General features: G+C 64.3%; 216 protein-coding genes, 2 tRNA genes and 23 pseudogenes (1 of these 241 running past the window's edge). 84 read left to right on the top strand and 157 right to left on the bottom strand.

The genetic code is table 11. From position 1 onward, the window contains the following. The 8 genes and pseudogenes from KIV56_RS19005 to KIV56_RS20710 all read right to left on the bottom strand — a co-directional run. A protein-coding gene (locus KIV56_RS19005; protein ID WP_281534649.1) for a transglycosylase domain-containing protein crosses the window boundary here: on the bottom strand, positions 1–992 show its 5' portion. The gene continues 1,219 nt to the left of window position 1, outside the view; 992 of the gene's 2,211 nt are visible here — the first part of the coding sequence; it begins with the start codon at positions 990–992; the stop codon falls past the left edge of the window. A 159-nt stretch (positions 993–1,151) separates the two neighbouring features. Beyond that, positions 1,152–2,792, bottom strand: coding sequence for a cellulase family glycosylhydrolase (locus KIV56_RS19000; protein WP_281534648.1), 1,641 nt, complete (start codon positions 2,790–2,792; stop codon positions 1,152–1,154). 220 nt (positions 2,793–3,012) lie between these two features. Then, a complete protein-coding gene (locus tag KIV56_RS18995) occupies positions 3,013–3,504 on the bottom strand; it encodes an aromatic ring-opening dioxygenase LigA (RefSeq protein ID WP_281534647.1) in 492 nt (163 codons plus the stop codon). A 203-nt stretch (positions 3,505–3,707) separates the two neighbouring features. Further along, complete coding sequence (locus tag KIV56_RS20720; protein WP_432432655.1) at positions 3,708–4,013, bottom strand: hypothetical protein; 306 nt, start codon at positions 4,011–4,013, stop codon at positions 3,708–3,710. Positions 4,014–4,053: 40 nt separating this feature from the next. Further along, a pseudogene (locus KIV56_RS20715) lies at positions 4,054–4,374 on the bottom strand (radical SAM protein); the annotation flags it as partial. 295 nt (positions 4,375–4,669) lie between these two features. Then, positions 4,670–6,934, bottom strand: a complete 2,265-nt coding sequence (gene pflB / locus KIV56_RS18985; RefSeq protein WP_281534646.1) for a formate C-acetyltransferase — start codon at positions 6,932–6,934, stop codon at positions 4,670–4,672. Positions 6,935–7,134: 200 nt separating this feature from the next. Beyond that, a pseudogene (locus KIV56_RS18980) lies at positions 7,135–7,767 on the bottom strand (FAD-binding oxidoreductase); the annotation flags it as partial. A gap of 286 nt (positions 7,768–8,053) precedes the next feature. Further along, positions 8,054–8,449, bottom strand: a pseudogene (locus KIV56_RS20710) (FAD-binding oxidoreductase); the annotation flags it as partial. A 299-nt stretch (positions 8,450–8,748) separates the two neighbouring features. Here KIV56_RS20710 and KIV56_RS18975 point away from each other — a divergent pair. Together KIV56_RS18975 and KIV56_RS18970 are read left to right on the top strand one after the other, a co-directional pair. Then, complete coding sequence (locus KIV56_RS18975) at positions 8,749–9,417, top strand: GntR family transcriptional regulator (protein ID WP_281534644.1); 669 nt, start codon at positions 8,749–8,751, stop codon at positions 9,415–9,417. 59 nt (positions 9,418–9,476) lie between these two features. After that, complete coding sequence (locus KIV56_RS18970) at positions 9,477–10,667, top strand: MFS transporter (protein ID WP_281534643.1); 1,191 nt, start codon at positions 9,477–9,479, stop codon at positions 10,665–10,667. Here KIV56_RS18970 and KIV56_RS18965 read toward each other — a convergent pair. The 6 genes from KIV56_RS18965 to KIV56_RS18940 form a co-directional block, all read right to left on the bottom strand. Next, positions 10,664–11,032 carry a TetR/AcrR family transcriptional regulator gene (locus KIV56_RS18965; RefSeq protein ID WP_281534642.1) on the bottom strand — a complete coding sequence of 123 codons (369 nt, stop codon included), beginning with the start codon at positions 11,030–11,032 and terminating at the stop codon, positions 10,664–10,666. The genes KIV56_RS18970 and KIV56_RS18965 overlap by 4 nt on opposite strands. Beyond that, positions 10,999–11,325: a TetR/AcrR family transcriptional regulator gene (locus KIV56_RS18960; RefSeq protein WP_281534641.1), complete on the bottom strand. Its 327-nt coding sequence runs from the start codon at positions 11,323–11,325 to the stop codon at positions 10,999–11,001. Before KIV56_RS18960 ends, KIV56_RS18965 begins: the two co-directional genes overlap by 34 nt. Next, entirely contained in the window at positions 11,322–12,557 is a 1,236-nt protein-coding gene (locus KIV56_RS18955; RefSeq protein ID WP_281534640.1) for an Acg family FMN-binding oxidoreductase, read from the bottom strand. The genes KIV56_RS18960 and KIV56_RS18955 overlap by 4 nt, the downstream gene beginning before the upstream one ends. 77 nt (positions 12,558–12,634) lie before the next feature. Further along, positions 12,635–13,321, bottom strand: coding sequence for an ABC transporter ATP-binding protein (locus KIV56_RS18950; RefSeq protein ID WP_281534639.1), 687 nt, complete (start codon positions 13,319–13,321; stop codon positions 12,635–12,637). Further along, positions 13,309–14,562 (bottom strand): ABC transporter permease, encoded by a 1,254-nt coding sequence (locus KIV56_RS18945; protein WP_281534638.1) that lies wholly within the window; start codon positions 14,560–14,562, stop codon positions 13,309–13,311. The genes KIV56_RS18950 and KIV56_RS18945 overlap by 13 nt, the downstream gene beginning before the upstream one ends. Further along, entirely contained in the window at positions 14,514–14,915 is a 402-nt protein-coding gene (locus tag KIV56_RS18940; protein WP_281534637.1) for a hypothetical protein, read from the bottom strand. The genes KIV56_RS18945 and KIV56_RS18940 overlap by 49 nt, the downstream gene beginning before the upstream one ends. Before the next feature lie 199 nt (positions 14,916–15,114). Between KIV56_RS18940 and KIV56_RS18935 the strand changes: the two genes are divergently transcribed. Continuing rightward, on the top strand, positions 15,115–16,590 hold the full coding sequence (locus tag KIV56_RS18935) for a maltokinase N-terminal cap-like domain-containing protein (protein WP_281534636.1): 1,476 nt from the start codon (positions 15,115–15,117) through the stop codon (positions 16,588–16,590). Positions 16,591–16,646: 56 nt separating this feature from the next. Here KIV56_RS18935 and KIV56_RS18930 read toward each other — a convergent pair. After that, positions 16,647–18,403, bottom strand: a pseudogene (locus tag KIV56_RS18930) (AMP-binding protein). Positions 18,404–18,605: 202 nt separating this feature from the next. On the opposite strand from KIV56_RS18930, the gene KIV56_RS18925 reads away from it, so the two are divergent. Continuing rightward, complete coding sequence (locus tag KIV56_RS18925; RefSeq protein ID WP_348648425.1) at positions 18,606–20,090, top strand: glycosyltransferase; 1,485 nt, start codon at positions 18,606–18,608, stop codon at positions 20,088–20,090. On the opposite strand, the pseudogene KIV56_RS18920 reads toward KIV56_RS18925, so the two are convergent. The 4 genes and pseudogenes from KIV56_RS18920 to KIV56_RS18905 form a co-directional block, all read right to left on the bottom strand. Continuing rightward, positions 20,017–20,502, bottom strand: a pseudogene (locus KIV56_RS18920) (dihydrofolate reductase); the annotation flags it as partial. The gene KIV56_RS18925 and the pseudogene KIV56_RS18920 sit on opposite strands and share 74 nt — an antisense overlap. Next, positions 20,492–21,301 carry a thymidylate synthase gene (locus tag KIV56_RS18915; RefSeq protein ID WP_281534634.1) on the bottom strand — a complete coding sequence of 270 codons (810 nt, stop codon included), beginning with the start codon at positions 21,299–21,301 and terminating at the stop codon, positions 20,492–20,494. The gene KIV56_RS18915 and the pseudogene KIV56_RS18920, both read right to left, overlap by 11 nt. Positions 21,302–21,328: 27 nt before the next feature. Then, positions 21,329–22,063, bottom strand: coding sequence for a glutamine amidotransferase (locus tag KIV56_RS18910; RefSeq protein ID WP_281534633.1), 735 nt, complete (start codon positions 22,061–22,063; stop codon positions 21,329–21,331). A gap of 37 nt (positions 22,064–22,100) precedes the next feature. Beyond that, the gene (locus KIV56_RS18905) at positions 22,101–22,703 is read right to left on the bottom strand and encodes a hypothetical protein (protein ID WP_281534632.1); all 603 of its coding nucleotides are present in this window, start codon (positions 22,701–22,703) and stop codon (positions 22,101–22,103) included. A gap of 469 nt (positions 22,704–23,172) precedes the next feature. Between KIV56_RS18905 and KIV56_RS18900 the strand changes: the two genes are divergently transcribed. Genes KIV56_RS18900 through KIV56_RS18890 form a run of 3 tightly spaced genes read left to right on the top strand, consistent with a single transcriptional unit; the run spans position 23,173 to position 24,342 of the window. Continuing rightward, positions 23,173–23,514: an S-adenosylmethionine decarboxylase gene (locus KIV56_RS18900; RefSeq protein ID WP_281534631.1), complete on the top strand. Its 342-nt coding sequence runs from the start codon at positions 23,173–23,175 to the stop codon at positions 23,512–23,514. Then, positions 23,514–24,119: a hypothetical protein gene (locus KIV56_RS18895; protein WP_281534630.1), complete on the top strand. Its 606-nt coding sequence runs from the start codon at positions 23,514–23,516 to the stop codon at positions 24,117–24,119. The genes KIV56_RS18900 and KIV56_RS18895 overlap by 1 nt, the downstream gene beginning before the upstream one ends. Continuing rightward, a complete protein-coding gene (locus KIV56_RS18890) occupies positions 24,079–24,342 on the top strand; it encodes a hypothetical protein (protein ID WP_281534629.1) in 264 nt (87 codons plus the stop codon). The genes KIV56_RS18895 and KIV56_RS18890 overlap by 41 nt, the downstream gene beginning before the upstream one ends. Here the strand turns inward: KIV56_RS18890 and KIV56_RS18885 are convergent, their stop codons facing one another. Next, a complete protein-coding gene (locus KIV56_RS18885; RefSeq protein WP_281534628.1) occupies positions 24,343–24,768 on the bottom strand; it encodes a VOC family protein in 426 nt (141 codons plus the stop codon). It lies immediately after the preceding gene. A gap of 142 nt (positions 24,769–24,910) precedes the next feature. Between KIV56_RS18885 and KIV56_RS18880 the strand changes: the two genes are divergently transcribed. Beyond that, entirely contained in the window at positions 24,911–25,807 is an 897-nt protein-coding gene (locus KIV56_RS18880; protein WP_281534627.1) for a LysR family transcriptional regulator, read from the top strand. Here the strand turns inward: KIV56_RS18880 and KIV56_RS18875 are convergent. From KIV56_RS18875 to KIV56_RS18865, 3 genes are all read right to left on the bottom strand, one after another. Further along, positions 25,776–26,468 carry an aldo/keto reductase gene (locus tag KIV56_RS18875; RefSeq protein ID WP_281536221.1) on the bottom strand — a complete coding sequence of 231 codons (693 nt, stop codon included), beginning with the start codon at positions 26,466–26,468 and terminating at the stop codon, positions 25,776–25,778. The two genes, KIV56_RS18880 and KIV56_RS18875, sit on opposite strands and share 32 nt — an antisense overlap. Positions 26,469–26,478: 10 nt before the next feature. Further along, complete coding sequence (locus KIV56_RS18870) at positions 26,479–26,646, bottom strand: hypothetical protein (protein WP_281534626.1); 168 nt, start codon at positions 26,644–26,646, stop codon at positions 26,479–26,481. Between the two features lie 86 nt (positions 26,647–26,732). Then, entirely contained in the window at positions 26,733–27,704 is a 972-nt protein-coding gene (locus KIV56_RS18865; protein ID WP_281534625.1) for an aldo/keto reductase, read from the bottom strand. A 109-nt stretch (positions 27,705–27,813) separates the two neighbouring features. Between KIV56_RS18865 and KIV56_RS18860 the strand changes: the two genes are divergently transcribed. Continuing rightward, positions 27,814–28,152, top strand: coding sequence for a hypothetical protein (locus tag KIV56_RS18860; RefSeq protein ID WP_281534624.1), 339 nt, complete (start codon positions 27,814–27,816; stop codon positions 28,150–28,152). A gap of 33 nt (positions 28,153–28,185) precedes the next feature. Here the strand turns inward: KIV56_RS18860 and KIV56_RS18855 are convergent, their stop codons facing one another. The 5 genes from KIV56_RS18855 to KIV56_RS18835 form a co-directional block, all read right to left on the bottom strand. Further along, entirely contained in the window at positions 28,186–30,780 is a 2,595-nt protein-coding gene (locus KIV56_RS18855; protein WP_281534623.1) for an ATP-dependent Clp protease ATP-binding subunit, read from the bottom strand. Between the two features lie 113 nt (positions 30,781–30,893). Next, on the bottom strand, positions 30,894–31,175 hold the full coding sequence (locus KIV56_RS18850; RefSeq protein ID WP_281534622.1) for a hypothetical protein: 282 nt from the start codon (positions 31,173–31,175) through the stop codon (positions 30,894–30,896). 79 nt (positions 31,176–31,254) lie between these two features. Continuing rightward, the gene (locus tag KIV56_RS18845) at positions 31,255–32,007 is read right to left on the bottom strand and encodes a maleylpyruvate isomerase family mycothiol-dependent enzyme (RefSeq protein WP_281534621.1); all 753 of its coding nucleotides are present in this window, start codon (positions 32,005–32,007) and stop codon (positions 31,255–31,257) included. Further along, positions 31,971–32,660, bottom strand: a complete 690-nt coding sequence (locus KIV56_RS18840; protein WP_281534620.1) for an FMN reductase — start codon at positions 32,658–32,660, stop codon at positions 31,971–31,973. The genes KIV56_RS18845 and KIV56_RS18840 overlap by 37 nt, the downstream gene beginning before the upstream one ends. A gap of 2 nt (positions 32,661–32,662) precedes the next feature. Then, positions 32,663–33,778 (bottom strand): LLM class flavin-dependent oxidoreductase, encoded by a 1,116-nt coding sequence (locus KIV56_RS18835; RefSeq protein ID WP_281534619.1) that lies wholly within the window; start codon positions 33,776–33,778, stop codon positions 32,663–32,665. Between the two features lie 494 nt (positions 33,779–34,272). On the opposite strand from KIV56_RS18835, the gene KIV56_RS18830 reads away from it, so the two are divergent. Beyond that, positions 34,273–34,482 (top strand): hypothetical protein, encoded by a 210-nt coding sequence (locus tag KIV56_RS18830; RefSeq protein WP_281534618.1) that lies wholly within the window; start codon positions 34,273–34,275, stop codon positions 34,480–34,482. 19 nt (positions 34,483–34,501) lie between these two features. Here the strand turns inward: KIV56_RS18830 and aroD are convergent, their stop codons facing one another. After that, a complete protein-coding gene (gene aroD / locus KIV56_RS18825; protein ID WP_281534617.1) occupies positions 34,502–35,281 on the bottom strand; it encodes a type I 3-dehydroquinate dehydratase in 780 nt (259 codons plus the stop codon). Next, positions 35,278–36,186: a shikimate dehydrogenase family protein gene (locus KIV56_RS18820; RefSeq protein ID WP_281534616.1), complete on the bottom strand. Its 909-nt coding sequence runs from the start codon at positions 36,184–36,186 to the stop codon at positions 35,278–35,280. The genes aroD and KIV56_RS18820 overlap by 4 nt, the downstream gene beginning before the upstream one ends. Before the next feature lie 127 nt (positions 36,187–36,313). Between KIV56_RS18820 and KIV56_RS18815 the strand changes: the two genes are divergently transcribed. The 3 genes and pseudogenes from KIV56_RS18815 to KIV56_RS18805 all read left to right on the top strand — a co-directional run. Beyond that, the gene (locus tag KIV56_RS18815) at positions 36,314–36,766 is read left to right on the top strand and encodes a Gfo/Idh/MocA family protein (RefSeq protein WP_281534615.1); all 453 of its coding nucleotides are present in this window, start codon (positions 36,314–36,316) and stop codon (positions 36,764–36,766) included. Then, the gene (locus tag KIV56_RS18810) at positions 36,720–37,295 is read left to right on the top strand and encodes a Gfo/Idh/MocA family protein (RefSeq protein ID WP_348648583.1); all 576 of its coding nucleotides are present in this window, start codon (positions 36,720–36,722) and stop codon (positions 37,293–37,295) included. Before KIV56_RS18815 ends, KIV56_RS18810 begins: the two co-directional genes overlap by 47 nt. A gap of 72 nt (positions 37,296–37,367) precedes the next feature. Continuing rightward, positions 37,368–37,559: pseudogene (locus KIV56_RS18805) on the top strand (SUMF1/EgtB/PvdO family nonheme iron enzyme); the annotation flags it as partial. Here KIV56_RS18805 and KIV56_RS18800 read toward each other — a convergent pair. From KIV56_RS18800 to KIV56_RS18755, 10 genes are all read right to left on the bottom strand, one after another. Further along, positions 37,534–38,316, bottom strand: coding sequence for an HNH endonuclease signature motif containing protein (locus tag KIV56_RS18800; RefSeq protein ID WP_281534614.1), 783 nt, complete (start codon positions 38,314–38,316; stop codon positions 37,534–37,536). The pseudogene KIV56_RS18805 and the gene KIV56_RS18800 overlap by 26 nt on opposite strands. Further along, the gene (locus KIV56_RS18795; RefSeq protein WP_281534613.1) at positions 38,297–39,190 is read right to left on the bottom strand and encodes a DUF222 domain-containing protein; all 894 of its coding nucleotides are present in this window, start codon (positions 39,188–39,190) and stop codon (positions 38,297–38,299) included. The genes KIV56_RS18800 and KIV56_RS18795 overlap by 20 nt, the downstream gene beginning before the upstream one ends. 100 nt (positions 39,191–39,290) lie before the next feature. Beyond that, the gene (locus tag KIV56_RS18790; RefSeq protein ID WP_281534612.1) at positions 39,291–40,721 is read right to left on the bottom strand and encodes a DHA2 family efflux MFS transporter permease subunit; all 1,431 of its coding nucleotides are present in this window, start codon (positions 40,719–40,721) and stop codon (positions 39,291–39,293) included. Continuing rightward, a complete protein-coding gene (locus KIV56_RS18785) occupies positions 40,711–41,241 on the bottom strand; it encodes a PadR family transcriptional regulator (protein WP_281534611.1) in 531 nt (176 codons plus the stop codon). Before KIV56_RS18785 ends, KIV56_RS18790 begins: the two co-directional genes overlap by 11 nt. A gap of 51 nt (positions 41,242–41,292) precedes the next feature. Beyond that, complete coding sequence (locus KIV56_RS18780; RefSeq protein WP_281534610.1) at positions 41,293–42,357, bottom strand: LLM class flavin-dependent oxidoreductase; 1,065 nt, start codon at positions 42,355–42,357, stop codon at positions 41,293–41,295. An 82-nt stretch (positions 42,358–42,439) separates the two neighbouring features. Next, a complete protein-coding gene (msuE, locus tag KIV56_RS18775; protein WP_281534609.1) occupies positions 42,440–43,066 on the bottom strand; it encodes an FMN reductase in 627 nt (208 codons plus the stop codon). A 10-nt stretch (positions 43,067–43,076) separates the two neighbouring features. Beyond that, positions 43,077–44,528 carry an NtaA/DmoA family FMN-dependent monooxygenase gene (locus KIV56_RS18770; protein WP_281534608.1) on the bottom strand — a complete coding sequence of 484 codons (1,452 nt, stop codon included), beginning with the start codon at positions 44,526–44,528 and terminating at the stop codon, positions 43,077–43,079. A 133-nt stretch (positions 44,529–44,661) separates the two neighbouring features. Then, positions 44,662–44,735: transfer RNA gene (locus KIV56_RS18765), tRNA-Met, on the bottom strand. A 7-nt stretch (positions 44,736–44,742) separates the two neighbouring features. Continuing rightward, a complete protein-coding gene (locus KIV56_RS18760; RefSeq protein WP_281534607.1) occupies positions 44,743–44,910 on the bottom strand; it encodes a hypothetical protein in 168 nt (55 codons plus the stop codon). Beyond that, positions 44,907–46,991, bottom strand: a complete 2,085-nt coding sequence (locus KIV56_RS18755; protein WP_281534606.1) for an FAD/NAD(P)-binding protein — start codon at positions 46,989–46,991, stop codon at positions 44,907–44,909. The genes KIV56_RS18760 and KIV56_RS18755 overlap by 4 nt, the downstream gene beginning before the upstream one ends. A gap of 200 nt (positions 46,992–47,191) precedes the next feature. Between KIV56_RS18755 and KIV56_RS18750 the strand changes: the two genes are divergently transcribed. The 6 genes and pseudogenes from KIV56_RS18750 (at position 47,192) to KIV56_RS18725 (ending at position 51,692) form a co-directional block, all read left to right on the top strand. Then, positions 47,192–47,806: a GNAT family N-acetyltransferase gene (locus KIV56_RS18750; protein ID WP_281534605.1), complete on the top strand. Its 615-nt coding sequence runs from the start codon at positions 47,192–47,194 to the stop codon at positions 47,804–47,806. Between the two features lie 4 nt (positions 47,807–47,810). Further along, entirely contained in the window at positions 47,811–48,842 is a 1,032-nt protein-coding gene (locus tag KIV56_RS18745; RefSeq protein ID WP_281534604.1) for an amino acid ABC transporter permease, read from the top strand. Next, positions 48,839–49,649 (top strand): annotated as a pseudogene (locus tag KIV56_RS18740) (amino acid ABC transporter ATP-binding protein). The gene KIV56_RS18745 and the pseudogene KIV56_RS18740 overlap by 4 nt, the downstream one beginning before the upstream one ends. An 81-nt stretch (positions 49,650–49,730) precedes the next feature. Further along, a complete protein-coding gene (locus KIV56_RS18735; protein WP_281534603.1) occupies positions 49,731–50,096 on the top strand; it encodes a hypothetical protein in 366 nt (121 codons plus the stop codon). Further along, positions 50,089–50,619 (top strand): annotated as a pseudogene (locus KIV56_RS18730) (transporter substrate-binding domain-containing protein); the annotation flags it as partial. The gene KIV56_RS18735 and the pseudogene KIV56_RS18730, both read left to right, overlap by 8 nt. 323 nt (positions 50,620–50,942) lie before the next feature. Next, positions 50,943–51,692, top strand: a complete 750-nt coding sequence (locus KIV56_RS18725) for an alpha/beta fold hydrolase (RefSeq protein ID WP_281534602.1) — start codon at positions 50,943–50,945, stop codon at positions 51,690–51,692. On the opposite strand, the pseudogene KIV56_RS18720 reads toward KIV56_RS18725, so the two are convergent. Continuing rightward, positions 51,664–52,347 (bottom strand): annotated as a pseudogene (locus tag KIV56_RS18720) (alpha/beta fold hydrolase); the annotation flags it as partial. The gene KIV56_RS18725 and the pseudogene KIV56_RS18720 sit on opposite strands and share 29 nt — an antisense overlap. A gap of 252 nt (positions 52,348–52,599) precedes the next feature. Between KIV56_RS18720 and KIV56_RS18715 the strand changes: the two are divergent. After that, on the top strand, positions 52,600–53,160 hold the full coding sequence (locus KIV56_RS18715; RefSeq protein ID WP_281534601.1) for a cysteine hydrolase family protein: 561 nt from the start codon (positions 52,600–52,602) through the stop codon (positions 53,158–53,160). A 245-nt stretch (positions 53,161–53,405) separates the two neighbouring features. Here KIV56_RS18715 and KIV56_RS18710 read toward each other — a convergent pair whose 3' ends face one another. From KIV56_RS18710 to KIV56_RS18690, 5 genes are all read right to left on the bottom strand, one after another. Next, positions 53,406–54,392 carry an NtaA/DmoA family FMN-dependent monooxygenase gene (locus KIV56_RS18710; protein ID WP_348648582.1) on the bottom strand — a complete coding sequence of 329 codons (987 nt, stop codon included), beginning with the start codon at positions 54,390–54,392 and terminating at the stop codon, positions 53,406–53,408. Then, entirely contained in the window at positions 54,385–55,839 is a 1,455-nt protein-coding gene (locus tag KIV56_RS20020) for an LLM class flavin-dependent oxidoreductase (protein ID WP_348648424.1), read from the bottom strand. Before KIV56_RS20020 ends, KIV56_RS18710 begins: the two co-directional genes overlap by 8 nt. A 4-nt stretch (positions 55,840–55,843) precedes the next feature. Beyond that, a complete protein-coding gene (locus KIV56_RS18700) occupies positions 55,844–56,062 on the bottom strand; it encodes a hypothetical protein (RefSeq protein ID WP_281534600.1) in 219 nt (72 codons plus the stop codon). 127 nt (positions 56,063–56,189) lie between these two features. Continuing rightward, positions 56,190–56,480 (bottom strand): SHOCT domain-containing protein, encoded by a 291-nt coding sequence (locus tag KIV56_RS18695; RefSeq protein WP_281534599.1) that lies wholly within the window; start codon positions 56,478–56,480, stop codon positions 56,190–56,192. Between the two features lie 91 nt (positions 56,481–56,571). Beyond that, entirely contained in the window at positions 56,572–57,018 is a 447-nt protein-coding gene (locus tag KIV56_RS18690) for a DUF6325 family protein (protein WP_281534598.1), read from the bottom strand. A gap of 328 nt (positions 57,019–57,346) precedes the next feature. Between KIV56_RS18690 and KIV56_RS18685 the strand changes: the two genes are divergently transcribed. From KIV56_RS18685 to KIV56_RS18675, 3 genes are all read left to right on the top strand, one after another. Further along, a complete protein-coding gene (locus KIV56_RS18685; RefSeq protein ID WP_281534597.1) occupies positions 57,347–57,730 on the top strand; it encodes an SHOCT domain-containing protein in 384 nt (127 codons plus the stop codon). Between the two features lie 63 nt (positions 57,731–57,793). Further along, positions 57,794–58,543, top strand: coding sequence for a 1-phosphofructokinase family hexose kinase (locus KIV56_RS18680; RefSeq protein ID WP_281534596.1), 750 nt, complete (start codon positions 57,794–57,796; stop codon positions 58,541–58,543). Further along, positions 58,437–58,874, top strand: coding sequence for a PfkB family carbohydrate kinase (locus KIV56_RS18675; protein ID WP_281534595.1), 438 nt, complete (start codon positions 58,437–58,439; stop codon positions 58,872–58,874). Before KIV56_RS18680 ends, KIV56_RS18675 begins: the two co-directional genes overlap by 107 nt. On the opposite strand, the gene KIV56_RS18670 is transcribed toward KIV56_RS18675, so the two are convergent. Together KIV56_RS18670 and KIV56_RS18665 are read right to left on the bottom strand one after the other, a co-directional pair. Next, positions 58,793–59,044 (bottom strand): hypothetical protein, encoded by a 252-nt coding sequence (locus KIV56_RS18670; RefSeq protein WP_134450258.1) that lies wholly within the window; start codon positions 59,042–59,044, stop codon positions 58,793–58,795. The genes KIV56_RS18675 and KIV56_RS18670 overlap by 82 nt on opposite strands. Positions 59,045–59,157: 113 nt before the next feature. Next, complete coding sequence (locus KIV56_RS18665) at positions 59,158–61,602, bottom strand: ATP-binding protein (protein ID WP_281534594.1); 2,445 nt, start codon at positions 61,600–61,602, stop codon at positions 59,158–59,160. A gap of 7 nt (positions 61,603–61,609) precedes the next feature. On the opposite strand from KIV56_RS18665, the gene KIV56_RS18660 reads away from it, so the two are divergent. After that, complete coding sequence (locus KIV56_RS18660; RefSeq protein WP_281534593.1) at positions 61,610–62,248, top strand: hypothetical protein; 639 nt, start codon at positions 61,610–61,612, stop codon at positions 62,246–62,248. Here KIV56_RS18660 and KIV56_RS18655 read toward each other — a convergent pair. The 6 genes and pseudogenes from KIV56_RS18655 to KIV56_RS18630 all read right to left on the bottom strand — a co-directional run bounded on the left by KIV56_RS18655 (position 62,220) and on the right by KIV56_RS18630 (position 67,847). After that, the gene (locus tag KIV56_RS18655; protein ID WP_281534592.1) at positions 62,220–62,537 is read right to left on the bottom strand and encodes an ATP-binding protein; all 318 of its coding nucleotides are present in this window, start codon (positions 62,535–62,537) and stop codon (positions 62,220–62,222) included. The genes KIV56_RS18660 and KIV56_RS18655 overlap by 29 nt on opposite strands. Further along, a complete protein-coding gene (locus KIV56_RS18650) occupies positions 62,534–63,286 on the bottom strand; it encodes a DUF4194 domain-containing protein (RefSeq protein ID WP_281534591.1) in 753 nt (250 codons plus the stop codon). The genes KIV56_RS18655 and KIV56_RS18650 overlap by 4 nt, the downstream gene beginning before the upstream one ends. Next, positions 63,279–64,781: a DUF3375 domain-containing protein gene (locus tag KIV56_RS18645; RefSeq protein WP_281534590.1), complete on the bottom strand. Its 1,503-nt coding sequence runs from the start codon at positions 64,779–64,781 to the stop codon at positions 63,279–63,281. The genes KIV56_RS18650 and KIV56_RS18645 overlap by 8 nt, the downstream gene beginning before the upstream one ends. Before the next feature lie 192 nt (positions 64,782–64,973). Further along, entirely contained in the window at positions 64,974–66,200 is a 1,227-nt protein-coding gene (locus KIV56_RS18640) for an MFS transporter (RefSeq protein WP_281534589.1), read from the bottom strand. Between the two features lie 159 nt (positions 66,201–66,359). Further along, positions 66,360–66,665: a hypothetical protein gene (locus tag KIV56_RS18635; protein WP_281534588.1), complete on the bottom strand. Its 306-nt coding sequence runs from the start codon at positions 66,663–66,665 to the stop codon at positions 66,360–66,362. 182 nt (positions 66,666–66,847) lie between these two features. Next, positions 66,848–67,847: pseudogene (locus KIV56_RS18630) on the bottom strand (LLM class flavin-dependent oxidoreductase). Between the two features lie 60 nt (positions 67,848–67,907). Here KIV56_RS18630 and KIV56_RS18625 point away from each other — a divergent pair. Beyond that, the gene (locus KIV56_RS18625; protein ID WP_281534587.1) at positions 67,908–68,552 is read left to right on the top strand and encodes a YitT family protein; all 645 of its coding nucleotides are present in this window, start codon (positions 67,908–67,910) and stop codon (positions 68,550–68,552) included. A 50-nt stretch (positions 68,553–68,602) separates the two neighbouring features. Here KIV56_RS18625 and KIV56_RS18620 read toward each other — a convergent pair whose 3' ends face one another. From KIV56_RS18620 to KIV56_RS18610, 3 genes and pseudogenes are all read right to left on the bottom strand, one after another. Further along, a complete protein-coding gene (locus KIV56_RS18620; RefSeq protein ID WP_281534586.1) occupies positions 68,603–69,226 on the bottom strand; it encodes a sugar O-acetyltransferase in 624 nt (207 codons plus the stop codon). A 72-nt stretch (positions 69,227–69,298) separates the two neighbouring features. After that, positions 69,299–71,006 (bottom strand): annotated as a pseudogene (locus tag KIV56_RS18615) (long-chain-fatty-acid--CoA ligase). Positions 71,007–71,320: 314 nt separating this feature from the next. Further along, a complete protein-coding gene (locus tag KIV56_RS18610) occupies positions 71,321–71,692 on the bottom strand; it encodes a hypothetical protein (RefSeq protein ID WP_281534585.1) in 372 nt (123 codons plus the stop codon). On the opposite strand from KIV56_RS18610, the gene KIV56_RS18605 reads away from it, so the two are divergent. Continuing rightward, positions 71,664–72,776: an alkaline phosphatase PhoX gene (locus tag KIV56_RS18605; RefSeq protein WP_281534584.1), complete on the top strand. Its 1,113-nt coding sequence runs from the start codon at positions 71,664–71,666 to the stop codon at positions 72,774–72,776. The genes KIV56_RS18610 and KIV56_RS18605 overlap by 29 nt on opposite strands. A gap of 164 nt (positions 72,777–72,940) precedes the next feature. Here the strand turns inward: KIV56_RS18605 and KIV56_RS18600 are convergent, their stop codons facing one another. The 4 genes from KIV56_RS18600 to KIV56_RS18585 are packed head-to-tail and all read right to left on the bottom strand — an operon-like array spanning position 72,941 to position 76,169. Further along, positions 72,941–73,216 (bottom strand): SHOCT domain-containing protein, encoded by a 276-nt coding sequence (locus tag KIV56_RS18600; RefSeq protein ID WP_281534583.1) that lies wholly within the window; start codon positions 73,214–73,216, stop codon positions 72,941–72,943. A gap of 14 nt (positions 73,217–73,230) precedes the next feature. Then, entirely contained in the window at positions 73,231–75,534 is a 2,304-nt protein-coding gene (locus KIV56_RS18595; protein WP_281534582.1) for a heavy metal translocating P-type ATPase, read from the bottom strand. Beyond that, a complete protein-coding gene (locus KIV56_RS18590; protein WP_281534581.1) occupies positions 75,531–75,776 on the bottom strand; it encodes a heavy-metal-associated domain-containing protein in 246 nt (81 codons plus the stop codon). The genes KIV56_RS18595 and KIV56_RS18590 overlap by 4 nt, the downstream gene beginning before the upstream one ends. A 48-nt stretch (positions 75,777–75,824) precedes the next feature. Then, positions 75,825–76,169, bottom strand: a complete 345-nt coding sequence (locus KIV56_RS18585) for a metal-sensitive transcriptional regulator (RefSeq protein WP_281534580.1) — start codon at positions 76,167–76,169, stop codon at positions 75,825–75,827. 139 nt (positions 76,170–76,308) lie between these two features. Between KIV56_RS18585 and KIV56_RS18580 the strand changes: the two are divergent. Continuing rightward, a pseudogene (locus tag KIV56_RS18580) lies at positions 76,309–78,171 on the top strand (DEAD/DEAH box helicase). A gap of 228 nt (positions 78,172–78,399) precedes the next feature. Then, positions 78,400–78,915, top strand: coding sequence for a peptide-methionine (S)-S-oxide reductase MsrA (gene msrA / locus KIV56_RS18575; protein WP_281534579.1), 516 nt, complete (start codon positions 78,400–78,402; stop codon positions 78,913–78,915). A 155-nt stretch (positions 78,916–79,070) separates the two neighbouring features. Here the strand turns inward: msrA and KIV56_RS18570 are convergent, their stop codons facing one another. Continuing rightward, on the bottom strand, positions 79,071–79,766 hold the full coding sequence (locus KIV56_RS18570) for an NUDIX hydrolase (protein ID WP_281534578.1): 696 nt from the start codon (positions 79,764–79,766) through the stop codon (positions 79,071–79,073). Between the two features lie 158 nt (positions 79,767–79,924). Here KIV56_RS18570 and KIV56_RS18565 point away from each other — a divergent pair, with 158 nt between their 5' ends. From KIV56_RS18565 to KIV56_RS18555, 3 genes are all read left to right on the top strand, one after another. Then, positions 79,925–80,854 (top strand): hypothetical protein, encoded by a 930-nt coding sequence (locus KIV56_RS18565; protein ID WP_281534577.1) that lies wholly within the window; start codon positions 79,925–79,927, stop codon positions 80,852–80,854. Positions 80,855–80,856: 2 nt separating this feature from the next. Continuing rightward, on the top strand, positions 80,857–81,219 hold the full coding sequence (locus KIV56_RS18560) for a GntR family transcriptional regulator (RefSeq protein ID WP_281534576.1): 363 nt from the start codon (positions 80,857–80,859) through the stop codon (positions 81,217–81,219). A gap of 70 nt (positions 81,220–81,289) precedes the next feature. Next, positions 81,290–81,586 (top strand): PGPGW domain-containing protein, encoded by a 297-nt coding sequence (locus KIV56_RS18555; RefSeq protein WP_281534575.1) that lies wholly within the window; start codon positions 81,290–81,292, stop codon positions 81,584–81,586. 19 nt (positions 81,587–81,605) lie between these two features. Here the strand turns inward: KIV56_RS18555 and KIV56_RS18550 are convergent, their stop codons facing one another. Further along, positions 81,606–82,151 (bottom strand): TetR/AcrR family transcriptional regulator, encoded by a 546-nt coding sequence (locus KIV56_RS18550; RefSeq protein ID WP_281534574.1) that lies wholly within the window; start codon positions 82,149–82,151, stop codon positions 81,606–81,608. A 278-nt stretch (positions 82,152–82,429) separates the two neighbouring features. On the opposite strand from KIV56_RS18550, the gene KIV56_RS18545 reads away from it, so the two are divergent. Genes KIV56_RS18545 through KIV56_RS18535 form a run of 3 tightly spaced genes read left to right on the top strand, consistent with a single transcriptional unit; the run spans position 82,430 to position 84,284 of the window. Beyond that, positions 82,430–83,026: a DUF6230 family protein gene (locus KIV56_RS18545; RefSeq protein WP_281534573.1), complete on the top strand. Its 597-nt coding sequence runs from the start codon at positions 82,430–82,432 to the stop codon at positions 83,024–83,026. 32 nt (positions 83,027–83,058) lie between these two features. Further along, positions 83,059–83,520 (top strand): DUF6114 domain-containing protein, encoded by a 462-nt coding sequence (locus KIV56_RS18540; RefSeq protein WP_281534572.1) that lies wholly within the window; start codon positions 83,059–83,061, stop codon positions 83,518–83,520. Then, entirely contained in the window at positions 83,517–84,284 is a 768-nt protein-coding gene (locus KIV56_RS18535; protein WP_281534571.1) for a hypothetical protein, read from the top strand. The genes KIV56_RS18540 and KIV56_RS18535 overlap by 4 nt, the downstream gene beginning before the upstream one ends. A gap of 74 nt (positions 84,285–84,358) precedes the next feature. On the opposite strand, the pseudogene KIV56_RS18530 reads toward KIV56_RS18535, so the two are convergent. From KIV56_RS18530 to KIV56_RS18520, 3 genes and pseudogenes are all read right to left on the bottom strand, one after another. Next, positions 84,359–85,637 (bottom strand): annotated as a pseudogene (locus KIV56_RS18530) (MFS transporter). Between the two features lie 27 nt (positions 85,638–85,664). Further along, entirely contained in the window at positions 85,665–86,471 is an 807-nt protein-coding gene (locus tag KIV56_RS18525; RefSeq protein ID WP_281534570.1) for a PspA/IM30 family protein, read from the bottom strand. Further along, complete coding sequence (locus KIV56_RS18520) at positions 86,468–87,052, bottom strand: hypothetical protein (protein ID WP_281534569.1); 585 nt, start codon at positions 87,050–87,052, stop codon at positions 86,468–86,470. The genes KIV56_RS18525 and KIV56_RS18520 overlap by 4 nt, the downstream gene beginning before the upstream one ends. A gap of 273 nt (positions 87,053–87,325) precedes the next feature. Here KIV56_RS18520 and KIV56_RS18515 point away from each other — a divergent pair, with 273 nt between their 5' ends. Together KIV56_RS18515 and KIV56_RS18510 are read left to right on the top strand one after the other, a co-directional pair. Beyond that, entirely contained in the window at positions 87,326–89,398 is a 2,073-nt protein-coding gene (locus tag KIV56_RS18515; RefSeq protein WP_281534568.1) for a PAS domain S-box protein, read from the top strand. Beyond that, positions 89,283–90,605 (top strand): putative bifunctional diguanylate cyclase/phosphodiesterase, encoded by a 1,323-nt coding sequence (locus tag KIV56_RS18510; protein ID WP_281534567.1) that lies wholly within the window; start codon positions 89,283–89,285, stop codon positions 90,603–90,605. Before KIV56_RS18515 ends, KIV56_RS18510 begins: the two co-directional genes overlap by 116 nt. 19 nt (positions 90,606–90,624) lie before the next feature. On the opposite strand, the gene KIV56_RS18505 is transcribed toward KIV56_RS18510, so the two are convergent. From KIV56_RS18505 to KIV56_RS18495, 3 genes are all read right to left on the bottom strand, one after another. Further along, complete coding sequence (locus KIV56_RS18505) at positions 90,625–91,335, bottom strand: hypothetical protein (RefSeq protein ID WP_281534566.1); 711 nt, start codon at positions 91,333–91,335, stop codon at positions 90,625–90,627. 146 nt (positions 91,336–91,481) lie between these two features. Further along, positions 91,482–92,105, bottom strand: a complete 624-nt coding sequence (locus tag KIV56_RS18500) for a response regulator (protein ID WP_281534565.1) — start codon at positions 92,103–92,105, stop codon at positions 91,482–91,484. Next, complete coding sequence (locus KIV56_RS18495) at positions 92,102–93,334, bottom strand: sensor histidine kinase (RefSeq protein WP_281534564.1); 1,233 nt, start codon at positions 93,332–93,334, stop codon at positions 92,102–92,104. The genes KIV56_RS18500 and KIV56_RS18495 overlap by 4 nt, the downstream gene beginning before the upstream one ends. 224 nt (positions 93,335–93,558) lie before the next feature. Between KIV56_RS18495 and KIV56_RS18490 the strand changes: the two genes are divergently transcribed. After that, entirely contained in the window at positions 93,559–94,629 is a 1,071-nt protein-coding gene (locus tag KIV56_RS18490; protein ID WP_281534563.1) for an ABC transporter permease, read from the top strand. Beyond that, positions 94,626–95,310: pseudogene (locus tag KIV56_RS18485) on the top strand (ABC transporter ATP-binding protein). Before KIV56_RS18490 ends, KIV56_RS18485 begins: the two are co-directional and overlap by 4 nt. Positions 95,311–95,338: 28 nt before the next feature. Here the strand turns inward: KIV56_RS18485 and KIV56_RS18480 are convergent. After that, the gene (locus KIV56_RS18480) at positions 95,339–96,121 is read right to left on the bottom strand and encodes an SDR family oxidoreductase (protein ID WP_281534562.1); all 783 of its coding nucleotides are present in this window, start codon (positions 96,119–96,121) and stop codon (positions 95,339–95,341) included. Positions 96,122–96,278: 157 nt separating this feature from the next. On the opposite strand from KIV56_RS18480, the gene KIV56_RS18475 reads away from it, so the two are divergent. Further along, positions 96,279–97,130 carry a Cof-type HAD-IIB family hydrolase gene (locus KIV56_RS18475; protein WP_432432577.1) on the top strand — a complete coding sequence of 284 codons (852 nt, stop codon included), beginning with the start codon at positions 96,279–96,281 and terminating at the stop codon, positions 97,128–97,130. A gap of 76 nt (positions 97,131–97,206) precedes the next feature. Here the strand turns inward: KIV56_RS18475 and KIV56_RS18470 are convergent. Next, positions 97,207–98,579: pseudogene (locus KIV56_RS18470) on the bottom strand (NAD-dependent succinate-semialdehyde dehydrogenase). A 124-nt stretch (positions 98,580–98,703) separates the two neighbouring features. Between KIV56_RS18470 and KIV56_RS18465 the strand changes: the two are divergent. Then, positions 98,704–99,525, top strand: a complete 822-nt coding sequence (locus tag KIV56_RS18465) for an alpha/beta fold hydrolase (protein WP_281534560.1) — start codon at positions 98,704–98,706, stop codon at positions 99,523–99,525. A 51-nt stretch (positions 99,526–99,576) separates the two neighbouring features. Next, positions 99,577–100,047, top strand: coding sequence for a GNAT family N-acetyltransferase (locus KIV56_RS18460; RefSeq protein ID WP_281534559.1), 471 nt, complete (start codon positions 99,577–99,579; stop codon positions 100,045–100,047). 9 nt (positions 100,048–100,056) lie between these two features. On the opposite strand, the gene KIV56_RS18455 is transcribed toward KIV56_RS18460, so the two are convergent. The 9 genes from KIV56_RS18455 to KIV56_RS18415 all read right to left on the bottom strand — a co-directional run bounded on the left by KIV56_RS18455 (position 100,057) and on the right by KIV56_RS18415 (position 106,228). Beyond that, the gene (locus tag KIV56_RS18455) at positions 100,057–101,007 is read right to left on the bottom strand and encodes a pseudouridine synthase (protein ID WP_281534558.1); all 951 of its coding nucleotides are present in this window, start codon (positions 101,005–101,007) and stop codon (positions 100,057–100,059) included. Positions 101,008–101,153: 146 nt separating this feature from the next. Further along, on the bottom strand, positions 101,154–101,972 hold the full coding sequence (locus tag KIV56_RS18450) for an SCO1664 family protein (RefSeq protein WP_281534557.1): 819 nt from the start codon (positions 101,970–101,972) through the stop codon (positions 101,154–101,156). Further along, positions 101,972–102,544 (bottom strand): DUF3090 domain-containing protein, encoded by a 573-nt coding sequence (locus tag KIV56_RS18445; protein ID WP_281534556.1) that lies wholly within the window; start codon positions 102,542–102,544, stop codon positions 101,972–101,974. The genes KIV56_RS18450 and KIV56_RS18445 overlap by 1 nt, the downstream gene beginning before the upstream one ends. Before the next feature lie 9 nt (positions 102,545–102,553). Further along, positions 102,554–103,261, bottom strand: a complete 708-nt coding sequence (locus KIV56_RS18440; RefSeq protein ID WP_281534555.1) for a histidine phosphatase family protein — start codon at positions 103,259–103,261, stop codon at positions 102,554–102,556. A gap of 63 nt (positions 103,262–103,324) precedes the next feature. Continuing rightward, entirely contained in the window at positions 103,325–103,771 is a 447-nt protein-coding gene (locus KIV56_RS18435; RefSeq protein ID WP_281534554.1) for a GNAT family N-acetyltransferase, read from the bottom strand. Positions 103,772–103,840: 69 nt separating this feature from the next. Beyond that, complete coding sequence (locus KIV56_RS18430; protein WP_281534553.1) at positions 103,841–104,359, bottom strand: O-acetyl-ADP-ribose deacetylase; 519 nt, start codon at positions 104,357–104,359, stop codon at positions 103,841–103,843. Positions 104,360–104,415: 56 nt separating this feature from the next. Continuing rightward, complete coding sequence (locus tag KIV56_RS18425; RefSeq protein WP_281534552.1) at positions 104,416–105,396, bottom strand: SRPBCC family protein; 981 nt, start codon at positions 105,394–105,396, stop codon at positions 104,416–104,418. Between the two features lie 14 nt (positions 105,397–105,410). Then, entirely contained in the window at positions 105,411–105,734 is a 324-nt protein-coding gene (locus KIV56_RS18420) for an ArsR/SmtB family transcription factor (protein ID WP_348648422.1), read from the bottom strand. 101 nt (positions 105,735–105,835) lie between these two features. After that, the gene (locus KIV56_RS18415) at positions 105,836–106,228 is read right to left on the bottom strand and encodes a VOC family protein (protein WP_281534550.1); all 393 of its coding nucleotides are present in this window, start codon (positions 106,226–106,228) and stop codon (positions 105,836–105,838) included. Positions 106,229–106,337: 109 nt separating this feature from the next. Between KIV56_RS18415 and KIV56_RS18410 the strand changes: the two genes are divergently transcribed. After that, complete coding sequence (locus tag KIV56_RS18410) at positions 106,338–106,988, top strand: alpha/beta fold hydrolase (protein WP_281534549.1); 651 nt, start codon at positions 106,338–106,340, stop codon at positions 106,986–106,988. Between the two features lie 189 nt (positions 106,989–107,177). Here KIV56_RS18410 and KIV56_RS18405 read toward each other — a convergent pair whose 3' ends face one another. Next, positions 107,178–107,336 (bottom strand): hypothetical protein, encoded by a 159-nt coding sequence (locus KIV56_RS18405; protein ID WP_166787437.1) that lies wholly within the window; start codon positions 107,334–107,336, stop codon positions 107,178–107,180. A gap of 207 nt (positions 107,337–107,543) precedes the next feature. Between KIV56_RS18405 and KIV56_RS18400 the strand changes: the two genes are divergently transcribed. Continuing rightward, the gene (locus KIV56_RS18400) at positions 107,544–108,026 is read left to right on the top strand and encodes a cupin domain-containing protein (protein WP_281534548.1); all 483 of its coding nucleotides are present in this window, start codon (positions 107,544–107,546) and stop codon (positions 108,024–108,026) included. Positions 108,027–108,056: 30 nt separating this feature from the next. On the opposite strand, the gene KIV56_RS18395 is transcribed toward KIV56_RS18400, so the two are convergent. The 13 genes and pseudogenes from KIV56_RS18395 to KIV56_RS18340 all read right to left on the bottom strand — a co-directional run bounded on the left by KIV56_RS18395 (position 108,057) and on the right by KIV56_RS18340 (position 120,003). Continuing rightward, positions 108,057–108,998: a patatin-like phospholipase family protein gene (locus tag KIV56_RS18395; RefSeq protein WP_281534547.1), complete on the bottom strand. Its 942-nt coding sequence runs from the start codon at positions 108,996–108,998 to the stop codon at positions 108,057–108,059. Positions 108,999–109,220: 222 nt separating this feature from the next. After that, positions 109,221–109,364: pseudogene (locus KIV56_RS18390) on the bottom strand (macro domain-containing protein); the annotation flags it as partial. Positions 109,365–109,426: 62 nt separating this feature from the next. Beyond that, positions 109,427–110,893, bottom strand: a complete 1,467-nt coding sequence (locus tag KIV56_RS18385) for an MFS transporter (protein WP_281534546.1) — start codon at positions 110,891–110,893, stop codon at positions 109,427–109,429. A 164-nt stretch (positions 110,894–111,057) separates the two neighbouring features. Next, positions 111,058–111,460, bottom strand: a pseudogene (locus KIV56_RS18380) (cupin domain-containing protein). A 53-nt stretch (positions 111,461–111,513) separates the two neighbouring features. Continuing rightward, complete coding sequence (locus KIV56_RS18375) at positions 111,514–112,560, bottom strand: zinc-binding dehydrogenase (protein WP_281534545.1); 1,047 nt, start codon at positions 112,558–112,560, stop codon at positions 111,514–111,516. 172 nt (positions 112,561–112,732) lie between these two features. Continuing rightward, a complete protein-coding gene (locus tag KIV56_RS18370) occupies positions 112,733–113,098 on the bottom strand; it encodes a DUF2255 family protein (protein ID WP_281534544.1) in 366 nt (121 codons plus the stop codon). A gap of 37 nt (positions 113,099–113,135) precedes the next feature. Continuing rightward, positions 113,136–113,312, bottom strand: a complete 177-nt coding sequence (locus KIV56_RS20705) for a carboxymuconolactone decarboxylase family protein (RefSeq protein ID WP_432432649.1) — start codon at positions 113,310–113,312, stop codon at positions 113,136–113,138. A gap of 307 nt (positions 113,313–113,619) precedes the next feature. Continuing rightward, positions 113,620–113,892: pseudogene (locus tag KIV56_RS20700) on the bottom strand (carboxymuconolactone decarboxylase family protein); the annotation flags it as partial. A gap of 91 nt (positions 113,893–113,983) precedes the next feature. Continuing rightward, positions 113,984–115,556, bottom strand: a pseudogene (locus tag KIV56_RS18360) (glycoside hydrolase family 32 protein). Further along, entirely contained in the window at positions 115,553–116,368 is an 816-nt protein-coding gene (locus KIV56_RS18355; protein ID WP_281536218.1) for a carbohydrate ABC transporter permease, read from the bottom strand. The pseudogene KIV56_RS18360 and the gene KIV56_RS18355 overlap by 4 nt, the downstream one beginning before the upstream one ends. 23 nt (positions 116,369–116,391) lie before the next feature. After that, positions 116,392–117,501, bottom strand: coding sequence for a carbohydrate ABC transporter permease (locus tag KIV56_RS20695; protein WP_432432576.1), 1,110 nt, complete (start codon positions 117,499–117,501; stop codon positions 116,392–116,394). A 56-nt stretch (positions 117,502–117,557) separates the two neighbouring features. After that, complete coding sequence (locus tag KIV56_RS18345) at positions 117,558–118,853, bottom strand: sugar ABC transporter substrate-binding protein (RefSeq protein ID WP_281534542.1); 1,296 nt, start codon at positions 118,851–118,853, stop codon at positions 117,558–117,560. 118 nt (positions 118,854–118,971) lie between these two features. Further along, positions 118,972–120,003, bottom strand: a complete 1,032-nt coding sequence (locus KIV56_RS18340; RefSeq protein ID WP_348648420.1) for a LacI family DNA-binding transcriptional regulator — start codon at positions 120,001–120,003, stop codon at positions 118,972–118,974. A gap of 185 nt (positions 120,004–120,188) precedes the next feature. Between KIV56_RS18340 and KIV56_RS20015 the strand changes: the two are divergent. The 3 genes and pseudogenes from KIV56_RS20015 to KIV56_RS18330 all read left to right on the top strand — a co-directional run. Next, positions 120,189–120,290 (top strand): annotated as a pseudogene (locus KIV56_RS20015) (hypothetical protein); the annotation flags it as partial. Beyond that, positions 120,267–120,407, top strand: a complete 141-nt coding sequence (locus KIV56_RS18335) for an iron dependent repressor, metal binding and dimerization domain protein (RefSeq protein ID WP_348648581.1) — start codon at positions 120,267–120,269, stop codon at positions 120,405–120,407. The pseudogene KIV56_RS20015 and the gene KIV56_RS18335, both read left to right, overlap by 24 nt. 74 nt (positions 120,408–120,481) lie before the next feature. Beyond that, positions 120,482–121,177 carry an alpha/beta fold hydrolase gene (locus tag KIV56_RS18330; protein ID WP_281534541.1) on the top strand — a complete coding sequence of 232 codons (696 nt, stop codon included), beginning with the start codon at positions 120,482–120,484 and terminating at the stop codon, positions 121,175–121,177. A gap of 79 nt (positions 121,178–121,256) precedes the next feature. On the opposite strand, the gene KIV56_RS18325 is transcribed toward KIV56_RS18330, so the two are convergent. The 3 genes from KIV56_RS18325 to KIV56_RS18315 all read right to left on the bottom strand — a co-directional run bounded on the left by KIV56_RS18325 (position 121,257) and on the right by KIV56_RS18315 (position 123,285). Continuing rightward, on the bottom strand, positions 121,257–122,108 hold the full coding sequence (locus tag KIV56_RS18325) for an SDR family oxidoreductase (RefSeq protein WP_281534540.1): 852 nt from the start codon (positions 122,106–122,108) through the stop codon (positions 121,257–121,259). Beyond that, a complete protein-coding gene (locus tag KIV56_RS18320; RefSeq protein ID WP_281534539.1) occupies positions 122,105–122,320 on the bottom strand; it encodes a hypothetical protein in 216 nt (71 codons plus the stop codon). Before KIV56_RS18320 ends, KIV56_RS18325 begins: the two co-directional genes overlap by 4 nt. A 353-nt stretch (positions 122,321–122,673) precedes the next feature. Then, positions 122,674–123,285: an MBL fold metallo-hydrolase gene (locus KIV56_RS18315; RefSeq protein ID WP_281534538.1), complete on the bottom strand. Its 612-nt coding sequence runs from the start codon at positions 123,283–123,285 to the stop codon at positions 122,674–122,676. Positions 123,286–123,666: 381 nt separating this feature from the next. Between KIV56_RS18315 and KIV56_RS18310 the strand changes: the two genes are divergently transcribed. Beyond that, on the top strand, positions 123,667–124,341 hold the full coding sequence (locus tag KIV56_RS18310; RefSeq protein WP_281534537.1) for a hypothetical protein: 675 nt from the start codon (positions 123,667–123,669) through the stop codon (positions 124,339–124,341). Further along, entirely contained in the window at positions 124,278–125,978 is a 1,701-nt protein-coding gene (locus KIV56_RS18305) for a putative bifunctional diguanylate cyclase/phosphodiesterase (protein ID WP_281534536.1), read from the top strand. Before KIV56_RS18310 ends, KIV56_RS18305 begins: the two co-directional genes overlap by 64 nt. Before the next feature lie 114 nt (positions 125,979–126,092). Here KIV56_RS18305 and KIV56_RS18300 read toward each other — a convergent pair whose 3' ends face one another. Next, the gene (locus KIV56_RS18300; RefSeq protein ID WP_281534535.1) at positions 126,093–126,650 is read right to left on the bottom strand and encodes a TetR/AcrR family transcriptional regulator; all 558 of its coding nucleotides are present in this window, start codon (positions 126,648–126,650) and stop codon (positions 126,093–126,095) included. Positions 126,651–126,792: 142 nt separating this feature from the next. Here KIV56_RS18300 and KIV56_RS18295 point away from each other — a divergent pair, with 142 nt between their 5' ends. Then, positions 126,793–127,809, top strand: a complete 1,017-nt coding sequence (locus KIV56_RS18295; protein ID WP_281534534.1) for a zinc-binding alcohol dehydrogenase family protein — start codon at positions 126,793–126,795, stop codon at positions 127,807–127,809. A 67-nt stretch (positions 127,810–127,876) separates the two neighbouring features. After that, on the top strand, positions 127,877–128,539 hold the full coding sequence (locus tag KIV56_RS18290; protein WP_281534533.1) for an NAD(P)-dependent oxidoreductase: 663 nt from the start codon (positions 127,877–127,879) through the stop codon (positions 128,537–128,539). A 41-nt stretch (positions 128,540–128,580) separates the two neighbouring features. Here KIV56_RS18290 and KIV56_RS18285 read toward each other — a convergent pair whose 3' ends face one another. From KIV56_RS18285 to KIV56_RS18275, 3 genes are all read right to left on the bottom strand, one after another. Continuing rightward, positions 128,581–128,940 (bottom strand): hypothetical protein, encoded by a 360-nt coding sequence (locus KIV56_RS18285; RefSeq protein WP_281534532.1) that lies wholly within the window; start codon positions 128,938–128,940, stop codon positions 128,581–128,583. Positions 128,941–129,218: 278 nt separating this feature from the next. Next, positions 129,219–129,644 carry a hypothetical protein gene (locus tag KIV56_RS18280; protein ID WP_281534531.1) on the bottom strand — a complete coding sequence of 142 codons (426 nt, stop codon included), beginning with the start codon at positions 129,642–129,644 and terminating at the stop codon, positions 129,219–129,221. A gap of 162 nt (positions 129,645–129,806) precedes the next feature. After that, the gene (locus tag KIV56_RS18275; RefSeq protein ID WP_281534530.1) at positions 129,807–130,199 is read right to left on the bottom strand and encodes a LysM peptidoglycan-binding domain-containing protein; all 393 of its coding nucleotides are present in this window, start codon (positions 130,197–130,199) and stop codon (positions 129,807–129,809) included. 331 nt (positions 130,200–130,530) lie between these two features. Between KIV56_RS18275 and KIV56_RS18270 the strand changes: the two genes are divergently transcribed. The 3 genes and pseudogenes from KIV56_RS18270 (at position 130,531) to KIV56_RS18260 (ending at position 132,942) form a co-directional block, all read left to right on the top strand. Further along, positions 130,531–131,022 (top strand): hypothetical protein, encoded by a 492-nt coding sequence (locus tag KIV56_RS18270; RefSeq protein WP_281534529.1) that lies wholly within the window; start codon positions 130,531–130,533, stop codon positions 131,020–131,022. A gap of 82 nt (positions 131,023–131,104) precedes the next feature. Then, a pseudogene (pdxY, locus tag KIV56_RS18265) lies at positions 131,105–131,957 on the top strand (pyridoxal kinase PdxY). Positions 131,958–132,144: 187 nt separating this feature from the next. Next, complete coding sequence (locus KIV56_RS18260) at positions 132,145–132,942, top strand: metalloregulator ArsR/SmtB family transcription factor (RefSeq protein WP_281534528.1); 798 nt, start codon at positions 132,145–132,147, stop codon at positions 132,940–132,942. A 115-nt stretch (positions 132,943–133,057) separates the two neighbouring features. Here KIV56_RS18260 and KIV56_RS18255 read toward each other — a convergent pair whose 3' ends face one another. The 5 genes from KIV56_RS18255 to KIV56_RS18235 all read right to left on the bottom strand — a co-directional run bounded on the left by KIV56_RS18255 (position 133,058) and on the right by KIV56_RS18235 (position 138,638). Then, complete coding sequence (locus KIV56_RS18255; RefSeq protein ID WP_281534527.1) at positions 133,058–133,783, bottom strand: DUF4386 domain-containing protein; 726 nt, start codon at positions 133,781–133,783, stop codon at positions 133,058–133,060. A 273-nt stretch (positions 133,784–134,056) separates the two neighbouring features. Next, positions 134,057–135,352, bottom strand: a complete 1,296-nt coding sequence (locus KIV56_RS18250) for a hypothetical protein (protein ID WP_281534526.1) — start codon at positions 135,350–135,352, stop codon at positions 134,057–134,059. 68 nt (positions 135,353–135,420) lie between these two features. After that, positions 135,421–135,993, bottom strand: a complete 573-nt coding sequence (locus KIV56_RS18245) for an RNA polymerase sigma factor (protein WP_281534525.1) — start codon at positions 135,991–135,993, stop codon at positions 135,421–135,423. A 79-nt stretch (positions 135,994–136,072) separates the two neighbouring features. Beyond that, complete coding sequence (locus tag KIV56_RS18240; RefSeq protein ID WP_281534524.1) at positions 136,073–137,461, bottom strand: sugar porter family MFS transporter; 1,389 nt, start codon at positions 137,459–137,461, stop codon at positions 136,073–136,075. A 274-nt stretch (positions 137,462–137,735) separates the two neighbouring features. After that, positions 137,736–138,638, bottom strand: coding sequence for a helix-turn-helix transcriptional regulator (locus tag KIV56_RS18235; RefSeq protein WP_281534523.1), 903 nt, complete (start codon positions 138,636–138,638; stop codon positions 137,736–137,738). 109 nt (positions 138,639–138,747) lie between these two features. Here KIV56_RS18235 and KIV56_RS18230 point away from each other — a divergent pair, with 109 nt between their 5' ends. The 4 genes and pseudogenes from KIV56_RS18230 to KIV56_RS18215 all read left to right on the top strand — a co-directional run bounded on the left by KIV56_RS18230 (position 138,748) and on the right by KIV56_RS18215 (position 145,523). Beyond that, positions 138,748–140,136, top strand: coding sequence for an MFS transporter (locus tag KIV56_RS18230; RefSeq protein ID WP_281534522.1), 1,389 nt, complete (start codon positions 138,748–138,750; stop codon positions 140,134–140,136). 31 nt (positions 140,137–140,167) lie between these two features. Continuing rightward, a pseudogene (locus KIV56_RS18225) lies at positions 140,168–142,070 on the top strand (ABC transporter ATP-binding protein). A gap of 145 nt (positions 142,071–142,215) precedes the next feature. Continuing rightward, positions 142,216–143,814 (top strand): MFS transporter, encoded by a 1,599-nt coding sequence (locus tag KIV56_RS18220; protein WP_281534521.1) that lies wholly within the window; start codon positions 142,216–142,218, stop codon positions 143,812–143,814. 95 nt (positions 143,815–143,909) lie between these two features. Continuing rightward, positions 143,910–145,523 (top strand): phospholipase D family protein, encoded by a 1,614-nt coding sequence (locus KIV56_RS18215; protein ID WP_281534520.1) that lies wholly within the window; start codon positions 143,910–143,912, stop codon positions 145,521–145,523. A 130-nt stretch (positions 145,524–145,653) separates the two neighbouring features. Here KIV56_RS18215 and KIV56_RS18210 read toward each other — a convergent pair whose 3' ends face one another. Then, on the bottom strand, positions 145,654–146,310 hold the full coding sequence (locus KIV56_RS18210; RefSeq protein ID WP_281534519.1) for a histidine phosphatase family protein: 657 nt from the start codon (positions 146,308–146,310) through the stop codon (positions 145,654–145,656). Between the two features lie 2,255 nt (positions 146,311–148,565). Between KIV56_RS18210 and KIV56_RS18205 the strand changes: the two genes are divergently transcribed. Next, positions 148,566–148,913 (top strand): NYN domain-containing protein, encoded by a 348-nt coding sequence (locus KIV56_RS18205; RefSeq protein WP_281534518.1) that lies wholly within the window; start codon positions 148,566–148,568, stop codon positions 148,911–148,913. Beyond that, on the top strand, positions 148,886–149,956 hold the full coding sequence (locus KIV56_RS18200; RefSeq protein ID WP_281534517.1) for an NYN domain-containing protein: 1,071 nt from the start codon (positions 148,886–148,888) through the stop codon (positions 149,954–149,956). The genes KIV56_RS18205 and KIV56_RS18200 overlap by 28 nt, the downstream gene beginning before the upstream one ends. A 528-nt stretch (positions 149,957–150,484) precedes the next feature. Here KIV56_RS18200 and KIV56_RS18195 read toward each other — a convergent pair. After that, complete coding sequence (locus tag KIV56_RS18195) at positions 150,485–150,739, bottom strand: hypothetical protein (protein ID WP_281534516.1); 255 nt, start codon at positions 150,737–150,739, stop codon at positions 150,485–150,487. 86 nt (positions 150,740–150,825) lie between these two features. Between KIV56_RS18195 and KIV56_RS18190 the strand changes: the two genes are divergently transcribed. Next, positions 150,826–151,053: a hypothetical protein gene (locus tag KIV56_RS18190; protein ID WP_281534515.1), complete on the top strand. Its 228-nt coding sequence runs from the start codon at positions 150,826–150,828 to the stop codon at positions 151,051–151,053. Positions 151,054–151,647: 594 nt separating this feature from the next. On the opposite strand, the gene KIV56_RS18185 is transcribed toward KIV56_RS18190, so the two are convergent. Together KIV56_RS18185 and KIV56_RS18180 are read right to left on the bottom strand one after the other, a co-directional pair. Continuing rightward, positions 151,648–151,929, bottom strand: coding sequence for a hypothetical protein (locus tag KIV56_RS18185; protein WP_281534514.1), 282 nt, complete (start codon positions 151,927–151,929; stop codon positions 151,648–151,650). A 103-nt stretch (positions 151,930–152,032) separates the two neighbouring features. Continuing rightward, positions 152,033–154,003: a DUF2510 domain-containing protein gene (locus KIV56_RS18180; protein WP_281534513.1), complete on the bottom strand. Its 1,971-nt coding sequence runs from the start codon at positions 154,001–154,003 to the stop codon at positions 152,033–152,035. A 500-nt stretch (positions 154,004–154,503) separates the two neighbouring features. On the opposite strand from KIV56_RS18180, the gene KIV56_RS18175 reads away from it, so the two are divergent. The 3 genes from KIV56_RS18175 (at position 154,504) to KIV56_RS18165 (ending at position 158,701) form a co-directional block, all read left to right on the top strand. Next, positions 154,504–155,208, top strand: coding sequence for a Hachiman antiphage defense system protein HamA (locus tag KIV56_RS18175; protein ID WP_281534512.1), 705 nt, complete (start codon positions 154,504–154,506; stop codon positions 155,206–155,208). 518 nt (positions 155,209–155,726) lie between these two features. Continuing rightward, positions 155,727–156,851, top strand: coding sequence for a DEAD/DEAH box helicase (locus tag KIV56_RS18170; protein WP_281534511.1), 1,125 nt, complete (start codon positions 155,727–155,729; stop codon positions 156,849–156,851). A 59-nt stretch (positions 156,852–156,910) separates the two neighbouring features. Then, on the top strand, positions 156,911–158,701 hold the full coding sequence (locus tag KIV56_RS18165) for a helicase-related protein (RefSeq protein ID WP_281534510.1): 1,791 nt from the start codon (positions 156,911–156,913) through the stop codon (positions 158,699–158,701). Between the two features lie 400 nt (positions 158,702–159,101). On the opposite strand, the gene KIV56_RS18160 is transcribed toward KIV56_RS18165, so the two are convergent. From KIV56_RS18160 to KIV56_RS18150, 3 genes are all read right to left on the bottom strand, one after another. Further along, a complete protein-coding gene (locus KIV56_RS18160; RefSeq protein ID WP_281536215.1) occupies positions 159,102–160,073 on the bottom strand; it encodes an McrC family protein in 972 nt (323 codons plus the stop codon). 107 nt (positions 160,074–160,180) lie between these two features. Further along, positions 160,181–162,217 carry an McrB family protein gene (locus tag KIV56_RS18155; protein WP_281534509.1) on the bottom strand — a complete coding sequence of 679 codons (2,037 nt, stop codon included), beginning with the start codon at positions 162,215–162,217 and terminating at the stop codon, positions 160,181–160,183. After that, a complete protein-coding gene (locus KIV56_RS18150) occupies positions 162,189–162,500 on the bottom strand; it encodes a hypothetical protein (protein WP_281534508.1) in 312 nt (103 codons plus the stop codon). Before KIV56_RS18150 ends, KIV56_RS18155 begins: the two co-directional genes overlap by 29 nt. 1,862 nt (positions 162,501–164,362) lie before the next feature. Here KIV56_RS18150 and KIV56_RS18145 point away from each other — a divergent pair. Next, positions 164,363–164,986 carry a hypothetical protein gene (locus KIV56_RS18145; RefSeq protein WP_281534507.1) on the top strand — a complete coding sequence of 208 codons (624 nt, stop codon included), beginning with the start codon at positions 164,363–164,365 and terminating at the stop codon, positions 164,984–164,986. 396 nt (positions 164,987–165,382) lie between these two features. On the opposite strand, the gene KIV56_RS18140 is transcribed toward KIV56_RS18145, so the two are convergent. Further along, the gene (locus KIV56_RS18140) at positions 165,383–165,985 is read right to left on the bottom strand and encodes a hypothetical protein (RefSeq protein WP_281534506.1); all 603 of its coding nucleotides are present in this window, start codon (positions 165,983–165,985) and stop codon (positions 165,383–165,385) included. 75 nt (positions 165,986–166,060) lie between these two features. Between KIV56_RS18140 and KIV56_RS18135 the strand changes: the two genes are divergently transcribed. After that, on the top strand, positions 166,061–166,741 hold the full coding sequence (locus tag KIV56_RS18135) for a hypothetical protein (protein WP_281534505.1): 681 nt from the start codon (positions 166,061–166,063) through the stop codon (positions 166,739–166,741). 507 nt (positions 166,742–167,248) lie between these two features. Further along, positions 167,249–168,520 carry a hypothetical protein gene (locus KIV56_RS18130; protein WP_281534504.1) on the top strand — a complete coding sequence of 424 codons (1,272 nt, stop codon included), beginning with the start codon at positions 167,249–167,251 and terminating at the stop codon, positions 168,518–168,520. A gap of 338 nt (positions 168,521–168,858) precedes the next feature. Here the strand turns inward: KIV56_RS18130 and KIV56_RS18125 are convergent. Next, a pseudogene (locus KIV56_RS18125) lies at positions 168,859–169,301 on the bottom strand (transposase); the annotation flags it as partial. Here KIV56_RS18125 and KIV56_RS18120 point away from each other — a divergent pair. Continuing rightward, positions 169,248–169,520, top strand: coding sequence for a hypothetical protein (locus KIV56_RS18120; RefSeq protein ID WP_281536266.1), 273 nt, complete (start codon positions 169,248–169,250; stop codon positions 169,518–169,520). The pseudogene KIV56_RS18125 and the gene KIV56_RS18120 sit on opposite strands and share 54 nt — an antisense overlap. 248 nt (positions 169,521–169,768) lie before the next feature. Here the strand turns inward: KIV56_RS18120 and KIV56_RS18115 are convergent, their stop codons facing one another. From KIV56_RS18115 to KIV56_RS18105, 3 genes are all read right to left on the bottom strand, one after another. Next, positions 169,769–170,992 carry a hypothetical protein gene (locus KIV56_RS18115; RefSeq protein ID WP_281534503.1) on the bottom strand — a complete coding sequence of 408 codons (1,224 nt, stop codon included), beginning with the start codon at positions 170,990–170,992 and terminating at the stop codon, positions 169,769–169,771. A gap of 109 nt (positions 170,993–171,101) precedes the next feature. After that, on the bottom strand, positions 171,102–173,363 hold the full coding sequence (locus KIV56_RS18110; RefSeq protein ID WP_281534502.1) for a hypothetical protein: 2,262 nt from the start codon (positions 173,361–173,363) through the stop codon (positions 171,102–171,104). Between the two features lie 207 nt (positions 173,364–173,570). Next, positions 173,571–174,683, bottom strand: coding sequence for a DUF4238 domain-containing protein (locus KIV56_RS18105; RefSeq protein ID WP_281534501.1), 1,113 nt, complete (start codon positions 174,681–174,683; stop codon positions 173,571–173,573). Positions 174,684–175,131: 448 nt separating this feature from the next. On the opposite strand from KIV56_RS18105, the gene KIV56_RS18100 reads away from it, so the two are divergent. After that, positions 175,132–175,329 carry a hypothetical protein gene (locus KIV56_RS18100; RefSeq protein WP_281534500.1) on the top strand — a complete coding sequence of 66 codons (198 nt, stop codon included), beginning with the start codon at positions 175,132–175,134 and terminating at the stop codon, positions 175,327–175,329. 492 nt (positions 175,330–175,821) lie between these two features. On the opposite strand, the gene KIV56_RS18095 is transcribed toward KIV56_RS18100, so the two are convergent. Next, a complete protein-coding gene (locus KIV56_RS18095; RefSeq protein ID WP_281534499.1) occupies positions 175,822–177,072 on the bottom strand; it encodes a hypothetical protein in 1,251 nt (416 codons plus the stop codon). A 116-nt stretch (positions 177,073–177,188) separates the two neighbouring features. On the opposite strand from KIV56_RS18095, the gene KIV56_RS18090 reads away from it, so the two are divergent. Further along, a complete protein-coding gene (locus KIV56_RS18090; protein ID WP_281534498.1) occupies positions 177,189–177,638 on the top strand; it encodes a hypothetical protein in 450 nt (149 codons plus the stop codon). Between the two features lie 380 nt (positions 177,639–178,018). Here KIV56_RS18090 and KIV56_RS18085 read toward each other — a convergent pair whose 3' ends face one another. The 7 genes from KIV56_RS18085 to KIV56_RS18055 all read right to left on the bottom strand — a co-directional run bounded on the left by KIV56_RS18085 (position 178,019) and on the right by KIV56_RS18055 (position 184,944). After that, on the bottom strand, positions 178,019–179,026 hold the full coding sequence (locus KIV56_RS18085; protein WP_281534497.1) for a competence protein CoiA family protein: 1,008 nt from the start codon (positions 179,024–179,026) through the stop codon (positions 178,019–178,021). Positions 179,027–179,565: 539 nt separating this feature from the next. Then, positions 179,566–180,651, bottom strand: a complete 1,086-nt coding sequence (locus tag KIV56_RS18080) for a hypothetical protein (RefSeq protein WP_281534496.1) — start codon at positions 180,649–180,651, stop codon at positions 179,566–179,568. A gap of 102 nt (positions 180,652–180,753) precedes the next feature. Then, the gene (locus KIV56_RS18075) at positions 180,754–182,715 is read right to left on the bottom strand and encodes an SIR2 family protein (protein ID WP_281534495.1); all 1,962 of its coding nucleotides are present in this window, start codon (positions 182,713–182,715) and stop codon (positions 180,754–180,756) included. Between the two features lie 106 nt (positions 182,716–182,821). Further along, positions 182,822–183,073: a hypothetical protein gene (locus KIV56_RS18070; protein WP_281534494.1), complete on the bottom strand. Its 252-nt coding sequence runs from the start codon at positions 183,071–183,073 to the stop codon at positions 182,822–182,824. Positions 183,074–183,372: 299 nt separating this feature from the next. Further along, a complete protein-coding gene (locus KIV56_RS18065) occupies positions 183,373–183,750 on the bottom strand; it encodes a hypothetical protein (RefSeq protein WP_281534493.1) in 378 nt (125 codons plus the stop codon). Continuing rightward, complete coding sequence (locus KIV56_RS18060; protein ID WP_281534492.1) at positions 183,747–184,319, bottom strand: hypothetical protein; 573 nt, start codon at positions 184,317–184,319, stop codon at positions 183,747–183,749. Before KIV56_RS18060 ends, KIV56_RS18065 begins: the two co-directional genes overlap by 4 nt. Positions 184,320–184,440: 121 nt before the next feature. Next, positions 184,441–184,944 (bottom strand): helicase associated domain-containing protein, encoded by a 504-nt coding sequence (locus KIV56_RS18055; protein ID WP_281534491.1) that lies wholly within the window; start codon positions 184,942–184,944, stop codon positions 184,441–184,443. Between the two features lie 272 nt (positions 184,945–185,216). On the opposite strand from KIV56_RS18055, the gene KIV56_RS18050 reads away from it, so the two are divergent. The 4 genes from KIV56_RS18050 to KIV56_RS18035 all read left to right on the top strand — a co-directional run bounded on the left by KIV56_RS18050 (position 185,217) and on the right by KIV56_RS18035 (position 189,436). Then, positions 185,217–185,519, top strand: a complete 303-nt coding sequence (locus KIV56_RS18050; RefSeq protein WP_281534490.1) for a hypothetical protein — start codon at positions 185,217–185,219, stop codon at positions 185,517–185,519. A gap of 11 nt (positions 185,520–185,530) precedes the next feature. After that, on the top strand, positions 185,531–186,421 hold the full coding sequence (locus KIV56_RS18045; protein WP_281534489.1) for a hypothetical protein: 891 nt from the start codon (positions 185,531–185,533) through the stop codon (positions 186,419–186,421). Between the two features lie 91 nt (positions 186,422–186,512). Continuing rightward, positions 186,513–187,517 (top strand): hypothetical protein, encoded by a 1,005-nt coding sequence (locus KIV56_RS18040; RefSeq protein ID WP_281534488.1) that lies wholly within the window; start codon positions 186,513–186,515, stop codon positions 187,515–187,517. Next, positions 187,514–189,436: a hypothetical protein gene (locus KIV56_RS18035; RefSeq protein WP_281534487.1), complete on the top strand. Its 1,923-nt coding sequence runs from the start codon at positions 187,514–187,516 to the stop codon at positions 189,434–189,436. The genes KIV56_RS18040 and KIV56_RS18035 overlap by 4 nt, the downstream gene beginning before the upstream one ends. A 234-nt stretch (positions 189,437–189,670) precedes the next feature. Here KIV56_RS18035 and KIV56_RS18030 read toward each other — a convergent pair. The 6 genes from KIV56_RS18030 to KIV56_RS18005 all read right to left on the bottom strand — a co-directional run bounded on the left by KIV56_RS18030 (position 189,671) and on the right by KIV56_RS18005 (position 193,293). Next, positions 189,671–189,755, bottom strand: a tRNA-OTHER gene (locus tag KIV56_RS18030). A gap of 163 nt (positions 189,756–189,918) precedes the next feature. Beyond that, a complete protein-coding gene (locus tag KIV56_RS18025) occupies positions 189,919–190,347 on the bottom strand; it encodes a hypothetical protein (RefSeq protein ID WP_281534486.1) in 429 nt (142 codons plus the stop codon). Continuing rightward, a complete protein-coding gene (locus KIV56_RS18020) occupies positions 190,344–190,907 on the bottom strand; it encodes an RNA polymerase sigma factor (protein WP_281534485.1) in 564 nt (187 codons plus the stop codon). The genes KIV56_RS18025 and KIV56_RS18020 overlap by 4 nt, the downstream gene beginning before the upstream one ends. Then, positions 190,904–191,500 carry a hypothetical protein gene (locus KIV56_RS18015; RefSeq protein WP_281534484.1) on the bottom strand — a complete coding sequence of 199 codons (597 nt, stop codon included), beginning with the start codon at positions 191,498–191,500 and terminating at the stop codon, positions 190,904–190,906. The genes KIV56_RS18020 and KIV56_RS18015 overlap by 4 nt, the downstream gene beginning before the upstream one ends. 535 nt (positions 191,501–192,035) lie before the next feature. Further along, on the bottom strand, positions 192,036–192,647 hold the full coding sequence (locus KIV56_RS18010) for a hypothetical protein (protein ID WP_281534483.1): 612 nt from the start codon (positions 192,645–192,647) through the stop codon (positions 192,036–192,038). Positions 192,648–193,074: 427 nt separating this feature from the next. Next, the gene (locus KIV56_RS18005; RefSeq protein WP_281534482.1) at positions 193,075–193,293 is read right to left on the bottom strand and encodes a hypothetical protein; all 219 of its coding nucleotides are present in this window, start codon (positions 193,291–193,293) and stop codon (positions 193,075–193,077) included. Positions 193,294–193,549: 256 nt separating this feature from the next. Here KIV56_RS18005 and KIV56_RS18000 point away from each other — a divergent pair, with 256 nt between their 5' ends. Beyond that, complete coding sequence (locus KIV56_RS18000) at positions 193,550–194,056, top strand: class I SAM-dependent methyltransferase (protein ID WP_348648419.1); 507 nt, start codon at positions 193,550–193,552, stop codon at positions 194,054–194,056. A gap of 312 nt (positions 194,057–194,368) precedes the next feature. Here the strand turns inward: KIV56_RS18000 and KIV56_RS17995 are convergent, their stop codons facing one another. Both KIV56_RS17995 and KIV56_RS17990 read right to left on the bottom strand, forming a co-directional pair. Further along, on the bottom strand, positions 194,369–194,755 hold the full coding sequence (locus KIV56_RS17995; RefSeq protein ID WP_281534480.1) for a hypothetical protein: 387 nt from the start codon (positions 194,753–194,755) through the stop codon (positions 194,369–194,371). Positions 194,756–194,912: 157 nt separating this feature from the next. Then, entirely contained in the window at positions 194,913–195,119 is a 207-nt protein-coding gene (locus tag KIV56_RS17990) for a helix-turn-helix transcriptional regulator (RefSeq protein WP_281534479.1), read from the bottom strand. A gap of 102 nt (positions 195,120–195,221) precedes the next feature. Between KIV56_RS17990 and KIV56_RS17985 the strand changes: the two genes are divergently transcribed. The 3 genes from KIV56_RS17985 to KIV56_RS17975 all read left to right on the top strand — a co-directional run bounded on the left by KIV56_RS17985 (position 195,222) and on the right by KIV56_RS17975 (position 197,237). Beyond that, positions 195,222–195,509 carry a helix-turn-helix domain-containing protein gene (locus KIV56_RS17985; protein ID WP_281534478.1) on the top strand — a complete coding sequence of 96 codons (288 nt, stop codon included), beginning with the start codon at positions 195,222–195,224 and terminating at the stop codon, positions 195,507–195,509. Then, a complete protein-coding gene (locus KIV56_RS17980) occupies positions 195,506–195,820 on the top strand; it encodes a hypothetical protein (RefSeq protein ID WP_281534477.1) in 315 nt (104 codons plus the stop codon). Before KIV56_RS17985 ends, KIV56_RS17980 begins: the two co-directional genes overlap by 4 nt. A 154-nt stretch (positions 195,821–195,974) precedes the next feature. Further along, complete coding sequence (locus KIV56_RS17975; RefSeq protein WP_281534476.1) at positions 195,975–197,237, top strand: tyrosine-type recombinase/integrase; 1,263 nt, start codon at positions 195,975–195,977, stop codon at positions 197,235–197,237. On the opposite strand, the gene KIV56_RS17970 is transcribed toward KIV56_RS17975, so the two are convergent. From KIV56_RS17970 to KIV56_RS17945, 6 genes are all read right to left on the bottom strand, one after another. Beyond that, positions 197,234–197,494: a hypothetical protein gene (locus tag KIV56_RS17970; protein WP_281534475.1), complete on the bottom strand. Its 261-nt coding sequence runs from the start codon at positions 197,492–197,494 to the stop codon at positions 197,234–197,236. The two genes, KIV56_RS17975 and KIV56_RS17970, sit on opposite strands and share 4 nt — an antisense overlap. 498 nt (positions 197,495–197,992) lie before the next feature. Continuing rightward, positions 197,993–198,361, bottom strand: a complete 369-nt coding sequence (locus KIV56_RS17965) for a hypothetical protein (RefSeq protein WP_281534474.1) — start codon at positions 198,359–198,361, stop codon at positions 197,993–197,995. A gap of 430 nt (positions 198,362–198,791) precedes the next feature. Continuing rightward, on the bottom strand, positions 198,792–199,727 hold the full coding sequence (locus tag KIV56_RS17960; protein WP_281534473.1) for a hypothetical protein: 936 nt from the start codon (positions 199,725–199,727) through the stop codon (positions 198,792–198,794). Continuing rightward, complete coding sequence (locus KIV56_RS17955) at positions 199,724–200,686, bottom strand: KAP family P-loop NTPase fold protein (protein WP_281534472.1); 963 nt, start codon at positions 200,684–200,686, stop codon at positions 199,724–199,726. Before KIV56_RS17955 ends, KIV56_RS17960 begins: the two co-directional genes overlap by 4 nt. Before the next feature lie 142 nt (positions 200,687–200,828). After that, positions 200,829–201,377 carry a uracil-DNA glycosylase family protein gene (locus tag KIV56_RS17950; protein WP_281534471.1) on the bottom strand — a complete coding sequence of 183 codons (549 nt, stop codon included), beginning with the start codon at positions 201,375–201,377 and terminating at the stop codon, positions 200,829–200,831. Between the two features lie 82 nt (positions 201,378–201,459). Then, positions 201,460–201,894, bottom strand: a complete 435-nt coding sequence (locus tag KIV56_RS17945; protein ID WP_281534470.1) for a hypothetical protein — start codon at positions 201,892–201,894, stop codon at positions 201,460–201,462. Positions 201,895–202,640: 746 nt separating this feature from the next. Here KIV56_RS17945 and KIV56_RS17940 point away from each other — a divergent pair. After that, complete coding sequence (locus tag KIV56_RS17940) at positions 202,641–203,201, top strand: hypothetical protein (protein ID WP_281534469.1); 561 nt, start codon at positions 202,641–202,643, stop codon at positions 203,199–203,201. 264 nt (positions 203,202–203,465) lie between these two features. On the opposite strand, the gene KIV56_RS17935 is transcribed toward KIV56_RS17940, so the two are convergent. After that, positions 203,466–203,918 (bottom strand): DUF488 domain-containing protein, encoded by a 453-nt coding sequence (locus tag KIV56_RS17935; protein ID WP_281534468.1) that lies wholly within the window; start codon positions 203,916–203,918, stop codon positions 203,466–203,468. A 165-nt stretch (positions 203,919–204,083) separates the two neighbouring features. Further along, positions 204,084–204,803 carry a hypothetical protein gene (locus tag KIV56_RS17930; RefSeq protein WP_281534467.1) on the bottom strand — a complete coding sequence of 240 codons (720 nt, stop codon included), beginning with the start codon at positions 204,801–204,803 and terminating at the stop codon, positions 204,084–204,086. A gap of 93 nt (positions 204,804–204,896) precedes the next feature. Between KIV56_RS17930 and KIV56_RS17925 the strand changes: the two genes are divergently transcribed. Beyond that, positions 204,897–206,102 (top strand): GTP pyrophosphokinase, encoded by a 1,206-nt coding sequence (locus KIV56_RS17925; protein ID WP_281534466.1) that lies wholly within the window; start codon positions 204,897–204,899, stop codon positions 206,100–206,102. Between the two features lie 138 nt (positions 206,103–206,240). Here the strand turns inward: KIV56_RS17925 and KIV56_RS17920 are convergent, their stop codons facing one another. The 4 genes from KIV56_RS17920 to KIV56_RS20690 form a co-directional block, all read right to left on the bottom strand. Further along, on the bottom strand, positions 206,241–207,716 hold the full coding sequence (locus KIV56_RS17920) for a hypothetical protein (protein WP_281534465.1): 1,476 nt from the start codon (positions 207,714–207,716) through the stop codon (positions 206,241–206,243). Positions 207,717–207,913: 197 nt separating this feature from the next. Further along, positions 207,914–208,183 (bottom strand): nucleotide-binding domain-containing protein, encoded by a 270-nt coding sequence (locus tag KIV56_RS17915; protein ID WP_281536214.1) that lies wholly within the window; start codon positions 208,181–208,183, stop codon positions 207,914–207,916. Between the two features lie 686 nt (positions 208,184–208,869). After that, a complete protein-coding gene (locus tag KIV56_RS17910; RefSeq protein ID WP_432432575.1) occupies positions 208,870–209,658 on the bottom strand; it encodes a hypothetical protein in 789 nt (262 codons plus the stop codon). Beyond that, positions 209,624–209,977: a competence protein CoiA family protein gene (locus KIV56_RS20690; RefSeq protein ID WP_432432648.1), complete on the bottom strand. Its 354-nt coding sequence runs from the start codon at positions 209,975–209,977 to the stop codon at positions 209,624–209,626. Before KIV56_RS20690 ends, KIV56_RS17910 begins: the two co-directional genes overlap by 35 nt. A 406-nt stretch (positions 209,978–210,383) precedes the next feature. On the opposite strand from KIV56_RS20690, the gene KIV56_RS17905 reads away from it, so the two are divergent. Next, positions 210,384–210,698, top strand: a complete 315-nt coding sequence (locus KIV56_RS17905) for a hypothetical protein (protein WP_281534463.1) — start codon at positions 210,384–210,386, stop codon at positions 210,696–210,698. Between the two features lie 213 nt (positions 210,699–210,911). Here the strand turns inward: KIV56_RS17905 and KIV56_RS17900 are convergent, their stop codons facing one another. The 11 genes from KIV56_RS17900 to KIV56_RS17850 all read right to left on the bottom strand — a co-directional run bounded on the left by KIV56_RS17900 (position 210,912) and on the right by KIV56_RS17850 (position 224,119). Then, the gene (locus tag KIV56_RS17900) at positions 210,912–211,859 is read right to left on the bottom strand and encodes a hypothetical protein (protein ID WP_281534462.1); all 948 of its coding nucleotides are present in this window, start codon (positions 211,857–211,859) and stop codon (positions 210,912–210,914) included. Further along, positions 211,795–213,087, bottom strand: a complete 1,293-nt coding sequence (locus KIV56_RS17895; protein ID WP_281534461.1) for a DUF499 domain-containing protein — start codon at positions 213,085–213,087, stop codon at positions 211,795–211,797. The genes KIV56_RS17900 and KIV56_RS17895 overlap by 65 nt, the downstream gene beginning before the upstream one ends. Then, entirely contained in the window at positions 212,996–213,511 is a 516-nt protein-coding gene (locus tag KIV56_RS17890) for a DUF499 domain-containing protein (protein WP_281536213.1), read from the bottom strand. The genes KIV56_RS17895 and KIV56_RS17890 overlap by 92 nt, the downstream gene beginning before the upstream one ends. A gap of 286 nt (positions 213,512–213,797) precedes the next feature. Beyond that, on the bottom strand, positions 213,798–214,262 hold the full coding sequence (locus KIV56_RS17885) for a Swt1 family HEPN domain-containing protein (protein WP_281534460.1): 465 nt from the start codon (positions 214,260–214,262) through the stop codon (positions 213,798–213,800). Positions 214,263–214,294: 32 nt separating this feature from the next. Then, a complete protein-coding gene (locus KIV56_RS17880; protein ID WP_281534459.1) occupies positions 214,295–216,172 on the bottom strand; it encodes a GmrSD restriction endonuclease domain-containing protein in 1,878 nt (625 codons plus the stop codon). A 132-nt stretch (positions 216,173–216,304) separates the two neighbouring features. Continuing rightward, a complete protein-coding gene (locus KIV56_RS17875) occupies positions 216,305–218,971 on the bottom strand; it encodes a DUF1156 domain-containing protein (protein ID WP_281534458.1) in 2,667 nt (888 codons plus the stop codon). A gap of 86 nt (positions 218,972–219,057) precedes the next feature. Beyond that, a complete protein-coding gene (locus KIV56_RS17870; RefSeq protein WP_281534457.1) occupies positions 219,058–221,706 on the bottom strand; it encodes a helicase-related protein in 2,649 nt (882 codons plus the stop codon). A 25-nt stretch (positions 221,707–221,731) separates the two neighbouring features. Further along, the gene (locus KIV56_RS17865) at positions 221,732–222,496 is read right to left on the bottom strand and encodes a DEAD/DEAH box helicase (protein ID WP_281534456.1); all 765 of its coding nucleotides are present in this window, start codon (positions 222,494–222,496) and stop codon (positions 221,732–221,734) included. 48 nt (positions 222,497–222,544) lie between these two features. Beyond that, entirely contained in the window at positions 222,545–222,922 is a 378-nt protein-coding gene (locus tag KIV56_RS17860) for a hypothetical protein (protein ID WP_281534455.1), read from the bottom strand. Continuing rightward, a complete protein-coding gene (locus KIV56_RS17855) occupies positions 222,919–223,491 on the bottom strand; it encodes a hypothetical protein (protein WP_281534454.1) in 573 nt (190 codons plus the stop codon). Before KIV56_RS17855 ends, KIV56_RS17860 begins: the two co-directional genes overlap by 4 nt. A 121-nt stretch (positions 223,492–223,612) precedes the next feature. Continuing rightward, positions 223,613–224,119, bottom strand: a complete 507-nt coding sequence (locus KIV56_RS17850; RefSeq protein ID WP_281534453.1) for a hypothetical protein — start codon at positions 224,117–224,119, stop codon at positions 223,613–223,615. A gap of 273 nt (positions 224,120–224,392) precedes the next feature. Here KIV56_RS17850 and KIV56_RS17845 point away from each other — a divergent pair, with 273 nt between their 5' ends. The 4 genes from KIV56_RS17845 to KIV56_RS17830 are packed head-to-tail and all read left to right on the top strand — an operon-like array spanning position 224,393 to position 227,532. Beyond that, entirely contained in the window at positions 224,393–224,695 is a 303-nt protein-coding gene (locus KIV56_RS17845) for a hypothetical protein (protein ID WP_281534452.1), read from the top strand. Positions 224,696–224,706: 11 nt separating this feature from the next. Next, on the top strand, positions 224,707–225,597 hold the full coding sequence (locus tag KIV56_RS17840; RefSeq protein ID WP_281534451.1) for a hypothetical protein: 891 nt from the start codon (positions 224,707–224,709) through the stop codon (positions 225,595–225,597). Between the two features lie 31 nt (positions 225,598–225,628). Continuing rightward, entirely contained in the window at positions 225,629–226,693 is a 1,065-nt protein-coding gene (locus KIV56_RS17835) for a hypothetical protein (protein ID WP_281534450.1), read from the top strand. Beyond that, positions 226,690–227,532: a hypothetical protein gene (locus tag KIV56_RS17830; RefSeq protein WP_281534449.1), complete on the top strand. Its 843-nt coding sequence runs from the start codon at positions 226,690–226,692 to the stop codon at positions 227,530–227,532. Before KIV56_RS17835 ends, KIV56_RS17830 begins: the two co-directional genes overlap by 4 nt. The last annotated feature ends 54 nt before the right edge of the window (positions 227,533–227,586 follow it).

Here is a 227,586-nt window from a genome sequence, read left to right as displayed (position 1 = left end):
CGAAGCACGTGCGTCACGTAGTCGCAGAAATAGGCACTGCCGCCCGCGGTCTGGCAGCCGGTACTGGGTTCCTGGATGCTGGGTTCGACCGGTGCCGCAACCGCCGCCGCGTAATCGGCCGGACCGATCGTGCCGTACTTCAGCATCGTCCCGAGGATATAGTCCCGGCGTTCCCGGTTCGCCGCGTAGCCGTTCGCCGCACCGTTGGTGGCGCTGTTCGGGTCGTCGAGCTGGAACTTGACCGGGTTGTTGATGATGGCGACGAGGCTCGCGGCCTGTGGCAGGCTCACGGCCGCAGCCGTCGTGTTGAAGTAATATTCGGCGGCCGCCTCGATTCCGTAGACCGTTCCTCCGAAACCGGTGATATTGAGGTACTGGCGAAGGATGTCCTTTTTGGAATACTTCTTTTCGACGCCGATCGCGAGCCGCATCTCCTTGACCTTGCGCTCGGCGCTCGTGCGGGTGGCCGCTGCGTAGCAGGAGTCACGCCCCGCGGGATCAGGGAGCACCTCGCACTTCTGAACGAGCACGTTCTTGACATATTGCTGGGTGATGGACGACCCGCCCTGGGTTGCCCCGCCAAGGCTCACACTGAGCCCTGCACGGATCGTGCCCTGCAAGTCGATCCCGCCGTGTGCATAGAAACGCGGGTCCTCACTCGAGATCGCGGCGTCTGTCACGAAGGGACTGATCGCGTCCGAGCCGACCTCGATCCGGTTCTGGTCGTAGAAGGAGGCGAGCAGGCGGGGAGAGCCGTCGCCCTGCATCGCGTAGATATTGCTCTTCTGGGAGAGACGGTCGATCGAGAGGTATTCCGGAAGGCTTTCGAAGGTGTTGATCGTGTCCGTGACGGCGAGTCCCGACAGCGCGACGACAGGCGTCACCGACGCGGCGACCAGAAGTCCCGCGACCGCGCTCATGGCCACGAGTCCGACCAGCCCGCCCATGACGCCGCCGGGCGTGCGCCGCTCCTGGAATTCCGTCGTCCGCATCTGAACCCCCCATCTGGGTTCATGGAACTCCGGGGTCGTCAGAATTGCTAGGGGCGTCTCACGATCGTTATCTGAGCGATCAGGTCAGGGCGACGGATGCCGCGTTGTCGCGGATCGCCGCGGTCCCGGTCCGGTGCACGGAGTCTGGCAGCTCGAGGCCTACCTGGCGGTGAGGGTCAATGTCGGTGCAGCCGGGGCCCTGGTCGCTTCGACCTGAAGGCCCACCCAGACGCTCTGCCCCGGGGAAATCGTGCTCGCCCATCCCGCTCCGGTGCACGTGACAGAGGTCCTGACCTTGACGGTGCACGTCATGCCCCACGCGTTGGTCACCGCGGTCACGGTCGGATCGGACCAGGTGACACTCCAGGCCTTGGCACCGGTCGCACTCTTCACCTGGAAGTCGGCGACGTAGCCGGTGCCCCAGGCGCTCTGCAGGTTCCACGTCGTGGTGATCGAGGCAGAGCCGGGGACGGGCGTCGCCGTCGGCGTCGGCGTCGGCGTAGCAGTCGGCTTCGGTGTCGGTGTCGGTGTCGGTGTCGGTGTCGGTGTAGCAGTCGGCGTCGGCGGAATGACGATCGGAGTCCCTGCGCCGAGCAGCGGGGCGAGGGCCGTGAGCTTGGCGGCCTCGGGGGTTACCCAGTCGTCCTTCACGATGCCGCCGGTGTCTCCGCTGTTCGGGTTGAACGACCAGTACGCGAAGCTCATGCCGGTGCTCGCGAGGTAGGGCACGAGCTTGGCAAGCCACTTCTGGTCGGAGTCGGTCACGAGCTTGGTGCCGAACTCGCCGAGCAGTACCGGTGCGATCCCGGTCTTGCTGATGTAGCCCCAGTTCTGGTCCCAGACCGCGGCCAGGTTGTCGGGGTAGTTGGCCGCGGTGAACCACTTCTGCGCGTAGACCGTCGCCGGGTAGTCGTGGGGCGAGTACACCACCCGGTTCGCCACGGAGAGCACGACAGGCTTGGCCTTGACGCCACTCAGGCCGCCGCCCCACCAGGTGGATTCGCCGCTGGCCTGGTTCTCGATGCCTTCGACGAGGATCAGCAGCCTGGGGTTCACAGCGAGCACGGCGTTGCCAGCGCGGGTCGCGGCGGCCTGCCAGTCGATCGCGGGGTTTCCGCAGCCCCAGCATGCCTGTCCGTGCGGTTCGTTGTGCAGGTCGAAGCCGATCACGGTCGGATCGTTCTTGTACCGGGCGGCGAGTGCCTGCCAGTCGCTGATCCACGTGGCCTCACTGTATTGCGCTGTGTACCAGAGTTCCGATTGACCTCCGGAATCCGGGCGGTGCCGGTCGAGGATGACATTGAGTCCGACGACCTTCGCCCGGGCTACGACCGTGTCCATCAGCTGCTGCGGGGTCAGCCCGGCGAGGGTGGGGTTCACCGCATAGTTGATCGAATTGCTCGGGGCCCCGCCGAGGCACTCGTTCGAGAACGGCAGCCGCAGGGTGTTGAATCCGAGCGACTTGATCTGCGCGAGGCCGGCGTCGAGGCCGATCGTCCAGAGTCCGTGCGGAGCGCAATTGCTCGTCTCCATTCCGAACCAGGAGATGGCCTTGACGACATAGGTCTGGTTTGCGGAGTTCTGGATCGAGCCGCCTGCGGTGTGCAGCCAGCCGGACGGAGCGCTGACGGGGGATGCCGCAAATGCCGCCGGCTGCGGAGTGGCCGTAACGAGGCCGCCCGTCACAAGCAGGGCGGCGGCGACGAACGCGATCAGGCGTCCCGTTGCGCCTCGGCGCCGCGGTCGTACCGGCGTCGTTGGGGAAATCCGCCTCGTGGCATAGCTGTCGCGAGCTCTCATGCTGGTCCCCCCAGTATTCCGCGGACGTGGTTCCCGATGGCCGCCCCTCGGGGCGGCAAGATCGTCCGTTAGCCCCATAGTAGGGGTAACCGTGTTTCGGCTGCGTAACGACGGTGCCCGCGGAGGTGAACGCTGCATACCGGCCGGGCCGCTGGACGCGCCGGGCACGGAAAACGGGCCCCGCGACTGCCGCGAGGCCCGTTCGATACTGCCGAATCGATCAGGCGACTGCGGGAACCGCGGTCTTCTTCGAAGCGTGCGGCGTGAGGACGAAGATCGCCCAGCCGAACAGTCCGATGAGGATGCCGAGGCCCATGGCGAAGAACGAGACGCCGAAAGCGACGATCGAGGTGAAGAGCGAGGCGCGAAGCAGCGACGCGGTCATGACCGTCGGGCGGACCTTGTCGTCCTGGGCGAGCTCGGCGTACGTCTTGCCGCCTGAGGCTTCCATGGCGTGGTGGTTAATGATGTTCGCCTGCGCGAGGGCGGAGAGGGGGTTGTCGACGGTCGATCCGGCGAGGAACGATGCGTCGGCCGCGACCGTAATCTTCTCGCCGGCCAGCTGGCTGCTGACGGTGCCCCAGACGACGCCGCCGACGAGGAGCATAACGAGGCCGCCGACAATGCCGAGGAGGCCGATAATCCGAAGAATACGCGCCTGGCCGGAACCGGCGATCAGGGGCTGGGCAGCCGTTGTCGTAGCGGTTGTCATGAGATACCTTTCCTGGTGTCGCGCCTATCGTGACACTCGTGTACCTACCAGTCTGCCAGCATTGAAAGCGCATTCATCACATTTTCTCGGCTGATTGCAACATTGGTTGGAAACGTTTTCATCGTGGCGGACGAAAGGCGCGGCATCCGTGGGATGCCGCGCCTGTCTGAGTGTCTGGGTGCCGGTTTCAGTACCGTTTTCGCCTAGAAAACGGTCAGGCCTCGTGCACGGAATTGCTCTCGCACGCGCTCCAGCAACTCCTTGTCGGGGGGCGTCGCTCCGTGCAGCGGGTACGGGATCTCGAGCCGATCCCATTTGTCCTCGCCCATCTGGTGGAACGGGAGCACTTCGACGCGCTCGACATTCGGCCAGCGGGACACGATCTCCGCAACGGCGTCGACGTTGTCCACGGCATCGGTCAGTCCGGGGACCAACACGAAGCGGGCCCAGACGGGGATCCCCTTTTCTGCGAGGCGATCGCCGAAATCGAGGGTCGGCTGGAGGCTCACGCCCGGTGACCTCTTTGTAGGTCTCGTGAAGCCCGGACTTGACGTCCAGGAGCACGAGGTCGAGGTTGTCGAGCAGCGTCTCAGAGGCGCTCTTCCCGAGGAAACCCGAGGTGTCGAGGGTGGTGTGGATGCCGAGTTTGTGGCATTCCTCGAAGATGCGTTCCACGAAGGCCGGCTGCATGAGCGGCTCTCCGCCGGAGATCGTGAGTCCTCCCCCGGTGGCGTCGAAGACGCCCTTGTAGCGCTTGAGGCGCGTGACCAGGTCGTCGAGGGTGGTGATCAACCCGTCGCGCATCTTCCAGGTGTCCGGGTTGTGGCAATACTGGCAGCGCAACAGGCACCCGGACAGGAACAGCGTCATCCGGGTTCCGGGGCCGTCTACGGCCGTGACGAGCTCCCAGGAATGGACGCTCGCAACGGAACCGTTGTGAATCGCTTCCATCTCGAGGTGATGGAGTTCGGCAAGTTCAGCCTGTTCGGTGCTGGGGGTCTTGCCGATCTCCAGGGCGACCAGGGCGACGGCGGGGCCGACGCTGGGTAGGCCGAGGTTTACTGCGGGCATATTCTCGTCCTACTCAGCGTCGCCGCCATTTGTTATCGGTGGATATTCAGTGCTGGTGAAGCGTGGTGCTGGTGGTGATCAGTACTGATCGGGATCAGTGCTGGTGGAACGTACGGCTGATGACGTCCATCTGCTGTTCGCGCGTGAGGCGCACGAAGTTGACCGCGTAGCCGGAGACGCGAATCGTCAGCTGCGGGTAGTTCTCCGGGTGCAGCATGGCGTCTTCAAGGGTTTCCTTGTTGAGCACGTTGACGTTGATGTGGTAGCCGGTGGCTTCCGTGTACGCGTCAATGAGTCCGACGAGGCTCGTGATCTGCTCGTCCTTGGTGTGACCGAGGCCACTGGGGACGACCGTGTTCGTGAGCGAGATGCCGTCCTGCGCCTGGCTGAACGGCAGCTTGGCGACGCTGAGCGCCGACGCGAGCATGCCGTGCGTGTCGCGGCCGTTCATCGGGTTTGCACCCGGAGCGAACGGCTCACCCTTGCGACGGCCATCGGGCGTGTTGCCGGTGGCCTTGCCGTAGACCACGTTGGACGTGATCGTCAGGATCGACTGGGTGTGGATGGCGTTGCGGTAGGTCGGGTGCTTGCGGATCATGTTCATGAAGCGTTCCATGACATCGATCGCGATGGAGTCGACCTTGTCGTCGTCGTTACCGAACTTCGGGAATTCGCCCTCGACCGTGTAGTCGATGACGAGTCCGTTGTCGTCGCGGACCGGACGCACCTTGGCGTACTTGATCGCGGACAGGGAGTCGGCGACAACGCTCAGGCCGGCGATGCCACAAGCCATCGTGCGAACGATTTCCTTGTCGTGCAGTGCCATTTCGAGACGCTCGTACGCGTACTTGTCGTGCATGTAGTGGATGCAGTTCAACGCGGTGACGTAGGTCTCGGCGAGCCACTCGAGAGTGACGAGGTAGTTCGCGAAGACGGTGTCGTAGTCGAGGATCGTGTCGAGGTTCGGCGCGGTCGCCGGGGCGACCTGCTTGCCGGAAACCTCGTCCTTGCCGCCGTTGATCGAGTAGAGCAGCGCCTTGACGGCGTTGACCCGGGCACCGAAGAACTGCATCTGCTTGCCGACGCGCATCGGGGAGACGCAGCAGGCGATCGCAGCGTCGTCACCGAGCTCGGCGCGGATGAGGTCGTCGGACTCGTACTGGATCGCCGACGTGTCGATGGAGACCTGGGCGCAGAAGCGCTTGAAGCCATCGGGAAGGCCGTCGTTCCAGAGGACGGTGAGGTTCGGCTCGGGTGCTGCGCCGATGTTGTACAACGTCTGCAGGAAACGGAACGCCGTCTTGGTGACGAGCGGGCGTCCGTCTTCACCGATGCCGCCGAGGGACTCGGTGACCCAGGTCGGGTCGCCGGCGAAGATCTCGTCGTATTCGGGGGTACGCAGGAAGCGCACGATGCGGAGCTTGATGACGAGGTCATCGATGAGCTCCTGTGCGGCCTCTTCGGTGATGGTGCCGTCGGCGAGGTCGCGCTCGATGTATGCGTCGAGGAAGGCCGAGTTACGGCCGAACGACATTGCTGCGCCGTTCTGTTCCTTGACGGCGCCGAGGTAGGCGAAGTACAGCCACTGGACGGCTTCCTGGGCGGTCTGGGCCGGCTTGGAGATGTCGGAGCCGTAGGACGCGGCCATCTGGACGAGTTCCTTGAGGGCCCGGATCTGCTCCGAGTTTTCCTCGCGGGCGCGGATGATGTCCTCGGTCGAGGGCTCCATGTCGAGCTCGGCGCGGTCGTTCTTCTTGCCGGCGATGAGTGCGTCGACGCCGTAGAGGGCGACACGACGGTAGTCGCCGATGATACGGCCACGGCCGTAGGCATCCGGAAGACCGGTGATCAGGTGGCTGTTGCGGGCGCGACGCACACCGGGAGGGTAGACGTCGAACACGGCGGTGTTGTGGGTCTTGCGGTAGTCGGTGAAGATCTTCTCGAGCTCGGGAGAGACGGGGTAGCCGTAGGTCTCGAGGGAGTTGACGACCATGCGCCATCCACCGAACGGCATGATCGCGCGCTTGAGCGGAGCATCCGTCTGGAGGCCGACAATGACTTCATTGTCCTTGTCGATGTAACCCGGCTTGTGGGCCGTAATGGAGGACGGCGTGAAGGCGTCGATGTCGTAGACGCCCTTACGACGTTCCTCGGGGAACATCGCGGACAACTTGGCCCAGACTCCCGTGGTGCGGGCGGTCGGCCCGGCCAGGAAGGACGCATCGCCGATGTACGGCGTGTAGTTGCGCTGAATGAAATCGCGAAGGTTAATCGAATCCTGCCACGGCCCGGAAACGAATTCCGCCTTGCCGTGCTGCATCGAAGTGTCGCCGCTGAGGACGCCCTCTGTAATTGTCATGTGGACTACTCTCCTCGTGGGATTGAGCGTTCCCGCCGCGGAAGATCCCGCGCTCGGGGTAGTGAGCGGGGGGACACGAGGCGCCAGACGTGCACCGATGCACCGTGGTCCGCTCTCTTTTTCCAACACTACTCCCCGGCAACGCCCGGTCGGGGGGTTCTTCCGCCGCGTCTCTCGCCCGCGCGTTTAAAAGGACTCGCTTAGCACAGCCAAACCCCGCTAATCCACTGCTGGAAGTGACGATCCTGAGAATTCTCGAACCTGGCGGCTAGAGCTTTTTTCCCGGGTTCAGCAGGCTGGCGGGGTCGAACGCGAGCTTGACGCGGCGCTGCAGGCTCGCGCACGGCGAGGCCGAGTTCGTCGTCTAGGTGGGCCTGCTTGAGCAGGCCGATCCCGTGCTCCCCCGACGCGGAGCCGCCGAGCGTGACCGCGAGCTGGATCACCCGTTTGAATGCGCGGTGGGCGGCATCGACCTCTGCGGGCAGGTCGGGATTGAACCCGATCACGGGGTGCAGGTTTCCGTCGCCGAGGTGCCCGCCGGTGCTGATCGGAATCAAGAGTTCGCTGGAGATCTCCTGAAGACCGGTGAGGAGCGCCTGCAGCTGGGACCGCGGAACGGTCACGTCCTCGTTGAGGCTCGCGCCGCGCGCGGCCTGCAGTGCCGGCTGGAGGAGGCGTCGCGCACTCATCAGCTGGTCGAGGTGCGCAGGGTCGCTGGCGATGACGATCTCGCCGGCTCCCCCGGCCTCGAGGATGCGCGCGTATTCGGCGACGTCGTCGTCGGCCTGCCCGGCAGCATCCGACTGCACGAGGAGAAGAGCCTGCCGCACCCCCGGGGAGGGTCGACGCGGGGTCGAAGGCGTTGATCGCGGTGATGCAGGATCCGTCGAGGAATTCGAGCACGCTGGGACGTCGGTTGTTCGTGACGATCAGCGCGGCGGCGGCGAGGGCCTCCGCGGTGGTCGAGAACGTAGCGGAGACGCCGGAGGCGGGGGCGGGGGCGGGCAGCAGCCCGACCGTGATCTCGGTGATGATGCCGAGGGTCCCCTCCGACCCGACGAGGAGGGCCGTCAGGTTGTAGCCGGCGACGCCCTTGATGGTGCGCTGCCCCGTGTGCACGATGGAGCCGTCGGCGAGGACGACCGTGAGACGCCGCACGAAGTTACCGGTCACGCCGTACTTGACGCACAGCATCCCGCCGGCGTTGGTGGCCACGTTGCCGCCGATCGTCGAGCCTTTCCACGAGCCGGGGTCCGGCGGGTAGAACAGGCCGGCGGCCGCGGCGGCCCTGGCCAGGGCGTATGTACGCACTCCGGCCTCGACCGTCGCGGTCTGGTCGGCCTTGTCGACAGAGACGATCCGGTTCATCCGGGTGAGGTTCACGACGATGGCCCCGGTGATCGCGTTCGCGCCGCCGGCGAGGCCGGTGCGGGCGCCCTGGGGTACGAGCGGAATGCCGTTCGCCGCTGCGAGCGTGACGATGGCAGCTACCTCGGCGGTGCTCTTGGGGAACACAACGGCGAGGGGCTCCCCCGCAACGGTGCCGTCCGACTGGTCCGTGAGATAGGCATCGGTCGCCTGGCCGGTCACGAGCTGCGCCGACGGCAGTATCCCGGCGAGGGCATCGAGGATCGTCTGGGGGAAAACGTTTCAGTCACGGGGGCCTCTGGGTCAGAGTTGACGGGCCGGCACCGGGCAAAGGCCAGCGGCCCGACGGTGGGTGTGCCTCAATCGGGGCGTTTGCCCAGTATATGAGGCGGCATATTCCGCGACCCACTTGTAGTTATTGATGTATCTATGACTAGGCTGGGGGTATGTCGACCGAATCCGCCTCCCTCCCGCCGGTCGGGGCGTCCGCCGTCGAACGTGCGTATACCCACGTCGCAGACCTGATCATCTCGGGGTCCCTCCCCGCGAGCTCCTTCCTGACCGAAGGCGACATCGCCGGGGCCCTCTCGCTCAGCCGCACCCCGGTGCGCGAAGCCTTCCTCGCGCTCGAGGCCCGGGGACTGATCCGGCTCTTCCCGAAGAAGGGCGCCGTCGTCACCGCGCTCGACGACGCGGAGACCGCCGAACTGCTCCAGGTGCGCATCATGCTCGAGACGACCGCGGTGCGGCTGTTGAGCGAACGCGAGGGCGACACCGGCGCGGTCGACGCCGACCTCGCCGGCCTGATCGGGATCCAGGCGGATGCCGCGGCGAGCGGCGACCTTCTCACCTTCGCCAGGGCGGACCACCGGTTCCATTCCCGGATCGTGGACGAGAACCGCAACGGGGTGATCGACGGCTTCTACGCCCAGCTCGGCCCGAGGCTCGAGCGCCTCACCCACCGCGTCGCCTCCCGGGATCCCCGCAACCTCGAGCGCCTCCTCGCCGAGCACCGCCTCCTGGCCGGCCACGTGTCCAGCGGAGACACCGCAGCCTACGACCGCGCACTCCGCGAGCACGTCGAGGCCGGCCATATCTCCACCAGGATCACCTGACCACGAAGGTCGCCTGACCACCACCGACTGTCCACCCCCGATCGCGTTCCGAAAGTCCGATGATTCCCCGCACCATTCCCGCCTGGCTCCGCGCAGCACCCGCCATCTTCGTCATGGCCTGGGGCGGCAACCATTTCACCCCGCTGCTGCACATGTACGAGGCACTCGGCCACTACACGACGGTGATGGCGGACGTCTTCCTCGGGGCGTACGTCGTCGGCCTGATCCCCGGGCTCCTCATCGCCGGGGCGCTCTCTGACCGGTATGGACGCAAGCCGCTCGTGATCGCCGGTGTGATCACGGGACTCGTGGCCAGCATCCTTCTCGGTTTCGGCTTCTCGAGCACGGTCATGCTCTGTGTCGGGCGCTTCCTGGCCGGGCTGAGCGTCGGCGTTGCGATGTCGGTCGGAACCGCGTGGCTGAAGGAACTCTCCGCGCCGCCGTTCGACAGGCAGGCCGACTCGGTCGCGGGCGCCCGGCGCCCGGCGCTGACCCTCACCATCGGCTTCGGGCTCGGCGCCGGGGTCGCCGGCGCACTCGCCCAGTGGGGCCCGATACCGACGCTGGCCCCCTACCTCGTCCACATCGTGCTGAGCGTCGCTGTGCTGCCGCTCCTGGTCACCACACCGGAGACCGTGCCGCGGTACCGCGCACATCGCCCGTTCTGGCGTGACCTTGCGGTTCCGCTCGCGGGGCATCGCCGTTTCCTGAAGGTCATCGCGCCCTCAGCACCGTGGGTCTTCGGCGCCGCAGGGATCGCGTACGCGATCATGCCGAAGCTCGTCGACACCCAGCTCGGCGAGTTCAACCTCGCGTACGCGACCCTGCTCACGGTCGTCACCCTCGGCACAGGGGCCCTGGTCCAGCCGCAGGTCGCCCGGATCAACGCGCGCACCAATGGGCGAGCACTCGTCGTCGGCATGGGCATGATGCTCGTCGGCATCCTGCTCTCCATCTGTGCAGCGGCGACGCTGTCCCCGGTGGTCGCTCTCGTCACGGCGATCGTTCTCGGTGCCGCGTACGGAGTGTGCGTCGTCGCCGGCCTCGTCGAGGTCCAGCGCATCTCGACCCCGGCCGACCTCGCCGGCATCACCGGCGTGTATTACAGCCTCACCTACCTGGGCTTCCTGCTGCCGGTCCTCTTCGCGGCTCTCAACTCCGTCGCGAGCTACACCCTGCTGATGTCGCTCCTTGCCGTCGTCTGCGCCGCGTCCCTCGTCGTCGTGACCTGGGGCATCCGCCGCGTCTAGCCCTGCCCGCGGAGCGGAGCGCTGAGGTAGGGCAGGAGCACCGCGCGCAGGTAGCGCGTCCCGCCCGCGGAATCCGCGGGCGCCCCGGAGTCCGCGCTGTCGAGTTCGTCGAAGGCGAACCAGGATTCGGCCAGGATCCAGAGCGCGCGGACAAGGTCGTCGAGCTCGGGATCGCCGAGCGGGCGGATCTCGCCGTGGTCACGCCAGCCGCGCGCGATCTCGCCGAACCTGACGAGGCGCCGGGAGCGCACGAGCCGGTAGGTTTCGGCGAGTACCGGGTCCGCGTGCAGCAGGCCGAAGAGGTCGCGGGCGAGGAACGCGTACTGCCGCGTCAGCGCGGCACCGGCACCGAGACGGTCGAGCACCTGCTCGGGGTCCAGACGTTCGGGCCCGCCCCCCCCCCGGCGGCCGACGCGCCGGCGACCGACGTTTCCCAGAGCGATTCGTACGCCGCCACGCGCTCGGCGTGCAACTCGCGCACGATCTCGTCCTTGCCGCCGAACCAGTAGTACAGGTTGCCCGGACTGATGCCCGCGGCCGCCGCGATCGCGTTGGTGGTCACCACGGCGGTGCCGCGTTCGTTGAAGAGCCCGAGGGCCGCGGCGAGGATCCCGGCCCTGGTCTCCCTCGCCGTCGTCGTGGTCGGAACCCGGCTCACGAAAGCACGACCTCCCGCGCGGGCCGTCGTGGGCTCGGCAGCGCTTCCCCGGTCGGGTACCCGATCCGGAAGGTCATGATCGCGTGCCGGCCGGCGGGCAGGAGTGCGGCGAGCGCGTCGCTGAAGTCCGGGTTGAGGCCGGTCGAGCGTTCCCTGTCGATCCGCTCCGGAATCTGGCAGAGCGGCTGGGCACGGAGCCCGTCGACCGTCATGCTCAGGTGCAGGCGCTGCCAGGCGCGGCCGACGGAGAGGCGCTGGCCGGTGTCGAGCGGGTCACGCACGAGGAGCGCCCCGAAGGCCGCGGCCGTCGGGATCTGGCTGTCCCTGGTACCCGCGAGCCAGCCCGCATTGTTCTGCGCCGTCGAAACGGGAATGACCTTCGAAACGGCCCTGATGAATTCCGACTGACCGGACGGGTCGATCGTGATGCCGTCCTTCTTCGACTGGACCTCGTGCCAGTCTGTGCGATACCAGGCGGCGTCGTCGGCCACCTGCTGCGGGTCGGCGATGATCGCCTCGGTCGCGCGGACGGTCAGGGCGCCGAAGGCATCCTTCTCGGCCGGGGTCGTGAACCACACGAGTTCGGTCTCCGGCGCATCCACGGCCGCGCTGAGCAGGGCCAGTTCAGCGGCGCCCACGGGCCGCGTCAAGTCGTAACCGTTGCGGTCGGTGTGTCTGCCCGTGATCGCGGTGAACAGCGGTGAGACGGATGCCTCCGCCGCCTGAAGGTCGATCCGTGCGACGTGCGTGGGGTCGGCGGGGTCCGGCAGCAGGGTGACGGTGGCCGTCTTCCCGTTCACGGGCGCCGCGACGACGATGTTCTCGATCGCGCACCCGAGGGAGACGTCCATCTCGCGGAGCAGCGGGTCCATCGTCCCGAGGTTCCTGGTCGTGTCGGCGAAGACGTCGATCCGGTTGTCGGCCACCCGGAACTGCCAGGGTTGGGCGTTGTGCGCGTTCGCGGCGAGCACGGCCGCCCGCACAAGCCCGAGGGCGTCGTGCGCGTCGGGACCGGCCTCTGCCCACGCGGCGAAGGCTTCGCCGGTCCCGCTCGCGAACACGCCGCCGTCGACCGCGCGCCAGGTCAGTCCGGCGGCGCCTGCGATCGCCAGGGTGCCCACACTGATGCCGGCGACCTTGAGGAACGAACGCCGGGTCGACGTCCGTCCCTTCTGGTCGTCCTGTTCCTTCTGGTCATGCCGGCTCTTCGTGGGAGTCCTGTCGGGGGTCATACCCCAATTTGAGTCTTTACTCTAATGTTTGTCCAGCCCCGAGATCGGTACACCCTGCGATCAGGCGAGGCCTGCGGTCAGGCGAGCTCGGTGAGCCGTCCACCCTTGATGTGCAGGCGGCGTTGGGCGCGCCTGGCCACGGCGCTGTCGTGGGTGACCACGATCAGGGTGAGGCCCTGCGCGCGCCAGAGTCCCTCGAGCAGGTCCATGATCTCGTCCCTGGTCTCCTCGTCGAGGTTGCCGGTCGGCTCGTCGGCGAGGAGAACGGTCGGGTCCTTGACGAGCGCCCTCGCGATCGCGACCCGCTGCTGCTGGCCGCCGGAGAGTTCGGCGGGGAGGTGGCCGAGGCGATCGCCGAGGCCGACGGCCTCGAGGGCCGCCGCGGAACGCTCGCGGCGTGCCGCGCTCGTTCCGCCGAGCGGAGCGAGCGCCGTCTCGACGTTCTCCTGGGCGGTCAGCGTGGGGATCAGGTTGAAGCCCTGGAACACGAAGCCGATCTCGGTGGCACGGATGCGACCGAGCTGGGAGTCCCCGAGGCTCGACAGGTCCGAACTGCCGAGGTGCTCCGTCTCGAAGACGACGGATCCGGAACTCGGCCGGTCGAGTGCTCCGAGCATCTGCAGGAGGGTCGACTTGCCGCCACCGGTCGGTCCCTGGATGGCGACCATCTGGCCATCGGGGATCGATACGGTGACGTCCTGCAACGCGGTCACCGAGCGCTTGCCCTGGTCGTATTTCTTGGTGACATTCGTCAACTGGTACATGGTCTGGTCCTTCTGGAAGCTGGAACTGTGAAAATCGGGGGCGAAGCGGGTCGGGGCGAAGCGGGTCGGGGCGCAGCGGGCCGCGTCATGCGATGCTGCGCAGGGCCTCCGCGGGCCGGAGCCGGGAGGCCCGCCAGCCCCCGATCACTCCCGCGAGCAGGCCGCCGAGAACGGCGAGCCCGACCGCGACGAGGATCACGGATACCGTGACGGGCGCCGTCAGGACGATGTTCGACTCGGCGGCCGCCTGGGTTGCGGCGCCGAATCCGCCTCCTCCGGGGCCGAAGCCCGCGCCTCCGGCACCTCCCGCGCCTCCGGCCGCCCGCGCTCCCCCGGCCCGCCGCCTGCACCGCGGTCGAGGCCCCTGCGGTCAGGGTCGGGGCGATGATGTTGATCACGAGGATCCCGGCGAGCCCGACGACGATCCCGACGACACCGCCGATCAGGCCCTGCACGAGCGATTCGCCGCCGACCTGGCGCACGATCCGGCCGTTGGACCAGCCGATCGCCTTGAGCGTTCCGAACTCACGGGTGCGCCGGGTCACCCCGGAGATGGTGAAGAGGATCGCGATCAGGAACGCCGCCGCGAGAACGATCAGGGAGAGCCACAACCCGAGATTGGAGACGAGGCTCGATGCGCTCGCGAGGGAACCGGACACGCTCGACGCGAGGTCTGCCTGGGTCTTGACGGTCGCGGCGGGAAGCGCCGTCCTGATGTCCGCCTGGACCTGGGTGATGTTCGTCGACGACGCTGCCTGCACGTAGATGTTGGAGACCTGGCCGGGCAGTGCCGCGAGGGTCTGGGCGACGTCGAGCGGGATGTAGACGTTCGCCGCGGTGGCGCTGTCCGCCGTCGCAGCGGAGACCAGCCCGACGATACTGAAGTCCGTGCCCGCGATCGCGACCGTGCCGCCGACGGCGAGGGATGCGGTCGTTGCGTAGCTCGCGTCGAGGACTGCGACGTGCGCACCGGCATCCGTGCTCGCGAGGGAGCGCCCCGCGGTGAGCGTCACCGCGGAGAGCGGGCCGACGGCCGCGTCGGCCGGGTTCAGGCCGAGTACGGTGAAGGAGTCGACACTGAACGAGCTGCCACCCGCACCGTCAGGACCGCCCGTCGGCGGAGTCTGGCCGGCCGACGGCCGGGTCCCTCCCTGGGTGCGGGTCGGGAGTGCTCCGCTGAACGTGGAGTTGCTCAGCAGGAGTGTCGCGGCGGCGGCACTGACGTTCGGAACCGAGCGCACGGAGTCGAGGGAGGTCGAGGCGAAGGTCTCCGTCCCGCGTTCGGCGGTGAGGCGGCTGCGGCTGATGGTCGTCGTTCCACCGGCGGCTGCGCCGTCCGCCGAACCGAAGTCGAAGCGCTGGGGGCGCCGTTTCCGGTGCCCGGCGTCGCGGCCGCAGCAGGGGCCTGGCTCACGGTGATGTCGGTGCCGACTCCGTACACGGATTCGAGCACGGATGCCTGGGCGAGCTGGACCCCGCTCGACACCGAGTTGACGATGATGACCAGGGCGATGGCGAGGGCCATGCCGATCGCGACGATCGCGGTCTGCTTGCGACGACCCGCAAGTTCCCGACGCAGGTAGGTGTAGAACATGAGTCTCCGGTTCCGGGGACTCTTCGTGGGGCCCACCGGGATCGAAGTTATGGATGCGCGCTTGCCGGACGCTATCACTTTCCTGTGAATACGCCGTCAAATAACGGTTCTGCCTCAGGGACATTGGCTGGGCAGCATCGTTTCGAAGCTGATCGCAATGTCTGCGGGCCACACTCTCCCGCTGGCGTACGCTGGCGGCATGACCGCGAATGTACTCGGATCCGCAGTGAGCGCCGAGGTGAGTTCCTGGGCCGCCCGGCAGCGCTGGTTTTCGGACACGGGTCACCCGGTGGCGCTCTCGCGTGTCGGCGGCTGGACGCTGCCCTCCGGCGAGCCGGGGGTACTGATCCGCACCGACTGCGTCGTCGACGCCGGCGACCCCCGCCGGACGGTCTACCAGCTTCCCGTGACCGAGAGGGAGGTGGCGCTCCCTGGGGGCGAGGCCGCCCTCATCACGATCAGTACCGGAGCGGACGGGCGGCAACGGTTCGTCTATGACGCCCCGGCGGATCCGGCCTATGCGCGGGCGCTGCTCCTGCTGATCCTCCGCCGGGGCACGTCGGGCCCCGGTGCAGACGGATTCTCGGTCGCGGAGGGCGAGACCCTCTCCAACGGCCTCGCCGGCGGCGAACCCGCAGACAGAGTCGCGCCGGGCGGGGTCGAACCGACCGTCGTGTCGAGTCAGGTACTCCGGGGAGAGCAGTCCAATACCTCGATCATCTATGAACTCGCGGGCCCGGACGGTCGAAACCTCACTCCCGTGATCTGCAAGGTCTTCCGGGCGCTCCATCACGGCGACAACCCCGACGTCACGGTGCAGTCCGCACTTGCCCGCGCCGGCTCCCGGTTCGTGCCCGTCCCGGTCGGCTGCGTCGTCGGGGACTGGGCGGACGCCCGTGCCCCTGACGGCACCGCGCGCGGCCACCTCGCTTTCGCCCAGGAGTTCCTGCCGGGGGTCGAAGACGCCTGGCGGGTGGTGCTGGGTGCGGCGGGGAGAAACGAAGATTTCACTGCCCGGGCACGGAGCCTCGGGGTCGCGACCGCGGCCGTCCACGCCGACCTCGCGGACGCGATGCCGACGGCGGAGCCGACCCCGGAGGTCGTCGGCGCAGTGCTCGACGGCCTGCGCGCCCGCGCCCGGCGCGCGATCGCGGAGGTGCCCGCCCTCGACAGGTACGCTCCGGCGATCGATGCAGTCTTCACCGCAGCCGCCCAGGTGTCCTGGCCGAGGCTGCAGCGCATCCACGGCGACCTGCACCTCGGCCAGGTGCTTCTTGTTCCGGGCAGGGGCTGGGTACTCGTCGATTTCGAGGGCGAGCCGCTCAGTCCCCTCGAGGACCGGACCCGCGTCGACGTGCCGTGGCGGGATGTCGCCGGCATGCTGCGGTCGTTCTCCTACGCGGCCGGGACCGTGGCGCGGGAAGCTCCCGAGCGGACCGACGCCGTCGCCGGGTGGGCGCAGGCCTGCCGTCGAGCGTTCCTTGCCGGGTACAGCGAACGTTCCGGCCGGAGCCTCGGGGAGCAACGTCCGCTGCTCGACGCCTTCGAACTGGACAAGGCCCTCTACGAGGTCGTCTACGAAAAACTCAACCGCCCCGATTGGCTCCCGATCCCTCTCGAAGCGATCGACGCCCTCCTGTCCCAGGAGCCCGCGCCCGTTCGCGAAAGCGGGTGAGCCGTCGGTATGCCGAGCTCAGAACGACGATTCACCCGCTTTCGCGGGAGCGCGGATCAGCTTCGCGGGGAACGCTTGAGCTCGGGGAACTGGTCGTCGCGCCATTCCTCCGGGAGCCGGAGCCTGCTGGTCCGCGGCGTCGTTCTCCCGCGCCCGCAGTTCGACCCTGCGGATCTTGCCTGAGCTCGTCTTCGGGAGTTCGAAGAATTCGATGCGCCGTACCCGCATGTATGGCGGAAGCCCATTGCGGGCGTGCCGCAGCACGGCGAGAGCTGTCGCGCTGTCTGGCGCCCAGCCGGCAGCGAGGTGGATGTACGCCTTGGCGATGTTGAGGCGGGTGTCGTCTGGGGCGGGGACGACCGCTGCCTCTGCGACAGCGGGGTGTTCAAGCAGCACGCTCTCCACCTCGAACGGGGACACCTTGTAGTCGGAGGACTTGAAGATGTCATCGGTGCGGCCGATGAAGGTGATATAGCCGTTCTCGTCCCGCGTGGCGACGTCGCCCGTGTGGAAGTAGCCGTCCCGCAGCGCGGCCTGGGTCCTGACCGGGTCGCCGTGGTATCGGGCCATGAGATTGACGGCGGGCTCGCTGAGGTCGAGGCAGATCTCGCCCTCCTCGGCGACACCGCCCGTGATCGGATCCACGAGGGTGATCGCGACGCCGGGCAGGGGAAGGCCCATGGACCCGGCCTTGAGGACGGACCCCGGCACGTTGCCGACGATCGCCGTCGTCTCGGTCTGGCCGTAGCCGTCACGGATCGTGAGCCCCCAGGCGCGCTGGATCTGGCTGATCACTTCGGGGTTGAGCGGTTCGCCCGCGGAGAGGATCTCGCGGAGGCCGACCGGCTTCTCCCCCACATCGGACTGGATCAGCATCCGCCACACCGTCGGCGGCGCACAGAACGTCGTGACCTTGGCGCGATGCAACTGGGCGGTGAGCGCCTGCGGGTCGAACCGGCCGTAGTTGTAGACGAAGACGGTGGCCTCGGCGATCCACGGCGAGAAGAAGCTGCTCCAGGCGTGCTTGCCCCAGCCAGGCGAGCTGATGGCGAGGTGCACGTCCCCGGGTCGAAGACCGAGCCAGTACATGGTGGAGAGGTGACCGACGGGGTATGAGGTCTGGGTGTGCACGACCATCTTGGGCTTGCTCGTGGTCCCCGACGTGAAGTAGATGAGCGACGGGTCGTCCGGAACCGACGGCCACGCGAACCGGCGCAGTGGAGAGCAGGGCGGCATCGGCGTAGTGGGCCCAGCCGGCAACCGTCCCGCCGACGCAGATGCGCCGGAAGTCGCCGTCGATCTCCGCGAACTTGGCGGCGTCTCCCGCGTTCGCGATGACACAGTCCACCTCACCGCGCTGCACCCGGTCTGCGAGGTCGCCGGCGGCGAGCACGGTCGACGTCGGAAGGATCACGGCGCCGACCTTCATGATGCCGAGCATGAGCTCCCAGAGTTCGACCTGGTTGCCGAGCATGAGCATCACGTGGTCGCCCTTGCCGACACCCTGCTGGGTGAGCCACGCCGCAACCTGGTTGGAGCGTGCCGACATCTCCGCGAAGGTGACCTTGAGTTCGCGGCCGTCCTCTTCGACGATCCACAGGGCGATGTTGTCGTTGCCTGCCGCGATGACGTCAAACCAGTCGACTGCCCAGTTGAATGACGCGCCGACGTCCGGCCAGCGGAATTCGGCGGCGGCACGGGCGTGGCCGTCCCGGAGGCGCAGCAGCTGATCGCGGGCGGCGCGAAAATTGGAGGTACTCGTCGGAAAAGTCACTCCTCCATCATCCTCACTAATGAATGCCTGTAACTGCATGCATCAACGGCACACCTGGCGGTGCGTTATTCCGGGGGCAACCCACACCCGGATGTGGTTAACCACACGGGTAGCCCCATCCGGGTGACAGGGCGCGCGGGCCCATCCGGCGTCGGGTAGCTTCGTGCTCGTCAACACCGACAGTCTCGACGTGGCGTCTCCGGTACCAGCGTGGGACGTTCGATTTCACCCGGGGGCACAGATGCTTACCTTCTTCGTCATCTTCATTCTTGTTGTGGGAATCAATACCCTGCTCTGGACCACGGTCGGTCTCATCCGAGCCGTGGCCGAGAGCACCCGCCGTCGGTCGGCCGACGAGCCGGAGGACCCCCTGATCTCCGCGGACGAGGTCGCAATCCTGATCGCCGCCCACGACGAGGAACGAGTGATCACCGCGACGATCGGTTCCGCAGCGGGCCAGGTTCCTGTCGGGCACGTCTTCGTCGTTTCGGATGCCTCCGTCGACCGCACGGCGGACCTCGCGAGGGCGAGCGGCGCGAACGTGCTCGAACTCGAGCCGAATCGTGGAAAGGCCGGCGCTCTCGTCGCCGCGATCGACCATTTCGATCTCGCGCGCCGCTTTCCCGTCGTCGTGCTCCTGGACGCGGACACCGTTCTTGCCCCCGACTACCTCCGGACCGGGCTGCCCTGCTTCCAGGATCCGGGGATCGTGGCGGTTGCGGCGTGCGCCTCGACGATCGCGGATCCTCCCCCTGCGACGATGATGGGACGTTTCCTGATCGCGTACCGGGAACGTTTCTACGTCATGGTGCAGTACCTGCTCAAGTACGGCCAGGCGGCCAGGCTCGCGAACGTGATCTCGATCGTTCCCGGCTTCGCGAGCATGTACCGCAGCCAGGTACTCGGAAGCATCGACATCGATCCGCCCGGACTCGCCATCGAGGACTTCAACATGACCTTCGAGGTGCACGCGCGCAAACTCGGCCGGATCGCGTTCCATCCCTCGATCGCGAGAGCCTCGACCCAGGACCCGGACAATCTCCACGACTACACCCGGCAGCTGCAGCGGTGGACCCTGGGATTCTGGCAGACGCTGCGCCGCCACGGATTCCGGCTCGGCTGGTTCTGGGGTGCGCTCGCGCTCCACGTCTTCGAGCTCGTGACGAGCAGTGTGATGATGTTGCTGTTCCTGCCGCTCCTCGTCGTGTCTGTCGGTGCGGTCATCTGGGAGGCGACGGCGACGGACCCGTCCGGCATCGCCACGCAGCTGACGAACGCGGTGCCGCCGACCCTGATCCTGATCGGTGTGCTCGTGCCCGACTACCTGTTGACCGTGCTCGTGGTCGCTGTGACCCGGCGGCCGAGCTATCTGGTGCTCGGGTTCGCCTTTCCGCTCGTGCGCGTCGTCGATGCGGCGATCTGCCTCGCGACCCTGCCCCAGGCGTTCCTGACGCCGTCGAGCGGCCGCTGGACGAGTCCCGAACGCCGCGTCACGGTGGCGCCAGAGCCTGCAGGCGAAGCCGATGCCGCCGGAGAGCCCGGAGCTCAGGGAGACGTCGGTGCCCGAAGAGACGTCAGCGCCCCGGAACAGGCCGCTCGAACCCGACAAAACGAAAGCGGATACCGGTCCTCGAGACCGTCCATTCAGAGGCGTGGGTACGCGTCCAGTCCCCGTCGACCGCGGGGGCGCGCGTGTCGCCCGGAACGGCAAGGTCCAGCTCGGTGATCTCGAGGCGTGAGGCGCGGGCGAGGGCCTCACGGTAGACCTCGCCTCCGCCGATCACCCAGATCGTCGCCGCCGGGTCAGTCGCGGCCGGGTCAGTCGCCGCCGGGTCAGTGGGTGAAGCGTCTCGGGCGAGGGCCTCGTCGACGGACCCCGCGCGTTCGGCTCCGGCAGCGGCCCAGCCTGCATCCCGCGTGACGACGACGTTGCGTCGCCCCGGGAGCGGCCGGAATCGTTCGGGCAGCGAATCCCAGGTGCGTCGACCCATCACGATCGTCGCGGCATCCGTCACGGCCTTGAAATGCGCGAGGTCCTCGGGTAGGTGCCAGGGAATAGACCCGGCACTGCCGATGATCCCGTCATGTGCCTGCGCCCAGATCAGTGCAATCGCGGGAGCGTGGGGGTCAGACGGCAACGGGTGCCTTGATCGCGGGGTGGTGCTGGTAGCCGACGACCTCGAAGTCCTCGTACTCGTAGTCGAAGATGCTCGGGCGTTCGGCGGTGATGCGGAGCGTTGGGAGCGGATACGGGGCGCGGGTGAGCTGTTCGGCGACCTGGTCGCGGTGGTTGTCGTAGATGTGGCAGTCCCCGCCGGTCCAGATGAAGTCGCCGACCTCGAGTCCGGCCTGGGCGGCGACGAGGTGGGTCAGGAGCGCGTAACTCGCGATGTTGAACGGGACGCCCAGGAAGAGGTCGGCGCTGCGCTGGTAGAGCTGGCAGGACAGGCGGCCGTCGGCGACGTAGAACTGGAAGAGCGCGTGGCAGGGGGCGAGCGCCATCGACGGGATGTCGGCGACGTTCCAGGCCGACACGATCATGCGGCGCGAATCGGGGTCTGTCTTCAGCGTTTCGATCACCTGGGCGATCTGATCGATGTGGCCGCCGTCCGGAGTGGGCCAGGAACGCCACTGCACCCCGTAGACCGGACCGAGGTCTCCGGTCTTCGACGCCCATTCGTCCCAGATGCTGACCCCGTGGTCCCGGAGCCATCCGACGTTGCTCTCGCCCCGGAGGAACCACAGGAGCTCGTAGGCGATCGACTTGAAGTGCACGCGCTTCGTCGTGATGAGCGGAAAGCCCGCACGGAGGTCGAAACGAAGCTGGGCGCCGAAGATGCTCGTGGTTCCGGTACCGGTCCGGTCGGCCTTGGCGGTGCCCGTCGCCAGGGTGTGGCGAAGCAGGTCTTCATACGGGGTCGCGAGTGAGGTTGGCATCCGTGTCAGTTTATTTGGTGGCGCGGCCTATTCGGTGCCGAAGCGCCGAACGAAAGCACGCATCAGGTTCGCCGGTTGGGTCACCGTGGCGGCCGTGATGTTCGCGATGACCTCGGTCAGGGCATCCGGCTTGAAATAGCCGTTGTCGCGGTAGATCCGGATGCGGGTCAGGATGCTCGCGTTGGTGAGTTCGGGGTGGAATTGGGTCGCGTAGACGTTCCGTCCCACCCGGAACGCCTGGACCGGACAGTTCTCGCCGGTGGCGAGGAGCACGGCGCCGCGCGGGAGGACCGTGCACGCCTCCTTGTGCCCGACGAAGGCCTCGAAGTCCGGCTCGAGGATACCGAACAGCGGGTCGGCTGCGCCGTCCTCGGTCAGGCTCACCCTGGTCGGGCCGGCGTCCTCCGGCCAGGTGCCGTCGACGACCCCTCCGCCGTGGGCTGTGAGAAGTCCGATGCCGTAGCAGGCACCGAGAAAGGGGAAATCACGGGCGACGACGAGGTCGAGGAGCGACTGGAGTTCCGCTTCGACGCGGACCTGAGTGACGGACTTGGTCGCTTCGGGATCGCCTGCGTTGAACGGACTGCCGCCGACGATGACGCCGGAGTAGTCGTCCAGGCGGATCGCGGGCAGAGGGGCCGCCTCGAGCCTGACCCGGTGCAGGGCATCGGGAGTCAGTCCGCCGGCGCTCAGGAAGCCCTCGTACTCGTCGTCAGCGGCTTCGTCCTCCGGACGGGTGGCCAGGAGCAGGAAGGGCTTCACGCCGCCATAATACGCGGTGCGGTGGATCGCTGCTGCTTCAGTACAGGAACGACGCCGCAAAGGTGTTCACATCGATGTTGACGCCGTTGAAGACCCGTTCGAAATGCTGCTGCACACCGATGCGGAGATTCCCGCCCGCGTTCCAGCCTCCGAAGGCGATCGGTGCCGGCGACAGGAGATCGGCGGGGTCGTCAGGGAGGCCCGGCATGGCAACCAGGCCTGGCGGGACGGGCGCGGCATCCCAGAGGGCGACATCGCCGAATTCCGTGGTTGCGGCCCCCATGATGTCGTCCCACATCCGCGCACCGGTGTAGATGACGGGACGCACCCCGCTGGACTGGACGCCCGTGATCATCTCCCTGGTGAGAGGCGGTCCTCCGGACTCGATGTCGAGGGCGAAGAACTGGAGCCGGATGCGGAAGGATCCCGTCGCCGCGATCCCCTCGCGCCAGCAGCGCGGATCTCTGGTGTACGCGGCCACGGCGAGACCGGCGTCCAGGGCCATCGCGAGCTGCGCCTGCGTGCGGGCAAGAGGCGTGCAGGTGCCGAACTCCGTGGAACTGAGGATGTAGAGCCGGAAACCGGCCTCGTACGCCTGCACGAACCAGGCGGGATCGGTGATCGGATTGTCAGAATCCATCGCCCTGAGCACCGGTGGGGGTTGCGTCGGTTGCGTCGGTTGCGTCGGTTGCATCGATCGGGCGGATGCGGTCGGCACCGGCGTCGGGGAGGGAGCCGCGGCGGATATCGCGGGGTCCGACCGACTCGCTCCCGCCACCTGGATCGCCGCGAAGGGAAGGCCAAGCAGGAGGATCACCAGCACGGCGGCCCCGACCACCGGACGCACGGCCTGCCTCTTTCCCGGGTGTCTCGTGACGGAAGGCCTGCGCATTCGCTCAGTGTGCACCGGCATCACGGGGAAGAAAAGGGACCCGCCGGGGGCTCGTCCGCACGGTCGAACGTGGCCCCTGACCGCGATGGCTGTCTGGGGGGCGTACAGTGAGGCAGCACCGCTCAGTCTCAGGTTCCGATGTCGCCCTGGGGAAACGGCTGCTGCCGGGGATTCTTTACCCCTAGCTCTTGATCACATCACTGGGGGAATGGCTTTCATGCGCGACCTTGCACCAAGCATCTACCGGCAGCGTCTGGTCATCGAGGCCTACCCGGCAGAACCGATCAGCGCAGTGCAGATCATTGACTACCTGGCAGGGCTTGCCCCGGTGCTCGACATGAAAGGCCTGATCGAGCCGGTCACGCACCGCAGCGACCTGTTCGGCTGGGCCGGGTGGACGCACTGGGAAACGTCGGGGGCGCACTTCTACGCGTGGGAACAGCCGGTGCTCTTCTACAGTGTCGACATCTACACCTGCAAGCCGTTCGACCCCCTTGTTGCCGTCGAATACACGAAGAATTTCTTCGGCAGCGCCAGCGCCGAATACAAGGAATTTTAGTGCCGACACGCGACACCGATACCGAGATCGGCGCCGAGGTGTTCAGCCCCCGATACGACCTCAGCGACGCCGAGCTCGAGGACCTCACCGTCCGGCTGCTCGACGCGCGCACGGGCGAGCTCCCGGAGCACTACCGGCTCGTCGCGATCGAGGTCGACGGCCGGAGCCCGTTCTCGAACGTCGGCCGGCACGTGGAACGAGTCGTCTTCGAGGCGACGTTCGGCAACGATGCCGCACAGATGACAGACGAATACGGGGCGTACGAGGAGACGAGCACTTTCTTCATCTCCATCGACAGGGACACGTGCATGCCGAGCGGAGTCCTGCGAATCATCGAGGATTCCCCCCATGGACTCAAGAGCCTCAACGATGCCGCGCACGAACCGTTCAATCTGGAACTCGACGAGGCGTTCCGCTTTCATGCGATTTCCGATCCCACCGAAATCTGGGACATCGGCACCGTCGCCGTCCTCCCCCACTACCGGCGCGGCGAAGCAGCGGTCAGCGTGCAGGCTCTACCGTGCGATGTATCTCTCCGCGCTCGTGCACCGCATCAAACACATCGTGTCGATCGTCGACGACCGGCCGCTGCGCAAGATGCGTGACTTCCTCGGAATCCCGTTCGTACCGCTCGCGGACACTCCCCCCGGCCCGTACCTCGGCTCGAAGAAGAGCCACGCCGTCTACGGGTATGTGCCGCACTTCCTGCCGAAGGCGCGGGCGCACCGCGACACCATGCGCGGCCTGCTCGTGCGCAACGCCCTGCAGCGCCTTGTCGACGGTACGGAAGACGACTCGATCAGCCTCGACGCCCCGCCCGGCTTCTGATCACTCGGTCGGAGCGCTCCCCGGACCCGCGATGTTGACCAGCCAGGTCACGCCGAACGGGTCGACGAGCATTCCGAAGCTGTCTCCCCACGGCGCCTTGGCGAGTGGCTGGAGCACGGTCCCTCCCGCGGCCAGCTTCTCGAAGTAGCCGTTCAGTTCCGCCTCGTCGTCACCGCTCAGCGACACCGAGAAACTGCTGCCCGGTGACAGTTCCATACTGTTCGGGGTGTCCGCCGCCATCAGGACCATCCCACTGTCCGTCGTCAGAGCGGAATGCATGATCTTGTCGCCCTCAGCGGGATCGTCACTGGTGTGGAACTCGGCGAAGGTGCTGCGTGTGAGCGTGCCCCCGAAGACCGACTCGTACAGGTCCATGGCCGCCCTGGCCGAGTCACGGAAGGAGAGATAGGGGTTCAGAGTTGTCATCGTCGGGCCTCCAGTACGGGGCGCGCCCGCCTTCGGGCGCGCGCTTCGGGACCAGTATCGACCCCTGACCGCGAAAAGACGAGGCGGCGGATCCATTCGTCCTGGCTGTGAATGGCATCGATTCACGCACTAGCCTTGCTGAATGGAACTTCGCCAACTCGAACATTTTGTGATCGTCGCCGAGGAACGCCACTTCACCCGGGCCGCCGACATCCTGCAGATTTCGCAGTCCGGACTGTCGGCATCCGTTCGGGCGCTCGAAAGCGAGCTCGGGACCTCACTCTTCATCCGCAGCACCCGAAGCGTCGAACTCTCGGTCGCCGGCCAGGCCTTCCTGGTCGAGGCACTCCGGACGCTCGCGAGTGCCACCGCCGCCCAGAACGCGGTTGCGGCCGTGCGCGGCCTCATGCTCGGTCGACTGACGGTCGGCGCAGAGCCGTGCCTGGGTTCGGTCGACCTTCCCGGAGAGCTCGCCCGCTTCCGGACGACGCATCCCGGAGTCGACGTGCGTCTGCGGCACGCCGGGTCTCTCGAGCTCATCGAGGGTGTCGCGAGCGGCCGCACGGACGTCGCCCTCATCGTCTCGGCGGGCGACCCGCCTGCCGGTATCCGGCTCAGTCCGCTCAGCACCCAGAGGCTCGTCGTGCTGTGCCATCCCGATCACCCGTTCGCGTCCAGGGGCTCAGTGGACCTGGCGTCCCTGCACGCCGAGTCCCTCGTCGGCTTCCCCGCCGGCTGGGGCGCGCACACCCTCGCCCGGCGCGGTTTCGCGGCCGCCGGGTTCGACTATCGGGCCGCCCTCGAGGTCAACGACGTGCATCCGCTGCTCGATCTCGTCGGCTACAACCTCGGTGTCGCGATCGTGCCGGAGAGCTTCGCGGCGAAGCGTCCCGACCTCCTGCGATCCATTCAGATCGAGGATCCGATGCCGCCCTGGACCGTCGCCGTCGCCGTGGCGGACGAGCCCAGCCCGGCCGCCACGGCCTTCCTCACCCGGCTCGCCGGGATCAGCCCAGCAGCGCCAGTTCCTCAGGCGTGAGCAGGAGTCCGGCAGCCTGAACCGAATCCCGGATGCTCTCCGGCCGGGAGGCTCCGGGGATCGGGATGACCACAGGGGACTTCGCGAGGTGCCAGGCCAGGCAGACGACCTGCGGGCTGACGCCGCGGTCGGCCGCTACCTGCTGGAACGGCGCAAAGCGTTCGCCGAGGCGGGACGCGGAGGAGATCCCGCCGAGCGGGCTCCACGGGATGAAGGCGATTCCGAGTTCGGTGCAGAGCTCGAGCCGGTTCGCTGCTGCGGAACGCGGGAGAAAACTGGTTCTGCACGCTCGCGAGGCGTCCACCGAGGAGCTCCCCCTCGCGAGCCGGATCTGATCGACGTTCGCGTTCGAGATGCCGGCGAGGCGGATCGTGCCGGCGTCGAGCAGCTCGACGAGCGCCCCGATGGAATCGGCGTACGGCACCGCCGGGTCCGGCCGGTGGAACTGGTAGAGGCCGATCGCCGCGCCGCCGAGTCGCGCGAGCGACGCCTCCGCGGCCTTCTTGAGGTACTCCGGGCGGCCGTCGACATACCAGGTGCCGTCTCCGGGGCGCAGGTGCCCGCCCTTCGTGGCGACGAGTACGTCGCTCGTGTCTCCGCCCCAGGACGCGATCGCTCCGGCGATGAGGGTTTCGTTGTGGCCGACCTCGTCGGCGTGCAGGTGGTACGCGTCAGCGGTGTCGAAAAAGGGTCACGCCCTCGTCGAGGGCGGCGTAGATGGTCGCGACGGACCTGGCCGCATCCGGTCGTCCTTCGATCGACATCGGCATTCCGCCGAGTCCAATCGTGCTCACGGCGCGGTCGGCGATCATTCGGGTCGGCAGTGTTCGGGTCGTCATGGTTTCCTTCTTCGAGCGGTTGACGGTGCTATCGGTGGCTGGAGTATTCGTGTCGGGATTCGGTTCGGGATCCAGTTCGTGCCTGGTCACCAGGCGTAATCCTCCGGGGCGGGCTTGTGCCCGGGGAAGATCTCATCGAGCCGGGCCAGCGCCGCAGCGTCGAGGGTGACGTCGAGAGCCCGGAGACCGTCGTCGAGCTGGGCCTGGGTCCGCGGCCCGATGATCGGCGCCGTCACTCCCGGCTGGTGCAGGAGCCAGGCCAGCGCCACGTCTCCCGGCTCGTGTCCCAGCTCTGCGGCGAAGTCCTCGAAGGCCTGGATGGCCGGTCGGTGCGCGGCGAGGGTCTCGGCGGATCGGCCCTCGAGGCGCCGTTTCCCGTCGCGCTCCTTGCCGAGCACTCCCCCGAGAAGACCGCCCTGCAACGGGGACCAGGCGATCACGCCGAGCCCGTTCGCGCGCGCCGCCGGGAGCACTTCGAGCTCGAGGTCCCTGGTGAGGAGGTTGTAGATCGACTGTTCACTCACGAGACCGGTGTAATTGCGGCGCCGCGCTTCCGCCTGGGCCGTCGCGATGTGCCACCCGGCGAAGTTGCTGCTGCCGGCGTAGAGGATCTTGCCCTGAGCGACGGCGGTCTCCATGGCCTGCCAGATCTCGTCCCAGGGAGTTTCCCTGTCGATGTGGTGGAACTGGTAGACGTCGATGTAGTCCGTCTGCAACCGGCGGAGGCTCGCATCGAGGGCACGGCGGATGTTGAGGGCCGAGAGCCGGCCGTTGTTCGGCCAGTCCGAGGTCGTCCCGTAGAGCTTGGTGGCGAGCACGGTTCGCTCCCTGCGCTCGCCGCCGCCCGCGAACCACCGGCCGACGAGGGACTCGGTGGCCCCTGGCCCGAGGTCGCCACCGTAGACGTTCGCCGTGTCGAAGTAGTTGATCCCCGAGGCGAGCGCCGAGTCCATGATCGAGTGCGCCTCCGGTTCCGGTGTGAGCGGCCCGAAGTTCATGGTGCCGAGGCACAGGCGGGAGACGGACAGACCAGAACGACCGAGGTGTGTGTATTCCATGACTTCAGCCTCCTCCGCGAGCACTGATCTGTCCAACAGCCGTCATTGCTGTGATTGACCAGTCCGGGTTCTCAATCAGGCGCCCGGAAAGCTGGGTACAGTTTCGAGCATGAAACTCACCGACATCGACCCGCCCGGTCGCAGTTTTTCGCGCTGGCTCACCGAGGAAGAGATCGGACGCGTGCTCGCGAGCGATCGCCATTGGCGGCTCGCCGAGGACGGGAGCGTCGTGGCAGGAAAGCTCAGGAAGATCAGGATCACCGATTCCCTCGAGGACCTCGGCCGTGCCGCCCTCGTCAACCGGTGGACAGCGCGGGCTGCCGCCCCCGGTAGCGACGGCAGCGGTCCGACGCACATCATGTGGGGCGTGTTCAATGCGCGCTCCGACACCGAGATCGCCGCAGAGATCGCCGCAGGGAACGCCGCAGGGACCGCCGCCAGGGGCTGAAACAGCCTGGCGGCGAGTCCTTGCTGCGACTCCCTAGGCGGCGATGGGCAGGGTCTGCCCCGGCGCGGATGCCGCGGCGGCGACGACGAGGGCGCCCTCCGAAACCGAGACCTCGACACCCGTGCTCGCCAGCAGGTCGGAGCCGACGAGCAGGTCTGCGATCCTGTCGTCGAGCTCACGCTGGATCACCCTGCGGAGCGGCCGGGCGCCGTACTCGGGTTCGTATCCCCGCGTGGCGATCCAGTCGATCGCCTCCTCGGTTACCGTGAAGCCGAAGCCCTGGGCGGCGAGCCGGGTGCGCGTCCCGCCGAGCAGCATCCGCACGATGTCGTGCAGTTGCGGAGCCTCGAGCTTGCGGAACAGCACGATCTCGTCGAGCCGGTTCAGGAATTCCGGGCGCATGGCCTCGCGGAGCTTGCCCATCACCCGGTCGCGGAGAGCCTTCTCCGAGCCGAAGCCGTTGTCGGCCCCGCCGTCGATCTGGGCGGTGAAGCCGAGGGCGCCGCTCCGGCTGGCGAGGAACTCGGAACCGAGGTTGGAGGTCATGATGATGACCGTGTTCCGGAAGTCGACGGTGCGACCCTGGCCGTCGGTCAGACGTCCGTCGTCGAGCACCTGCAACAGCAGGTTGAACACGTCGGGGTGGGCCTTCTCGATCTCGTCGAGCAGGATCACCGAGTACGGGTTCCTGCGCACGCGCTCGGTCAGCTGCCCGGCCTCGTCGTAGCCGACGTAGCCGGGAGGGGACCCGACGAGCCGGCTCACGGTGTGGCGTTCGCCGAACTCGCTCATGTCGAAGCGCACCATCGCGTGTTCGTCGCCGAACAGGGATTCGGCGAGTGCCTTCGCGAGTTCGGTCTTGCCGACGCCCGTCGGCCCGAGGAACAGGAAGCTCCCCACCGGCCGGCCCGCATCGTTCATCCCGGTGCGGTTGCGGCGTACCGCCTTGGCGATGAGCTCGACGGCGTCGTCCTGGCCGACGACGCGCCCGTGCAGCTCGGCCTCGAGCAGGCCGAGGCGGGACCGGTCGTCCGCGGTGAGGCGCGCGACGGGGATGCCGGTCGCGCGGGCGATGACGCCGGCGATCTCGGCCTCTCCGACGACGGCCTCCACCGCCAGCGCCTGCTTGGGGTCGTCCTCGCGCGCCAGCTGCGACTGCACCGCCTCGATTTCGTCGCGCAGCCGGGAGGCCTCTTCGTACTGCTCGGTGAGGACGGCCGCGCTCTTGGCCTCCTCGAGTGTCACCACGCGCGCACGCAGGGCCTCGAGGGCGTCATGGTCGGGCAGTGAGCCGAGGGTCAGGCGCAGCCGGGCGCCGGCCTGGTCGATCAGGTCGATGGCCTTGTCCGGCAGGAAGTGGTCTGGCACGTACCGGGCGGAGAGCTCGACGGCGGCACGCAGCGCCTCGTCGGTGTAGCGCACGCCGTGGTGCTCTTCGTAACGGCCGCGCAGCCCCGCGAGGATGCTGACCGCGTCGTCGATGCTCGGCTCACCGACCCGCACGGTCTGGAAACGGCGTTCGAGGGCCGGGTCCTTCTCGACCTTGCGGTATTCCTTGAGCGTCGTGGCACCGATCACGTGCAGTTCGCCGCGCGCGAGCCTGGGCTTGAGGATGTTCCCGGCGTCCATGCCGCCGTCGCCGGATCCGCCGGCGCCGACGACGGTGTGGAGCTCATCGATGAAGATCACGAGCTCGCCGCTGTGGGCGCTGATCTCGTCCATGGCCTTGCCGAGGCGTTCTTCGAAGTCGCCGCGGTACCGGGTTCCTGCGACCATCGCCGCGAGGTCGAGTGCCACGACGCGCTTGCCGCGCAGTTGCTCCGGCACGGTTCCCGCGACGATGGCCTGCGCCAGTCCCTCGACGACGGCGGTCTTGCCGACGCCCGCCTCGCCGATCAGCACCGGGTTGTTCTTGGTGCGCCGGGAGAGGATCTCGATCGTCTGCTCGATCTCGTCTGCACGGCCGATCACGGGGTCGAGCTTCCCGTCGCGGGCCAGGGCCGTGAGGTCGGTGCCGTAGGTGTCGAGCGTGGGCGTCTCGGACGCGGAGGCCTGGCCTGATGCCTGTCCAGGGGCCCCGCCCGCTGCATCCGCCTGCGGCTCGCGCGCGCCCGCCTGCAGGGATTCCTGGGTGATGCCAGCCGAGGCGAGAATCTGGCCGGCCGGGGAGTCCTCATTCACCACGAAGGCGAAGAAGAGATGCTCGGGGTCGATGTACGTCGACCCGAAGGCGCGCGCGATCTGGTGCGCGTCGAGGAGGGCGCGCTGGGCAGACGGGGTGAGGCCTGGCGTCGCGTCCCCGGTCGGGTCGGAACGTTCCGGCAGGCGCTGCTCGGCGGCCAGGGCGAGGGCAGCGGGGTCTGCGCCGGCATTCCGGATCGCTTGGGCGGCGGGTTCGCGCAGGACGAGGACCCGGAGGATGTGCAGGACGTCGACGTGGGAGTGCCCGTGGTCGACGGCATACTGGGCGGCCTCGGCGAGCACCTCATGGGTGCGGCGGCTGAGCAGCCGGGTGATGTCAATCGGTCGTCCTGCCGGTGCTGCGCCCTGCTGGCCCTGCAGGTAGCGGGCGATGAACTCGTCGAACGAACCGTTGCCGGAATCGGCGGGGCCGAAGAATGTAGGCACGAGACCTCCTGATGTTGAAACTTGAGTGCTGTTGACTCAACTCAACGTCGGGCCGTTCGTTTCATTCCCGCCCCAGGCTGGGAAACGTCCGGTTACGCGGTCGGCGAACGCAGTCAGATCCCGAGGATGCCGCGGGCCACGACGACGACGACGGTCACTGCCGCGATGCCGAGTGCGCACAGGACCAGGCCACGGCCGTGGACGCCTGCGGGCATGACCCTGGCGGCGCGCAGCGAGTACGCGAACCCGACGAAGACGGCGATGACTCCCCAGAACGGGACCACGAGCGCGAGGACGAAGCCGGCGAGGGTGATCCAGAATCCCAGCGAACGCCCGGGTGTCTTCGTCCAGTCCGCGCGCGGTGCGCCGAGGGCGATCAGTCGGTTGTCCTGCATGTTCGCGCGCGGATCGTCCACACTCTGCCCCCGTTGTTTCGGCTCCCAGTCTCCCACGCGACGCAGGCGTTCAGGCGGCTCAGAGCCACCGCGGCGGGTCGGCCGGAGTCCCGGTGCTCGAGGTCACGTCCGAACCGCCCCGCCCGGTCGCCCACTTCACGAGGCCAGCGACGCTGCCGGACACGACGACGGGATGCTCGGAACGGAGGTCGCCGAACCTGCGCTCGGGCTGGGCTCCGGTGACCGAGAGCACAAGATCTCCCCCGTCGCCCCGCGCAGCCCACGCCGAGGTGATCTCGGCGAGCAGCCGGTCGAGCACCTCGACCGGCACGTCGTCGAAGGCGGCGCCGGTCGCGAGGTCGACCGTGTGCACCCAGAGTTCCTGGTTGCGCATCCACACGGTCTCGGACACGGGAATCTCGCGGCCGCTCGGAGTCCGGACCGGGTGGCTCCACGTCTCGGGCGTGAGCCGGCGCCACGCGGCGTCCAGCTGGATGGTCGCGACGTCGAACAGGGTTCGCAGGGCATCGCGGTCGAGCTCCGCCCCGGCGGCGATGTCGCTGTCGCGGGCCTCGTTCGAGGCGTACATCGGCGTTTCGACGTCGGTGCGCGCCCAGGTCACGAGCCGGACCATGCCCCTCGCGTTGTACGCGACGTGCGCGACCACGTGACGACGGCTCCAGCCGGGCAGCAGCGAATCCCCGTCGAGGTCGACGTTCGACAGCCCGTTGAGCTCGTGCGCGAAGAATGCGGTCGCGCGACGGGCGAGCAGGAGTTGCGCGAGCAGGCTCGGGGTCAGCGGGGAGAGCGGTGGGTGCGGGCATTCCCCCATTCTCGCAGGGAACGGGTCAGATCGAGGGCTGGAAGCCACCGGTCGGGCTGAAGGATGCGTCGATCGTGAACGGGTCGCGCACGGAGCCTGGAGCGGTCGGAGGCGGCGATGAGCGCCGCAAGCTCCCCGGCTGCCCTGTCGATGCGGTCGGGCAGCGTCTTGACCGTGTCCGCGCCGCTTCCCCAGTCCTCCGCAGCCGCGAACACCGCGGTGGTGGCGACGACGGCGTGCAGGTAGGTGAACATCGGGCGGATGGCGTAGTCGAGGGCCAGGGAATGGCGCGCGGTGCCCGCCGTCGCTGCGATGACCGTGGGCATGTCGGTCAGCGAACGGTTGTCGATGACGTCGAAGAACGATTTGAACAGTCCGCTCGCGCTGGTCGTGAAGATCGGCGTGACCGCGATGAGCCCGTCCGCACCGGTCACGGCTTCGATCACCGCGTCGAGCTTCGGGCTCGGGAATCCGGTGAGCATGTTGTTCATCACGTCGAGGGCGACATCGCGCAGTTCGAAGATCCTGACCTCGGTGGGGATGCCCTTCTCGGTCAGTCGGGCGGAGGTCGCCTCCGCGAGGCGGTCGGCGAGCATCCTTGTGGAGGACGGCTGGCTGAGGCCCGCGGTGACGACGGCGATGGTACGGGTGCGTTCGGTCATGGTCAGGCCACCGCGATCGGAGAGCCGACGGGTGCCGTGGCAGCCGCGGCAGCCGCGGCGACCAGCGACGCGTGGGTGGGGGCATCCGGTACCGTGGCCGGGCGGTTCTTCGCGAACTCGCGGCGCAGCACCGGCACGACCTCTTCACCGAGCAGATCGAGCTGCTCGAGCACGGTCTTGAGCGGGAGTCCGGCGTGGTCCATCAGGAACAGCTGGCGCTGGTAGTCGCCCACATAGTCCCGGAAGCCGAGCGTGCGGTCGATGACTTCCTGCGGGCTGCCGACGGTGAGCGGCGTCTGCGAGGTGAACTCCTCGAGGCTCGGGCCATGGCCGTAGACGGGCGCGTTGTCGAAGTACGGGCGGAACTGCTTCACGGCGTCCTGCGAGTTCTTGCTCATGAAGACCTGGCCGCCGAGTCCGACGATCGCCTGCTCTGCGGTGCCGTGGCCGTAGTGCTCGAAGCGCTGGCGGTAGAAGCCGACCATCTTCGCGGTGTGCGAGGCCGGCCAGAAGATGTGGTTGGCGAAGAATCCGTCGCCGTAGAACGCGGCCTGTTCGGCGATCTCAGGGGTGCGGATACTGCCGTGCCAGACGAACGGCGCGACGCCGTCGAGGGGGCGGGGAGTCGACTGGAAGCCCTGCAGCGGGGTGCGGAACTGGCCCTCCCAGTCCACGAATTCCTCGGTCCAGAGCCGGCGCAGGAGCGCGTAGTTCTCGAGCGCGAGCGGAATGCCCTGGCGGATGTCCTGGCCGAACCACGGGTAGACCGGGCCGGTGTTGCCGCGGCCGAGGGTGAGGTCGACCCGGCCGTCGGCGACGTGCTGCAGCATGGCGAAGTCTTCGGCGATCTTGACCGGGTCACTCGTCGTGATCAGGGTCGTCGCCGTGGAGAGGATGATGCGCTCGGTCTTGGCCGCGATGTAGCCGAGCATGGTGGTCGGGCTCGAGGGCACGAAGGGCGGGTTGTGGTGCTCACCGAGCGCGAAGACGTCGAGGCCGACTTCCTCGACCTTCTGGGCGATCGTCAGGATCGCCTTGATGCGCTCCTGCTCGGTCGGGGTACGGCCGGTGGTCGGGTCGGTTGTCAGGTCTCCGACCGAAAAGATTCCGAACTGCATGGTCAGCCTCTCTGAGTGTTCACTGCATTTTCTCGGGCAGTTTTTCAATGCATTTGCATGGATATCGTACCCAACCGCGATCGGGGGTTTCCTATTCCCGCACGACGGAGACCTCGCCTGAAACTTCGCGGTACTCAGGAATATCTCATGGATCGCCGATATCCGGCCGTTGACATCGCGGAGGGAATCACATAACGTTCCTCCAAAGCTCCTCCGCCCGATGAAGTGCTTCAGGATCCCCGTCGGCCGTTCGGTTACCCGCCGTACTGCCGCACTCGAGAAACCGCTTCATCACGGAAGGACCATTGATGCGGGAACGACTTCAGGCTTTGCCTCACGTCCGTTCGCGACATCATCCGCTGCGCCGCCCATCGGCCCCCACCACGCGCTGAGAGCGCTCACGAGGAACGCCTGGCACCACTGCCGGTTGTCCCTGGTTTGCTCGCCGCCGCAGCTCCCCCACACTCACCCCAGAGAAAGAATTGGGTATCCCCATGAACCACGAATCCTCCGACCTGCCACAGAAGTCCGAACACGAGAACGTCGAATACACCGAGCATCTGAAGCATGCCGACGAGACCGGGAACGCCCAGCCCCTGGCACCGTCGGAGGTGGGCAGCGTGTTCGCCGAGTACCGGCGTCGCCAGCTGAACATCTTCCGCGAACGCGAATCGACTCTCGAGCTCGACGACACGGCGATCTAGCGGGGATCAGCCGGCCCGGTCACCGGGCTGCGTGCACCAGGTCCAGGACGGCCCGTAACTCGCGAGCCTCGATCTGACCCGGAGCACTCGGGGCTCCGACGGAACCGAACGTGACACATGAACCGAAGGTCTCCCCGGCCAGCCTCGACACCACTCCCAGTCCGCCCATGGACATCGTGATCACCGGGCACCGGGCCTGCTCCGCGACGAACTCCGCGGTCGCGTCCATCAGGGTGAGAACATCGCGCGGGTTCGACGGCATCACCGCGAGCTTGAGCACATCCGCCCCGAGTTCCTGCTGCTCCGCCAGGCGCGCCAGGATCTCGGCCCGCGGCGGTGTGGATTCGAAGTCGTGCGAGGACATCACGACGACGACGCCCGCGTCGTGGGCCGCGCTCACGATGCCGAGCAGGACCGCCCGCTCGGTGAAGAGTTCGACGTCGATCGCATCGACGCCGGCGGTGATCGCCAGCCCGATCAGGTCGGCGTAGGCCTCCGGGGACACGTCGCGCTGCCCGCCTTCCCGCTTCGTGCGGAACGTGAAGATCACCGGGACCTCCTCCGGGAGGGCGGCACGCACGACGGCGATCGCGTCCCGGACCGCCGCCGGCGTGTCCCAGCCGGAGAAGAAGTCGATCCGGAGTTCGACGAGGTCGAAGTCGCCTGCGACGAGCCCGGACGCGGCCGCCGAGAGTTCGGCGATCGTCGCCCCGACGAGCGGAACGCAGATCTGCGGCCTGCCCTCGCCGAGCACGATCGAGCGCAACCGCACCGCGGGGCGCCCCGTCGTGCCGGTCACGATGCCTCGCCCCCTGCTAACTCCTGGGCCGGTGCCTGGTGGGGTGAAAGGCCGACGGCGGCCCGCATGGCAGCACGGATGCCCGCCTCACCGGGCACGGGTTCGTCCTGTTCCCCGCCGGTGAAGATGCGCACCTGGCTGATCGCCTGCTCGACGAGCATGTCGAGGCCGCTGAAGACGACGCCGCCTGCGGCAGCCCAGCCCTCGGCTATCGGGCTCGGCCAGGGGTCGTATGCGACGTCGAAAAGAATGGAACCGGCACCCACTGGCCGGAGGTCGAGGCCATCGGCGACCCCGCCCGGTAGCGTACTGATCACGAAGGGCAGCGGTCCGGCGCCGGCGAGCTCGCCGAGCCGCCGAAGCTGCACGGGGACCCCGAGCCGGTCGCCGAGCGCCACCAGTTCGGCGGCCCTGGCGGGATCGCGCAGGTAGACCGTGATCTCCCCCGCGCCGAGCACGTGCGCCGCGTAGAGCGCCGAGGCTGCCGTCGCTCCGCCACCGAGGATCACGGCAGAGGAGGCCGGGTCCAGCGCCGTCACCGTGCGGACGATGCCGTCGACGTCGGTGTTGAAGCCGTGCAACCGGCGCCGGCCGGTAGCGGTGTCGGTGGTGAACAGCACGGTGTTCGCGACGCCGAGTTCGTCGACGAGCGGCGACGTCGTGTCGAGCAGCGGGAGGACCTCGCGTTTGAGCGGCATCGTGAGGCTCAGTCCGAGCCAGCTGTCGTCGAGGGCGGCGAGCCACGCGGTCAACTCCCCCGTGCGGACCTCGGCCCGGGAATAGTCGAACGGGACGCCGAGCAGGCCGTAGGCCGTGGCATGGAGCACCGGCGACAGTGAGTGCCCGATCGGAGACCCCAGAACCGCGAGGCGACGGCGGCCGGCCGGGGAAACGGGTTCAGGCACGGGACCCTCCGATTCGTTTCTTCGACAGATGCGGCGGCAGGCCGCTGCTCAATGGTAGTGTCCCGAATATGTCCCTAAACGCAACAAATAGTCGTCGCAGTGCCGCGGCCCGTGGGTCGGTGCGCTGATGCTCCGGATCGGAATCCTCGGTGCCGCAGGCATCGCACCGGCCGCGATCATCCGGCCGGCGCGGCGACGCACCGATGTCGTGATCGCCGCGGTCGCCTCGCGCCGGGCATCCGCTGCCGCCGCCTACGCACTGGAACACGGCATCGAGCGATCATATGGCGACTATCGCGCACTCCTGGCGGACCCGGATATCGACCTCGTCTACGTCGCGCTGCCGCCCTCCGAGCACGCCGAGTGGTCGATTGCAGCGCTCGAGGCCGGCAAAGACGTTCTGTGTGAAAAGCCCTTCGCGATGAACGCCACCGAGGCCGGGCGAATGCGCCGGGTGGCCGCCGAGACCGGCCAGCGTCTCATCGAGGCATTCCACGACCGGTACCACCCGCTCAGCCTCGAGACTCGACGCCATAGTCGCCTCCGGCCGGCTGGGCGAGCTCGTATCGCTGCGCGGTGAGTTCTCCGGCAGCAACCCCTTCGACCCGACGTCGCTCCGGCACATCCCGGCCCTCGGCGGTGGCTCGTTGATGGACCTCGGGTGCTACCCGCTGCACTGGGTGCGGGCGCTCACGGGTGAGGAACCCCTCGTCACGAGCGCCGTCGCCACCCTGAATCCACTGGGGGCCGACATGAGCATGGATGCCGCGCTATTGTTCCCCTCCGGGGTCACCGCCCGGGTCTCGTCCAGCATGATCGCAGGCACTCTCCTCAACGCCTCGTTCGACATCGTCGGAACCGAGGGCAGCGTGCACGTCGACAACATGGTCTTCCCGTCCCGCGGCCACAGCATCCGCGAGGTCAACCGGGGAATCGAGAGCTGGCTCACGGTGCGCGGCAACGAGACCTACGATCACCAGCTTGATGCGGTCGTGCGCGGCCTCGCGAGCGGTGAACCGCTCCTCACGGAGGGGGACGATTCCCTCGGGAATATGACGGCGATCGATGCCATCTATGCCGCGGCTGGGATCGAGCGCGCCGTCGACTAGCACCTCCCCCATTCGGGGTGGACAAACCGGACGAACGCTGATTCCGGCTCAGGCTGCTGCACCTAGGAGGAAAGCCTCGATCCGGCTCAGCCCCAGTTCGCCGTACCGCGCAAGGTCGTCAAGGGCGGGTCTTTCCTGTGTGCGAACAGCTACTGCCTGCGGTACCGGCCCTCGGCCAGACGACCGCCACCGATCGACACGGGGATGAGCCATGTGGGCTTCCGCTGCGCAGTCCCGGTCAGTCGCGGTTGGGTGGCCCGGTAAGCACCTGATGGGCGCGGTGCCTGTTCGGTGGCCGCCAGAGTCGCTGGGGATCGATGAGCCCGGGAGCGCGCACTTGTGGTGAGCCGTTCACCATGCGGATCTCCCACCCGGAGGTGTCGATCGTGTGGTGATGGAACCAACAGAGTAGGACACCGTTGTCGACCGTGGTGGGTCCGTCCTTCGCCCACGGCTTCACGTGGTGCACTTCGGCCCAGTGTGCGGGGGCTTTGCAGCCGGGGATGATGCAGCCGCCGTCGCGGGCGGTGATCGCCCGGCGCTGCGCCCGGTTGAAGTACCGTCGCTCTGGACCGAGTTTGAGGACCTGGTTGTTCTCCCCGAACAGGACGCCTTGGAAGCCGCCGTCGCAGATCCGCTGATGCACGGTCTTGAGCGACACCGGGGCCTCGACGCCGTCGATCCACCCGACGCCGACGCCGCTCGCGAGGTCGGCGGCGTTCACGTGAACCATCACGGTCGGGGCTGACCCGCCCATCGACGGGGTGTCTTCGTCCCGGGCGGCGTGCTCGAACAGGGCCCGAAGGATGTCGGCGCGTTTCTCCCCGCCCGTGCGGGTGTCCGCGCGGCGTTCTCGCAGTTCGGCCTCGGTCACATCCAGCTCTGGGCCCGTACTAGCCTCGCCAGAGGTCTCGGCGCCGGGGATCATCTGCCCGGAGTCCATCAGCGCCTGCTCCTCCTCGGTGGGGAACGCGGGCCGGGAATGGAAGCTCAGAAAGGCGTCAAAGAGGGTGTTCATCATCCCGAACAGGCTCCGGTGTGACCCCACCCTTGACCGGGTACAGGCCGTTCTTCAATTGGCCGAAGCCGATGTTCGACTTCGCCTCAAAGAGATCCTCCTGCGGGAGCATCCCGTCGGGGTCGAGGATGGCTTGCCATTGCATCACCATGCCGCGGATCAGGTCCGCGGCCGCGGGGACTCCGGCGCCGGCGAGGATCTCGGTCTCGGGCGTGATCCACCCGGCCGCCGTGGCGACCAGGGCCCGTTCGGCGACCTCGACCTCGGCCGGGACCGCCCGGTGACTGACCGCCCCGAGCCCCGTGGTGATCAGCTCGGCCGCCTCCACACCGATATCCCCCGCCGCCAGCGCGGCCCCGACGACCGGGAACAACGGCGGCAACATCGCAAGGCCCGCCCGGCGGGGCAACACCGCGTCCCCGAGCTTGATGCGGCGCTTCACTTCCCGGGCCGAGACCCGCGTCACCCGGGTGAGTACATCCCAGGGGCCCCGGCAGCCCATGCGCCACGCCAAACCCTCCCGGCCGAGCACCCGGGCCCGCCGGTCCACATCCGTGGCGGTGTTCACCCGGGCCGCATCAACGTTGCGTCCGATCGCCTCCACAGTGCTGAGCGCCTTCACCGCTTCGGTGTCACTGAGCAGTCCGACCGGGATCGCGGCCAGGGCTTCTGCGAGAGCCGCCTGCGCCTCGACGAGCCGGGCGACAGCATCCGCATGCACCGACGGCACCGACCCGGCCAGCCCTTCCGCACCCTCGAAACCCTCGGCAACGGCGACCGGATGGGCCGACTCGACATCAACGGTGGACTGATCTCCCGCGGCCCCGGAATCGGGCGTCTGCGGGGTGTGTGACTGGGGATCCGAAGCTCCTGCCATACCCCGATTCTACCTCGAATCGAACAGGAATGCGAGACTTACTCACATAATTTTACGTCTCTCATCTTGAATTTAGGACCTGAACGCAGTCTGTCCGACGTTATTCGGCGACGGTGCTGACGAGCGGCACGGGCGTGTCCCTGCCCTGGGTCAGCCAGAGGGCCAGGGCCGCCCCGATCAGGGCGAGCCCGATCAGGATGGCTCCGACGAAGTGGAACGCGTCGATGGTCGCTTCGAGGGTCGCTCCCCCGGCCACGATGGACCCGAGGATGCTGACGCCGATCGATCCGCCCAGCCGCTGGGTGATGTTGAACAGGGTGTTTCCGTCGGCCAGTTCGTCCTCTCGGAGGGGTGCGAGCATCGCGATGAGCAGCGGCGTCGTGACGAAGCCGATTGCGATGGCGCGTCCGGACAAAATCAGCGCCGTCACCCAGAGCGGGGTGCCTTGCTCGAGGAAGAGCAGGAACACGCTCGACGCAGCGAGGATCAGGAACCCGGACACGACGAGCAGCCTGAGCGAGATGCGCCCGGAGAGCTTCTGGCCGACGTAGGTGCCGACGCCCATGATGATGCCCTGGGGCAGGAGGGCGAGTCCCGTCGCGATGGCCGAGTAGCCTTGCACGGACTGCGTGAAGACGGGCAGGAGGAAGACGGTTCCGAAGGCCACGACGGAACAGAGCACCTGCAGCACGAGGGCGACGGCCGAGTTTCGATGCCGGAACATCTGCACGTTGACCGCCGGATTCGGACGGTGCAGCGCCCAGAACGTGTAGAGCACCAGCAGGACGATCCCGATTCCGAGCGGCAGGTACGAGATCGGTTCGCCCCAGCCCTTGGCTGAACCCTCGGTCGCCCCGAAGAGCGCGCCGGTGAGGCCGGCGGCGAGCAGGGTGAACCCGAGCGGGTCGAAGCGGATCGAAGCGTTCGGCGGGGCGCCCAGGTGCTTGGGCACCCGCAACAGCAGGAGCAGGCCGACGATGCCGACCGGCACGTTGACCAGGAAGATCCAGCGCCACCCGCCGGCACCGATCAGGAGGCCGCCGAGGGTCGGCCCGAGCGCGGGCGCGAGGAAGAGCGTGAGCGCAGCGGAGATCGGGATGGTGCCGCCGCCGATGCCGTCCTTGCCGAGCAGGATACTCAGGGCCAGTGGCACGAGCGGCGCTCCGACGAAGCCCTGGACGGCGCGGAACGCAATGAGGGAGCCGATGTCGGGCGCGACCGCGCACGCCGCGGAAACGAGCACGAAGAGGATCATGCTGATCGTGTAGACACGCATGGTGCCGAATCGCTTGGCCGCGTACGCCGTGACCGCGAGAGCGACACCGAGTGCGAGCAGATAGCCGCTGACGACCCATTGCACCTCGTTGAGCGGCGCGTTGAGTTCCCGGCCGATGTCCGGGACGGCGACGTTGACAATGCTTGAGTCGATCATGCTCAGGAGCGGCCCGACCAGGAGGCCGTACCGGGCGACGGCACCGAGGCCGACCCGATCGGACGCTGCTCCGGCGGACGGAACGGTCTCAGTCGACATGGCCCGTGCCCTCTTCGTCATCCATCAGTCCGGTGACCCATTCCCGCTCGTGATGAAGGGTCGACAGCAGGTGCTCCATGCTCACGCTCGGCCAGTCCGTGCCCTCGCGCTCCGGTCGGGTCGCGATGAGGGCGGCGACCTGGGCGATCTTCTCGTCGAGGGCCGCCGCGCGGGCCGCCAGAATGGCGGCTCGGTCCCGAGAGGACACCTCGTCGAAGAAGCCAAGCCGGATCAGGAATTCCTCTTCGTTGCCAGCGAGGGCGTCAGGCAGGGTCGAGATGAGATCGTGGAAGAGTCCGCGACCGAGCTCGGTGATCGTGTAGACCTTGCGGGAGGGACGTCCGTCCTGGGCGGCGACGGCGTGCGTGACGGCGCCCGCCTTCTCGAAGCGGTGCAGGGCAGGGTAGAGCGAGTTGTTGCTCAGCGCTGCGAAGCTCGGCCGCTGCACACGGCGTTTCAGTTCGTACCCGTGGGCGGGGCTCGAGCGCAGGGCGCTCAGGACGATGATGTCGAAGACCATTAGTCCAGTATGACCTATGTCATGGTGTCCAAGTTGGGATCGCGACCTGGGTCAGGCGGTGGTGCCGGGCGTCCACCCGAGGGCCGGGGCGATGCGCTCGGCCACGGCCGTGAGGATGCGGTGCAGCCCCGCCGGCGGGTGGTCGAACGGCAGCGCGATTACGAGCTCGTCGGAACCGCGGAAGGCGACATCGGCGAGGAGGGCCTCGATGATGTCGTCGGGGTCGCCGGAGGGCACCTTGCCGAACTGGAACGGCAGGGCGGCTCCCGGGGTGCCGTATGCGCGCTGCCGCTCCTCGTCGCGCTCAATGAGCCAGGCGAACTCCTCGGCGTCGTCCTTGCCAAGGATCGGCAGCACCTGACGCCCGACAAGTGCGTAGGACGGCCGGTCGGTGACCGAGGCGTGGGCGGCACGGTACGCGGTGATCGACTCGAGCTGGGCCTCCTCGAAGGAGAGTTCGCTGGGTTCCGTGTTGAGGGTCGAGAGCTGCAGGCGGAGACCCTGCTTGCCGGTGCGCACCGCGCTCGGTGTTGCGCCTGCGCCGTAGTAGAGGCGGTCGGAGAGGGTCGGGCTGAGGGGCTGGGCGGTGAGCGGCGTGCCTGCCGGGAAGGCGGGGAAGCTCGCGTCGGCGACGGCGAGCGTGTCGCCGCGGAGTGCCGACCGGAAGGAGGCGAGCCGGGCATCCGCTTCTTCTCGGAGCGAGCCCGTGATGGCACCGTAGACGGGGCCGAAGATGCCCTCCGACTGGGCGTAGCCGGAACTCAGCCCCACCTCGAGGCGCCCCTTCGTGAGGAGGTCGGCGGTGGCCGCCTCCTCGGCGAGTCGCACCGGGTTCTCGAACCGCAACGGGGTCACGGAGGTGCCGAGCCTGATGCCCTCGGTGTGCTGGGCGACGACCGAGAGGAAGGTGAGCGGAGAAGAAAGATACTTCTCGAGGTGCCGGTGCCGCACCCACCCAGTGTCGAAGCCGAGCTCGTCCGCGTGCCGGAACAGGTCGATGCCGTCCTGCAGGCCTTGGGACGAGGCGCCCGCGACGCCACCGTGCTCGACGAACGCGAGGAAGCCGAGACGGAACGGGCGCGGCGCGTTGGTGGCACCGGAAGCTGTGGAGGTCATGTCCGGCAATCTAGCGTCAGGGCCACCCGGTTCAGGAATCGGGCAGGTCATGAAAGGTAAAGCAGCGTGACAGGCTCCAGGGTCACCTGGCCGCTTCGAGGCTCTTGTGCGTGCTGCGGATCAGGGGCAGGGCGCGCGTGACTGCGAGATCGATGCGTTCCTGCAGGTCGAGACTAGACACCTGATAGGAGGTGAAGTCGGAGTCCTTCGCATAGACGCCGATCGGGAGGGTGAGCGCCTGAAAGAATCCGAACAGGGGGCGCAGCTGGTGCTCGATGATCAGGGCATGGCGGTCGCTGCCCCCGGTGGCCGCGAGCAGCACCGGCTTGTCGACGAGGGCGTACTGGTCGACAAAGTCGAAGAGGTGCTTGAACAGTCCGGTGAATGACGCTCGGTAGACCGGGCTCGCGACGATGAGCAGGTCGGCGCCTTCGATCCGGGCGAGTTCGGCCTCCACGCTCGCGGGGAGCTGGTCTCGCCGCAGCGCGCCGGCGAACCGTTCGCCGATCTCGTGCACACCGATGAGGTGCGCCTCGATGGGGAGCTCCCGTCCGACGGAGGCGAGGATCTCCTTGAGGAGCGCCGTGGTCTTCGAGGGTGCGTGCAGACTGCCGGACACGGCGACGACGCGGAGCGGCCTGGTCGGTGCCTCGGTCGGCGTCTCGGCAGGCGTCACGGCGGATGCCTCGGTCAGGGGTGATTCGGTCATGGGTCGTCCTTCAGTCGGTGCGGGTGAGGTGCGCCGCGGCGAGCGGCGGTACGGGCGTGCCGTGCAGCGGGGATCGGAGGTGACCGCGGAGCGTGACGGCCTCGTACTCGTCCCTGACGAGCCCCCGGCTGCGGAGTTCGGGCACGACGAGACGGGCGAAGGTCTCGAACTGTTCGTGCAGGAAGGCGTTCAGAACGTTGAAGCCGTCGACCGCGCTCGCCCGGAACCAGGTTTCGAGGTGGTCGGCGATGTCGGCTGGCGACCCGACGACGATCGGGGACCTGATCAGGTGGGCGACGAGGAGGTGCCGGTAGGTGACCGGCCGCGTGCCGCCGATGGTGCGACCGGACCGGCGGGTGACCAGGTCGACGAGGCGGTCGCCCGCCGCCGTGAAGCGGCTCGCGGTGCCGGGCGTGACGGCCTCGTCGAAGCGTCGCTCGACGAGCGGAAGCCCGATGATCTGGCGCAGGTGCCGGATGTTCCGGTTGCCGGGCAGGTCGAGTTTCGCCGATTCCGGGGTCCCGTCGTCGATGGGGAACAACTCGACGAGCCTGTCGTAGACGGCCCAGGCATCCGCTCGCGTCTCGCCGACGATCGGGAGGACGAGGGCCACGATGGTCAGGGCGGATGCCGCACGGCCGGCCTCCTCGACCCTCGCCTTGGTCTCGTGGTAGAACTCGGCGGCGTCGCCCAGACTCGTCGGCGCGACCACGTAGATGTCGGCTTGCTCGGCCGCGAACTGCTGGGCGCGACGCGAGGTACCGGCGTGGACGAGTGGGACATGGCCCTGAACGGGGCGCTGCACGTTGAGCGGACCGGCCACCTCGAAGGCCGGCCCGACGTGGTCAAGGGGCGTGACCCTGGACCGGTCGATGATGGCCGCGGTCGCCACGTTCCTCGTGAACGCGTCTTCACCCCAGGTATCCCAGAGACCGCGAAGCACGGCGACGTACTCGTCGGCCACCTCGAAGCGATCGAGCTGGGAGCGGGCCCCGGGCGGCCCGAAATTCGCCTCGACCTTCGCATCGGCGCCGACGGTGAGGTTCAGCCCGAAGCGCCCTCCGCTGAGCCGGTCGATCGACGCAGCGGCCCTGGCCGTCGCGTATGGCTCGGAGTGGGCGGCCTCCACGGTTCCGACCAGACCGATCCGTCGCGTGATCGCGGCGAGGTAGGCCGCGGTGCTCATCGAGTCGATGCGGGAGAGCAGGTGTGGGTCGGAGAACTCGAGCTCCGGATCCGTGGCGAGCCAGTCGCCGAGGAACAGGTAGTCGAGGCCGGCCTTCTCCGCGGCGAGCGCGAGCCGCTTGAGCGCACGGGGATCGGTCGACGGGTCGTTGTGCGCACCGGGATAGCGCCACCCGGACGGGAAGGACCCCAGGGTGCGCACCATCGCACCGAGCACGAGGTGGCCGTCGCGCTCCGACCAGTCGGCGTCGGACGCCGGGGAGGTGTGATTCGTCATGGGTCGACGCTAGGCCGGGTCGATTCGGGCCGGGGTCCCGGCCGACACATCCCGTCGCGGACGGAAACATCTCGTAAAGAATGCATGATCGCTGGCGTTTTCGCTCGCCAGTGCATAGCTTCGACGGTTGGTGACGCGACGGCAGGATTCGAACCTGCGACTACCGGAATATGAAACCGGTCCCTTCGTCCTCTCGGGCACGCCGCGGTGCAATTCAGGTGGTGAGCGTGTCCCTTCGGTCGAAGCGGGCGACACCGTCATCGACGAGGCGCAGGAGAAAGTGCGGCGAGGTCGCAAGCAGTGTCTCGTCACCCGGCACCGGGCAACTCGCCAGGAATGCCCACAGGGCCCGGATCGCGTCCCGGACGGCGTCCCGGATCATCGGGTGCTTCCGGCCAGGTTCGCCGGCAGGCGAGTGCGTTGCGGTCCGCCCACGAGGCCGTCGAGGTGGACCAGGAGCGCCCTGGCGACCTTGTCGTTCTCGCGGAAGGAGATCGCATTCGTGCGCGGACGGGAGAACGCGCCGACGAACGGCGAGTTCGTGTACGGCCCGATGGCGAAGCGCCTCGGGTGGTGGTCTCCGCCGGGAGTCAGCACCCGCGTGTCGGCCTGGCGCACCGCGAGGTGTCCCGTGCTCCCGGTGAAGCCGGCATCCGTCGCCTGTTCCTCGACACCGCTGCCGGAGTCGAGGAGCGATCGGAGCAGCGGGTTGTCGCTCGCGGAGACCACGGTGTCGGGAAGCCGCGCGTCGACGAGCGCTGTCGCCGTGACGACCCGGTCGAGGTTGGCGCTTCCGGCCCGGAACAAGCCCGTCGCCTCGTCGGCTTGCACCCAGAGGTCACCGCCGAGGAATTCGACGATGCCGGCCTCGGAGAGCGCGAGAAGTTCCTCGAGCCGGTGACCGGGCGGGCCGCTCGCGATGAAGCTGAAGTAGCCGAGCCACCAGCCATGGATGTCGCGCACCCGCGACTGTGCGCTCCATTTCGGCGAATCGATGATGTCCGAGAGCGCGAAGAGGCTCCGGAGCAGAGCGATGAAGAGGGCGAATGTCGCGCTGTGCTCCGGCGCGGTGCGGAGCGTCAGGTCCCGGCGGATGTAGTCGCGCAGGGCGTCCTGGAGCTCAGCGGCAGACTCGAACCGGAGCCCGTCGAGGGGACGATCGAAGTCGGGCAGGAACAACCAGTCGATGGGGTCGGCGACGGTCGACTCGACGAGGACGCGGAACCGGGCCGCGTCCTGCTCGATGAGGAAGGTGTCGGCACCCCAGTCGGGAAGCGGATGACTCGCCGGACGTTCCCCTGACCGTTCCGGCCGGGCTGCCGCGACCGGCAGCGCCCGGGGGTCGAGCGCGGCGAAGCGGTCGGAGAAGTCCGCCCAGGACGTGGACACCCGCTCGGGGTGCCCGGTGAACAGCTCCCGGTAGTATCCCCAGACCATTTCCTGCGCGATCAGCGGCCAGACATCGCTCGTGAAGTCGAGGCTCGTGCTGTCCCTGTCGAGTGCCGCGGCAACGTCGGGTGTGAAGAACCGCGGAACCGGCGGCTCCCCGACGAGGGTCGAGCTGATCTTCGAGTGGTACGGCACACCTCTGCGCGACCCGATCAACACTCGCGGTTCGAGCCCGGACGGCGCGTAGTGAAGCCGCCCGTCGGGCAGGCGGGTGAACCGGCCGCCCCTGCCCTCGGTCAGGAGCACGGTGAGGTCCACTGCCGCGAGGCCGAAGCCGCGCACGATGATCCGTTCGCCGGGCTCGATGCCGCTCGTGTCGGCATCCGCCGTGAAGGCGGGCGGCAGGTAGTAGCGGGCGTGACGGCGGGCGAACTCGGCGAGGGCGGAGTGCTCGGGGGACGGGTCTGCGCCGTTGTGGCCGAGGGAGTAGAGCACGAGGTCGACGTTGAGCGTGACCCCGGTCGAGAGGACGACGAGCTGGCCGGCAGCATCGTCGTCAACGGCCGCGGCGTCGTCGACCCGGATGGCAGTGGCCCGGTGCGACTGGACGGTCACGTTCGGCCCGAGTGCGGCGACGGCCTCCTGGTGGAACCAGGTGAGATAGAGGCTCTGCAGGCGGCGGGTGGGAAAGCTCGCCCCGGTGAGCCCGGCGATCTCGGCGGCGAGGATGTCGTCGACCACAGGGATCTCGATCGTTCCGGCCCTCACCCCGGCGGCCCACTCGATCAGGGACGGCCCGGGGAGAACCGGCCCATCGATGACCGAGGTCTCGTCGGTGAACATCGTGACGTCCTCGGCGAGGGAATTCAGTTTGAGCAGCGGGGACTGGTCGTGCCGCCAGATCCGGCCGGCTCCCGGTGGGAACGGGTCGATCACGTGCACGACAAGGGGTCGGTCGCTCCCCCAGGTCTCGTCGAGGTTCGCCGCGAGGCGCTCGAGCACTCCGGATCCCCGGGGACCGCCGCCGATGATCGCGATGGCGGGGGTGGTGTGGGTGCTTCTGGTGTCGCTCATGACACAAGAGTCGTCTCGACGGCGACAAATCCCGCCCAATGTGTCGCACCGTGACGAGGTGACGAATTGTGAAGCGGATGCGTTGGCGCCGCTTCGAAGACCCCCTTAGGTTTCAAATCCAGCGGGGCCGTCCCGCTTCCTCGCTCCCCCACCGCTTCCCACCGCTATCCACCGATACCCACGAGAAAGGCAGGTACCCCGTGGCCATTGAATTCGCAGACACCACCACCACGCGAGACACCTTCGTCTACATCGCCGCCGACGACCCCCTCGCCCAGCCGCTGCTGACGGACCTCGCCGCGGAGTACCACTCCCGGTACGGCTCGTACTTCGGCGAAAGTGCGTCCACTGAGATCTCTCGGTACCCGGTCGATGCCTTCGCGGCGCCCGACGGTGCCTTCGTCGTGCTGGTGCGGGACGGCATCCCGATCGCGGGCGGCGCCTTCAAACGGTTCGACGAGCGCACCGCAGAGCTCAAGCGCATCTGGACGGCGGCCTCCCATCGCCGTCAGGGTCTTGCCCGGTTCGTGGTCGCCGAACTCGAAGCCGAGTCCGCCAGGCGTGGCTACGACCGGGTGTTCCTGACGACAGGCCCGCGCCAGCCCGAAGCGAAGAACCTCTACCTCGTCACGGGCTACACGCCACTCTTCGACACGGCTCTGACCCCCGACGAGGTCGTGATCCACGCCTTCGCGAAGAGTCTTGACGCCCAGGACCTCGACGTTTCCGGTATCACGGCGGCGCACTATGCGGCCATCCGCCGTGAGCACGCTGACAACCCGCGCTTTGTCGCGCTGATTCCCGAAAGCGATTGAGACCATGACGGATACCGTGAAGGAACACCGGTCGGCGGCTCCGACACAGGACTCTCCCCAGATCGTGAATCGGGACTCGCCCGATTTCGCCGCCCTCAAGGTCGTGCACACCCGCCACTACGTGCGCTGGATCTTCGGCGCCCTCGTGCTCTTCGTCGTGCTGCAGTTCCTCTGCAGCCTCGCGACGAACGACAAGTACGGCTGGCCGGTCTTCGCGACCTATTTCTTCGCTCCGGCGATCCTGAAGGGTATCCAGCTGACACTAGCCCTGACGGTCGTGTCCGGGACGATCGGGTTCATCCTCGGCACACTGCTCGCCCTCGCCCGGCTGTCCAAATCGCCGATCCTGAACAGCGTGTCCTGGTCGTTCATCTGGTTCTTCCGCTCGGTTCCCCTGCTCGTGCAGTTGCTGGTCTGGTACAACCTCGGCTACTTGTACCCGCGCCTCGGACTCGGCGTCCCGTTCACCGACAATTACTTCTGGAGCTTCGACACCGTCACCCTGGTCAGCCAGTTCGCTGCCGCGGTGCTCGGCCTCTCGCTCAACCAGGCGGCGTACTCCGCCGAGATCATTCGCGGCGGCATCCTTTCGGTCGACCAGGGCCAGCTCGAGGCCGCGGCCGCCCTCGGACTCCCCCGACACGTACGGGTGTTGCGGATCATCCTGCCCCAGGCGGCCCGGGCGATTCTCCCGAACGCGTTCAACGAGATCATCGGCCTGATCAAGGGCACCTCGATCGTGTCAGTCATCGCCCTCGGCGAACTCTTCTACGTCACCCAGGTCATCTACAACCGCAACCAACAAGTGATCCCACTGCTGCTCGTCTCGGTGGTCTGGTACATCATCTTCACCACCGTGCTGAGCGTCGCCCAGTTCTACGTGGAGCGCTACTTCGCCAGGGGCGCCCTCCGAGTGGTTCCGCCGACGCCCATCCAGGCGGCGCGGGCCTGGGTGAACACCCAATGGGCGCGGCTCGACGAGAAACCCGAAGCACCCGAAGCAGCGACAACCCGGATCGGCGGAAACGGATCATGAGCATCGCAACAACCCAGGCGTCCGGCACGGTGACCGCACCGTGGACCCGCGGCCTCGTCGAAATTCGCGGGGTCTCCAAGATCTACGCCGGCCACGAAGTGCTGCACGACGTGAACCTGACCGTGCGGCCAGGGGAGGTCGTCGCGATCCTCGGCCCGTCCGGGTCGGGCAAGTCCACCCTGCTCCGCACGATCAACCACCTCGAGAGCGTCGACCGAGGCTGGGTCACCGTGGACGGCGAGCTGATCGGCTACGAGCAGCGCGGCGACCGGCTCTTCGAGCTGAAGGAACGCGAAATCCTCAAGCGACGCACGAACGTCGGCGTCGTCTTCCAGAACTTCAACCTCTTCCCGCACCTCACCGCCGCCGAGAACATCGCCGTCGCCCCCGTCGCCCTCGGGCGGCTCGGCAAGTCGGATGCTCGCGAACTCGCCCTCGGACTCCTCGCCAAGGTAGGCCTCGCCGACAAGCCGGACGCCTATCCCCGCCAGCTCTCCGGCGGCCAGCAGCAGCGCGTCGCGATCGCGCGCGCCCTGGCCCTGCAGCCCAAGGTGCTGCTGTTCGACGAGCCGACATCGGCGCTCGATCCCGAACTCGTCGGGGAGGTCCTCGACGTGATCCGGGACCTGGCCAAACTCGGCACGACTCTCATCATCGTGACCCACGAGATCGGATTCGCCCGTGAGGTCGCCGACCGGATCGTGTTCATCGACGCCGGGCACATCCTCGAAGTCGGTCCCCCCAGAGCAGGTCTTCGGTTCTCCGCAGCACCCACGCACCAAAGAATTCCTGGGACGCGTGCTCTAAGGCGCGTTCCGGGCCATCCATCCACCACCCACCCTGCACAACAGCATTCACAGCAGAAACTCACAGAAATAGAGGCACACAATGGCAATTAAGAAGAAAACCGCGGTCATCATCGGAGGCATCGCCGCCGTTGCACTCGTCGCAGGCGGCATCACCGCGGCCGTCCTGGCCACCACCGGCAACAGCTCGGCCCAGGCTGCAGGCGCAGTCTCTCCCTCGGCATCCGCAGCACCCGTGACGTTCAACCTCGGGCCGAAGCAGGACCGGATCCGTCTCGACAAGGTGCCCGAAGCCATCGCCGCCATCAAGAAGAGCGGCTTCACCCCGATCGAGGCAGGCAAGCTCACCGTCGTCGTCAGCCCCTACGTTGCTCCCCTGGGCCTGTTCGCGACCGACGACACGACCCTGATCGGCAACGAGACCGACATCGCGCAGGCTCATCGCTGACGGCCTCGGCCTTGAACTCAACCTGCAGCCAGCCGCGTGGGCGGACTGGCCCCTCGGCATCCAGTCCGGCAAGTACGACCTGATCACGTCGAACGTGACCGTGACAGAGGCTCGCAAGGACCTCTACGACTTCGCGAGCTACCGCGAGGATCTCCTCGGCTTCTACGTGAAGAGCGACTCGAAGATCTCCTCGATCAAGGAGGCCAAGGACGTCGCCGGCCTCAAGGTCATCGTCGGCTCCGGAACCAACCAGGAGAAGATCCTCCAGACCTGGGACAAGGAGAACATCGCCAAGGGCCTCGCCGCTGTCGAGTACCAGTACTTCGACGACACCGCGGCCGCGAACCTGGCCCTGCAGTCCGGCCGTGCTGACGCCAACTTCGGACCGAACGCGACCTCCGCCTATGCAGCGGCTCAGAACGGTGAGACCAAGCTCGTCGGAACCTTCAACGGCGGCTACCCGGCGCACGCCAACATCGCAGCGGGCACCAAGAAGGGCAACGGCCTCATCGAGGGCGTCAGCATCGTGCTCAACAACGCGATCAAGGGCGGCCAGTACGGCGACGTCCTCGCCCGCTGGGGCCTCAGGCTCCGAGAGCGTCACCGAGTCGCTCGTGAACCCGGCCGGACTGCCGCGCTCGTAGTCACCATTCATCGCCGGAAGAGCTGGGCCTGGAGAGACACTTCTCCCGGCCCGGCTCTTCTATTTGATCGCGCTGGCTCCCCACCCAGCCCGCTATCTAGGATGTCTCCATGGTGTTCATCCAGGACCTTGACCTTCGCGACGGCCGCACGCTGCGCGTCCACGACAGCGCAGCAGATCATGAACTGGACTCGGCCTTCACCGTGCTCTGGCAGCACGGTTCGCCCCAGACGGGTGCCCTGCTCGAGCCGCTGCAGTCCGCGGCGGCCGCTCGCGGCATCCGTCTCATCTCCTATGGGCGGCCGGGGTACGGCGGTTCATCTGCCCTGCCGGGTCGTGACGTGGCCGCCGCTGCCTCAGACGTTGAACAGCTCGCCGATGCCCTCGGCATCGCCCGATTCGCCGTGATGGGCGCGTCAGGAGGCGGTCCACATGCACTCGCCTGCGCTGCGCTGCTGCCGGAACGGGTCTCGGCGGTGGGCTGCCTCGCGACCCTGGCTCCACTCGAGGCCGACGGTTTCGATTGGTTCGCCGGCATGGCCACGAACGGCGCCTCCCTGCGCGCGGCGCTGCTCGGCCGTGCGGAGCGTACGACCTATGAGGAAACCGAGGACTTCGACCCGGACAGCTTCATCGAGGCGGACTACGACGCGCTGGCCGGCCCCTGGGCGGCACTGGGCGCCGATGTCGGACTGGCCTCGGAGGCGGGGCCAGGGGGCCTGATCGACGACGACCTCGCCTTCGTGGCCCCGTGGGGCTTCCCCGTCTCCGCGGTCGCCGCGCCGGTGCTGCTGGTCCAGGGCGGCAGGGACCGGGTGGTCCCGCCGTCTCACGCCGACTGGCTCAACCGACGTCTTCCCCGAGCGGAGCTCTGGCTGCGCCCGGAGGACGGCCACATTTCCGTGCTCGAAGCGTGTCCCGCGGTCATGGATTGGTTGCAGGAGCGCCCGTGACCGTGGCCTGCAGCGCCTCGGCAATCACCCGATCTGCCGAGTCCCGATGGATCGAATGCCCTGCGCCCGCGACAAACGCGTAGCTGAGGTTCGCGTGCCGAGCGGCGAGCCGCTCACCCTGCTCGGGAAGCACTGATGCGCTTCCCGATGCCGGGTCGGCACCGAGGAGCCGGATGGGCACCCGGACATCGTCGAGGTGCGGTTCGAGATCCCAGGGGCTGGTATCGCTCAATACGCGCTCAACGGTGAACGGGCTGACCACGCGCGCCGCCTCTACCTTCTGGTGCGCGTCCTCCGCATGCCAGCCGGGATTCTCGCTCAGGATCCTGGCTGCGCTCGGGTCGGTGATCTCCGCGATGGTCTCGGCCAGGAGCGGCGCGACCGAGCCCGGCCCGAGGGTGAGGGGCGGGTCGAGCAACAGTACGCTCCGAGTCCAGTCCTCGCTGCCCGCCGCTGCGAGGAGTGCGACGGCACCACCGAGGGAATGTCCGACGACGAGGTCCCAGGACTTCCCGGGCGCCGGGCGGAGCCGCAACGTGTCGGCGACGAAACCCGCCAGCGGATAGGAGGTCGTGCGCGGGGCGCGGCCGTGGCCACGTTGGTCGGGTGCGACCACGAACCACCCCTCGGCGGCGAGTCCGCTCGCGACCCGCCACCAGACCGCCCCCTGCGGAGGTAAGTCCGTGCAGCAGCAGTGCGCTCCGCGACGCTGCCGGGTCGCCCCAGGTCAGCACGGGTAGTTCGACGGAGATTCCGGAATATGGGGCGGTCACGAGGTCCTTGCGGGTGCGGGAGGAGACAGGGAGGATGGAGCCGAGAATACGGCAGCACAACGACACCGCAAATCCGGCCCGTAACAATTAGAGTCGTGTGGGGGAATTGGCACAGGAAACGAAGCGGAGCAGGTGTGAGCACTGGCATTGTGGTCATTGATATCCAGAACGATTACTTCCACGGGGGCGCATATCCCCTCTCCGGGAGTGAGCCCGCCGCGGTAGTCGCCCGGGGTGTCCTCGACTCGGGCCGCGCGATCGGTACCACCGTCATCCATTTCCAGCACCTCGCCACCGAAGCGGATGCGACGTTCTTCATCCCGGGAACCGCGGGCGTCGAGATCTACCCGCTGGTGGCGCCGTTGGGACAGGAACGCCATTTGACCAAGGGCTCCGCGAACGCGTTCGTCGACACAGGCCTGGAACGGCTGCTGCGCGCGGAGAATATCGATCATCTGGTCATCATGGGCATGATGAGCAGCATGTGCATCGACGCGACCACGCGGGCCGCCCTCGACCTCGGCTTCGCCGTCACGGTGGTGCACAACGCCTGCGCAGCACCCGACTTCGAGTTCCAGGGCACCGAGGTTCCCGGGGCATCCGTTCATGCCGCCTTCATGGCCGCCCTCCGCGATGCCGGTGCCGAGGTGCTCGCCGCGGCCGACCTGGACCTCGAGCTACTCCCGGCCCGCTAGCGGTGCGGAGTCCGGTCGCGGGCCGGTATCGGGTCGCGGTGCGGCATCAGGTCGCGGCGCCGGGTTCGGTCGCGGTTGGGTGGTCCGGTAAGCGTTTGGTCGGCGCGGTGTCAGTTCGGTGGTGGCTAACTCAGGAGATCCACCCGGGCGAGCGACACCGGTCCGCGGACCAGTGCGGCCGATCCCACCCGGCGGCACGGATCTCCTGAATTAGCCACCACCACTGCTGCTCAAATCTCCTGGGGCTACTGCGTGAGGCCGAGGGTCTCGCGCAGGGTCGCGCCGGGTTCGTACTCGGTGCGATAGACGCCGCGCTCCTGCAGCTCGGGGATGACCCGGTCGACGAAATCGTCGAGGCCAGTCGGATTCGTGTGGCCGACGATGACGAAGCCGTCTGAGGCTTCCTCCTGAACGTGCCGGTTGATCTGCTCGGCAACCTGCACCGGGGTCCCCACGAAGGTGTGCTTCGCGGCGAAGCGGATGACGAGGTCACGAATGCTCAGCCCTTCGGCTTCCGCGAGGCCGCGCCAGGCTTTCGCAACCGCAACCGGGTCCGCGACATGGCGCACCCTGCCGCGGGTGACGCCCTCGTCGGCAAGGACAGGGTCGATCTCCGGCAGCGGCCCATCGGGATCGTAGCCGCCCAGGTCGGTGCCCCAGAGCTGCTCGAGGAACGAGATCGCGGTCTGCGGGCTGACCTGCAGCAGCGCGACTTCGCGGGAGCGTTCCCGCGCCTCGGCCTCGGTGTCGCCGAGGATGAACGTCGCCGCGGGCAGGATCTTGAGCGAATCGGGGTGGCGGCCGACGGCCGGCAGACGGCCCTTGACGTCGCGGAAGAACTTCTGGCCGTCCTCGAATTCGGAGTGCAGGGAGAAGATCACCTCAGCGTTCGCCGACGCGAAGTCGCGGCCGTCCGCCGAGTCGCCGGCCTGCACGATCACGGGGTGTCCCTGCGGGCTGCGCGGCAGGGTGCCGAAGCCGCTCACGTCGAACTGCGCACCGTGGTGGTCGACCGCCGCGAGCGCATCGGCGGAGAGGAACTCCCCCGTCTTCTTGTTCGCGGCGAGGGCCCCGGGCGCCCAGCCGTCCCACAGCGCGCGTGCCACCGCGACGAATTCCTCGGCGCGCACGTAGCGGTCCTTCGGGTCGAGGAAACCGCCGCGGCGGAAGTTCTCGCCGTGGAAGGCGTCGGAGGTCGTGACGATGTTCCACCCGGCCCTCCCCTCACTCAGCAGGTCGAGGCTCGCGAGCTGCCTGGCGAGTTCGTACGGTTCGTTGAACGTCGAGCCTGAGGGTGCCGACGAGGCCGATGTGTTCGGTCACGGCGGCGATCCCGGCCAGGATCGCGAGGGTGTTCGGTCGGCCGACGACGTCGAGGTCGTGGATGAGTCCCTTCTGTTCCCGCAGCCGGAGCCCCTCGGCGAGGAAGAGGAAGTCGAACTTGCCGCGCTCCGCATTCTGGGCGAAGTGCCGGAAGGAGGAGAACGCGATCTGGCTCTCGGCCTTGCCGTCGCTCCACACCGAGGTGTTGTTGACCCCGGGGAAGTGCGCGGCGAGGTGCACCTGCCGGAGTGGGCGCCCGGAGGCGTCCTGGGCGATCGGGTGGGCGGTCGTGCTGGCGGTCGTGGTCATCAGCGGATGCTTCCGGTCAGGTCGAGCTCGCGGGTGGAGTCTGCGGCGGGGTCGGTGTCTGCAGGGGTCGCGTAGCGGTTCTCGGGGCGACCGAATCCGAGTCGGGCGCGAAGGGTCGCGGCTCCTGCCGGACGGTCGAGCACCCCGGCGGCACGCAGCAGCGGAACAACGCGCTCGGTGATCGCCGTGAGGTCCTCCGGCAGCCGCGCCGGCCGCAGCCGGACACCGTCGATACCGAGGGAGTGCCAGTGCAGGAGCCTGGGCGGCGACGGCCTCGGGGGTGTCGGCGAGGATGACCGTGTCGGAGGTCCAGGGTTCCCCGTGGGTGGCGTTGAGCCGGTCGAGGGTCGCATGGGCGGCATCCACTGTCTTCTCGATCAGAACCGAGATCTCGGTCCAGACCCGCAGGGGTTCGTCTACCCCGCGCACCACGTCGTGGGCCGCTGTCTCGAGCTGCCCGAGGATGGCCTCGAGGTGCGCGTCATCATGCGGGGTGACACCGACGATGTCGGCGCCGGCCACGGCCAGTTCATACGGGACCTTCTGGTGGGCGAGCGCGTAGACGAGCGGCTGGCCCTGCGGCGGGCGCGGGGTGATCGAGGGGCCCTCGACCGTGAACCGGTCGCCCACGAAGTCGATGTAGTGCAGCTTTTCGCGGTCGACGAACCTGCCGGTCTCCACATCGCGGATCACGGCGTCGTCCTCCCAGCTGTCCCAGAGCCGGCGGGCGACCTCGACGGCGTCGCGCGCTTCGCCGAAGAGGTCCTCGATCAGGGCGGTCTGGGCCGGGTCAGTCCCCAGGACGACGAGGGCGGGGTCGAGGGCGGGCAGCGTGCGGCGGCCGACGTGCGCGGCCTCGTGGGCACGCCCGGAGACCTGCACGCGCCAGCCGGCCCGGCCTTCGCTCACGTAGTCGAGGGTTTGCACTCCGGTTGCCACGTGGAACGGTTCGGTGTGGGTCGTGGTGATCGTCGGCACGAGGCCGATCGAACTCGTGTGCGGGGCAATGGCCGTCGCGAGCAGAAGGGCGTCGAGTCGACCGCGCACCTCGTCACGGCGTGGATCGATTCCGCCGAAGCCGGAGGCTCTGGAGGCCGAAGGAATCCTCGATCGTGACCAGGTCGATGCCGGCGGCCTCGGCGGCACGCACGAGGGCGACCCAGTAATCGAGGTGGAACAGGTCTACGGGGCGGGCCTCCGGCTCGCGCCAGGCCGACGGGTGCCAGCCGGCGCCGTCGAGTGCGATTCCCAGGTACAGCGACGATGTCATCGAAAGTGTCCTTTTCTCTGCGCGAGACACGGTCGTCTGCGCGGACACCCACGATATGCACGGCACTGTTGCCCCAGGCCGCCGGCAGGTCACACAAAGTCATGCGTGAAACCTGCGGTAACAATTGTCAGATGCCGAGGAGTTTGGCCTTCGCCGCCGAGAACTCCGCGTCACTGATCACGCCGGCCGTCTTGAGGGTCGCGAGCCGTTCGATCTGGGCGGACAGGCTGTCGTCCGCCGCGGCCGCCGGTTGCGGTGCCTGCACATCCTGGGCTGGTGGTGCATACTGCGGCTGCTGTTGCTGGGCGGCCTGCTGGCGCCGGCTGACTCCGCCGGAGACTGCGGTAGCCGTGCCTGCGATCACCGCCGTACGTGCCATCGTCCCCATCAGGCCGGGGCGCCCACCTCGACGCATCATTGTGTTCCTTTCCTCGTGTTCCGTCGCTTGATCCGAGTCGTATCGTCCGAGTCATGCCACCCGTGACGTTTCCGGGCGCGTTGCCTGGCTCTCAGTCGGTGTCGGCCCCGGATGCGTCCATCGCCTGGAGCACCTCGTCGACAACCGAATCCGGCACGTGCACGTCTTCGAGAAGGACTCCGCCGGAGTCAACGATCGCATCGCGCAACGGCTTGAACCACGTGTGTTCGAAGACGAGGATGGCCGCCGAGCTGTTGTTCTCGAGGTCGGCGGACAACTCGTCGACGTCATCGTCCGAGAGGAGTCCGTCGGATCCCTCGAAGAGAGCGGCCAGAGCCGACACGGCTGCATCCTCAGCGATGCCGAGTTCGTCGAACTCCACGAGACTGACCTCGCCGGTCTCATCCTTCGAGACCAGCAGTGCGTCGATGATGCTGATCGTGTTCTTGTCCACGAGATCGGCCAGCGCCGGCACGATCTTGCCGTTGAACTTGTTTCCCGGAAACGCAACAACGAGCACTTCGATGGGTCCCAGCACGGTGCCTCCTTCGCTCGTCGTCACGACCTCGTCGTCGAGACGCTCTATCAGGACACTGGGGACACTAATCCCGTTCAGTGCGAGCATCAAGGCGCACGCTGACTCGGCCGGTTCCGCCCCAAAAGATGCGGACCACTCCCGCTGAAGGAGCCCTTTCCGGCGAACTCAGGTCGCGCTATGTTCGGGCTGCCGGCGAGTTCGCCCAGCGCTGGCGCGGATCCTGTGCTCGGTTCGCGCTGCCACTTTCCACCCGCGATGACACCCCTGAAAGCCCACCAACACTGGGACCGCACGAACGGACAAGAGCACCTGAGGCAAGGAGAAGCTCATGTTTTCGAATTTCTGGGACGTCGTGTGGTTCTTCTTCTGGAGTTTCGCGTTCATCGCCTATCTCATGGTGCTGTTCTCGATCGTGGGCGACATCTTCCGGGACCACAAGCTCAGTGGCGGGGCCAAGGCCGTCTGGCTGATCTTTCTGGTCTTCGTTCCGTTCCTGACCGCACTCGTCTACTTGGTCGCCCGCGGCCCGGACATGGCCAGGCGGCAGGCGGAACGCGTGCAACAGGCGCAGGACTACACGGATGACTACGTCAGGTCCGTCGCTTCGTCCGCGAGCCCATCCGCGGAAATCGCGAAGGCGAAAGAACTCCTCGACAGCGGTTCGATCACGGCCACCGAGTTCGAGTCGCTCAAGGCCAAGGCGCTCAAGTAGCGCACAATGTCCTGTCGAACGTCGCTTTCGGGAACGGCAGGGAGCGGCTTCTAGACTGGGAAGATGGACGCCTCGAGCTTTGTGAAGACACCGCCGATTCTGACCCTCACCGTCAACCCCGCTCTCGATGTGAGTACCTCGACGGCCCACGTGACCAGTGAGCACAAGCTGAGGTGCAGTGCGACGCGTATCGACCCGGGCGGCGGCGGCATCAACGTGGCCAGGGTCATCCGTCGACTCGGCGGAACCGCACTCTCCCTCTACGCAGCCGGCGGTCCCACTGGAGAGGCCTTCCGCCAGCTCATCGCCACCGAGGGGCTTCCCACGGTCATGGTTCCGATCCGCGAGAGCACCCGCCAGAGTTTCACGGTCGATGAAACGGGTACCGGTAAGCAGTTCCGTTTCGTGCTGCAGGGGCCGGAGTTCACGGAGGCGGAATGGACGGCGTGCCTCGACACTCTCGCCGCCTCGATGCCGGTCGGTGGCTACATTGTCGCGAGCGGAAGCCTGCCTCCCGGGGTCCCCGACGACTTCTATGCGCGCGTCGCCCGCCTCGCCCGCGCGAGCGGTGCACGGTGCATCGTGGATGCCTCCGGCCCTGCCCTGACGGCCGCCCTCGCCGAAGGGGTCTTCCTGGTCAAGCCGAGCCTGCGGGAACTCGAGGCCCACGCGGGCGTCACGCTCGACACGCCGGAAAGCCAGGCGGATGCCGCAGCGCAGGCTCGTCGCCGCCGGTTCCGCCGAGCATGTGGCCCTGACCCTCGGCGGGGACGGAGCCGTCCTCGCCTCCGCGAGCGGCGTTATCCGCTCTGAGGTGCCGAAGGTGACGGTGATCAGCACCGTCGGGGCCGGGGACAGCTTTCTGGCTGCCTTCGTGCTGCGGCTCGCCCAGGGGCGAACGGCCGAAGAAGCCTTCCGTGCGGGCGTCGCCGCCGGGAGCGCTACGGCCTCGACCCCCGCCACCGAACTGTGTCACCGGGAGGACGTCGAACGCCTCGAGGCCGAGCTCTCGCCGCCCGGGCCTGAGCCGATCCGGCGGCGGACGGTCTGGGCTAAGAAGTTCTACGCGAAGAAGATCGGGTCGAACTCGCGAAGGGTGTTGCCGTTCTTGGGTGCCTCGGTCAGGAACACGTTGAAGCCATAGGGCAACGGCGCGTCGTCGTCGTCGATGAACCACAGGTCCGTGACCCGGTAGGCCACGCCGCCGGTGTAGATGCCGTCGCCGATTTCCGGGAGTGTGTCGCCGTCGGCGATCTCGAGGAATTCCTTGTTCGGCAAGACGTATGTGGTCGGTACAGTCTGTTCTTCATCCATGGTTCGAGCTTACCGGGACCGGTTTCGGGGACGACAGCGGGGTCGTAAGCGAAACGCAGGACCAGGACCTTGCTGAGGCTACGAGGGCCTCAACTGCAGGAATATCCTGCATTTCAGACGCTCGCCACGACCGGAGACGACAGCGGGGTGATGTACGAGTAGCCGGTGCTCGTGTTCTTGGTCATTGAGAGCACGAGCTCCATGTGCGGTTCGAGGGCGGTGACCTTGTCGAGCGGCGAGCCGACGATGAGCTGGAAGCCGAGTCCCTTCCAGGCCGCGACGGCCCGGCCGGCGAACTCGGAGTCCGACTTCACGAAGCCCTCGTCGAGGAAGACCGGTGCGAACCGCGGGCGGGTGCGGCTTTCGTCGCCGAGCTGGAAGCGCAGCGCCGCCCCGACGACGAACGCCACCAGTTCCTGGGACTCTCCACCGCTCTTGCCGCCGAGGGAGGAGTATGTGCTGACCTCGACGCCGTCCGGCGTCGACCGGACCGCGGTGATCTCCACGTGCTTGCGCACGTCGAGCAGGAGATCCCGCTGCGACTCGGTGCGCGTCCCGGGTTCCGGCCGACGGATCTGGGCCATGAAGTTGTGCAGCCGGGTGAACCGGGCCTCGGTTTCCTCGTCGGTGAAGTCCTCCGTCGCCCCGGACGCGAGCACCTTGAGTTCCTTGCGGAACGCGGTGGCGTCGTCGCGATGCAGGCGACGGAGGGCGATCTTCAGGCGATCACGGCCGGCCCCGAACGGCAGGGTCGCGAGGATCTCATTGATCGGCCTGAGCCGGTCCTCGATCTCCTCGATGGCGGTGTTGAACGCCGCGGTGAGGGGTACGAGGTCCTGCCCGCTCCACGCCGACAGCCGGCGCTTCCATTCCTGGCGACGCTCGTGCAGGCCGAGGGTGTACACGGCATCGAGGATGTCGCGGTAGCTCGTGTACGACTCGAGCGAGGTGCCGATGTTCGGGTCGGGCCAGCGGCCCTGGAACGTCTCGAAGATGCGGACGAGCGAATCCCGGGCGCTCGTGGCATTCTCCCTGTCGTGCGCGGACTGCTCGGTGAGGCGCTCGCGGAGCCGTCGAACGCCGCCCTCGAGTGCCGCGAGATCTCCCTGGTCTCCGACGAGGGCGAACTGTGCCGTCAGGTGCGCGAAGTGCTCCTCGGAGAGAATGGTCGCCTCGTCCCGTTCGATCCGGTCAAGCATGCCGGAGACGGCGTCCTGACGGTCGACGATCCGCGCCTGCTCAGCGGCGAGACGCTCGGCCGTCCCGTCGGCCGAATGCTTGAGCTTCTGGGCAGCCTCGAGTTCGGAGGAAAAACGTTCTTCCTCGGCTTTGAGGGAGCGGAGGATGTCGCTGCCCGCGAGGACGCGCTCCGATTCGGCTTCCTTCTCGGCGATCCGGGCCTCGGCTCCGGACACATCGATCGATAGCCAGGTGGTGTCGACGACATACTGGTGGGCGCTTCGCCTGCCGCGGAGATCGGCGATGCGCTTCCCCACGGCGGCGGCGTCACGGGAGAAGGCCTCGGCCGCACCGGTGAGCTCTGCGCGTTCGGAGACGATCTCGGCGAGGCGGCCGGTGTTCGAGAAGCCGATGATCGGCGCCTGGCCCTTGTTCCAGCCGTGTGCCCCACGCTTGCCGTTGCGCGTCTGACCGCTCGGGGTGACCCGCGGGCCGTCTCCGGCCAGGTCGGTCGGGTCGGCGACGCAGAGCGCGTCGAGGCTCGCCGCGCTGACCCGGTCCTGCACCCAACCGCTGAAGGGCGAGTCCTGGTAGACGAGCTTGCCGGACACGAAGCGGGGATCGCCGGTGCGGGGCCGGTGCACCTGGAGCGCAACGCCCTCAAAGTGGATGCGCACCGGGATCTGAATCGGTTCGATGGCCGCACTGAGGTCGCGCAACCGTGTCTCGTCGACGAGCATGACGCGCACGACGGACGACAGGGTGACTTCGGCGGCCTGGCGCCAGGATTCCTCGCCGGAGGCGAGGTCGACGAGTTCGGCGACGAAGGGCAGCTCGTCCGCGGGGATTCCCGCTGCCTCCGCGATCATCATCCGGGCATTGTGCAGGTGCTGGGGAATCAGGTTTTCGCGGCCCGCGAGGAAGTCATGCTCCTGGCCCAGGGTCCTGAGCTGTTCCTCGACGGGGAAGGCGTTCCGTTGCAGGGTCGTGCGCTCGGCTTCGAGGTCGTGCTCGGCCGCGGAGAACCCATCGAGGAAGCGTTCCGCATCGTTCTGCGCGAGGGTGAACTCGGCCGACGAAGCGATCGGAACGGCGAGGGCGGCGGTGCGGTCGTCGAACTTCGCGCGCTCGGCGCCGATGTCGTCGCGCTGGTCCCGCAGCTGGCCGATCTCGTTCTGCAGGCTGACGAGGACGTCGCCGCCGTTGTCGCGCTGCTGGTGCTGGACCTCGGCAACGCGGGACTTCAGGTCGGTCTCGGCGTTCCTGGCCCGGGTGAGCTCGACCTGATTGTCGCGGCGACGGATGCGATTGGTGTCGGCGGCGCCCTCGAGCAGTCCCTGCTCGGTGAGGAGCCTGCCAGAGCACGAACGGGGTATCACCAGTGCGATGGACCCCGAAGGTGTCGATCAGGTCCGCCTTCTCCGCCGCGGTTTCGTACTCCCGGTGCAGGTCGGGAATTCGTTCGAGGACCTTCGCCTTCTGCGCCTCGGTGAGCATCGCCCCGTAGGACCTCTCGAGGTCTTCGAAGTGATCGACGGCCTTGTCGGCCGCCGCGTAGGTGGCCGGCTCCTCAAGCACCATCGACTTATAGAGGCCGTCGACCGTCTTGACCTGCTGCCCGGCCTGGATCCGCGCGAGCAGCCGCAGCGCCTTGCCGCCCTCGCCGTTGGCGCCGATGCCGAGCCGGGTATAGAGGGTCTGGGCGAAGGCGGCGTAGGTGTCGAAGACATCCAGGTCCGGGAACCGGGTCCGGAGCGCCCGCTTGTCGAAGCGCGCCTCGGTGACATCGGCGAGGTCACGGAGGTCGAGGCGACCGTCCTGGGTGGCCATCTTCATCGTGATGTCGGCAAATTTGGTCGCGCCCCTCGGCACGAAATAGGCGCGCAGCACGGTGAACCGGCGACCGTTGTCGTCGACGAAGGTCATCGCGACCGCGCCCCAGGTCGCGTCGTGCGCGCCGCGGAGGACCTGGTCCTGCATCTCCCCGGTTCCGGCCTCACGGTTGGAGTCGGTCTTGCCCCTTGAGGTAGGTCATCAGGTTGCGCTGGTCGAGGCTCCGGGCCCTGCCGGATCCCGCGTCGTTGGACGCACCGTTGAACGGGGTGTCCGAGGGCATCATCAGGGCGAGGTAGGCATCGAGGAGGCTGCTCTTGCCGGTTCCGGAGGCCCCGGAGAGCAGGGTCGCCGACGGGGCGAAGGTGATCTCGTGGTGGCCCTGGAATCCTCCCCAGTTGACCATCTGGAACAGTTCGGCGCGCCACTGCGTCGTGCCCTCTGTGGATCCGTCGATGTAGAAGAGCGGGGAATCGCTCATGAAATCGCCTCCCGTTCGGTGTCCAGCTCTTCGGGGTCAGGCTCCACCGTGGTGGGGGCATCCGCTGCGTTCTGCTCGACGAGCCACTCGTGCAGTTCGGCGAGGCGTTCGAGGGGAAGCAGGACCTCGATCACGGCCGAGATACGGAATCGGTCCGGATCGCTCGTCTTGAGCAGCACCCGCGCTTTGGCGAGGCTGTCGACGGCGGCGCTCGCCTTGCGGGCGTCGCCGTACCGGTCCGTAGAGAACTCGGGGCGGAAATGGGCGATGTTCTCAACGAGGTTGTCGCGGTCGACGAGCACGATGTCCTGGCCGTTGGCTCGTTCGCTGCGGAACCGCTGGCGCAGCAGCACAAGCAGGATCGTCTCCTCGCGCGTATAGGCGACGTCGTGCAGGAGGGTCGGGAACCGGTCGCCCGCCTCGGAGACGGCCTGCCGTTTGAACGCGACCTGGTAGTGCAGGTCGATGTGCAGGTCAAGGAACATGTCGTTGAGGCGCGATTTCAGCAGCCGCTGCGAGTCGAGCAGGGTGCGCCATTCCGCCGGTTGAAGGGCGGCGGACACGTAGCGGTGCTTCATCAGGAGCACCAGGGTACGGCGCTGTTCCACGGTGAGGCCGCCCTCGTCGCCCTCGAAGAGGGAGAAGCTTGCGGGCTCGTCGTCGATCGCCGTATCGATTCCGGCGCCGGCGTCACCGTCCAGGCCGTCGTCGTCGCGGTCGTCCTGGTCGTCTGGCCACTCGTCAGTCATGATCGGTTCCATAGTTCAGGGCGGCCAGGGCCGCCGTTTCGTCGTCATTCAGGATGATGCGGGGAACCGAGAACGTGCGCCGACTGCCGTCCGGCCGTACGGTCTCGAAGCTCTCGAGCTGGTGCGCGCGGCTGAGGGCGTCGACCTGGGTCGCGATCTGCAGCATGCCGAGGATCTCGACCGGGCGCCGCAGGGCGGGTTCGAGGTCGTTGAAGGCCGCTCCGACCGATACCGTGTCGCCCGTCCCGCGGAAGGTCACGAGGGCGTCACGCATCCGTTCGAGCATCGGGCCGCCCTGCCGCCGCATCTCGTCGAGGCTCGGCGGTTCGGGGGCGTACTCGGACACGTCCTCGAGGTCAGGTGGTGGCCGGTGGTTCAGGGGATCGTAGAACCGTTCGCGGAGGTGTTCGACGTCGAGGACGCCGGGCATGAGCTCAGCGGTCACCGTGGAACGGGGTCCTGCGGTCTCCATCCAGACCGCGAGTTCCTTGTTGATCTCGCGCAGCAGGCGCTCGAGCTCGCGGTCCTTGACGACGTCGTGGTTCACGATGTGCTCGCGGAGAGTGGTCGTGAGGCCGTTCCGCTGGGTCAGCACGTCGTCGATGCCCTTGCGGATCAGACCGACGGTGCCCAGGAACGTTCGCCGTTCGGCCGTGGTCAAACGGGTGGCGAAGGGATGGTCGAGAATCGACTCGAGGTCGTTCTTCACGTCCTGGAGCAGCGCGTCGTTGCGCAGGAGCGCGAAGGCGCCCTCGAAGGCGCGGCCTTCCGCGGTCGCCGACATCAGGGCATCCGTCTTGGCGAGGTATTCGTCGAGAACCTCGCCGATGGGGCGTTCCTCGCCACGGAAGTCGCTCACGATCTGGCGGTGCATGGCAGCGACGGATTCCTCGACGCGTTTGAAGTCGCTCGGCAGCTGCGTGATCAGGTCGACGAGGTTCGCGTACCCCTCGTGCATCTGCTCGTCGGTCGCGGTGACGATCTCGCCGCCGTCCTGCAGGCGGTCGCGCTCGGCGGTGCGTTCGGCGATCTCCTGGTCCAGCCGGAGGATGCGCGCTTCCCGGTCGGGGTTTGCCTGGGTGGCGCGGTGCCGCACGCTGTCGACGATGGTGGTGAGGCGGGATTCGCTGATCAGGGCGCGATCGCGGGAGAGGCTGTCGACAAGGAGGAGTGCTTCGAGGGCGTGCGAGGAGAGGGAGTACTGCTCCTCACCGTTCTCCCCGGTCTCTCGGTAGAGCCAGAGGTCGTTCATCCATTGCACGCACAGGGCGCGGCCGTTCTTGCCCGGTACCTCGCTGCCCACGGAGCGGAGGTCGGCGAGGTAGGCGTCGACCTGGGAGTGCAGGCGGTCGGCCTGAACGCTCCGCCGGTCACGGCTGAACGCCGACTTGAAGACGGCGAGTACGAACGGCGCCCACTTGCGATCGAGCAAGCGCAGGGTGGGTTTGTCGAAGGCCTCGCGCACGCGCGCCAGTTCACCCGCAATTTCGCTCACAGTGGCAGTTCCCTTCCCAGACCTCTTCAACCGTAACGGGCCGGAGATTCGATTCCGTCCAGTGGCCGGTCGTGCGAACCGGTGCGGAACAAGCAGAGCTCCGGCAAAGACCTGGCACGGGGCCGGCTCAGGAGCCGAGGTTCGAGCCGCCCCAGTGCTCCCCCGGCCGTCCGCGCCGGCGAAGGCGCACAGTCAGGTGCAGGACTCGTTGCGGTGCGCGAGGATCAGCGCGATGACCACCGCGGCGAGCGCGGGCACGAGGCCGGACACGAGCATCCCAGTGTCCGGGCCGAAGGACTCGACGATCCAGCCCATCAGGGGTCCGCCGATCGCCTGGCCGCCGAGCAGCACGAGCACCCAGACCGACATGACGCGCCCGCGTACCCGCACGTTGGACGACATCTGCACGAGCGGGTTGCCCGCGGTGAAGAAGAACTGGTTCGCGACGCCCGTGACGATGAGGGCGATGCCGAAGGTGATCTCGGTGGGCATCAGGCCGGAGCTCGCCTGGATCAGCGCCCAGACGCCGCCGCTGACGATGACCGTGCGCAAGCGGATGTTCGCCCGACGTGTCGAAGCGAGCGCACCCGCGACCGCGCCGACGGCGATCAGGGTGTTGAACAGTCCGTAGCCGCCGGCGCCCACCTTGTAGACGTGATCGGCGTAGGCGGCGAGGAGCACCGGCATGTTGAGGGAGAAGACGGAGAGGAACGCGAGCATCACGATCGGCCAGAGGATGGTCGGCTTGGACACGACGTAGCGCAGGCCCTCGACGAGCTGTCCCTTCTGGCGCGGCGCCGTCGGGGTGCGGTAGAGCGCGGAGGCGTCGAGCCGGGTCAGGGCGAGGACGGTCAGCAGGCACGCTGCGGCGTTGATGCCGAAGGACCAGCCGGACCCGACCGCGACGATCAGGACACCGCTGATGGCCGGCCCGATCAGAGCGCCCAGCTGGAAGACCGTCGAGTTCACGGTGATCGCGTTGCGGAGGTAGCGCGGACCGACGATCTCGTTCACGAAGACCTGGCGGGTGGGGTTGTCGATCACGGTGACGAGTCCGACCAGGAAGGCGATCGCCCAGACCTGCCACACCTGCACGGTGTTGGTGAGGGTGAGCACTGCGAGGACCGCGCTGAGCAGGGCGGCCACAGACTGGGTGAGCATGAGCAGCATCCGCTTCGAATAGCGGTCGACGATCACGCCGCCGAAGAGGCCGAAGGCGAGCATCGGCGCGAATTGCATCGTGACGGTCACGCCGACGGCTGCGACGCTGCCGGTCAGTTGCAGCACGAGCCAGTCCTGGGCGATGCGCTGCATCCAGGTGCCGGTCATGGCCACCGCGTTGGACGCCGTGAACAAGCGGAAGTTCGGGACGCTCAGGGAGTCGAGGGTCTGGCGCCAGGGACGGGGGCCTTCGTTCACCGGAATGGGAGTGGTCGGCGGGAAAAGATCCGCGGGTGAAGTCAAGAATTGCCCTGCGTCTACCCACGATCGAAAATCGATCGGGTCCACTCCACGGTACGCTCCCCCGCGGTGCCTGCAGCACCACCAGCGGGAGCGCCCACGCCGATGGGCGGTGGATCAGGCGGGGAGCAGGCCGCTCGCGTCGACGAGGAGAGCCGCCGCCTTGTCCCAGAGCAGGGAATGTCCGCGTTCACAGGCCTCGTCGAGCTGGGTGCCGCTGAGCGCGCGGAACAACGGCTCGTCCCGGCGGATGAAGCCGATCACCTGGTCGCGGAACCGGATCTCCTGAAGGCTGTCATCCTCACACCGTACGACGACGAGGCGGATCGTCTTGATCGCGTCGTCCCGGGAAATCAGGCGAAGGGACAGGGAGGCGACGGCTGGAGTGCGGCGGCGGGGGGTTTCTACTGCGGGGTGTGACATCAGATCTCCGGCTCTCACGACGGTCGGCCGGGGCTGCCGGTGACCCCGGGCAGCTCGTGGAACCTCTCGACTCGTGGCTGACATTAACTCCACCGCCTGCCGGAATCGGATAGTCCCCTTTTAGGAGGACCTTCCGGACCCGTCCGACCGTCCCGTCCGGAGGATCGACGGCGCCGGGATCGTCAGACGCTCACGCCGTTAATGGCCCCGGCGGTCAGCTCGACCGAGCGCAGCCGCGCCTCGATGTCTCGCGAGGCGTGCGCGATGATCAGTTCGTCGGCGTGGGTCGCGGCGACGAGGTCGTCGAGGAAGACCCGCACGGCTGACGGATCGCCAACGGCCGAGTAGCGCATCATCTTCGCGATCTGCTGCCCTTCCGCGGTGACGAGGAACGCGTCGATCTGCTGGTCGCTGTATTCCGGCGACGCCGGACCGCGCGTGAGCATGCCCCGCACCCGGTTCCGCCGCGTCTCCTCGAACTGCCGGACGGCATCCGCCTGGTCGTCTGCGGCGATCACGTTCACTGCGACGATCACATGCGGCTCGGCGAGCTGCGCCGAGGGCGTGAAGTCGCGCCGGTACAGGGCGATGGCCTCGTGCAGGGCGTCGGGAGCGAAGTGGGAGGCGAAGGCGTACGGGAGGCCGAGCGCTGCGGCAAGACCTGCTCCGAAGAGGGAGGAACCGAGGATATAGAGCGGCACGTTCGTGCCGGCACCGGGGATTGCCTGCACCCCGGGCACGACCGACTCGCCGCGCAGGTAGGCCTGCAGGCTCCATCACGTCCTGGGGGAACTGGTCGGAGGCGCGGGGATCACGGCGCATCGCCCGCGCGGTGGTCTGGTCGCTGCCGGGGGCGCGGCCGAGGCCCAGGTCGATCCGCCCAGGGTAGAGCTCGGCGAGGGTGCCGAACTGTTCGGCGATGGTGAGCGGAGAGTGGTTGGGCAGCATCACGCCGCCGGAGCCGAGCCGGATGGTCGACGTCTGGCCGGCGACGTGGCCGACGAGGACGCTCGTGGCCGAGGAGGCGATCGTCGGCATGTTGTGGTGTTCGGCGTACCAGACGCGGGTGTAGCCATGCTTTTCGGCGGTTTGTGCGAGTCGCACGCTTCCCGCGAAGCTCTCCCGCACGGTCTGCCCGGGCGCGATCGGAGCGAGGTCAAGAATGGACAGGGCAACAGTCATACCGAGGACAACCACGCAGGGGTGCGAAACGTTACCGGCGCCATCGTGCAGACTTGCAGAATGCCGAAATCTCCCCGGGCCGCCGAGCCCAGAACACTCAACACGGATGTCGCGCCGCGCCATTCGGCCGTCGAGGACGTTCTCGGAATCCTCACCGGCACCCTCCTCGCGTCGTTCGGTCTGTTCCTGCTCAAGGCGAGCGCGGCGGTGACCGGCGGCACGGCCGGACTCGCGCTCCTGCTGAGCTACGCGGCTCCGATACCGTTCGGGGTGTTCTTCTTCGCGATCAACGTGCCGTTCTTCGCCCTCGCTCTCTGGAAAAAGGGCTGGAACTTCACGCTCCGCACCGTCGTCGCGGTCGCGCTCGTCTCGGCGTTCTCCTCCCTGCACCCGTATGCCCTCGGGATCGAGCACCTCAATCCGGTCTACGGCGTGTTGTTCGGCAACCTCGTGATCGGTGTCGGACTCATCGTGTTGTTCCGCCACAAGGCCAGCCTGGGTGGGTTCAACATCCTCGCCCTGCTCCTGCAGGAGCGCCTCGGCTGGCGTGCCGGGTACGTGCAGATGGTGTTCGATGTGACCGTCGTCGTCGCCGCGATCACGGTCGTCTCGCCCGTGAACGTCGCCCTCTCGGCCGCGGGCGCGATCGTGCTCAACCTGGTGCTCGCGCTCAACCACCGGCCGGGACGCTACCTCGGCACCTGAGCCGCGACATCCGCTGCGCGCAGCCGGGCCCTTCTCGGCAGAGTGCCGATCTACTCGGCTGCGCTCTGCTCCCGCTCCGGGTCGCCGATCGTGCGCACGACCCTGGCCGGGTTGCCGACGGCGATGACCCCGGCCGGCACGTCCTTGGTGACGACGGACCCGGCGCCGATCACGCTGCCGTCGCCGATCGTGACCCCGGGGCACACGACGACGTTGCCGCCGAGCCAGACGTCGTTGCCGATGTGGATCGGCAGCACCCGCTCGTAGCCTGCACGCCGCTCGTCGACGTCGAGAGCGTGGATCGGTGTGTAGAGGCGGGCGCTCGGACCGATCAGCACGTTGTTGCCGATCGTGATCTCACCGCCGCCCAGGGTGAGGAAGTCCCCGTTGATGAAGGTGTCCCTGCCGATGTGCAGGCGGGAGCCGTAGTCGAGGTACATCGGCGGCCGGAAGTCGAGGTTCTCCCCCGCTGTGCCGAGCATGCCCGTCAGTAAAGCGTATGCGGCATCCCTGTCCTCGTCGTAGAGGGCGGTGATGCGGCGGCAGGTGCGCTGGGTGCTGTTCGTCATTTCGGCGAGTTCGGGGCCGGACCGGTAGCGGTACCAGTCCCCTGCGACCATCTTGTCGAATTCGGAGCGGTCGGGATCAGGGGTCGGTCGTTCGGTGAGGTCCACGCGATCAATCCTAAACCGCGCGGCCCGCTTTTGTTCTCGAAAACAACAAACCGGTGTCGGGCACGGCTTGCCTCAGAGCAGGGGCAGCACGTGTTCGCGCACCTGCCTGCGCAGGATCTTGCCGAGCATCGAGCGCGGCATGTCGTCGATCTGCACAATGCGGCGCGGGATCTTGTATGCGGCGAGCAGTTCGCGGCAGTGCGCGCGCAGGGCCTCCTGGTCGAGGGTCGCGCCAGGCTCGAGCTCGACCGCTGCGATGACCATTTCCCCACCGCGCTCGAGCGGCTTGCCGAAGACCGCGGCGTCCTTGATCGAGGGGTGAAGGCGCAGGGCCGTCTCGACCTCGGTCGGTGAGACGTTGAACCCGCCGGTGATGACGAGTTCCTTGGCCCGGTCGACGATCGTCGTGAAGCCGTCTTCGTCCACGGTGACGATGTCGCCGGTGCGGAGCCAGCCTCCCGGTAAGAGCGCCTTCTTGGTTTCCTCGGGGTTGTTCCAGTAGCCCTGGAAGACCTGCGGGCCCTTGAGTAGCAGCTCCCCCGGCTGCCCCTGGGCCACTTCGATGCTCGGGTCGTCAAGGTCGACGACCTTCATCAGTGTCGAGGGGAACGGCACCCCGATCGTGCCGGGTCGGCGAGTGGAGTAGAACGGGTTGCCGAGGGCCACCGGGGAGGATTCGGTCATCCCGTAGCCCTCGACGAGGAGCCCGCCCGAGACCGATTCCCAGAGTTCGACGATGTGCGAGGGCAGGTTCATCGCGCCGGAGATGCAGAATTTGCAGGACCGCAGCGAGATGCCCCGTTCCTGCGCGGCCCGGGCCGTGCGCTCGTAGATCGGCGGAACAGCGCAGTAGACGGTGGCGGGCGACTTCTTCATTGCGGCGAGGATCAGCCCGGGTTCGAACTTGGGGAACAGCACGAGCAGCGCCTGCTTGCGGATGCCGTATGTCAGGTAGAGCGTCATGCCGAAAGCGTGGAACATCGGCAGGATCGCGTAGAAGATCTCCTTGCGGTACTCGGCGCCGTGCATCCACGCCTCACCCTGGAGCGCGTTCGAATACAGGTTGAAGTGGGTGAGCATCGCACCCTTGGGGCGGCCCGTGGTACCGGAGGTGTACTGGATCGCGGCGAGGTCGTTGACCGACGGATGCGGGTGCTCCGGATCGATGCGACCGTGCGTGAGCAGGTCCTTCCAGGCGATCGTGCCGGGCGCTGAACCGGTGAGGGCCTCGCGGGACTCGCGCAGACTTTTGACCGGCAGGTACAGGGCCAGGCGTTTGATCGTCGGGAACGCCATCAGCAGGTTGACCGAGACGATGTGGTCGATCTCGATGTCGGCAGGGAAGGCGCGGATCGCCGCGACCATCTTGTCCCAGGCGATCACGATGCGGGCCTGGTGGTCCTCGAACTGGTGGCGGAGCCTCCCGCGAGGTGTAGAGCGGGTTGTGCTCGACCACGACCGCGCCGAGGCGGAGCACCGCGTAGAACGCGACGACGTGCTGCGGGCAGTTCGGCAGCAGGAGCGCGACCCGGTCTCCGGCTCGGACGCCGAGATGCCGGAGGCCCTCCGCCGCGCGGTCGATCTGCTCACCGAGCTCGGTGTAGGTCGTCCTCCGTCCGAAGAATTCGAGGGCGGGGTGGCTGCCTGCCTCGGCGACGGACCGTTCGAGCATGGCGACGAGCGACTCCGTGGGCAGCTCGATCGTCGCGGGAACGCCCGGCTGATAGTTCTTCACCCACGATGGTGCGTCCTCGTGCGGGTGCTGCTCAGTGTTCTCCATGTTTCCATCCTCTCGCGAACCCCCTCCGCCGCCCGCTGGCGCACCGGGAGTCGGGACACCCGACCCATGATCACCGGGTTCGAGCCCCAAAGATCCGGAGACTATTCACCCGTGCGTAACGCGTTGGTCGCTTACGGCAACTTGTCTGGAGTGCAGGCCGGGCACACGCCCGGATAGAGGAGGACACGATGAAGCACTCGAAATTCGGCATCACAGCGTTCGTAGGCACAGGTCTTTGCCTGGTCGCACTCACCGCCGCCACGATTCCCGCGGCCGCGACGCCCGACGGCAGCGCCGGCGGCATCGCCGCGAACTCACCCTTCGGCATCCAGAACAACGTTCTCGCCGCCGGCCTCGAACAGAGCCCCGTGGCATACGGCCAGCTGCCACTCGCCAACCCGCACGGCGGAATCACAAACTACGGCTACAACACGTCCACTGGCGGCCCACTCACCCAGGACCCGAAGGAGGCGTTCAAGACCGAGCCGGACAAGAACGTCTACCTGGTCTTCGGCGGGGTCCACTACCTGTTCCAGGGGCACGAGGGCGGCCCCCAGGGCTACGTCACTCGGATCAACCTCGACGAGAAGGACCTCACCAAGCGTGTCACCCTCGTGTCGGATACCCGTTCCGACGGTGGCGCGGTCCCGAGTTTTGATGGCATCACGTGGGACCCGTTCACCCACCAGGCTCCTGCTGACCGCCGAGGCGGCGGCGCCCAAGGGCGGCGTCTTCGGTATCACCCTCGACGACAACGGCAACTCGGTCGATGGCACGATCAGTCCGCTTGCGGCGCTCGGTTCCGGCGGCTACGAGGGAATCCAGAACGACGCGGCCGGCAACGTCTGGCTCGTCGAGGACATCGGCGGAGCGAAGGCATCCGGTGGCAAGGTGCCCAACAGTTACGTCTACCGTTTCACGCCGGCCAAGCCGGGCGATCTGTCGCGCGGGACACTCCAGGCGCTCCAGGTGAATCGTAAGGACGGTACGGCGGTCACCGCGAGCCAGTTGTCCGCCAACCCGGCCGACCAGTTTGAAACCGACCTGCACACCTACGGCTCGTCATTCGCCACGAAGTGGGTCACCGTCTCGCTCGGCGCCGGCAATGCAGCAACGGCGGGGGCCGCGACCGCGGGTGCGACACCGTTCAAACGGCCCGAGAACGGGGTCTTCCGCCCGGGCAGCCAGTTCGGCGAGTTCTACTTCACCGAGACCGGGGACACCGACAAGACCAGCACACTTCCCGGTGCGTTCGGCGGAGTGTTCCGGCTGAGCCAGTCGTCGCCGACCGCTCAGTCGGGCACGCTCTCCCCAGTGTTCCTCGGCGACCTCGAGCACACCGGCCTCGACAACATTGCATTCGCAAGCAAAGACAAGCTTCTTGTTGTCGAGGATGCGGGCGACACTCTCCACGCACAGCGCGACGCGCTCGACTCCGGCTACCTGTTCGACCTGGGGAAGAAGACCTCCACGGGTCCTTCTCCGGTGCGCTGGCTCGCGGAGGGTCGCGACGCGTCCGCGACGTACGACCACAACACGAGCCCCGGCTACAACGACGGGGACAACGAGATCACGGGGATCCACGTGTCTGACGGCGACACGAGCGCAGCCGGAATCCTCGGGGCGAAAACACCGAAAATGCTCGCCGGAGACTGGCGGACGTTCTGGACCCAGCAGCACGGCGACAACGTGACGTGGGAATTGCACAGCGCGGCATCCGCGGATTCGCACGGTGACGGGCGACACGACGGCATGAACGACCACGAGTGACTGACGCGGCGGCGCGCGCCACGACGCGCGCCGCCGCAACTCCCTGCGGGAACCTGGTGGGGGCTGAATCCAGGCGCGCCACCAGTCCACCGGCCAGGAGCAGCACGACCCCGCCCGGGGGTGCGCAGAGCGCCGCGCTTGCGTCCTCCGCACTTCCGGATGAACTACTCGCCGAGCACCTGGACGCGGTGCCGGTACTCCTCGGCGTCGAGTTCGCCGCGCGCGAAGCGTTCGTCCAGCAGGAGGCGTGCCGCACTGCGTCCGGTCGAGACCGGCCCGGAAGGAACGTTGCCCTGCGGCCCTTCCGCACGGCTCCCGCTCCCGTTGCTGAAGACCCGGATGGTCACGATGGTGAGCAGGACCACGCCCAGGACCAGGACCAGCCCGACCGGCCAGACCCACCACATGAATCCCATGCCGTACCCGTTGCCCCACATCATGCTGTTCTCCTTCGTTATACCGTCACGCTACTCGCCATACCCGTGGGGGTACGAGGGGCGGCGGCCGGCAGGGTCAGTCCGCGGAAGCCGCGGAGGCGGAGGCTGTTGCTCACCACGAAGACCGATGACAGCGCCATTGCGGCGCCGGCGATCAGGGGGTTGAGCAGGCCGAGCATGGCGAGCGGGATCGCGGCGACGTTGTAGGCGAAGGCCCAGAACAGGTTCGCCTTGATCGTGGCGAGCGTGCGCCGGGACAGCCGGATGGCATCCGCTGCCGCGACGAGGTCGCTCCGGATCAGGGTGAGGTCGCTCGCCTCGATCGCGACGTCGGTGCCGGTGCCCATGGCGATGCCGAGGTCGGCGGTGGCGAGCGCGACGGCGTCGTTCACGCCATCGCCGACCATGGCAACGACCCGTCCCTCGGCTTGCAGGGCGCGGATGACCTCGGCCTTTTCGGCGGGGAGCACGCCGGCGCGCACGTCGTCGATGCCGACGAGCGTTCCGACGTTCCGGGCGACGGTGTCGTTGTCCCCGGTCAGGAGCACCGGGGTGAGGCCGAGACGGCGGAATTCGGCGATCGCGGCGGCGCTCGTGTCCTTGACGGTGTCGGCGACGGTGAGGATGCCGCGGGCCGTTCCGTCCCAGGCCACGGCGACCGGGGTCTCACCCCTGTTCTCGCCAGCGGCGAGCGCTGCCTCGAGGTCGGGCGGGAAGACGATGCCCCACTGCTCGGTGAGCCAGCGCGGCCGGCCGACCGCGACGAGGCGGCCGTCGACGACGGCCTGCACGCCGAGGCCGTCCGCGGAGGCGAACGATTCGGCGGCCGGGAGCGTACCGACCCGTTCCTTCGCTCCGGCAACGATGGACTTCGCGATCGGATGCTCGGACCCGGCCTCTGCGGCCCCGGCGAACCGGAGCAGTTCGGTGGCCTCGAGCCCCGAGACGGGGATGGCCTGGACCAGGGACATCCGCCCGGTGGTCACGGTGCCGGTCTTGTCGAGCACGATGGTGTCGACGCGCCGGGTGGATTCCAGGACCTGCGGGCCCTTGATCAGGATGCCGAGCTGCGCGCCGCGGCCGGTGCCGACCAGCAACGCCGTCGGCGTGGCCAGCCCGAGCGCACAGGGGCAGGCAATGATGAGTGTCGCGACGGCGGCGGTGAAGGCGACGACGGGGGTTGCGCCGACGAGCAGCCAGACCACGAGGGTCGCGAGGGAGAGGCCGAGGACGATCGGCACGAACACCCCGGAGACCCGGTCGGCGAGGCGCTGCACGTCGGCCTTGCCGGTTTGGGCCTGCTCGACGAGGCGCCCGAGCTGGGCGAGTTCGGTGTCTGCGCCGATCCGGGTGGCCCGGACCACGAGCCGTCCGCCCGAGTTGAGGGTCGCCCCGACGACGACGGCGCCAGGACCGACCTCGACCGGTACGGCTTCGCCGGTGAGCATGCTCGCGTCGATCGCGGACACGCCCTCGACCACGATGCCATCCGTGGAGATCTTCTCGCCGGGGCGCACGACGAACTGGTCGCCGACGACGAGGGATGCTGTAGGCACGATGACCTCGACGCCGTCACGGAGCACGGAGGTCTCCTTGGCGCCCAGTTCGAGGAGGGCGGTGAGCGCCGCCCCGGACTGCTTCTTCGCGCGCGCCTCGAAGTACCGGCCTGCGAGGAGGAAGACCGTGACCGCGGATGCGACCTCGAGGTAGATCTCGTTCGCTCCCCCGCCGGTCTGGGCGGTGAGGCTGAAGGTCATTCGCATGCCTGGCATGCCCGCCGTGCCGAAGAAGAGCGCGTAGAGCGACCAGCCGAGTGAGGCGATGATGCCCATGCTGATCAGGGTGTCCATCGTCGTCGCGCCGTGCCGGAGATTCAACCACATGGCACGATGGAAGGGCCAGGCTCCCCAGACGGCGACGGGTGCCGCGAGGGTCAGGGCGAGCCACTGCCAGTTGGTGAACTGCAGGGCGGGAATCATCGACATGACGGCGACGGGGATCGCGAGCGCCGTCGACACGAGGAGGCGGTGACGCAGGCTCGCCACCTCGACCTCCTGCGCTGTGGGAGCGGCTGCGCTGCCAGGGGTCTCCGCGGTCGGCTCCGGCGGGCGCGGGCGCTCGGCAGTGTAGCCGGTGTCCTCGATCACGGCGATGGCCTGGTCGACGGTGGTGCCTTCGGGCAGGGACACGCTCGCCTTTTCGGTGGCGTAGTTGACGGATGCCTCGACTCCCGGCATCCGGTTGAGCTTCTTTTCGATCCGGGTCGCGCAGGAGGCACACGTCATCCCGCCCACGAGGAGGTCGACGCGTTCGGTGGTCATCGTGACTCAGCGACCAGTTCGTAGCCCGCTTCGTCGACGGCGGCTGCGACGGCAGCGCGGTCGAGCGGGGCGCCGGTCACCGTCAGGACGGACGTGCCGCCCGGAACGAGGGTGATCGCGACGTTATCGGGGCCGGCGAGCTTGCCGACCTCCTGCGTCACGGCCGCGACACAGTGCGCGCAGGTCATCCCCGTCACCTGGTATTCGCTGAGGCCGAGGTTGTTTTCCGTCTGTCCGATCATGGAATGCACTTCTTTCTGGTTCCTTATAGTGAATGGGTGAGCCGTGGCTCAGGACCGCACGAGCCGCGCGATGGCGTCGAAGGCCTCTTTGACCTTGGCGTCGGCCTCGTCGCCGCCCTTGACGGCGGCCTCGACCACGCAGTGGCTGAGGTGGTCATTGAGCAGGCCGAGAGCGACCGCTTGCAGGGCGCTCGTCATCGCCGACACCTGGGTGAGGATGTCGATGCAGTACTTGTCGTCTGCGACCATGCCCTGCAGCCCGCGGGCCTGGCCCTCGATCCGGCGGAGCCGTTTCAGGTAGGCGTCCTTGTTGGACATGTAACCGTGCGGCCCGCTGTGCGGGTCAGCACTCACCTCGGTCGAACTGACGCCCGTTGCACTGACATCCGTCATCGCACTGTCCTCCTCGTCGGATCCTGATACCCCCTATGGTACACCCGATACCCCCCTATGGTACGTTTTGCGCCTGATTCGCCCCGATCACCCGGTCGCCCAATAGGGGGGTGAGCTTCGACCGACTACCTTTGATAACATGACGCCTCCTGATACAACAGCGCCGAGCGAGGCAGCAACTGCCCTCGTCGCGAAGACCTTCTCCGAGCTCGGCCTGACCGATGCCGTGCTCAAAGCCCTCAAGGACGTCGGGTACGAAACTCCCTCGGCCATCCAGGCCGCGACCATTCCCCCCTGCTCGCCGGCCGCGACGTCGTCGGCCTCGCCCAGACCGGCACCGGAAAGACGGCCGCGTTCGCGCTGCCGATCCTCTCGCGCCTCGACATGGCGCAGAAGAACCCGCAGGCCCTCGTCCTCTCCCCCACCCGCGAGCTCGCACTCCAGGTCTGCGAGGCCTTCGAAAGCTACGCCTCGCACATGCGCGGCGTGCACGTCCTCCCCGTCTACGGCGGACAGGGCTATGGCGTCCAGCTCTCCGCGCTCCGTCGCGGCGTCCACGTCGTCGTCGGTACTCCCGGTCGCATCATGGACCACCTCGCCAAGGGAACCCTCGACCTGTCCGAACTTAAGTACCTCGTGCTCGACGAGGCCGACGAGATGCTCAAGATGGGCTTTGCCGAGGACGTCGAGACGATCCTCGCCGATACCCCGGAAGACAAGCAGGTCGCGCTGTTCTCGGCGACCATGCCCGCGTCCATCCGGCGCATCGCCAAGAAGTACCTGCATGACGCCGAAGAGATCACGGTCAAGACCAAGACCACGACCTCGGCGAACACGACCCAGCGCTACCTGATGGTCTCGTACCCGCAGAAAGTCGACGCGCTCACCCGCATCCTCGAGGTGGAGAACTTCGAGGGCATGATCGTCTTCACCCGCACCAAGAACGAGACGGAGACCCTCGCCGAGAAGCTGCGCGCGCGCGGGTACTCGGCGAGCGCCATCAACGGTGACGTCGTGCAGGCCCAGCGTGAACGCACGGTCGAGCAGCTGAAGTCGGGCAAGCTCGACATCCTCGTCGCAACGGATGTCGCCGCTCGCGGTCTCGACGTCGAGCGCATCAGCCACGTCATCAACTACGACATCCCGATCGACACCGAGTCGTACGTGCACCGTATCGGCCGCACCGGCCGCGCCGGGCGCAGTGGCGCGGCGATCAGCTTCGTCACGCCCCGCGAGCGTCATCTGCTCAACGCCATCGAGAAGGCCACCCGCCAGCCGCTCACCCAGATGCAGCTGCCGAGCGTCGAGGACGTCAACATCACCCGCCTGGCGCGCTTCGATGAGGCGATCACCGAGGCGCTGGGCCAGACCGCCCGCGTCGACCGGTTCCGCGACATCATCGCGCACTACGTCGAGCAGTACGACGTGCCGGAGGCTGACGTCGCCGCGGCCCTCGCTGTCGTTGCCCAGGGCGAGACCCCGCTGCTCCTTTCCGAGCAGGACGCCCGCAACCAGCGTCGCGACGAACGCGAGCGCAATGAACGCGAACGCTCCGAGCGCAGTGACTCGGGCAACTACGCGCCGCGCAACGATCGCAACAGCCGCGATAGCCGTGGTGGACGCGACGACCGTGGTGGACGCGACGACCGCTGGGACCGCGACGACCGCCCCCGCAAGAGCGAGCGCCCCGAACCGCGCCCCCGCGACAGCACCATCCCGCTGGTCTCCTACCGGATCGAGGTCGGCAAGCGCCAGAAGGTCGAGCCGCGCCAGATCGTCGGCGCGATCGCGAACGAGGGCGGCCTGAGCCGTGAGGACTTCGGGCACATCCAGATCAACCCGGACTACTCGCTCGTCGAGCCTGCCCGAGAATCTGTCTCAGGATGTCCTCGACCGTCTCGTGGGCACCCGGATCAGCGGCAAGCTCATCGAGATCCAGCCGGACAACAGCGGCCCGGTCCGCCGCGAGGACCGCGCGCCGCGCCACCCCCGCCGCGACTAGCCCCTTTCCCCGAACGAATTCGACGGAGTTTTTGGGATTTGTGCACCTCAGCGCGCTTTTGAAGCGCTTTCCGGGCAAAATCTCCGTCGAATTGGTTCGGGGCGAGCGTGCTCGGAGACCACCGGAACGACGATGGAACATCTGCGACGCCAGCGGTGTTCTATCCACTGATCAGTGGGCGACGCGAGAACGCCGCCCACTGTCACCCCAAACGTAAGTGGAGGAATCATGACTACAGAACGAGCGATCCTGGCCGGAGGATGTTTCTGGGGAGCGCAGCAGCTGCTGCGCCGTCGCCCCGGCATCATTTCTTCGCGGGTCGGCTACTCGGGCGGCGACACCCCGAACGCGACGTACCGTAACCACGGCGACCACGCCGAATCCGTCGAGATCGTCTTCGATCCCGCGATGATCAGCTACCGCGAGCTGCTGGAGTTCTTCTTCCAGATCCACGACCCGTCGACGAAGAACCGGCAGGGCAACGACGTCGGTCGCAGCTACCGTTCGGCCATCTACTACACGACCCCTGGGCAGGAACGGGTCGCCCGCGACACGATCGCGGACGTCGACGCCTCCGGTCTCTGGCCCGGCAAGGTCGTCACCGAGGTCGAGCCGGCCGGTGATTTCTGGGAGGCCGAGGACGAGCACCAGGACTACCTGGAGAAGTACCCGGCCGGGTACACCTGCCACTATGTCCGGCCGGGCTGGCGCCTGCCCGCCCGCACGGAGACATCCGTCGTCTAACGCCTGCGTCGGATAGGGCGTGGCGTTGCCCCGGTGATCTGATCGCCGGGGCAACCCTCGCCTGCGCCGCGATGGCCGGTGCCACGAGCGCCGGAGACGCCCACTGTCCCGACTCGGTCACGGTCTGGGACGGGTGCCGGCACTCTGGCCAGGGGTCAAAGGTCAGGACGCACGGTCCTGGACTCATCCCAGGACTCGGCCCAGCCGAGCTCGTCGAACATCCGTGAGAGAACGATTGCGGTGAACCCCCAGATGAGCCGGCCGTCGACCGTGAAGGCCGGCGACCGATACGTGGCTCCCGCGAAGGTGTGGGCCGTGCTCACGCGATTGGCGGGGTCGAGCAGGTCTGCGACCGGCACCCGGAAGACGTCAACCGTCTCCAGGTGATCAACCGCTGCCACCTCCGACTCTCGCGTCCACCAGGCCGGCACCGGGGTCACGAGGTGGTTGCTCACCGGCACGGGCAGTGCCGGCAGGGTGCCGAGCGGCTCGAGACCCTCCGGGTCGAGGCCGGTCTCCTCGACGGCCTCCCGCAGCGCGGCCGCGATCGGGCCGGCGTCGGAGGCTTCGAGCCGTCCGCCCGGGAAGGCGATCTGCCCCGGGTGGCTCCCGAGCGTTGCAGCACGACGCAGCAGCAAGACGTCGAGGTCGCGTGGGACCTGCTCCCGAGCGCGTCCGATCCTCGAAGATTGTGCCGGCGAAGAGTCGAGCACCCCGAAGAGGACCAGCACCGCAGCGTGCCTGGCCTGCGTCGAATCCGGCAGGGCGCGGGTCACTCCGGTGCGCCAGTCCAGTCCCCGCTCACACAGCGCCGCGAGCTGACGTCGGGGGTCATCCGTCGTGGGTAACATCTTGCCAGCCTACAAAGCAAGCTCGCCCGTGACGTGCCAGCTCTCTCTGTGAACGGACGCGCCAACGTCGATCGAAGATCCGCCGCCCCCGCATCTGCGCCGCGCCCATCCGGCATTGTACTGCTACATTGATGGGACGCACGATCAACGGGGGCCGCATGTCATTCGAGTTCGTCTTTGTCTGGATCATCCTCGGAGCGATTGCGCTCCTGGACATCGGCTTACTGCTCTATGCCCAGACCGAACGGTCCCGGGATCGCGTCTTCCTCCAGTTCTGGCAGAAAGCCGGCCTCCCGGTGCAGAGCGATGACATCGCACGCGCCATTCGCACACGGCTCCGGGCCAGGAGCACCGCGGCACTCGTCGGCGCCCTCGTCGGACTGCTGGGGTCTGCCGCCGTCCTCGTGCTCCAGCCGTCCCTGGCCTCGTCCACTTTCATCTGGCTCGTCGTCCTCCCCGCCACCCTGATCGGCTTCTCTGCCGTGGACGTCGCCGTCGCGTTGCGCGAATCGCTCTTCCGTCCGCCCGTGGACGCCCCTCGTCTGGCGAGGCCGACGATTGTCACGCTGAGCGACTATGTGAGTCCCTGGCGGCTGCGTGCCGCTCCACTCCTGGTTCTCCTGGCGTTCCTACTCACAATCGCGGGCATCCTGCTCGGGCTCGCCGGCACCGTCGACCTCGGCGCGTTCCTGGGCAGCCCCGCTCTTCCCGTGCTCGCCCTCGCATCTGCCGTGCTCATCGCGGGCATCGCGGCGAGCCGCAAAGTGCTGATGCACACCCAACCCGCAACCACCGAGCTCGAACTCGCCTGGGACGACGCGTTCCGCGGGGAAACCTTGCGTTCGCTCCTCCTGTTCGAGACCATCATCGCGTGGCTTGCCGTCGGCGCAGTCAGCCTCGGCATCCTGAACGGCTGGGATGCACTTCGAGGAACGACGTGGAGTATCGGCCTCGGGCCACAGATCTTCAACTGGGGCTACCTGGCGATCCTGCTCTGGTTCGGCATCGGCAGCGCAACGGGCCGTTTCCGGCGTCGACTCTGGCCCGATCTCACCGCATCGCCGGCCGACCCCGCGGCAGCAGGCTGAGCATGCTCGTCATCGACCCCCGCTCGGCGATCCCGCCGTTCGAACAGGTGCGCGCCCAGATCGTGGAACTCGTGCGCACCGGCGGCCTGCAAGCGGATGCCCGCCTCCCGACCGTGCGGAAGCTCGCGGCCGACCTCGGCATCGCCCCCAATACCGTGGCGAGGACCTATCGCGAACTCGAACGCGCCGGAGTGGTGATCACCCGTGGGCGCCACGGCACGTTCATTGCGGCCGATACCCACTCCGACCGGCAGCGGGTCGAGAACGTGGCATCCGCTTTCGCCAGGGAAGCGCGGGCCGCGCGACTCAGCGACGACGACGCGATCGAGCTCGTGAAGAGGGCACTCAAGTCCGACCGGGCCTAATACACACCGCACACACGGCACCGGCTCCCACCCCTCCCGACAGCCCAGCCGGGTCGGCTACACTCGGCGCATGCCGGTCAGAACCGTAGCCCGCTCCGCCCGCGACCTCATCGGTCGCAACCGCACCGTCGACCGCGTCTACCGCACCTCCGTCGGCGTCATCGGCGGGGGAACCGTCGTGCTCGGCATCGTGCTCATCCCTCTCCCCGGGCCCGGCGCGTTGATCAGCCTCGGCGGCCTCGCCCTGCTCGGCACCGAATTCGAGGGCGCGAAGAAGGTCAGCCACACGGCGAACGACCTCGCCAGGCGGGGTGCTGCCAAGGTCTCCCAGCTGCGTCACGACCGCAGGGACACTCGCCAGCACTGACCGGGACCCGCGACGAACGTCAGTCGAGAGCGATCGCGTTCTGAGGGTCGACGGATGCCGTGATCGCCGTGACGCTCCGTTCCAGAAACAGGACGATGTCCTCTGAGGGCATCTCCGTGTTGAGCGCGAGGTCGACGAGGATGTCCTCGGCGAACCCGACCCAGGAACGCAGGGCGAGACGAAGCAACTCGGAGTCTTCGACTCCGAGTTCCAGGAAGACAGAGATCACGCGATCCGCCTGGGATGCCCGTGCTTCTTCCAGCACCTCGCGCACCTCGGTGTCCCCGCTCGCGACACCGCGCACGAGTGAGAAGAATGTCCCGCGGTAGTCGCGCACGAAACGAACGATCCGGGTCAGGGTGTCGCGGAGCCGCTCGAGGGGCGGCAGTTCCGGGGCAGGCTCGGTCGCGTTCAGCATGGCGTCGCGCGCCGTGCGCACCACTTCGCGGTGCAGGCCCTTCTTCGATGTGAAGTAGTGGAACAGCAGCCCGCGGGACACGCCGGCACGCGCGGAGAGGTAGTCGATGGTGAGGGCTTCCAGCGGCTGGTCCGCGAGGGATTTCACTCCGAGCGCGACCAGTTGGGCCCGGCGCTCATCCGGAGTCAGCCGCGTTCGCCGCTCCGGTTCCATGGTCCGAGCATATCCGCGTTCCGCGGCGGACGGTCCTCGGCGCCCCTCGAACCGCCCGTTCCGACTCGAATGCCCGGTTAGCGCCGCAGGGAAAGCGTTGCCAAACCGTGATGTCTACCAAATCAGGCTATTAGTACACTCGTCAACAGCGCTTATTGGTTGGCGAGTCAATAACGACCTGCCGGACTGTTTGCCCAGATCAAGGAGGATCTATGAAGTTCACCAAGCTCACCGGCTCCCACGCCGGACGGATCGTGCTCGCCGCGGTTCCCGTGGCCCTGCTGTCCACCGTTCTCATGGCGGGGGTCGCTAACGGCGCCGTCCCCGTCTCGTTCGCCGTGTCGGGAGGCCAGTTCAAGATCAGCGCATCACAGCTCGACGGAACTGGATTCTCGCAGTACGGCGGTGTTGCGAAGGACGGCAAGACCGGGGCATACCACCCGGTCGCGATCGCCAACATCGGCACCGCGAGCCTGGCCGACCTGTGTCAGTCCGTCGTGGCCGACACGCCTCTGGGCAAGGTCGGCCTGCTGATCGGTGCGGGCGGCGGCGGCAAGCCGGCGACCGCAACCGACCTGCAGATCGGCATGACCGACCTCAAGGGAGACGCAACGTTCGGCAACATCCGCATCGGCGTCGACGCTGCCTCAGTGAACACAGCCGCCAAGGGCACCGCGGGCGACTTCGCCCAGGATGCTGCCACGATCAAGGTTGCCGGGCTCCAGCAGACGGCGTGGAGCACCCAGGCCTCGGTGTTCACCCTGAACGGCATGCACCTGCAGTTGACCAACGGAACTGAGTGCTTCTAATCGAAGCACCCCGTCACCACGGAGGAGAGCGGATGAAAACCAGCACGTGGGCCACATTCACTGGCTGGTGCCGTCAGAGACCGTTCGTCGGTGGCATCCTCGTCGTGCTGGCCGGAGTGGAGATGTTCTTCTCCGGCCAGCTCGACGTCGGCTCGATCCACGTGCAGGTCGGGGTCGAAGGCATGCAGGCCATGATCATTCCGGTGATCGTGGTGCTTGTGGGCATCCTCGCAATCGGGATGCCCGTCCACCGGATCTTCTACGGTGTGATCGCGCTGGTGTTCTCGATCTACTCGCTGGTCGGCGTCAACCTCGGCGGGTTCTTCGTCGGCATGGTCCTGAGTGCGGTGGGCGGCATTCTGGTCGTCGCCTGGATGCCGAAGCCCACCAGGGCGGGAACCGCCGTCGAGCTGTTCGCGAGCCCGGTCGACGAGCCCGCAATCCAGTTGGGCGAGCTCGTCGAAGAACGCTCGCGTCCGCGGCGTGCCCTGTGATGCGCCGCCGCGAGACCTCCCGCGATCTGCGACCGCGCGTCGTCGGCGTCTGGCTCGTGCTGTCGCTGTCGGCGATCGGGGCTGCGGCGATTCCGGCGCCGGGCCAGGCCGTGCCCTGCGATCTGCTCCTCGTCGACTGCGGCGTCCCGACGCCGACGCCCGCGGCGACGACTTCGCCGACCGCTGACCCTGGCGTGGCGGATGCGATCCCCACCACCGTCCCGACATCTCCGGTCGATCCGGTGCCTGTCGTTGCACCGATCCCGGTCCCCACGACCGGGCCGACCGTGGACGTCACGGCTCCGGGCCTGATCACTCCGGCCGCAGCGGCGGTCGTCGCCGCGCCAGACCCGAACGCACCTGTGTTCGGCAACCCGGCGGCGCAACTCGGCGCATCTTCGATGACCATCACCGGGCTCACCTCGGTGACGGTCGTGACCGTGTCGCACGCAGACGGTACCTCAGCGCCCGTGCTCAGGATCATGGCCGATGACATCGTGCTGACCGACGCCGTCATCGACGTTGGGGCGGCGTCCGGGTCCGGGCTCGTCACGAGCTCCCCGCGGATGGAATTGCGCGGCAACGTGCAGGTCTACCTGGACTCGATCACCACGACGCTGGCCGACGGGACGAGCGTCACCTTCGGACCGGCCACTCCCCCATCGGGCGGGCTGCCATCGGCACTCGGCACAGTGACACTCGGGCTCGTCGGCACCGTGGCGGATTCCATCGGCTACGGCCAGGCGCACCAGAGTGTGAGCTGACGCCGCCGACCAGAACAGGGCCGGTCACGTGAGGTGACCGGCCCCGGGCGCATTCCCTTTGCCTCGGCCGGAGGTCAGCGCGCCTCGGGTTCCTGTGGCGCGGCATCCGCCGGCAGGGTGCCGATGGTGTCGGCCGGATCGTGCTGGCGCCGGCTGGCAAACAGGAACGGGATGCCGATCACCTCGATGAGGCCGCCGATCACGAGCGACGTTCCGTAGCCCCAGAGGTCGGCGGCGCGGCCGAGTGCCGGTTGCACGAAGACCCCGCCGAGGCTGCCGAAGAGGGAGTCGAACGATAGCACCGTCGCGCGCTGCTTCGACGGGATCATGTCATTGAGGTACGCCTGCCGCACCGGGCCGGCGACTGCGAAGACGAACCCCCAGAGCACCAACAGCACGATCGCGAGCCAGAAGAGGCTGGTGAGTCCGAGAGCGAGGAGCACGATGATGCTCGTGACGGATGCCCCGATCACCGTGGTGGTCCGCCGGTGGAACATTCCCCGGATCCGCGGGGCCAGCACCCCACCCGCGACCTGCGCGAGCGAGAGCACGGCAGCGGCGAGACCGGCGATCGAGTACGCCGTCGGGTCGCCGGAGAGCACGAGCAGGTAGGGCTGCAGGGCGTAGAACGCGTAGACCCCGACCCCGGAGGCGAAGGGCGCGGACAGGATCACCCACCGGACCGAGCGCTTTCGGAGGCCGTGCTCGATCGACTCGGCGAGAACGGTCCTGGTCGCCTTCAGCGGTCCCTGGGATCGATCCGGAGTGAATCCGAGGTCCTTCATCACGACCGCCGCGAACACGAGCATCACGACGAGCACCCCGGCGCGCAACAGGAAAGGGACGCCGAGATTGGTCGCCTGAGCGATCACGCCGCCCAGGACCGACCCGGTGAACATCGCGATGCCGGTCACGACGAGTCCCCCTGCCGAAGACCGCCTCGAGACCGTCGGTGTACCCGCTGAAGGCCAGCGCATCGACGAGCCAGGCATCCACCGCGCCGGAGAAGAACGTGAAGCCGAGCCCGAGAAGCACGGACACGAGCGCCCACCAGCCGAAGGGCGCGTGCCAGAACCACAACAACCAGTAGAGCGCGGTGGTGACCGAGAGCGTGATCGTGCCCAGCAGGTAGGACGCCTTCCGCCCGACCGTGTCCGCGACGACCCCGGTCGGTATCTCGAAGAGCACCATCCCGGCGGTGAAGAATGCGTTCGCGGCGAAAGCCTCGAAGTTCGACAGGCCGGCGTCGAGCAGGAACAGGGTGTTGATGCCCCAGATGAACGACGCGGCCAGGGTGTTGCCCAGCAGGAGGGTCAGATAGATCCTTTGCACGCGCCGCGCCGCGGGGTTCATGGTCGACCTGGTTCCTCCTCTTCTGCCTCAGGGTTCCCGCCTCGGGTTCGGTCTCAGGGGGCGTCCGGCCCCTGCCCGATGCTCAACCACGCGTCCGGTCCCCCGCGCGCCGGGCGCGCACGGCCGTCGGGTTGTGCGGCGCGGGCGTTCTTCAGGCTCCTGAAGCTGGCGCTCGACGGATGCCTGGCGCACCCCCGCGGACAGCTGCCGGTCAAGGTCCGCGTCCGCGGGCGCCGTGAGATCGTTCAGCACGCCTCGGGCGAGCAGCTCATCGGTCGCTGCGGCGCGCGCCTGCATCTGCGCGACCCGGTCCCTGGCCCGATCGAGGTTGGCGCCGACGTCACCCAGATTGGAACCGATGCCGGCCGCGGCCTCATTCGCCCGGGCCTGGGCCTCGGAAGCCGCATAGGTGGCCTTGAGAGTCTCCTTCTCGGTCCGGAAGGCGGTGACCCGTTCGGACAGACGCCGCTCGTTGTCCTGCAACTGCGCCTGCTGGCGTTCGAGCGAGGCGTATTGCTCACGAATGGCGCCGACCTGGGTTTCGAGGTAGGAACGCCGTTCGAGAGCGGTCCGGGCGAGGTCCTCGCGTCCCTGGTCCAGGGCCTCCTGGGCCTGGTCGGCCAACCGTTGGTACCGGGCGCCCATCTCCTGCCCCTGCAGCTCGATCCGTTTCTTCGCCGTCGTCACCTCGGCGAGTCCCTGCCGCACCTGCTGGAGCATCTTGAGCTGCTGCTCGTAGCTGTCGTCGAGAGCTTCGCCGGGGTCTTCCAGCCGGTCGAGTGCACGCGAGGTCTTGCTCCGGAAGATACTGCGAAGTCGAGATGAGGTGGTCATGAGTACTTCCTCCCGGTCATGTCACCGTGATCGTGCCCATTGAGTGCGTGCAGTTCCCGGACTCCGGCGTCCAGGGCTTCGACCTCGCGGTCGAGTTCCGCACGCAGCGCCAGCAGGACATCATCGGTGAGGTCCCCGCGCCCGCCGGCCACGGTCGCTCGCAGCCGACGAACGAGCCCGGCGACGTCGTCCACCCTTCGTCTAGCCAGTGGTAGTTCCTCGGCGAGCACGACGGCATCGGTTTCGCTCGTCAGCAACAGCAGTTGTGCGTCGAGGACAGCACCTTCATTCTTGATCCGGCGGAACAGGCGGGGAAGCTCGCCCCGCGGCCCGTCACTGCCCAGCGCGAGGTCCACCGCGGACTGACCGCTTCCGAGAGTGTCTCTCAGTCGGATGCGGAGTCCCACGACCTCGCGCTGCGGTCCCCGGCTCAGGGCCGCCCGGGTGCGCAGTGCCGCACGGGCCACGACGCGACTGCGACGCATGCGTTTGTACAGCATCCGCACCACGACGATCGTCGTGCCCACGGAGACGACCATGATCGCCGCCAACGCCAAAATCACCGCGGCCACCGCTGTCATGCCGGCCACCCTGCCCTTCCTGTTCATCCCAGGAGCCAGACCCCCGTGCTCCACCGAACAAAATACGCTCGGGTCCACCGAATTGTCTGTAGCTGGTGCGAATTCTGCCGATACCGGTCTCGCCGGCCATTGCCCCAAACGGGGGGCACGATGTGCGAGGATAGGTCAGGAAATCGCGGGGCCGTCGTCCCGCAGTCAGGGGCGACATGCATTGGCACACTGTCGTCACCCATTCGCCGCGGCGCGCTCTTCCCCCTGAACGCGGTTGAGCCCGTGTTCGACGTAGACCGTCTCCACGGCGATCCTCTCTCAGAGACCCGGTGGGCGGCCGACGCTCCCGCCGCCGTTCGGCTGCAGCGGCCATTCGTGCCCGCCGGTTTCGGCCTCATCGCCTATGGGACTCCCGATGGGAGGGTTCTGGGCGCCAACCTCATCGCGACCAGCCAGTTGCATCTGGTCTGGGACGATCAGCTCGGACGTACGCCCGAGGCGCAGAACTGGAATCCCATCGACGAGTGGGGTGCCCCGATCGCCCTGCGTGATCTGCCGGCGCTGTCGGCCCTGCGCACGGGAGCGCCGGTAGCCGAAACCTTGATCGGACTGTTCGTTCCCGGCGATGACACAGACCCGGCTCGTCTGGCCTGGCTCAGGATTTCGGGGATTCCGGTCGTCGACGAGGCCGGTGCGACCGTGGGCGCCTTCGCCCTTCTGGACGAGGTGACCGACACGGCCGAGGGCAGGGCGGCAACCAACACCGTGCTCGCCGGGTACCGCGCCCTCGCGGACAACGTGACCGACTTCGTGCTGCGCACCGACCTCGACGGCGTCGTGTCGTGGGCCTCTCCCTCGACGACCCGGGCGATCGGCTGGGCCCGCGACGCCCTCGTCGGAAACCCGCTGTCCTGGCTCGGGCCTCCCGGCCACCAGGCGGATGCCGCGGAGTTCGCCGGCCTGGTCGCCCGCGGAACAAAGGCGCACGGGCGCATTCGCGTGCTTTGCACGGATGGTTCCGACCAGTGGTTCTACCAGTCGTCGAGCCCCGTTCTGGCGCCGGACGGCACCGTTGTCGGGGCCGTGCACGACTTCACCGGCATCGACGAACTCGTGGCGGCCGAAAAGTCGGCGTGGACCGACCGCAAGACCCTGCACGCATCGCTGGCCGGACTGGGCGACCCGTACGTGCTCGTCCAGGCGGTGCGCAACTTCAACGGGACCGTCATCGATTTCCTGGTGGACGAGGCCAATCCGGCGGCCTGTGCCTTCCACGGGTTGCCGGAGGGGCAGTTCATCGGCGGCTCGCTGCTCAACCCCATGCCGGCGGCGATCTCCGGGGCGCTCGGAGCCCTGTGCGCGGAGGTCCTCGAGCAGGGCGTCCCCTGCCATCGCGACGGTTTCCGGGCCTCGTCACCTCACGGCAACCGGCCGGACCGGTGGTATGACTTCCACGCCGCTCCCGTCGGCGACCGGGTGTCCGTGATCTGGCGGGACGTGACGGAGCAGCACCTCGCCGTCCAGGCGCTGCAGGATTCGGAGCAGCGTTACCGGCTGCTCGCCGAGAATGCCTCCGACGTCGTACTCATGGTCGACTCCGCCGACCGGTACGTCTGGGCTTCGCCGTCCCTCGAGGAGGCACTGGGCTGGAAGCACGATGACCTGCTGAATCGCACATCCGCCGAATTCGTACATCCCGACGACGTGCCGGGCGTGCAGGCGGCCCGCGCTAGACAGAACGATGGAGTGCGGCGCCATAGTCCGTTCCGGGTCCGGCGCAGCGACGGCAGCTATCGCTGGGTCTCGACCGTCACGCGCGACCTTCACGACGCGGCAGGCCGGACCACCGGCCGGGTGATCTCCCTGCGCGACGTGCACGACGAGACCGTCGCTCGGCAGTCCCTCGAGAAGTCGGTTGAACTGTTCCGGGCCGTGCTGACGTCATCGACGACGGGCATGATCCTCTGTGACCTCACCGGACGCATCCAGGTCGTGAACGAGGCCTTATGCGCCATGCTCCTCCGTGACGAGGCCTGGCTTCTCGCCAGGTGCACAGACGAGCTGGTGCACCCGGACGACCGGGCGACCGTGATCGCGGCGCGCGCTCTCACGATCGCCTCGGCGGCTCAGACTCCCTTCAAGGAGCCTGCGCCTGGTCAGGGCCGACGGAGCCGTCATCTGGGCACGCCGGACCGCGTCGGTGATCCGGACCAGTGCGGGCATACCGGAACGTCTGGTCGTGCAGCTCGAAGACGTCACAGCCGAGCACGAATCCCGCGAGGAACTGCAGTTTCAGGCGCACAACGACCGGCTGACGGGGATGCACAACCGGGAGTGGATCCTCCGCATTCTTGAGCAGGACCTCGAGGAGTCCCGGGATTCCGGGCTGGCCGTCGGAGTGTTGTTCATCGACCTCGACAACTTCAAGCTCGTCAACGACTCGCTCGGCCATGTCGCCGGCGATGAGGTGCTCGCCGTGATCGCAGACCGGATCGCGTCCGCGATGCTCCCCCACGACCGGGTCGGACGCTTCGGCGGTGATGAATTCGTGGTCGTCGTTCCGAACGCATCCGAACCCGCGGATGTCGAACGTGTCGCGGTGAACATCACGGCCGCACTCAGCACCGAACTCTCGATCCACGGACACCGGATCATACCTACGGTGTCGATGGGAATCGCCCTGTCAACGGGCGGGTCCACCGCGGCCAGTCTTCTTCGGGACACCGACTCCGCGCTCTTCCGCGCCAAGAAGTCGGGCAGGGCCCGGTGGCAGTTCTTCGACGACACGATGCACTCCCAGGCGATGGACCGACTCACCATCGAGGACGAGATTCGGATCTCGCTTACAAAGGGCGATTTCGTCGTCTACTACCAGCCGATCGTCGCTCTCCTCGATCGCTCCACCGTCGGCTATGAGGCACTCGTCCGCTGGCAGCACCCCGTGCGCGGACTTCTCGCACCGGCCGATTTCCTCCCGATCGCCGAAGAATCCCGACTCATTCTCGGCATCGATCGATTCGTGCTCGACCAGGTTTGCTCGGTCCTGGCCGCCGATCCCCACGGTACGACCACGATCAGCGTCAACGTGTCCGCCGTCGATCTGGCCCACGAGTCCTGGGCCGAGACCTTCACGTCGACCCTCCGGAACCACGGCGTGGACCCCTCCCGACTCATCGTCGAGGTGACCGAAACGGCCGTGCTGTCGCTGCGGCCATCCACCACCGGGAGCCTCGACGCGGTCCGCGATCTCGGCGTCGGCCTGCACGTCGACGATTTCGGCACCGGATTCTCCTCAATCTCGCTGCTACGCGACCTCCCGGTCACGGGACTCAAGCTCGACGCGAGCTTCGTCGCCGGCCTCGGCGACGACAACCGTGGCGTCGACGCATTGGCGGCCGGTCTCGCGGGACTCGTTGCGCACCTCGACCTCACGGGTGTCGCCGAAGGCATCGAGACGGAGACGCAGGCGCAGACCCTCCTGTCGCAGGGTTGGCTGCACGGTCAGGGCTATCTGTTCGGGAAACCGGCGCCGTGGCCAGGACAGAAACGGCCGGCCCGGTAGCTCGAGGGCCTGGGCAGCTCTAGCCGATCCGCGACAGGCCGATGAGGACCATGTCTGCACTGTTCCCGTTCAGGCAGGTCTGAAAGACGAGGTCGTGACCGTGCGGAACGTCGCTGACCATCGCGGTTCCCGCGCTCAAGGTACCGATCACACCGGTCACCCGATAGACGCCGGCGTCGATGCCTGCAAGGCGGACCTGCGCCCCGGTCCACCGGGGGAAGAGTTCCCCGCCGCAGCCCCAGTGCTCGACGAGCATCGGCGTACCGTACCAGGCCGTCGTGTCCACGAGCCCGGAGCACAGATCGATCTCGGACTGCCGGCCGGTGAGCGTGACGGTGGACGTGAAGTCGTCGCCTGTGGTCGACGGAGGCTGGAAGGGGACGGCACCCCGGTCGACGATCGCCGGGGAGGCGAGCACGTCGACGCTGACCTCGATCCCGGAACCGTCCGCGCTGTCGAGGCCGCCCACCGACTCTGCGGGACCAGGGAGCATCTCCACTGCGGCGCTCACGACGGAAACGGGTGCTGCCGACGTTGCGGTCACGTGGCGCGCGGCTCCGAAGACGCAGACTGCGGCGATGAGCGCCGTCGCGACGCAGAAACCACCGACGATGAGGACCCGGGCCCTGACCGACTCGCTGCTGTCGCGCTGCGCATCTCTCGTGGGGTACTCCGGTCTCGGAATGCCGGCGTGCCGTGCGGCATCCGGCAGGCGCCACGGACCCGCCAAGCCTCACCGACCATCGAAACCAGTTCACGTTCACTGATCGATCAGGCTTCGTTCACCCGTTGTTTACCTTTCCAACATAGACCGTTAACCGTTGGACAGCGCGTGACCGCGCCCGTCACGTCCAGGCCGGCCATCCGAAGGCCGGATCAGCGGATGAGTCCGGCCTGGCGCGCGGCCGCGACGGCCGCCGTGCGACTCGACACACCCAGCTTGGGAAAGATATGCGCGAGATGCGACTTGACGGTGGTTTCGCTCAGATGCAGCAGCCGGGCGATATCCCCGTTGCTGTGGCCGTCTGCGACCAGCGACACCACCTCGAGTTCGCGAACGCTCAACGCGGACTGGGCCTCGCGCACCCGCGCCAGGAGCCGGGTGGCAACGGCGGGCGCGAGCGCCGACTGACCGGAGGCAGCGGCGATCACGGCGGCGATGAGATCGTCAGGCGGGGTGTCCTTGAGCAGGTAGCCCGCTGCGCCGCTCTCGATTGCGGTGACGATATCGCTTTCGGCGTCGTAGTTCGTGAGGATCAGCACGGCAGGAGCGTTCTCGAGCGCACGGATACGCTGAGTCGCCGCGGCGCCCTCGAACTGGCCCTGGAACTGCAGGTCCATCAGAACCACGTCAGGTCTCAGGCGCACGGTCTCGGCGAGCGCCTCGGCGGTCGTACCGACCGCGGCGACGACAGTGACCGATGATTCCGTGTCCAGCAGGGCGAGCAGACCGGTGCGCATGATGGGATGGTCGTCGGCGATCAGCACCCGGATGGTCATCGGGCGAGCTCGAAGCTGGCGACGACGCTGGTCCCGTGCCGGTTCCGGTCGGCATCCGCTCGGGTGCTTTCGACCGTGAGCGTCCCGCCCAGCTCAGCGACACGCTCCCGCATGGCGTGCAGGCCGAAGGTGTTGCGGGCGGCAGCGGCGCCGACAGAGGCGGGAGCGACCTGCGAGCCATGCTCGGGGTCGAAGCCGACTCCATCGTCGACGACGTCGAGAATGACTTCCGAATCGAGCCGGCTCAACGTCAGGTCGATCCGGCTGGCCTGGGCATGCTGCACGGCGTTGGCCAGCGCTCCCTGCGCGATCCGGAGCAGGGCCGTTTCGAGCCGCGTCGGCAGCAGGCCGATGTCCCCGGAGATTGTGACGTTGACCGGGACTCCACTGGCCGCACCCGTCTCGACGGCCAGCCGGCGGAGCGCCTCGACCAGCGTGGTCTGTCGCAACGCCGGCGGGGAGAGCTCGTCGATGAAGGACCGGGTTTCGCCGAGGGCCTGGGTCGCGGCATCCCTCGCCTGGCCCAGGTGCAGGCGCACTGCGGCACTCGAATCGGCGGAGCGCTCGGCCGCGTGCAGCAGCAGGACGATGCTGGAGAGGCTCTGAGACACGGTGTCGTGGATCTCTCGGGCCAGCCGGCCGCGTTCATCGAGCACGCCCGCGGCCCGCTCGGCCGTCGCGAGCTGGGCACGGGTGTCCTGCAACTCGGCGATCAGCCGGTCGCGCTCTCGGGCTTCCCTGGTGAGGGAGCGGTAGGCGAGCCCGATGACGACGGCGACCAGCGCGCCGATCACCGGGCCGATCACGCCGCCGACGTTGAATCCGCGATGCAGGCCGAACGCAATGATCGCGATCCCGGTCGCGAGGGCGACCGCTGCCGGGCCCGTCCAGCCGGGCAGAAGGTGCAGGTAGATGAAGAAAAGCGGGAAGAGCAGGTAGATCGCCTCGGGGCTGAAGGCCGTAAGCACAACCCACTCGAGGCTCAGCGCGGCCGTCCAGGCCAGTGCCCATCCGGGCAGGGAACGGCTTGGGAGGTTGTGGGCGACCAGTGTGCCCGTCGCGTAGGTTCCGAGCAACACGGCAGCCAGGCAGATGATGACCCCCGCGGCAGGCATCCCCGCCTGTCCGGCCGTCGCGACGACGAGCACGACGAGGCCGAGCACCAACAGGTGCAGGCTCACGCGCAGCCCCAGGAAGACGGAGTCGAGTCCCGAACCGTGCGCGGTCATGGCGTTGCTACTCTCACTCGGCGATCACCAGTCCACCGTACGGGGAATCGGCAGGGACGGCATCCTTCGAAAGGTGTAACGGATGCTCCGCCCTTCGTCGCCGAAGGACCGTTCCGGTGCACGATGACCGGGCGTTCGGTTCTCGGCAGAGTGGTCAGTGGCGGGCACGGGCTCGCCAGCTGCAGCCGGTCCCGTGGCGGGACCGGCGTGAAAAGGAGTCCTCTGTGTACGTAGCGTGGCGCGATCTGAGATTCGCCAGGGGGCGATTCGTCCTCATCGGAACCGTGGTGACCCTGATCACCCTGCTGGTCGGATTCCTGTCCGGCCTGACCGGTGGCCTGGCCGACCAGAACATCTCTGCGATCACCGGCCTCGGTGCCGATCGCATCGTCTTCTCCGCCCCGGTCGCGGACGCGGAGCGCAGCTTCGCCGATTCCGCGGTGACCGAAGCGGATGCGCTCCGGTGGCGCGAGCAGGCCGGGGTCCGGGAGGTGCATCCCCTGGGGATCAGCCAGCAGAAGGTGTCGGCCGGTGACAACCAGGTCGCCGTCGCCTTGTTCGGCAGCGCCTCCGGATTCGGTTCCGGAAGCGCATTGGAGAGCGGGCACCTGACCCTCCCTCGGACGGCCGCGACGAAGCTCGACGCGCAGGCAGGCGACACGGTCACCGTCCTGGGTTCCGCCTTCGTCGTAGACCGGGTCACCGACGATACCTGGTACTCACACACGCCGGTCATCTGGATGGCCCTGGCCGATTGGCAGAAGCTGGCTGCCACGACCGGCAGCGCAGGCGCCTATGCCTCCGTCCTGGCCGTGACCGCCTCCGGAACCGACTGGGCCGCCGCGGACACGGCAACCGGTACCTCCTCGGCCGGCGTGCTCCAATCCCTGACGGCGCTGTCGGCGTTCCGTTCCGAAATCGGCTCCCTGCTCCTGATGGTCGCCATGTTGTTCGGCATTTCCGCCCTCGTGGTCGGTGCGTTCTTCACCGTCTGGAGCATCCAGCGCCAACCGGACGTCGCCGTCCTGAAGGCGCTCGGCGCATCCAACCGGATGCTGGTCGGCGACGCCCTGGGACAGGCCGCCCTCATCCTCGTCCTGGGCGTCGGGCTCGGCATCGGACTGACCGCCCTGCTCGGCGCACTGGCCGGCACGGCGTTGCCCTTCGTGATCAGCCCCCTGACCACCCTCCTGCCCGGTGCGGCGATGATCGCGCTGGGTCTCGCCGGCGCTGCATTCGCGCTCCGTTCCGTCACCACCGCCGACCCCCTCACCGCCCTCGGGAGCAACCGATGATCACCCTTGACAACATCACCCTCACCTTCCCGGATGGCGACAGGAGGGTCACCGCCGTCGACGACGTGAGCCTCACGGTCGAACGCGGTTCCGTGGTCGGGATCACCGGCCCCTCCGGCTCGGGAAAGTCGAGCCTGCTCGCCGTGGCATCGACCCTGATCAGTCCGGACAGCGGGACCCTGCGCATCGGCGACGTCGATGCCACGGCCCTCTCGCTCACGGACCGGGCACAGCTGCGCCGGGAGAGCATCGGCATCATCTTCCAGCAGTCGAACCTGATTCCCTCGTTGACCGCGGAAGAACAGCTCGTCGTGATGGGGGAACTGGACGGGCCTCGCCGGGGTCGCGGGGCCCGCAACGCCGCACGCGTGCGGGCCGGGGAACTCCTCGACGCGGTCGGCCTCGCCGATCACCGCGCCAAGCACCCGGCGCAGGCTCTCGGGAGGTCAGCGCCAGCGGGTCAATATCGCCCGGGCGCTCATGAACGAGCCGAGCGCGCTGGTCGTCGACGAGCCCACCAGTGCGCTCGACCAGGAGCGCGGTGCCAGCATCCTGGCCCTGATCCTGCGGCTGACCGCGGAGTTCGACACCGCCACGATCCTGGTCACCCACGACCAGCGCCTGCTGCCGCTGATGAGCTCGGTGCACTCGATGGTCGACGGCGCGCTCTCAACGCGGTGACCGCCCGGTCTCGCGACCAGGCGGTTCGCTACCAGGTGGTGTCGCCCCGGATGATCACGTCCGAACCGCCGTCGATGAAGATGACCTGCCCACACAGGTGGGCGTTCTCCTCGCCGGCGAGCCACGCCAGGAGGTAGGCGACGGAGCGCGGTTCGAAGATCCCGTTGAGGGGCATCGGAACCATGGCGGCCATCGCCTCGCGCTGCTGCGGCGTCTTGATCATGTCGGACGTCATCGGGGTGTCCACGACCCCGGGTGCGATCGCGTTCAGGGGAATCGAGGCGCCGGCCCAGGCGTCCGTCGCCGCGTTCCGGCGGATCCACAGGGCCAGGGCGCGCTTCGTGGTGCCGTAGATCAGGGCGCCGAGTTCCTCGCCACCAGCCTCGAGCTCGGCCGCGCGGGCCAGGGCATCCGTTTCGTTTCCCGCGAGGAGCGCGGCGAGCAGGATGTCGTCCGGCGGGAAGAGCGAGGCCATCGATGCAACGGCGACGGCGCGCGGGGCCGCCGAGCCGGCCAGCAGGGGGCGCAGGCCCTCGAGCGTCGCGATGGTTCCGAAGTAGTTCACGGCCACGGTGGTGGCCGTCGGCGTGGCCAGGCCGGCGACGGCCAGCACGGCGTCGATCGTACCGCCGCTCAGTTCCGTCACCTGCTCGACGAGGGACGCGCGCCCTGCCGCGGTGGACAGATCCACGACCACGTCCGCATCATGGACATCGACGCCGATGACGGTCTCACCGCGCTCGATGAGAAGTTCCCTGGTCGCCTTCCCGATGCCGCTTGCCGAGCCGGTCACAACAGAGGTACGGGGCATGGGAGCGACCTTTCAACGGTGAATCGGGCACGGTGTCCTCGATGCATCGTGCCCCCTGGACCGGAAGCACACAAGGGCGCCGAGTAGGGCGCCGGAACAGGGGTGCACGGGGCCGGCCCGCTGTCGACGGTCCCCGTACCCCGCGCCGTCCTCGATAATGGAGAGGGTGACTCACCTCCAGGACCCCGCCGACATCCGCCTGATCGTCTCCGACATGGACGGCACTCTCCTCGATGATTCCGGTCGGGTGCCCGACGACTTCTGGCCGGTGCTCGAGGCGCTGCTCCGCGCCGGAGTGATGTTCTCCCCCGCAAGCGGACGCCAGTACCAGACCCTGCGGGAGACGTTCGGCGAGCGCGAGGGCCTCGTGTTCATCGCGGAGAACGGCACGAACGTCGTGCGCGACGGCTCGAGCATCGCGCTGGAACCCGTCGTGTTGTCCGTCATCCCCGCCATCGTCGAGTGGGCGCGCACGGCAGCCGCCACCGGCTCTGACGTGGGCATCGTCGTGTGCGGGGTTCGGACGGCGTATATCGAGCGCACTGACGCCGAGTTCTTCGCCAAGGTCAAGCCGTACTACGAGGCCCTGGCGGTCGTCGATGATGTGCTCGCCGCATCCTCTGATGACACGGTGGTGAAACTGGCCATCTACGACTTCGCCTCAGCGGAGGACCGGACCGGACCGGCCCTGCGCGGCCTCGGTCTCGAGGCCGACGTCGTCGTCTCGGGCGAACACTGGGTCGACGTGATGCGTCCAGGGGTCAACAAGGGGCGGGCGCTGATGCGCCTCCAGCACGAACTCGGTATCAGCAAGGAGCAGACCATGGCCTTCGGCGACTACCTCAACGACGCCGAAATGCTCGACGCCGCCGGCGAGTCATACGCGATGGCCAACGCGCACCCGAGCATCCGTGCCCGCGCCCGACACCTCGCCCCGTCGAACGACGACGATGGCGTGGTCACGAGCATCCTGGCAGCGTTCCCCGGTCTGTTGCAGGGCGCTCGTTGAGGTGACTGCCTGACTGGATGACTGGCTGACGCGGTGTCGGCCGGGTCCGATTGGGACCCGGCCGAGGCGCGAGCGACTACTTCAGGATGCGGATGAGCTTGCGGTTGGCGAACTCAGCGATGCCGAAGCGTCCCATCTCACGTCCGAAGCCGGAGCGCTTCACGCCGCCGAAGGGCAGTTCCGGGCTGTCGAGGAGCGAGCCGTTGATGAACACCATGCCGGCCTCGATCTGGTCGGCGACACGCAGTGCCTGATCAGGGTCGGTCGTGAAGAGGTACGAGCCCAGGCCGTACGGGATGTCGTTGGCGACCTGCACCGCCTCGTGCTCGTCCTGCACGCGGTAGATCGATGCGACCGGGCCGAAGAACTCTTCGCGGTAGGCATCACTGTCCGGGGAGACCCCGGTCAACACGGTCGGAGAGAAGAACGCACCGGTGCGGATGCCGCGGGCCACGACGGTTGCACCCTGGGCCTCGGCCCGTCCGAGCCTGCTCCTCGAGGTTCTCTGCCGCCCCGAGGGAAGAGAGCGGTCCGAGAGTCGTTTCCGGCGAGGTCGGGTCGGCGGGGACATTGCCGGTCATCTTCGCGGTGAAGCTCTCCACGAACGCGTCGAAGAGTCCGTCGATGACGATGAAGCGCTTGGCGGCGTTGCAGGACTGGCCCGAGTTGTCCAGGCGGGCGGCGACGGCGGCGTCGACGGCCTCCTCGAGGTCGTCCGTGCTGAGCAGGATGAACGGGTCCGATCCGCCCAGTTCGAGCACGACCTTCTTCAGGTTGCGGCCGGCGACCTCGGCAACGGCCGCCCCGGCACCCTCTGACCCGGTCAGGGACACACCGTGCACCCGGGGGTCGGCGATGATGTCGGAGATCTGGGCGTTGGACGCGTAAAGGTTCCGGTATGCGCCCGCGGGGAACCCGGCATCCGCGAAGATCTCTTCGATGGCGGCGGCGGATTCGGGGCACTGCGAGGCGTGCTTGAGCAGGATGGTGTTGCCGAGCACCAGGTTCGGGCCGGCGAACCGGGCGACCTGGTAGTAGGGGAAGTTCCACGGCATGATGCCGAGGAGCACCCCGAGGGACGCGCTGCGCATGAACGCCGAGCCCTCGCCGCCGAGCAGTTCGATCGGTTCGTCAGCGAGGAACGCCTCACCGTGGGTCGCGTAGTAGGAGTAGATGTCGGCGGAGAAGTCGACCTCGCCGAGCGCCTGCTCGACGGGCTTACCCATTTCGCGCACGATGAGACTCGGCCAGGTGCTCGCGACGCTCGGTGTGCAGGTCGGCGACGCGCTGCATGAGTGCCGCCCGCTCGGCGACGGATGTGCGGCGCGAGAACTCGGTGTGGGCGCGGTCCGCCGCGGCGATCGCTTTCGCAACCTCGTCGTCGGTCGCCAGCGCGAAGCTGGGGCCGCTCGTGCCCGTTGCGGGGTTGGTGACAACGTACTTGTTCATGAATTTCTCCCTGGGTGTCCTCGTTAGCGCCGAACGCACTCGCAGCATACCTGCCCGGGCGGGACGAACGAGGCCGGGCTATCCTGTCATTTTCATTCCGACGATTCCTTGAAGGAGATCCCCCGTGCCGTACTTCACCACATCCGACGGAACCGAGATCTACTACACCGACCAGGGCACCGGCAAGCCGGTCATCCTCAGCCACGGCTGGCCTCTCTCGTCCGACGCCTGGCAGGTCGAGGTGAAATTGCTCGCCGACAACGGGTACCGTGCCATCGCACACGACCGTCGTGGGCACGGTCGCTCAGCGAAGACGTATTCCGGAAACGATATGGACACGTATGCCCGCGATCTCGCCGAACTCGTCGAGTCGCTCGACCTGAACGACCTCGCCGTGATCGGTCACTCCACCGGCGGCGGCGAAGTAGTGCGCTATGCGGCGCAGCACGGGGCCGGCCGGGTGACCAAGGTGATCACCGCCGGGGCGGTGCCGCCGCTCATGCTGCAGACAGAGAGCAACCCGGACGGTCTTCCGATCGAGGTGTTCGACGGCATCCGTGCGGGCGTCCTGAACGATTCGTCCCAGTTCTACATCGATCTCACCGAAGCGTTCTTCGGGGCCAACCGGCCAGGAAGCACGGTCTCGGAGGGCGCCAAGCGCGAATTCTGGCGCCAGGGCATGCTCGTGAACCTCGCCGCGGCGTACGACTGCGTCAAGGCGTTCTCGGAGACCGACTTCACCGCGGACCTCGCGTCCCTGAATGTGCCGATCTTCATCGCGCACGGAGACGACGACCAGATCGTCCCCATCAAAGATGCGGCACTGAAGTCGATCGAGCTGGTCAAGCACGGCACCCTCAAGGTGTATCCGGGGGCGCCGCACGGTATCTCCGGCGCCTACCAGGCAGAGCTCGACCAGGACATCCTCGCCTTCCTCGCGACCTAGTCCCGGCGCAAACGGTGTGGGTGGGCACCTGGCGAGAGTTAGGCTCGGCTCGTGCCCGTCACCCTGGAACCCCTGTCCCCCAAACGCCTTCCGAAATGGCTTCGCCGCAGCGCGGAGGAGTACGCGTCAGACCTGATCAGCCTGGGCCGCTCCCCCGCGGAGGCTCATCGCCTGGCCACTCGGAGTCTCGGCAACTCGTTTCCCGGCGGGCAACCGGCATCCGGTCAGTATGTGTTCGACGTGCACGACGGCCCGGGGCGCCCGGTCGGCTACCTCTGGATCGGCCGCGCCCAGGGTGAGGACGATTCGGACTGGTGGGTCTGGGACATCTCGATCAACGAGGAGGAACGCGGCAAGGGCCTCGGCCGAGAGACCATGCTGCTCGCGGAACAGTTCGCGAAGTCCCACGGCGCCCGCACCCTCGGCCTGAGCGTCTTCGGCTTCAACACGGTGGCCCGACGGCTCTACGAGACGATGGACTACGAGACGACGTCGATCAAGATGAAGAAGACCCTCGGCTGACTCGCCCGCTCACTCCGAGGCGGCCGTCTCCGAGGCGCCCGTCTCCGGGAGAAGCGGCAGGGTGCGCACGCTGTCGAAGTGGCGCGGATGCCCGTCGATCGGGTCGGTGAAGCTCACCGCGCTCGCCAGGAGTTGCAGCGGCCGGCAGAAGTCGTCGATGGCGACGTCCCGGACCACGGGGTACAGCGGGTCGTCGATGATCGGGATTCCGAGGCCCAGCATATGCATGCGCAGCTGGTGGGTGCGTCCCGTGCTCGGCGTCAACCGGTAGACGGCCGGACTGCCGAGCGAGGTCTCCAGCTCGATCAGCGACTCGGCATTGACCGGGGCGTCGGGCACGACCTCGGCCTGCCACTGCCCGCGGCGAGTGCTGAGATGGTTGCGGACGGTCACGGGGAGCTCAAGCTCCGGTCGGGCCGGGGCCAAGGCGCGGTAGGTCTTGGCGACCTCGCCGCGCTGGAACATCGACTGGTACGCCCCGCGCCAGCGCCGTTCGGTCGCGAGCACCAGGACCCCGGAGGTCACCCGGTCGAGCCGGTGCAGGGGCGAGAGCTCGGGCAGCCCCAGCTCGGCGCGCAGACGCACCACGACGCTCTGTACGACGTGCCGGCCGCGCGGAATCGTGGAGAGGAACGCGGGTTTGTCGATCACGACGAGCCGTTCGTCGCGGTGGATCACGTGAATGGTCCCCGGTACCACCGCCTCCGCGGCGAGATCACGATGAAACCAGACGAAGGTGTGCGGCCGGTAGGGGTCGCTGCTCACGACGAACGTGCCCGTTTCGTAGGCGAAGCGCTCCCCGACCAGGAACCCGGTCACGTCGACGAACTCGGCCAACCGTTCGGCGAGCCAGGCGCCCATGGTCGACCACGGCTGCGGCCGGGATGGGTCGCGCTCCGGGGTGCAGACCCAGGCGGCGTCGAGACCGTGACGTTGCGGAAGGGGCGAACGCGGGGGCATCCCCTGATCGTACGCGGCGAGGTCCACGGTCAGCCGCAGCGGACCATCCCAACCAATTCGACGGAGATTTTGCCCGGAAAGCGCTTAGATCGCGCTCTCACGCACAAGAAACCGAAAAACTCCGTCGAATTGGTGAGGGCCGGGCGTCAGAACAGTGGCCACGGGACGGCGGGCATCTGGCCGCGCGGTGCTGGGAACCGGCCGACGGACCGCAACCGCTCGCAGCGGTCGACCAGGGCTGCGATCTCGGCGGCGGTGAGCAGCTCAGCGAGAGTGTCGCCGAGCGCACCGGCAAGGCCGGAGCTCACGCGTTCGATCCCGTCGAGCTCGTCAGTGGTGAGCTCATCGCCCAGCCAGCCCCACAACACGGTGCGCAGCTTGTGCTCGACATGGAACGTGAGCCCGTGGTCCACTCCGTGCCGGTGGCCGCCCGGCATGGCGAGAATGTGGTTTCCCTTGCGGTCGGCATTGTTCACGACGATGTCGAAAACGGCCATCCGGCGCAGGGCGACTGAGTCTTCGTGGATGAGCGTGACCGCCCGGTCCTGCTCGTCGCGGCCGTCGAAGACCCGGCGCCAGCCCTCGCCCGGCCCGACTGCCCAAGGCACGAGGTCGACGGCGTCCTGCTCGGGATCCGCGTCCTGCCACAACTGCACCATCCCCGGGCCCATCGGACCGTCACGCAGCCAGGTCCGGGGCACGACGTTCCACCCGAAGGCCTCAGAGACGCGGTATGCCGCAACCTCCCGGTTTGCGAGGGTCCCGTCGGGGAAGTCCCAGAGCGGATGCTCGCCGGCGACGGGCTTGTAGACCACCGGTACTCCGCCGATGCCGCCGAGGAACGTCGCGTTCGACGCCGTCGTGATCCGGCCCCTAAGCTCGAGCTCACCGTGCTCGAGCACATCGCGCTCAAGTTCATCGCGCTCAAGCCCACTTGGGTCGAGCTCGCCGGAGCCCGGCGTCATCAGGCCTCGTCGCGCAGCACGCAGTCGTGCCCGTCCGGGTCGATGGGGTCACCACAGAGCGGGCAGAGGGGGCGCCCGGCGCCGACGACTTCGTGGGTGCGCTTCGCGAAGGCCCTGGCCGTGCCGACCGGAATCCGCAACAGCAACATCTGTTCGGGGTCGACCGTTGCAGCATCGACGACGGCGAGGGGGTCATCTCCGAGATCCTCCTCGTCGACCACCACGATCGGGAACGCCTCGATCACGATCTGTACGGTCGAGGGGTCCCAGCCGAGCGTCATGGTGCCGGTGCGGAAGTCCTCCTCGACGGGTTGCTCGAGCGGTTCGTTGTCGACGAGCTCCACCGGCGTCGTCATGGGGACGCTGAACGGGTTGCCCTCTGTGGACATCAACTGGTCGAGGATCTCGTCGATGCTGTCGGCAAGGAGCGCGGACTGCTGCTTCTCCAGGGCGATGCTGACGATCTGAGTTCCACTCCGCACCTGCAGATAGAACGTGCGCGACCCTGGTTGGCCGACTGTACCGACGACGACCCGGTCCGGCCAGTCGAACTCATGCAGGATTGTAGGCATGGGGATATTTTAGGCTCCGGATTCCCGTGGCCGCTGAGTGCCGGCCCCACCGCCGATCGGCGCATCGGCCACCGGACCGGCCGCCGCAAGCCAGGACAGGTCGCCGGCGTCTGTGTTGATCGCGTGGACACTCGGACGCTGGGGCCCGTAGCGCACGATCGAGACGGATGCCGGTCCGACGTTGATCCGCTGGAACAGGTCCAGGTGCATCCCGAGTGCGTCGGCGAGCACGGACTTGATGATGTCACCGTGGCTCACCGCGACCCACACCGCGCCCGGACCATGCTCGGCCTCGAAGATCGCATCGTGGCGGCGGATGGCCGCGACCGACCGCGCCTGCATGGCGGCCATCGATTCGCCGCCCGGAAAGATGACCGCGGAGGGGTGCGCCTGCACCACCGGCCAGAGGGGCTCTAGAGCGAGGTCCATCAGGGTGCGGCCCTGCCAGTCGCCGTAGTCGCACTCGGTGATGTCCTCGTCCACGGGAGTCGCGGGCGTGCCGACCTGGAGGTCGAGGATCAGCTGGGAGGTCTCGCGGCAACGCTGCAGCGGGCTCGAGACCACGCCGACCAGCGGCACGACGGCGAGCCGCTCCCCGGCGATTATGGCCTGAGCGCGCCCAAGCGTGTCGAGGCCGATCCCGAGAGATCGACCAGCCAGGAGTCCGCCGGCATTCGCGGTGGTGCGGCCGTGCCGCACGAGGATGACTGTGGCCATGCGTACAGCCTAGGGAGTCGGCGGCCCGCGTCGGCAACCCCACCGAGGTCGGCGTGCCGGGATCTACACGACGAGCGTCATGAGAATCGACGGCCCGAACCGCGTTTCACCGGCACCGACGGTGGTGAACCCGCACGCCTGGTAGAACGCTTCGGCGTGCGGGTTCCCGACGACATGGAGTGCCGATGAGCCGGCTGTCGCCGTGTAGGTCGCCGCATATTCGACAAGTTTCCTTCCCACGCCCGACCGCCAGACCGTGGGTTCGACGAACAGGCCGTCGAGTTCCCAGTCTCCGTCCGCGCGGGGAAAGACTGCGGCGAACCCGATGGCCTGGTCGTTATCCACCGCGGCGAAAACCCACCCGTTGGTGAATTGCTCGAGGGGAATGTTCACCGCATCCGGGTGGGCGAGGATGTCATCCCTGTCCCCCGGATTGGCCAGCGAGGCCCGCATCTGCAACGCTTCAAGCGCTCCGACCTCACCCGGGAGCGCGACCCTGATCTCGATCACGCCAGTGATACTAGTCGGGCGAGGCCAGTATGAGGTGCCGTCTGGCTTTCGGCCTGTCGCTGTCTCATCTCAGCCCAGCCGGGACAGGGCCGACCGGAACGCGTCGATCGCGTGAGCGTTGAACAGTACGAACGTCACGACATCCACGGCCGTCGAGCTCGCTGCCACCGTCTCGATGGCGATACGCGCCGCATCCTCCATCGGCCAGCCGTAGACGCCGGCGCTCACCGCGGGACAGGTCACGCGGCGGGCACCGAGTTCATCGGCGACCCGCAGCGACTCGACGTAACAGGAGGCGAGCAGGTCTGCTTGGTCGAGGGTCTTCGCCCAGATCGGTCCGGCGGTGTGGATGACCCACCGGGCGGGGAGGAGCCCCGCCGTGGTCGCAACGGCGGCACCGGTCGGCAGCCCGTCCGGCAGTGTCGTGGAACGCAACCGGCGACATTCCGCGAGGATGGTCGGGCCGCCGGCCCGGTGGATCGCGCCGTCCACTCCCCCGCCCCCGAGCAGCGTGTGGTTCGCGGCATTGACGATCGCGTCCGCGGGCAGCGCCGTGATGTCGCCTCGGACCAGCTCGATGAGTGCCATGATCCGACGTTACCAACCTCGTGCACGGGAGACGCACGAGTCTGATGTGGCCGGAGCTACGCCAGCGTCGGCTGCAACAGCCCCTCGAGACGCTTGTAGCTGGTCTCCATTCCGCCGGTCATGCCGGTGGCAAGCACCGCGTCGCGTTGCTCTGCATTGGCGTAGGTGATGACGAGGGAGAGCAGGGTTCCGCCCTCGACCTCCGTGAGGGTCAGCTCGTTGAGCGTTGCCGGGAAGTCCATCCCGATCATCGCCTCGGTCGTGACCGCACGGTGCGGTTCGACGGACTCGAGGAGCTCACCGGTGAAACCGAATCGCTCCTCGCCGCCGTCCCGCTGCCACTCGTAGCGGTAGCTGTCGCCGACGGCTGTCGCGATCTCACAGACGGGCATCGACCAACCGTCCGGTCCGAGAAGCCACCGCTTCATGAGGGCGGCATCGTTGTGGGCCCGCCACACCTGGTCGACGGTGCCGTGGATCACCCGTGCCACCCGCACCTGGGTGTCGCTGAGGATTTGCGCCTCCGCCAGGTGGTCGGCGGCGAAGGACGCCAGGTCGGCCAGCACCTGGTCGATCTGGGCCATCGCCTGGCGGGTGCCTTCGAGCATTCCCATCTCGATGAGCTGCTGCATCTGGTCGAGGGAGTCGAAGTACGACGTCGTCTTCAGTCGGCTGCCACCGGTCGTCTCCTCGAAAGCGAAGTCCATTCGGGTGGTGGGGAGGTCGGGGTTCGGCACTCCCGCCGCATCCGAGAAGCGGTCAAGCACTTCAAACGCATGGGGAGCATCGGTCGAGGTCCAGTCCCAGCAGCCGTAGTGCGTATCGCCCTCCGGCCCGGTCATCGCATACACACTGCGTCCCCCGGTCAGAGCGTCGTGCCGGTAGAACGTGGCCGGATAGGTCGGCGGGCCCCAGAACCGTTCGATCTGGCGCGGATCTGTGTACGCATCCCAGAGTCGGCGGAGCGGCACCGGGAAGTCGGCGACAATCGTGATCGTGAGCTGGTCGAGGTCTTTCTCGACGGAGGTGACGGGCATGATGATCCTTTCGGTCAGGTGTCAGGTGAATCCGGAGAGCCTTCAGCGAGCAGGCTGTCGAGGCGCTCCATGCGCGAACGCCAGAGCTCTTCGAAGTGGTCGAGCAGGCGCTGGGCCTGGCGAATGCGAACGAGGTTTCCCCGCACCATCCGCTCACGGCCGCGTGCTGCCTTCGTCACGAGATGGGCCTCCTCCAGCACGGCAATGTGTTTCTGCACGGCCGCGAAGGACATCTCGTAGGAATCCGCCAACTGCGACACCGAGATATCGGTCACCAGCGTGCGGCGCACGATATCCCGCCGCGTCGCGTCTGCGAGGGCGCGGAAGAGGCGGTTCACATCCTGTTCGGAAAGCTCTAATACAACCATTTGATTGTATATTACCCACGGGACACAAGTCGTGCAACCAATCTTGTGAAGTCACAACCGATCTTGTGAAGTCACCACGCGCTTCCGGGCTCGTAGGTGCCGAAACTCCACTCGTTTCCCTCTGGATCAAGGACCCGCGCTCGCCGGGTTCCCCATTCGGTGGCCTCCGGCGCGAAGACGGACATTGCACCGGCCGTCAGAGCCCTGTCGAAATAGGCGTCCACGTCGTCGACGAACAGGTAGAGGCCGCGACCGGTGGAACGTCCGATGAGTGGCGATATCGAATACGCGGCATCATTGCTGGAGATCATCAGCACCACGTCGCCGAGACGGACCTCGGAATGGACGACCTGGCCCGCCTCGCCGTCCTGCCGACTGACTATTGTGAAGCCCAGGTCGGAGAACCAGCGGAGGGCTCCCGGCGCATCCGCATAGCTGAGGTACGCATACAGTCTCGGATTCATGCCGGCAGAATACCCTCTCACCGGCATCCGGTGTCGGCCGCCCAGGCGGTGTCACCCAGGCCAGGGTCTGACCTTGACCCGTTTCGGAACGGCTCACTATGGTGTTGGCGTGGAGTACCGGATCGGTGATGCCCTCATCCACTACGTCGCGCATGGCGAGGGCGTGCCGCTGGTTGCGCTCCATGGCGCAGGTGTGGATCATCGCGAGATCGAGGCCGCGGTCGAAGACGCTCTCCGAATCGGCGAGGGTGCCGCCTCGCAAAGGTGGGGACTTCGGCGGATCTATCCCGATCTCCCGGGCATGGGATTCTCCACGGCCGTCGGACTGACCGGAAACGCCGATGTGGTGACTGCGCTGTGCTCCTTCCTCGACCACCTGGACGCCGGCCCCGCGCTGCTGCTGGGCCATTCCTATGGCGCCTATCTGGCTCGCGGGGTGGCCGCCCGGCGACCTGATGCGGTGCGCGGCCTGGCTCTCGTCTGCCCGGCCGCCGAGACCGGCCGGGACGTTCCGAGCCAGGAGGTGGTGCGTCAGGATGCCGATGCGTACGACGAGCTCGAGCCTGCGCTCCGTGCGGGGTTCGACGAGTACTTCGTGGTGCGCACCCGGGCAACGGCTCGCCGCTACCGTGACGGAGTCGTGCCCGGGCAGACGCTCGTTGACGAGGACGCACTGGGACGGCTTTTCGCCCGATGGCCCCTTGAGACTCGACGCGCACGTCTTCGCGGCGCCGACGCTGATCCTCGCGGGACGGCGTGACTCGATCGTCGGTCATGCCGATGCGACCGCACTACTCACGTCCTACCCTCACGCGACGCTGGCCGTCGTGGATGCCGCCGGTCACGCCCTCATGCACGAGCGCCCGGCCCTGTTCTCGGCGCTCCTCGACGATTGGTTCGTTCGAGACTCAGGCTGAGCCGGGAAGGTGAGCCGGGCCGGTCTACGGAATCAGCGGTTACTTCCCCTCACTGCGCGAAGGACCCACCCGATGATTGCGATGATCAGGAGGACAGCACCAACCCAGAGCAGGAACTGAAGTGCTTGAACGAAACCACCCACAACCAGCAAGACGACCGCGATGATGGCGACGATGACGAAGAGATTCATTTGTTGCTCCCTTGACGTGCGAGAAAAACGGAGCCTGCCAGGGTCTGGGGCAACCAGCGACGTGTGTATGAGTGATTCGGTACACGATGCCATGATCCAGCCTACTCACGGGCATCGACGTCGCAGGGACCCTGGGCGGTAGCCGACCAGGGCCGATTGAACGAGACTGGAGGTAAGCCCCCGACCCGAGAAGAAGGTACCTCCACCATGACTCGCAGCGACATTGGCCCCAACCCCGACTCTTTCGACCTGGAAACCGCCACCACCGAGAACACGAACTATCGAACCGTGGCCTGGAGTGGAAAGTATTTGCAGGTCACCCTGATGTGCATCCCTGCCGGAGAATCCATCGGACTAGAAATGCACCCCGACACCGACCAGTTCTTGCGCCTCGATGCGGGCGCCGGGAGGGCACAGATGGGGCCGGAGAAAGACAACCTCGATTTCGAGCAGGACGTTTCCGACGGGTGGTGCATCCTCGTCCCCGCGGGCACCTGGCACAACGTCACCAATATCGGTGACGGACCCATGAACCTCTACGTCATCTACGCACCGGTCCACCACGCCGCCGGGAATATCCACAAAACGGCCGCCGACGCCGCTGCCGACGAAGAAGCCGGAACGGACACTCCGCCCGCCTGGACACAGCAACCCGCCTCGTCCCGCCCCGACGAGGAAGCGAGCTCCTAGTCGCTCTCCTGAGCTCTGGGGCGGCGTCGTTCAGCGCCAGAACTCAGTAAGCCTCTCCGCACGGACACGGCCTTGGTCATATCCAGCTCGGGCAGCAGACGGGCGCAACGAGACATCCATCGCGCTGGCGCCGAACAAGTGGTCGGCGCTGCTCTCGGGGAAGATCGTTTCCACCCGGCTGCCGCCGGCGCGCAGCGCGTCGACCTGGCTTGCGAGATGCTGGCCCCACTCCACGGGTGTCAGTGCCCGGCCGCCGAACGGTGACAACACCAGGACCCGCTCGTACCCGGCGGCCAAATCGGCGTTCTCGGCGTTGGACCGGTACCCACCGTCGATGTACCGGCCGCCGTCGACACCGTAGGCGAAGCCACTGGCGCAGCTCGCGGCCACGGCGTCCACAAGATCGACCCCGCTGTGCCGGTCGAACACCACCGGGGCACCGGTGTCGGCATTGACCGCGGTGATGAACACTCTCCGTGCGGGCCAGTGCTGGCTGGGCAGGCGAGATGCGACGGTGGCACGCCACCGCGATTGCGTCGACGGGTCGGACGTTGTGGCGAGGTCGAGCGCAACGGCACCCGTTCTGCGACGCATGTCGGCCGCATCCTCTGCGGCGGCGATGATTCGGCGGCGACCCTCCAGATGATCGGTCACTGGACCACCCTGAGCGCGACGTCCGCCAGAACCGGCCGGTCCCGCGCTGCGCGGCGCCACGGCGACCAGAGCGTCAGCCAGCAGATCGGCCGGGCTTGCGCCCGTGAGCTGAGCCGCAGCGGTCGCTCCGGCCGAGGTCCCGATGATCAGATCCGCGTCGGTCACGTCGAGACCGGCGTCATACAGACCGGCGATGACCCCGATCAGCCACGCGTTTCCGGTCGATCCGCCGCCACCGAGGACCAGGGCGGTGCGGGAGGGGTGTCGGGAAACGTCATTCGATGGCTTCGTCGCGTTGTTCACATGGTGTTGATTCATAGTCGTAGCTTTCTGAGAGTGCGTGAAGCGCTCCCCGCGACGGCTACGTCAGTCGCGCGATCGTGAACTCGAAAGGAGCGCCCGGAGTGGACAGTGTGTGCATCGGGTTCACCTCCTCAGATCGTGTCACGTACAGGAGAATTCTAGCTGGCGGCGGGCGCTCGTACCATCCGAGTCTCAGCCCAGCCGGGCCAGGGCCAGCCGGAACGCGTCGATCGCGTGAGCACTGAACATCGCCGGACCGCCTGCCCGGTGGATCGCTCCGTCCACTCCCCCGCCACCGAGCAGTGTGTGGTTCGCGGCGTTGACGATGGCGTCCGTCGCGATCACGGTGATGTCTCCCCGGGCCAGCTCTATGAGTGCCATGATTCGGCGTTACCAATTTTCGGCGCAGCGCCCTTTTTTCTTCTCACCCAGCGAGGCGTTACTCAATACCGGCGTGTGCGGTGAGACCAGCATCGTCCGGGGACAGCCGGCGTCGGCGCGGTTCTGCGGGCAGGATCACGAGGATCGCGACCACCACGGCGAGAATGAGCAGGCCGCTGGCTCCGACAAGCGCAGAATTGACGCGCGCGACCACGGCGGCCGCTTCCGAGGTCGACGCGGTTGCACTCACGCCCACGGCGACGAGGAGCGCGAGCCCGACGGAGCCTGCCGAGCTGATGCGCCGTGTTCAATAGGCCCGACGCGGCACCGGCGTCCTCGCCGGTGACACCTGAGATCCCGTAACCAGTCAGCGGCGCAAACGTCAGGCCCTGTCCGAGACCGATCAGCAGCATGGGCAGGCCCACGCCGAGAGCGTAGTTGGTGTCGATGGTGACCTGGCTCAGCCAGGCCATGCCGAGCGCGGTGACGAGCAACCCGAGGGTGAGCATCAGAATCGTCGGCATCCGGCGGCTGAGCCTCGTGACCGACATGGCCACGACGAAGTTGACGACCGTCATCGGAAGGAATCCCAGGCCCGCTTCGAGCGGGTTCCAGCCGAGTGCGTCCTGCAGAAACTGGGTTATGAAGAAGAAGAACCCCATCATGGCGCCCAGATACAGGAAGCGGATGGCGTAAGCACCGGAACGATGCCGGCTCGCGAACAGGCGCAGGGGCATCACTGGTTGCTCCGCCCGAGCCTCGTTCACGATGAGGAGGACCAGGAGCAACACGCCGACGGCGAGGCTCGCGATCGTCACCGGTGAGCCCCAACCGCCCTCGGACGAGGTGATGATGCCGAAGATGATCGCACCGATGCCGACGGTGGAGGAGATGGCACCGATGACGTCGAATGTGCCGCGGCGCCGCGGCTGTTCGATCAGGTACCGGGAGGCGAGGACGATCATGACGGCGCCGATGGGGATATTGATGAAGAAGCCGGCTCGCCAGGAGACGAGGTCGGCGAGAACTCCTCCGATGACCATCCCCAGGCTCGCCCCGATTCCTGCGGTGGCTGAGTAGAGAGCGACCGCCCGATTGCGTTCATGGCCGGCCGGGAACGTGGCGGTGAGCAAGGACAATGACGCGGGAGCGACGATGGCGGCGCCGACTCCCTGGAGGGCGCGGGCGGCGATCATCCACTCGCCGGTGGAGGCGGCCCCGACGAGGAGGGAAGCGATGCTGAAGATGACGAGGCCGATGATGAACACGCGGCGGCGGCCGAGGATGTCTCCGGCTCTCGCTCCCAGAAGGAGAAGTCCGCCGAAGGTGAGTGTGTAGGCGTCCTGGACCCAGGCGAGACCAGACGCGCTGAAGCCCATGGCCCGCTGGATGGAGGGCAGTCCCGTGAAAATGATCGAATTGTCGAGCAGGATCATGAAGTAGCTGATCAGAATGATGGCGAGAATCGCCGTGCGGTGCGGCGTCGGGCCGCTCGTCTTCACGGCGGAGTCGGTTGTTGTTGTGGTCACGATTTCAGTCAATCGTGAGCCTCAACGTTGTGGCAGTGGCCATCGTTCCGGGTATTGGCAGTACCTGTCACGACGCGACGGCGGATGGAGACCCCGAGAAACACGGAAACGCTCCCGAGAATCCTCAGGAGCGTTTCCTTTCTAGATGGGAAAGCCCGGCCGGCTCACCTGCCGCGGTACTCGTCCTCGGTCACGTGCTCGAGCCAGACGGTCGTGTTCGCGGGGTCATCGCCGGACTCGAGCATCGCGATGTGCTCCATGAAGTTGCCCTCGGCTGCGGCGTGGAAATGCTCCTCGCCGGGAGCCGCGTATACCGTCTCACCGGGGTGGACCTCGATGATGCTGCCGTCGCGTCCGCCGAAACGGGCGACTCCCTGGGTGACACGGAGGTACTGGCCCCGGGCGTGGGAGTGCCAGGCGGTGCGGGCGCCCGGGGCGAATCGTACGATGGCGACCGTCATTCTCTGGTCATCCGTGTGGGGCGTGGCGACGAAGTCGACCCAGACATCGCCGGCGAACTGCGCGGCCGAATTCTTGAGGGTGGGCTTTAATCGGTTCGATCTGCATTGGTTCTCCTTGATTGTTGTGCCCGGTTCGGCAGCCTGCTTCTGAGCGGATTCCTACGGCGTGACGAGGACCTTGAGCGCCGTGCGGTCGTTCATGGCCTGGTAACCCGAGGCGACATCGTCCAGACGCACGCTGCGGTCGAAGACCTTGCCCGGGTTGATGGTTCCGGCGAGGACCTGGGGCAGTGCGGCGTCCAGATAGGCGCGTACGGGAGCAGGGCCACCGGTGAGAGTGGCGTTCTTGCCGAACAGCGAGCCAAACCCGATCGGGGCGTCCTCGTACTGCGGCACCCCGACCCGGGAGATCACGCCGCCGGGGCGGACGATGCCGTAAGCCTGCTCATAGGCGGGCAGGTGTCCGACGGCCTCGATGACGATGTGCGAACCTTCTCCACCGGTCAGTTCCATCACCCGGGCGATGCCCTCGGCACCACGCTCGGCGACCACATCCGTGGCCCCGAACTCGACACCGAGGTTGGTGCGCACTTCGTGGCGGCCCATCAGGATGATGCGCTCGGCGCCCAGCTGCTTGGACGCGAGCACGGCCGAGAGCCCGACCGCGCCGTCGCCGATCACCGTGACGGTTTTGCCGGCCTGGACCTTGCCCATGTGGGCGGCGTGATAGCCGGTGAGGTAGACATCGGACAGGGTGAGGAGCGAGGCAAGCAGCGATTCATCGACACCGGCCAGCCCGCCGGGGATGACGACGAGCGACCCATTTGCCTGCGGGATGCGCGCGAGCTCGGCCTGCAGGCCGGCCGCGGCCGGGGTGCCGTACCAGCCACCGTGGACGCACGATGTCTGGAAGCCCTCCCGGCAGAAGACGCAGGTGTTGTCCTGGAAGGCGAAGGGGACGATTACGAAGTCGCCCTTGGCGACATTCGTCACCGCGGAGCCGATCTCCTCTACGATGCCGATGAGCTCGTGACCCATCGAGAGGCCCTGCCCGGAGGCGGGCAGCGAGTGGTAGGGGTGCAGGTCCGAACCGCAGACGCAGGCCAGGACCGTGCGCACGATGGCGTCGGTCGGCTGCTGGATGACGGGGTCGGGGACGGTCTCGACGCGGACGTCGCCGGCGCCGTACATGAACGTTGCCTTCATAGAAGTCTCTCCCAAATCAGTGGTGACACAGGGTGGACCTTCTTCCGTGCACAGACTCAGACGCGGCGACCAGCCCACGTCTTCGTGCGTCCTTCAAGTAGACATCGCTCCGGGAGCGTGAGGGAGACCCTGTCAGAACCCGTCTTGTCAGTACCCCTCACGTCATCGTGCCCTACCGCGGGTTGACCCGGAGGGTGGTGCTGGCGGCGAGGTCGGACGTGATCGCGCGTACGGCGCTGCCGCTGCCGTACTTGGCGCGATAGGCCGCGTCGATCTCGGGGTCGTGATCGCTACTGCGCTCGAAGGTGACGTCCTTGCTCACGCCTCCCGATTCGACGCGGCCCTGCCCGAGCACCTGCGTCCCGCGGAACCAGGCCGCGTCGGGGCCGTTGACCGAGCGGATGAAGATGTCGTCGCCGACCCGCACCTGCCAGATCGTCACGAGCTTCCGCAGGGTTCCGTCGGCGCGCAGTCCGGCCACGCGTAGTTCCCCGGCGTTTCCGATGCGGTCCAGCTCCGTCGCCGTCCAGTCACTCACAGTTCGTTCCTTTCCTCTGAGGCACCGGCCCGAGTGTTCACGGTTGTGTCACTTCGTTGACGATGCGCAGCCCGTTGAGGGTGCGCGGGTAGCCGATGTAGGGCAGCAGCTTCGTCAGCACGTCGACAAGGATCGCCCGGGTATTGCCGCCCGCGACGTTCGCCGCGACGTGCCCGCCGACCTGCGGCTCGCATCCGCCGAGGGAGATGAGCATCGCGAAGGTGAGCAGGCTCGCGCAGCGGCGCATCAAGGCCGGTGCGCGTGTAATGGTCGCCGAAGCAGTTCTCGGAGAGGAAGCGCTGGATGTGCAGCTGGTCGGCGGGCGCGCTGGCGTACATCGCGTCGATCCGGTCGGCCCCGATGATCTCCTTCTGAATGGCGAGGCCCTTCTCGGCGCGGGTGTCCCGGGTCGTCGTCGACTGCCCGGGGAGCGGGAGCTCGACGCCGCGTTCGACGAGGATCTCGTTGGTGGCGTGGAGGAAGTCGAAGACCTTCGCCATCCCCACGTAGGGCACCGCGTGGTAGACGACCTCCTTGGCCTCGACCGGCGTGACGCCGGCTCCGAGCGCCGCCCCGAGCATGACGCGGTACTCCCCCAGCGCCTGCGACGCGATCATCGAGCCCAGTTGCAGAATGAGACGCGTCCGGGTGTCCAGGGTCGACTCGGCCAGCACATCGCCGAAGGCGAAGTTGTCGAAGTACTCGATGAGTTCGGGATCGGTCTGCTTCAGGGTCGACACGTGACCGGGAAAGAGCACGTCGTGGTTCTTCTGTGCCTCTTCGCTGATGGCCATGGTGCTCACGCCTCCGGGATCACGAAGCGGTTCTCGTCGATCCGGCGGGTGTCGGGTTCAGCGACTCCATTGTTGAGGGTGAACGAAGTTGTCATGCTTCGAGGCTACGTGCGGTCTCCCTATCGAGGGAGGCTCGCTCAGTACCTGCCTCCCCGAGGTTGTGGACGCTGAGGGACTCGATGGTGCCCGTTCCCTTTCGTGCATACAGGGAGACTTCCCGACTGGCCGAGTGCGGGAAGATCTGGTCCGTGATGGTGACGCGGCCGTCGTGCGCGAAGACTTCCACGGAGGATCGGTCGACGTAGATCCGCAGTGTGATCTTTCCCTCGATGAGGCTCCACGGGAGCGGTTTCCGTCGACGGGAATGACGGGTGGAAGCCGACGTCGCCCGAATGTTTCCGATTCAACACCAGACAGCCGGTCCGGGCGTCGTACCCGATGGACGTCCCCTCGTCTGCGCCACCACGGACGATCATCCCGATCTCGTCGGCGGTTCCGGGTGTGATGGTCACGTCGATACGGAGGATGGCGCCCCAGGCCGGTTCCGGGAGCAGGAGAGTTCCGTGTCCGATACTCTGGTCGATCATCGTGAAGGGTGCCGGGCCCTCCTGGCGGATGTCGATGGCCGACTGGATCAGGCGCGGTTCACCAGCGATGGTGCGCAGTCCTACCTCGCGGGGCAGCGACATTGAACTCTTCCACGGACTGGTGGGGATATCGTTCCCGTAGTCCCAATTGTTCATCCAGGCGATCATGATGCGCTTGCCGTGGGGCACCCCGCTGAAGGACACCGCGGCGTAGTAGTCACGCCCCCAGTCGAGCCAGTTGTACCGGCGCAGTCTGCTGCTCTCATCCTCGGCGCCCTCAGGCACGGTCGTCTCGGAGGCGAAGGTGGTCCCGTCGAAGCTGCCGACGAAATACTGACCGCCGGATCCACCGGCGACTCCGCCCGGGTTGAGGTTCACGATGAGGACCCATTTGACGTTCGCAGGGTCGCCGTCGACAGGGAGCGGGAACAGGTCCGGGCATTCCCAGACCCCGGCGACCGCATTCGCCGGCCCGAAGGTACTGAGATACGTCCAGGCCGTGAGATCGGTCGAACGGTACAGGACGACCTTGTGTTGCTGGGCCTCGACGGCGACCATCACCCAGTAGCTTTCCGTCGGCCCGGAGTAGCGGAAGACCTTGGGATCACGGAAGTCGGACGAGTGCCGGTTCAGCACCGGGTTGCCACGGTGCTTCGTCCAGGTCCGGCCGTCGTCGAGGCTGAACGCGAGCGACTGCGCCTGGAGCCCGGAGAACGTCGACTGGTCGGTAAAGGCACTCGTGTAGATGGCGACGAGCGGAGGCGTCAGGGTCGTCCCGAAGCCGCTGGTGTTGTCGAGGTCGGCGACGATGCTTCCGGAGAAGATGTCCTCGTTCGCGTCTCCGGCGATCGCGACCGGTTGTTCCGTCCAGGTGGCCAGGTCCGGAGACGACGCATGTCCCCAGGACATGTTCCCCCAGACATTGCCGTGCGGGTTGTACTGGTAGAAGAGATGGTACAGGCCCTTGTAATAGACGAGTCCGTTCGGGTCGTTGAGCCAGTTCCGGTCGGCTGTGTAGTGGAAGGCTGGCCGGAATTCCTCGCGGTGGAGCGGGGCGACCTGGGCTTCGGCGCTCATCCCTTCACGCCGCTCGACGCGATGCTGCTGATGAAGGAGCGCTGGAAGGCGATGAACAGCGCGACCACCGGCAGTGTGATCAGGGAGGCGTAGGCCATGACCTCGCCCCACGACACGTTGAGCTGGAAGAAGTACTGCACGCCGACCATGACCGGCCTGAGTTCCTCGGTCTGCACGACCATGAGGGGCCACAAGTAGGAGTTCCAGGCCGGCAGGAATGTCAGGATCGCGACCGTGGCGATTGCCGGGCCGGAGAGCGGCATGATGATCTTGCGATAGATCCGGAACCAGCCTGCGCCGTCCATCCTGGCCGCCTCGTCGAGTTCCCGAGGGATCGACTCGAAGTACTGGTGGAACAGGTAGATCGAGAACGCGTTGGCGATGAACGGGATGATCTGCACCTGGTAGGTGTCGAGCCACCCCTTGCTGAAGCTCAGGTTGAAGCCGTCGACCACGAACGAGGGCAGCTGGTTCACCCACCAGACCAGGGGCAGGGCGAGGGTTTCGAACGGGATGATGAGTGTCGCGATGATCAGGGTGAGGATGATTCCCTTGCCGCGCACCCGCATCCGGGACAGCGCGAACGCGGCGAGGCTGTTCACCAGCACGCCGAGCCCCACCGTGATCACAGAGACACCGATCGAGTTGACCAGAAAGCGTGCGGCCGGTACCCGGTCGAAGACGGCGGCGTAGTTGTCCATCGAAATGTTGCCGACGGGCAGGAAGGCCGCAACCCCGGAGAGATCGCCGAAGATCTGCTGGTCGGGTTTGAGCGAAGAGACGAACATGAAGAGGATCGGGAAGGAGAACATCACAGCGAGTGCGACCTTTCCGATCAGGCCGGGCAGCCCGATCCTCGACAGTCGGGATCGAGGGGTACGCGATGCCGTGGGCGGCACGAACGCGGGTGCATTCTGGACATCGATAGCCATGTCAGGCCTTCTCTCTGGTGAGGAAGCGTTGCACGGCCGCGATGACGAGCACGATCGCGAAGAACACGAGCGAGATGGCGGACGCGTATGACGTTTCCTGTTGTTCGTACCCGGCCCGGACGGCTTCGTAGACGACGGTCGTCGTCGAGTCGAGCGGACCGCCCTGGGTCATTACGCTGACCTGGGTGAAGAGGCTCAGCGCTCCGATGGTGATGGTGACCAGCACGAGGCTGCGTGTGGCGCGCAGTCCCGGCCAGGTGATGTAGCGGAAGCGTTGCCAGCGGGAGACCCCGTCGATGTCGGCCGCTTCGTAGAGACTCGCCGGAGATGGTCTGCAGCCCGGAAAGCCAGATGATCATGTGGAAGCCCACGCCCTGCCAGACGGACATCAGGATGATCGCGGGCATCGACGTCGCCGGGTTGTTCAGCCAGTCCGGCCCGGTCACCTGCCCGAAGGTGATGTTCGAGATCAGGACGTTGATCAAACCGTCCTGGCGGTACATGAACATCCAGAGCAGCGACACGACCACCATCGACGTCACGACCGGCAGGAAGTACACGGTGCGGAAGAAGGCCGTGCCCCGGGTCTGGGTGTTGAGCAGGATCGCCATCACGAGAGCAAGTCCCGCCTGGAGCGGCACCACGACGAGGGCGAAATAGCCGACATTCAACAGCGCCCGGTAGAACGTGTCGTCGCCGAGCAGTCGGGTGAAGTTGTCGAGCCCGACAAAGGACGCCGGGTACGGCGAAATGAGCCGGGCATTCGTGAAGGCGAGGCCGAACGCGAGCACGGCCGGCACGGCGATGAACAGCAGGAGCAGGAGCACGGCCGGTGCGAGCATGGCGAAGCCGGAACGTTCCTCCCGGCGTTGCGATATCGTGCGGGGCCGTCGCTGGTACTTCGGGGCGACGGATGTCGCCGCGGCACGGCGGGCTGCGACCCGGGTGCTGGCGGGCGCGGCCGTGGCCGCACCGGGGGTGAGCGCCGCTGTGGGCGCGTGGGTTGACGTCATGACTTCCTCCCGTTGCTGGGCGGGGTGCGCCCCCAGTGGGAGCGCACCCCGGACAGCTACTTCTGCGTGTAGCCGCCGTTGGACTTGATGTTGGCGTCGATGGCCTTCGTGGCATCGTCGAGAGACTTCTTCACGTCGCCCCCGCTGATGATGTCCTGGGTCGCCTTGGCGAATTCGGTCGCGATGAACGGGTAGGCCGGAGTCTCCGGGCGGAGAACGGCGAACTTCTGTGAGTAGTCGCGGAACGCGGCCAGCTGGCCGCCGACCTCGTACCCGGGGATGAGTGCCGCTGCGGCCTCGGTCGCCGGGATGGTGCCGGTCGCCTTCGCGACGGCCGCGACGTACTTCGGCTGCAGAGAGAAGGACAGGTAGTCCATGGCCGCTGCCTTGTTCGTGCAGCCTGTCGTTACGCCCCACTGCCAGGAACCGCCGCCGATCTTCGGGCCGGTCCCGAGGTCGACGGTCGGCATGATGGCGAGGTCGTCACCCAGAAGGGCGCGAGTGCTGTCCGCGGCCCAGCTTCCGGTGTAGAGGATCGCGCTCTTGCCATTCTGGAAGTCGATGGTCGAGTCCTTGCCGCTCTTTGCTGCGACGTAGCCGTCCTTGACCAGACCCTGGAACCAGTTGCCCCATGCGACGGCCTTGTCCCCGTTCAGCACGCCGTCAGCACTCTGGAAGTCCGACCGGTCGACGAGGTCGCCACCGAAAGACTGAAGGAACGGCGAGTATGCATACGGCAGCCATTCCCCGCTGCCTGCCGTCCCCAGGTCCAGCGGGTTGTCCCACTTGCCCTCGGCCTTGAGCGTCTTCAGAGCGCTGTCCAGTTCGGACTTCGACCACGGGGCATCCGTCGTCGCGATGCGGATGCCCGCCTCGGCGAGGACGGACTTCCGGGCGAACATGCCCAGGGCGACGTCGTAGTAGCCGAAGGAATAGGTGGCGCCGTTCCAGACCCCAAGGGTGCTCGGGAGGTTCTTGGAGAGGTCTGCGGAAAGCTCGAGGGGGGCCAGGTACTTCGCCCAGGCCCAGTTCGGCACGTTCGGGCCGTCGATATCGACGATGCAGGGCAGCTTTCCGGCCGCCGCGGCCGCCACGACGGAGTCGTTGTAGGACGCCTGCGGGAATGCCTGCACCTTGACCGTGTTCGCTGTCTGGCTCGCGTTGTAGTCCTTGACCACGGCGTTGATCGCGTCGAGTTCGGCCTTGTTTCCGGCGTTGTGCGTCCAGAGCGTGATCTCACCGCTCTTCGAATCACCGTTGGATGCGCCCGCCGATGAACAGGCCGCGAGGCCCAGGGTGAGCGATGCCACGGCTAAACTGGCAATGAACAGGCGCTTCTTTGCGTGTCTCATTCTTGATTCCTTCTGTGGGTGTTGACTTGCTGACGGGTTTCTTGAGTGCTATCGGGAGTGCCGATCAACGCGGCCGTTACAGCGGCAGCGAAGTTAGTGCGGGTGCCCCGCTCTCGCCTCACGGCAGGGGCGGGGCAACCGAGAACCGTTCCACCAGCGGACAGTGCAATCGCACGTGCCGCGGTTCGTTCGCCGAGTCGCCGTTGATCTCCGCGTGCAGGCGCGTGATGGCCCACTGGCCCATGGCGTAGTGCGGCAGCGCGACGGTGGTCAGGCCGGGGAACAGCGATCCGGCGATGAGTTCGAGGTTGTCGATGCCGACAATCGAGAGCTCGCGGGGAACCGACAACCCTGCGATCCCTGCCGCCTGATAGGCGCCCATGGCCATCAGGTCGTTGAAGCAGAAGAGGGCGGTCGGCCGTGAGGTGCGGTCCAGGAGCGAGAGTGCTGCTTCCCGACCGCCGGCCGCGGACGGTGCCGCTGTGACGATGAGCGACTCGTCGAGAGGCAGGCCGTGGGAACGAATGCTGTTGCGGTAGCCCTCGAGACGGCCACGCGTCGCCGGGATGTCGTCCTGGTTGGTCAGGTAACCGATGCGGGTATGACCGGCACGGACCAGGTACTCCACCGCTGTCCTCGCTGCGGCTTCTTCGTCAGGGACGACGGACGCGAACCGGTTGTCATCGCTTTCCGCATCGAGGAGGACGGTCGGAATGTTGGCGAGCATCGGTGGGACGACGACGTTCTGGTGGTACATCCGCGCGAAGATGATGCCGTCAACCTGGTGCTGCATCAGCGCGCGAATCTCGCGGCTCTCGAGCTCTGCGTCCAGGTTGGAGTTCACCACCATCAGGACCCAGTCGTGCGCCGCTGCCGCTTCCTGCGCGCCAAGGACGACGGCCCCTGCGAAAGGGGTGGTGGCGATTTCGTCGCTCACGAAGCCGATGGTCTGCGAGCGTTGATTGCGCAGCCCGCTCGCCAATCGGTTGGGGGCGTAGCCGAGCTCGCGGGCGACGATCTGCACGCGCTTGCGTGTCGACTCCGGGAGAACGCCTCCGCCGCTGAGGGAATGGGAGACGGTCGTCACCGAGACCCCGGCGGCGGCCGCGACATCTCGGATGCCCACTCGCTTGTTCATCATCGAACTCATCTCCAAAAACGTTTTTGTTTGCGTGGGTTGATGCTACATGAACGTTTTTGTAGATGTCAAGAAAGCCGACCTCCGAGACCTTCCGCATCACTGTGCTGCCGCAAAATTGCGTGATGACCAATCCGGCGCGCGGCACCATGACCGAGGACTATCTGAGGGTCATTTGAAAGGCGCGCGAGTGGTCTGGTGACGGTATCACCACGAATGAGATTGCTGCCGAGCTGGGTGTCGTCGCCTCGTCCGTTTCCGGAAACGTGAGCGATTTGGCGCGCGACGGGTATCTCGACTGCGAGCCGCATGGTCCGATTCGACTCAGTGCGCTGGGCGAGACGGTCGCGGTGCGGATGGTGCGTCGGCATCGAATCATCGAAACCTACCTCGTCGAGGTGCACGGCTATTCCTGAGACGAGGTGCATACCGAAGCCGAGGTACTCGAACACTCCGGACGAATGTCGGCGCTCGGTGCGAGGCTACCGCTATGAAGATCGTGTTGATACCTCCACTGCTGTGTTCTCCGCTCGCCTATGCGCCGGTGATCGACACGGTCTGGAGGCATGGCCAGGTCACCCTGGCGGATACCCGCCACGACGACACGATCGCAGCGATGGCCGAACGGATTCTCCAGGAGAACGTCGGCGAGATCGCTGTTCTCGGCACCAGCATGGGTGGCTATGTCGCCCTCGAAGTGTTCCGGCAGGCGCCCGATCGTGTCGCCGGGCTCGCCCTCGTGAGCACTTCCGCGCGAGCGGACAGCCTGGAGCAGGTGCAAGCACGTGAACGTCAATCCGCACTCGTCGAGGACGGGCATTTCGATGCACTCGTTGACGCCGCCTTTGCCGGCGTCGTTGCAGCGGGTCGTGAGTCCGACCAGACTCTGCTGGCCGCCTGGCGCGCCATGACCACGCCGGTCGGCGCCGATGCCTTCCTCCGCCAGCAGCGGGCAGTTGTCCAGCGCGCCGATCTACGTTCACTTCTGCCGTCAATCGAGTGTCCGACGGCGATCGTTCATGGCGCTGCGGACCGTCTCATCCCCATCGACGCCGCCGAAGAAACAGCAGCCGCGTTGCCGGCGGCCCAATTCAGCGTCATCGAAGATGCCGGCCATTTCCTTATGCAGGAACAGCCGGACGCTGCACGTGCTGCCATCGACGACTGGCTCATGTCCCTCGGTTGAATGCCCGGGAAACATCGGAAGTATTCCCTGAACCAGCCTGCTCGCCGTTTCGGTAACGCCGTTTACGCGGGTGCACAGGTCAACGAGGGTGGGTGGTCAGATACGTCTCGAGGTTCATCGGGGCTATACCGGTGATCTGCTCGACGCTGTCGCTGACCGGGGCCATCACGCCGTTCGCGATCGCCGTGTAGGTGCTGACCCAGGCATCCACTTGCCAGTCGGGGGCCCCGTAGCGGGCGCGGGACCGGTACGCCTCTTCGATGCTCTCGTCAAGAAAAGTGATGTTCTCGCCGCGGATGCGGCTGATGGTGGCCGCGACCTCGGTCAGGCTCAGCGCCTCCGGGCCGGTGATGTCGTAGGTGTGCGCGGCGTGCGGGGCCGGGTCGACCAGCACCGCGACTCCTGTGCGGGCGACGTCCGCGCGGGAGACGAACGACGAGCGGCCGTCACCGGCGGGGCCGCGGATGACCCCGTCGTCGCCGACGAGCGCCTCCATGAAGTCCAGGTAGAGGCCGTCGCGGAGGAAGGTCCAGTTCATGCCGGAGGCCTTGATGTACTCCTCGGTCGCGTAATGGTCGCGGGCGAGGGTGAAAGTCGCATCCGGTGCGGCGGCGGCAAACGACGTATAGACGATGTGCCCGACACCGGCGGCGGCAGCCGCGTCGATGAACGAACGGTGCTCGTCGACCCGCTTCGCACTCTCTGACGCAGAGACCATGAACAGCACGTCCACCCCGGCGAGCGCGGCGGTGGAGGCGGCCTGGTCGGAGTAGTTGGACTGGTGCACGGTGCTGTTCGGCAGCTGGGGCGCTTTGGCCGGGGTGCGCACCAGCAGACGTTGGGTAGCGCCCCGGTCGGCGAGGTCGCGGGCGACCAGGCCGCCGACGACGCCGGTTGCACCGGTGGTGGCGATTGTGACTGGTGGGGTCATGACGATCCGTTCTGCTGTTGCCGTGTTTCCTTCAGCACCCGACGGGCCTGAACAATCACGTAGATGAGGTATCCGAGCGACGCGGCAATGAACGCAGTTCCCACGAAGTAGGAGTTTGCGAACACGATCCACATGACGCCGATCACCGCAAAGGCCACAATCACGAAACCAGGACCTGAGTCACTCCCCCTTTTCTCCATACGAATGCCCATCCCCAAGGCTCTTGTTGGTTCGAAGTGATGCGACAGTCGGCGGACCAGCGACTTCTGCTGGCAAGACCCTAGTCCCGATTGACTTTGCGCAGCTATCCCCAGACGGCCCGGGTTCGTCCCTGATTCGTGTTCAACGCAAAAAAGGCCCGTGGCAAACGACGGGCAACGTCGGGGGTCGCATTGGCACACGGTCGTGCTGTTGTCGTATCGGGTCGATTTCTCCGGATGCAGTAGCCGTCGCAGTGCCTTGTGGTCGGTCGACGGTGACGAGGTGCGCTGCTTGTTCCATCAAGGAACATCGATTCCCAATTGATGTCGCCTCGTTCAGTGAGGCTGTCGAGACGGAGCGTCCGCTAGCCACCAGTCCAGGACGTGTGCTCGTGAGTGATCCAGACGTGTTCAGGATGCAACGAGCGGATCAGCAGCTGGCCTTCGGTCTCGGGGTTCTCCAGTTCGCCGAACCACACCGCGGTGTCGCCGGCGATGACTGACGGACGCTCCCCCGTGTCGACGACAACGATCTGTGAGCCGCGGGTGTGGCCCGGCGCCGGGAGCAGGCGGATCCCGGGAAGCAAGTCGAATGTTCCGTCGACGGGCACGTAATGCACGCCGGGCGGGTCCACCCATTCTCGGATCGTGTAGTCGTCTTCGGTGCGGGCATCGTCAAGTTCCTGGCGCTGGACGTAGATCGGAGTGCCGGGGAAGAGGTGGTTTCCACCGCAGTGGTCGAAGTGCAGGTGTGTGTTGACGACGATGTCGACGCTCTCGAGGTCGAATGCCTGCTCCTTGAGAGAGTGGGGGCGAGGGTCGAGATCGGCGGCCGCAGGGTGGATGTCCGTGAAACCGGTGTCGACGAGCACTGTCGCATCGGGATGTTCGATGAGGTGCACGTAGACAGGCATGGGGCTGCCCTCGGCGGTCAGGTCACCGACATGGATGGGCGTGATGGTGATGGGGGCGTTCATGATGCGTCTCCTCTGCGTGTTGCGGATGTTGTCCTTCGTTCAGCCCAGATTCCAACGTTCACAGCACCCAACGTAGAAGATCTACAGTCCAGCGTGAAGGGCCGTCGGCCTCTCCCTCGCCCCGGCCGGCCGAGGTCGACTTCGAGTACGGAAGCGACCCGACCTTTTGACCGGAACCCAGGGCTTGACAGCTTCTCCGACTACCGCGACTCCCCCAGTTTGGGGCCGCGGCATCGGGCGGACACCTCTTTAGGGGAATGTCACTCAGCGGATCGATAGATTGGTGAGAGTTCGAGGGGGGACTGTGGTTGATCATTCGAGCGTCCGCCCTCGGCAACGCGACTTGGTCCGGACTTCCTCGGGTCTGTCTTTTGTGGTGAGGTGCTGATGCGCGCGCGGATTCATACCGGACTGGTGTGGGTGATGGTCCTGGTCCTGGCCGCCAGCGTGGTCGGGCTGGCTGTGCATTGGGCCGGATGGGGCCCGGCAGGTGAAGTCTGGTTCGAGCCGGCCGTTGTCGTCTCGCTCGGGCTGACGGACCTGTTACCCGTCGCGGTGTGCTGGATGGCTGTCGGACGGGTCGGACTTCGGCGCCCGGAGGTTCTGCTCGCCGCGACCGCGATGACCGCCTACATCGCTGGTGACTCCTACAGAGCCTGGGTAGAGGCCACGACCGGCTCAATTCCGTTCCCGTCGGTCGGCGACATCCTGTATTCACTGTTCTACCTGTTGATGCTGGCCGCGCTGATCGTTGCGGTGCGCCGCCACGTGCGGACGCTGGCGTCGTCGGTCTGGCTGGACTGTGTGGTGGGGTCGCTCGGCGCAGCCGCGGTGCTGGCGATCCCGCTGAGCCCGGTGCTCGACTCGGCCCTGACCGGTTCATCGTGGTTGGCGACCGTGACTGCGATCTCCTTCCCGCTCTTTGATCTGCTGCTCGTGGCCGCTATCGGCGGGATCGGCGCCTTGGGGGAAGGCGGCTGGGACGCCGATGGGTGCTGCTGTTCGTGGGTCTGCTGGTCTTTGCCGCGGCGGACGTGGTCTACGCGCTGCAGGTGAACGCCAACACCTATGTGCGCGGTACGCCGCTAGCCGCGGCCTGGGCGATCGGACTTGCCCTGTTGGCATTGTGGGTCGACGGTATGGAACGAACTCATCCGGCCGCGGTATCCGAGACGAGCCCAGCGACCGGCAGGGCGGCACTGATGGTGCCGGTGGTGGCCACCGCCGCAGGGCTCGGGGTGCTCTTGGTGAGTAGCCGGGTGCCCTTGTCGACGCTTTCTGTTGCTCTTGCGGGGGCGACGTTGGTAGCAGCGACAGCTCGCACCCAGGTCGCCTTCCGCCAGGTTGCCTGGATGGCGCACCTCCGCCGCATGGCCTCTGCGACGGACGACTTGACAGGCCTCCCGAACCGGCGGGCCCTCCACGTAGAAGGGCACACGCGCCTGGCGGACCCGGAGCGTTGCCGTCAGTCGCTGCTGATGCTCGACCTGGACAAGTTCAAAGAGGTCAACGACAGTCTGGGCCACCACGCCGGAGACCAGTTGCTGGTCCAGGTCGGCGCCCGCCTGCGTGAGCACCTGCGGCCCGGGGACCTGCTGGCGCGTCTGGGCGGCGACGAGTTCGCGGTCCTGCTCGAGGATGCCGGCCACACCGAGGCCATTGACGTGACGGTCAAGTTGCGCGCCGCGCTGGCCGAGCCATTCGCCCTGGAGGACATCACGCTGCACACCAGTGTCAGCGTCGGTATCGCGCTCTTCCCCGACCACGGTCTGGACCTGAGCTCTTTGTTGCGCACGGCCGACATCGCCATGTATAAGGCCAAAACATCCGGCCGCGGCCAGCACGTCTACAACACCGCCGACGACACAGACGCCACCACCCGGCTGAAGACAGTCGAGGAACTGCGAACCGCACTGACCACCGACCAGCTCGTGGTGCACTACCAACCCAAGATCGATCTGGACAGCGGCGAGGTACGCAACGTGGAGGCGCTGGTGCGCTGGGATCACCCCACTCGCGGCCTGCTCTACCCCGACGCGTTCCTGGCCCTGGTCGAAGAATCTGGATTGATGCGGACCCTGACCCGGGTCGTCCTTCAGGTCGCCCTGGACCAGGCCGCGGTGTGGCACGCCGAAGGTCGACCTCTCACTGTCGCAGTCAACCTCTCGGGCAGCACGATGATCGACATCAGCCTGCCCGACGAGGTCGCAGCAATGCTGACCGTGCGTAACCTCCCGCCGGGTGCCCTCCAGCTGGAGATCACCGAGGAGTTCCTGATGGCCGACCGCGACCGAGCCCGGAACATCCTGACCCGGCTGCGGAGCAGCGGTGTCCAGATCTCCATCGACGACTTCGGCACCGGGTACAGCTCACTCTCCTACCTGCGCGATCTGCCCCTCGACGAGCTCAAGCTGGACCGCTCGTTCGTCTTCCCGATGGTCGACGACGCCCGCGCTGCAGCACTGGTCGCCTCCACGATTGGCCTGGCCCACAGCCTCGGCCTGCGGTTGGTTGCCGAAGGCGTCGAGACCAAGGCCGCCTACACCGAGCTTGTCCGGCTCGGTTGCGATCAAGCCCAGGGCTACTACATGTCCCGGCCCGTTCCCGCCGCCGAGCTCGACCTGTGGCTCAGCGCCCGGGACGTCGCCCACGAGCTCACGGAGATGACTGGCCTGCTGCCGACTCTTGACTGACCCAATGCCATCGTGACCGACATCCCGCGAACCGTCGGCGCCGTCCGGCGCATCGAGAGCGCATGCCTCGGCGCGTCACTCATGGCTCAGTTTGCGTGCAACCCACGCCACCTCTCAGGGAGAGACTCCAGCAACCAGGGTCATGACGGCGTCGATGACGCTCGTCATTGATCGGGATTCTTCATCGATGGCCCATTCGTCGAGAGCGACCTGGAACACGAGGATGCCCAGTTCTGCCACGACCGTGGCGCCCAGGGGCGGCTGACCGCGCTCGATGAACGCCTCGCGAGCGACGCGGACGAGGTCGTCTCGTTTGCGAGCATCCCGGTCGCGCAGCGAGTCGTTCGCGTGGATGATTGCGCGCACGGCGGCGGTCTGCTCCCGATGCCCCTCGAATTGCTCGGTTGCGACTCGGTGCAACACGAGCCGGATGACGTCCATGGGCTCCAGGCCTTCGGGGGCCTCGGCGATCAGCTGCGCGGCTCGTTCCGGGATCTCGTCGCCGCCGAAGATCACTTCTCGCTTGTCGGCGAAGTAGCGAAAAAACGTTCGCGTTGTCAGGCCCGCCCGCGCGGTGATCTGGGGAACGGTCGTCGCCGAGTACCCCTGCTCGGAGAACAGCTCAATCGCCGCTCCCTGGAGCCGGCCGCGTGCGTCTGGTGCCCATCGCATGACATGAGTCTACGTGATGACACGACGTGCAATGGGTTATAGGATGACACGAGATGTCATTGCTTGAAGAGGAGACCACAATGAAGACACCGGCGAACGTTCACCTGCCGATCCCCGCAGCAGTGCCGTCGGCGTTGCAGCCGTGAGCGGCACTAACGTGAGCGAAGCGAACGAAGCGCTCTGGCTTCTCAATGTTCGAGGCGGTTTTGAGGTGCGAACGTCTGCGCACCCGACGGCCGGGCCGGGGCAGGTCGTCGTCCGAGTCCGGGCAGTGGCGGTCAACCCCGTCGACGCGATCGTCGGGCCCTTTCGTCGCCTCGTCACTCCGTGGATGCGGTATCCGACCGTCATCGGCAGCGACGTGGCCGGCGAGATCGCCGCAGTTGGTGTCGGCGTAACACGATTTCAGGCTGGAGACCGGGTGGTTGGTTACGCGGCCGGACAAGAGCGGCTTCGCAACAACTCCGAAGAGGGCGGCTTCCAGCGGTACGTCACAGTGCTCGAGCGTGTCTGTGCTGAGCTTCCCGAGGACGTAACGTTCGAGCAGGCAGCGGTTCTGCCGCTCGGGGTTTCAACCGCCGCCGCGGGACTGTACGAGAAAGACCAGCTCGCTCTGCCACTTCCGACCTCATCGCCGTCGCCACGTGGAGACGTCGTTCTCGTGTGGGGCGGCTCGACAAGTGTCGGCAGCAACGCCGTGCAACTCGCGCGAGCCAGCGGCTACACCGTGATCGCCACAGCCGGGCGCCGAAACCACGACTTCGTGCGGTCTCTCGGAGCGGAAGCAATCTTCGACTACCGCGACCCCGACGTGGACCAGCAGATCGTCGAAGCACTAGGGCACCGCCACCTGGCCGGCACGATGGCGATCGGGGCCGGGTCACTCACCCACGCCCTCCACATCGTGGGCCGCACCACCGGCACGAACAACATCGCGTCCGCCTACCCCGACCCCCTCACACGCGTGCGGTCGTTCCTCGCCCGCGCGCGCGGCATCCGCGTGACGAGCATCTGGGGCGGCACTCCCGTGCAGTCCCCCCGTCGGGCCGGCCATCTTCCGGGACTTCCTTCCGTTCGCACTCAGGCTCCGGACAATTCCGGCCGGCACCCGATCCGAGAATCTTCGGGATCGGCCTGGAGCAGGTGCCCGGGGCTCTGACGGCGCTCCGCAAGGGCGTCTCTGCGACCAAGCTCGTCGTCACCATCGACCATGAGGACATCAATCCATGATCACTCAGAACACGTTTCTCGTGTTCGGCGCAACCGGTCAGACCGGAAAGCATTTCGTTTCGCTGGCTCTCAAGGACGGGCACCACGTCAGGGTTCTCGCCCGAAACCCGGCAAAACTCGACAGTTCCATCCCGCACCTCGAGATCCACCAGGGATCGATCACCGATTCCCCTGACCTCGATCGGCTCGTCGATGGCGCCGATTTCGTGGTGTCGCTGCTTGGCGATGCGCAGTTGCAAAAGACGCGGAAGATCAACACCGCCTTCGTGCGTGACCTGGTGCCGGCTATGCGGCGCTACGCCGTCAAGCGCTTCCTCTACCAGGCGGGAGGGCTCAGCGCCTCTCCAAACCGGAGACTATCCCCGGCACTGTGGGCGATCAGAAACACCATCGCACGCGGGTACAGCGGCCAGCACGAAGACAACGAAGCAGTCATGCGCTATCTGGCAGACGAAGCCATGGACATCGAATGGATGGTCCACCGGGCCGGAATCGGCTCGGACGGACCGTCAAAAGGTGAACTGGAGCGGTCCAGTCGCCGGGTGAGTATCGCCACCTTCCGAGACTGCGCGGCCCACAACTACCGGCTCCTTTCGGATCCGACTGCCATTCACACCTGCGACCTCAGCGCCTATCGAAGAAGGCCTCGGTCCCGCTAGGTCGGTATCCACCGTGTCAGCGACGGTTGACACGGGCGCCGCTATCGTCGGGCTTCAATCTCAGTACGGTACTTCGTTGTCTCTCCATCGGCCCAGACCAGTACAGCGTAGGAGAGTTTTGGCTTGGCTTTCCACCAAAGAACGGAATGTCCACGCGCGCCAGAACTCAGCAACATGCCCGAGTTGTCGAGTGTTTGATCCCAGCCGCCCGGCTCGAGCGCGTTCGCATAAAAATCAATCACTTCTAGTTGGCTGTGCATCGTCGTCGCAGAGATCCCGGTCACAGCCACGTCGCCGCCGTCGAGCCCGAACTGAACCCGGCCTGGGTAGTCGTGAGCGCTGACGTCCGTGCTGCCAGGGTACGTCAAGGCCGCTTCGGGCTCTTTGGACAGACTGTCCACGGAATATCCGCCGGGCACGCAGCCTGCGAGGACAAGAACGCAAAGGGCGGCCGCGGCCAGTCCTGCCGCGACACGGCGTGTACCGCTCATCATCTTCCTTCTGCTCGGGCCGATTCCACGACGGCGGATACTAAGGGGAGCTGGGATCGGGTGTGTTTGTGTCGTAGTTCGCGGTTGTCGAGTCGGGTTGCATGGCGTTGCGCACCCGGAGAGGGATGCACTGAACAGGAGCACAGCCAGGATCAGGGCGCAGTTTCTTCAGGAGACGTGCACGTCGACTACCGCCCGACAACGAAGTGGACAACGTCTCCGCCGAGTGACCTCGTCACTGATTCGGCGGACGCCTTCTGCCCCGGCAGATCGGGGTCGGGCCCGGGCGTGGCGTCCAGCGACAGCTTCAGAACCGCGTCCTGGTTGCTGGTCAGCTGAAGCTGCAACATCGGAACGCTGCCGGCCGTCACGGTCCACCCATCACCCTTCGCGTAGTACATCTCGGCCCCGTCCGATTGGAGAAGCATCGTCAGATCCCCGTGCGGTTGGTCCATCCAGCTGTTGACGTAGAGAAGGCGCCCATCGAGGGTGCATGTCGCGGTCGAGACAAGTCCCGGTCCGCCGCCACCGACGTTTCCGGCTGCGACCCCGCTGCAGCCTTCGATACTCGAGGCGATCGTCACCGCATTCTCGCCGTAGTACGTCGTGGGCATCGGCCTCGGACTGGACCCCGCCGTCGGGACGCTCGAGCACCCGGAAAGTATCAACATAGCGATCAGACCTATTGCGGCACGCTTCATCGATTCCCCCATTGATGTGGCCCTGACACTACCGCTGATTCATTCAAGCGGTCACGCAAACCCTCAAGCCAGCTTTCACGTGTAGCCGCGGGTGCCGAATTGGAGTTTGTCTCCGGGGCGGATCGTGGACATCCCGACCTTGCCGCCGCCGAGGGTCTCGACTTGCTCAGGGTAGACGCCGAAGCGAGTGGCGATCGTGCTCGCGGAGTCCCCGCTGACGACGGTATAGGTGATCTTGCCCGAGCTGTCGGTCGTCGTGGTGCCTTCGGCGCCGTCAAACGGTCCTTGGTCTCGCGGCGTCGGATACGTCGACAGGTGCGAGGTCGCCGTCGGCGAGGGCGTGGCCGGCGGTGCAGGAACCGGCGCGGCGGCGCATCCGCTCAGCACGAGGAGCGCGAGCGCAATGCCGAGGACCTTCCAGGAGATCCGTGCCGGGCGCGGAGCCGGGACCTTCAGCGGTGTGCGCACCAGATGGATGCCCGTGTCAGAGAACGAGGCGGACGGTGCCGAGAACAGTGGTGCCGTCGCTCCCGAAGAGCGGAAACGGCCCAACAGCAACCCGAACGCGCGGCGATACCCTCTCTGCGACCGGTGCGAAAGCACCAGGTCGGACTCCCCCGTAGTCTTCATGACCACCCCCATGACTATTGAATGCCATCCGCGGGAATTTTGCGACAAATTGCCCCTGATCGGGTCAGAAAATTTCACCGCGCCATATTCCGACCACGTGTCAGCATGTGTGCATACTGAATGTGAGCAGCTACCAGCCGTCTGCAACAAATGGAGAAAGAGTCCAACTATGGGTGCACGCAGTTCCGGACGGGCACGCGCTCGCGATGTCCTCGCTGCGGTCACTCTCTGGATCCCCCTCGCCGCGGTTGCCACGACCTGGCTCGTCTGGCGGGACAACCTTCCATCCGACCTGCCCCGCCAGTGGGGCAGCCATGGGGTCAGTTCGACGTGGCCGACGTGGATGGCAATCGCGCTCTTTGCTTTGGTCTGCCTAGGTTCGGGCCTCATCGCAACGTTCGCGTTGCGGGAGGGTGCGGCGCCGACTCGCCGCAAGACATTCCTGTGGAGCGGCTTCGCGGCAGGGTTGGCAACCGGAGGCTGGCTGCTGATCGCCGGATCAACGATCACCTCCGGTCCCGGCACAGAACCGCAGGTCGGTGCGTGGCCGCTGCTCCTCATGGCGTTGCTCGGGTACGGCCTGATTCCGTTCATGCTTGCGCACCGGTGGGTGGCTGCCGAACCCGCCTGCTGGGGAAGCTCGAGTCACGCCGGAGTTTAGACCGAGTTGCGTCCCATCTGGAATCGGGTCGCGCACCCGTTGAGAACGGCCCTGGCTGCTCGAAGGGAGGAGGATTGATGTCGTGAAGATTCTCTCGATTCAGTCGGCCGTCGCTTATGGCCACGTTGGTAACTCTGCAGCCGTGTTCCCCCTCCAGCGCATCGGGGTCGAAGTTCTGCCGGTCAATACGGTGAACTTCTCCAACCACACGGGATACGGCGCGTGGCGCGGCTTCCTTGTCGCACCGGAGGATGTGCACGATGTCATCCTCGGTATCGAAGAACGTGGCGTGCTCCCCCAGATCGACGTCGTGCTCTCGGGGTACCAGGGCGGAACCGGGATCGGCGACGTCATCGTGGATGCGGTGCGGCGGGTGAAGGCGGCGAACCCCTCGGCCATCTACGCGTGTGACCCTGTGATGGGCAACGCGAAGTCCGGGTGCTTCGTGGCGCCTGAGATCCCCCCACCTGCTTCGGGATCGCGTGGTCCCCGTAGCCGACATCATCACTCCGAACCAGTTCGAGTTGGGATTCCTCACCGGAACCGAGCCCTCGACGCTGGACTCCACACTCGCATCCGTCGACATCGCCCGGTTGATGGGACCGGGCACCGTGCTCGTGACAAGTGTGGAACGCCCCGACCGCGAACCCGGCACCATCGAGATGCTCGCCGTGGATGCTCAGGGCGCGTGGATCGTGCAGACTCCCCATTTGCCTTTCAAAGCGAACGGATCGGGTGACGTCACCGCGGCGCTCTTTTCGGCACACTACCGCGCGACAGGTGACGCTGCAGTGGCGTTGGAACGGACCGTGTCCAGCGTGTTCGATCTTCTCGAGCTGACCCACCAGTCAGGTGAGCGCGAACTCCAGCTCGTGCAGGCGCAGGAATTCTATGCTCACCCGCGCATGCAGTTCACCGCCCGGCGCGTGCGATAACCGCCGGTGTGTTCACCTCGGCGTGATTGCTCCTTCCGAGGACATCCGTTGCCGCCCGAGCTCAAGGGAGACTCGCCGTGCTCGATCTCGATCGCACTCTCACGCCCGGTAGCAACTTTTTAGTTGCAGGTCGGGTCAGTTTGTGCAACTCTGAGGTTGCACTACTCAACCGAAGGGATGAAGAATCATGAGCACGAAGATCAACGAGTTGTCAGTCGTCAATGCGGACGAGTTCACCGTCTCACGAACCATCACCATCGCGGCCCCCATCGAGAAGGTCTGGGCCGCCGTCACCGAGGCGGAGCACATCGCCCGCTGGTTTCCCGAGCACGCCACCCTGGCACCGCTCGCGGTCGGCACCACCGGCGTCTTCGGCTGGGCCGACCACGGCGACTTCCCGGTCCGCATCGAGGAGCTCGACCCGCCCCGTATGATCACTTACCGCTGGGCAAACAGCAACGCCACCGCATCCACCCTCGAGTCGGGCGAGACCACCGTCTTCCGCTTCACCCTCGAAACAGTGGATGCCGGCACCCAGCTCACGGTCGTCGAATCCGGGTTCGACGCCCTCCGTGACCCCGCCGCGAGCATGGAAAGCAACCGCGGTGGCTGGGACTTCGAGCCTGAACGAGCTGGTCGCCTACCTCGAAGGTTCCGAGTGACCCCGTCTACCCTCGTTCCGGTTTTCGCAGCCCTCGGCGATGACACGCGCTGGAGCATCCTGGCAGCCCTCGGCGGGGCGGATGCCTCGGCATCCGCCCTCGCCGAGGTCCTGCCGGTCTCACGGCAGGCGATCGCCAAGCACCTGACGGTGCTGCAGGACGTCGGACTGGTCGAGCCGGTGCGGGTGGGTCGCGAAGTCCAGTACCGCGTGCTGGGCAGCCAGCTCACGGAGATCGCTCGGCGGCTCGATCTGATCGGGGTGCAGTGGGACCGCCGGTTGGCCACGATCAAGCAGATCGCGGAGGGCCTGGAGTCGGAGTAACGCCCTCGATCCCGAGATCCGTCGAAATCCCCGCGGAATCTGTTCCCGACGATTTCGTCGTCTGTGCACGTACCTCGGAATCCGAGACAGTGGCGACCGGAAGGACCCCGGTGAACTATCGAAGAGCAGCGCTGGACAGGGTCCTCTTTTCCAGGGCCACAATGGCCTGGGGGCTGAACCCTCTGACGATCAGCCAGATGCCGAGCGAGAACTCGAATACGGCAACGAGGAGTGCTGAGGCTCCCGCCAATGCGTCGTGTTGACCGATGAGCCCGGTGAAGACGGCGAGATAGCTGGCAAGGAGTACGGGGGCTCCGACGATTCCGATCAGGGACAGGGCCCGGGGCACCAGGCGGGACTGGAACAGCAGGATCCCCAGCAACAGGTCACAGACGGCCGGCATGAAACTCTGGCTCAAGAGGAAGATGCGATCGTAGAGGTAGGCGAGCGTGTGGCCGGTGACCAAGACGTCTGTTCCAGTGCCGCCCTGCCGCAACGCCACGATTGTCAGGATCACGGCAACGCCGAGCAAAATGGCGCTGGACTCCAGTATCCGTGCGGCCACCAGGCCCAGTGCGGCCGCTTCGTTCTGTTTCTTGAGCACGGGGAACAGTACGACGGCGGTGCCGATACCGGCGAGAGCGACAATGATCTCCGAGAGACCGCCGAGCACGGCCCCGGTGTCCGGGCCGGGGCCCAGAACATAGTCCGCACCCTTCACCGGGCCGTACAGGACGAGGGACGGAATCGAGACGAAGGTGAGCACATAAAGAATGCCCGCGATCAACGAAGTCCTTCGATATGGGGAGCGGGCCAGGACGGTTCCGTGTTCGGTGGCCATGTTCGTTCCTCCACTTTTCGGTTTTCAGGTTGAGGCAGGTCGATCGGCAACCATGATGGCCTCGACGAGATTCGCAAGATCCTGAACTTCGTCAGCGTAGTCCCGCGTCCCCGCTGGGGATAGGAGGGCCGTCGGCGGTCGTTTCGAGGCGCGAATACATTCGGGCGGACACCCCTCTCAACCATCGCTGCGCAATCCGACCTGCCTCGTTTCCCGAGCAGCCCCTGCACGAACAGGCGAATGGAGTCGCCCCGTGCGATCGACTGTCGTGGTCTAGAAAGTCCGGAAGTCGAGCATCGATTCCGCGACGGCGAGAACCGACCAGGTGCCGCCCTCGGCATCCGTGAACGCGTACGCGGGAACCACCAGGACGCTCCCGTCCGGCTGCCACTGGGTGGTGAGACCCAGGCGTGCGCTGACGATCTCGACCTTGTTCACCGGCCAGGAGACCGAGGTGCCGGCGACGGGTGTTGCCGGCGGCTCCGTCGGCGCCACCCACTCCTCGGTCGTTGACGCCTGATCGCGGAGGGCGATCGGCAGGGTCGTCGCCGCTCCGCCGAACCGCGGGTCTGAGAGTCTCTCGAAGCCCTCTTGCTCGCTGACCACCGGGTACGTCCCCAGAGCGACGACATCGGCGAGGGCACCGTTGGCACTGACGACACCACCTTCGGCCATCTCCAAGGACCAGCCCTGGTCGACTTGCTGCCCGTCGATGACCGGTCTTGCCGCAACGGTTCGTGTGGGAGAGCCCTCCGACACCTGAGAGGTGAATTCGAACGCGGCGGGGTCCCGGCCGTTGGCGACGAGGAGCGCACGAAGCGCTCCGATCGCCGCGTCTTCGCTGGGCGGCTGGCCGGTCGGCTCGCAGGCGCTGTCAGCCTCGCACTTCCACGGGTTCAATTGCGGGTTCTGGAAGTAGAAGGACAGCATGCCGTCGAGGCTCACGGACAGGCTCGGGGCGCTGCCATCCTGCGGGCCGGCGACCCAGCTGCCGTCCCGCAGCTCGGCTGGTAGCCCGATGCCGAGCGCCGCGGCGAGCGCGGTGACCTTGTCTGAGCTGGATGCCGACCGAGGGTCGTACACATAGGCCTGAGCTGTACCCGCTTCTGTGCCAAGACCGGTCGCGCTGAAGGCGTTCCGGCCGAATCCGTAGGGGTAGGTCGAGGAAGACATCTTCTGGTCGGTAGCGGCGCCAGAGCCCACGGACGGCTCCGTTCCGCCCGGCGTGACGCTGTCGGGGCGCCCATTGGACTGCAGAGTGATGGGCGGAGCAGCGCCGTCGGCGAGGCTCTTCGGCCCGCCTGCGGTCGCTCCGATCCCGTATCCCGCGGCACCCACGATCGCGAACGACGCCGCAACTGCGACGAACGGGAGCCAGCGCGGCCGTCGCCGTGCTCGTGCCGTGTCCAGGTCGGCCATGGGTGCTGATCCGGCCATCGGTTCAGCCTCAGGGCCGGTCATCCGAGCGATGACCTCGTCGGCGAAGCCGTCACGTGCTTCGATATCCCCCGCCGGGTCGGCGGCACGCAGCCGGGCGACCGGGTCTTGTTGTGTGTCGTCGTCGTTCATGTCAATCGGCCTCCGGGCTTTCGGTTCACCTGGTATATGTGCGGGTCGTGCCGAATCTTGCAGAAGCCCTAGAACGACATCCGCTCGCCCCAGGCGTCTCGCAATCGCTTGCGCGCGCGCGACAGCGCGGCGTCCGCCCCGGATCGGGAGATACCGAGCACCTCCGCGAGGTCGGCCCCGTCCAGACCCTCCCACGCGTGCAGAAGAAGGATCTGCCGGTCGCGCTCGCCCACGCTTGCAAGCGCGCCACGGAGTTCCGCATCGAACAGGAGGTTCAGCTCTGGATCGCCGTCGACTCGCACCACGCCCGACTCGGGCACCTCGTCGACCGGAAGATCGATGTGCTTCCTGCGCGAGTTCGCGAGCGTGAACCCCGCCGTGCGGTACAGCCACGGGAGCACTGCCTCCCGTGGCAGGTCGTTGCGGCGGCGCCAGGCTGTCGCGAAGACCTCAGCGGCCAGGTCCTCGGCGTCCTGACGCGGCCCGCGGCGGACGAAGTAGCGGATGAGCGCGGTCGAGTGCTCGCGGACGATCACGGTGAACCAGTCCACATCGGCCGCCGTCTTGGGCGCGTCCGCGCTGTCGGGCATCGCCGCCCCCTCGCTCCTGTCGGCGGTGGCTGGGGTGTCGGCGATGCTCACTTACTGAATATGTCGCATCCGCCGTAACTCTTGCACGCAGCGCCCCGAATTTTCGGAGATTATCGTCGCCATCCTGCCCCTAGCGAGAAGCGAAAGCCCTCTGGGTCGGGATGCTTTTGGTTTCGATGTCCTCCAACGTGCGTCCACGAGTTTCGGGGACACGAGTCCGGATGAAGACGACACCAAGAATGCAGATGGCACCGAAGATCGCAAACACCGCCTCCTGGCTCATCATTGCGGTCATGATCGGGAACAAGAGACCGACCGCGAACGATCCGATCCAGTTGAAGGACGATGCGATACCTGAGGCCCTGCCGCGAATCGCCAGCGGGAAGATCTCTCCGACGATCACCCAGGTGAGTGGGGCCCAGGTAAACGAATAGGCGGCCACGTAGATGCTCAGGAAAACCACGATCATCATCGGGTTCGCGTCCTTCATCACGGTATTGAGTATCGCCGGCAGAAGGAAGGACACTCCCATGATCGTGCCGCCCACGGTCAGCAACAGGCGTCGGTTGAACTTGTCCGCGATCACGAGGAACAGCAGTGAGCCGAGCACGAGGAGCACGCCCTGGATGATCGGCCACATCAGCGCCGAACTTGCCGCATTGCCTGTGGCCTTTTCCACGATCAACGGGATGTAGTAGAAGATCGCGTTGGCACCTTGGAGCTGCTGGAACGCGGCGACACCGACACCCGCAATGACGAGGTACCGGTACTTGCTGTCGAACAACGTTGCAAGTGAGGTATTGCCGGCCGCCTGCTTCTCGACCTGGGCCGTTTCCGTGATCGATCTGAGCTCGGCATCGACCTCGTCTGGGCGGCGAATGTAGCTCAGTACCTTGAGGGCCTCGTTTTCCTTGCCGACTTTCACCAGGAACCGGGGCGATTCGGGCAACCGCAACACGCCCAGATACAGAATCACGGCCGGCACTGCGGCCGTCGCGAGCATCACGCGCCACGCCCACGCTTCCGGAAGATCCTTCAGCAGGAAATCCAAGATGTAGGAGATCAGCATGCCGGAGACAATCATGGTCTGATTCAGACCGGACAAGCGTCCACGCAGCCGCGCGGGGGCAAGCTCGGACATGTACGCGGGAACCGACGCGGATGCGGCGCCGACCGCGAGGCCCAGGAAAATTCGGGCGATGACCAGATAGATGACACCATCCTCCGGCGCGAGGCCACAGAGAATTGAGCCGAGCATAAAGACGACCGCTGCGGCGAGAATCATCTTGCGGCGTCCGAATCGATCGGAAAGCTGTCCGGCCACGGCGCCACCAAAGATCGCGCCGAACATGACGCCAGAGGTTACCCAACCGATCATGGCGGCATCGTCAAGGCCCCAGTCGCTCTGCAAGAACGGCAGAGCTCCAGTCATGACGCCGATGTCGTAGCCGAAAAGGATTCCTCCGAATGATCCGAAGAAGTAGATGAACTTACTGTCGATCTTTTTTTCTTTTTCCATTTTTTCACTCCGAGTGAGGAACTAGTTTCAGCCCCGGTTGATCACTAGGAAGGATGGCTGGCCGGGACGTCGTCTCGGGCCTATGCCGTTGTGCCATGAGTGCGTTCTCGGCGATGGAATGGAGCGCGGCACATTGTGGTGTGCCGCGTTATTCTCTATCGCAGCTGTCCACTCTGACGCATGCCTCTGACGCATGCCCTTCCCGGTTATGGGACTTGGATGCCACGCCAGTGGGCTCTTCGGCCGAAAGTGATCGCTAACATCAAGCTATTTGTTAGCCTAGCTCACAAAATTTCAGCATCGTATTGTTGACCGATGCTCCGTCCCCACTCGCATCCGTTACTGGCTGAGTTGGGCGAGGAGCCTGTAGGGCGTCGGCGTCGGGGGTGCCTGGCTGTGCCTGGTACGTGAGGACGCGCAGGTTGGATTCGGCTGGTCGGAGGACGTCAAAGTCGAGGGTGAGACGGCCGACCAAGGGGTGGGCGAAAAGGTGTTGGCCATAGCTGAGGTCGTGCACGGGGTGCTCCGCCCAGATCCTGGCGAACGCGTCGCTGCGTTGTGCGAGCTCACCGATGACTCCGCTGAGTCGTTTGTCGTCGGGGCAGGTGCTCGACGAGTACCGGAGGAACCCAACGACTTCCCGCGCCATGGTCTCGGAATCCTCGAACAGCTCGGGGCCGGCGCATCCGAGGAAGAAGCGCTGGGCAAAATTAGGCCGGATGTCGTCGCGCTCGGCCGCGTCGAAGGGAAGGTCGTGGGCCAGTAGTAGGTGACCGAGCCTGTTCCAGGCGTAGATGTCGTTGGCGTGATCGAAGACGATGGCAGGCCCGGGAAGGGCTGCGATCAGCCGCAAAATGCTCGGGCGCGGACGTTCGGCTGGGACACCGATCGCACGTGCGTAGGAGGGGCGCGCGAGGCGACGGAGGTGGAGTGCTTCATCGGGGTCGAGCCGCATGGTGCGGATGAGGGCTTCGATCATCTGATCAGATGCTCGCTCTGCATCCGCTGCCTGCTCGAGCCGGGTGTAATAGGCGACGCTCACGCCGACCAGCTGAGCGATCTCTTCTCGCCGCAATCCGGGAACACGCCGCGCCCCATAGGCATTGACCCCAACCGCTTCCGGAGTCAGCGCGGCTCGGCGGCTGCGGAGGAAGTCCCCGAATTCAGTTGACATCATCCCAGTATGCGCGGTGCAGCGACCGCTCGGGAGGGGCAACCTGACCCTGCTGGTGGTACGCACGCCAGGGGTCTGGCCGGTCATCACCGGCAATGACAGGCTCTGACAAATGCACTCACGTATGATCCGACACCAACTCGTCGCACTCCTGATCCTCCTCTCCTCACAGTTCCTGCTCTCGGTGGACTTTTCGATTCTGAACGTCGCACTTCCGGAAATCGGGTCGGCATTGGGGTTCGCGTCCGCCGACGTGCAGTGGATCGCGACGACCTTCGCGCTGTGCGCGGCGGGCTTCACCTTGTTGCTCGGGCGGCTGGGCGATTGGGTCGGACGTCGCCGGATGTTCGTCATCGGTATGGCAGTCCTCGCTGGAGCATCGCTCGTTGGCGGCTTTGCTGGCTCTCCGGTGGTTCTGCTCATAGCGCGGGCGCTGCAGGGCCTGGCAACAGCGGCCGCGATGCCCGCCGCGCTCGCGCTGATCACCTCCATCTTCCCGGAGGGGCCGCTCCGACGCCGGGCACTCGGGCTGAGCAGCGTCCTCGCCTCGCTGGGATTCACGGCCGGCGCGGTGTTCGGCGGGATCTTGACGAACTACCTGTCCTGGCGGGCAGCGTTCCTCGTCAACGTTCCGATCGCCGCCGCAGTCGTTGTACTGGCGCTCCTCATCATCCGCGAACCGACCAGAGAGCAGCAGGCCCGACTAGACGTGCGCGGTGCGGCGCTCATCACCACGGCGCTGATCACCCTGGTCTTCGCGATGTCCCGCTTCGGTGAGCACGGCGTCACGGACTTGAACGGCCTGATCTGTCTCGCCGCCAGCATTGTCCTGATCGTCTTCTTCATCCGCACAGAGCGACGCCACAGCGCCCCGCTGGTGCCCCTGAAGCTCCTCACCCGGCCGAATATCCTCGCCGGTCACCTCATCGGCTTCGCATCGCTCTCGATGGAGACCGGCCTGGTGTTCCTGTCCACGATGTACTTCCAGCACGTGCTGGAACTCGACCCGCTCGTCACCGGTCTGATCATCGGCTTGACGGGCGTCGGCGCTGTCGTCGGCGGCGTCATCGGACCCCGCGTCGTCGGACGGCTGGGTATCCGTGGCGCGATGCTCCTTGGCCTCGGAACCCAGGCGCTGGCCACCGGCGCACTCGTCGCCGTGAACGACCACCCCGGATCGATCGCCCTCTACTCCGTGGTCGGCTTCATAGCCGCGATCGGTCACATGGTCGCTGTCGTCACATTCCTGGTCGCCGCGACATCCGGTGTCGAACCGGGACAACAGGGCCTCGCGACCGGCTTGGTCACCATGACACAGCAGGTCGGCATGACCCTCGGCACCCCGATCGTGTCGGCGATCGCGACCGCTGCCGGCGGCCTCACCAGCCTCCTCGCCCTGCGCATTGGAATCGGCATCGATGCCCTCATCGTCGCCGCATTCATCGCAGTGGTCGCCACTGTCCTCCGACGAGTCGGCAAGCTCGGGCACGTGGCCATCTAAGCTAGGCCTTCTGCCCACGGAAGGAACCTCAATGAGCATGGAAAGCGCGGCCTGGAGCTCGCTGTACAAGATCTCTTCCGCCAGGGACGGCAAGCACGGCTTCTCCCGTGAGTCCGTTCGGCGGATCCTGACGTTCGCGGTGCCCTACCGGTCCAAGCTTGTGATCTTCATCACCCTCTCCATCGTGGGAGCGTTCCTCGCGGTCGCGACGCCGGTACTCGCCGGCAAGGTGGTCGACGTCATCGTCGCCCAGGGCGAGGTCGCCACGATCGTTTGGATCGCAGTGGTCATCGCCCTCGTGGCCGTGGCCGACGCCGCCGTGTCACTCGTGACGCGCTGGTACTCGGCGCGGATCGGCGAAGGTGTGATCCTGGACCTCCGCACCGCCGTCTTCAACCACGTGCAGAAGATGCCGATCGCGTTCTTCACCCGCACGCGGACGGGCGCCCTCGTGAGCCGCCTCAACAACGATGTGATCGGCGCCCAGCAGGCCTTCAGCGGCACGCTGTCCGGCGTGGTCACGAACCTCGTGGCGCTGACCCTCACCCTGATCGTCATGCTCAGCACGTCCTGGCTCGTGACGGTTCTCGCCGTCATCATGCTCCCCATCTTCCTGGTACCCGCGCGCCGCATGGGCAGCCGCCTCGCCGCGCTGCGCCGCGAGGCAGCCGATCACAATTCCGCCATGAGCACGCAGATGACCGAACGCTTCTCGGCGCCCGGCGCCACCCTCGTCAAGCTGTTCGGCCGACCCGACGAGGAGGCCGAGGAGTTCCGCGTCCGCGCCGCCCGAGTCCGCGACATCGGGGTCCGGACCGCGATGCTGCAGTTCGTCTTCTTCACCGCCCTGATGCTCGTCTCTGCTCTCGCCCTCGCGCTCGTGTACGGGCTCGGCGGCTCCCTCGCACTCGCCGGCCAGCTGAATACCGGTGACGTGGTCACCCTGGCGCTCCTCCTCACCCGCCTCTACGCGCCGCTCACCGGCCTCGCAAACGCACGGGTGGAGATCATGAGCGCGGTGGTCAGCTTCGAGCGCGTCTTCGAGGTGCTGGACCTCGAACCCCTCATCCAGGAGAAGCCCGACGCCGTCCCCGTCCCCGAAGGCCCAGTAGCCGTCGAGTTCGACAACGTCCGCTTCGCCTACCCGTCCGCGGACAAAGTGTCCCTCGCCTCTCTCGAGGAAGTTTCCACGCTGGACACCCGCGGCGGCGAGGAGGTGCTCCACGGCGTGTCCTTCAGGATCGAACCGGGGCAGACCGTTGCCCTCGTTGGTTCGTCCGGTGCCGGCAAGTCCACAATCGCGCAGGCTCCTCTCGCGCCTGTATGACGTCGACAGCGGCGCCGTGCGCCTCGCGGGGACGGATGTCCGCGACGTCACGTTCGTCTCCATGCGGCACAGCCTGGGCATGGTGACGCAGGACGGCCACCTGTTCCACGAGACCATCCTCTCCAATCTGCGCCTCGCGAGGCCGGAGGCATCCGACGACGAGGTGTGGGACGCCGTCCGCCGTGCGCGACTCGAGCCGCTCATCCGGTCGCTGCCGGACCAGCTGGACACCATGGTGGGAGAACGTGGCTATCGGCTGTCCGGGGGTGAGCGCCAGCGGATGACCATCGCGAGGCTCCTGCTCGCCCAGCCGCGCGTCGTCATCCTCGACGAGGCGACGGCGGCGCTGGACTCGACGTCTGAGGCCGCCGTGCAGGCGGCGCTCAGCGAGGCGCTCAAGGGACGGACGGCGATGGTGATCGCACACCGCCTCTCCACCATCCGCAACGCGGACCTGATCCTCGTGGTTGAGGACGGCTCGATCGTGGAGCGCGGTACGCACGAGGAACTGCTGGCTGCGGGTGGGCGGTACGAGGAATTGCACCGGACCCAGTTCGCCGTGCAGAAGAATGTTACGGCCGACGAGGAAGCGCTGAGCCGGACCTAGTCGCTGAGCTCGGTCGTGTCGGCACAGGGAAGGATCCCTATATCGCGGTGCTCATGCCTCGATCACACACGCATGTGAGCTTGTATGGTAGTGTGCAAATATCCCCGGAACGAGCCTGGGACCCTGAAGCAGAAGGCACAATGACGTGAGCCCCCTCATCGACAAATCGACCCCACGCGTGTACACGGCCCGACCCATCACGCTTGCCCGGAGCATCGGCTTCGGTGTCCTGGACCTCATGGGCGGCGGCTGGAACACCATCATCAGCGGCCTGATGCTGTACTTCTTCACGACCTACGGGGACGTCAGCGCCGTCCAAGCCGGCACGATCCTCTTCATCGCCCGCATCGTCGACGCGGTCGTCAGCCTCATCATCGGCCCGCTGACCGACAACTTCTATCGAACCCGCCTGGGCAAAAAGTTCGGCCGCCGCCACTTCTTCCTGCTCATCGGCGCACCCTTGCTCCTCGTCGTCTTCCCCCTGCTGTGGATCTCGCAACAGGGCTTCTGGTACTACCTTCTCGTCTACCTGGCTGTCGAGATGATCATGGCGATGATTCTCATCCCGTGGGAGACCCTGCCCACCGAGATGACGGACAACTACAAGCTGCGGACCAAGCTCAGCTCAACCCGCATGTTCCTGTCCGCCACGGGCACCTTCCTCGTCTTCTTCATCCCGGCCCAGATCAAGGGGACGAACAGCCCGAACGCCTACTTCATCACCGGTCTCATCTTCTCCGTGCTGTTCGCCGGCGCCGTCATCACGACGTACTTCACCACCTGGGAGCGCAAGCTCACCCCGGAGTTCCTCGCGGAGCTCGACGCCCAGCCCAAGGTGCCTGTCGGAAAGCTCATCACCGACAACCTCAAGGACTTCGGCTCGACGTTCAAGAACTCGAGCTTCCGCAAGCACCTGGCGATCTATCTCTTCTCCTTTACGGGCAAGGACATCTTCGCCACAGCGCTGACGTTCTTCGTCGTGTACGCCGTGCACGGCAGCGAGTCTTTCGGCCTCACCCTCCAGGCGCTGTCCATCATCGGGCTGCCGACCACGGTGCTCGCCGCATTCCTCATGATCCGTAAGGGTCCGCGCTACTTGTTTGCCATGTCCTACTCCGTGATCATCGCCTGCCTGCTCGCCCTCGGCGCGATCTACCTCATCCAGCCGTCCTCGACGATGGTGCTGCTCGTCATCGTCGGCCTCGCGTATCAGGCCGGACGATCCATCCTCGAGTTCACGCCGTGGAACGTCTTCCCGTTCATCCCCGACGTCGACCGGATTATGACCCGCCAGGACCGCGCCGGAATCTACGCCGCGGTGATGACATTCGGCCGCAAGTCGACAGGCGCGGTCGCGACCCTCATCGTCTCGTGGTTCCTGGACCTGGGTGGCTTCCTCAAGCCCGGCAGCGAGGGCGGCGTGCAGCTCGACGCCTCGTGCCTCAACTCCTGCCCCCTCGTTCAGAGCACCGGCACCCAGCACGTCATCGCACTCGTCGTCATCGTCGGGCCGCTCATCCTCATCGCTATCGCGTTCGCCATCTCACGGTTCATGTACCTCGACCCGCAGAACCACGCAGTCCTGCGCGCCGAGATCGACCGCCTCGAGGCCGGCGGCTCCAAGGACGAGGTCACCTCCGAGGCCCGTGCGGTCGTCGAGAAGCTGACCGGCCACCCGTACGAGTCGGCCTGGCCCGAGGACGCGATCTCCCCGACCGCCCCGACCGTCTCCACCAAGGGCTGACCGGCACACCGCACTTCCCCGGATCCCATATCCCACCCGAGGAGGTGCAAGAGTGATCCTCGGCCTCGGATCGGTCGTGCCGTAAAGTGCATCGCGTGCGCACTGATCCGAGTACCTGGTTCCTGAGCCGGGCCGAGCGCGGAAACCTGTCCACGGACGTGCATGCGGGTAGTGCCGGATCGCCGGCCTGGTCGGAGGGCAACCTCGTGGTGCCCCTGGTGCATGGCGCTACCTACTTCGCCCGGCTGCACGAGGAGTTGACGGCGTTGCAGGCGGGAGACCGCGTCTGGTTCACCGACTGGCGTGGCGATGCCGACGAGCGGATGCTGCCGGACGGGCCATCGATCGGCGATCTGCTCGCTGGGCTGGCCCGCTCGGGAGTGGAAGTGCGCGGCCTTGTCTGGAGATCCCACGGGGAAAGCGTGTCGGCCCCGATGAGCGGCCGTTCCAACGAACGGCTGGGTCGCGAGATCAACGAGGCCGGCGGCGAGGTGCTGCTGGACCAGCGCGTGCGCCTCTTCGGCTCGCATCACCAGAAGTTCTTCGTCATCCGCCGTCGGGACGACCCGTCGCGGGACATCGCGTTCGTCGGCGGACTCGACCTGTGCCACGGGCGCCGGGACGACGCCGGACACACGGGAGACCCGCAGGCGCTGGATATGGATCCCCGGTACGGCAAACGCCCGCCGTGGCACGATGCCTCCCTCGAACTGCACGGCCCCGTGGTGGCAGACCTACTGGCGGTGTTCGCCGAGCGATGGAACGACCCTCACCCACTGGACCGGCGCACGCCCTACCGGATGCTGCTACAGCGTCTCGCCCGCATGCCCCGGCACCCCAGGCCCCTGCCGGAATCCGCGCCACCACCACCGCCGGCGGGCCCGCACGCCGTGCAGCTGCTGCGCACCTACGGTGTGAAGCGCCCACCGTTCCCGTTCGCGCCTGCCGGGGAGCGCAGCATTGCCCGCGCCTACGGGAAGGCCTTCGCCCGCGCACGCTCGCTGATCTACATAGAGGACCAGTACCTGTGGTCCACGGAAGTCGCAGCCGCTCTCGCGGCGGCCCTCACACGCAACCCCGAGTTGACCGTGATCGTCGTCGTGCCCCGGTATCCCGACTCCGACGGGCGTCTCGCCGGGCCGGCAAGCCGGCTGGGCCAGTTGCGGGCACTCACCATGCTCCGCCGCGCCGCGCCAGGCCGGGTCGGCGTTTTCGACCTCGAGAACGCCGCGGGCACTCCGATCTACGTGCACGCCAAGGTCTGCATCGTCGACGACACGTGGGTCACCTGCGGCTCGGACAACTTCAATCGCCGATCGTGGACCACCGACAGCGAGCTCACGTGCGCCGTCGTCGATACCACCCCGGGCACCCCGGCAGCACCCGGCGCAGGGAAGGGCGCCGATGCTTCCGGGCGCCTGGCCCGGGACCTCCGCCTGCAACTGTGGTCGGAGCACCTGGGCCTGGACCCGGACGATCCCGCGCTCGGCGACCCCGCCGCCGCGCTCCGCCTGTGGAACACTACCGCCGACGGCCTCGACGACTGGCACACAACCGGCCACCGCGCGACCCGCCCCACGGGACGAGTGCGCCACCACACTCCCGAACCGGTCACGCGCATCCAGCGGCTCTGGGCGGTCCCCATTGGGCGCTTCGTCATGGACCCGGATGGCCGGCCCCGCCCGCTGCGAGGTACCGCGCGCTTTTAGGCCGCGCAGTTCCAGGTCCGACGGTTTCGCCCAGGCAGCCGCATCCGCGAAATGTTAAAGCCTCGCTCAGGTGCCGGCGCACCAGCAGCCGTCACCGAATCGCAAGTCCTTGAGCAGCCTGAGTTGCGTCTTAGGACTCCGAGGGCACCAAGGGAAGTTCGGCTCCGTAGTTCCAAGACACGATGGCCGGCTGCTCACGGTAGAAGCTGAGCACGGAGACCGATCCAGCATCCAAGGTGATTTGAGCGCCGAATTGAGGGGCCATCCTCAGGTACACGGCGGTGAGAATGCGCAGGAAATGGCCGTGCGCGATCAGGGCGACATTTCCCTCCTCCATGGCAGGCAGCACCCGCGTGAGCACCCGCGACGCGCGGGCGGCGACCTCCTCGACCGTCTCACCGGGCGTGTGACCACGAATCACGCCGTGGGTGAATGCACTCCAGTTGTAGCCGAGTTCGCTGCGGATATCGCGCGTCGTACGCCCCTCGTACCCGCCGTAGTCCCACTCAACGAGAAGCGGATCAACCTCCGCTTGAAGGCCAGCGAGCTCAGCAGTGCGTCGCGCACGCTGCAGCGGCGAGGTCAGCACGAGGGAGAAATCGTAGCCGGCCACCAACCTGCCCGCGCCGCGGGCCAGTTCCTCTCCCCGGTCGGTGAGCGGAACATCCGTGAGTCCAGTGTGTTTGCCCTCCTTCGACCACTCCGTCTCCCCATGGCGCAAGAGAATCAGCTTCCCTGACGGGTTATCTGGAGCGGGATGGCTGGGCAGCGGCTCGTTCATGAACATACGGCAACAGTAGTATCACCCCCCGGTTTCGATGGAGGTTCTTGATTGATGGAAAAGCCAAGGTCACCCCGCGGGCCTTCGAAACGGGTGGGGGAACAGGCATTCCCGCAATCACGCGGCTACGGCCGTTCATGGTGAGCGCAGACGACTCGGGAAGCGAAGAGATGCTCGCCCCCGGGAACCCCGGATGCCGCTCTCGACATGGACGTACTGCGCTCCCCCGCGGGTGTGAGTTCTCGCGCTGCCCGTCGCGGCCGACCGAGAGGTCCACGAGACCTTCGACACGACCGCCCGGATGACCTCAGGAGCCGAGACGTTCCGTAGGTCTTTACGGCTATCGCCGGGTGCCTCGATGAGACCGCTCGCGTAGCGCGGGGCTCTCGTTAGATCCTTTAACCAAAAAGTCCCGGAAACCCTTGAGTTTCCGGGACATTTGGTGGGCTGTTCGCGAAAGCCAGCAGGGCGCGGATCGTCGGTGACGGTGGAACTCTGTTTCCTCCGCAGCCCTCATTCCTTTCCTCCAGCATTGCCTGGGCCAGACCACTGACTCGGATCGGACCGAGCGCGAGGCGCGAATTCGTGGGTCGCCCACCGCTGTCGACGACCAGTGCAGCTTGGGTGAGGTCGCATATGCAATCGCTTCGTTCGCGGCGTAGAGGTCGGGCGGGCACCCCTGGCAACCATCCCGGCACGATCAGACACGGCCGGTTCCTCGACCCGCCTCTGCCTGATCGGTTCGGATACCTCGAAAAGGAGCTCATCCAGATCTTCCAAGAGTTCAAGGAAGCGGATCACCATTGGTGGCGGCAGGGTCGAAGAACGGGTCATGCCTTCACACTTTTCGCATCGTGTCGGGCCAGCCCCGCCTTCACCCCATGCCGGCGGCACGCCTAAGCTCATCCTCGCCATAGCCGAACGTGTAATCCTCATCCATGCCGTTCGAAAGCCAGATGTTTGCGGCATCCCAGACGCTCAGCGAGTCCCCGCCGGAATCGTCTGCTGCGTCATGGTCCTCCCCGATCGTGCAACGGCAATCCTCCCCGTACTGGGAGGAGCCCCCGTCAATCGTGGAGTACTTCTGATGCTTTGGTCCTGTTGGCATACCGCCGCCACCTTTCAAATCCCCATACAGGCAAGACTGCGCGGGTCGTTTTCAAGACTCGCTAGTGGCCGAGCGACCCTAACGACAGTTCCGAACCGGCCACAGTCGCCGGGTCATCACGGCCTGAGACGCATTGTCAGCCCCAACACCCGGGTGAAGTGAAGGGAGAGCAATAGTCATTGTCATGGCGCTCGGAGTAGTCGTTCATATTGGCCGTCGGCTTGCCACAGGTCGGGCACGGCCAATTGGGCCCCCCACAGGTGCGACTGTTATGTCCGTCAAACCCACACGATCCGCAAGTAGCCATGCCTGGACTCTATCGAACGTATAGCGCTTCGCCGTGCACTGTCGGTGCTGTTTGAGCGACTCGCGTGGTCATTGTGCCGGGTAGGAGCTTCCCATCACGGTGCTCGACCTAACTCTCGGCGGTGCGGAACACGACTACCGCGAAACCCGCGGGGTTGAGGACAGTGCAGGGCGTCTTCCGGCTTTCCTCACTTCAGGGAATCGGTGCAACAATTGCGCGCCACATCCGGGGTGCCGCCCAGACACTTTCCCAGGCGATGCACGACGGGGTGCCCGTGCGCATCGACGTCGACATCCCTACATCCCAGTCCCTCGAAATGGTTGCAAGCCTCGGGGTCTGGGACGCAACGCGGAAGACAAAAAATGCCACAGCCGACACGTCCCTCGCCGAAGCGCTCACCCCACTGGCAAGCGCTCTGGAGAGCCAAATCCAGCACCTGGCGGTCGTCTCGGCCCCGCGGAGCAAGGGGCGTTTGTCGCAGCCATTAAGTCTGTCGTTCGTCGCGCTCAGACTGTCTCTGGCCGGCTGCTGCAGTGCCGCAAGACCCGTGGCAGAATTTCTTAGTTCGGTCGACCGACTAATTCGACACGCTCAACGAGCCGGGCTTCCTCACCGACAACGAAGATGCCGTCGTCGGTGGTCTCCCCGCCATGATTGTCGTCAGTCTCGCGCATTTCTTGGTTGCCAGGAAGTTGACTATGTGTGCCGCGAACCCTGTTGCCGCCGACGGCCGGCCGGCCGGCCGTGCACATTCTCACGGGCCGCCTATCGGGCGGCTCCACGAACTCGTCTGATCGTTCTGAGCGCTAGGTTTGAGCCAGTTCATCAATAACTGGGGGGCATGCCATGGACAGCAGGACACACCGGCGGAATGTGGCAGTTTTTATCGACTTGGAAAACATGTTCGGCGGCTACAACAACGACGTCTCTGGAGTACCGTTGTCGCGCATGCTCAGAGAAATTCGCCACTTCATTGAGGATCTTCAGATTGGGTCGAGCGCGGCAACAACAAAAGCGTATGCCAATTGGATGGTGGCGGGTATGTCAACCTACCGCCGAGAAATGCTTGAGAACGCAGTCGAGCCGGTTCAGATTTTCTCCTACGCGGGGGCGGGAAGAAGAACCCAGACGAGGGCCGCAGGAAGAACGCGGCCGACGTCCAAATTGTGGTTGATGCGCTCAGCGTTGCAGTAGAGGCACCTTGGGTTGACGTATTTGTGATTGTGAGCGGCGATGGTGATTTCATTCCTCTGGTCCGCCGTCTTCAGTATCTCGGCAAGTACGTCATTGGAGCTACGCTGACCGGTGCCGGCGCGGGTGGGGTGAGCGCATTGTTGCGATCAAACGCTGACCACTATTTCGAAGTTGATGCCGGAGTTTCAAGGGCTGCCGTGGAAAACGCTTCGAATATCACCAAATCATCTGACGTGAGCATCAAAGAGTTGAGTGTGACACGGCTTCCTTCCGACAGGATCCCGACGGTCAACGAGTACGTGCAGTCCGTTAAAGCGATCGTTCTGCAAAACCCCAAGATGATGAGGGGTGACGAAGTTAGTGGTGCCCTGTTGGGGAACAAACTCCGTACGCAGTGGCCCCGAGTGAGCTTCAGCACGTATGGATTCAAGACACTCGGTGATTTCGTCGACAACGAATGCGGACTGAAGATCTATCGCCCGACTAGCGTCAAGAATCCGACGTCTAAGGCTGCTCCGGCGGAAGCAGAGAAGGCGTCTACGCCAACTGATCCGGTCGCTGTTCCAGATGCGAATACACTGCGCCTGTCGCTCGAGGCTGTCGAACCGGCCGTCATCTATCCGAAGCTCACATCGCTCATGAACGTGCTCGCAGAGTTGACTGTTCGATTTTCACCCATGGAACCTGAAGCTCTCCTAGATGCACTCGGGGACGACCTCCCGGACGTGCCCGCAGAACAAATCAGGCTCGCGCTCGGGCTGTTGTTCGCGGTAGGGGCGTTTCGAGTGGACGACGACTCATCGCTGATGCTGACGTCCGACGTGACTCGCGTGGGTGACGGAATTGCCCTGGTCTTGGGTGACGCCAGAAGGCGGGCCGAGACGATAGAAATGGTCCCGAAGGATGAGGAAATTCGGGAGGCACTGTTTGGGCCGGAGCAGGAAGTTCTCAGCGCGCATCTCATCGATCACAGTGAAGGCGCTCCTTCACATTATCTTGGCGTGACATCGGGCGCCCGTGCTCAGGTCCATATCTCGTCCTAGTCCGAGGCACCACCTCGTAGCTATTCCTCGGCCCTTTGGCATTAATTTCGGCCGTGGCAGGTGCGCGATGTCAAGGCAAAGGCGATTGCACCTCTCCACCCGTTTCCTTGACGTTCGGTCAGTCTCAACCTTCCGAGTGCGGGTCGCCCCAGAACTGGGGTGTGTCCGCTGTCAGAAAGGGGACAAGAAGGCGATCGTCTTTATCGAAGAAAATGCATGGGGTTCGACCCTGTTGAGCTCGGGAACCCGGCTTGTCGAATCGATGGGCGACGCCTAGGCGATTCTCATCGGAGTCGGTGACGTCGCGCCGTCCCTGTCGCAAGCCTGCTAGCGTCCTTCGCCATCGAGATGACACAAGGCCAACAGCTTAACCGGACGGGCTGGCAGCCACTGATGAAGTTTCACTGTGACGTCGCTTGGCTGGGGACCTTCCGTGGCTGGGTCTTCGCTTAGCTGTAGCAACTCCAACTGCCCTCTCTTTGTGCGATGCTCAACACTTCCAGAAGGCTTTGTTGCAGTGCCGGTGACTCATATCTGGAAATTCGTCGGATCGCTTGCAGCGCTTATTTCTTCTTTGCCTTCTTGGCTGCAGCGAGCTCCTTTTTTAGCTTTGCATTCTTGTCCTTCTGCTTGCTCAGGGCGAGGGAGAAAAGCCCATCCTTCTTGATTTCTCGTGGGGTTCGGTTCGTCGCGCCAGGTGTACGAGCCATGTGGACTCCTTCGTGTTATGAACAGGTATTTTTCATCATAGTTACGATGACTAGAACGCACGATTCCGCTCACGCCGCGTCCTCATTAGTCCTTTATCAAGAGCTGCCGGGCCTACCAGCTTGCGACTTGAATCCAAATGTCCGTGAGACAATCAGCCCATGACTGACAACGGCACATATTGGGTGCTTAGGCCTGATCCGGTGAATGCAGGATGCATTGTGGCTGAGCGCGTGATGGGTGATGACGGCCGCGTTTTCGGCACGACGGGTTGGGCGTCTCTGGAACACGCGGCGCTCAACCTTGAAGCGCGCGGCTTCTTTCGTGTACCCATTAGAGAGGACGAGAAAAGACTCGGCATCGTCGAGGTATGGGCGTCGCCTCTTTAACCTCGGCGCACGCTGCCGGATGCTTGTAATGACGGCCCAGGCCGAGACGTCCGAGCCGACAGGACACTGTGCAGCGGTAGTACTCCGCCTGCCCGGCTCACTCGCAACTATCACCGAACCCGCGCGGGAGCTTGGTCCTTGTGGCCCCTTCTTCCGCCGGATCCTCGAGAGAACGCAGTCGCGCCTCGAGGCTCCCGCAAAATCTCCTGAGGGTCACCGATGTCCTGATACATCACATCCCTAGCCCTAACCACCTCGCTCACCGACGCGCAAAAGCCGATAGGTGCCGTTATGTAAGAAACCCACCAGTCAGTGCCGGTAGTTCGTGGCTCTGAGTGTTCCCGCGACCGCGACCACGTGCCGACGATCCCCGGAAAAATGCAGAAATACTTGGCAGTTCGAGTTCTCACGTCGGATGGCACTCAAGGCAGTACAGCGCCGATAACAGTCATATGACAGCCCCGAAAGTGAAGTCCACCGAGCCTGCCCAACTGCGTCAGGCGGGCCAGCTCGCGAAGCACGTTGGAAGTCGCCATCGCCATGTAGTGATGATCCCTTTTATCGAACGCTGCGGCGGGGCCCTGTCCAACTACCTCACCCGACCTCCTTCAAATCGGCATATGGACCTTTCGGAACCCCCATAGAAGTGCCCAGCCGGAGGACAGCCGCCATATCTTCCGCCGAAACGAACGCGTTTGTGCTGGCCATGAAGCGAACCCGAAAATCTGGGTCGCGGCACAGGTCTGAGATTTGCGCGGGATCCGAGGTCAGTTTGGCGATCAGCACTCGTGTATCCACGTTCTGTTTTGCGATTTTGATCTGAGTCAGAAGTCCTTGAAGTTCTGGCCCTCGGAGTCGGCGCACTGCGGCGAACACGACGCTGCTCGATTTCTCATGGGACCATCGGTGCGTCGTAATCACGCCATGCGAGACGCCCAGGTTTTCCAGTACCGTTTTCCGAACCAGTGGGCCGCACTCTTCAAGCAGCCGGCTTGCCAGAGGATCGGGCAGGCTCGGATTGGCGGCGACCGCGTCCTTCCAATCGGTTTCTTCGCTGTCGACGGCGAGGGCGAAGAACCGGGGTGAGAGATTTGGATGTTTCAACACTCCGGTGCGCAACACACCTGCGGCATGACCGGCAGCATCGTCGAACGCCATCTGCGCGATCCGGTCGAGCAAGAACGCTGGGAAGTGATGGATTTCTGAGAGCAAGGCCAGCATTGGATGGATCCGGATGGTCGACAAGAGCGACCATGTCTTCAACGGCGAGTCCAGGATCGCTTGCGGCATCCAAAGCCACCAAGATGTTTCCACTCCAGATAGGCGCGCGGAGGGCGTCCGGCTGTTGATCCGGCGTCGGTGCCGCGTCGGGGCAATGGCCCCGCGATCCGTTATCCAGTTCGTGCTGGTCGCTTTCGAGGAATTGCCCGCCGCCGATGTGCACGATGGCGCTGTCGTCGGGCAGAGGTGTAGCCGCAGTGAATCCGGCCCGGTCGGGCGCGGGAACAACGCCTGCTCTTGCAAGCAAACTCAGGGCGCGGTGCTGACGCTGCCATCTGAGGTCGTTTGCGAACACGACGAGGCGTTCTAACACCGCCATTTCCGCCTGTGCATCGCCGAGAAGGTGGAAAAGCTGGCTGAGCAAGAAATAGGGTTGGCTGCTGACGCTGCGCGAAATGTCGATCTCTGACCCGTACGCGGACGCATCTCGACGTCTCTCCTTGGACCGGTGGTTCGCCTCCGCGAGAGTTTCAACGCAGTCAATCCAAGCGACGAGGTCTAGTCGGGCTTCGTCAACGTCGGACTCGAATATCCGCGGTCCACTGGCTGTGACCTTGAGTTGCGCCGCCCACTCGGACGCCTCGACAGAACCGCCGGACGAGCGAGCCAGTGATTTCACGAAAGCCTTGACGACCTTCTCCCTCTCCGCTGTGATCTTCGGAGAAGAGCTGACGCGACTGTCCGCGACTGTGATACATTTCGGCGTCCATGCCCGTCCGTTGTGAAAGCGAAACCTCTTGGGACGGAACGGGTCATGGAACCAGCCGGCGGCAATGACCTCCGGCTCGATCGATTCAGCCTCGATGGAGTCGACCGGGCGTTTGGCCACCCGGATCATGTCGGAAGGTGTTGTGTCCCGTCGGGCGGGAAGCGCGGTAACGAAATTGGTCACTCCGAGAGCTTGGGCAAAGGATCCGACGAAAACGGGCCAACTATCAATATCGCGCTGGAAAACAGCGACCAAGGTAAGCCCGAGCTCTTCGGCGCGGGCCATCTTCCACTGAGTTTTCTCGTCGTACTTTGCGTCCCCTGCCATCCCGAAAAACTCGACGAATATTCCGCTGATCTCGAAATCGGCGCGCCGATTTGACTCCGGATACAAAGGTTCGCGTCGGTGGTCGATGCCGTTGGCGTGCAGCCAATCGTCAATTACACGCTCACCCAAAGAAAAGCACAGGTGCCCATCGTTTGCCACATTGACCGTCCCCCTGGCGGTGCGTCGCCTCCCATCGGTAAGAATCCCCGACGCGACGAGCAGATGATGCCACGACCCGAACACTTCATTGACGGTTTCAGGATCGGGGACGCTCTGCAAGGCTCGTAAGAGCGACATGATCGATTCCACCGGAAGACTGTCAAGGATCGACTTGTGGGTTACGGACTGCCGCCAGTTAGTGCCGGTTGGCACTAGACCGCTCAGTGCGTGTATTTGGCCAACGCTGACGGCGACGAGGGACGCATCCACTAGCAATGCGCCTGGGTTCGGCGTCGCAGAGAGACACTCGCCGCAGAATAGGGCGACGGCTTTCTCGCCGCACCATCCGACGAGACCCTTGCTGTGTTCCGGCGAGTCGCAGATGCGGCAGCGAGTCGGCGCCAGCTCAATTGCGCCGAGGCGATTATGCCTGACGCCGGAGGGCATCTGAGGCAACTTGTAGGTGGTGGACATGCACTCAGTATTCCCCCAAGCATGTCGCCCCACCTGCTCACGCCACGGTGCCGCCCTCAGATTGAGCGCCAGGTGTCATGGTTTCTCCGGAAGAGTGACCTGTCCACGGGCCACGGGTGAGCGTTCGACTAACCGGTGAACCGCGCGCCGGATTGTGCGATCGCGCTGGCATGGGAAGGCGGTGAGACGTCCGATATGAGCGGTTATGTCAGCTGGGCCGAAACCCGCCAGTCCCTGCTGGCCACGAGACGAGATTGCCGTGCCATTGGAAAAGGAACACGATTCGCTCTTGAGTCAGCGGAGCCGCGACCGTCCCGACGTGATGAGCGAATTCCTCACGGCGTTGGAGTCAATCAAACCGTCCGCAGTCCCTTCCTGTGCGCGTCGGAGGTGATTTGAGCATTGCGAGACGTGCAATCTGCGAGCATGAGTAAATGGGGCGAATTAGAACGTGGGTCACCTTCCATCGCGAAGACATAGGTCAGCACGAACTCGTGCACATGAGCGCTGACAGCACGACCGTTGAGGATGGGGTGGAGTGGGCCGCTGCGGCGATTCCACGACAGTATGCTTCTGGACACGAAATCGCATCGGTCCTCGCTTCGCTTGGGAAGGCGAACGCCGCGAAGTACCTCCTGGGCAAAGTGCCCACGGGAATTCGTGCACGCTCGGGTGAGCTCGGCGAGATCATCGGAACTCAGTACGCGACTCGCGAGCTCGGCTATCGGATGCTTGCTCGCTTGCGATGGAAAGACAGTCGCGAGATGCCGATGCGCGGCGACGATCTCCTCGGCGTCCGTTTGGAGAAGGGCGGGTCCTTGGCCTTCTTAAAAGGCGAAGCGAAGAGCCGTGCGTACCTGTCCAAAACGACGTTGAATGAGGCAGAGACCGCGCTTTTGCGCGAACACGGGCGTCCCTCAGCCCATTCCTTGAGCTTCATGGCAAGCCGGCTCTTCGAGATGGGGGACACGGACCTCAGCAATAGAATCAAGGCCGCTATGCTGCAGAATCGCATTGCACAGAAACAGGTCACACATTTACTGTTCACATTCACGGGCAACAACCCCCGCAAAATTCTTCGTGAGCACACGGAGTCTTACACGGGACGAGTCCGCCGCTTAGTAGTGGGCCTGCAAGTCCACGAACATCAGGAATTCATCAGTAACGTCTTCAAGAGAGTAGTGCGTAGTGCCCGGACGCGCTGATCTTCTCAGGGACTCGATAGATGAGGCTACGGCTTCCGGATTTCGGGGGCGACTTCTAGCTCGAGGCGAAGCACGTGCGATGATCTGGCGTGACGGCGCACTACCGGATGACACACCTCCGTTCGACACTCTCCTGAGTGATGACCTCATGTCCTACGGCTACGCTCTCCTTGAGCACGGCCTCGAACTTGCTGATATCGACGGGTCCGATGAAACATCCCGGCGAGCGTTCGAATACGCGGCGACAGCGATTGAAGCTGTCATCGCAAATGGATCACCCACGCAGGAGTCGGGCTTCCATCGCGTGGTCGCAGCAGGGGCCTTTCATCTTGCAAGATTCTCAGGCTCGAGCGTACTCACTGCTTCAGCCCTCCCAACCCAGCAACGAAAATTCTTTCGGCGAGCAATGCCTCATACTCCTCATGTTGCGTGATCTCGACGCTTTGGCAGACTTCGTCTCGGAGGGACGAGCCGACGTACGCGCATCGGACTCCCACCTCGTAGGCCAACTGCGAGAGTTGCTTGAACCCGGCGAAGACCAAGATCAAGATCAAGACGAGGATCAAAGAGACCACTCGGAGGTTTTCGACGTCGTCGATGCGGCTTTAACAGACGCGTTCTTGGGAGCCATCAGCTCGGCGCTCTTGGCCTTCGAACGAGGTGAGGAGCAGCTGCTCAACACTGCCGTTGAACGACTTCGAATCGGGCTACATGGGGCCGGCATTTTAGGTATGGTTCCCCAATGGTGGTGCCATAGGCTCGCAATTCATCTACTTCGTGAGTTGTGGCAGTCGAGCTTTCACGTTGTCCTGCCGCGAAGCCCTGACGGCGACGACCGGGACGGTTGGGATCAACTGCGCGAAATCTTCATAGCCTCACTCTTTCGTCGCCGCAGATCAGAGATCGAAGTATGGCCATCGCAATTGGAGGCCGCAGCCCGTGTGCTCGACACACAGGAGAATCTAGTCGTCTCTTTACCAACCAGCGCAGGCAAGACCCGCATAGCGGAGCTCTGCATATTGGCGACGCTAGCTGAAGGCAAGCGTGTCGTGTTCGTGACGCCGCTGCGAGCCCTATCGGCACAAACCGAGGCTGTTCTCGAGCGCACCTTCGTCCCCCTCGGCAAGACAGTTTCTTCGCTATACGGCACCACAGGGGTCAGCCATGTCGACGAAAGCATCTTGCGAGATCGAGACATCGTGGTGTCCACCCCTGAAAAACTGGATTTCGCTCTGCGCAACGACCCCGACCTTCTCAACGATGTGGGCCTCATCGTTCTAGACGAAGGCCACATGATTGGCATGAACGAACGGGAAGTTCGCTACGAAGTTCAAATTCAGCAACTTTTACGTCGGCCTGACGCTTCGGTCCGACGCATCGTGTGTCTCTCTGCGATACTCCCGAGCGGGGACGAAGTCGAGGACTTCGTCGGCTGGCTCACCAACGACAAACCGGGCGGACTCGTATCGAGTGACTGGCGACCAACCACGCTCCGGTACGGCGAGGTCGTTTGGCGTGGGGGGAACGCTCGGTTGAACGTTACGGTGGGCGACGAGGAGCCGTATGTTCCGCGATTCCTGACCGAGTCAAACCCCCGAGCAAACGAAGAAGAACGCCCTTTCCCCATAACCAGCAAGAACTGACCCTTGCAACGGCATGGCGCCTGGTCGACGACAAGCAGACCGTCTTGATCTTTTGCCCTTTGAAAGCTTCCGTCAACGCATTGGCTTCGGAAGTCGTAAAGCTGCACCTGCAGGGCGCCCTTCCTTCAGTGTTCGACGGGGACCCACACCAACTTGACACCGCGCTGGCAATCGGCAGTGAATGGTTCGGTCTCAACCATCCAATACTTGATTGTCTAAGGATCGGCGTCGCTGTCCATCACGGATCCTTGCCGGGCCCATACCGCAAGGAAATTGAGCGACTACTTCAGCTTGGCGCATTGAAGATAACGATCTCGTCGCCGACCCTCGCTCAGGGCTTGAACCTTTCAGCAAGCGCGCTTGTCATCCACAGCCTGTGGCGTTCCGGAAAGATGATCGAACCATCAGAATTCAGAAACATTGTTGGACGCGCCGGTCGGGCCTTTATCGACTCATCGGGGCTGATCGTCCACCCTATGTTCGAGCCCACCTGGAGGGCGCGAAAGAACTGGTCGGATTTGGTTGCGGATGCGCAGCCGCGGGATATGCAGAGCGGACTCGTCAGGCTGCTCCTGGAATTACTCGTTCGCATGCAACGAAGTCTCGGAGAAACGGACTTGGATCGTCTGCTGGAATACGTGACGAGTGCGGCAGCTTGGTCCTTCCCTGAATTAGCCGACGAAGCCGCTGCCGATGCATCGATATCCAGAAGAACTTGGACCTCGCAGGTCGCAAGTCTTGACAGCGCGTTGTTGAGCCTTGTCCACGACGTCGAGATCGAGCAGAGTGACGTTGCCGCGTCCCTAGACGCTGCCCTATCCTCTTCCCTATGGGCCCGAACACTCGCCCACAAGAACGAGAGTGTTCGGCTGGCACTTAGAGTCGGTCTATTGGCACGATCAGAGGTAATCTGGCGGGGTTCAACCCCGGCTCAGCGAAAGGGCTACTACCTCGCAGGCGTCGGTTTCCAGACCGGTCGGCAACTTGACCTTTACTCAGATGAACTCAACCGCCATCTTCGCGCAGCTGACGCGAGCATAATGCTAGGCCACGAAACCCAAGCCGTTGAATCGATCATCGAATTCGCTCGAATCGCCTTCAACGTTGTTCCTTTCACTCCGAAAGCCCTCCCCAACAACTGGGAAGAAGTTCTAGCCGACTGGCTGCGAGGTCGACAGGTCGTCGAAATCCGATCCGACGATGGTTTTGCCGTGTTTGAGTTCATCGAGGAAAGTCTTGCTTATCGGCTCCCTTGGGCACTCGAATCCGTTCGCGTGCGCGCGACAGCCCACGAATCTGCAGACTCAAGCCCGTGGGATTTGGACACTCCCGATCTCGGTCTGGCCGTAGCGGCGGTGGAATCCGGCACTCTAAACAGGTCAACCTCACTATTGATGCGAGCGGGATTCGCCTCTCGTTCAGGGGCGATAGCAGCCGTCGATTCCACCGGGGCAACCTTCACGACCCTGACCGAAATGAACGCCTGGTTGAACTCGGAGATCGTGCTTGAAAGGGCGTCAGACCTCGGCTGGCCAACACTCTCGACCAGAGAGGTCTGGGCGAGTTTTCGTGCTCGAAGCACACCGTCCCAGCAACGAACCTGGCATCACGAGGAGCATGAGGTAGCCGCAGCTTGGTATGGCTCGTACCAGCCAACACCCGGCGCTCCGTACCGGGCAGTGTCACTGGACCATGACGAAACCGTACTCGAAACCTCGGATGCGCAACGAGTTGGAAAACTCGTGTCTGCGCTTAATCCGAGGCGACAGGGACTGCTCAGGGTGACGGCGCGAAATGTTCCGAACGCGGTAGAACTCAGCTACTTGGGCCCCGCAGATCTAACATTTTAGAGGTTCCACTTACCCCGACGAACTCTGCGGCGTGGTCTGACAACGGTCAAACTAGCGGGGCAGCCGGCCATCGCTCAGTAGAGCCGGGGTGCAGCAGTGCAGGTGTCATCAGATTTGGGTTTCCTCCGTACCCGCTAGAGACCATGCGGAACCGTATGTGCCAGGCGACTCGCCCGATTCGGCACCCGTGATGACGGGGCCGACGCCGGCAGGGGCAGGGAGCAGGGAGACCCCAGTTCGGCTCGAGTCCCATGGCCGCCGGTGGTCCGTTCCCCGGTCAGTTAGCCTCCGACAAAGGAGGCAGCAAGCCGGTCGAGCGCGCCCAGCATTTCCGCGGGCGTTTGCGAGAGGTCGAGTGGATGTTCGGTCACGTCGATATCCGTGAAGGCGACCCGTCGGGTCAGTGATGGGTTCTTGCCGGCGTACACCAGCACCGCGCGCTTGACCTCGAGTGCGGTGCAGTACGCAAGCATTTGATAGTGATCCGCGTTGGGAGAACCCCGGGGGAGTCCACGGCTTTGTATTTTGCGTCAAGAACCGTGGCGGGGTGCCGACCGGCGAAATGCACGAGGTCGACGCTCATCGTCACGCGAGCACCACCGTCGAGGCGAGGGGCATCGAGGAATGCTGGGTACTGCGTCTCGGAATGTTCGCCAAGGCGCGAGAATGACTCCCCCAGTGCGGTGGTCACGAAATCCTCAAACACCTTCCACATGGAAACGACGAACGATGCGACGCTGATGTTGCCCGTCCCGGTCTGAGCGGCGGTATTGGCGAGGATGACCTCCGACAAGCGCAATGCGGCGTGATAACGGGAGTTGAGGCGTGTTTCTCTCCATGGGGGTCGGGGTACGCCCGAGCGGAGAATCTGAACTCCGGATAGCCGGTTGTCCAGATGCGACAATCTGGCTTTTACAGTTGGTGAGAGCCGTGGAACAGCCAGCATTCGACGGAGTGCTGTGCGCAAGATGCGGTTCTCCGAGATGTCGGTTAAGTACTCGTCGTAGGTGATCTCCAACGGGAAAGGGAGTCCCGAATGCCTGCGCAACTGGTCGCCAACCCGAATCCGCCCGCGCACCACCATGGACGATTCCTCGAGCGTCTGGTAGCCCTGTAACACTCCATGCAGCAGTGCACGCTCGCCCTGACGCGCAAGGCTTTCCGCGAGGGCCGGCCAGAGGTCGTCGTATGGGCCGGCCTCGACATCCGTCGGAAGAACGCCCGGGTCCTTGGCATAGCCGAGCATGAATAGCAGGTGTGAGAGTTTGACCTTCTCTTTTGGCCACACCTCCACCTGCACGTCGCCCACCCGAACGGCGCCGACCAAACCCACGGGCACCACACGCCACCAGCCGTCGCCCTCGGGCCGCATCTCCACTAGCCGAGACTGCGCGAGTGCGGCAGCGATCAAAGGGGGCAGCGAGTATCGCTCGCCGGCCGTAGCCGTCTCGGTAAGCGCGATGCGAAGGAGTGACACTTCTAAACCCCAGCGCTTTCGGGTGCCTCTCTGACCACCAGGTCGGTCTCGTCGGCCACGACGTCCCATGAGCCGCTAATATCAACGGGTCCAATCCCGCCTCCATCTGCTGCGATCTCGCTCAGAAGCGCGTCGAGCCCGAAATGCTCGCGGATAGTCTCGGGCGACCGCTGACCGTAGTAGTGGTCCTCCAGGAGGGGCAAGATGTCGTATTTCCAGATCATCTCAAGTCCGGCGCGGGTGGCCGCGTCGCTCTTCATTAGGTACGACGGCCCAATCTGAAGGTCGCGCTCATCAATGCGCGCATTGAGCGCATCGAGTAGGCGCGCACGCAGAACATCCTTGTGGTTAGCGCGGAGATAGGACTCCATGACGCTCCGAACCGGTTCCACGCTGGGGTGAAGCTCAACGAACGGAAACCGTCGCCGAATGGCGGCATCGACCAAGGAAATTGAGCGATCCACGGTATTCATCGTCCCGATGATGAAGAGGTTCTTCGGAAGTCGGAACTCCTCCTCGTTTCCGCTGTACTGCAGGCGGATGCCTTCATTCCGGTATTCGAGGAGGTAGTAGAGCTCACCGAACACCTTCGCGAGGTTGCCACGGTTCATCTCGTCAATGACCAGCACATACGGGTACGCCGCGTTTTCCGCGAGTGCCGCTTCATCGGCAATCAGTCTCAGCGGACCAGGCCTCAGACCAAATGTCACGCCACCAGCAGTCGCCTCGGGGCGCAGACCCTCAAAGAAATCCTCGTAGGCGTACGAGGGATGGAATTGGACGATGCGAACGCGACTAGTGTCTGTGCCGACCATATGGCGTCCGAGGGCCTGCGCGAGGAACGTCTTGCCGGTGCCGGGAGGCCCGTAGAAGATGGCCTGCTGCCGACGTTGGAGGAGATCGAGGATCTCCTGCAAGGCACTCCGCGGCATGTATAACGACTCAGCGAGACCATCCGTTGCGCTCGGCAAAACAGGAACGGTGGCAACTGCCGGCGGCATGATGACCGGATCCTCCTTGTCCCTAGGGTCGGGTTCGACGGCATCAACAAGAAACTGATCGAGGACAGGCAGCGCGCTCGTGAAGTCAACGACCACGCCTTGCCCATCGAGGAGCCCTGGAAGTGGTTCGGGTAGATCGCCGCGGGCAGGGCGAGATGATGACCAAGCGACGCGGCGTCGGAGGCGCGAATTGCCTTCCTCGACGAGCTCGGGGGAATCGATCACAGTTCCCACGATGAGTGATTCATCCAGCAAACCCGCGACGACGTCGTCAACGTCCATGCGCAGGACGAAGTCGCTGTACTCGCGGGTCATGGTGAGCCGCTGGGCGTAGGTGAGATGCGCGTAGCCGGATTCAATGGACTCACGCACAGCCTCAGCGGTCGCTGAGTCAATGTCGAGGGTGAGGTTGCTCGCAGGCAATGAGATGAAGCCATCGTCGAGCCAGGCCTTCGTAAGCGCTGGTCCGCCTTGTTTCGATCGCACTAGCCACGCACGACGTCCGGCAGTAGGCCGTGCTGATTTCGGCGACCACTCCTTCCTGAACGGCTGGTCATACCAGTCGACCCGTCCGCCCGCCGAAGCGTCGACGCGGTGCCGGATAGCGAGCAAATCTCGATCGACGGCTTCCTCCGTGGAACCGGTCGCACCCCCGATCTCAAAAGCGAATGTGTCGCGAATGCGTTTGCGGTCGCGCAAATTTACAATCGCCTCAAAGTAAGCAGGCCACACCATGTAACAGAGCGATGCGCGAATGGCGGGCTGATCTTCGGGCGTCGTGGCAGCGAGCGTGCCAAAGGCCCACGGATCCGAGAGTGCGGTCTGACGCGTAGTCTCGTCCGCCGACTGCCAGGTCTCCACAAAGCGACAGAGCCAGAGCATCTGCTGCCAGATGAGCATGTTGAAGCCAGTTCCGCCACTGAACACCCCGCCAAGCTCCAGGCCGTCCCGCATTGCCTCCGGGAGACGGAGGGCACTCGGCGACCAAGAGAGCACCCGTTCAATACGATCAATCTTCGTCGTCGACTTGATATTCACAAGCGGAAGCGCGTGCACGTACAGCAGGCTCCGCTGTGAAGGCGATCAGGTCATCACTTTGCCCTCGCAGCTGGTCCTCGAGCTTGTCAAGGAATCCGCGATCACCCATGTCAGAGTTCTCACCAGTGACGAGTGCAGGCAGGAGCCGGGAATTCTCTATCGTCCAAGTTGGCCGGCCCAGGATCGGCGAATCGCCGTCTGTGAGGGACGGCTGCAAAATGAACCAGGCCGCGTCTTCAACAAGCGGGGATGATCCGACTCCGCGCTCAATTAGCTCGCTCATGATGCGTTCCTCTCAGGATGCCGCGGGCCGAATCCGGGGGCTAACTCAAGCGTGGACACGAACGTGGTGCCACGATCGATGCTCGAAGGGATCGAGTCCCAGGGCTCCAATACGAGATTCCCGGTCCGGCATCTGCCAAGTCCTGTCTGACTATGACCGCGGCCCACGTTGCACTCCCCCGTTGAACTTCAAAAGCGGGCGACAACGCGAGAGGCTATCCAATCCCCGCTCGGGGAGCCCGCCTTCGTTTGAGCCTAGCCGGTGCGACCGGCGATCCGCTCCTGAGCACATAGCCGTCGATTGCGACCACGACACGGCCCAGATGGTAGAGACAAGAGCGAAGACCCGTCCGTCCGTGCACCGAATCGCGTCTACGCTTAGCGCCTTTTCTCATCGTCTCTAGAGCGGCCAAGGGCCCGCCTCACCGCGGGAGCGCGCGTCGCCAGCATCGCTTCGTTGAAGTCGCCTCACTCATACCCGAGAATGGACGGCTCCCGCCAACCGTGCTCATAGTCCCGAATCAGAATCGTCATGCGTCCCCAAATTCACAACCCTTACAGCAGCGGCCAACTGCGATTCACTGGGAAAAGCTACGGCCGAGCGAGGTATCACTCGCCAACGTTGTGCGCAGCGTTCACCTTTGCAATCTCGTCGTACCAGTATCGGAAGTCGGTTACGGAAAGCCCTTCGGGCCTGCTCGAGTGGGGGTAGGCGATTTCGTGTACGAACTTGACGTCACGGAGGTCCAGCACAAGCCGTGTCGACGCCTGTCCGGATTGCGCCAGGCTCCGTGGCAGGGCGACTTGGGGACGAGTACCAGCGAAACTTCCAGTGGTCACGCTCCCGATTGAGGTGAAGAAAGGTGTCAGCGCGAAGACTCGGCACGAAGACCAGCGCGAACGACTTCCCCACCATCGTCCCCACGTGGCCACCCGCCCGTCGAACGCCAACGCCACAGACCCCACACTGGTTTTCCACAAGTCCGTGGATACACTCCGTCATGAATCCAATCCTGACAGAGGCCAGGCGAACTTCTCGTGATCAACGCTCAGCGGTTCCCAGACCGAGTCTTAGGATTGCCCCAAAAGAAGCAGCGACACTGGCACATGCCCCTGGCCGATAAGGGTACATATGACAGCGCATCCGCAGCCCGCCAGTTCCAACTATCTTCATCGCTGAAGAGGCCGCTCCTTCTGATTCTGAACGAATTGTTCCCATCTAGCTCTCGGGCTGCCCTGGTAGCGCAGCCATGGTCCCCGGGTCTGTCGTCGAAGGGACACGTACTTACCCGTGGCGATATCACGCAGCCACGTGCGACCGTGCGAGTCCTGAAAGTAGACGTAGTTGAAGGTGTCGTTGGAGTGGCGCGCAAGACGGACGCGGAAGCTCGTGCCTGCGCCTGGTCGAAAGACGTATCCCCCATCAGCTCTCAACGGCGTCCCATTGTTCCCACTCATCTGGCAGGTGACGAGGTAGGCAAGTGGCACAGGCGTGTCACCCGCGTTGAAGAACTCGAACTTAGCTGTAGAGAACGTCAGGTCATGGGTCGTGCTGACAATGTAGGACGTGAATCGATCGGCCTCAGCGTGCGAAGCCCGAACTCGATCTGACCGGAACACGAGAAATGCCCAGAACAGCGCACCCGTGGTGACAATCGCACCCACCCAGTCAGCGACACTCCCCCAATATTGACTTGTCCACCACTCACCAAACGCCCCAAGGTCCATGACCCCACGGTAGGGCACTGTCCGCCGTCATCCATTCAACTCGAGTCGATGACGAGGCCGCGGGCAGTCCCGTTTGTACGCCCTCCGCACAGTTAGGCTTTCACAATGAAGTCAAGGGTAAGGCTCGTCCTGTGGATGTGCGCGTCCATCATCGTTGTGGCCGCGCTCGGAATCGGGGCCGTCCTCTTGATTGATGCGAACACCGAGCGCGGTCGATGGGCCGCAGCCGGGGAAATTGTGCTCCCGGCCCTTGCAGGACTCGGCGCTCTCATCGTTGCGGTGGCATCCTGGCAAACAGCTCAACGCGCGACGCGAATAGCCTCAGATGCTGCAGATTCGGAGGCAACACGATTGCGCGAGGATCGTCGCGAACGATACGAGTGGCGGCTTGACGAAGCTCTGGTCGAGATCGCCAAGTTACTTGCAGCGCATCGTCTGTTGCTTGCCCGAATCCAAAAGGCGGAGACGGCTGGCGAATCGACTATAGAGCTTCGCGCCGAGCGCAGGGACCGTACATTCGAGCTCGGCAGCGACCTAGGAATTGTCGCCATGGTTGCGAGAGGCGAAGACTCCGAGGTGATCGAGCTCCTCCAGTCGGCTCTGAGCAAAGCCGCTACCCATCCGGATGATCAGCACATGAAGCTCGTGATGGCGATTAGCGCAGTCCTTCAAGCTTGGCGATCGGAGCATCCTAAGGATTCGGTCGCGGCCAAGACGACCCTCACGACCATTGTCAGCGGTGGAACAATGCCGGGTTAGGCAGTTTGCTCTGGACGGTGCATTCGAACGATCTTCCTCGAAGCCGCCGCATCGACAGTTAGGCAGTCGCAGCAACCGCTCGATTGGCACACCCCACGCCTCAGGTCACGGTCGGTCCCTCCGATTTCCTCGTCGGCTTCGGCGGACAACTTGAAATTCGCCGCAGGCTCAGAAGGCGTCAGTCGGGATGCTGGCGCGAGCCATCACCGCACCGTCTGCATGATCGTGTTCGCCGGTCAGCAAGGACGCCAGTACATTCCTAATCCTGGGTTCAAGAGCAGCAGATAATCGCCGCTCAACTCTGTTGGACCAGAAAGGTTCAGCAAAGATGTTCGACGCCTGAAGCCCCCGTGGTCACCGAGCCAACTCGCGTGGCGCGTGTGAAGGACGCGGAATCTATCCGACAGGAGTGGGCGCGTTATCCACAGCCACGACGGTGTCATAGAGTCCGTAGTGCCGCAGGCCCTTTTGGGACTCGATGCCAGTGTATGAGAGGGATGCATCCTCATAGCGACGGAACGCGAAGACTGCCTGGTTCATGTGGCCAGCGTTGAAAACGCCTAGCGAGACGAGCAGGTTGAAGTCTTCGACGCTAAGGCCCGTCACCGCCTGGAATAGCCCCGGCTCGATCTTAGTGATCACGTCGAACAGGGTATTCTCGCGATAGTCAGTCAGGTACATGAACGCCGGTATGCGTGTGGCGAACTTGATCAGCTTTTCCTGAATCTGCTTGCGCTTGGACTTGTACTCTTTCTCCTCGTCCGAAAGAGACTTCTTCTCAGACGCGGTGATATCGTCACCTTTCTCCTTCTTCGTCCTGCCGTCTCCTTGATGAGGGCAACCAAAGCCCTCGGGTTGGAGTCTGGAGTCGGAGACGCCGACAAGCAGTACTGGGCGAATTCCACGACGGAACGCCTTCATGACGATGCGCTCAACGAAGGATTCACGCCATCCACTGACTACCGAGTCCACCGTCTGGGCGCCCAAGGTGGAGACCACGGCGCCCTCTTCATCGGAGGCGGCACGTACTGCCCCGGCACCCCCGAGCCGCTCCAAAACGCGACGAAGGAGCACTTGGGCAACATCATCGACACGGCAACCTACCGGGAGCGCATCAAGAGCCGCAGCGCATTCCAGCTCCACGTCAAGGAGAAACCCGATGCAAAGGGTCGCGTCGTGCTGCGTTGCCCTGCCCTTGGTCCCAGTCCGACGGTGACCTGCCCCCTCCGGGAACTACTCAAGACCGTGACGGACAAAGCCCGACCCGCAGTCGACGGGGCAGACCTGCCCGACTTCGCTGACAAAATCTGCGCCCAGCATTCCGTTTCATTCGACACCGCAAAGTTCACTCGCACGGCGCAGGCCTTCGAATACGGCACCCCGGAATGGGACAAGTTCCACACCCACGCCCGCAACTCCATCGAGTCGCTGAATCACCAGATCAAGAGCGCCGGAACCGAAGACATCGAATCCGCCAGCCGCCGCCGCGTCCGCGGATTCGGGGCCGCTCAGATCATCGTCACCATTCTGCTTACGAACTTCAATCTCCGCAAAATCGCAGCCTTCATGAGCGACAAAATCAAAGACGACGCAAAGAAGCACGTCCACGGAGAACCCGTTGTACGTCCAATTCGCCGGCGCGACCGCGAATGGCACAACCCCTACACCGACACCGACCTGGCCGGCGTGATGCGGCCGGACAAGGCCAAACACCCTGCATCGGATGAGACCGGCGGACCACCGCTTCGGACCTAACCGTCCGGTCAAGGAACCGATACTGCCCGAGAGGGCAAAACACCCAGCATTCGAGACAATCCGGCGCGCGTGAAAACGCCTGAAAACACGCTCAGCAGCCGAGAGGACAACCACAACTGAAGAATCGCGACCGGAATCGGACGCGAGAAGCCCCTAAACCAGAAATCGCTCCTGAGGAGCCTCAGGAGCGATTTCTTTTTTGTTTCGACCGGACCGTTTCGTGAAGAGTTTCGCGAACGGCCCATTTGGTGGGCTGATCGCGAAACCCGTCAGGGCGCGGATCGCGGTCTCCCACGAATGGCTTTTTCCTCCGCGCCCCGCGATCTTTTCCTCCAGATTTGTCGGGTTACTGAATGGAATGCAGGAATTACGGGCGAGGGATCACCGCAGGTCGAACGTCGAGTGAAGCTGCAGCGTTCCCCTGGCACTTGGTTGGGACTTGAGTGTCTTCATCGATTCGGCCCGTCATGACTTTGGCAGAGAGAGATGGACGCCATGATAGGGCTCATGAGCTTCCTGACGACTGAATTCACGGACACCTACTCCGACGACATGATCTTCCTAGAAACAGTGCGAAGATCGGTGCTCAGGAATCCATTCGAGAACCACGTTCCTGACATCCTCGACGCCACAGTCGCACGCATTTACGCAGTCATGATGATCGGGAACGTGGAGAATGCCATAGCTGAAGAATTCCAACGAACTGGCAACCCCGATCTCAACATCTACCTGCACCCTCGAACAAAAAACCCAGAAAAGATCGCGGCGTTGCGGAACTATTTTCAGTCCGTCTACACCGACGGAGTTTCTGATTCCGATGTCTTGTCGGACTATCTGGCAATAAAGTACCTCCGCAATGGAATTATCCATTCGGACAGGAGAGTCGGAAATCAGGCGCAGTTCGTCACTGAGCGCGGATTCCCCGTCGACAGCCGGGACCTTCGCCTGTCCCACTTGGACACGATGGGGGTGGTCAATACTTCGATGATCGCCTACCTTGGCCTCCCGCGACTCCTCGGCAAGAGCGACTTATTGAGAGGTGCAGTGGAGCGTGTCTCCGGCCCCAGCAACTACCATGTGGACGCCCCGTACACACTCTTTGAGTTCTTGCGCCTGCACAGCCGCAATCTCAACAACGTCGGCAGCAGCTGGTCTCGGCTATTGGAGCAGCATCCCTCAGAAGCGAGACAGCCAATCGCGACATGCATTGAAGTGGTCGAGAAGATTCGTGCTGCCGATCTAGGCGGCCAGGAATACGCACAAGTACTCTCATGGAGCGAGGCCGCCGCTTACAGTTGGAGGGAAGTCACGCGGCTGCTGCCGGACCCGGCCGGGCGTCGCCTCGTCAACGACGCTCGCTATCGCGGACAATTGCTACGCATTGCCTTGTCACTCGCCCACGATGGCGGTTTCCCCCGTGCGCAACTCGGAGCCAAGGTTTACCGGCGACTCATTGATCTCGTCGAGTCTGGCAAGTTGGGCAGCGAATTCGAAGGCGCGGGCCTCTTTGAGGACTCCTCTCTGTATTCAGCAGAGGACGTTCTGGAGTGCTACGCCATAGGCGAGGTCGCCTATGACCTGACAGCAGGGCTGCCTCTGCGCTGGGTGTGGGTTGTACTTGCGTGCGATACATCTGATGCAGCATCCGAATTAGCGTCGACATTCATCGATCTCGCCGAACTCGGTCGCGCCTGGTACATGGCGATTGAGCACAGTCGCCCCCACCTTTCGGAAGACTTCGAACAATACAGAAGCGCGATTTCGAAGCTCAAGCAGTGAGAGGAATCTTCCAAGGTCCGGTTACCAAACCCCCGGCAGAGCTGATAGCCCGCGGGGGTTGGGAGCCGGGGCATTGCAGATGAACTAGGAAGTTCGTTCTGCTCGGACGCTTTCGCACGTGCTGGACCCATTATTCGTTGTGACGTTCCCACGAGATGCTGTCGCGGGGTCACATCCGAACACGGGCGACACGTCCACCCGGATCTGCTGGTAGAGCCGGTGGGCGTCTCTTCGAAGCGTCGCTGGTATCTCGCCCAATCGCCCAGCCGGCGCTCGGCGGCCGGGAGAGGGTCGCGCGGTTCCGTGTGTTCACCCGCGGGGGTGCCCCTATGTGCTTGTCAAGCGGCGAGTTGATGGTCGGCTTGGTAGAAGGTGCCGTCGCTGAGCATAGCTTTGAGGACGTCCCATCGCCCGCGCGCGAGGGCGACGAGGGCTTGGTTGTGTCGTTTGCCTTGGGCGATTTGGCGGTCGTAGTAGGCGCGTGAGAGTGGTTCGCGGAGCGCGGCGAAGGCGGAGAGGAACAGGGCTCGGTTGAGGATCTCGTTCCGGCATAGGTACGGATGCTCGCCCCGGATGGAGCCTGCCCGAGCGTCGGGTCACCGGCGCCAGGCCGGCGTACGCGGCGAGGTGGCCGGCGGAGGCGAAGTCCTTGCCGGAGACTTCGGTGAGGAGTCTGGCGGCGGTCCTGATCCCGACTCCGTGCATGCTGATCAGAACGGGGTGAAGGGTGAGCCTCCACGAGCCGTTCAACGTCGACCGCGATCTCGTCCCGCTGGCGTCGCTGAGGTCAGCTCCGCCTTCATCCCAGCGACCAGCTGACTCGGTCGCTAAGTCCGCGCGCAGCCTTTACATGCATTTGGCAGAGCCGGAAGATGCTCAGGTCCTCATCTGGGACATTATCGTCGCCGATGTCCTCGCAATCTGTTGGTTTGTGGTTCAGCCACTGATCTTTCACTTGCGGCAGGACGGACGGTTGTTGTTCGCCTCGCGCCATACATGACGCGCGCGTTCGTACACGCGCGCGGCGCGTCTTGCGCGCCTCAGTACTCACGCACTCACCGATGCCGGAGTGCCTACCCAGACGCTGGCCTCCGATGCAACCGTGCGTGGCCGCAGTCCGCAAATCTCAAAGTCCTTGACGCCTATGCCGTACTCTCACGTGGTTGGTGAAAGCTCAGGGCCACAGGTTCGAGTGTCTCTGAACAAAGGTAGAAGTCGTTCCTTTCACTGCACGCAAACATGCCAAGCTCACCAATCTTCTTCTTGCTCTTGCTCCACCACGCGACCCAGGCTGTCAGTCAGGCCTTCGATAAGGCTTCGACAGAAGGCCTTTTCAGCATCGGTTGAGCTCGGGTCGCTCACCCAATTGCGTATTTGAGAGATTTGCCGTTCTATTCGAGCAGACTCGTTTCCTATCCACGATCCGGAAAGAAAATCACCGACCAGCGCGGACCGCACCCGAGAATCTTGACCGAAACCGTTAATGAGGAGCTTGACGATTGGGCTGAGCTGAGTGCCGGTAACGGAAGCGACAGAAGCAAGCGTTCGAGCGCGATCAAGAGAATCTCCGACCCAGTTCGCCGCCACCTCCCGTGTTGCTATCCCCGCGATCCACCCACGTGACCGGAAGCGTAGACGGAACGACCCTCCAGCGTCAATCAGATCGAGAATGGACCGCCACGCCTCAGGGCCAGCGGCCTCCACCGCGTCTCTGAAGAGATCGCCCCTCCGATCGTCAGAAAATATCCTCAACCCATCGTCCTCGACAAGTTCAATAAACAAGTCCACCAGTTGTGCTGCGTGCCCCTCAACGAGTCGACCCGCCAGCTGTTCCCAGTCGTAGCTCTGTTGCCCGACGCGTGGGAACGCAACGCGAAGCGCAACGACCCGCAGGATCAGGTTCTCGACCGCATCCGATCGCTCATTCCGCTTATAAAGTTGCATCGCCACGAAATCGACAAGCGCGTTGTAGTCCTCTTGAGTCTCTACGCGCTCTACCCAATCTCCAACGTATATCTCCGCTACCCGTTCGACGCCGAGATCACGGGCCCAGAAAAAGACGCCACGAGCTCCCGCCGCAACAGTCATCCGTGGGAGAAGCTCGGCCACGCGCTCCACCGCTCGTTCCGTCCTCGGGCCCTGCGTGGTGAGACTCAATTTGAGTACATCTTCGATGTCAACGTCATCGACGAAACGATCGAAAGCACCGGGGCTACGCTCTTCGCACCCCAAAAGATAGCCGAGAAGCGCACGCGAGTTCGGTCCCGAAAGTTGGGCAACCAGGACGTCCTCAATTTCCTTCGAGGGAGCTGCTGCCAAGATATGACCCACGCTGAAGTCGGTCGGAATCCCTTCTGAAAGTGCGTCAAGGAGTGTGGCTGTCGGGTCGGCATTGGGGATCTCAGCGATCGCTGCCACAATGTCAAGTTCAATATCGGCAGCGGATCGATCCCAAGCGCGTTCGTGTAACACAACCCACAATCGGTCTTCCGACGACGCGGCTGGGAGGATGGATTCGACAGCTCGAATACCCTCAAGCAGGTGAGCACTATCGGCCGCACGCTCCACACTGTCTGATTCGTCACGCTGGTATAACGAGGAGAGTTCCGAGAGTTTGGCGCGAACCCCGCGGAGCCTGGCTTGCCGACAAAGTAGCAAGCACCTCGGCGGAATGATCGCGCACCTTTGGCTGATCGAGGTGTGCCTGTACTGAGTCCGTTAGGATTTTTAGAGCGTCAATGCCAATCTGCGGCTCCGCGTCATTCACTAACTCGCGAAGGATGTCGAGCATCGCGCACTGATACTCCCACGCCTGTCCCCAAGTGGTCGGCTGGCCTCGGGGTTCTACGACAACTCCACCTTGGACCTCCCCCGAAACCATCGACCACTCGCTTGTAGACAGAGCCCGCTCTGCCGCCTTGGCCACGAGAATTCGAATCCGCATGTCATCCGATGCGGCTTTCCGGAGCAAATAGCTCAGTCGGGCGGCCGGCGTCGCAGCGGTGCTTGGCAACATTGTCGCAAACAGGCCAATCCACTCAGCGGACGAATTGTTAGCTATGTTTTCGTTCTCTACCGTAGCGAGACGCAGCATTGCATCTGCTGCCTCCTCGAACGTTGTAGTGTGCCAGACGAGCTTTTGAAGTGCCCATACGAGCGGTCGACGCGCTCCGGAGGCGCGAAGAAGTTCATCGTCCGATGACGCTGCGATCAAATTGACGACTCGGCTGGTAACTCGCTCCGGCGACAAAATGGCCAAGTTGCCGAGCAGACGACCGCGCCGGTCGTTGGCCACGTTTTCTAAGGACGACAGGATTCCGCCATTGCCAAGCAGTTGGTCTACCACCTCCCGCGTCAGCGTGCGGTCTCCGATCTGAGCAGCACGCGAGAAGAGGCGCTCGACCTGATTCTCGTTGAGAAGAGGCATCAAACCCGTCAGGATTCGGGAACGGAACAATGACCATCCTTGAGATGCGAGATATATAGCCACTGCATTCGGACCAACGCTCCGGTAACGCCCCTGAGTGGTGAGGAGCCCTGTTGCGCTGAGCTCGGCCGCCGCCGAGAAGAGATCCGCCGCGGGTACCTCTAATCCAGTGGCTACGGTATGTAGTTCTTCTTCGAGCTCACCCTCAAATCCGATCCGACTGAACAACGCGAGAGCGCAGGACGCTAAAAAAAGGGCACCCCTAGGGAGCCTATCGGCGACAAAACGCCGGACCTCGTCTGGGGTTATGAGCTCACGCGCGTTGGTTGAGCGATGGGCGACTACCGCTCTGGCACACTTGAGCGCATAGTCGATGTCACCGTCTACCATGTCGACGATGACCCGAGCCGCTTCATGCCAGAGCCCGGGCTCGCTGGTGAGCAGAATCTGCGAGAGCGTGTTTTCCTCGATCGGCGTAATTTCGATCATCGGCGCTCTAGCCGTCCGGGTTGACCGCTCGCCGATCGTTACGAGCCGAATTTTCGTTCCCGTCTGCAGCATCCCCGCGAACGTGTCGTGCCGCCGGGCATCACATTCATCGATGACCATCACTGCAGCGCGTCCCTGTCGATGAAGGCGACTGAGTATTGCGGGGTCGAATTGGTCTTCGCTCGGGACGTAGACGACCAGCACCTCATTGACTTGATCCCGAAGAGCCTCCATCACAATTCGAGACTTGCCGAAACCGCTGCCGCCCTCGACGCGGACACCTAGGTCGTCACCTTCATCGATCTCGCGACGCAGGTCGACTATCTCTTGGTCTCGGACCTCTGATCCGATCCAAGCCGAGCAGTGCATCGCGGAATTCGACCACTCGTCGAAAGTCTGACCAATAATGTGCATGCCCCGAATTAGGGGGCTACTCGCAAGCGCTGGAAACTCTTCGGCCCAACGGGCCAGCGCGTCGCCATTCAAGACTTCTATCTGCCCGGGACGTGCCGCGATGGCGCAATCTTTTAGCACGGCTTCCAGCGCTTCGCGCCGATCAGTGATCTGCTCGGGTGCGATCGACTTACCTAGTACCAGTCGATATGAGCCCCCTGCAGTCAGGATAGCGAGTGCCGCGCTGGCAAGGCGAAGCTCTGAGGCAGAAGTTTGGGGGCCGGCATCCCCAGCCTTAAATTGCCACGCGGATTCACCCTCTGGAATCCACGTGGTTTTCGTACCTCGCCGCAGGTCAGCGTCAACTCCCCCGTCGGCCGCGTTAGTCCGATAGGTAGCCGTGAGCGCCGCCCCTTCAATGCCTGCCCGCGCCCGCTCGGCGTCCAACAGCTGAACTACAAACGCCGCGAAGTCGGCACCAGTCAGTCCAGCAATCTGAGCCGGATCAACTGAGTAGGGCCCAAACTCAGCCACGGCTATGGCTCGCGATTGACCAGGTGAACGCGCCTTTATTGTTCTCAGCCATAACGGGCGGCAGCTCCTTGAGGGTGCGGTTGAAAGACTGAGGTCATTCTATTGGCAGCAGACCTGTGGGGGCTGCTGTCGGCGCGCTTGCCTCCTGCTGCCTAATTGTTCGCATGTTGCGGTTGAACTCAGTTCGGGAATCGTTCATTGATGGACCTATGCTGAGGTGAAAATCGCTGGTGCTGGAGAGTGCAGTCCCTGGTCGCACAGGGCAATGTCTGGAATTGCGGCGTAGGTTTCCGACCACTCCACGCAACATCCCGGTTGAGATAGGCGTTCTCCTTGTGGTGTGTGGTTCGCACACCGCAACCGAGACTGAGTGCGCCGGCGAAACTTTTTGCCTTCGGGCAGCCGGTGTCGCTGCTCCTCGCTGGCAAAGATCATCCGTTCCCTCCCTTGCTCCACAGCCGTCCGGGCTATGCCCACCAGTTTTCCTGTGGCCACGCGGATCACCGCCTTTTCGCCCACTAGTTCGTTACTCAGAGCCACCGCACGCTGAGGGCTAACCGGCCACAGTATGAACGGAGCCGCCATCAGACCGGGCCGCACGTTGTTACTGAACGGAACCGCTACGGGTGCGTCGCAGGTCATGAATCGACCTTGCGGGTCGTGCCAGATTTCGATCTGCCGAGTTGTGAGAACGTCTGCGGCACCCCACATGCTCTTGAACAGCAACTCCGTGTGGATGCTGGCAAGGCGAAGAGGATTGTCGGCAGTAGCGTCAATCGACTGGTGCTGAGATGGGTTCTGGGCGACGATCCACCTGTTGTACTGCAGCTGAACTCGACGTTGTTGCAGTGTTCGCATCCGCTGCACAGCCATCGAAACTCCAAGTCCCAGCAGATCATCGAACTTCAGTTGGTCAGGGTCTTTTAGGTCTGCCAGCAGGACTTGGACTCGTCGAAGTTCTGCATCCACGACGCCGAACATCAACTCGACGCGGTTATGCGGCATGCCGTCGGGGCCGAGGACTCGATAGAAGTTTTCTTTAACACAAACGTCGGTGAGCCCTAGTTGCTTTACCGCTCCGGTAGCGGTGTCAAGAGCCCAGATTCGCTTACGGTCCGACGACCATTGCCGCAGGTAGGCCCGTGGAACATAGTGATGTCGGCGACTGACCGTGTCCGGAGCCCTCTGTTGCTCCAGCAGGCGGTCCATGTACTCACGGGTGCTGCCCGAAAGGGACTTGCCGCTCGCCGTCACTGGAACCTTTCCCCATGGGTTGCGAACGGACTTGACAGTCCAGTCGTCGAGGTTCATTGTGCCCATGCCATGGTCTCAACTTAGCCACAGCAGCAGACAATGCCGGCACTGCAGCGCCAGGCTGTCCAGCCCCGAATGGACTGTGCTGACCGATATGAGCGGATATGTCAGCACGGCCGAAACCCGCCTCGCGCTGGCATCGAAGCACGCTGGTGAAAAATCCCTGAATCCAATCGGGCTCCCAGCCCTCGTGGGCTCGCACGTTGCCTGTTTCGGTTGATTCGTGCTCAACAGCTGCGATGGCTAGGCGCATGAGCACCACGATAGCGGTGGTGACGATAGTGACGTCAAGAAACCGATTTCGCCCCGCCAAGATGTGGCACCAAATAGCCAGGTACGTGACCCACTGAACCGTAGCTAACCGGTCTGGCCGTGAAAGAGGCGCTGGTTTGTCGCTCGTCGGCAGGCTCACAGCCGTGCGCACGAGCCGACACCCCCGCCATTCAAGATCGGCGTGCAGGGCGATGAAATCAATAATATCGTCTACGAAATCAGGCAGATCGAAGAAATCAGGCAGATCGAAGAAATCGACCACTTCGCCCTGGTCCCGGAAGGCATCTACGACGGAGCGGACTTCGCTCGCGTCGAGGACGGGCGCGGAGAGCTGATTTCGGGGCCCTCAACACAGCAAACACAGTCCTGCGCAGCTTAACTGTCCCGGCCGATCCCTTACGGGACAAGGGATGCAAGGCCCAACACAGTCAGTACAGTAGTACATATCTCTTATAAGAGAAAAAAAGAGTTAAGTTACGGGACCCTACTAAATTAGAGGGCTCTACACGCATATAAGCTCCCAGATCCCCCTATAGGGGCACATGCGCGAAATGCTGTGCCAGCTGTGATTGACCCTCGGATCCCTTGCAAACACTGCCATGCGCCGGCGCTGATGAGCTGTGTTCCACTGTGTTGAAGCCTGTTCAGCTGTGTCAGGAGGCACTCCGGCCCTGACCGCGCATAGACCGGGGTACAGGACTCGCCCGTCGACGCTCAGGGTAAGCGCAACGCAATTCGTTGGGGCACGTCTCCACAACCACCTCGCCGATGAGGCCCGGGACCAACCGGTTGATTCGAACTCGGCTTCACTGTTTCGCGAATAGACCGACTCATCGATTCGCTTCTAGCGCCCATCCAGAGGTTTGTGCGATTAGTCCCAGTTGACCGCTCGGTCAAGTTCTTCGTCGGCGGCCATCGTGTAGAGACCGGCTTCATTCCCCTCCAAAGCGCGTAGTGCACGTCGGATTGCATCCGGGTGGAACTCGGCTTGCAGGCCAGCGCGAACCCATCCGAAGAAGGGGTGCTCCTCGAAAGCTTCATCGATACGTTCAATTCGCGCAAGAATATCCACAAGCTCCGCACTTGAAAGAGACGCTTGCCAGAGCATGAATTGCGATGTGGGCTCTCCGTCGTCTGTCACCAGGACTGATCGACCAGGCGCCCAGCTTACGAACATTCCATCTGCGGAGCGCCCACCCCCGCCATGAAGCAACGGATTGCGGTAGTTCCGCGCTAGTCGGCTGAGGTCGCTCTTGGCCCGACCTATGTTGCCCTGATACGGCGGTGGAAACGCAATGTCGAATTGCTCCGACCATTGCGCTTCGAGAAGGGCGACTATCGAGAACCGCTCTTCCAGCGCACGCGGCGAGAAGGCGGTGAGGATCACGAGTACATGCTGGGCGTAGGCGAAGTAAGCAGCAAGCAGAGCCGTGCCTACATACGCCTCTTCGCGAGAATGCTGGACATCTATCAGGACCTGACTCATGCTGGCTTCGATTCGCGACAAAGGAGTCTCGTCAGCATCGTCAACCGGTTCATGCTTCCGTTGCGGTGGCCCCGCAGCGCGAAGCTCTTGGAGTTGTCCGATGAAGTAGTCCACCATGCCGCGATAGCGCGGAAATTGATTCACGACGGTGACTTGGTTTCGCACCATTTCGTTTCTTACCAGAGGCAGGATCGCCTTCTGATAGACGCTCATCGATGCGCGACTGAGACGTCGCTCGATTTCATTGCTGACCTGGACGGCGCTCACTTTACCGCCCTCGGGAAGCCACAGCTTCAGCCAAAGGCCAGATTTCAACCAACGCAGCCGGCATGGGGTCTTCTGAAATTCGAAGGCAAAGTCCCACCCGATTCTGTCGGCTGTCGGCACCGACTTCGCCGGGATCAGTTCGAGCAAGAAAGATACAATGTCAACCAGGCTGACCACGTCAATCGAGAACTTGAAGTCGTTCCATTGACCCTCAGAATCTTGGACTGAATCTACACCCGGCGCGAAACCCCGCATCTCCCGGTCGCGCACGCCAAGAAGCGCCGTAACGAGTACGTCAAGATCTCCACTTTCGAAAGCAGGCGGCCCCGAGTCTTCTTGACCAGCCGGCGTCGTCGATGGGTAAGACATGAGCCCAATCTCTTGTGATTCACCTAGGGCCAAATCTTCCTCTGTCTGGCGTCGCCGAATCGTTCCCCAAGCATATCCAAGGAACATCACGCGATCTCGACGGATACGATCAGCAAGTGAATATCGCAGCCATTCCCAAAAATACGAGGCCAGGCATGAAATTAGAAACACGTTGGTTCTGCGTCGGCGTGTACTCGCTGCTCGCTACGCTCCTTACCGTCTTCGCATCTGTGCTGGCCCAAATAGGAGATCCTCACTTCGACGATCTGGCATCGTTCGCGTTTGCTTTAGTGGCGCCCACTGCCATAACCGCAGTAGTCATTGCTAATGGGGCGAGCAAGGTCAGCCTGCTCGCTAGCTTCGCGGCTTTCGCCGCTGTTGGCCTACTCTATTTTCTTGATATAACTGGCCATATCGGCTGGTTGGGCTATGGCATAGCCGGCGCAATAGTGTTGATTTCAGTCACATTCGAATACTGGTACAAGAACCGTGCGGCTGGTAGTTCGTCGCAGGTTGCTCCAGGAATCAAACTCGCCAGCTCCGATGGCGGCCATATCGCAGAGTAACGAAACGGTTCCCGGCCATGTTGTCGGGCCATTCCGAAGTCCCGGTTCCGTCCCTGCCCACCGGATTGCAGGGCCTACGAGAGATTGGGAGCAACTGAGCCTTTCGACCGTTCACCTCCTCAGGCTCAAGGGTTCGGACTTCTCGGTTATGGCGACAACAGAGAGCACTCGAAGTCGCAACGGACTATGTCGGCTGCCCCGGCGCTCACCACCAAGCACCGCTGGTCGTCGGCACAAATCTCGGGAATGAGTTTCGTTGGTAGTCCGGAAGTCTGCGGAGGTACCCGTCCTCCTCCAGGCGATAGAGGTAGCGGGCGATTTGCTTGAACGCGTCGGGTTGGCCCATGTTCACACCGCGTCGAATGAAGGCGTTGTACGCATCACGCGTTCCGGAACTCTTTGTCTCGGCCCGCGATCAAGTCAAAGTAAACGACACATTGCCACCGTATGAGCCGCACCGAAGGTGCAGTCGAGTTCTCGTTCATCTCTATTCGGCCCCTCAGAAAGTCACCGAAGTACGACGTGATTGAAGTGAGCGCTTCACTTCGGCCCCACCGTTCAACGGACGAGAAGAGCCTCCGAATCTTCTCCTGCTCAGGTCGACGCCGTTCCTCCCATCTCGCTTGGCGGGCAATCTTTTCCAGACGGATGCTTTCCCATTCTCTTGCGGCGCGCTCCCGTTGTTCTGCGGCGCGCGCCCGCTCTGATTCGTTGTGTCGCCGAAGGTTGTCGGTACGCGAATAGAGCCCGTCTAGCCAATTGCCGCCCAACCCTCTGCCATTCGTCGGTCGGAACTCTGCGACAGGTCGAAGCTCAAGAATGGCGGCATCCAGTACGTCGCAAACTTGAACTTCTTCATCACCATAACCATCGAGCGCGGCCTTGAACACTCGACCTTGACCAACTGCGACAGCTATCAATTCTTGCTCTGGGTTGATGAACATGAGTGCGGAGCCGAGCTCAACGACGGCTTCGTGTGTCGGCTTGACGGATACGGTGCCGTTTGGGCGGAGCTGGAGCTGCTTGCCTGTATGACCAAAAAGCCAGACGTCAGCAATATTCTGCCGACGATAGGAGTCATGCCTGTTCCGCCAAGCGTCTGGGGTGATCGGGCTGTATTGAATCTCAAATGCGACACGCTCACCAGCGGGCCCCGTGAGCAGCACGTCTGCTCTGCGCTCCCCCAGCTCGTTCGTGTATTCCTCCCGCTGGACGTGCGACTTCGGAAAGTCTCGCCCCAGCCATTCTTCGACAAGAGCGCACCCCTGCGAATGAAATATCGACTCTCGCGAGTGGCCACCGCCGTCCGACATGTGCTGGAGACCGTCGCGCTTCTTTGCACGGTGCGCGGTCGTAAGTTGAGCCCGACAGCCGGGAACGGGGCACACGACGTGTTCCTTGACGAATGAACGTGATTCGTGTGCAGTGTCTTCCGGCAAAAACCATGGCGCGCCGGTGTCTCTATGAACGCCTCAGACGAATCTCTCGTCGCCGCTTTGGAAAGACGCTAGTCGAGCCTTGTGCTCATCGGCGATAGGCACGGATTCCGGGGTCCAGGAGGTATCTAACGAGCCAGAGGCGGAAGTCTCGGTCATATCCTCATCTTCCTGCTGACCAGCGACATTGGTAGGCGTCCCCGCCGGGATCTAGGCCAAAGTTGCATGAAACTCAGTCGACGAACTCCGCGTTTTCGGCACGAGCGGTCACTGCGCCTTTGCGCTGGCGGGAGATTCTCCACACGCAGCCTTCTCCATCCTTGGATGGAGCAAATTAGACCTCACCTACACCGAAGGATCCTCAAAGACAGTCCGCCAACTATTTTCGCGCCACATTCGTCCAAACGCCTGGACGCATGGAGACTCGCCGTGATTGTCGGCACTGCTCCTGTCGAACAGTAATCGATCCCGCTCGACTTGTACCGTCGAGGCTAGACCACGTCCAGATAGCTGCGCGCCGGACCAAATCCTAACTCGAGCAGTCGACCCCAAATCTCTCTCGCCAACCCTGCGTCCTCAGCACTTGCCTCCTTCGTTGCGTCGACGAGCATATTGAGAAAAGGAGGAATTGTCGTTCGTCCCATCAAGAGGTGGTTGCACAGTCGCAAGAAGGCATTATTGTCGTTCAAAGGAAAATCGTCGACATCGAAGTAGTCGAAGCCCCCTTCACTGTCTGAGATCCAGACGTGCGGTCCGGCGACGAATAGGGAAGTTGCGCGCTGGACATCTATGCCTCGCAGGGTGGTCCATTCCAAAAGGGCCCTTTGCTCTGCCCCGTGCAACGGCGGCTGACCGTCAAGGCGGTGTTGCCAGTATGCAAAGAGAAGCCTTTGGAAGTCCGAATCGTTCCCATCCAGGTGGTGCACGATGGTACGGATCCATCTTGCCCGCGTCGTCACCGGTGCCGCCGCGACAAAGGGATCAGCCCACGTGTGCTCATCCGCCAGTGTGTCAAAGACAAAGTGCGCTGCGTGGATCTGAATGAATGCTTCGACCGTGCTTGGCAGACATCGAGCCACAAGCGGCCAAGCGATACGCGTAGCGTCTCGGGTGCGTAGGCGAAGCTCTTTTGACATAAATCGAGCAGAGTAGATTCCTGCCCAGAGGCTTAAGCTTTGCGCCGATTCAGTGATTTCGTGTAAATCGGACTGCATATATGCATCAAACCAATCCGGAGCAATTTCCAGAATGTAGCCCGCGAACCTCGCCACCATCATCGAGCTGGGATCTGACGAGTTGACCGATTGTGCGCCCATCAGTTCCGTGAGGCCTGCTAGCCCCCCGCCGTCGATTTCAACGACGTCACGCTTCTGAGCAAGGCGCAAAACTGTTTCGACGTATGCAAACGCAAGAGAACCCCGCGCAGTCGCGTGGGCCTGAGATGGATCGGTCGGTGGCTCGTCCGAAGGCACCGCCACGGCACGTCGCCAGAGGCCCAGCAGGAGTCGGCATCGCTCCAAAGCAAGCCCAGGAGACGGTTCGGTGCCGCTCTCCGGATACGTAATCGGATAGACCAAGCGTCGACCTATCTCCGAAAAGTCACCCCGAAAGTGATCGACACGCTCAAGGATTGACCCTGCTGACCATGTTCCTTGTCTGCGGATCGCTTCCTTCCAACGTCAGCGTCCAGACTGCTGGTGACCAGAACGACTGATTGACAAACTCATCCAAGAGGTCGAGCTCTCTAGACCTTGTTCCGCATCGAGCCTGTCTTGCACCTCACGAAGTACTGAAGCATTGTCGTATATGTCGTCAATTTCAGGAAGAGCGGCCAAAAGCGCAACCATGTGTCGCAGAGACTTGCCCCGATAGATACCCTCAGGTTCCGGATCCGGATCCGCTCCGGAGCCCGATTGAATCCAGGAATTCAGATCAGGGTGCTCGCGCGGTCCGAATCGAGGGTGAAGCAACTGCAGCGTATGTAAGGCCGCGTGAACCGGATCGTCGGAGCTCGCGTCCGCGCTCAGCCAGACCAAGACGTTGTACCGCTCGTACTCTCGCACCTCAGCATTTCGCTGAGGAGCGGTCCCTCCTGCGACTTGCGCCAGCAGTTCCTCCTGCATCGCCCTCGATGCATGACGGTACATGACACGGAGCAATCGGAAGGTTTCGGGTTTCGTTGACAGATCGTAAATGAGGTCCCGCCGAGCAATGAGGCCGACGAGCCTGTCTGCTTCGACTCGCCTTGACTCGGCTAGCGCATCGAGCGCCAAACGGCGCACCATCTCGGAGGGACTATCCAATAGGTCGAGCGCTTGCTTTGGACCTTGGGTCCGGACGAACTCACGAAGCAGATCACGTGCAATGTCGACCACAAGAACGTAAGGATCGTCGCTCATATAGGGTTCGACGCCATCGACCTGGCCCCGCCGTATAGACAGCGCATCCCGTCGGCCGTCGCCGTCGAATAGTGATTCAGTTGCCTCAACTGCGCGGATCAAGTTGAGTACGACGGAGAGAAGGTGGCCCGGATCTGAGAGCGCCGGCAGCATAATCGGCCACGCATCCCGAATGGAAGAATTCCTCCAAGCGAGCGTCGTCTCGGTGTCCATCGAATCACGACCGCCGAGCCAACTCTGCCTGCTCCGGAATCCAAGGCGAGGAGTTAGAAGTTGATGCAACAGAGTCTCAGCAGCTTCAATGTCCTGGGTGGCCACGCCGCGCAGCAATGAGGAGAGCCGTTCACGATCCTTTGAAGGCTGGTCCGCCGAGATTACCAACAAGAGACGGCGGTAGAAGGTCGTGTTCTCATAGTTGCCATAGAGATGCGACCAGATATTCAACCAGAGGCCTGACGAGAGATGGCCCTGGTGCTGACTCACTATGGATAGGAGTACCTCGCCGTGATCCGCTGAGAGGCTACTAGCCACCCATAGCGCCCAAGCCGCTACTTCATCGCAATCGGGCGCGCTTGAGTCGAAGAGTGGCGCCAAAATACCAAGACCGTCCAGTACCGCCATCCACGCTACTGGCTCCGCGGTACTCCTAAAATGGCGAGCGTGTTCTGGATCGGCGAGCAGCCAGCGAATTCGTCGTTCGGAGTATTTGAGGTTGCCTGGGCCGCTGTCAACGATAGCTGCCGCTGAGTCAAAACGATCTTGCGCCGTAGCGGAAACACGCTCTTGCCAATGGTGCACGAAGGATTGAAGAGATTCATGACGAGTATTGGCAGATGAGGGATATGGGATCGGCGTGACGCCAAGTCGGCTCCACTTTGATCCAAGCTTTTCGGGATGTTCCAACTCCGTGAACGCGTATCGACGACTCGCATCTGCCGGCAACGCACGGGCGAGGTATCGCATAACAGTGTCGTCCGCGCTATAGCCAACGAAGACAACGGTGTACCTCTCGAACATCCGTGTCAGAAACTGAGTGGCCCAGCCTTCTGTAATGTATGCCTGTCCAAAGTCCCTATCCGTGACTACCATTCTCTGACCGGGTTGCGCATCGACGTGGCCATGAAGATGAACGAGCCCGCGGAAATCATTTCCGAGAGGCAAAGCTGGGGCAACATACACGTCCAATGGAAGTTCCAGACGCCCTGCCGCCGCCTCGAATAGCAAGTCAAAGTTTGTTGTCACGATTCTGGGCGCACTGCGCGGACCGCTCATAATCTGAAGGAAGTCTGAGTGATAGCTATTGGGTTCAACCACCGAGCGAAGGCGCGAGGCCACTCTCGCATGCACGTCACCTTGCAGGCTCGTTGAGCTCGCCCATGACCACATCAAACTGGACAACAGCCTCTGGATCCGCAGGGAAGAGGTCCGAACGACCAAGCTCATCGGCGATTGATGCGGCGAGCCCTCGAAAGCCGGGCAGCGACGAAGGCCAGGCCGCGGAGATGCCTGCCCCGCAGAACAGGACAAGCGAGTCATCTTGAAGCGCGCGCTCAACGCTGTCTGGAAGCTCGATACCGTCGGATTCCCATTCGATTTCCACGAAATCTCTCCAGACGTTCACGATTCATCAACATCATTGCACGACTGCGGATGCGTCGGTCACCGATCTCTGCGACGCAGGCTTACCAAAGCAGACAACGCGTCACGCTGACACGATGGCAACAGGATTGTTCTTGGGTCATGGCATTCGCGCGTAGCTGAAGCCAGGGAATGGACTGGTGAGGCAACTATCTAGGACCCCCGAGTAGAGACATTCGCTTGGATTGCAGATTCGGACGATCCTCCGCTTAGCCATTGCGACCGCACAACGAGCAACCGTCAGGAAGTCTCGCTATGGGACTACCACTCGACGGTTGCTTCATTCCGTGCCTTCGCCAGGAGCTCGTTCGGATCGCGCAAGTGGTTGATCGGTCGATCTCCCCCGAAGTAGCCGGATGGTGAGCAGAGCCAGATGACGAGCACTTCTGGCGACCATCTGACTTCGACGGCGAGCGCAATCAACTGAGCGATGACGGGTTCGACATGACCCGCCACGAACTGAAAACCGGGAAACACATAGACGCCACCTCGCCTGACCGCGAGAATCTCGCCATTCTTCCTCATCTTCTCAACTGAGCCGGTTTCTCCTGCCGGCATTTTTAGGACTTCCAATACTTCGTCGGTAGTGAGAAGTCCCCAGGTCGTCTCAATATTCCTCCACAGTATTTCTGCCCTCACTTCCCGGGCCCTTCGCTCCGCTCCGTCACATACTCACGAATACGGAGCACTTCAACGACGGTCAATCCCTTCTCTGGTTTGGTGCCGAGCAGGAGCGAGTTCGCGCTGCCGAAGGTCTGGTGTATGCTGCGCCGTTGGGGCGTCCACGGTCTGGTGCTGTCGTCGCCGAGTAGGTCGTCGACCATGACGAACGCCTCGCCCTTTAGGATTCGACTGATGGCTAGGGTTTTGATCCAGTTGTCCCGGAGCATGAGGTCTCCTTGTCGCGTGCCCACGGGGGCGATTCGCCAAGATCCTCCGTGCAGCCCGAGCGCCGAAATGAGGTAGTTGGCGCCGGCGTCCCAGGATGTGCACCAGATCGGTTCGATGAGTCGCTCGTCGACCAGGTCGTTCAAGGCGGAAATCGCGGCGCGGCTTGCCCAGGCATGCGCGGGATACGGCGCAGGAGCGAACGTCGGAAATCTCTCCAATTCCCACCAGACAGCCGCGTTGTTGAAGGGCATGCCGCAGAGTCCACCGTCCACGTCCATGAAGAGTGGCATCGGAACCCTGTCGCTTTTCGGTGCCATGCTGTCCTACCGATCAGTCGCGAAGTTTGTCTCATGCGCGGCGCGATGCCGTTCTTTGAGATCCGTTCGAACGAAGCTACAGCGCCTCTCACGATCCGACATTGAATTCGCTAAAACGTTGTCACGGGCTCGGTGTTTTACCGACGACCATTGAAAGAAGCTCGGTCAGGCGCACGGCACGATCCGTGCGGAGAGTGCCCGTTTGCAGCTGCCGAAGTTGCCTGCCGAGCCAACGAGCGAGCGCAAATTCTGCCGGATCCGCCCCGTTCAGGTACGGCAGTCGTCCCGTGTCCCGCACATGTCGCACGCAGTCTGCAAGGCGCGCTTGCCAGACGCTGTCGAGAGGATCCCAGTTGAAGGCGGGTGAGACGTCGAGCCGGATCTTCTGGAAGCTGGTGAGCGTGTCGGCGTAGCGTCTTTGATACCGGGCCCACTCCCCCAGGCGGCGCTCAACACCGGGCAGGCTGGCGCGATCTCGCGTGTTCTCACGAGGGGTGTGGCCGTGGGTGCGCGCGAACTCTTCGTAGCGATGGAGGGCAGCCTCCCAATTGTCGGCCCGCTTGCTTCCGCCTCGACGTGGCCCTCGCCTTGACGCTAAGTCCCCGTCAGCGGTTGCGTAGAGCACAGATCGTTGGTCTGGTTCTCCGGTTTGCCTCCAGAGCGTGACGGCTCTCGTGTGGAGGTAGTTCGGATCGGTTTCGTGTCGCATGGCGCGCCCTTCCGGGTCGCACCAATTGCGGCCTCCCCGGACCTATGCGCGGTTCCGCGGAAGGTCGTCTGAGCGCGGATTTGTCGCTGAGTCGGTGGTTTGGATTCCGGCAAATGCCTACGGTGGTTCTTCAGCGGCCCGAGTTGCCCGGAGTGCGGATGTCTCCCCGCGAGAACGGAGACGGGTCTATGGACGCCCTGACGGACGAGGCGACCGGCCGCTACCTGGTGACGACAGAATCAGGAAGCCACTACACGCTCGATTTCAACCGGCGAGTCTTCCGGCGAACGACCGATCCGACTCTCGTGGCGCGTCACGGTCTTCGCTGTGATGGCGAAGACATCGACCTGGTCGAAGTGATGCAGTGTCGCCGCGGAAGGCCGATGATCCTTCTGATCAACTTGTGGGTTCCTGACGTGTGGTTCACCACCCGGGAATCCAGCCCGGTGGTTCGCATCGAGCCGATGCCCGAACAGCCGGGCCGGCTATGACTGCCGGTGCTGTGCCGCCGCTCGACTACCGGCCGATCAATGCTCTTCCCTACTGGGACAAAATCGGTGAGTTCGTCAATGCCGCGGTCGCGGACACCGCGAGCATTTCGGGACGCGAAGCACGGTCGTTGTATCCGGCCGCCGTGGCCTTCGTGATGTGGTGCTGGCAGAGCCGAGGCACGCCGTTGGAACGGCCACGCATCTTTCGCCTGGTCGTCGTTGAGGAGTTCGTGCACCTGGGCATGGCGTCGTATGCCCGTGGCAGCAAAGCCACCCACCGGGCAACGCTGACCATCATGGTGGAGGCGCTCAACCCCGCCGAGACGGTCCGCTCACGGCGCGCTATCCCCCGTTCGGCTCCAACGAAGCCCTACACGCGCGCAGAAGTCGCGGCACTCCACAGCTGGGCGGCGGCGCAGGGCACGCCCCGGCGTCACCATGACGCGATTGTCCTTCTGGCGTTGGGACTTGGCGCCGGCCTCGCCACTCGAGAGATCCTCGGCGCCCGCGTCGCAGACCTCGAGACCCGCGACGATGACATACACGTCATCGTGTGGGAGGGCCGGCCGCGCGTCGTTCCGGTCCGACCCGATTGGCAGCGACCCTTGCGCAGGATCTTGGCAGACCTCGACCCGGCCGCGTTGATCTTCCGGCCTGGTCGGACCGGGGCCAGCCCGGGACAGCTCACGGATTTTCTCTTAAGGTCCCGTACCGAGCTGGATGTGAGGCCCAGCCGGATGCGCACGACTTGGCTGCTCGAGCATCTCAATGCCGGCACGCCGCCTAAGGAATTGCTGCGAATTTCGGGGCTGAAGAACTTCGCCGCGCTCGACAAGATCGCCGCATTTGCCCCCAAAACAGGGCACACTAGCGCACTACCTGAGACAAGTAAATCCCACTGATCAGGAAATTCAAGCAGAGCGGTGATGGTTAGTGTTCACGGAGAGGGTTCGCTGCCGACAGTTTCGGGATCGCCCCACGCACGTAATGTTCGTGAACAGAAAAGACCGACTCCACAACATTTTTCTCGCCGACTCCGCGACGTATGCGCACCTGCGCGCTTTGGACCCGGAGCTTCCCGACTTCGCGTGGGGAATCATCGTGCGTTACCGCCCGCAGATCTCCCCCGTTCAGTGGGAGGCCGTGCGCGAATTCACGATCTCGAACGCCGTTCAGATGCGGCCGCGTACCTTCGACGCGGCGAGGCGCCTGATGTCGATGTCAGCGCGGTTCGGTGCCTGGGTATGGACGACTACGGGCACGCAGCTCACTGTCGAGCGCGTCTACACGCAAAACAACGTGTCCCTCTACCTACACGCCTGCCTTCCCAAGCATTCGGAGTCTCACCGGTGGGGGTTCGTCCGGCAGGTCGGTACCATCGCCGACACCCTCGCCGACGCGGGTATCAAACGCCTCCCGGCACCGCACCTTCCCGGACGTAGACGCAGCCCTTTCACCGTTTCTGACGCAGCCACGATGCACAGCTGGGCTGCCAGCCTCACCACAGACCTGAAACGGCAAAACGCTTGGGCGCTCCTCGGCCTCGCCGGCGGCGCCGGTCTCCGCGCACACGAGATCATCGATACGCGTATCAGCGACATTGAAGTCATCGACGGCCGCGTGTTCGTCAACGTCCCTGGAAAATGTGCACGACGAGTCCCGGTCATGCACCTCTGGAACCGCACGTTGATGCGCAGCGTGCAGGGTCGTACGAACCCCGACGAGTACGTCTTTCGCGGCTATCGCTGGGACGAGTACAGGCCCCGTGCTATTCAGAGCTTCTTGACCGAACACCCCGCCCGCGTCCGTGCCACCGTGTCCAGACTGCGCTCGACCTGGATCGTCGCACAAATCGATAACGGGCTTCCTGTCCCAGTGCTCCTGGCCATCGCCGGCTTCGTCACAGCCCAGAGCCTCGACAAGCACCTCATCTACGCCCAGACCGCGAACATCGACGCGTACGTGGGCCTCATTATTGGCGAAGAGGTCGCCCGGTGAGCGCCGGCGACATCGACTACGCGTTCAACGGGTACGCGCCCGACCTGGGCGGTATGACACAGACCGAGGTCATGGGCCGCGGCCGCATCCACCAGCTCATTGACGACGAAACCGTGGCGCTCATGGAAAGCCGGGTTCGAAAGACCGGGGTCCTCGAACGACTGCAGCAATGGACCGATGAAGATGCCAGCGGTATCGGCGTCGGCGGTCGTCCGTCACTCATCTCCGAAAAGGCGCTCCTCACTGCCCTTCTTCTGCTCGCTAAAGAAGGAACGTCAATGTTCCTGACGAGCGTGCGTGACCTCTTCATGTTCCGCCTCAGCGCCGCCTCCCGTGAACTCCTCGGCCTGGAAACCCCAAGGACAGCGTTCGTCGGCCATGTCGCGGAGAAGAGCCGCTGGTACGCCAACACCAGCCGTGCCTTCAACCGCATCAACGCCCTGATGGATCCGTTCCCGCAGGAACGCCGCCATTCCAAGACCTACACGCAGATCCAGGAAATCCTCCGCATGCACGATGAGGTGCTGGCGGACAAACGAAAAGCACGCCTCGACGAATTCACCAAGCTGTTCCTCGTCATGACGTACAACGAGCAGCCCCGCGACATCCGTCGCGCCTCCAAGAAGGTTGATATTTCCTTCGACCAGACCTACGTCGGCACCCCGACAACCAAGGGCTACTCTCGGAAAAATCTCGCAAGTCGCGTCAAGACAGAGACCGAGACCAAAGAGAAGAAGACCCTGAAGCCAGGCCCGGTCGATGCGTTCGCCGGCTGGCACGTCACAACCGGCGAACGCGTCGACGCGCCCAAAGGGCAAATCGACAACACCACTCCTGATAAGAAGGCTGGCTCCGCGAACTACCGCTGGGGCTGGGAAATCAACATCGCTGTCCGCGTCGATTCCGAAGCCCCCGGACAGCACAGATTCCCCGGACTCGCCGTCGCCGCTACCATGAGCCTGCCCAACGTCCGAGTCGCCGAAGAAGCCGTGTCCCTCATGAGAGCTACCAAAGCCCTCGGACTGGAGGCCGGCGTCGGCGACGCCGACAAGCAGTACTGGGCAAACTCCACAACCGAACGCCTTCATGACGATGCACTCAACGAGGGCTTCACACCCTCGACGGACTACCGCGTCGACCGACTTGGCCATCAAGGTGGCGACCACGGTGCGCTCTTCATCGAAGGCAGCACCTACTGTCCCGGCACTCCCAAACCTCTTCAGAATGCGACGAAGGAACTCCTGGGCCACATCATCGACACCGCAACATACCGGGAGCGAATCAAGAGCCGCTCCGCGTTTCAACTCCACGTCAAAGAGAAACCAGATGCAAAGGGCCGCACCGTACTGAGGTGCCCCGCCCTTGGCCCCAGCCCAACCGTGACCTGTCCCCTGCGCGAACTCCTGAAGACCGCGACGGACCGGCCCCGCCCCGCTGTAGACAGCGCAGACTTGAGCGACTTCACCGACGCCATCTGCATCAAGCACTCCGTGTCATTCGACATCGCAAACTTCAAGCGAACGGCGCAGGCATTCGAATACGGCACCCCGGAATGGGACAAGTTCCACACCCACGCCCGTAACTCCATCGAATCGCTCAATCACCAGATCAAGAGCGGCGGCACCGAGGACATCGAATCCGCCAGCCGCCGACGCGTCCGAGGCTTCGGCGCAGCCCAGATCATCGTCACCATCCTGCTGACAAACTTCAACCTCCGCAAAATCGCGGCTTTCATCAGCGACAAAATCAAAGCCGACGCCAAGAAACACGTCCATGGAGAACCTACCCTCATCCGGCGACGCGACCGCGAATGGCACAACCCCTACACCGACACTTACCCGCTCGGAGTAGAACGCCCAGACAAACTGAAACGCCCCGATGCCGACGACGAGACCGGCGGCCCACCGCAGCGGGTATAACAGTCACCCGACTGCCCAGACACCGCCCGAGAGAGCAAACCACCCAGCATTCGAGACAATCCGGCGCGCGCAAAATCGGAAAAGCCAGCCTCCACTCGACTGACAACTGGAGAACTACAGCCGCCGTCGACCGTGAGCCACCCAGATACAAGAAAACGCTCCTGAGAATCCTCAGGAGCGTTTTCTATTTCGACTTCAAGGCCGGTTTCGCGAAGAGTTTCGCGAACGGCCCTTTGGTCGGGCTGACAGGATTTGAACCTGCGACCCCCTGACCTTCCGACGCTGATTTTGGAGGTGACATCGTGATCACCAAAGCCCGAACTTCGTTGAAGTTATGCGGAAGTTGGGGCTTCAGCGACTCTTTGGAATCACTCCGTTATCGTCGTGTATCGCTGCGCATCATGACTAAATCATGACTGTTTCTTGGTGTTGAATCAGCCGATACGCGCCCGAACACCCTGCGTGGCATGCGCTCCCTGGCGTCAGCTGAAATGGCCGGAGAACTTGTACGTGCTATTCGCTCCGACATCGATCGTGAAGGTGTACTGCTGCTGTCCGGCGGGGAGGGTCATCTGATAGTCGGCCGGTCCTGAGCACTCGCCGCCCATGAACACGCTCGGGTCATCGGCCAGGGTGACCGAGCCCTTGCCGGAGGAGCATTCAAAGTGGGCGAAGAACACCACGTGCGCAGCACCGGGAGACGGGTTCGGCACGATGATCGACGTCGGGCCGGTTCCAGACTCCGAGACTCGCGGTGAGACCCCGGGAAGCTGAGTGGCGCCCGGTGAGCTGGCGGTCTCACGCGGATCGGTGACCGCGCCGCTCGGCGACATCGTTGCGCACCCGGCGAGGGAACCGCTGAACAGGAACGCGGCGACCAGGATCAGGGCGCGGTTTCTTCTGAAGCTCATGGAGTCGTCACTTTCATAGGCGATGTCGTTGCGGATGGATGGGTTGCCTCTGTCAAGCGAGCCTTGAGCTGGGCTTTCGCCCGCTGGTAGCGCCCACGAGCCGTGGATTCTCGGATGCCGCTGAGACGCGCGGCGTCGATGATGCTGAATCCGTCCCAATGGACGAGGCGGATCAGTTCACGCTGGTTCCGCGGGAGGTCCTCGAGGGCACGGCGGACATCGAGGACCTCGGCGGATGCGTCTGGTTGCGGCGTTTCGATCAGCTGGGCCCGGAGTTCATCGCTGAGGGCAGTGCGCCGGCGCTGACCGCGCGTCCAATTCGCCAGGACCCGGCGGGCCGTGGCGAACATCCACATCCGCGCGCCCTGGTCATCCGTCGGAACCTTGTCCAGTCTCCGCCAGGCAACCATCAGGGTTTCAGCGAGAAGGTCGGCCGCATCTGCCTGGGGAGTGACCCTGCGCGCAAAATAGCGGAGCAGGTCGCCGGCCAACTGCTCGTGCAGTTTTTCCAAACGTCGTTCGGCTGAACCCCCTGAGGTGAAATCGGACGGCCGGCTCACTTGTCGTGCCCTGTATCGCAGCGTTCCGAAGCGGACAGCGCAACTCCGTGACCCAGATACCCGGCCTGCGTCATTACTTGGGCGATCTGTTCTGTGACCTCTCCGGTCAGCCTGCCCGCCTCGGTCTCTCCCTGTCGCGCCAGTGCGACCCGGTCAAATGCGGACACTTCACCGAGAGTGGCCTCGATCGTCGACCAATCATGGCCTTGCAGAAAGGCCCGTGCGTTGGCGACGTGGGCATCCGTGTTCCCGTCTCCGGTTGTATAGTCCGGGTCCACCCGCATCACAATGACACACCCTGTCAGGCCGGTACCGTCCGAAATGGGGAACGCTCGATCCACCACGATGTCTGGTGTCCACGGGGCCCACTCAATGATTCCGGGAAGCGCGGAAGCTCCGGTGCCAGCGAGCAACACAACGCCTACGCCGATAGCCCCGATGGAGAAACGACGATGGCGCCGACGCCGAGCTGCGTGGTCAAACGCAGCGACTGACCGCACCAGACGCTGAAGAGATGGCGCTACGTGTGACGTTTCGGCTTCCGGGAATGGATCCGCCTTCTTCAAGGCCGCACTGAGACCGACGTCGTCCACCTCTCCCCCTCCCCCGAGCTCGACACCTGAATTCTGTCTTCATTCACTACATGTCTGGTCGAAGACACTTCTTTAACTCTGGACGATGGAAGATCTTCTCCCAGACACCGTTGTGCCGCCGGCAGCGACGGCTAAAAGCGCCTGGCTCGCATTCGCATTGGTGGGTTACGTGCACCGTGCCGACGCCGGAAGCTCCATCGTTTCAGCGAACCTCGCTCCCCGCGACATGGTGCTCTGCGCGAGACTGTCGCCGGGCCGTCTGCTCCTCAGATAGAACGAGAACCAAGCCCACCATGGCCAGACACGCGACGGCGAAGGCCACGACCAACACGAGCATCATCATGGTCTGAACCTACTGCAGCATCCGCGCGAAGGGTAGATGAAGGCCAGCGGTGCTCTAAGAGCCGGTAGCGCCGATAAGTAGCCCAGGTTTCACACTTCCACGAGCGCCTCTCACCTCGCGATCTCCGGCACACCCGGGGTGCTTTGGGCTGGCGTGACGAGGTCGGACTGAGACCCGATCCAGTGGCCGCGCTTATCGAAAGCGATCGTGGAGACGACTCGCGGGCGTTCGGTACGAAAGATGAACTTGTCCGCCTCCCGACTCACGACCCGGTAGGCATCCGCGGTGCAGAAGTAAATAACCTTCGATATCCCTTCCTGGGTGAGGCGCCTCGCGTGATTCTCGTAGATCGGCCTGTAGCGAGGTGAGGACTTCGCCGTCAGGCTCCACTTCAACGAGTTCCACTTGACCACCGTATGTTGCGAGGCCATCTGCTTGGTGGTCGCGGACACCGACGGGCCGTCGGTCGCGTTGCCAGGTGAAGCCGAGACAGAGATACCGGGCCGAGACTGACGCGACAGCAACCTCATGCCGGGTGGTCTGCCGGAACAGGTTCGGCGGCTTCCTCCCGACGGCATCGTGTGTCGCCCAGACGATCGACGCGCCCTGGAACGTCGGCCGCGCTCGGGCGACGAGTCCAGCCTCGACCATCCGCATGATCCAGTGCTGGGCCTTCCGGGTGCTGATCGGCTCGGCTGAACCGAGCATCGCGCCCAGGGCCCAGCGGATCGCATCGACCTCCGCCAGACGCACCGTGCCCAGCCAGTCAACCATCGCCAGATCACGCTCTGTCACCTGCACCATGCCGCTCCCCGTCCCTCAGAACTTCGGCTACTCAACCGTTTTTTTCTTGTTTTTTCTCTATGTTTTTTTCTTTTTCTTTCATTCATATTTCTTTCATCAACCTCTGACTCTTTCCCTGTCCCACCACCTCCCCTTTACTTCCCAACCCCCCACACAATGCCGTTGAGTGTGGGGGGTTGGGAAGCGAGCGCAGCGAGGGGGAGGCGGTGGGACAGGGAAAGAGTGCCCTCGGGTAGTCGTTTACCTATTCGTTCTCGATGACGGGGTAAACGACCACCCGGACGATCGAGTAACTCGCTTGGAAATCCTTCCGCGGCGCTCCTTGCGGCGGTGACCTGGGTGCCAGACGGTCGTTCAACTGGCCTCAGGAGCAGTCCCCCGCGTCACGTGCGTCGGAGCGAAATCTAGGCTCGCGATAGTTAGGGTCTCACTTGCTCGTGCCGCCGCGCCCCGGCCGAGCTAGGCCGAGCACAATCAGGATGATTCCGACGATCGCGACGATGAGCCCGATGGAGAGCCACATGCGGCTACCTGTCATGAAACTTCCCTGGATCAGATTCATGCCCTGCCCGGCCCACACTCCACCGAGGATCACAGCGATTGCGCCGACGGTGATGAGGGCGATGCGCCCGTTACGACTAGTCACGCCTCACAACGTACCCTCGACCCGCTCACCCATCGCCCGGTCGAGGTTCTCCTGATGCACGGCTGACATGAGTCCTGGTCCACCGTGCCTCTGCGCTGAGACTTCGCATTGCCGTCGGTCAGCACGTGGCTCGACCGTGCCTAGAATCGATCGCATGGTAGTCGAGGTCAGCACCGCGGCGTACTCGCGCCGAGCGAGGGAGTACTCCGAGGTCTTGGGGTCGATGGCTGCCGTGCACCCATCCGATCTCCAACTCGTGTCCAAGTGGGCCAGCGATGTCGACGGGGAAATAGTCGATGCTGGGTGTGGTCCAGGTCATTGGACGAACTTCCTCACGGAGCAAGGGCATGCCGCTCGCGGAGTCGATTTGGTACCCGAGTTCGTCACCTACGCCACGAACACCTTTCCCGGCGTGAGCTACACGCTCGGCAGTCTCGCTTCGCTCGCCGCCGGCACGGGTTCACTTGGCGGAATTCTCGCCTGGTACTCCCTCATTCACTACGAGCCCGAGACGATACGGATTCCTCTTCAAGAGTTCAGTCGCGCGCTAAAACCCGGCGGCACGCTGTTTGTCGGATTTTTCGAAGGCCAGACGGTCGAGGAATTCGCCCACGCCGTCACGCCGGCATACCGATGGCCCGTGGATGTCCTCGGCGCCGAGTTGGACGCGACCGGTTTTGACGTGGTCGAATCGCACGTCCGGAAGACCGCCGGCCAGCGCCCGGTGGCAGCGATCGTCGCCCGACGCCGTGATGCCCACTGAGTGAACTCCGTGCGGGCAATAGCCCGGCCTCCTGCTCCCCGACACACAAATCTGATCCGGGACGCTGACGGGCTCAGGCCTGAGGCTGCGCAATAAGGCCCACGACATTTCGAACGACTGCCATTGGCCTGGACATCCGGTGTCCCCGAAGAAGTTATCCACAGGCCCGTCTCGCGCGCGCGTACTGCTCCAGTTTTGTTCTTCCTGTTCCTTACTGTTAAGGAGGACGGTGAGCGTCCCCTTGCTGGGTCAGCTTTCGTACCCCTGAGGGGGACGGTGACCGTACCCCTGTGGGGGACGCTGAGCGACCCCCTAGACATCCCAGAGCCGATCTTGGAACTCCGGAAGCCGGCGGCCCGGCGTCGGCGGTTTGGCACTGTTGAGGTTCAGTTCGAACTCCGCTGCACGCCCGTTCCGGCCCGACCGAACCCGCGTGATCGCGCCGGTCTTGGTGAGTTCCGTCACGGCGCGTTTGACGGCCTGGTGGGCCGCGGCGCTCCCGTTGGACGGGGCGAGGAACCCGAGAGCGAGAGCGGACGCTTCCCGGCAGGCGAAATAGCGTCGGGGCGGTTGCCCGCCGGGATTGTGCTCGTCGTCCCAGCACTCCAAGGCCATGTGGATCAGCAACACTCTCGACGCATGCCCCAAGCCCAGCTGGGCGGCGACCAGGACGGCGTTCTTCGCCGCATACAAGCCCACGGCACCTCACCCACCCCTGCGGAGGGGAGGTGTCGTGTCGGCCGTGCTCGCTGGTCTGCGCATCGATCGACTCCTCTGCTGGTGACGCTCAATGGCCCAGGTCGTGCACCCAGGCCTTCGTACCGGCGCGACCGAGTGCCGCGCCCGTGACGATGGTTCAGTGCCGTGTTGGGGGCTCAGAGGTGCGGGTGGTGGCGCTGGCTTCGATCCAGGCGACGACTTCGGATCTCTTGTAGAGCACGGTCCGGGGTGTGGGTTTGTAGAACCGGGGCCCCCTACCCAAGTAGCGCAGCTGGGCCAGGGCGCCGGTCTTCATTCCCGTGATCTCGCCCACGGTGGCGGGGAGGATATAGTCGTCGTCCATGATCATCCTGTCTCGATGACAACCTTTCGGTTGTTCCAATGTTGAGGTCACAATATGGCGACTTCTCGCGTTTGACAAGAGTTTGCGTAGTATCTTGTCCTCATGACAGATTTCCGGATCGAGACGAGCATCGGCGACCGCATCCAGGCCATCCGGAAGCACCGCGGCATCCGCACCACGAAAGAACTCGCCGACACGATCCCCGGCGACAACGTCACCGAGGCGATCCTGCAGAACATCGAAGCCGGCCGGAAGAGCGACCTCGCCGTCAGCCAGCTGCTGAACATCGCACACGCCCTAGGCGTCTCCCCCTGTTTCTCCTCGCCCCCGTCGGCCGCCCCCTCAACGCCCTCGACCTACCCAACCTCAGCCCGGCGTTCGACGGCATGACCGTCGTCGAGTTCGACGCGTGGATCTCCGGCGAAACCGACGGCGCCTACCGCTGGACCACCACCGACGAACGCTCCGAACGCACCCAGCTACAAGCGATGCGCGAACGGGATGCCCTCATCCGCGAACGCAACCGCCTCGCCAGTAACCTCCAGGTCGAAACCACACTGAACGCGGCCGCCGGCGACAGCGACGCCGGCCAGCCGTGGAACACCGCCCAGGAACGCCTGAACGAAGCCAACCGACGCATCACGCAACTGTCCACGTACCTGACCTCGGCCGGCTGGTTGCTCGATGGCTGTGGGCAGTGACGTGGGACGGGAGCGATGACGCCATCGTCCCGCAGGTTAGGCACGAGGATCGCCGGCAGTCTCGAGCTCAGGCACATCCAGCTTGACGTGTCTGCGGTCGTGGCTAGAGTCGGCGTCAACACGATCCTTCACTGCCCTATGAGAAGTGGTGACGATGGCCAAGGCATGGATAGTCGATCGATGGCAGCGGATCGACCCGGACACCGGTCGCAAGACGAAGTCGCCCCAACAGGGTCGAGGCTCCCGCTGGCGCGTGGACTGGTACGAAGACAAAGCCGACGGCACCAAAGCGCTACGGTCGCGAAGCTTCAAGGTGAAGTCCGGAATTGGAAGCGCCGAGGAATTCGTCACGTCCATCGACAACTCAATGCGCGCCGGCATTTACTCGTCTCCGGAGGATTCGCGCCGCAAGTTCCGCCTAGTTGCGGACGAGTTCCTCCAGTCCAAGAAGTCGATCAAGGACAGCTACCGGTATCGACTCGAGAGGGACTTGAAGACCTGGGTCAATCCGAAATGGGGCGGACGGGCCATCGGATCCATCACCCGCCATGAGATCGAATCCTGGGTGAACGACCTGCAGACCGGCACCGCCCCTTTCGACTACACGAGAGGAAACGTGAGCCTGTCACCCGACGGACTCAGCGCATCCTCAATCAAGGGCATCGTCGTCCTCACCGGATCGATCTTCAAGTACGCCATGCGGCACAACTGGACGACGGCAAACCCGGTCGACGGCGTCGATCGACCGAAGGCGACGAAGAAGCCGATGGTGATCCTCGGCCACGCTGAAGTCGAGCGCCTGGCTGCATCAGCCAAGCAGCTCACAGAGGACCAGACCGATCGCGCCTTGGTCCTCACGCTCGGCTATGTCGGACTCCGGATCAACGAAGCCCTCGCACTTCAGGTCGGCAAGGTCGATCTCGACGCCCGCCGCGCCACGATCATGCAGACCTGGTCTCAGGGCGCAACCCGCTACCTCGGCACCCCGAAGTCGGGCAAGGCGCGCACGGTGTCGCTGCCCGGGTTCCTGGTCGCCGAACTGCGGCCACTGGTCGAGGGCCAGCCGCCGGACGCATTCGTCTTCCGTGCCGCCCGAGGGGGCGACATCCACGAGTCGAACTGGCGAGGCCGCGTCTGGGCCAAAGCCGTCACCTTGGCTGGACTGGAGTCCAAGAAGCCGACCCCGCACGATCTCCGCCACGCAGCCGCGTCGATGATGATCGCGAGCGGGGCCGATGTGAAGGTCGTCCAGCTGCAGCTCGGTCACGCACGCGCCACGGAGACTCTCGACGTGTACGCACACCTATGGCCCGATCACCTCGACGTAGTGTCGGACGCTGTAGAACTCGCTCGTGCCGCCGCCTTGCGCGCTTCAGAACCTCCTACTGACCGGGGTCAGGCGCGAGCGAAAACTTAGGTGCCCAACGACTGATCCTCAGTCCCATCCGCGGCTCCCTTTTGCTGGTCCGCAGCAATCTTCTTCGCGTAGTTCTTGATCAGCCATCGCGCGCGAAACCAGAAGCAGAAGTACAACCCAGCCAAAATGAACGAGGCGATGACCAGTGGATCGCCCACCGCGCGAGGTAACGACATGCCAAGAATGAACGTGGCGACCGCGCCCAAAAGCAAGCCGAAGCGGACCACAACCAAGATGACGACAGGATTACCTTTCACCCAACGACTCCCGTCAATAATGCGATCACTTCGTGTGCCCGAGCGTCTTCATCGACGACGACCTGGCAGTCCGTTTGCTTCCTGCCCATCACTCCGTACACGGCGTTCTGCGTGGTGTCATCTTTGCATGCCACGCGCCGGAAGACGCCGCCACTTCACGGCATATCCACGAAGTCGCTGGCAGCGACCTCGCTGCTTTTGGATGTCGTCCTTCGCCTTACTCACAACCACTCGACAATCGTCGATGATCCAGTCAACATCGCGGCTTCCCAAATAACTTCAAATTCTTCAGCTCGCAGGGTGAAGGAGGCCAGTCATCATGACTAAATCATGACTGCTAGGGAAATGACAAAGCCCCGGACCACGCTACTTCCGCATGATTCCGGGGCTAAATGTGGGCTGTTCGCGAAACTCCTGAGGGCGCGGAAGCTGGGCGTCTAGAAAGTGCGTTTTCCTCCGCGGACTGACACCTTTTCCTCCACACCTGTCCTTGAGCCACTATTGAACCGTAAGGAATAGGGAATCGGCGCGAGCCTCAAGCAGGTAGTCGCTAGTCTCTGACTGTCCACGAGCCTGGGCGCCAACGGCTTCATCGGTGTACCAGTAGAGGCGCCATGTTCCGCTGCTGCTGTGTTGTTGCCCCAAGTCCTGTGCCACGCCGATGGTGAAGAGCCAGACTTTGTCCTCATCGAGTGAAACGGCGGCAAGTATCTGCGCAGGACAACCGTGCGGGAAATTCCAGCCGATGGTCAGCTTCCCGGTTCCGCCGGCCGGCATCGCCCGTTCGACCGTCTTGACCCGAGCCGTTGCAGCTTCTGAACGCACGGGCGAATACACGACCAAGTCGATGCCGGCATCGGTTGTCATTCGGGCAGAATCAATCCCGCGCTTCCAGAATCCTGTATTCAACGAGCAGTTTCCCTGCCGCTCCGATGTGCGGCGTCGTCATGGCTTCACTTTCCCAGCGTTGTCCGCAGCTCGGAATCGATTACCCTACGACGGAGCCTGTCATCCCGCAACCGCGTCAACGCTGGCCGCGGGATGCTCATTGAGCCAGGACAAGACATACGCACGACGATTCACAGGGTTTGCTTCGGCGCGTCGCAGAGGTTCCAACGCTCCCGCAGAAGCGATTTGAGCGGCAAGGTCTTCGCGCACTTTTGGTAAGTCAACGAAGTTGCTTGCCCAGTTCGCGTCAAACTCTGCAATCGACGAGATGGCCGACGGACCGCTGCCTAAAGGCACGGTACTTGTGACTAGCCGCGCAAGAACATCGAGAATTGACCACGCACCCCTGTCAATGCTTTGGCGGATGACTTCTGCGGCAGCATCCCGATCCAACCCACCCCAAGTGAATAGGAGCCTGGAGGACGTATGGGTGAACATCGAACACCGGCTTCGTGGCTGCTTCGGTGATGAGCTTTGGAAACTCTGCGAAAAGCTCGGCTTGGAGTTTCTCGCCGCGTTGGTTCCACAGTCGTATCTCGGCTCCATTTCCGAGGTATCGTCCGACGAGGCTGCGCGTTGCGTCAAGGAGCATGTAGGTGGGTTCAATTCCAGCATGGAGAGCCTCGCGAACAAAGTCGGGGTAGCTGGCGGTGTTGGCGTCAACGAGTGGTCCCGCCAAGAAGTTGGCGAGTTGGTCTCGTGGAGACAACCAGCCGTTTTGTTCAGGCAGCAGCATGTACTGCTCCAGCGCCCAGCGGACAATTGCTGCAGATGCTTCCGGCGTATGCGCGCGCTCGCGTTCTATTTTCTGAATTGTCCGTCGTGTGTCCGATGCGAGATGCTCTTCGAGCCGCTCGGTCGAGGCCGTGGCCAACCGTCCGAGTTCGTTCAGCGCCGTTCGCACTGTCGCGTCGGGCAAGTCATCTCCTGGGACACCGAAATTGAAGTACCGGTCGAAATAGAAGTCGTCGGCGATTCTGCGCGCATCAAGTCGAGGAAGGTTTGAGGTCTCCTGGTCATTCATGATGCGCGCGATGGCGGGGAATAGTGCTTGCAGGACGCTCACGGTAACTGTGGCGTGGGCCCCGGTTACGTCGCCTCCTTTGAGAATTTCTGCGAGCCGAGCCTTTCGCTTCTCCAGCGCGTTGTTCTTGTCGAAGTCGAATCCGAGTCCAATGCTCCCGCCAACCAGGAATTCGCGCTGCCCCTGGAGCCTGTCGGTAGAGGACTGGTTCGAAGGTGCGAATCCAGCTGAGCAATACGAAGTCGACAGTATCCACTTCATTGGCAACCGGAGGCAGAAATGCCTCGAGCCTGCGCGAAAAGATTTCGAATTGCGCGCGGCGTTGTGAGCCGGCCCACTAGCCCAGTTCGCAGTAGTTCTATGAGGCGAGACTCATCGCGGGTCGTGAGAGTGATGCCATTCTTTTCGACGATTCCTCGGAGCGCCGCCTCGAAGAGTTCCTCAACTAAGTCGACCCGCAAAGGCGGGATATCGAAGCGAAGTTGGACAATTTTTTCCAGATAGTCGAGCGCACGGCCATCGTTCTTGCCGCCGATCAAGTCCGTCTTTTCCAGGAGGTCGACAAGCGTCTTCTCGTCATAGCAGAGCAGGTAGTACACGTTCGGGAGGCGACCGATAAATCGCACGAGCTTGAACGTTTCGAGCAGTTCGGCCGAAGTCAGGCGGTCGAGGTCGTCGAGCACGACCAGCACGGGCTCGGTTAGCCTCTCCAGATGCTTCGCGACCTTGTCCCGCATTTTTGTCACGCTGAAACTCCCGGGGTTCAGGAGGTATTCAGCCGCACCGCTCATATCTGGACCAATCGCGCTTGCGAGCTTCGTTAACGGCACGACCGCGCCGCGCAGCTTCTCCACATTCTTGCGTGCGTTATTCCACTTGGCGCCCGCAGGCATTGCTTCACGCAGCTCGGAGAAGAACCCCCACCTGAGCGAATCGGCGTCGGCGTACAGCCACGGATTGAAATGGTGCACGCTCCAATCTGCGGCTTCCAGCTGCGACGTCAATGCGGAGATGAGTGTCGTTTTGCCGGAACCCCAGGCACCTATTAGCCCAAAGACCGATGACGTGCTTTGACCGCGGGCCCCCTGCATCGCACTGGCCGTCGTTGCAACGAACGACGTTCGGTCAAAGTATCTCGACCTTGGGTCGGCCCCAGCGTTTCCCAGTGGGTCGTCGGCCATCCACTGCCAAGTCGCCGCATCCTCGGTCATCGGTTCCATGAGCTACTCATTTCAGGTATCTGTGCCGAGCTGTCAGTGCGTGCGGTCGGCTGTGCCGCGGTTGTCGGTCGGGGAGGCAACGGACTTTCGAGGGTTACGCAACCCGTCGCGAGCCTGCGGGGCTGCACCACATGCCTTCTACTCAACGGATTGGGAGGGTTGCCATGACCGCATCAGCCTTTTCACGTTGCTCAAACGGGCCGGGCATTCTGAAGACTTGTGCGCCCCAGCGGGTACGTGCTTCTTGCAAGCCTGGCGCTCCGCCGGCGCCGAGCAGCGCTTCAACGGGGTGCCGGAAAACACTGATGATGAGGCGCACGTTGCGCTCGGCGAGCTGATTTTCGAGTAGGAACTTCCCATGCTCCAGCTCTGCTCGGCTCACGTCGCTCTCGCCATGTGTCGGACGCTTCACAATATCGGTGAACCCAACTCCAGCTTCGGCAGCAGGGGCCTCAAAGTGCGCGCTTGAGTCCGAGAGCGTGAATAACCCCGCAGCAGCGAGTCGACGGAGTTGTCGCTGTCCGGTTCGACCTTGATAGTAGTGACCGGCTTCAACACTGGCTGGGGCAGGGTTGAGCCCGACTATCATCGCTCGCGTCGATTCGGGCCAGATGTCCGCCAGAGAGAGCACGGCGGCGCCCATCCAATCCACGTATTGCTGATAACCGATGCGGTTCTCGCGGTCGTTCATCGTTTCACTCGGGCTGCGAAATCCACCGTTGCGCTCCTCTCGCCGGCTGTCGGCTCACCCTCATGCTAATGATGTCGTTGGCTTACCGCCGATAACGCCCTGATATGTCCGCACGGCCGAAACCCACCTCGCGCTGGCATCGAAGAACGCAGGTGAAAAATCCCTGAATCCAATCGGGCTCCCAGCCCTCGTGGGCTCGCACGTTGCCTGTTTCGGTTGATTCGTGCTCAACAGCTGCGATGGCTAGGCGCATGAGCACCACGATAGCGGTGGTGACGATGGTGACGTCAAGAAACCGATTTCGCCCCGCCAAGATGTGGCACCAAATAGCCAGGTACGTGACCCACTGAACCGTAGCTAACCGGTCTGGCCGTGAAAGAGGCGCTGGTTTGTCGCTCGTCGGCAGGCTCACAGCCGTACGCACGAGCCGACACCCCCGCCGTTCAAGATCGGCGTGCAGGGCGATGAAATCAAAAACATCGTCTACGAAATCAGGCAAATCGAAGAAATCGACCACTTCGCCCTGGTCCCGGAAGGCATCTACGACGGAGCGGACTTCGCTCGCGTCGAGGACGGGCGCGGAGAGCTGATTTCGGGGCCCTCAACACAGCAAACACAGTCCTGCGCAGGCTCAACTGTCCCGGCCGATCCCTTACGGGACAAGGGATGCAAGGCCCAACACAGTCAGTACAGTAGTACATATCTCTTATAAGAGAAAAAAAAGTTAAGTTAAGGGGCTCTCCCAAATTAGAGGGTTCTACGCAAATAAGCTTCCAAATCCCCCTATAGGGGCATATGCGCGAAATGCTGTGCCGGCTGTGATTGCCCCCCGGATTCCTTGCAAACACTGGCAAGCGCTGGCGCTGACGAGCTGTGTTGCACTGTGTTGAAGCCTGTTCCGCTGTGCCGAGCGCAATTATCGGACCTGACCGCCATTTGCCGGACAACAGCACCCACCCAAGCCCTTGTAGAGAAGAAGGCAGTGCTCAACACGGCGGAGGTCGAGTGTGGCTTCGGAGTCCAGCCCGGCATACTCAGCGGCGAGTGAAAGTGCTTCGTCAAGCTTCTCTCGAGTTAGACGACCATCGACGACAAGCGGTGAAGGCATGCACTGAGGCCACTGCCCCAACCGAGCTCGGCGGCCAGAAGCCGTCGCGAGCTAATTGGCTGATCCGGACGAAAACACAGTCGGCGCGCCGCAACGATACATCAACTCTGAGCGATATCGTCAGCCAAGTACACGGCCGAATGACGGGGGTCCAAGTGGTTCTGAGCGAGCGAGCTCGAGTACTGATTACAGTGAAGGCATCGCCTGAACCTTCTGAGAAGTACGGAGACACAGTTTGCGTCGCTGGCGTACGCCTCGACGGCGCACACCCGACCTGGATCCGGCTTTACCCCATCCCCTTTCGGAGGATGACTACAGGTCAACAATTTCACAAGTACGACGTAATAAGGGCCGATCTCATCGACAACCCGACCGACAAACGTGCCGAGAGCTACAAGGTCAACATCGATACCCTTGAACGCGAAGGCGACCCGATCCAGAAGATTCGTGCCCGTGGAGCAATCCTTGAACCTCTAATCGGACCGACGATGTGCGAGCTGAATGCCGGCGTCGCCGCGAACTTGAACGCAACGTCCCTCGCACTCATACGGCCCCGACTCGTCAAGAGGGTCATCGTTGAACCAGGTAAGCCTTGGACCGCCGCACAGCAATCGAGAGTCAACCAGGCGCTACAACAGGAGAGCCTGTTCGGCGAAGCTATCCCGCCGGAGCCTGAAGGCACCCCGATTTCGAGCGAAATACGAATACTTCTGTGAAAGCGAAGGGTGCAAGGGGCATTCGCAGGGCATTCTCGACTGGGAACTCACGGCACTGCAACTGAGCCTCTGGAAAGATGACGACGCGACAACAATTGAGAAGATTCGCGCCAAGTACATGGACGACTTCTGCTCACCAACGAAACGACCCCACTTCTTCGTAGGGAATATCGCAGATCCGGTGAAGCGTCGAAACTTCAGCGTCTTGGGCGTCTACAGCCCCCCGCGCGCATCGGACTACGGTTCAACGCTTGACTTCGGAATTTAGACAGTCAGGAGCGAGCCCAACTGTTCGACAGCAGCCTCGATAACTTGTTGCCGGTGGCAATGACGCTCATTTGATTCGAAGCAGAGAACTGCGACCCGTTGGCGCTGGGCGACTTCCACGAGCCTATCCATCGCCATGCGCGCCGCATCACCACCCAGCCGCTCGCGGAAGACTCCACGGGCAATGTCAGCCGCGTGTCCATGACTCTCGCCATAGCCGTCCCGGTTATCCTTTGGATTTCCGAGCGCTGGTAAGTGCAAATACGCAATCCCTTTTGCTTCAAGACCGAGAGACAAAGCAGTCTTGGAGAATCCGCGCTTGCGCGAAATGGCATTGAGTCGGACATCCACAAGCGTCGCAACATTCCAGTCCGACAGCTTGCGAATGAAGGAGTCTAAGGTCTCCCCTTCATAGCCAATTCCGGTGATGCCATTAGTTTCATTCCACATTCTCGTAGTCTTTCATGCCTTCGCAACCGACTCACCGAGGACACCGGCCAAGGACACGACGACATGCAATCCAAACGGTTCGTTGGACGGCGCTCTGTTCGGTGCAGCTCTGTTCGACCGTGTTCAATACTTCGACGGCGCTCAAGCACGCATTCTCGTGTCGCGTCAGGCGCGCGTTCCACGGCCCAAAGCCCGCAGGACGGCGTCTCGTACGTCTGAATTTGCCGCAATGTTGTCCACATCAGCGAAAAGGGACGGCCATGTGAGCATTCGCCACCGTTGAGTAGCAGCTGTCTGCTCAACAAAAGCGTCCTCCAGGCCGTCGTTTGGGTTAATGGCCTTCTTGCCCCATAACGGCTGTCCGGGAACTTTGGAAGGGAGCCCCAACCAAACGAAGCCGACGCCCTCGTCCAGCAGACTGTTGGTACAACCATTCACGTAGCAGATGATCTGGTTCGAGTACCGCCGATCAGTGTGGCCCAGATGCTGGGGGCAATATCCCCACTTTCCATTGACCATCGCCGCGAATTTCGCCTCGATGGCAATGACGGGGCGCGAAATAGGACGGCCGTCGTCGTCCTTCGCGATTTTCACGACCAGGTCAATGCTGCGGTGATCCGTTTGCCCGGTTTCTTTCCCAAAAGCCTTACCCGAAATGAGTCGAAGGCCGCAGGCAGGTTCGATACCCCAAACTTGACAGAAGGAACGAATCAGAGCCTGCTCTAGTGCACCGTCTGACGCGGCCATGAACGCGGTGACCTCCGCTTCACGCGGAGTCTGCCCTACGCCTGCCAGGATGTCGTTCTGGCGGTCGGCTCGAAGCAATGAAGCTGCCGGGCCGAAAAGAAGCCCAAGGTCCTCTAATTGATCAATGGTTACAGTCATTGTTCTCCCCAGAGAGATTGGCTCTGCTGCCTGTCCGGCGAATGCAGACGTTAAAGCTGACTCCATGTTCGACCCATCCGATAGTCTTCCGTCGTGCCACTAACGCCGGAAACCAAAGCCGCCTTAGTTGAGTCGATACTCGACCACTACGACCGCACGCTAACTACATACCAGGCGCTCCGTGAGGACCTTCAGAAGAGTGTGCCAACACGATTGCTTGATGCAGGACTGAAGTACTTCCGCGTCGAGGCGCGAGTCAAAGAAAGGGATTCCCTTAAAGCCAAATTGATTAAGGATCCCACGCGTCCAGTGGATGACGTCGTTGGTGTTCGTGTGATGGTTTTCTTCCGCTCAGACATCCCGTGGGTGGAGCAGGTCCTATGGAAAATGCTTGTTCTGGATGAAGGTTCCTACGTGGACAAGGCAGACCTATTGACCGACGACGGCTTTGGGTACCGCAGCGTCCAGTTCGTAGGCAGTACTAAGCCAAGGGGCTGGGACAGCGTCGTTACCTTTCGAGATACCTTGGCGCCCAACGGCCACATCAAGGTCAAGGTAGAAGTACAAGTCCGGACAATGCTCGAGCATGCGTGGGCGGAAGTAGAACACGACGTCCGTTACAAGCCCAACGCCGAGAAGCCAAGCCAAGAAATCAATCGGACGTTCGCCGTCACCGCTGCCCTCCTTGAGCAGGCCGACACGAACCTTGACGAGATACGCGACGACATCGAGCTCGACCGGCCGACTGCGATCCCGTCCCGAACAGCACAGCTCTCAGGATGGGATGCTCAACGGTTCATTCAGGCAGACCGTGACTCACTTGCGCTCGACCTGCAGATTGCTTCTTCCCTCGACCTCAAGGTCGGACACGTACTTATGTCAGCGAGGGAAGTAACTCGCGCTGCATCCCTTGCTGGGTGGACCACATACTCGCAAATGCACGAGGGAGTGCGCTCCCATGGACGGCTCGGACTCCGACTCGCCACAGCTAGCGCCGACACGGCACACGGGATCGTAATGATCGATTACGAGCAGGCGGAGCCACCTCGGGCGTTCAAAGGCGTCGGATTGTACTGGGTCGCATTGGCTGTCGCGCTGGGCATCCAGGACCTTGACCCGTTCGAAGATTACACGATAATCGGGATCCCAGACGGTCGACTCGCTGAGTTCAAGATCGTCGCTGAGTACCTGATCGCGCATCCGGATACGCCTGCCCTCACGGTCCGTGACTTGTATCGCAGCAAAGCCGCCCCCGCAGGTACGACGAGGAGCAACCAATTCTTCCCCGTCATGCTGTGACGAGCCACCAGGGTCGTGTTCCGGTTCGGACGGGCCCACCGCTGCTCTGGCGATTTCTAATCGCAAATCACGATGCGAGTCTTACATCACGAGAACTGGTCAACTCTTGCTCAATGTCGCGGACAACGCCGCAACCTCTTACCAACCGAAGAGAGCCTTGAGACCATTGGCAATTTCAAGGAACTGAACCCCGGCGCTACCGACCGTCACGGCAGTCCGTCTCAAGCGTTTCAGCGCGACCCGTCTGGCCGGCGCATCATCCGCCTTCTCGAGCACAACGACATCGGCCTCAATGGCGTCTTGAGTCGACTGGCTAGTGTGAAGCTTCATTGCGCGCGCCGCTTCAGCGAGCACTGTCGTCGCTTCTTGAACCGACATTTCTGCGAAATTGAGATTATTGGAGGAGGCGACACCATTCTTGCCCGTTGCTATTGAGCCACCGTTTACGTTGTTGACGCCAATTAACCCCGACGCCTTTTTGATTACGAACCGGGGAGCCTGGTTGTTACGTTCGTGAGCCACTCGAGCACCCTCCTGAGTCAATTTGATTGTGACGTCTTCCCAGCTAGCGCGTTGTATATCTCGGTTAACTTCCACCTGATTGAGGTCTCTCAGAGCCAGCGCGTCATTGAGCAGCTTCCCGGAATCTACACCTGTTAATTCGGCGAGGTCTCGAAGACTTAAACTCAAGTCAACCTGCCCATGGACGCCGCCGAATAGCGCACCCAGAGTGCTCGCGAGCCTCGCCGACAGTTCAGCCGACGTGGGATTAGGCTTACGCGCAGCATCAAGCGCTTCTTGCTCATCCTGACGAATCCGGAGTCGTCGCAGAGATTCGATACGTTCGGCCTCCGAGCGCGCCCGTTCCTCTTGCTGTTCGCGCCCCCTTGCGTTTGCCCGTTGCATCTCTAGGCTCATCTTGTCAGCGTCGGCTTGCCGTTGGCGTTCTTGCTCTTCCGCGAGCTGTTGAACGCGCTCCCGTTCGCGCTCGTCAGCCGACCAACGAGCTTCGGCCGCCGCCGCCTTCTGTCGCGCCAATCGTTCGCTTCGCTCTATATGCTCTTCATGCTGCCGAACCAGAATCTGGCGAGCCTCTTCCGCTCGGCGTCGAGCGTCAATGGGTCCCGCGATGCCACCAACAATGGCGGCAACGCCAACGATAGGGGCGAACGTCCAGATCCACTCGCTGAGGACATAGGGCCAGGAAAAGTGCGCACTGACGAGCGCAGAGAGGACTGCGGCAATTGTCAGCGTGACGACCGCCCAGGTCTCGACGTCCCGACGCGAGATCGCGATCACCAGCCGAAACATGAGCACCGCGACCGCTAGGGAGAGAATGACGCGAGAGACCCACCAGAAATCGAAAATCGAGATCAGAACGAGAAAGGCCGCCAACACCACGACCACCGTGCCGAATGTCCTCGGGCTGCCGAAGAAGTCGAGCCGCCATCCCCCGAAAACAATCGCGCACACGACGACCAGAATAAGAAACACCTTGGTACCCGCAGGGAGCGTTGCCCAGAAGTTGCTAATGACATTCGCCAAAATGCCCAAGAGTTGGTTGGCAAGCGTGAAGTCAGGTTGAATGAAACCCGGCGTATCCTGAGCGCTCAAGATGGGCAGCCCCCTTTCGTCCTCAGCGAATCGAATTGCGGTACCTGCATCATGCCACGGGGGTCGAACACGATCACCGAGACGACCCGTCTAGGCGACGCAAGTTGCCAGACCGTCAGAGCTATGAAGAGACGGTAATTTTCTGGGCCCTTCGGTCCGCTATCGCCTCGGCGCCGGTTCCATCCGGCGACTCACGTCTAGATGACGATGACATCTTGGCGGCTCTTTGCGACGCAGACTCCGTCCTTTACTATCATCGCTTCGACATAGTGGCGGCCGACAGACAACGTCGACTCCGACCAACTTTGAGTGCCTGTGTCCTTCTGGATGTCGCCGCGCAACGAGTTGGCTCGCTTTGCTTCCTCGCCGTAGTTTCTAATCTTCCAGTAGATCTCGTAGGGTCCGCGGAGAGCTAAACCTTCGATCTTGAATTTCAAAGATCTGTGCTTCCTCCTCGCTTCGGCAATGCGCCATCTTGGAAGCCCGTCCGCGGGACAAAGTATCCGACAGTCTTAAAGCGATAGGCCGGGTTGAGGACCTCAGGGATATTCAGATCACGGTCTAGAAAACGCTCCGACGCCGGCACAAGTGATCTGGTGGAGGCACTCGCCGAAAGGCCAACGGACTCGGTGATCGTTCCGAAGTCGGATCCAAAAAGGTCTCGCCAGATCGATGCCGCCGTTCTGTAGTCGGACTCCTCGCACGCTTCACCGATCTTCTCCGCGTAGGAATATTTCCGGTCGATTCGGTCAATCCAAGACCATCGAACTTCCTCGTATCGTGCCTGGGAATTTCTCACCGACCATACCTCGCCCACACACTGCAGTTTCCACGCGGTGACTCCGTCCTCAAGTTTTCAAGCCATGGACTGAATGCCATGGGCAATGGCCACGATGACTCCGTCATCGCATTGGACTTCGATAGTTCCGTGAATCCTTACAGGTAGAACCTCGGTACCGTGTGGTGGCGTCGTGCAACTGGCTGAACTCGGTCACTCACTTCAGAACCTCTCCCGAGATGTCAGATTGAATCAAGTAACGTCGCGGTCGGCCGGGGCCACCTGGTCCCAAAACCGCGGGCCCACGCAAACTGCAGAACATCGCATTTAACTGCGGAGAGGTTTCTGCTCTCGACGGCCGGTAGTCGCCGGCGCTCACCACCAGGCGCCGCTGGTCGTGGGTATAAATCTCGGGAATGAGTCTCGTCGGTAGTCCGGAAGTCTGCGGAGGTATCCGTCCTCTTCCAGGTGATAGAGGTAGCGGGCGATTTGTTTGAACGCGTCGGGTTGGCCCATGTTCACACCGCGGCGAATGATGGCATTGTACGCATCACGGGTTCCGAACTCTTTGTCGCGGCCCGCGATCAGGTCAAAGTAGACGACGCATTGCCAGCGTATGAGCCGCACCGAAGGCGCAGTCGGGTTCTCGTTCATCTCGATGCGGTCCCTCAGAAAGTCACCGAAGTACGACGTGATTGATGCGAGCGCTTCACTTCGGCCCCACCGTTCAACGGACGAGAAGAGGCTCCGAATCTTCTCCTGCTCAGGTCGACGCCGTTCCTCCCATTTCGCTTGGCGGGCAATCTTTTCCAGACGGATGCGTTCCCATTCTCTTGCGGCGCGCTCCCGTTGTTCTGCGGCGCGGGCCCGCTCTGACTCGTTGTGTCGACGAAGGTTGTCGCTACGCGTATAGAGCCCGTCTAACCAATTGCCGCCTAACCCTCTGCCATTCGTCGGTCTGAACTCTGCCAGTGGCCGAAGCTCAAGGATGGCGGCATCGAGCACGTCGCAAACTTGAACTTCCTCATCGCCATAGCCATCGAGCGCGGCCTTGAACACGCGACCCCGGCCAACTGCGACAGCTATCAATTCCTGTTCGGGGTTAATGAACATGAGTGCAGAACCCAGCTCAACAACGACTTCGTGCGTGGGATTGACGGACACAGTGCCGTCTGGGCGGAGCCTGTAGCTGCTTGCCGGTGTGACCAAACAGCCAAACGTCAGCAATATGCTGCCGACGATACGACTCATGCCGGTTCCGCCAAGCATCTGGGGTGATCGGGCTGTATTGAATTTCGAATGCAACACGGTCACCAGCGGGCCCCGTAAGCAGGACGTCCGCTCTGCGCTCCCCCAGCTCGTTCGTGTATTCCTCGCGCTGGACGTGCGAATTCGGAAACTCTCGTCGCAGCCATTCTTCGACAAGAGCACACCCCTGCGAATGAAATATCGACTCCCGCGAGTGGCCCCCGCCGTCCGACATGTGTTGGAGACCGTCCCGCTTCTTTGCACGGTGCGCGGTCGTAAGTTGAGCCCGACAGCCGGGCACGGGGCACACGACGAATTCCTTGACGAAGGCACGTGATTCGTGTGCGGTGTTTTCCGACAAAAACCACGGCGCGCCAGTGTCTGTCCGAACGCCCCAAACGAATCTCTCGTCACCGCTCTGGAAAGAAGATAATCGAGCCTTATGCTCATCGGCGAAAGGCACGGATTCCGGGGTCAACGAAGTATCCAACGAGCCAGAGGCGGCACTCTCAGTCATGTCCTCATCTTGCCGCTGACCAGCGACATTGCCACTTAGCCCCGAGAAAGGAAGACACAGGAGCGTGAGCGTGGGAGGCAGAACCTGAACAGCATCGCAATGCAAAATCAAGGAGAATGTCTGGATGGACGACTTACTGCCGCTGTTTGACGATAGTGATGCTTCACCGCGCGAGGAACGGTCCAAGCCCATGACTTCCTCTCAAAGAGCAGCAATAAGAGAGTCCTTTGCTGCACTGGGCGTGGCAGATGTTCGAGGACAGTTTTCCCTTGTCGAAGAATTGACCGGCATCCGAATAATGTCAGTTGCGGACCTCCAAGAGCACGACGCTCAATCCCTGATTTTGCGTATGGCCGGAAAGGTGAGCTCGCTCGGCCGCAGGAACACAGGAAACACTTGGGATGACCGCGACGAGGACACCTGGATCGACAAGCTCTAAGTCGCCTCCGCAGCATATTGACAGCGCTATCGGCAGAGCAGCGCCATCGGCCCACACGCCAATGGGTCGCTACGCGTTCGACCAGCCTCTCAACACCAAGCGGCCGGCACACGCGTTAGGAGGTGAGCGATCCTTCCTGAGGGAAATAGTCGTCGGGTGCCTCAATACGACCTCATAAATTGGGCCGTCGAGTCCTAGGAAGGCTGCCTGCTCCTAGTTTGTCTCGAACTCGTTGGTAGAGAATTTTAGAGTGGCCGCATTCTCACGGATGGTACGAACCTGGTTCTCGTCAAATCCGTCCAATGAAACAGCGTCGATAGACAGTCGCAAGTGCAGTTGGACTCCAGGGACCGCGGCGAGATTGGCAAGCACCTCGGACGCGACCTTGACGAAGTCGCTCGCGTACAGGTCACCTGCAAGGTCGACACTTCCCACGTAACGTTTATTGATTGCGACGCGGGCAGGCTTTTCCGGGTCCGGTTCGACGTGCGGCTTCGGCCCGTTACCCGATGCGTAGCCAAGCCCCCCACCACGCGATTGGGAATCAGGTCGCTCTGAGTCGTGGGCAATCTCGTTGAGATCGGCGACTCGCTGCTGTTCGGCCGGCTCGGGCTTCACGATCAACGTCGTGTCGCTGATGATGGCACTGCCTGGATCTCCAGGAATACGAATTCCGCGGTACCGTTCCACGGCATCGTCGTAACTGTCAGCGAGGGCGAATCCATCGGTTTGCCAGAGCAAGGGCGCATTTGTGAGCGCATCGATGAAGACGTTGCGGTCACGCAGTCGCGGCATGTATGGGTATTGCGCGTACAGACCCCAGAGTTCTCCAACGCTAATGTGGCCCTTTGCCCATGCCGCGGGAACCTTGTTCTCAAGTGCAAGCCTTACCGAGCGGGCCGCGTGCCTCGTTCCGTAGACTCCTTCGCTTCCGAGCTTTTTTGAAACGCGTTCCGCGAGTGACCCAGCTTGGCCATCGGCCTTGATCTCTTCGATTTCGAATGGCGCACCGGTATCAGGCTGAGCCGGATTGAGCACCCAATGATAGGTGAGCTGAAGACGGTCGTTTGCGGTCTTGCCAGCGATATCGCGCTTGTCATTGGCTTGGGCGAGTTGTTGCGCTGTGAGATTCAGGCTCGTCGGACTTTGCGGCGATCTCATTCCACGCGAGGTACGTGCGGACAACGCTGTCAAGTTCTGCCAGCCGGTCCTCATCGGGTGCCAGGAACACAACCATGTTGCGGTTGGTTCGATTTGCGGTTCCTCGTCTCTCGGTCGCTTGGCGCGCGAAAACGAATGCTGGTGACTCTTTCGATTTCTTCTTGTGGGCGTATCTGGGATGAAGTACAACGAGTCGGGCCTGATCGGTGTCAGGAATGTCGCCCGTATCGGCTGGTCCAACGTGCACTCCGACGAAGTCACCGCTGCTCCGCTCTTCGGCCTGAAGCCTGCGAACGATTTCGGCCCAGACGTCTTCTCGATGCATCGATTCGGCTGCGTCCTTCGCGCGCCGAGTAATGTTCGCCTGAGTGTCGTACCAGTATTTGCCTGCGCTCGAGTAGAAGTAGGTCGCGCGGTCGGCCAGCTGATTCAAGGCTGAGTGAAAGTTGCCAACAACGTCCCCGGGGACAGCTGTGCCGATGAACACTCGCTGTGTGTCGATGCCCGTGTGCGCGGTCCCGATTGTCGGCGCAGCACCGAAGAACACTGTGCGGGCAAGGCGCCTGGTCATCGACCGTTGCCCAAACAATGTCTTCTCGGTATCAATACGCGTCGGCTCCGAGTTCGGTCCGTCCACATCCGCGTCTATGACGGCTTTCCACGAATCCTGCAGGTACTGCGTGAGTTCTGCGTTGACCGACGCCGCGGCCAGGGGGATGGAACTCGGCAGAATCAGTGGACCTTGATCCTCGCCTACCCATAGTGCGTGGATGACGGCGTTCATGAGTCGCAGGACGCCACGCGTACGTTGGAAGCGTTCGAGAGAGGACCAGTCTTCATACAAGCGATCCAGGAGCTCGGGGTGGAGCGGATATGACTGTCTGATCCGGCGCTCGTACTCCGGGTCCAGAGATTCGCGCGGGAATTCGCCTGCATTTTGCCGGTAGAAATCCACAAAAGATTTTGCTGTGACATTGATCTGCGCGAGAGAGGTCGGATCTTCAGCTTCAAATAATCGCTGTTTCACGATTCGATAGGCCTCATCGCTCGACGCTGGACGCCACTGATCGGCTACTCGGCGTACAACATTCTGCAGACGTTTGAGAGCTTCAAGGCCGTTGCTACCGCCGACTTCCTCAGCTGCTCCAGCAATGGAGCCCTGGCTGTCGTCTCCATCGTGCGACGCCGGGATTGAGATGGCCAGCAGAACTCCGGGCGTGGACTTCACAGCTTCCGTAAGCGATTGGGCAAACGTGAACTGCGTGTCGAAAGTGCCGCCTCTGAGGTCCTCGCGACCGTAGAGCCTGCCGCGCGTAGGCCACCCACTCATCGATGAGGATGACGGCCGGGGAGTACTCGTTAAACAAGCGATGAAGGTCCGCACCCGGGTTCGTTCCCTTGATATCGTGCTCCGCAACTATTTCAAAAGCTTCCGCGCCGCCGAGCTGCCACGCAAGTTCACCCCAAAGGGTATTCACTCGAGTGCCATCGGGCTTCACCTCACCCTGAGGCGCAAAATGGTTGCCGACGAGGGCAACTCGACGCGCGACAAGACCCTCGAAGGGATAGTCGCTTTCGTTGAGTAGCTCCTGTGCCTCTTGAGGGTAGGAGCCAAGTGGCAGACCACTCGCTAGGTGCCAGAGGGCCAGCATTGAATGCGTCTTACCACCACCGAAGTTTGTCTGCAAATTGATGACCGGGGATGCGTTCTTGTCGCCCTTTAATCTTGCGACTGCGCGTCCGAGCAGGTCGCGCAAGCCCTCGGTGAGGTAGGTCCGCGCAAAGAATTCGGCCGGATCAGAGTACTCGCCTCCGAGACTGTTATCACCGCGTGCGACCTTGTAAAGGTCGGCAGCGAACTCTGACGACTGAAAGTTCCCTGTTGCCACTTCATCGCGGGGACGCAGCACGTCCCGCCACGGGACCAAGCCGGCGGCATCAGGCACGACGGTCGCTGATTTGAGGCTCTTCTTGTCTTGTTTGTTCGCAGTCATTCGACGCAGGCTCGAGCCGAATGCGGTCGACGTCCTCGGCGGCGCTCATGGCGCCCATGACCCCGAGGAGAAGTCGCGCTGTGTCGAGGCTGCGATAGGCCGTGTCGTCGTCGAATGACTGAAGGTGCGCCCACTGGTCTCGTACCACGCGAAGCTCGCTCGCATATGCCTCATGCTGGCGTGTGAGCACTGCACGGAAAGGAGCCCATCCAGCCTTCGCGCGTCCCGTGATGTTCTCGGTCAACATTCGCAACTGAACCTGCGGGTCGCTTCGGTCGTATTTTTTGCCGTCGATTCCCTTTTCCTTGTCACCAAGTCTGAATAGGTCAGTCCAGTCCTGTTCGCCGATTGCAGGCGCGACGGTGGTTGTGATGAAGGCATCCAATGCAGGAGACATGATCTCGAACATCCGGCCGATACGGTCGCGGTTTGAAGTCGCCATTAGAAGAGCTCACCCTCAAGTACGACGTTCAATTCGTTCTCCATGGTGACTTCAATCTCATTCTCCAGTTCAAATGCATTTGACATCTCTGTTGGCGCACCGTCCGCCTCGTCGCGTTGCACGGTCTTGCCCGTGGCGTTCTCGACTAGCTCTACAAGGCGGTCGAGTCGGTAAGCAAAGTGGGCATCGAAGTCGTCAGCGCGCATGGCTGCCGAACTGGCCGCGTGCGTCGCGACGAGTTCATCGAGTTGGGAACCATCGATCTGAGCTTTTCGCTCGATAACGGCAAGATATCTTGAGGGCGCTGAACCGCCAATTGTCCGGTTCGTCTGCGCCGAGAGTGGCGTCTTGTTGACGATACTTTCTCGCAATTCGGCGTCAATCCCGTTCTCAAGGCACCACTGGTACGGGAAGATGTGGTGAATATCGACTTTCAGTTCCGTGTACTGAACCTTGTCGAAGGCCTTGTCCAGCATCCAATCCTTGGCACCCTCGCCGAGTAGAAGTGCGTAAATGCCTTTGTAGGCCGCGGAATTACGGGTTCGAAGTGAGTAGAAGCGAGACTCGAGAAAACCGGCGTCCGTTACGGTCTTCGGTTGTGACGCATCGTCTTTGTCGGTTGCCCAGGCAGGTACTTGATCAAGATCCCGCGCGAAACGGGTCTCATTTGCGCCACCGTAAAGCTCGCCCAAGATGCCACACCAATACCACTGAACAATACGCTTCTTGACCCCGCGGAGATCAGCGTCCTTGCCGAGAACAACTCGAATCGCGGCAAGCGGAACAAGTTGCTTCGGGTACGGAAGAAATCTCACGTCGAATATGTGTAAATCAGCCAGGAATGTCGCAGCCCACTGGAAAGCGTCTCGTACGGGACCACGCCATTCGAGATACTCGCCTAACTTGAGCTTGAGCGTGTCTTCCCGCTTAGCGGAAATCGCAGCTGGACGCGTAGATCTATCCCGGAGGTTGCGATTGCGCGTTGACAAGAGTGTTACGACTTGGAGGAAGTCAGTGTTGTCAACCGACCCGAGCACTGGGTATTGGCTCAGGGACTTCTGAATATCTCGCCAGTCGTCATTGAGACGAAAGTCGGTGCCGGTCTGATCGAAATGAGTCTTGTCACCTGCGAAAATAGCAGTGAGGAGCTCAAACACCGTCAGTTGCAGGCCGCCCGTATTGACCTTCTCGAAGACCGTCGCCACCGCGGACTTCCCCGTTTCGCTGTCGAGCTCGACCGCCGGAATTCTGTATCGAGAAGCTGGAGTGACGATGGTGCTATAGAAATCTCGGCCAATGCTGCTTTCAACACATCCGAAGATCCATGGGAGTGTTTCTACCGGCTCGTAAAGGAGGCGCAGGGGAAAGTATCCTTCGGCTTGCTCCTTCTCCGTGGTGGAGAGGTCAAGCAGGACATCTCGTCCGAAGTTCGTTCGAATTACGCCATCTGCGGGAACAGAAATAAGGGCTTCATCGATACGGTCCTCCCCCTCAAGCGCCGTCGCCATATGAACGAAATACCGCCGCTCAAGCCGCTTACCTCGGTCATCCTTCGTCGCGACAACGCCGTTTCCGGTCAGGGCCTGCGTTAGCGAGGTCAGACGCTGCTGCCCGTCAAGAAGGAGAAAGGCTGGTTCGGTTCCGGGCGACACCTTCGCTCCTTCGATAGGCCGCGGCTTGAAGCGAACCTGATCGCTGCCGGTTTCAAGCAACATCACGATGCCGAGAGGGTGACCGCGGAGAATCGTGACGAGCAGCGAGCGAATGCGCTCGTCCTCCCACTTATACCCGCGTTGGAAATCGGGCAATTGAATATTGCCGTTTGTCGTCCACTCAAGATATTTGGACAGGTCATACATCGGAGTGCTGAATCCCATCAGTCAATCACTCCGAAGTCCAACATTCCGTCGCCTAGTTTCACCGCGGGCGCGCGTTTCGCGTCCATGAGGTCGGGCCACGCAGTGGCAAGGCTATTGAAACTAAGTGCGTCCTTCGTCCACCCATTCTTCTCAGCGATCTGGAATAGGAGATACGCGAGCTCCTTTAACGAGGTCTAGGTCCACTGCTCCGTCGGGCCGCTGGCTGGCCAGATGAAGAAATTCCCCCGCGCTTGGGACGCCAGAACCTTCAACTACGCGGATTGTATGGTGAAGGGCTTCCCAGGCGCTCGTGTGTGCGTCCGTCGTAACATCGTACGAATCATCCAAATCGACGGGCCCGAAGAGCTTCACTTTGCCGGCGCGACTCGAGAGAATGCCATCGCGCTCCATTGTTGTGACTGCAGTGTTGCGGGCTCGAGCCATATTGTCAGCGTCACCGAATGCCCCTTGTTGGTATCCGAATTCGCGGTACCAAGCTATTGCGAATCTCGTCGTCGGGTCAAAGTCGCCCTCTTGTTCGCCGAGCACCTCGTCGAGAATTTCATTGATTCGCGCAAGGGCAGAGCGGACGGTCATTGGCGTACCGTCAGATTCGATCACCGAGGCGTATCGCGAAAATACTGCCATCCCCGGACCGATGGCCGCCTGGGGGAGATCTACCGGAGCAACTCCGCCATATTGAAGAGTCCGGAGGGCTCCACCCAGTTCGCGCTTCAGCGCAGCGATTAATCCGCGACGATCCGTTGTCGGTGCGTCATCCGGCCGAGGGCGAAGTGCTAAAACAATCGATGACGCCAGGGCATTCGTCCCCAGCGACACAGACCGAGACACTCTTTCACTTCTGAGCGGCCAAGTGGCGGTCACCGTCCAACCGCCCGTCAGCATTCCTTCGAGAAGGGTCTCCCATCCAGTCGAAGATTGCCCGTCTGTGCTGCTTTCGGATTGTTTGAAAGCGTAATAGACGGTCATCGGATAGTCATGCGACGCTGACTCTCGAGCTTTGCGGAAGACCTCCTGAAATCCGGATTCAAAGAAGGCCTTTGCACCGGCTTTTCCACCGTGGCGGTACTGATTCGCCACCAGCTCCTCCGCCTTCGGCACAAGGAGCGTCCCATACAGGCTCGGCAGGATATGCCTGAGTGAACGCCGTTGCCAGACGTAGAAGAAATCGGAAAGATCCGAGTATCCAATATTGTCGTAATAGGGCGGATCAGTGGAGACTACGAAGTCCCTGAAATCGCGAGCAGAAGCATCAGCCTGCACTGCCTCACCAATAGGGGAACCCCAATCGCGAATCGCCGCCGCGGCAGCCTTAATCGATCCGGCCGGGGAGATCGAGCCGAGGGGGTTGACCTCAGCAAAGTCCCAAGTCATTGGCACGGCCTGTCGCGAAAAGAGGGCACGAATGTTTTCATTCACACTGTTCCAGGAGCAGATGGAGTTTGACATGTCAGCGAATCGCGAAATTGCAATCGCCGTATAGATCGATATCGCATCGGCGTAGGCCTGCGCCCCGACTCCCCCTTGATCAAGACCAAGGCCATCTTGACGGCCGGAGGCGAGCGCGTCGGTCAAGGCTCGCTGCCTGACTTCGCCGACCAGATCTCCAAATGTGGTCAGCGCTGCAAGCTGACGATTTGTGAAGAGGTCGGCCCAAGTCGCCATTCCATAAGCTTGCACTCGAAAACTCGGCGCCTGCGGAGGAATCGATTGGTCCGGGACATCGCGGGGTCGCGCAACCCGGGCAGCGTCCCGATGTTGGGCAGTGGGTTCTAGATAAACGCGCGACCGGTTGCCCTCAGCCACGACTGCCATAAGCGTTTCGCTCAATCGGTTGGAGCGCCCCTCACTCCTCACGTACTTCAAGTCGATGGCAGTTTGGCACACCAAGCATCGTGCGCCATTGCGCCCGACCGTTCCATCTGATTCAGGCGTGGGCGCGTTCCGAATGTCGTTCCCGATAGAGAATTCCACGCGGCGGCCGCTGGGATGAGTTGGGTCTACAACAATCTCCGGAACGACGAAAGCTCCCTTTCCCTTCTTCTTGCTCAGCCACCATGAACGCACTAGCGGCATTTCGATGCCGCACGCAGGGTTAGGACAAACCACGGTGCGGGCCCAAATCCATGCGATCACCGCCGCTCGTGTGCCATCTGAAAGTGTGGCCTGGGGATAGAGGTGGCCTAAGCGCTTCTCAGCTTCATCGCACATCCACTGCCCGTAGGCACGCACGTCAGCGGCTAGTCCCCTCGCCTCAAGCCAATTTGTCATTTCAGAATCAGCGAGACCTGGGTAAACGGGCGTAAGACCTCGGAATTTCGGAGGGAATTCGATGAGCGCCTTATTGATGAGTACCGCAACCGGGTTGAGATCTGACGCGTGTGCTTCAAGTCCTAGCCGTTGGGCTTCGAGAGGAATCGTCCCACCACCGGCAAAGGGATCGAGAATCGCCGGCGGCGTACCCCCGGTGGACTTAAAGATCTCTTTACGAGCCTCTAGTAACAGCTCAGGATTGTTGGAGTCTTCCCAGACGACCAAGCGTGAGATCAAGAGCAGCAATCTCTCGCGTTCTTTGACTTGGGATTCTTCCGTCGGGAATTGATCAGGGTTGGCCGAAGGATCATCGACTAGCTGGGCAAACAAGATTGCTCTAGCGGCAACAGCCGGGCGACGCGCCCACCAAATATGTAGGGACCTGGGATGGTCGCGCGTGAACGGTTCCTTTTCCCTGGCAGACTCCCGGTTAATTGCCTCGAGAGGCAAGGCCACCTCGATCAACTTGCGCTTCGGCGCCATCAGAATTCCTTTCTGACCAGCGCGCGGAAAGTGCCTGGTTCGTCCATGGCCAGCCTAGCTACCTCATCCGACATCAAACTCCGGACTCAAAATGGGGCTCGTCCGCGCGACCACATCGCGCTCCATGAAAGGGTCAGTGCCTCAACTCCGAAGTCTGACAGCCCTAACGCTTCCGCACCCGCAAACGCATCTTCGATATAACGAATCTCATCACTTGCCGTCCCATCCAGACTCACGCGAACCAGGGCCAATCGGTGATCCGGCGCCGCATTGAGGGCCGTGAGCACCTCCGTTCGAGTAATGCTGAAGGTGTCAGCGCCATCGATGCGCGCCTTCACCTCGATGCGTAAACTCGGCCCGCCAGTGCAATGAGAGAGAACGTCAAATCCGGGGTTATTGAAGGGCTGCTCAATGGGTACGCGCCCAAGGGCGCGCTCAGCCTCCAACACAGCATCCACGCCACGCCGTTCAACAGCCTTTGTATTGCGTGCGTGCAGAGGAGCGTCGCCCTCTTTATCAACGGGGTCCGCGGGAAGGACGAGAGCAATAGCGGAGATTCGAGGCGGTAGCGAAGCCATTCGAAGCTGTTGGTCGATGCTGGCGAGTCGACTTCGCAGGCGCCGGTCGAGTTCATCCGCCTTGCGCCGCAGACTCGCGCCGGACTCTCGAACTCTTTTGCCATGAAGTGCGGCATCATCTGCGCGAAGCGACTCCGTCGAGAGGCGATTGATCTCGTGAGCGAGCCTGTACTTGACGAGGGTGCGGACACGTTCGAATTCCACTGTTCGGCGGTCTATTGCGCCCTTTGCGACCACTGGCAACTGGTCGGCGATAACCCAAGAGACTGCGGACTGCTCGCGATCACTGAGCCAAGGCAGTTCCCGTGCGAAAGCCGCCGTTCCAGACGGTGCGGCCGCGTAATCGAGGTATGGCGCGGGCCCCGCCTCCAGTACTTCCCCGGCTTCATCGACGAGGGCGTACCCGAAGCTCCGGGCGACCGATTCACCTGTCGCATCTTTCACCTCGTTGAAAACGCCTACAAGCAGCGCTGGCGCAATGACTCGAGAGGACGTGAAAACGGCCCCAGACTCGAGCGTTCCTCCCAGTTGCTCGACCGTTTGGCGCATGACCGTGTCGTGTAACGGATGCCCTGGAGCGAGCAAATCGGCACGTGTCCCGTCGCCGACGTCAATGGTTTCAACCTCGAACGTGACACGAAGATACTTGCGGGCGATTGGTGCACGAACAATTCCCACGCGAACGTCGACCGGAACGTGTGTGATCTCAAACCGCCCGCGCTCGCGACGCTCCATCCTGCCGCCGAGTCGCTCGAACGCGGCAACGAAAGCGTCACGAACGAAGTGCGGCTGCAGGCGCCGCGCCCGAGCATCTTCCATCTGGCGTTTCAGCGCTTCCAACTCGCCCGTGGGCAATGCATCCTTCGCTAATGCATGGTCCGCTAGGAGCTCCTCGAGACCTCGTGCTACACCCTCGTCTATAACCTTGTGCATGCGCTCGCGAACTTCCGGGAGCTCTCCATAACGAATCGCTTCGCGCAGCAGCTTGGTTAGCGACATCTCTCCCAGGGAGGTCCCGAGTACGTCAAACACCTTGCCGCCGTAGGCCATCCGTTGCTCCTCGATCTTGTCCAGAAGTCGTTGGAATACGTCACCTTCACGGGTGTCTTCTGCCACCAAGTTCCACAGTCGGCACACCTCGGTCTGCCCGATGCGGTGGATGCGACCGAAACGCTGTTCGATTCGGTTCGGGTTCCAGGGAAGGTCATAGTTCACCATCAGGTGAGCAACTTGAAGGTTTAGCCCCTCGCCCGCGGCATCTGTCGCGATAAGCACTTGGACATCGGGGTTGCTTGTGAATTCTGCGGTAATCCGACGGCGTTCATTTCGTGACACACCACCGTGAATACATGTGACCGCGCTCTGTCGGCCGATTAGCGTCGTTATTCTGCGCTCGAGGTAAGTGAGTGTGTCGCGGTGTTCGGTGAAGACAATGAGCTTTCTCGGGGCATCATGAGTGGTCGTGAACACTTCGCTTTCAAGAACGCCGCGCAGCTCAACCCATTTGCGGTCCTCGTGACTAGCGAGGACCTCCGCCGCCAACGCGCCCAGACGACGAAGGTCGGCAACTTCGGTTTCCAATTCGGCAGCGGTGCGAGCGGCCGTAGCGGCGTCCACCAGCTCCTCTTCGACCTCTTCGAGTTCTTCGGCAAGGAAGTCGTCATCATCTAAGTCCGGGTCGATTAGTAAGCCCGCTCTCTCACCGCTGATGTCGAGAGCTTCGGCCCTCCCCGCCAAGAGGTCACGCCGCGCGCGTTCGAGCCGCTCAGCGCGGCGTCGGAGCGAATGGAAAATCGCTTCAGGGCTTGACGCGAGCCGTCGCTGCAGCACGGTGAGAGCGAATCCGACGGTATTCTTGCGTTTCCCATCGAGCCTGTCGGCTAGATTCATTCCCTCCCGAACATAGGTGGTGACTTCCTCGTAGAGGTTCGCTTCGGCCGCCGAAAGACGATATGAAACGGTCTCTGCGACTCGCTCGGGGAAAAGTGGTTTGCCTTCGAAAGTAAGCAGGTCCTCTTTGACCATCCGCCTCATGATTCCGTCGGCTGTTCCTTTGCGTGCACGCTTGTCGCCCTGGCCTTCGAAGCGGTCTTGGTCAAGGAGAGATAGGAACGCTTGGAAATCTTCTTCCTTTCCGTTGTGTGGAGTTGCAGTCATAAGTAGCAGGTGACGAGTACGACGGCTAAGGAGCCTGACCGAGCTCAAATCGCCTTGAGAGTTTCAGCTCTCCTCCGAACCAGTGGGCGCTCATGCGATGTGCCTCATCCACGACAACCAGGTCGAACTCGACGTCTTCGAGTTGGGCTTGGAGTTCCTCGTTGCGTGCGAGTTGGTCCATACGTGCAATGAGTAACGGCTTCGACTCGAATACCGACGTGCCCGGCACGATAATTGCTGGGCCCGCACCTAGGATTTCGAATTCCAGCCCGAACTTGAACCGCAACTCGTCCTGCCACTGCTCGACCAGCCCCCCAGGGGCCACAATCATGCAGCTGCGAACATCATCTCGAAGCAACAGCTCTTTGATGTAAAGGCCGGCCATGATGGTCTTGCCCGCACCAGGATCATCCGCAAGGAGGAATCGAAGCGGTGTTCGGGGCAACAGCTCACCATACACAGCGCGAATCTGATGTGGTAACGGCTGCACGTCGCTCGTAGCGACAGCAAGCATCGGGTCATTGATGCCCGCCAGCATGATTCTTTGTGCTTCCGCCGCAAGCCGGAACTCCTGGGGATCCGCGTCAAACGGACGTCCCTGCTTCTGAAGCTGATGGAGCAGGGACTCATTATCCCGGTACAGGACTCGTTCAGAGACCTCACCGTCATTATCGCGGTAGGTGAGCGTGACGGCATTCGCGCCATGCCATTCGGTGGCGACCACGGTCACGATTTGCCCTGGCAGGAGGCCGCCGAGTCTTGCCTTTGCCTTAAGCTCTTCGAGTTTCATGGCTCCCCCAGCTTCCAGAATAGGGGTCCGGGGCCACGTGACCCGTCGCTACCACTCGACGGTTGCCTCGTCCCGAGCCTTTTCAAGGAGCTCGTTCTGGGGATGCAAGTGGTTGATCGGTCGATCTCCCCCGAAGTAGCCGGATGGTGAGCACAGCCAGATCACGAGCTCTTCCAGCGACCATCTGACTTCGACGGCGAGCGCAATCAACTGAACGATGACGGGTTCGACACGCCCCGCCACGAACTGGAAACCGGGAAACACAAAGACGCTTCCTCGCCTGACCGCGAGAATCGCGCCGTTTTTCCTCATTTTGTCAACTGAACCGGTTTCTCCTGCCGGTATTTTTAGGACTTCCAAGACTTCGTCGGTAGTTAGCAGACCCCAGGTCGCCTCAATATCCCTCCACTGTATTTCTGCCCTCACTTCCCGGGCCCTTCGCCCCGCGCCGTCACGTACTCACGAATCCGGAGCACTTCAGCGACGGTCAATCCCCTCTCTAGTTTGGTGCCGAGTAGGAGGGAGTTCGCGCTGCCAAAGGTCTGGTCCATGCTGCGCCGTTGGGGCGTCCACGGTCTGGTGCTCTCGTCGCCGAGTAGGTCGTCGACCATGACGAACGCCTCGCTCTTTACGATTCGACTGATGGCGAGGGTTTTGATCCAGTTGTCGCGGAGCATGAGATCCCCTTGTCGCGTGCCCAGCGTAGCGATTCGCCAAGATCCTCCGTGCAGCCCGAGCGCCGAAATGAGGTGGTTGGCGCCGGCGTCCCAGGACGTGCACCAGATCGGTTCGATGAGCCGCTCGTCGACTAAGTCGTTCAAGGCTGAGACTGTGGCGCGGCTGACCCAGGCGTGGGGAGGATAGGGCGCAGGAGCGAGCGTCGGAAATCTTTCCAATTCCAACCAGACAGCCGCGTTTCTGAAGGGCATGCCGCAGAGCCCTCCGTCGACGTCAAGGAAGAATGGTATCGGGGTCGCGTCGCTCTTCGCTGACATGCCGTCCTCTCCGATCCGTCGCGGTGCAGGTCCCGTACGGGACGCGACGCCGCGACTTGAGATCCGTTCGAACGAAGCTACAGCCTCCCTCGGGAGCTGACTTTGAATTCGCGAAACGTTGTCACGGGCTCGGTGTTTTACCGACGACCAGTGAAAGAAGCTCGGTCAGACGCACGGCACGATCCGTGCGGAGGGTGCCCATTTGCAGCTGCCGAAGTTGCCGGCCGAGCCAGCGAGCGAGAGCAAATTCTCCCCGATCCGTCCCGTTCAGGTACGGCAGTCGTCCCTTGTCCTGCACATGTCGCACGCAGTCGGCAATACGCGCCTCCCAGAGGCCGTCAAGTGGATCCCAGTCAAAGGCGGGTGAGACGTCGAGCCGGATCTTCTGGAAGCCGGTGAGTGTGTCGGCGTAGCGTCTTTGATACCGGGCCCACTCCCCCAGGCGGCGCTCAACGCCGGGCAGGCTGGCGCGATCTCGCGTGTTCTCACGTGGGGTGTGGCCGTGGGCGCGCGCGAACTCTTCGTAGCGATGGAGGGCAGCCGCCCAATTGTCGGCCCGCTTGGAGCTTCCGCCTCGACGTGGCTCTCGCCCTGACGCTACGTCCCCGTCAGCGGTTGCGTAAAGCACAGATCGTTGGTCTGGTTCTCCGGCTTGCCTCCAGAGCGTGACTGCTCTCGAATGCAGGTGGTTCGGATCGGTTTCGTGTCGCATGGCGCGCCCTTCCGGGTCGCACCAATTGCGGCCTCCCCGGACCTATGCGCGGTGCGGCGAAAGGTCGGCCTGAGCGCGGATTTGTCGCTGAGTCGGTGGTTTGGATTCCGGCAAATGCCTACGGTTGTGCTTCAGCGGCCCGAGTTGTCCGGAGTGCGGATGTCTCCCCGCGAGAACGGAGACGGTTCTATGGACGCCCTGACGGATGATGCGACCGGCCGCTACCTGGTGACGACAGAATCCGGAAGCCAGTACACGCTCGATTTCAACCGGCGAGTCTTCCGGCGAACGACCGATCCGACTCTCGTGGCGCGTCACGGTCTCCGCTGTGATGGCGAAGACATCGACTTGGTCGAAGTCATGCAGTGTCGCCGCGGAAGGCCGATGATCCTTCTGATCAACTTGTGGGTTCCTGGCGTGTGGTTCACCAAAAGGGAATCCAGCCCGGTGGTTCGCATCGAGCCGATGCCCGAACAGCCGGGCAGGCTATGACTGCCGGGGCTGTGCCGCCGCTCGACTACCGGCCAATCAATGCTCTTCCTTATTGGGACGAAATCGGTGAGTTCGTCAATGCCGCAGTCGCGGACACCGCGAGCATTTCGGGTCGAGACGCACGGTCGTTGTATCCGGCCGCCGTGGCCTTCGTGATGTGGTGCTGGCAGAGCCGAGGCACACCGTTAGAACGGCCACGCATCTTCCGTCGGGTCGTCGTTGAAGAGTTCGTCCACCTCGGTATGGCGTCGTATGCCCGTGGCAGCAAAGCCACCCACCGGGCAACGCTGACCATCATGGTGGAGGCGCTCAACCCCGCCGAGACGGTCCGCTCACGGCGCGCTATCCCCCGTTCGGCTCCAACGCAGCCCTACACGCGCGAAGAAGTCGCGGCGCTCCACAGCTGGGCGGCGGCGCAGGGCACACGCCGGCGTCACCACGACGCGATTGCCCTCCTGGCGCTCGGTCTTGGCGCCGGCCTCGCCACTCGAGAGATCCTCGGCGCCCGCGTCGCAGACCTCGAGACTCAGGACGATCACATTAACGTCATCGTGTGGGAGGGCCGGGCGCGAGTCGTTCCGGTCCGACCCGATTGGCAGCGCCCCTTGCGCAGGATCTTGGCAGACCTCGACCCGGCCGCGCTGATCTTCCGGCCTGGTCGGACCGGGGCCAGCCCAGGACAGCTCACGGATTTTCTCTTAAGGTCCCGTACTGAGCTGGATGTGAGGCCCAGCCGGATGCGCACGACTTGGCTGCTCGAGCATCTCAATGCCGGCACGCCGCCTAAGGAATTGCTGCGGATTTCGGGGCTGAAGAACTTCGCCGCGCTCGACAAGATCGCCGCATTTGCCCCCAAAACAGGGCACACTAGCGCACTACCTGCGACAAGTAAATCCCACTGATCAGGAAATTCAAGCAGAGCGGTGATGGTTAGTGTTCACGGAGAGGGTTCGCTGCCGACAGTTTCGGGATCGCCCCACGCACATAAAATTCGTGAACAGAAAAGACCGACTCCACAACATTTTTCTCGCCGACTCCGCGACGTATGCGCACCTGCGCGCCTTGGACCCGGAGCTTCCCGACTTCGCGTGGGGAATCATCGTGCGTTACCGACCGCAGATCTCCCCCGTGCAGTGGGAGGCCGTGCGCGAATTCACGATCTCGAACGCCGTTCAGATGCGGCCGCGTACCTTCGACGCGGCGCGGCGCCTAATGTCGATGTCAGCGCGGTTCGGTGCCTGGGTATGGACGACCACGGGCACGCAACTCACTGTCGAGCGCGTCTACACGCAAAACAACGTGTCCCTCTACCTACACGCTTGCCTTCCCAAGCATTCGGAGTCTCACCGGTGGGGGTTCGTGCGGCAGGTCGGTACCATCGCCGACACCCTCGCCGACGCGGGTATCAAGCGCCTCCCGGCGCCGCACCTTCCCGGACGTAGACGCAGCCCTTTCACCGTTTCTGACGCAGCCTCGATGCACAGCTGGGCTGCCAGCCTCACCACAGACCTGAAACGGCAAAACGCTTGGGCGCTCCTCGGCCTCGCCGGCGGCGCCGGTCTCCGCGCACACGAAATCATCGAAACGCGTATCAGCGACATTGAAGTCATCGACGGCCGCGTGTTCGTCAACGTCCCTGGAAAATGTGCCCGACGAGTCCCGGTCATGCACCTCTGGAACCGCACGTTGATGCGCAGCATGCAGGGTCGTACGAACCCCGACGAGTACATCTTTCGCGGCTATCGCTGGGACGAGTACAGGCCCCGTGCTATTCAGAGCTTCTTGACCGAACACCCCGCCCGCGTCCGTGCCACCGTGTCCAGACTGCGCTCGACCTGGATCGTCGCACAAATCGATAACGGGCTCCCCGTCCCCGTGCTCCTGGCTATCGCCGGCTTCGTCACAGCCACAAGCCTCGACAAACACCTCATCCACGCCCAGACAGCAAACATCGACGCCTACGTGGGCCTCATCATTGGCGAAGAGGTCGCCCGATGAGCGCCGGCGACACCGACTACGCGTTCAACGGGTACGCGCCCGACCTGGGCGGTATGACACAGACCGAGGTCATGGGCCGCGGCCGCATCCACCAGCTCATTGACGACGAAACCGTCGCGCTCATGGAAAGCCGGGTTCGAAAGACCGGGGTCCTCGAACGACTGCAGCAATGGACCGATGAAGATGCCAGCGGTATCAGCGTCGGCGGTCGTCCATCACTCATCTCCGAAAAGGCACTCCTCACTGCCCTTCTTCTTCTCGCCAAAGAAGGCACGTCAATGTTCCTGACGAGCGTGCGTGACCTCTTCATGTTCCGCCTGAGCGCGACCTCCCGCGAACTCCTCGGCCTGGAAACCCCAAGGACAGCGTTCGTCGGCCACGTCGCGGAGAAGAACCGCTGGTACGCCAACACCAGCCGTGCCTTCAACCGCATCAACGCCCTCATGGATCCCTTCCCGCAAGAACGCCGCCATTCCAAGACCTACACGCAGATCCAGGAAATCCTCCGCATGCACGATGAGGTGCTGGCGGACAAACGAAAAGCACGCCTCGACGAATTCACCAAGCTGTTCCTCGTCATGACGTACAACGAGCAGCCCCGCGACATCCGTCGCGCCTCCAAGAAGGTCGATGTTTCCTTCGACCAGACCTACGTCGGCACCCCGACCACCAAGGGCTACTCTCGGAAAAAATCTCGCAAGTCGCGTCAAGACAGAGACCGAAACCAAAGAGAAGAAAACCCTGAAGCCAGGCCCGGTCGATGCGTTCGCCGGCTGGCACGTCACAACCGGCGAACGCGTCGACGCGCCCAAAGGGCAAATCGACAACACCACTCCTGATAAGAAGGCTGGCCCCGCGAACTACCGATGGGGCTGGGAAATCAACATCGCCGT

Source organism: Cryobacterium breve, from assembly GCF_027594785.1.
GTDB classification, from domain to species: domain Bacteria; phylum Actinomycetota; class Actinomycetes; order Actinomycetales; family Microbacteriaceae; genus Cryobacterium; species Cryobacterium breve_A.
The sequence above is the reverse complement of the archived record's forward strand: the minus strand, read 5'-3'. Positions and strand labels throughout refer to the sequence as shown.

What these genes read in the sequence shown, in the direction of transcription:
- KIV56_RS18235 (WP_281534523.1), bottom strand. Translation starts at nt 138,638, where the DNA reads ATGATGTCAACTGAATTCGGGGACTTCCTCCGCAGCCGCCGAGCCGCG.
- KIV56_RS17900 (WP_281534462.1), bottom strand. Translation starts at nt 211,859, where the DNA reads ATGAGATCGCCGCAAAGTCCGACGAGCCTGAATCTCACAGCGCAACAA.
- KIV56_RS18755 (WP_281534606.1), bottom strand. Translation starts at nt 46,991, where the DNA reads ATGAGCGACACCAGAAGCACCCACACCACCCCCGCCATCGCGATCATC.
- KIV56_RS18230 (WP_281534522.1), top strand. Translation starts at nt 138,748, where the DNA reads ATGCACTCACGTATGATCCGACACCAACTCGTCGCACTCCTGATCCTC.
- KIV56_RS18885 (WP_281534628.1), bottom strand. Translation starts at nt 24,768, where the DNA reads ATGACAACTCTGAACCCCTATCTCTCCTTCCGTGACTCGGCCAGGGCG.
- KIV56_RS20690 (WP_432432648.1), bottom strand. Translation starts at nt 209,977, where the DNA reads ATGTCGGACGGCGGGGGCCACTCGCGGGAGTCGATATTTCATTCGCAG.
- KIV56_RS18340 (WP_348648420.1), bottom strand. Translation starts at nt 120,003, where the DNA reads ATGAGTTCGATGATGAACAAGCGAGTGGGCATCCGAGATGTCGCGGCC.
- KIV56_RS18565 (WP_281534577.1), top strand. Translation starts at nt 79,925, where the DNA reads ATGTCATTCGAGTTCGTCTTTGTCTGGATCATCCTCGGAGCGATTGCG.
- KIV56_RS18425 (WP_281534552.1), bottom strand. Translation starts at nt 105,396, where the DNA reads ATGCCCGTCACCTCCGTCGAGAAAGACCTCGACCAGCTCACGATCACG.
- KIV56_RS18695 (WP_281534599.1), bottom strand. Translation starts at nt 56,480, where the DNA reads ATGATGCGTCGAGGTGGGCGCCCCGGCCTGATGGGGACGATGGCACGT.
- KIV56_RS17990 (WP_281534479.1), bottom strand. Translation starts at nt 195,119, where the DNA reads ATGGACGACGACTATATCCTCCCCGCCACCGTGGGCGAGATCACGGGA.
- KIV56_RS18315 (WP_281534538.1), bottom strand. Translation starts at nt 123,285, where the DNA reads ATGAACGCCCCCATCACCATCACGCCCATCCATGTCGGTGACCTGACC.
- KIV56_RS18660 (WP_281534593.1), top strand. Translation starts at nt 61,610, where the DNA reads ATGGACCCCGAAGGTGTCGATCAGGTCCGCCTTCTCCGCCGCGGTTTC.
- KIV56_RS18520 (WP_281534569.1), bottom strand. Translation starts at nt 87,052, where the DNA reads ATGACAGCGGTGGCCGCGGTGATTTTGGCGTTGGCGGCGATCATGGTC.
- KIV56_RS18160 (WP_281536215.1), bottom strand. Translation starts at nt 160,073, where the DNA reads ATGCGGCCCGAGGGCGACGGCTGGTGGCGTGTGGTGCCCGTGGGTTTG.
- msuE (WP_281534609.1), bottom strand. Translation starts at nt 43,066, where the DNA reads ATGACCGAATCACCCCTGACCGAGGCATCCGCCGTGACGCCTGCCGAG.
- KIV56_RS17985 (WP_281534478.1), top strand. Translation starts at nt 195,222, where the DNA reads ATGACAGATTTCCGGATCGAGACGAGCATCGGCGACCGCATCCAGGCC.
- KIV56_RS18795 (WP_281534613.1), bottom strand. Translation starts at nt 39,190, where the DNA reads ATGGCAGGAGCTTCGGATCCCCAGTCACACACCCCGCAGACGCCCGAT.
- KIV56_RS18405 (WP_166787437.1), bottom strand. Translation starts at nt 107,336, where the DNA reads ATGAATCTCTTCGTCATCGTCGCCATCATCGCGGTCGTCTTGCTGGTT.
- KIV56_RS18785 (WP_281534611.1), bottom strand. Translation starts at nt 41,241, where the DNA reads ATGGTCTTCGACATCATCGTCCTGAGCGCCCTGCGCTCGAGCCCCGCC.
- KIV56_RS18130 (WP_281534504.1), top strand. Translation starts at nt 167,249, where the DNA reads ATGAGCTTCCTGACGACTGAATTCACGGACACCTACTCCGACGACATG.
- KIV56_RS18840 (WP_281534620.1), bottom strand. Translation starts at nt 32,660, where the DNA reads ATGACCGAACGCACCCGTACCATCGCCGTCGTCACCGCGGGCCTCAGC.
- KIV56_RS18635 (WP_281534588.1), bottom strand. Translation starts at nt 66,665, where the DNA reads ATGTCACACCCCGCAGTAGAAACCCCCCGCCGCCGCACTCCAGCCGTC.
- KIV56_RS18595 (WP_281534582.1), bottom strand. Translation starts at nt 75,534, where the DNA reads ATGACCACCGAACGCGTCGACCTCCTCGTGGGCGGGATGACGTGTGCC.
- KIV56_RS18995 (WP_281534647.1), bottom strand. Translation starts at nt 3,504, where the DNA reads ATGACAACCGCTACGACAACGGCTGCCCAGCCCCTGATCGCCGGTTCC.
- KIV56_RS17845 (WP_281534452.1), top strand. Translation starts at nt 224,393, where the DNA reads ATGGACGCCCTGACGGATGATGCGACCGGCCGCTACCTGGTGACGACA.
- KIV56_RS17955 (WP_281534472.1), bottom strand. Translation starts at nt 200,686, where the DNA reads ATGGAACCGATGACCGAGGATGCGGCGACTTGGCAGTGGATGGCCGAC.
- KIV56_RS18675 (WP_281534595.1), top strand. Translation starts at nt 58,437, where the DNA reads ATGCCGCAGCGCAGGCTCGTCGCCGCCGGTTCCGCCGAGCATGTGGCC.
- KIV56_RS18025 (WP_281534486.1), bottom strand. Translation starts at nt 190,347, where the DNA reads ATGAGCTTCAGAAGAAACCGCGCCCTGATCCTGGTCGCCGCGTTCCTG.
- KIV56_RS18190 (WP_281534515.1), top strand. Translation starts at nt 150,826, where the DNA reads ATGACTGACAACGGCACATATTGGGTGCTTAGGCCTGATCCGGTGAAT.
- KIV56_RS18570 (WP_281534578.1), bottom strand. Translation starts at nt 79,766, where the DNA reads ATGTTACCCACGACGGATGACCCCCGACGTCAGCTCGCGGCGCTGTGT.
- KIV56_RS18205 (WP_281534518.1), top strand. Translation starts at nt 148,566, where the DNA reads ATGGACAGCAGGACACACCGGCGGAATGTGGCAGTTTTTATCGACTTG.
- KIV56_RS18500 (WP_281534565.1), bottom strand. Translation starts at nt 92,105, where the DNA reads ATGACCATCCGGGTGCTGATCGCCGACGACCATCCCATCATGCGCACC.
- KIV56_RS18330 (WP_281534541.1), top strand. Translation starts at nt 120,482, where the DNA reads ATGAAGATCGTGTTGATACCTCCACTGCTGTGTTCTCCGCTCGCCTAT.
- KIV56_RS18010 (WP_281534483.1), bottom strand. Translation starts at nt 192,647, where the DNA reads ATGGTGCAGGTGACAGAGCGTGATCTGGCGATGGTTGACTGGCTGGGC.
- KIV56_RS18880 (WP_281534627.1), top strand. Translation starts at nt 24,911, where the DNA reads ATGGAACTTCGCCAACTCGAACATTTTGTGATCGTCGCCGAGGAACGC.
- KIV56_RS18150 (WP_281534508.1), bottom strand. Translation starts at nt 162,500, where the DNA reads ATGAGCGAGCTAATTGAGCGCGGAGTCGGATCATCCCCGCTTGTTGAA.
- KIV56_RS18050 (WP_281534490.1), top strand. Translation starts at nt 185,217, where the DNA reads ATGGACGCCCTGACGGACGAGGCGACCGGCCGCTACCTGGTGACGACA.
- KIV56_RS18430 (WP_281534553.1), bottom strand. Translation starts at nt 104,359, where the DNA reads ATGGCACTCATCGAGCTGGTCCGAGGCGACATCACGGCGCTGCCCGCG.
- KIV56_RS18590 (WP_281534581.1), bottom strand. Translation starts at nt 75,776, where the DNA reads ATGATCGGACAGACGGAAAACAACCTCGGCCTCAGCGAATACCAGGTG.
- KIV56_RS18270 (WP_281534529.1), top strand. Translation starts at nt 130,531, where the DNA reads ATGGGTGCACGCAGTTCCGGACGGGCACGCGCTCGCGATGTCCTCGCT.
- KIV56_RS17980 (WP_281534477.1), top strand. Translation starts at nt 195,506, where the DNA reads ATGACCGTCGTCGAGTTCGACGCGTGGATCTCCGGCGAAACCGACGGC.
- KIV56_RS18180 (WP_281534513.1), bottom strand. Translation starts at nt 154,003, where the DNA reads ATGTCCACCACCTACAAGTTGCCTCAGATGCCCTCCGGCGTCAGGCAT.
- KIV56_RS18250 (WP_281534526.1), bottom strand. Translation starts at nt 135,352, where the DNA reads ATGAACGACGACGACACACAACAAGACCCGGTCGCCCGGCTGCGTGCC.
- KIV56_RS20695 (WP_432432576.1), bottom strand. Translation starts at nt 117,501, where the DNA reads ATGACGTCAACCCACGCGCCCACAGCGGCGCTCACCCCCGGTGCGGCC.
- KIV56_RS18670 (WP_134450258.1), bottom strand. Translation starts at nt 59,044, where the DNA reads ATGGATGAAGAACAGACTGTACCGACCACATACGTCTTGCCGAACAAG.
- KIV56_RS18300 (WP_281534535.1), bottom strand. Translation starts at nt 126,650, where the DNA reads ATGCGATGGGCACCAGACGCACGCGGCCGGCTCCAGGGAGCGGCGATT.
- KIV56_RS18375 (WP_281534545.1), bottom strand. Translation starts at nt 112,560, where the DNA reads ATGAAGGCAACGTTCATGTACGGCGCCGGCGACGTCCGCGTCGAGACC.
- KIV56_RS18760 (WP_281534607.1), bottom strand. Translation starts at nt 44,910, where the DNA reads ATGATCCGGGACGCCGTCCGGGACGCGATCCGGGCCCTGTGGGCATTC.
- KIV56_RS17830 (WP_281534449.1), top strand. Translation starts at nt 226,690, where the DNA reads ATGAGCGCCGGCGACACCGACTACGCGTTCAACGGGTACGCGCCCGAC.
- KIV56_RS17975 (WP_281534476.1), top strand. Translation starts at nt 195,975, where the DNA reads ATGGCCAAGGCATGGATAGTCGATCGATGGCAGCGGATCGACCCGGAC.
- KIV56_RS18950 (WP_281534639.1), bottom strand. Translation starts at nt 13,321, where the DNA reads ATGTACCAGTTGACGAATGTCACCAAGAAATACGACCAGGGCAAGCGC.
- KIV56_RS18870 (WP_281534626.1), bottom strand. Translation starts at nt 26,646, where the DNA reads ATGACGACCCGAACACTGCCGACCCGAATGATCGCCGACCGCGCCGTG.
- KIV56_RS18095 (WP_281534499.1), bottom strand. Translation starts at nt 177,072, where the DNA reads ATGTCTTACCCATCGACGACGCCGGCTGGTCAAGAAGACTCGGGGCCG.
- KIV56_RS18830 (WP_281534618.1), top strand. Translation starts at nt 34,273, where the DNA reads ATGAACCACGAATCCTCCGACCTGCCACAGAAGTCCGAACACGAGAAC.
- KIV56_RS18860 (WP_281534624.1), top strand. Translation starts at nt 27,814, where the DNA reads ATGAAACTCACCGACATCGACCCGCCCGGTCGCAGTTTTTCGCGCTGG.
- KIV56_RS18345 (WP_281534542.1), bottom strand. Translation starts at nt 118,853, where the DNA reads ATGAGACACGCAAAGAAGCGCCTGTTCATTGCCAGTTTAGCCGTGGCA.
- KIV56_RS18540 (WP_281534572.1), top strand. Translation starts at nt 83,059, where the DNA reads ATGAAAACCAGCACGTGGGCCACATTCACTGGCTGGTGCCGTCAGAGA.
- KIV56_RS17865 (WP_281534456.1), bottom strand. Translation starts at nt 222,496, where the DNA reads ATGAAACTCGAAGAGCTTAAGGCAAAGGCAAGACTCGGCGGCCTCCTG.
- KIV56_RS18800 (WP_281534614.1), bottom strand. Translation starts at nt 38,316, where the DNA reads ATGATGAACACCCTCTTTGACGCCTTTCTGAGCTTCCATTCCCGGCCC.
- KIV56_RS18935 (WP_281534636.1), top strand. Translation starts at nt 15,115, where the DNA reads ATGACCGCGAATGTACTCGGATCCGCAGTGAGCGCCGAGGTGAGTTCC.
- msrA (WP_281534579.1), top strand. Translation starts at nt 78,400, where the DNA reads ATGACTACAGAACGAGCGATCCTGGCCGGAGGATGTTTCTGGGGAGCG.
- KIV56_RS18845 (WP_281534621.1), bottom strand. Translation starts at nt 32,007, where the DNA reads ATGGGGGAATGCCCGCACCCACCGCTCTCCCCGCTGACCCCGAGCCTG.
- KIV56_RS18560 (WP_281534576.1), top strand. Translation starts at nt 80,857, where the DNA reads ATGCTCGTCATCGACCCCCGCTCGGCGATCCCGCCGTTCGAACAGGTG.
- KIV56_RS18970 (WP_281534643.1), top strand. Translation starts at nt 9,477, where the DNA reads ATGATTCCCCGCACCATTCCCGCCTGGCTCCGCGCAGCACCCGCCATC.
- KIV56_RS17950 (WP_281534471.1), bottom strand. Translation starts at nt 201,377, where the DNA reads ATGAACGACCGCGAGAACCGCATCGGTTATCAGCAATACGTGGATTGG.
- KIV56_RS18400 (WP_281534548.1), top strand. Translation starts at nt 107,544, where the DNA reads ATGACTCGCAGCGACATTGGCCCCAACCCCGACTCTTTCGACCTGGAA.
- KIV56_RS18600 (WP_281534583.1), bottom strand. Translation starts at nt 73,216, where the DNA reads ATGATGTGGGGCAACGGGTACGGCATGGGATTCATGTGGTGGGTCTGG.
- KIV56_RS20705 (WP_432432649.1), bottom strand. Translation starts at nt 113,312, where the DNA reads ATGCTCATCTCCCTCGGCGGATGCGAGCCGCAGGTCGGCGGGCACGTC.
- KIV56_RS17905 (WP_281534463.1), top strand. Translation starts at nt 210,384, where the DNA reads ATGGACGACTTACTGCCGCTGTTTGACGATAGTGATGCTTCACCGCGC.
- KIV56_RS18475 (WP_432432577.1), top strand. Translation starts at nt 96,279, where the DNA reads ATGGAGAGGGTGACTCACCTCCAGGACCCCGCCGACATCCGCCTGATC.
- KIV56_RS18680 (WP_281534596.1), top strand. Translation starts at nt 57,794, where the DNA reads ATGGACGCCTCGAGCTTTGTGAAGACACCGCCGATTCTGACCCTCACC.
- KIV56_RS18585 (WP_281534580.1), bottom strand. Translation starts at nt 76,169, where the DNA reads ATGACGGATGTCAGTGCAACGGGCGTCAGTTCGACCGAGGTGAGTGCT.
- KIV56_RS17960 (WP_281534473.1), bottom strand. Translation starts at nt 199,727, where the DNA reads ATGAAGTGGATACTGTCGACTTCGTATTGCTCAGCTGGATTCGCACCT.
- KIV56_RS19000 (WP_281534648.1), bottom strand. Translation starts at nt 2,792, where the DNA reads ATGAGAGCTCGCGACAGCTATGCCACGAGGCGGATTTCCCCAACGACG.
- KIV56_RS18850 (WP_281534622.1), bottom strand. Translation starts at nt 31,175, where the DNA reads ATGCAGGACAACCGACTGATCGCCCTCGGCGCACCGCGCGCGGACTGG.
- KIV56_RS18280 (WP_281534531.1), bottom strand. Translation starts at nt 129,644, where the DNA reads ATGCCCACGACGTACTACGGCGAGAATGCGGTGACGATCGCCTCGAGT.
- KIV56_RS17875 (WP_281534458.1), bottom strand. Translation starts at nt 218,971, where the DNA reads ATGGCGCCGAAGCGCAAGTTGATCGAGGTGGCCTTGCCTCTCGAGGCA.
- KIV56_RS18290 (WP_281534533.1), top strand. Translation starts at nt 127,877, where the DNA reads ATGATCACTCAGAACACGTTTCTCGTGTTCGGCGCAACCGGTCAGACC.
- KIV56_RS17870 (WP_281534457.1), bottom strand. Translation starts at nt 221,706, where the DNA reads ATGACTGCAACTCCACACAACGGAAAGGAAGAAGATTTCCAAGCGTTC.
- KIV56_RS18605 (WP_281534584.1), top strand. Translation starts at nt 71,664, where the DNA reads ATGGCATCACGTGGGACCCGTTCACCCACCAGGCTCCTGCTGACCGCC.
- KIV56_RS18625 (WP_281534587.1), top strand. Translation starts at nt 67,908, where the DNA reads ATGCCGAAATCTCCCCGGGCCGCCGAGCCCAGAACACTCAACACGGAT.
- KIV56_RS18915 (WP_281534634.1), bottom strand. Translation starts at nt 21,301, where the DNA reads ATGCCAACCTCACTCGCGACCCCGTATGAAGACCTGCTTCGCCACACC.
- KIV56_RS18060 (WP_281534492.1), bottom strand. Translation starts at nt 184,319, where the DNA reads ATGGCACCGAAAAGCGACAGGGTTCCGATGCCACTCTTCATGGACGTG.
- KIV56_RS18900 (WP_281534631.1), top strand. Translation starts at nt 23,173, where the DNA reads ATGCGCGACCTTGCACCAAGCATCTACCGGCAGCGTCTGGTCATCGAG.
- KIV56_RS18735 (WP_281534603.1), top strand. Translation starts at nt 49,731, where the DNA reads ATGGCAATTAAGAAGAAAACCGCGGTCATCATCGGAGGCATCGCCGCC.
- KIV56_RS18865 (WP_281534625.1), bottom strand. Translation starts at nt 27,704, where the DNA reads ATGGAATACACACACCTCGGTCGTTCTGGTCTGTCCGTCTCCCGCCTG.
- KIV56_RS18325 (WP_281534540.1), bottom strand. Translation starts at nt 122,108, where the DNA reads ATGACCCCACCAGTCACAATCGCCACCACCGGTGCAACCGGCGTCGTC.
- KIV56_RS17880 (WP_281534459.1), bottom strand. Translation starts at nt 216,172, where the DNA reads ATGGGATTCAGCACTCCGATGTATGACCTGTCCAAATATCTTGAGTGG.
- KIV56_RS18415 (WP_281534550.1), bottom strand. Translation starts at nt 106,228, where the DNA reads ATGAATCCGAGACTGTATGCGTACCTCAGCTATGCGGATGCGCCGGGA.
- KIV56_RS18905 (WP_281534632.1), bottom strand. Translation starts at nt 22,703, where the DNA reads ATGGATTCTGACAATCCGATCACCGATCCCGCCTGGTTCGTGCAGGCG.
- KIV56_RS18525 (WP_281534570.1), bottom strand. Translation starts at nt 86,471, where the DNA reads ATGACCACCTCATCTCGACTTCGCAGTATCTTCCGGAGCAAGACCTCG.
- KIV56_RS18955 (WP_281534640.1), bottom strand. Translation starts at nt 12,557, where the DNA reads ATGACCCCCGACAGGACTCCCACGAAGAGCCGGCATGACCAGAAGGAA.
- KIV56_RS18685 (WP_281534597.1), top strand. Translation starts at nt 57,347, where the DNA reads ATGTTTTCGAATTTCTGGGACGTCGTGTGGTTCTTCTTCTGGAGTTTC.
- KIV56_RS18260 (WP_281534528.1), top strand. Translation starts at nt 132,145, where the DNA reads ATGAGCACGAAGATCAACGAGTTGTCAGTCGTCAATGCGGACGAGTTC.
- KIV56_RS18450 (WP_281534557.1), bottom strand. Translation starts at nt 101,972, where the DNA reads ATGACGCCGGGCTCCGGCGAGCTCGACCCAAGTGGGCTTGAGCGCGAT.
- KIV56_RS18480 (WP_281534562.1), bottom strand. Translation starts at nt 96,121, where the DNA reads ATGCCCCGTACCTCTGTTGTGACCGGCTCGGCAAGCGGCATCGGGAAG.
- KIV56_RS18780 (WP_281534610.1), bottom strand. Translation starts at nt 42,357, where the DNA reads ATGACCTCCACAGCTTCCGGTGCCACCAACGCGCCGCGCCCGTTCCGT.
- KIV56_RS18815 (WP_281534615.1), top strand. Translation starts at nt 36,314, where the DNA reads ATGCTCCGGATCGGAATCCTCGGTGCCGCAGGCATCGCACCGGCCGCG.
- KIV56_RS18105 (WP_281534501.1), bottom strand. Translation starts at nt 174,683, where the DNA reads ATGGGCACAATGAACCTCGACGACTGGACTGTCAAGTCCGTTCGCAAC.
- KIV56_RS18650 (WP_281534591.1), bottom strand. Translation starts at nt 63,286, where the DNA reads ATGACTGACGAGTGGCCAGACGACCAGGACGACCGCGACGACGACGGC.
- KIV56_RS18545 (WP_281534573.1), top strand. Translation starts at nt 82,430, where the DNA reads ATGAAGTTCACCAAGCTCACCGGCTCCCACGCCGGACGGATCGTGCTC.
- KIV56_RS17890 (WP_281536213.1), bottom strand. Translation starts at nt 213,511, where the DNA reads ATGCTGGCCCTCTGGCACCTAGCGAGTGGTCTGCCACTTGGCTCCTAC.
- KIV56_RS18555 (WP_281534575.1), top strand. Translation starts at nt 81,290, where the DNA reads ATGCCGGTCAGAACCGTAGCCCGCTCCGCCCGCGACCTCATCGGTCGC.
- KIV56_RS18790 (WP_281534612.1), bottom strand. Translation starts at nt 40,721, where the DNA reads ATGTCGACTGAGACCGTTCCGTCCGCCGGAGCAGCGTCCGATCGGGTC.
- KIV56_RS18940 (WP_281534637.1), bottom strand. Translation starts at nt 14,915, where the DNA reads ATGTTCTACACCTACCTGCGTCGGGAACTTGCGGGTCGTCGCAAGCAG.
- KIV56_RS18440 (WP_281534555.1), bottom strand. Translation starts at nt 103,261, where the DNA reads ATGGCCACAGTCATCCTCGTGCGGCACGGCCGCACCACCGCGAATGCC.
- KIV56_RS17930 (WP_281534467.1), bottom strand. Translation starts at nt 204,803, where the DNA reads ATGACTGTAACCATTGATCAATTAGAGGACCTTGGGCTTCTTTTCGGC.
- KIV56_RS18975 (WP_281534644.1), top strand. Translation starts at nt 8,749, where the DNA reads ATGTCGACCGAATCCGCCTCCCTCCCGCCGGTCGGGGCGTCCGCCGTC.
- pflB (WP_281534646.1), bottom strand. Translation starts at nt 6,934, where the DNA reads ATGACAATTACAGAGGGCGTCCTCAGCGGCGACACTTCGATGCAGCAC.
- KIV56_RS18255 (WP_281534527.1), bottom strand. Translation starts at nt 133,783, where the DNA reads ATGGCCACCGAACACGGAACCGTCCTGGCCCGCTCCCCATATCGAAGG.
- KIV56_RS18700 (WP_281534600.1), bottom strand. Translation starts at nt 56,062, where the DNA reads ATGACATCGTCGCTGTACCTGGGAATCGCACTCGACGGCGCCGGCTGG.
- KIV56_RS18655 (WP_281534592.1), bottom strand. Translation starts at nt 62,537, where the DNA reads ATGAGCGATTCCCCGCTCTTCTACATCGACGGATCCACAGAGGGCACG.
- KIV56_RS18445 (WP_281534556.1), bottom strand. Translation starts at nt 102,544, where the DNA reads ATGCCTACAATCCTGCATGAGTTCGACTGGCCGGACCGGGTCGTCGTC.
- KIV56_RS18835 (WP_281534619.1), bottom strand. Translation starts at nt 33,778, where the DNA reads ATGCAGTTCGGAATCTTTTCGGTCGGAGACCTGACAACCGACCCGACC.
- KIV56_RS18175 (WP_281534512.1), top strand. Translation starts at nt 154,504, where the DNA reads ATGAGCGCTGACAGCACGACCGTTGAGGATGGGGTGGAGTGGGCCGCT.
- KIV56_RS17855 (WP_281534454.1), bottom strand. Translation starts at nt 223,491, where the DNA reads ATGTCAGCGAAGAGCGACGCGACCCCGATACCATTCTTCCTTGACGTC.
- KIV56_RS18145 (WP_281534507.1), top strand. Translation starts at nt 164,363, where the DNA reads ATGTGCGCGTCCATCATCGTTGTGGCCGCGCTCGGAATCGGGGCCGTC.
- KIV56_RS18395 (WP_281534547.1), bottom strand. Translation starts at nt 108,998, where the DNA reads ATGAATCAACACCATGTGAACAACGCGACGAAGCCATCGAATGACGTT.
- KIV56_RS18455 (WP_281534558.1), bottom strand. Translation starts at nt 101,007, where the DNA reads ATGCCCCCGCGTTCGCCCCTTCCGCAACGTCACGGTCTCGACGCCGCC.
- KIV56_RS18770 (WP_281534608.1), bottom strand. Translation starts at nt 44,528, where the DNA reads ATGACGAATCACACCTCCCCGGCGTCCGACGCCGACTGGTCGGAGCGC.
- KIV56_RS18240 (WP_281534524.1), bottom strand. Translation starts at nt 137,461, where the DNA reads ATGGAAAAAGAAAAAAAGATCGACAGTAAGTTCATCTACTTCTTCGGA.
- KIV56_RS18210 (WP_281534519.1), bottom strand. Translation starts at nt 146,310, where the DNA reads ATGTTCATGAACGAGCCGCTGCCCAGCCATCCCGCTCCAGATAACCCG.
- KIV56_RS18495 (WP_281534564.1), bottom strand. Translation starts at nt 93,334, where the DNA reads ATGACCGCGCACGGTTCGGGACTCGACTCCGTCTTCCTGGGGCTGCGC.
- KIV56_RS18355 (WP_281536218.1), bottom strand. Translation starts at nt 116,368, where the DNA reads ATGTTCTCCTTCCCGATCCTCTTCATGTTCGTCTCTTCGCTCAAACCC.
- KIV56_RS17935 (WP_281534468.1), bottom strand. Translation starts at nt 203,918, where the DNA reads ATGTGGAATGAAACTAATGGCATCACCGGAATTGGCTATGAAGGGGAG.
- KIV56_RS17965 (WP_281534474.1), bottom strand. Translation starts at nt 198,361, where the DNA reads ATGACAACCGATGCCGGCATCGACTTGGTCGTGTATTCGCCCGTGCGT.
- KIV56_RS17885 (WP_281534460.1), bottom strand. Translation starts at nt 214,262, where the DNA reads ATGTTCGAGATCATGTCTCCTGCATTGGATGCCTTCATCACAACCACC.
- KIV56_RS18925 (WP_348648425.1), top strand. Translation starts at nt 18,606, where the DNA reads ATGCTTACCTTCTTCGTCATCTTCATTCTTGTTGTGGGAATCAATACC.
- KIV56_RS18320 (WP_281534539.1), bottom strand. Translation starts at nt 122,320, where the DNA reads ATGGGCATTCGTATGGAGAAAAGGGGGAGTGACTCAGGTCCTGGTTTC.
- KIV56_RS18745 (WP_281534604.1), top strand. Translation starts at nt 47,811, where the DNA reads ATGACGGATACCGTGAAGGAACACCGGTCGGCGGCTCCGACACAGGAC.